This window comes from Acinetobacter terrae, assembly GCF_013004375.1.
GTDB lineage: Bacteria > Pseudomonadota > Gammaproteobacteria > Pseudomonadales > Moraxellaceae > Acinetobacter > Acinetobacter terrae.
Genome location: NZ_JABERI010000009.1, coordinates 1 through 219,684, shown reverse-complemented (window position 1 = coordinate 219,684; position 219,684 = coordinate 1). Strand labels below are relative to the sequence as shown.

General features: G+C 40.1%; 208 protein-coding genes, 2 tRNA genes, 1 other RNA gene and 3 pseudogenes. 118 read left to right on the top strand and 96 right to left on the bottom strand.

The genetic code is table 11. The features are described from left to right. The coding region (locus HLH14_RS15940) for a helix-turn-helix domain-containing protein (RefSeq protein ID WP_413228127.1) at nucleotides 1-170 on the bottom strand (170 nt) is incomplete at its 3' end. A gap of 476 nt (nucleotides 171-646) precedes the next feature. On the opposite strand from HLH14_RS15940, the gene HLH14_RS05845 reads away from it, so the two are divergent. The 3 genes from HLH14_RS05845 (at nucleotide 647) to HLH14_RS05835 (ending at nucleotide 4,423) form a co-directional block, all read left to right on the top strand. Further along, a tRNA-Ile gene (locus HLH14_RS05845) sits at nucleotides 647-723 on the top strand. A gap of 547 nt (nucleotides 724-1,270) precedes the next feature. Beyond that, nucleotides 1,271-3,475 carry an OsmC domain/YcaO domain-containing protein gene (locus HLH14_RS05840; protein WP_067724426.1) on the top strand — a complete coding sequence of 735 codons (2,205 nt, stop codon included), beginning with the start codon at nucleotides 1,271-1,273 and terminating at the stop codon, nucleotides 3,473-3,475. Nucleotides 3,476-4,198: 723 nt separating this feature from the next. Continuing rightward, nucleotides 4,199-4,423 carry a hypothetical protein gene (locus tag HLH14_RS05835; RefSeq protein WP_067724427.1) on the top strand — a complete coding sequence of 75 codons (225 nt, stop codon included), beginning with the start codon at nucleotides 4,199-4,201 and terminating at the stop codon, nucleotides 4,421-4,423. Nucleotides 4,424-4,494: 71 nt separating this feature from the next. On the opposite strand, the gene bioB is transcribed toward HLH14_RS05835, so the two are convergent. Beyond that, nucleotides 4,495-5,484, bottom strand: coding sequence for a biotin synthase BioB (gene bioB, locus HLH14_RS05830; protein WP_067724428.1), 990 nt, complete (start codon nucleotides 5,482-5,484; stop codon nucleotides 4,495-4,497). A gap of 290 nt (nucleotides 5,485-5,774) precedes the next feature. Further along, complete coding sequence (gene queG, locus HLH14_RS05825) at nucleotides 5,775-6,881, bottom strand: tRNA epoxyqueuosine(34) reductase QueG (protein WP_067724429.1); 1,107 nt, start codon at nucleotides 6,879-6,881, stop codon at nucleotides 5,775-5,777. A gap of 23 nt (nucleotides 6,882-6,904) precedes the next feature. On the opposite strand from queG, the gene HLH14_RS05820 reads away from it, so the two are divergent. The 3 genes from HLH14_RS05820 to HLH14_RS05810 are packed head-to-tail and all read left to right on the top strand — an operon-like array spanning nucleotide 6,905 to nucleotide 9,016. Then, a complete protein-coding gene (locus tag HLH14_RS05820; RefSeq protein WP_067724430.1) occupies nucleotides 6,905-8,377 on the top strand; it encodes an NAD(P)H-hydrate dehydratase in 1,473 nt (490 codons plus the stop codon). Beyond that, the gene (locus HLH14_RS05815) at nucleotides 8,370-8,645 is read left to right on the top strand and encodes an acylphosphatase (protein WP_067724431.1); all 276 of its coding nucleotides are present in this window, start codon (nucleotides 8,370-8,372) and stop codon (nucleotides 8,643-8,645) included. Before HLH14_RS05820 ends, HLH14_RS05815 begins: the two co-directional genes overlap by 8 nt. Nucleotides 8,646-8,677: 32 nt before the next feature. Further along, the gene (locus HLH14_RS05810) at nucleotides 8,678-9,016 is read left to right on the top strand and encodes a hypothetical protein (protein ID WP_067724432.1); all 339 of its coding nucleotides are present in this window, start codon (nucleotides 8,678-8,680) and stop codon (nucleotides 9,014-9,016) included. Between the two features lie 9 nt (nucleotides 9,017-9,025). Here the strand turns inward: HLH14_RS05810 and ruvC are convergent, their stop codons facing one another. Then, a complete protein-coding gene (gene ruvC / locus HLH14_RS05805) occupies nucleotides 9,026-9,568 on the bottom strand; it encodes a crossover junction endodeoxyribonuclease RuvC (protein ID WP_067724433.1) in 543 nt (180 codons plus the stop codon). 122 nt (nucleotides 9,569-9,690) lie between these two features. On the opposite strand from ruvC, the gene HLH14_RS05800 reads away from it, so the two are divergent. Then, nucleotides 9,691-10,257 carry an FxsA family protein gene (locus HLH14_RS05800; RefSeq protein WP_067724434.1) on the top strand — a complete coding sequence of 189 codons (567 nt, stop codon included), beginning with the start codon at nucleotides 9,691-9,693 and terminating at the stop codon, nucleotides 10,255-10,257. A gap of 145 nt (nucleotides 10,258-10,402) precedes the next feature. Next, on the top strand, nucleotides 10,403-11,041 hold the full coding sequence (locus HLH14_RS05795) for a LysE family transporter (protein WP_067724435.1): 639 nt from the start codon (nucleotides 10,403-10,405) through the stop codon (nucleotides 11,039-11,041). Here HLH14_RS05795 and HLH14_RS05790 read toward each other — a convergent pair. Continuing rightward, on the bottom strand, nucleotides 11,038-11,226 hold the full coding sequence (locus HLH14_RS05790) for a hypothetical protein (protein ID WP_067724436.1): 189 nt from the start codon (nucleotides 11,224-11,226) through the stop codon (nucleotides 11,038-11,040). The two genes, HLH14_RS05795 and HLH14_RS05790, sit on opposite strands and share 4 nt — an antisense overlap. A 323-nt stretch (nucleotides 11,227-11,549) precedes the next feature. On the opposite strand from HLH14_RS05790, the gene HLH14_RS05785 reads away from it, so the two are divergent. After that, nucleotides 11,550-11,792, top strand: coding sequence for a hypothetical protein (locus HLH14_RS05785; protein ID WP_067724437.1), 243 nt, complete (start codon nucleotides 11,550-11,552; stop codon nucleotides 11,790-11,792). Nucleotides 11,793-11,844: 52 nt separating this feature from the next. Here the strand turns inward: HLH14_RS05785 and metK are convergent, their stop codons facing one another. Further along, nucleotides 11,845-13,011, bottom strand: coding sequence for a methionine adenosyltransferase (metK, locus tag HLH14_RS05780; RefSeq protein ID WP_067724438.1), 1,167 nt, complete (start codon nucleotides 13,009-13,011; stop codon nucleotides 11,845-11,847). Nucleotides 13,012-13,858: 847 nt separating this feature from the next. Here metK and tkt point away from each other — a divergent pair. The 3 genes from tkt (at nucleotide 13,859) to HLH14_RS05765 (ending at nucleotide 17,240) form a co-directional block, all read left to right on the top strand. Continuing rightward, nucleotides 13,859-15,847 carry a transketolase gene (gene tkt, locus HLH14_RS05775; RefSeq protein WP_067724439.1) on the top strand — a complete coding sequence of 663 codons (1,989 nt, stop codon included), beginning with the start codon at nucleotides 13,859-13,861 and terminating at the stop codon, nucleotides 15,845-15,847. A gap of 164 nt (nucleotides 15,848-16,011) precedes the next feature. Beyond that, nucleotides 16,012-16,227 carry a hypothetical protein gene (locus HLH14_RS05770; RefSeq protein ID WP_067724440.1) on the top strand — a complete coding sequence of 72 codons (216 nt, stop codon included), beginning with the start codon at nucleotides 16,012-16,014 and terminating at the stop codon, nucleotides 16,225-16,227. 428 nt (nucleotides 16,228-16,655) lie between these two features. Further along, a complete protein-coding gene (locus HLH14_RS05765; RefSeq protein ID WP_067724441.1) occupies nucleotides 16,656-17,240 on the top strand; it encodes a YceI family protein in 585 nt (194 codons plus the stop codon). Between the two features lie 68 nt (nucleotides 17,241-17,308). Here HLH14_RS05765 and HLH14_RS05760 read toward each other — a convergent pair whose 3' ends face one another. From HLH14_RS05760 to exaC, 3 genes are all read right to left on the bottom strand, one after another. Then, nucleotides 17,309-17,941, bottom strand: coding sequence for a LysE family transporter (locus tag HLH14_RS05760; protein ID WP_067724442.1), 633 nt, complete (start codon nucleotides 17,939-17,941; stop codon nucleotides 17,309-17,311). A 58-nt stretch (nucleotides 17,942-17,999) separates the two neighbouring features. Then, nucleotides 18,000-18,719 carry a glutamine amidotransferase gene (locus HLH14_RS05755; protein WP_067724443.1) on the bottom strand — a complete coding sequence of 240 codons (720 nt, stop codon included), beginning with the start codon at nucleotides 18,717-18,719 and terminating at the stop codon, nucleotides 18,000-18,002. Between the two features lie 150 nt (nucleotides 18,720-18,869). Then, a complete protein-coding gene (gene exaC / locus HLH14_RS05750; RefSeq protein WP_067724444.1) occupies nucleotides 18,870-20,381 on the bottom strand; it encodes an acetaldehyde dehydrogenase ExaC in 1,512 nt (503 codons plus the stop codon). Nucleotides 20,382-20,584: 203 nt separating this feature from the next. On the opposite strand from exaC, the gene HLH14_RS05745 reads away from it, so the two are divergent. Next, nucleotides 20,585-21,766 carry a helix-turn-helix domain-containing protein gene (locus HLH14_RS05745; protein ID WP_067724445.1) on the top strand — a complete coding sequence of 394 codons (1,182 nt, stop codon included), beginning with the start codon at nucleotides 20,585-20,587 and terminating at the stop codon, nucleotides 21,764-21,766. A gap of 23 nt (nucleotides 21,767-21,789) precedes the next feature. Here the strand turns inward: HLH14_RS05745 and HLH14_RS05740 are convergent, their stop codons facing one another. Both HLH14_RS05740 and mdh read right to left on the bottom strand, forming a co-directional pair. After that, complete coding sequence (locus HLH14_RS05740) at nucleotides 21,790-22,758, bottom strand: alpha/beta hydrolase (protein ID WP_067724446.1); 969 nt, start codon at nucleotides 22,756-22,758, stop codon at nucleotides 21,790-21,792. A 183-nt stretch (nucleotides 22,759-22,941) separates the two neighbouring features. After that, nucleotides 22,942-24,114 carry an iron-dependent methanol dehydrogenase gene (mdh, locus tag HLH14_RS05735; protein ID WP_067724447.1) on the bottom strand — a complete coding sequence of 391 codons (1,173 nt, stop codon included), beginning with the start codon at nucleotides 24,112-24,114 and terminating at the stop codon, nucleotides 22,942-22,944. A gap of 455 nt (nucleotides 24,115-24,569) precedes the next feature. On the opposite strand from mdh, the gene HLH14_RS05730 reads away from it, so the two are divergent. After that, nucleotides 24,570-24,854 carry a hypothetical protein gene (locus tag HLH14_RS05730; RefSeq protein WP_067724448.1) on the top strand — a complete coding sequence of 95 codons (285 nt, stop codon included), beginning with the start codon at nucleotides 24,570-24,572 and terminating at the stop codon, nucleotides 24,852-24,854. Nucleotides 24,855-24,964: 110 nt separating this feature from the next. Here the strand turns inward: HLH14_RS05730 and HLH14_RS05725 are convergent, their stop codons facing one another. The 3 genes from HLH14_RS05725 to HLH14_RS05715 form a co-directional block, all read right to left on the bottom strand. Then, nucleotides 24,965-27,052, bottom strand: coding sequence for a TonB-dependent receptor plug domain-containing protein (locus HLH14_RS05725; protein WP_067724449.1), 2,088 nt, complete (start codon nucleotides 27,050-27,052; stop codon nucleotides 24,965-24,967). Between the two features lie 180 nt (nucleotides 27,053-27,232). Then, nucleotides 27,233-28,231: an ABC transporter substrate-binding protein gene (locus HLH14_RS05720; RefSeq protein ID WP_067724450.1), complete on the bottom strand. Its 999-nt coding sequence runs from the start codon at nucleotides 28,229-28,231 to the stop codon at nucleotides 27,233-27,235. Between the two features lie 3 nt (nucleotides 28,232-28,234). Continuing rightward, complete coding sequence (locus HLH14_RS05715; RefSeq protein WP_067724451.1) at nucleotides 28,235-28,822, bottom strand: ANTAR domain-containing response regulator; 588 nt, start codon at nucleotides 28,820-28,822, stop codon at nucleotides 28,235-28,237. A 451-nt stretch (nucleotides 28,823-29,273) separates the two neighbouring features. Here HLH14_RS05715 and HLH14_RS05710 point away from each other — a divergent pair, with 451 nt between their 5' ends. From HLH14_RS05710 to HLH14_RS05650, 13 genes are all read left to right on the top strand, one after another. After that, entirely contained in the window at nucleotides 29,274-30,614 is a 1,341-nt protein-coding gene (locus HLH14_RS05710) for an MFS transporter (RefSeq protein WP_067724452.1), read from the top strand. A gap of 31 nt (nucleotides 30,615-30,645) precedes the next feature. Then, nucleotides 30,646-33,192, top strand: a complete 2,547-nt coding sequence (gene nirB, locus HLH14_RS05705) for a nitrite reductase large subunit NirB (protein WP_067724453.1) — start codon at nucleotides 30,646-30,648, stop codon at nucleotides 33,190-33,192. Nucleotides 33,193-33,222: 30 nt separating this feature from the next. After that, nucleotides 33,223-34,857, top strand: coding sequence for a nitrite reductase small subunit NirD (gene nirD, locus HLH14_RS05700; RefSeq protein WP_067724454.1), 1,635 nt, complete (start codon nucleotides 33,223-33,225; stop codon nucleotides 34,855-34,857). A gap of 206 nt (nucleotides 34,858-35,063) precedes the next feature. Continuing rightward, nucleotides 35,064-37,844, top strand: a complete 2,781-nt coding sequence (locus tag HLH14_RS05695) for a nitrate reductase (protein ID WP_067724455.1) — start codon at nucleotides 35,064-35,066, stop codon at nucleotides 37,842-37,844. An 8-nt stretch (nucleotides 37,845-37,852) separates the two neighbouring features. Next, entirely contained in the window at nucleotides 37,853-38,479 is a 627-nt protein-coding gene (gene mobA / locus HLH14_RS05690) for a molybdenum cofactor guanylyltransferase (RefSeq protein WP_067724456.1), read from the top strand. 133 nt (nucleotides 38,480-38,612) lie between these two features. Further along, complete coding sequence (gene moaA / locus HLH14_RS05685) at nucleotides 38,613-39,665, top strand: GTP 3',8-cyclase MoaA (protein ID WP_067724457.1); 1,053 nt, start codon at nucleotides 38,613-38,615, stop codon at nucleotides 39,663-39,665. A gap of 1 nt (nucleotide 39,666) precedes the next feature. Beyond that, complete coding sequence (locus HLH14_RS05680) at nucleotides 39,667-39,918, top strand: MoaD/ThiS family protein (protein WP_067724458.1); 252 nt, start codon at nucleotides 39,667-39,669, stop codon at nucleotides 39,916-39,918. A 1-nt stretch (nucleotide 39,919) separates the two neighbouring features. Continuing rightward, nucleotides 39,920-40,471, top strand: a complete 552-nt coding sequence (locus tag HLH14_RS05675; RefSeq protein WP_067724459.1) for a molybdenum cofactor biosynthesis protein MoaE — start codon at nucleotides 39,920-39,922, stop codon at nucleotides 40,469-40,471. 7 nt (nucleotides 40,472-40,478) lie between these two features. Further along, nucleotides 40,479-41,435, top strand: coding sequence for a bifunctional molybdenum cofactor biosynthesis protein MoaC/MoaB (gene moaCB / locus HLH14_RS05670; protein ID WP_228139753.1), 957 nt, complete (start codon nucleotides 40,479-40,481; stop codon nucleotides 41,433-41,435). Further along, nucleotides 41,432-42,673 (top strand): molybdopterin molybdotransferase MoeA, encoded by a 1,242-nt coding sequence (locus HLH14_RS05665; protein ID WP_067724461.1) that lies wholly within the window; start codon nucleotides 41,432-41,434, stop codon nucleotides 42,671-42,673. Before moaCB ends, HLH14_RS05665 begins: the two co-directional genes overlap by 4 nt. Nucleotides 42,674-42,687: 14 nt before the next feature. After that, nucleotides 42,688-43,449 (top strand): molybdate ABC transporter substrate-binding protein, encoded by a 762-nt coding sequence (gene modA, locus HLH14_RS05660; protein WP_067724462.1) that lies wholly within the window; start codon nucleotides 42,688-42,690, stop codon nucleotides 43,447-43,449. A 27-nt stretch (nucleotides 43,450-43,476) separates the two neighbouring features. Further along, nucleotides 43,477-44,160: a molybdate ABC transporter permease subunit gene (modB, locus tag HLH14_RS05655; protein ID WP_067724463.1), complete on the top strand. Its 684-nt coding sequence runs from the start codon at nucleotides 43,477-43,479 to the stop codon at nucleotides 44,158-44,160. Between the two features lies 1 nt (nucleotide 44,161). Further along, nucleotides 44,162-44,821: an ATP-binding cassette domain-containing protein gene (locus HLH14_RS05650; protein ID WP_067724464.1), complete on the top strand. Its 660-nt coding sequence runs from the start codon at nucleotides 44,162-44,164 to the stop codon at nucleotides 44,819-44,821. Nucleotides 44,822-44,884: 63 nt separating this feature from the next. On the opposite strand, the gene HLH14_RS05645 is transcribed toward HLH14_RS05650, so the two are convergent. The 3 genes from HLH14_RS05645 to cysS form a co-directional block, all read right to left on the bottom strand. Continuing rightward, complete coding sequence (locus HLH14_RS05645; protein ID WP_067724465.1) at nucleotides 44,885-45,271, bottom strand: carboxymuconolactone decarboxylase family protein; 387 nt, start codon at nucleotides 45,269-45,271, stop codon at nucleotides 44,885-44,887. A 384-nt stretch (nucleotides 45,272-45,655) separates the two neighbouring features. Further along, nucleotides 45,656-45,731 (bottom strand) — tRNA-Gly (locus tag HLH14_RS05640). 62 nt (nucleotides 45,732-45,793) lie between these two features. Further along, nucleotides 45,794-47,215 carry a cysteine--tRNA ligase gene (cysS, locus tag HLH14_RS05635; protein WP_067724466.1) on the bottom strand — a complete coding sequence of 474 codons (1,422 nt, stop codon included), beginning with the start codon at nucleotides 47,213-47,215 and terminating at the stop codon, nucleotides 45,794-45,796. A gap of 214 nt (nucleotides 47,216-47,429) precedes the next feature. Between cysS and HLH14_RS05630 the strand changes: the two genes are divergently transcribed. The 11 genes and pseudogenes from HLH14_RS05630 to HLH14_RS05580 all read left to right on the top strand — a co-directional run bounded on the left by HLH14_RS05630 (nucleotide 47,430) and on the right by HLH14_RS05580 (nucleotide 56,865). Continuing rightward, nucleotides 47,430-48,407 carry a KpsF/GutQ family sugar-phosphate isomerase gene (locus tag HLH14_RS05630; protein WP_067724470.1) on the top strand — a complete coding sequence of 326 codons (978 nt, stop codon included), beginning with the start codon at nucleotides 47,430-47,432 and terminating at the stop codon, nucleotides 48,405-48,407. Nucleotides 48,408-48,410: 3 nt separating this feature from the next. Continuing rightward, nucleotides 48,411-48,950, top strand: a complete 540-nt coding sequence (locus HLH14_RS05625; RefSeq protein ID WP_067724472.1) for a KdsC family phosphatase — start codon at nucleotides 48,411-48,413, stop codon at nucleotides 48,948-48,950. 41 nt (nucleotides 48,951-48,991) lie between these two features. Further along, on the top strand, nucleotides 48,992-49,540 hold the full coding sequence (gene lptC, locus HLH14_RS05620) for an LPS export ABC transporter periplasmic protein LptC (RefSeq protein WP_067724474.1): 549 nt from the start codon (nucleotides 48,992-48,994) through the stop codon (nucleotides 49,538-49,540). Next, on the top strand, nucleotides 49,524-50,090 hold the full coding sequence (lptA, locus tag HLH14_RS05615; protein ID WP_067724476.1) for a lipopolysaccharide transport periplasmic protein LptA: 567 nt from the start codon (nucleotides 49,524-49,526) through the stop codon (nucleotides 50,088-50,090). The genes lptC and lptA overlap by 17 nt, the downstream gene beginning before the upstream one ends. Further along, nucleotides 50,090-50,836 (top strand): LPS export ABC transporter ATP-binding protein, encoded by a 747-nt coding sequence (lptB, locus tag HLH14_RS05610; protein WP_067724478.1) that lies wholly within the window; start codon nucleotides 50,090-50,092, stop codon nucleotides 50,834-50,836. Before lptA ends, lptB begins: the two co-directional genes overlap by 1 nt. 245 nt (nucleotides 50,837-51,081) lie before the next feature. Continuing rightward, on the top strand, nucleotides 51,082-51,372 hold the full coding sequence (locus HLH14_RS05605) for a hypothetical protein (RefSeq protein WP_067724480.1): 291 nt from the start codon (nucleotides 51,082-51,084) through the stop codon (nucleotides 51,370-51,372). Then, nucleotides 51,369-53,376: pseudogene (locus tag HLH14_RS05600) on the top strand (type I secretion system permease/ATPase); the annotation flags it as partial. The gene HLH14_RS05605 and the pseudogene HLH14_RS05600, both read left to right, overlap by 4 nt. After that, nucleotides 53,373-54,575 (top strand): annotated as a pseudogene (locus tag HLH14_RS05595) (HlyD family efflux transporter periplasmic adaptor subunit). The pseudogenes HLH14_RS05600 and HLH14_RS05595, both read left to right, overlap by 4 nt. Before the next feature lie 104 nt (nucleotides 54,576-54,679). Then, on the top strand, nucleotides 54,680-55,279 hold the full coding sequence (locus HLH14_RS05590; RefSeq protein WP_067724482.1) for an IMPACT family protein: 600 nt from the start codon (nucleotides 54,680-54,682) through the stop codon (nucleotides 55,277-55,279). Beyond that, a complete protein-coding gene (locus tag HLH14_RS05585) occupies nucleotides 55,272-55,889 on the top strand; it encodes an acyltransferase (protein WP_067724484.1) in 618 nt (205 codons plus the stop codon). The genes HLH14_RS05590 and HLH14_RS05585 overlap by 8 nt, the downstream gene beginning before the upstream one ends. A gap of 133 nt (nucleotides 55,890-56,022) precedes the next feature. Next, nucleotides 56,023-56,865, top strand: a complete 843-nt coding sequence (locus tag HLH14_RS05580) for a universal stress protein (RefSeq protein WP_067724486.1) — start codon at nucleotides 56,023-56,025, stop codon at nucleotides 56,863-56,865. 143 nt (nucleotides 56,866-57,008) lie between these two features. On the opposite strand, the gene HLH14_RS05575 is transcribed toward HLH14_RS05580, so the two are convergent. The 12 genes from HLH14_RS05575 to HLH14_RS05520 form a co-directional block, all read right to left on the bottom strand. Beyond that, nucleotides 57,009-57,674, bottom strand: a complete 666-nt coding sequence (locus tag HLH14_RS05575) for an O-methyltransferase (RefSeq protein ID WP_067724488.1) — start codon at nucleotides 57,672-57,674, stop codon at nucleotides 57,009-57,011. A 131-nt stretch (nucleotides 57,675-57,805) separates the two neighbouring features. Beyond that, complete coding sequence (locus HLH14_RS05570; RefSeq protein ID WP_067724490.1) at nucleotides 57,806-58,528, bottom strand: D-Ala-D-Ala carboxypeptidase family metallohydrolase; 723 nt, start codon at nucleotides 58,526-58,528, stop codon at nucleotides 57,806-57,808. 141 nt (nucleotides 58,529-58,669) lie between these two features. After that, complete coding sequence (gene fdxA, locus HLH14_RS05565) at nucleotides 58,670-58,993, bottom strand: ferredoxin FdxA (protein WP_067724492.1); 324 nt, start codon at nucleotides 58,991-58,993, stop codon at nucleotides 58,670-58,672. 205 nt (nucleotides 58,994-59,198) lie between these two features. Next, on the bottom strand, nucleotides 59,199-61,850 hold the full coding sequence (gene mutS, locus HLH14_RS05560; RefSeq protein ID WP_067724494.1) for a DNA mismatch repair protein MutS: 2,652 nt from the start codon (nucleotides 61,848-61,850) through the stop codon (nucleotides 59,199-59,201). A 436-nt stretch (nucleotides 61,851-62,286) separates the two neighbouring features. Next, nucleotides 62,287-64,296: an esterase/lipase family protein gene (locus HLH14_RS05555; RefSeq protein WP_067724496.1), complete on the bottom strand. Its 2,010-nt coding sequence runs from the start codon at nucleotides 64,294-64,296 to the stop codon at nucleotides 62,287-62,289. 130 nt (nucleotides 64,297-64,426) lie between these two features. Further along, nucleotides 64,427-65,386 (bottom strand): ABUW_2363 family tetratricopeptide repeat lipoprotein, encoded by a 960-nt coding sequence (locus HLH14_RS05550; RefSeq protein ID WP_131270029.1) that lies wholly within the window; start codon nucleotides 65,384-65,386, stop codon nucleotides 64,427-64,429. Nucleotides 65,387-65,766: 380 nt separating this feature from the next. After that, nucleotides 65,767-66,573, bottom strand: coding sequence for a serine O-acetyltransferase (gene cysE, locus HLH14_RS05545; protein WP_067724500.1), 807 nt, complete (start codon nucleotides 66,571-66,573; stop codon nucleotides 65,767-65,769). Continuing rightward, a complete protein-coding gene (locus HLH14_RS05540) occupies nucleotides 66,566-67,423 on the bottom strand; it encodes an RNA methyltransferase (RefSeq protein ID WP_067724502.1) in 858 nt (285 codons plus the stop codon). Before HLH14_RS05540 ends, cysE begins: the two co-directional genes overlap by 8 nt. A 34-nt stretch (nucleotides 67,424-67,457) precedes the next feature. Beyond that, a complete protein-coding gene (gene dnaE, locus HLH14_RS05535; protein ID WP_067724505.1) occupies nucleotides 67,458-71,021 on the bottom strand; it encodes a DNA polymerase III subunit alpha in 3,564 nt (1,187 codons plus the stop codon). Between the two features lie 228 nt (nucleotides 71,022-71,249). Next, nucleotides 71,250-71,945 carry a methionine ABC transporter permease gene (locus HLH14_RS05530; protein ID WP_067724507.1) on the bottom strand — a complete coding sequence of 232 codons (696 nt, stop codon included), beginning with the start codon at nucleotides 71,943-71,945 and terminating at the stop codon, nucleotides 71,250-71,252. Next, the gene (locus tag HLH14_RS05525) at nucleotides 71,942-72,967 is read right to left on the bottom strand and encodes a methionine ABC transporter ATP-binding protein (protein WP_067724509.1); all 1,026 of its coding nucleotides are present in this window, start codon (nucleotides 72,965-72,967) and stop codon (nucleotides 71,942-71,944) included. Before HLH14_RS05525 ends, HLH14_RS05530 begins: the two co-directional genes overlap by 4 nt. Before the next feature lie 74 nt (nucleotides 72,968-73,041). After that, nucleotides 73,042-73,911 (bottom strand): MetQ/NlpA family ABC transporter substrate-binding protein, encoded by an 870-nt coding sequence (locus HLH14_RS05520; RefSeq protein ID WP_067724790.1) that lies wholly within the window; start codon nucleotides 73,909-73,911, stop codon nucleotides 73,042-73,044. Nucleotides 73,912-74,502: 591 nt separating this feature from the next. Here HLH14_RS05520 and HLH14_RS05515 point away from each other — a divergent pair. Then, on the top strand, nucleotides 74,503-75,144 hold the full coding sequence (locus tag HLH14_RS05515) for a hypothetical protein (RefSeq protein WP_067724511.1): 642 nt from the start codon (nucleotides 74,503-74,505) through the stop codon (nucleotides 75,142-75,144). A 42-nt stretch (nucleotides 75,145-75,186) separates the two neighbouring features. Here the strand turns inward: HLH14_RS05515 and purD are convergent, their stop codons facing one another. The 8 genes from purD to HLH14_RS05475 form a co-directional block, all read right to left on the bottom strand. Continuing rightward, complete coding sequence (gene purD / locus HLH14_RS05510; RefSeq protein WP_067724513.1) at nucleotides 75,187-76,470, bottom strand: phosphoribosylamine--glycine ligase; 1,284 nt, start codon at nucleotides 76,468-76,470, stop codon at nucleotides 75,187-75,189. 131 nt (nucleotides 76,471-76,601) lie between these two features. Next, a complete protein-coding gene (gene purH / locus HLH14_RS05505) occupies nucleotides 76,602-78,176 on the bottom strand; it encodes a bifunctional phosphoribosylaminoimidazolecarboxamide formyltransferase/IMP cyclohydrolase (protein ID WP_067724515.1) in 1,575 nt (524 codons plus the stop codon). Between the two features lie 94 nt (nucleotides 78,177-78,270). After that, nucleotides 78,271-78,540, bottom strand: coding sequence for a DNA-binding transcriptional regulator Fis (gene fis, locus HLH14_RS05500; RefSeq protein ID WP_001086304.1), 270 nt, complete (start codon nucleotides 78,538-78,540; stop codon nucleotides 78,271-78,273). A 375-nt stretch (nucleotides 78,541-78,915) separates the two neighbouring features. Then, nucleotides 78,916-79,788 carry a DUF3426 domain-containing protein gene (locus HLH14_RS05495; RefSeq protein WP_067724517.1) on the bottom strand — a complete coding sequence of 291 codons (873 nt, stop codon included), beginning with the start codon at nucleotides 79,786-79,788 and terminating at the stop codon, nucleotides 78,916-78,918. Nucleotides 79,789-79,803: 15 nt separating this feature from the next. Next, nucleotides 79,804-80,709 (bottom strand): 50S ribosomal protein L11 methyltransferase, encoded by a 906-nt coding sequence (prmA, locus tag HLH14_RS05490; protein ID WP_067724519.1) that lies wholly within the window; start codon nucleotides 80,707-80,709, stop codon nucleotides 79,804-79,806. 132 nt (nucleotides 80,710-80,841) lie between these two features. Continuing rightward, nucleotides 80,842-81,717, bottom strand: a complete 876-nt coding sequence (locus HLH14_RS05485) for a bile acid:sodium symporter family protein (protein ID WP_067724521.1) — start codon at nucleotides 81,715-81,717, stop codon at nucleotides 80,842-80,844. 286 nt (nucleotides 81,718-82,003) lie between these two features. Continuing rightward, nucleotides 82,004-82,894, bottom strand: coding sequence for a bile acid:sodium symporter family protein (locus tag HLH14_RS05480; protein WP_067724523.1), 891 nt, complete (start codon nucleotides 82,892-82,894; stop codon nucleotides 82,004-82,006). A 151-nt stretch (nucleotides 82,895-83,045) separates the two neighbouring features. Next, nucleotides 83,046-83,561, bottom strand: coding sequence for a hypothetical protein (locus tag HLH14_RS05475; RefSeq protein WP_067724525.1), 516 nt, complete (start codon nucleotides 83,559-83,561; stop codon nucleotides 83,046-83,048). A gap of 256 nt (nucleotides 83,562-83,817) precedes the next feature. Between HLH14_RS05475 and mnmG the strand changes: the two genes are divergently transcribed. From mnmG to HLH14_RS05460, 3 genes are all read left to right on the top strand, one after another. Beyond that, nucleotides 83,818-85,701, top strand: a complete 1,884-nt coding sequence (gene mnmG, locus HLH14_RS05470) for a tRNA uridine-5-carboxymethylaminomethyl(34) synthesis enzyme MnmG (RefSeq protein WP_067724527.1) — start codon at nucleotides 83,818-83,820, stop codon at nucleotides 85,699-85,701. A gap of 313 nt (nucleotides 85,702-86,014) precedes the next feature. Next, complete coding sequence (gene mhpT, locus HLH14_RS05465) at nucleotides 86,015-87,220, top strand: 3-(3-hydroxy-phenyl)propionate transporter MhpT (protein WP_067724529.1); 1,206 nt, start codon at nucleotides 86,015-86,017, stop codon at nucleotides 87,218-87,220. A gap of 150 nt (nucleotides 87,221-87,370) precedes the next feature. Beyond that, nucleotides 87,371-87,697 (top strand): hypothetical protein, encoded by a 327-nt coding sequence (locus tag HLH14_RS05460; RefSeq protein WP_067724532.1) that lies wholly within the window; start codon nucleotides 87,371-87,373, stop codon nucleotides 87,695-87,697. A 58-nt stretch (nucleotides 87,698-87,755) separates the two neighbouring features. Here the strand turns inward: HLH14_RS05460 and glnG are convergent, their stop codons facing one another. Both glnG and glnL read right to left on the bottom strand, forming a co-directional pair. Next, a complete protein-coding gene (gene glnG / locus HLH14_RS05455; protein WP_067724534.1) occupies nucleotides 87,756-89,237 on the bottom strand; it encodes a nitrogen regulation protein NR(I) in 1,482 nt (493 codons plus the stop codon). Next, nucleotides 89,224-90,333 carry a nitrogen regulation protein NR(II) gene (glnL, locus tag HLH14_RS05450; protein WP_067724536.1) on the bottom strand — a complete coding sequence of 370 codons (1,110 nt, stop codon included), beginning with the start codon at nucleotides 90,331-90,333 and terminating at the stop codon, nucleotides 89,224-89,226. The genes glnG and glnL overlap by 14 nt, the downstream gene beginning before the upstream one ends. Before the next feature lie 360 nt (nucleotides 90,334-90,693). Here glnL and rimO point away from each other — a divergent pair, with 360 nt between their 5' ends. The 12 genes from rimO (at nucleotide 90,694) to lpxA (ending at nucleotide 103,094) form a co-directional block, all read left to right on the top strand. Further along, nucleotides 90,694-92,037 (top strand): 30S ribosomal protein S12 methylthiotransferase RimO, encoded by a 1,344-nt coding sequence (gene rimO, locus HLH14_RS05445; RefSeq protein ID WP_067724538.1) that lies wholly within the window; start codon nucleotides 90,694-90,696, stop codon nucleotides 92,035-92,037. A gap of 58 nt (nucleotides 92,038-92,095) precedes the next feature. After that, nucleotides 92,096-92,824, top strand: a complete 729-nt coding sequence (pyrH, locus tag HLH14_RS05440) for a UMP kinase (protein ID WP_067724540.1) — start codon at nucleotides 92,096-92,098, stop codon at nucleotides 92,822-92,824. A 77-nt stretch (nucleotides 92,825-92,901) separates the two neighbouring features. Beyond that, entirely contained in the window at nucleotides 92,902-93,456 is a 555-nt protein-coding gene (gene frr / locus HLH14_RS05435) for a ribosome recycling factor (RefSeq protein ID WP_067724542.1), read from the top strand. 6 nt (nucleotides 93,457-93,462) lie between these two features. Further along, complete coding sequence (gene uppS / locus HLH14_RS05430; RefSeq protein ID WP_067724544.1) at nucleotides 93,463-94,215, top strand: polyprenyl diphosphate synthase; 753 nt, start codon at nucleotides 93,463-93,465, stop codon at nucleotides 94,213-94,215. A 3-nt stretch (nucleotides 94,216-94,218) separates the two neighbouring features. Further along, nucleotides 94,219-95,043 (top strand): phosphatidate cytidylyltransferase, encoded by an 825-nt coding sequence (locus HLH14_RS05425; RefSeq protein ID WP_067724546.1) that lies wholly within the window; start codon nucleotides 94,219-94,221, stop codon nucleotides 95,041-95,043. Then, nucleotides 95,044-96,240, top strand: a complete 1,197-nt coding sequence (ispC, locus tag HLH14_RS05420) for a 1-deoxy-D-xylulose-5-phosphate reductoisomerase (protein WP_067724549.1) — start codon at nucleotides 95,044-95,046, stop codon at nucleotides 96,238-96,240. A 3-nt stretch (nucleotides 96,241-96,243) separates the two neighbouring features. Continuing rightward, nucleotides 96,244-97,599, top strand: a complete 1,356-nt coding sequence (gene rseP / locus HLH14_RS05415; RefSeq protein WP_067724551.1) for an RIP metalloprotease RseP — start codon at nucleotides 96,244-96,246, stop codon at nucleotides 97,597-97,599. A gap of 41 nt (nucleotides 97,600-97,640) precedes the next feature. Continuing rightward, complete coding sequence (bamA, locus tag HLH14_RS05410) at nucleotides 97,641-100,172, top strand: outer membrane protein assembly factor BamA (protein WP_067724552.1); 2,532 nt, start codon at nucleotides 97,641-97,643, stop codon at nucleotides 100,170-100,172. Between the two features lie 76 nt (nucleotides 100,173-100,248). Then, on the top strand, nucleotides 100,249-100,746 hold the full coding sequence (locus HLH14_RS05405) for an OmpH/Skp family outer membrane protein (protein ID WP_067724554.1): 498 nt from the start codon (nucleotides 100,249-100,251) through the stop codon (nucleotides 100,744-100,746). Nucleotides 100,747-100,749: 3 nt separating this feature from the next. Then, entirely contained in the window at nucleotides 100,750-101,817 is a 1,068-nt protein-coding gene (lpxD, locus tag HLH14_RS05400; protein ID WP_067724556.1) for a UDP-3-O-(3-hydroxymyristoyl)glucosamine N-acyltransferase, read from the top strand. A 6-nt stretch (nucleotides 101,818-101,823) separates the two neighbouring features. Beyond that, the gene (gene fabZ / locus HLH14_RS05395) at nucleotides 101,824-102,309 is read left to right on the top strand and encodes a 3-hydroxyacyl-ACP dehydratase FabZ (RefSeq protein ID WP_155859830.1); all 486 of its coding nucleotides are present in this window, start codon (nucleotides 101,824-101,826) and stop codon (nucleotides 102,307-102,309) included. Then, nucleotides 102,306-103,094 carry an acyl-ACP--UDP-N-acetylglucosamine O-acyltransferase gene (gene lpxA, locus HLH14_RS05390; RefSeq protein ID WP_067724560.1) on the top strand — a complete coding sequence of 263 codons (789 nt, stop codon included), beginning with the start codon at nucleotides 102,306-102,308 and terminating at the stop codon, nucleotides 103,092-103,094. The genes fabZ and lpxA overlap by 4 nt, the downstream gene beginning before the upstream one ends. Before the next feature lie 56 nt (nucleotides 103,095-103,150). Here the strand turns inward: lpxA and HLH14_RS05385 are convergent, their stop codons facing one another. Then, nucleotides 103,151-104,008 carry a YbgF trimerization domain-containing protein gene (locus tag HLH14_RS05385; protein WP_067724562.1) on the bottom strand — a complete coding sequence of 286 codons (858 nt, stop codon included), beginning with the start codon at nucleotides 104,006-104,008 and terminating at the stop codon, nucleotides 103,151-103,153. Nucleotides 104,009-104,303: 295 nt separating this feature from the next. Here HLH14_RS05385 and ffs point away from each other — a divergent pair. After that, an RNA gene (ffs, locus tag HLH14_RS05380) (signal recognition particle sRNA small type) lies at nucleotides 104,304-104,400 on the top strand. Nucleotides 104,401-104,444: 44 nt separating this feature from the next. On the opposite strand, the gene HLH14_RS05375 is transcribed toward ffs, so the two are convergent. The 4 genes from HLH14_RS05375 to HLH14_RS05360 form a co-directional block, all read right to left on the bottom strand. After that, nucleotides 104,445-105,047, bottom strand: a complete 603-nt coding sequence (locus HLH14_RS05375; protein ID WP_067724564.1) for a regulatory protein RecX — start codon at nucleotides 105,045-105,047, stop codon at nucleotides 104,445-104,447. Nucleotides 105,048-105,134: 87 nt separating this feature from the next. Beyond that, nucleotides 105,135-106,178 (bottom strand): recombinase RecA, encoded by a 1,044-nt coding sequence (recA, locus tag HLH14_RS05370; protein WP_067724567.1) that lies wholly within the window; start codon nucleotides 106,176-106,178, stop codon nucleotides 105,135-105,137. A gap of 411 nt (nucleotides 106,179-106,589) precedes the next feature. Next, the gene (locus tag HLH14_RS05365; protein ID WP_171532774.1) at nucleotides 106,590-107,027 is read right to left on the bottom strand and encodes an RNA-binding S4 domain-containing protein; all 438 of its coding nucleotides are present in this window, start codon (nucleotides 107,025-107,027) and stop codon (nucleotides 106,590-106,592) included. Further along, nucleotides 107,020-107,706, bottom strand: a complete 687-nt coding sequence (locus tag HLH14_RS05360) for an HAD-IA family hydrolase (RefSeq protein ID WP_067724572.1) — start codon at nucleotides 107,704-107,706, stop codon at nucleotides 107,020-107,022. The genes HLH14_RS05365 and HLH14_RS05360 overlap by 8 nt, the downstream gene beginning before the upstream one ends. 13 nt (nucleotides 107,707-107,719) lie before the next feature. Between HLH14_RS05360 and HLH14_RS05355 the strand changes: the two genes are divergently transcribed. The 3 genes from HLH14_RS05355 (at nucleotide 107,720) to HLH14_RS05345 (ending at nucleotide 109,984) form a co-directional block, all read left to right on the top strand. Next, on the top strand, nucleotides 107,720-108,574 hold the full coding sequence (locus HLH14_RS05355) for a 3'(2'),5'-bisphosphate nucleotidase CysQ family protein (protein ID WP_067724574.1): 855 nt from the start codon (nucleotides 107,720-107,722) through the stop codon (nucleotides 108,572-108,574). 56 nt (nucleotides 108,575-108,630) lie between these two features. Further along, on the top strand, nucleotides 108,631-109,368 hold the full coding sequence (locus HLH14_RS05350; protein ID WP_067724576.1) for a histidine phosphatase family protein: 738 nt from the start codon (nucleotides 108,631-108,633) through the stop codon (nucleotides 109,366-109,368). 418 nt (nucleotides 109,369-109,786) lie between these two features. Continuing rightward, nucleotides 109,787-109,984 carry a hypothetical protein gene (locus HLH14_RS05345; RefSeq protein WP_067724578.1) on the top strand — a complete coding sequence of 66 codons (198 nt, stop codon included), beginning with the start codon at nucleotides 109,787-109,789 and terminating at the stop codon, nucleotides 109,982-109,984. A gap of 56 nt (nucleotides 109,985-110,040) precedes the next feature. Here HLH14_RS05345 and HLH14_RS05340 read toward each other — a convergent pair whose 3' ends face one another. Both HLH14_RS05340 and rpsT read right to left on the bottom strand, forming a co-directional pair. Beyond that, nucleotides 110,041-110,484: an META domain-containing protein gene (locus HLH14_RS05340; protein ID WP_067724580.1), complete on the bottom strand. Its 444-nt coding sequence runs from the start codon at nucleotides 110,482-110,484 to the stop codon at nucleotides 110,041-110,043. 399 nt (nucleotides 110,485-110,883) lie between these two features. Further along, nucleotides 110,884-111,150 (bottom strand): 30S ribosomal protein S20, encoded by a 267-nt coding sequence (gene rpsT, locus HLH14_RS05335; RefSeq protein WP_067724582.1) that lies wholly within the window; start codon nucleotides 111,148-111,150, stop codon nucleotides 110,884-110,886. 215 nt (nucleotides 111,151-111,365) lie between these two features. Between rpsT and HLH14_RS05330 the strand changes: the two genes are divergently transcribed. Genes HLH14_RS05330 through HLH14_RS05320 form a run of 3 tightly spaced genes read left to right on the top strand, consistent with a single transcriptional unit; the run spans nucleotide 111,366 to nucleotide 113,356 of the window. Continuing rightward, entirely contained in the window at nucleotides 111,366-112,031 is a 666-nt protein-coding gene (locus HLH14_RS05330; protein WP_067724584.1) for a Rossmann-fold NAD(P)-binding domain-containing protein, read from the top strand. Nucleotides 112,032-112,044: 13 nt separating this feature from the next. After that, entirely contained in the window at nucleotides 112,045-112,557 is a 513-nt protein-coding gene (gene rraA, locus HLH14_RS05325) for a ribonuclease E activity regulator RraA (protein WP_171532773.1), read from the top strand. 22 nt (nucleotides 112,558-112,579) lie between these two features. Continuing rightward, on the top strand, nucleotides 112,580-113,356 hold the full coding sequence (locus HLH14_RS05320; RefSeq protein ID WP_131270004.1) for a glutathione S-transferase N-terminal domain-containing protein: 777 nt from the start codon (nucleotides 112,580-112,582) through the stop codon (nucleotides 113,354-113,356). Nucleotides 113,357-113,589: 233 nt separating this feature from the next. Here the strand turns inward: HLH14_RS05320 and HLH14_RS05315 are convergent. Next, nucleotides 113,590-114,341 (bottom strand): IS5 family transposase gene (locus HLH14_RS05315; protein WP_378321155.1). Its coding sequence is split into 2 segments (ribosomal slippage): nucleotides 113,590-114,107 and nucleotides 114,107-114,341, totalling 753 coding nucleotides; the frame shifts between segments, so codons are not numbered across the junction. Between the two features lie 169 nt (nucleotides 114,342-114,510). Between HLH14_RS05315 and HLH14_RS05310 the strand changes: the two are divergent. Together HLH14_RS05310 and HLH14_RS05305 are read left to right on the top strand one after the other, a co-directional pair. Beyond that, a pseudogene (locus tag HLH14_RS05310) lies at nucleotides 114,511-115,194 on the top strand (response regulator). Beyond that, nucleotides 115,191-117,071: a sensor histidine kinase gene (locus tag HLH14_RS05305; RefSeq protein WP_171532771.1), complete on the top strand. Its 1,881-nt coding sequence runs from the start codon at nucleotides 115,191-115,193 to the stop codon at nucleotides 117,069-117,071. Before HLH14_RS05310 ends, HLH14_RS05305 begins: the two are co-directional and overlap by 4 nt. A gap of 217 nt (nucleotides 117,072-117,288) precedes the next feature. Here the strand turns inward: HLH14_RS05305 and HLH14_RS05300 are convergent, their stop codons facing one another. The 3 genes from HLH14_RS05300 to HLH14_RS05290 are packed head-to-tail and all read right to left on the bottom strand — an operon-like array spanning nucleotide 117,289 to nucleotide 119,450. Beyond that, nucleotides 117,289-118,458, bottom strand: a complete 1,170-nt coding sequence (locus tag HLH14_RS05300; RefSeq protein WP_067724594.1) for a ribosomal protein uL16 3-hydroxylase — start codon at nucleotides 118,456-118,458, stop codon at nucleotides 117,289-117,291. 15 nt (nucleotides 118,459-118,473) lie between these two features. Then, nucleotides 118,474-119,067, bottom strand: coding sequence for a Maf family protein (locus tag HLH14_RS05295; protein ID WP_067724596.1), 594 nt, complete (start codon nucleotides 119,065-119,067; stop codon nucleotides 118,474-118,476). Then, nucleotides 119,067-119,450 carry a DUF2237 family protein gene (locus HLH14_RS05290; RefSeq protein ID WP_067724598.1) on the bottom strand — a complete coding sequence of 128 codons (384 nt, stop codon included), beginning with the start codon at nucleotides 119,448-119,450 and terminating at the stop codon, nucleotides 119,067-119,069. Before HLH14_RS05290 ends, HLH14_RS05295 begins: the two co-directional genes overlap by 1 nt. A 140-nt stretch (nucleotides 119,451-119,590) precedes the next feature. On the opposite strand from HLH14_RS05290, the gene HLH14_RS05285 reads away from it, so the two are divergent. The 4 genes from HLH14_RS05285 (at nucleotide 119,591) to HLH14_RS05270 (ending at nucleotide 123,336) form a co-directional block, all read left to right on the top strand. After that, nucleotides 119,591-120,778, top strand: coding sequence for a phosphoglycerate kinase (locus HLH14_RS05285; RefSeq protein WP_067724600.1), 1,188 nt, complete (start codon nucleotides 119,591-119,593; stop codon nucleotides 120,776-120,778). A gap of 165 nt (nucleotides 120,779-120,943) precedes the next feature. Continuing rightward, nucleotides 120,944-121,216: a hypothetical protein gene (locus HLH14_RS05280; protein ID WP_067724602.1), complete on the top strand. Its 273-nt coding sequence runs from the start codon at nucleotides 120,944-120,946 to the stop codon at nucleotides 121,214-121,216. 122 nt (nucleotides 121,217-121,338) lie between these two features. Beyond that, nucleotides 121,339-122,376 (top strand): class II fructose-bisphosphate aldolase, encoded by a 1,038-nt coding sequence (gene fba, locus HLH14_RS05275; protein WP_067724604.1) that lies wholly within the window; start codon nucleotides 121,339-121,341, stop codon nucleotides 122,374-122,376. Nucleotides 122,377-122,472: 96 nt separating this feature from the next. Next, nucleotides 122,473-123,336, top strand: coding sequence for a DMT family transporter (locus HLH14_RS05270; protein ID WP_067724606.1), 864 nt, complete (start codon nucleotides 122,473-122,475; stop codon nucleotides 123,334-123,336). Between the two features lie 310 nt (nucleotides 123,337-123,646). Here the strand turns inward: HLH14_RS05270 and nfsB are convergent, their stop codons facing one another. Then, complete coding sequence (gene nfsB / locus HLH14_RS05265; protein ID WP_067724608.1) at nucleotides 123,647-124,300, bottom strand: oxygen-insensitive NAD(P)H nitroreductase; 654 nt, start codon at nucleotides 124,298-124,300, stop codon at nucleotides 123,647-123,649. A gap of 344 nt (nucleotides 124,301-124,644) precedes the next feature. On the opposite strand from nfsB, the gene hpaI reads away from it, so the two are divergent. Further along, nucleotides 124,645-125,439: a 4-hydroxy-2-oxoheptanedioate aldolase gene (hpaI, locus tag HLH14_RS05260; RefSeq protein ID WP_067724610.1), complete on the top strand. Its 795-nt coding sequence runs from the start codon at nucleotides 124,645-124,647 to the stop codon at nucleotides 125,437-125,439. Between the two features lie 61 nt (nucleotides 125,440-125,500). On the opposite strand, the gene HLH14_RS05255 is transcribed toward hpaI, so the two are convergent. The 3 genes from HLH14_RS05255 to HLH14_RS05245 form a co-directional block, all read right to left on the bottom strand. Then, nucleotides 125,501-125,920: a hypothetical protein gene (locus HLH14_RS05255; RefSeq protein WP_067724612.1), complete on the bottom strand. Its 420-nt coding sequence runs from the start codon at nucleotides 125,918-125,920 to the stop codon at nucleotides 125,501-125,503. 177 nt (nucleotides 125,921-126,097) lie between these two features. Continuing rightward, the gene (locus tag HLH14_RS05250; RefSeq protein ID WP_067724614.1) at nucleotides 126,098-126,817 is read right to left on the bottom strand and encodes a UDP-2,3-diacylglucosamine diphosphatase; all 720 of its coding nucleotides are present in this window, start codon (nucleotides 126,815-126,817) and stop codon (nucleotides 126,098-126,100) included. Nucleotides 126,818-126,902: 85 nt separating this feature from the next. Beyond that, nucleotides 126,903-127,412 (bottom strand): peptidylprolyl isomerase, encoded by a 510-nt coding sequence (locus HLH14_RS05245; protein WP_067724616.1) that lies wholly within the window; start codon nucleotides 127,410-127,412, stop codon nucleotides 126,903-126,905. A gap of 165 nt (nucleotides 127,413-127,577) precedes the next feature. Between HLH14_RS05245 and HLH14_RS05240 the strand changes: the two genes are divergently transcribed. Together HLH14_RS05240 and HLH14_RS05235 are read left to right on the top strand one after the other, a co-directional pair. Beyond that, a complete protein-coding gene (locus HLH14_RS05240) occupies nucleotides 127,578-129,302 on the top strand; it encodes a glutamine--tRNA ligase/YqeY domain fusion protein (protein WP_067724618.1) in 1,725 nt (574 codons plus the stop codon). 196 nt (nucleotides 129,303-129,498) lie between these two features. Beyond that, complete coding sequence (locus HLH14_RS05235) at nucleotides 129,499-129,945, top strand: SRPBCC domain-containing protein (protein ID WP_067724620.1); 447 nt, start codon at nucleotides 129,499-129,501, stop codon at nucleotides 129,943-129,945. Between the two features lie 198 nt (nucleotides 129,946-130,143). Here the strand turns inward: HLH14_RS05235 and HLH14_RS05230 are convergent, their stop codons facing one another. Next, complete coding sequence (locus HLH14_RS05230; RefSeq protein WP_067724622.1) at nucleotides 130,144-130,680, bottom strand: lecithin retinol acyltransferase family protein; 537 nt, start codon at nucleotides 130,678-130,680, stop codon at nucleotides 130,144-130,146. Nucleotides 130,681-130,844: 164 nt separating this feature from the next. Here HLH14_RS05230 and HLH14_RS05225 point away from each other — a divergent pair, with 164 nt between their 5' ends. Beyond that, nucleotides 130,845-131,618: a phosphodiester glycosidase family protein gene (locus HLH14_RS05225; RefSeq protein WP_081406242.1), complete on the top strand. Its 774-nt coding sequence runs from the start codon at nucleotides 130,845-130,847 to the stop codon at nucleotides 131,616-131,618. A gap of 154 nt (nucleotides 131,619-131,772) precedes the next feature. On the opposite strand, the gene HLH14_RS05220 is transcribed toward HLH14_RS05225, so the two are convergent. The 4 genes from HLH14_RS05220 to putA all read right to left on the bottom strand — a co-directional run bounded on the left by HLH14_RS05220 (nucleotide 131,773) and on the right by putA (nucleotide 138,922). Continuing rightward, nucleotides 131,773-132,960 (bottom strand): outer membrane protein transport protein, encoded by a 1,188-nt coding sequence (locus tag HLH14_RS05220; RefSeq protein ID WP_378321148.1) that lies wholly within the window; start codon nucleotides 132,958-132,960, stop codon nucleotides 131,773-131,775. A 281-nt stretch (nucleotides 132,961-133,241) separates the two neighbouring features. Continuing rightward, nucleotides 133,242-133,469, bottom strand: a complete 228-nt coding sequence (locus HLH14_RS05215; protein WP_067724629.1) for a hypothetical protein — start codon at nucleotides 133,467-133,469, stop codon at nucleotides 133,242-133,244. Between the two features lie 251 nt (nucleotides 133,470-133,720). Beyond that, the gene (gene trmA / locus HLH14_RS05210) at nucleotides 133,721-134,803 is read right to left on the bottom strand and encodes a tRNA (uridine(54)-C5)-methyltransferase TrmA (protein ID WP_067724631.1); all 1,083 of its coding nucleotides are present in this window, start codon (nucleotides 134,801-134,803) and stop codon (nucleotides 133,721-133,723) included. Between the two features lie 348 nt (nucleotides 134,804-135,151). After that, nucleotides 135,152-138,922: a trifunctional transcriptional regulator/proline dehydrogenase/L-glutamate gamma-semialdehyde dehydrogenase gene (gene putA, locus HLH14_RS05205; RefSeq protein WP_067724633.1), complete on the bottom strand. Its 3,771-nt coding sequence runs from the start codon at nucleotides 138,920-138,922 to the stop codon at nucleotides 135,152-135,154. A gap of 119 nt (nucleotides 138,923-139,041) precedes the next feature. Here putA and HLH14_RS05200 point away from each other — a divergent pair, with 119 nt between their 5' ends. Beyond that, nucleotides 139,042-139,533 (top strand): Lrp/AsnC ligand binding domain-containing protein, encoded by a 492-nt coding sequence (locus HLH14_RS05200; protein WP_067724635.1) that lies wholly within the window; start codon nucleotides 139,042-139,044, stop codon nucleotides 139,531-139,533. 64 nt (nucleotides 139,534-139,597) lie between these two features. On the opposite strand, the gene putP is transcribed toward HLH14_RS05200, so the two are convergent. Next, the gene (putP, locus tag HLH14_RS05195; protein WP_067724637.1) at nucleotides 139,598-141,136 is read right to left on the bottom strand and encodes a sodium/proline symporter PutP; all 1,539 of its coding nucleotides are present in this window, start codon (nucleotides 141,134-141,136) and stop codon (nucleotides 139,598-139,600) included. Nucleotides 141,137-141,597: 461 nt separating this feature from the next. Between putP and aspA the strand changes: the two genes are divergently transcribed. The 5 genes from aspA (at nucleotide 141,598) to HLH14_RS05170 (ending at nucleotide 149,349) form a co-directional block, all read left to right on the top strand. Further along, entirely contained in the window at nucleotides 141,598-143,046 is a 1,449-nt protein-coding gene (aspA, locus tag HLH14_RS05190) for an aspartate ammonia-lyase (RefSeq protein ID WP_067724639.1), read from the top strand. Nucleotides 143,047-143,185: 139 nt separating this feature from the next. Further along, nucleotides 143,186-143,557 carry a hypothetical protein gene (locus HLH14_RS05185; RefSeq protein ID WP_067724641.1) on the top strand — a complete coding sequence of 124 codons (372 nt, stop codon included), beginning with the start codon at nucleotides 143,186-143,188 and terminating at the stop codon, nucleotides 143,555-143,557. Nucleotides 143,558-143,692: 135 nt separating this feature from the next. Then, nucleotides 143,693-147,151 carry a transcription-repair coupling factor gene (mfd, locus tag HLH14_RS05180; protein WP_067724643.1) on the top strand — a complete coding sequence of 1,153 codons (3,459 nt, stop codon included), beginning with the start codon at nucleotides 143,693-143,695 and terminating at the stop codon, nucleotides 147,149-147,151. Nucleotides 147,152-147,384: 233 nt separating this feature from the next. Next, on the top strand, nucleotides 147,385-147,819 hold the full coding sequence (locus tag HLH14_RS05175; RefSeq protein ID WP_067724645.1) for an HIT domain-containing protein: 435 nt from the start codon (nucleotides 147,385-147,387) through the stop codon (nucleotides 147,817-147,819). A gap of 66 nt (nucleotides 147,820-147,885) precedes the next feature. Further along, nucleotides 147,886-149,349, top strand: a complete 1,464-nt coding sequence (locus HLH14_RS05170; protein WP_067724647.1) for an adenylate/guanylate cyclase domain-containing protein — start codon at nucleotides 147,886-147,888, stop codon at nucleotides 149,347-149,349. Nucleotides 149,350-149,452: 103 nt separating this feature from the next. Here the strand turns inward: HLH14_RS05170 and fdx are convergent, their stop codons facing one another. The 8 genes from fdx to HLH14_RS05130 all read right to left on the bottom strand — a co-directional run bounded on the left by fdx (nucleotide 149,453) and on the right by HLH14_RS05130 (nucleotide 155,614). Continuing rightward, nucleotides 149,453-149,791, bottom strand: a complete 339-nt coding sequence (fdx, locus tag HLH14_RS05165) for an ISC system 2Fe-2S type ferredoxin (protein WP_067724649.1) — start codon at nucleotides 149,789-149,791, stop codon at nucleotides 149,453-149,455. A 13-nt stretch (nucleotides 149,792-149,804) separates the two neighbouring features. After that, complete coding sequence (hscA, locus tag HLH14_RS05160) at nucleotides 149,805-151,667, bottom strand: Fe-S protein assembly chaperone HscA (protein WP_067724651.1); 1,863 nt, start codon at nucleotides 151,665-151,667, stop codon at nucleotides 149,805-149,807. A gap of 38 nt (nucleotides 151,668-151,705) precedes the next feature. Beyond that, entirely contained in the window at nucleotides 151,706-152,221 is a 516-nt protein-coding gene (gene hscB / locus HLH14_RS05155) for a Fe-S protein assembly co-chaperone HscB (protein ID WP_067724653.1), read from the bottom strand. A 109-nt stretch (nucleotides 152,222-152,330) separates the two neighbouring features. Next, nucleotides 152,331-152,651, bottom strand: a complete 321-nt coding sequence (iscA, locus tag HLH14_RS05150) for an iron-sulfur cluster assembly protein IscA (RefSeq protein WP_067724655.1) — start codon at nucleotides 152,649-152,651, stop codon at nucleotides 152,331-152,333. Nucleotides 152,652-152,688: 37 nt separating this feature from the next. Next, nucleotides 152,689-153,075 carry a Fe-S cluster assembly scaffold IscU gene (gene iscU, locus HLH14_RS05145; protein ID WP_004651785.1) on the bottom strand — a complete coding sequence of 129 codons (387 nt, stop codon included), beginning with the start codon at nucleotides 153,073-153,075 and terminating at the stop codon, nucleotides 152,689-152,691. An 86-nt stretch (nucleotides 153,076-153,161) separates the two neighbouring features. After that, nucleotides 153,162-154,379: an IscS subfamily cysteine desulfurase gene (locus tag HLH14_RS05140; protein ID WP_067724657.1), complete on the bottom strand. Its 1,218-nt coding sequence runs from the start codon at nucleotides 154,377-154,379 to the stop codon at nucleotides 153,162-153,164. A gap of 1 nt (nucleotide 154,380) precedes the next feature. Then, nucleotides 154,381-154,854 carry an Rrf2 family transcriptional regulator gene (locus tag HLH14_RS05135; RefSeq protein ID WP_067724659.1) on the bottom strand — a complete coding sequence of 158 codons (474 nt, stop codon included), beginning with the start codon at nucleotides 154,852-154,854 and terminating at the stop codon, nucleotides 154,381-154,383. A 112-nt stretch (nucleotides 154,855-154,966) separates the two neighbouring features. Continuing rightward, a complete protein-coding gene (locus HLH14_RS05130; protein ID WP_067724661.1) occupies nucleotides 154,967-155,614 on the bottom strand; it encodes a hypothetical protein in 648 nt (215 codons plus the stop codon). Nucleotides 155,615-155,806: 192 nt separating this feature from the next. On the opposite strand from HLH14_RS05130, the gene HLH14_RS05125 reads away from it, so the two are divergent. The 3 genes from HLH14_RS05125 (at nucleotide 155,807) to HLH14_RS05115 (ending at nucleotide 158,705) form a co-directional block, all read left to right on the top strand. Further along, on the top strand, nucleotides 155,807-156,274 hold the full coding sequence (locus tag HLH14_RS05125; protein ID WP_067724663.1) for a phasin family protein: 468 nt from the start codon (nucleotides 155,807-155,809) through the stop codon (nucleotides 156,272-156,274). Between the two features lie 158 nt (nucleotides 156,275-156,432). Continuing rightward, nucleotides 156,433-156,705, top strand: a complete 273-nt coding sequence (locus tag HLH14_RS05120; RefSeq protein ID WP_004651791.1) for an HU family DNA-binding protein — start codon at nucleotides 156,433-156,435, stop codon at nucleotides 156,703-156,705. 131 nt (nucleotides 156,706-156,836) lie between these two features. Beyond that, complete coding sequence (locus tag HLH14_RS05115) at nucleotides 156,837-158,705, top strand: SurA N-terminal domain-containing protein (RefSeq protein ID WP_171532770.1); 1,869 nt, start codon at nucleotides 156,837-156,839, stop codon at nucleotides 158,703-158,705. 60 nt (nucleotides 158,706-158,765) lie between these two features. Here the strand turns inward: HLH14_RS05115 and HLH14_RS05110 are convergent, their stop codons facing one another. Beyond that, nucleotides 158,766-159,638, bottom strand: coding sequence for a DUF2797 domain-containing protein (locus HLH14_RS05110; protein ID WP_067724667.1), 873 nt, complete (start codon nucleotides 159,636-159,638; stop codon nucleotides 158,766-158,768). A gap of 34 nt (nucleotides 159,639-159,672) precedes the next feature. On the opposite strand from HLH14_RS05110, the gene HLH14_RS05105 reads away from it, so the two are divergent. Beyond that, on the top strand, nucleotides 159,673-160,143 hold the full coding sequence (locus HLH14_RS05105; protein WP_067724669.1) for a DUF6231 family protein: 471 nt from the start codon (nucleotides 159,673-159,675) through the stop codon (nucleotides 160,141-160,143). Between the two features lie 110 nt (nucleotides 160,144-160,253). Further along, on the top strand, nucleotides 160,254-160,919 hold the full coding sequence (locus tag HLH14_RS05100) for a YidB family protein (protein ID WP_067724671.1): 666 nt from the start codon (nucleotides 160,254-160,256) through the stop codon (nucleotides 160,917-160,919). 87 nt (nucleotides 160,920-161,006) lie between these two features. Here HLH14_RS05100 and HLH14_RS05095 read toward each other — a convergent pair whose 3' ends face one another. Genes HLH14_RS05095 through HLH14_RS05085 form a run of 3 tightly spaced genes read right to left on the bottom strand, consistent with a single transcriptional unit; the run spans nucleotide 161,007 to nucleotide 162,983 of the window. Further along, nucleotides 161,007-161,624 (bottom strand): OB-fold-containig protein, encoded by a 618-nt coding sequence (locus tag HLH14_RS05095; RefSeq protein ID WP_067724672.1) that lies wholly within the window; start codon nucleotides 161,622-161,624, stop codon nucleotides 161,007-161,009. Between the two features lie 28 nt (nucleotides 161,625-161,652). Next, nucleotides 161,653-161,964, bottom strand: a complete 312-nt coding sequence (locus HLH14_RS05090) for a Rieske (2Fe-2S) protein (protein ID WP_171255200.1) — start codon at nucleotides 161,962-161,964, stop codon at nucleotides 161,653-161,655. A gap of 14 nt (nucleotides 161,965-161,978) precedes the next feature. After that, nucleotides 161,979-162,983, bottom strand: coding sequence for an adenosine kinase (locus tag HLH14_RS05085; protein WP_067724675.1), 1,005 nt, complete (start codon nucleotides 162,981-162,983; stop codon nucleotides 161,979-161,981). 137 nt (nucleotides 162,984-163,120) lie between these two features. On the opposite strand from HLH14_RS05085, the gene HLH14_RS05080 reads away from it, so the two are divergent. From HLH14_RS05080 to HLH14_RS05065, 4 genes are all read left to right on the top strand, one after another. Beyond that, complete coding sequence (locus HLH14_RS05080) at nucleotides 163,121-163,570, top strand: GNAT family N-acetyltransferase (protein ID WP_067724677.1); 450 nt, start codon at nucleotides 163,121-163,123, stop codon at nucleotides 163,568-163,570. Between the two features lie 199 nt (nucleotides 163,571-163,769). Continuing rightward, nucleotides 163,770-164,540 (top strand): COG4705 family protein, encoded by a 771-nt coding sequence (locus HLH14_RS05075; RefSeq protein WP_067724679.1) that lies wholly within the window; start codon nucleotides 163,770-163,772, stop codon nucleotides 164,538-164,540. A 201-nt stretch (nucleotides 164,541-164,741) separates the two neighbouring features. Then, nucleotides 164,742-167,681 (top strand): insulinase family protein, encoded by a 2,940-nt coding sequence (locus HLH14_RS05070; RefSeq protein ID WP_067724681.1) that lies wholly within the window; start codon nucleotides 164,742-164,744, stop codon nucleotides 167,679-167,681. A gap of 24 nt (nucleotides 167,682-167,705) precedes the next feature. After that, a complete protein-coding gene (locus HLH14_RS05065) occupies nucleotides 167,706-168,860 on the top strand; it encodes a phospholipase A (protein WP_067724683.1) in 1,155 nt (384 codons plus the stop codon). 385 nt (nucleotides 168,861-169,245) lie between these two features. Here HLH14_RS05065 and HLH14_RS05060 read toward each other — a convergent pair whose 3' ends face one another. Then, nucleotides 169,246-170,586, bottom strand: coding sequence for a TrkH family potassium uptake protein (locus HLH14_RS05060; RefSeq protein WP_067724686.1), 1,341 nt, complete (start codon nucleotides 170,584-170,586; stop codon nucleotides 169,246-169,248). A gap of 3 nt (nucleotides 170,587-170,589) precedes the next feature. Continuing rightward, on the bottom strand, nucleotides 170,590-171,240 hold the full coding sequence (locus tag HLH14_RS05055; protein ID WP_067724688.1) for a potassium channel family protein: 651 nt from the start codon (nucleotides 171,238-171,240) through the stop codon (nucleotides 170,590-170,592). Nucleotides 171,241-171,565: 325 nt separating this feature from the next. Between HLH14_RS05055 and HLH14_RS05050 the strand changes: the two genes are divergently transcribed. Continuing rightward, on the top strand, nucleotides 171,566-172,111 hold the full coding sequence (locus tag HLH14_RS05050; RefSeq protein WP_067724690.1) for a hypothetical protein: 546 nt from the start codon (nucleotides 171,566-171,568) through the stop codon (nucleotides 172,109-172,111). A 61-nt stretch (nucleotides 172,112-172,172) separates the two neighbouring features. On the opposite strand, the gene ilvA is transcribed toward HLH14_RS05050, so the two are convergent. After that, nucleotides 172,173-173,711, bottom strand: a complete 1,539-nt coding sequence (gene ilvA, locus HLH14_RS05045; protein WP_171532769.1) for a threonine ammonia-lyase, biosynthetic — start codon at nucleotides 173,709-173,711, stop codon at nucleotides 172,173-172,175. A 107-nt stretch (nucleotides 173,712-173,818) separates the two neighbouring features. Between ilvA and rpiA the strand changes: the two genes are divergently transcribed. The 8 genes from rpiA (at nucleotide 173,819) to HLH14_RS05005 (ending at nucleotide 181,323) form a co-directional block, all read left to right on the top strand. Next, nucleotides 173,819-174,490 carry a ribose-5-phosphate isomerase RpiA gene (gene rpiA, locus HLH14_RS05040; RefSeq protein ID WP_067724695.1) on the top strand — a complete coding sequence of 224 codons (672 nt, stop codon included), beginning with the start codon at nucleotides 173,819-173,821 and terminating at the stop codon, nucleotides 174,488-174,490. A gap of 137 nt (nucleotides 174,491-174,627) precedes the next feature. Further along, a complete protein-coding gene (locus HLH14_RS05035; RefSeq protein WP_067724697.1) occupies nucleotides 174,628-175,311 on the top strand; it encodes a M48 family metallopeptidase in 684 nt (227 codons plus the stop codon). Between the two features lie 229 nt (nucleotides 175,312-175,540). Further along, nucleotides 175,541-175,882: a hypothetical protein gene (locus HLH14_RS05030; protein ID WP_067724699.1), complete on the top strand. Its 342-nt coding sequence runs from the start codon at nucleotides 175,541-175,543 to the stop codon at nucleotides 175,880-175,882. A 363-nt stretch (nucleotides 175,883-176,245) separates the two neighbouring features. Further along, complete coding sequence (argC, locus tag HLH14_RS05025; protein WP_171255194.1) at nucleotides 176,246-177,301, top strand: N-acetyl-gamma-glutamyl-phosphate reductase; 1,056 nt, start codon at nucleotides 176,246-176,248, stop codon at nucleotides 177,299-177,301. Nucleotides 177,302-177,379: 78 nt separating this feature from the next. Further along, nucleotides 177,380-178,135, top strand: coding sequence for a DUF6776 family protein (locus HLH14_RS05020; RefSeq protein WP_067724703.1), 756 nt, complete (start codon nucleotides 177,380-177,382; stop codon nucleotides 178,133-178,135). Nucleotides 178,136-178,153: 18 nt separating this feature from the next. Continuing rightward, nucleotides 178,154-178,567 (top strand): ATP-dependent Clp protease adapter ClpS, encoded by a 414-nt coding sequence (clpS, locus tag HLH14_RS05015; protein ID WP_067724705.1) that lies wholly within the window; start codon nucleotides 178,154-178,156, stop codon nucleotides 178,565-178,567. Between the two features lie 9 nt (nucleotides 178,568-178,576). Further along, a complete protein-coding gene (gene clpA, locus HLH14_RS05010) occupies nucleotides 178,577-180,853 on the top strand; it encodes an ATP-dependent Clp protease ATP-binding subunit ClpA (protein ID WP_067724707.1) in 2,277 nt (758 codons plus the stop codon). A gap of 116 nt (nucleotides 180,854-180,969) precedes the next feature. Continuing rightward, the gene (locus tag HLH14_RS05005) at nucleotides 180,970-181,323 is read left to right on the top strand and encodes a YnfA family protein (RefSeq protein ID WP_067724709.1); all 354 of its coding nucleotides are present in this window, start codon (nucleotides 180,970-180,972) and stop codon (nucleotides 181,321-181,323) included. A gap of 25 nt (nucleotides 181,324-181,348) precedes the next feature. Here HLH14_RS05005 and HLH14_RS05000 read toward each other — a convergent pair whose 3' ends face one another. The 3 genes from HLH14_RS05000 to HLH14_RS04990 all read right to left on the bottom strand — a co-directional run bounded on the left by HLH14_RS05000 (nucleotide 181,349) and on the right by HLH14_RS04990 (nucleotide 183,600). After that, on the bottom strand, nucleotides 181,349-181,819 hold the full coding sequence (locus HLH14_RS05000; RefSeq protein ID WP_067724711.1) for a hypothetical protein: 471 nt from the start codon (nucleotides 181,817-181,819) through the stop codon (nucleotides 181,349-181,351). Between the two features lie 98 nt (nucleotides 181,820-181,917). Beyond that, nucleotides 181,918-182,838: an ornithine carbamoyltransferase gene (gene argF / locus HLH14_RS04995; protein WP_067724713.1), complete on the bottom strand. Its 921-nt coding sequence runs from the start codon at nucleotides 182,836-182,838 to the stop codon at nucleotides 181,918-181,920. Between the two features lie 111 nt (nucleotides 182,839-182,949). Further along, entirely contained in the window at nucleotides 182,950-183,600 is a 651-nt protein-coding gene (locus HLH14_RS04990; protein WP_067724792.1) for a TetR/AcrR family transcriptional regulator, read from the bottom strand. 247 nt (nucleotides 183,601-183,847) lie between these two features. Between HLH14_RS04990 and prpB the strand changes: the two genes are divergently transcribed. After that, nucleotides 183,848-184,723, top strand: coding sequence for a methylisocitrate lyase (gene prpB / locus HLH14_RS04985; protein ID WP_067724715.1), 876 nt, complete (start codon nucleotides 183,848-183,850; stop codon nucleotides 184,721-184,723). 26 nt (nucleotides 184,724-184,749) lie between these two features. Next, nucleotides 184,750-185,886: a bifunctional 2-methylcitrate synthase/citrate synthase gene (prpC, locus tag HLH14_RS04980; protein ID WP_067724719.1), complete on the top strand. Its 1,137-nt coding sequence runs from the start codon at nucleotides 184,750-184,752 to the stop codon at nucleotides 185,884-185,886. 50 nt (nucleotides 185,887-185,936) lie between these two features. Here prpC and HLH14_RS04975 read toward each other — a convergent pair whose 3' ends face one another. From HLH14_RS04975 to HLH14_RS04965, 3 genes are all read right to left on the bottom strand, one after another. After that, complete coding sequence (locus tag HLH14_RS04975) at nucleotides 185,937-186,560, bottom strand: aminotransferase (protein WP_067724720.1); 624 nt, start codon at nucleotides 186,558-186,560, stop codon at nucleotides 185,937-185,939. Nucleotides 186,561-186,562: 2 nt separating this feature from the next. Beyond that, nucleotides 186,563-187,039, bottom strand: coding sequence for a CinA family protein (locus HLH14_RS04970; protein WP_067724722.1), 477 nt, complete (start codon nucleotides 187,037-187,039; stop codon nucleotides 186,563-186,565). 260 nt (nucleotides 187,040-187,299) lie between these two features. Next, nucleotides 187,300-187,740, bottom strand: coding sequence for an internalin (locus HLH14_RS04965; RefSeq protein ID WP_067724724.1), 441 nt, complete (start codon nucleotides 187,738-187,740; stop codon nucleotides 187,300-187,302). A gap of 226 nt (nucleotides 187,741-187,966) precedes the next feature. Between HLH14_RS04965 and HLH14_RS04960 the strand changes: the two genes are divergently transcribed. From HLH14_RS04960 to rodA, 6 genes are all read left to right on the top strand, one after another. Next, the gene (locus tag HLH14_RS04960) at nucleotides 187,967-189,607 is read left to right on the top strand and encodes a CTP synthase (protein ID WP_067724726.1); all 1,641 of its coding nucleotides are present in this window, start codon (nucleotides 187,967-187,969) and stop codon (nucleotides 189,605-189,607) included. 35 nt (nucleotides 189,608-189,642) lie between these two features. Beyond that, the gene (kdsA, locus tag HLH14_RS04955; protein WP_067724728.1) at nucleotides 189,643-190,500 is read left to right on the top strand and encodes a 3-deoxy-8-phosphooctulonate synthase; all 858 of its coding nucleotides are present in this window, start codon (nucleotides 189,643-189,645) and stop codon (nucleotides 190,498-190,500) included. A 45-nt stretch (nucleotides 190,501-190,545) separates the two neighbouring features. After that, nucleotides 190,546-191,835 carry a phosphopyruvate hydratase gene (eno, locus tag HLH14_RS04950; protein WP_067724730.1) on the top strand — a complete coding sequence of 430 codons (1,290 nt, stop codon included), beginning with the start codon at nucleotides 190,546-190,548 and terminating at the stop codon, nucleotides 191,833-191,835. 16 nt (nucleotides 191,836-191,851) lie between these two features. Beyond that, nucleotides 191,852-192,247, top strand: coding sequence for a septum formation initiator family protein (locus tag HLH14_RS04945; protein WP_067724732.1), 396 nt, complete (start codon nucleotides 191,852-191,854; stop codon nucleotides 192,245-192,247). After that, nucleotides 192,237-192,929: a 2-C-methyl-D-erythritol 4-phosphate cytidylyltransferase gene (gene ispD, locus HLH14_RS04940; RefSeq protein WP_235940466.1), complete on the top strand. Its 693-nt coding sequence runs from the start codon at nucleotides 192,237-192,239 to the stop codon at nucleotides 192,927-192,929. The genes HLH14_RS04945 and ispD overlap by 11 nt, the downstream gene beginning before the upstream one ends. An 83-nt stretch (nucleotides 192,930-193,012) precedes the next feature. Further along, nucleotides 193,013-194,149, top strand: a complete 1,137-nt coding sequence (gene rodA, locus HLH14_RS04935; protein WP_067724736.1) for a rod shape-determining protein RodA — start codon at nucleotides 193,013-193,015, stop codon at nucleotides 194,147-194,149. A 95-nt stretch (nucleotides 194,150-194,244) separates the two neighbouring features. Here the strand turns inward: rodA and HLH14_RS04930 are convergent, their stop codons facing one another. From HLH14_RS04930 to HLH14_RS04885, 10 genes are all read right to left on the bottom strand, one after another. After that, complete coding sequence (locus HLH14_RS04930; RefSeq protein WP_067724738.1) at nucleotides 194,245-194,541, bottom strand: cyd operon YbgE family protein; 297 nt, start codon at nucleotides 194,539-194,541, stop codon at nucleotides 194,245-194,247. Between the two features lie 3 nt (nucleotides 194,542-194,544). Further along, a complete protein-coding gene (gene cydX, locus HLH14_RS04925; RefSeq protein ID WP_002120988.1) occupies nucleotides 194,545-194,646 on the bottom strand; it encodes a cytochrome bd-I oxidase subunit CydX in 102 nt (33 codons plus the stop codon). A 23-nt stretch (nucleotides 194,647-194,669) separates the two neighbouring features. Continuing rightward, nucleotides 194,670-195,815, bottom strand: coding sequence for a cytochrome d ubiquinol oxidase subunit II (gene cydB, locus HLH14_RS04920; protein ID WP_067724740.1), 1,146 nt, complete (start codon nucleotides 195,813-195,815; stop codon nucleotides 194,670-194,672). Further along, nucleotides 195,812-197,398, bottom strand: a complete 1,587-nt coding sequence (locus HLH14_RS04915) for a cytochrome ubiquinol oxidase subunit I (RefSeq protein WP_067724742.1) — start codon at nucleotides 197,396-197,398, stop codon at nucleotides 195,812-195,814. The genes cydB and HLH14_RS04915 overlap by 4 nt, the downstream gene beginning before the upstream one ends. Continuing rightward, entirely contained in the window at nucleotides 197,398-197,589 is a 192-nt protein-coding gene (gene cydP / locus HLH14_RS04910; protein ID WP_067724744.1) for a cytochrome oxidase putative small subunit CydP, read from the bottom strand. The genes HLH14_RS04915 and cydP overlap by 1 nt, the downstream gene beginning before the upstream one ends. A 464-nt stretch (nucleotides 197,590-198,053) precedes the next feature. Further along, entirely contained in the window at nucleotides 198,054-199,172 is a 1,119-nt protein-coding gene (locus HLH14_RS04905; RefSeq protein WP_067724746.1) for a porin, read from the bottom strand. A 254-nt stretch (nucleotides 199,173-199,426) separates the two neighbouring features. Continuing rightward, nucleotides 199,427-199,840: an HIT family protein gene (locus tag HLH14_RS04900; RefSeq protein WP_005247210.1), complete on the bottom strand. Its 414-nt coding sequence runs from the start codon at nucleotides 199,838-199,840 to the stop codon at nucleotides 199,427-199,429. Nucleotides 199,841-199,872: 32 nt separating this feature from the next. Then, nucleotides 199,873-200,142 (bottom strand): YARHG domain-containing protein, encoded by a 270-nt coding sequence (locus HLH14_RS04895; RefSeq protein ID WP_067724748.1) that lies wholly within the window; start codon nucleotides 200,140-200,142, stop codon nucleotides 199,873-199,875. Between the two features lie 81 nt (nucleotides 200,143-200,223). Beyond that, nucleotides 200,224-201,096 carry an NAD(P)-dependent oxidoreductase gene (locus tag HLH14_RS04890; RefSeq protein WP_067724750.1) on the bottom strand — a complete coding sequence of 291 codons (873 nt, stop codon included), beginning with the start codon at nucleotides 201,094-201,096 and terminating at the stop codon, nucleotides 200,224-200,226. Nucleotides 201,097-201,106: 10 nt separating this feature from the next. Continuing rightward, the gene (locus HLH14_RS04885; protein WP_067724794.1) at nucleotides 201,107-202,198 is read right to left on the bottom strand and encodes an alpha/beta fold hydrolase; all 1,092 of its coding nucleotides are present in this window, start codon (nucleotides 202,196-202,198) and stop codon (nucleotides 201,107-201,109) included. Nucleotides 202,199-202,336: 138 nt separating this feature from the next. Here HLH14_RS04885 and HLH14_RS04880 point away from each other — a divergent pair, with 138 nt between their 5' ends. From HLH14_RS04880 to trpB, 9 genes are all read left to right on the top strand, one after another. Beyond that, nucleotides 202,337-203,524, top strand: coding sequence for an O-succinylhomoserine sulfhydrylase (locus HLH14_RS04880; RefSeq protein ID WP_067724752.1), 1,188 nt, complete (start codon nucleotides 202,337-202,339; stop codon nucleotides 203,522-203,524). A 45-nt stretch (nucleotides 203,525-203,569) separates the two neighbouring features. Next, a complete protein-coding gene (locus HLH14_RS04875) occupies nucleotides 203,570-203,899 on the top strand; it encodes a YbaB/EbfC family nucleoid-associated protein (protein ID WP_067724754.1) in 330 nt (109 codons plus the stop codon). Between the two features lie 12 nt (nucleotides 203,900-203,911). Continuing rightward, nucleotides 203,912-204,508 (top strand): recombination mediator RecR, encoded by a 597-nt coding sequence (gene recR / locus HLH14_RS04870; protein WP_067724756.1) that lies wholly within the window; start codon nucleotides 203,912-203,914, stop codon nucleotides 204,506-204,508. Nucleotides 204,509-204,732: 224 nt separating this feature from the next. Next, nucleotides 204,733-205,875 (top strand): ribonuclease D, encoded by a 1,143-nt coding sequence (locus tag HLH14_RS04865; RefSeq protein ID WP_067724758.1) that lies wholly within the window; start codon nucleotides 204,733-204,735, stop codon nucleotides 205,873-205,875. A gap of 128 nt (nucleotides 205,876-206,003) precedes the next feature. Next, nucleotides 206,004-206,312, top strand: coding sequence for a YcgL domain-containing protein (locus HLH14_RS04860; protein ID WP_067724796.1), 309 nt, complete (start codon nucleotides 206,004-206,006; stop codon nucleotides 206,310-206,312). A gap of 21 nt (nucleotides 206,313-206,333) precedes the next feature. Continuing rightward, a complete protein-coding gene (locus HLH14_RS04855; protein ID WP_067724760.1) occupies nucleotides 206,334-206,717 on the top strand; it encodes a hypothetical protein in 384 nt (127 codons plus the stop codon). Nucleotides 206,718-206,738: 21 nt separating this feature from the next. Continuing rightward, nucleotides 206,739-207,590 carry an AAA family ATPase gene (locus HLH14_RS04850; protein ID WP_067724762.1) on the top strand — a complete coding sequence of 284 codons (852 nt, stop codon included), beginning with the start codon at nucleotides 206,739-206,741 and terminating at the stop codon, nucleotides 207,588-207,590. A gap of 12 nt (nucleotides 207,591-207,602) precedes the next feature. Next, a complete protein-coding gene (locus HLH14_RS04845) occupies nucleotides 207,603-208,790 on the top strand; it encodes a vWA domain-containing protein (RefSeq protein ID WP_171532768.1) in 1,188 nt (395 codons plus the stop codon). A gap of 46 nt (nucleotides 208,791-208,836) precedes the next feature. Then, nucleotides 208,837-210,045, top strand: coding sequence for a tryptophan synthase subunit beta (gene trpB / locus HLH14_RS04840; RefSeq protein WP_067724766.1), 1,209 nt, complete (start codon nucleotides 208,837-208,839; stop codon nucleotides 210,043-210,045). A 165-nt stretch (nucleotides 210,046-210,210) separates the two neighbouring features. Here the strand turns inward: trpB and HLH14_RS04835 are convergent, their stop codons facing one another. The 3 genes from HLH14_RS04835 to HLH14_RS04825 all read right to left on the bottom strand — a co-directional run bounded on the left by HLH14_RS04835 (nucleotide 210,211) and on the right by HLH14_RS04825 (nucleotide 211,522). Further along, on the bottom strand, nucleotides 210,211-210,642 hold the full coding sequence (locus tag HLH14_RS04835) for a CBS domain-containing protein (protein ID WP_067724768.1): 432 nt from the start codon (nucleotides 210,640-210,642) through the stop codon (nucleotides 210,211-210,213). Nucleotides 210,643-210,775: 133 nt separating this feature from the next. Continuing rightward, nucleotides 210,776-211,150, bottom strand: coding sequence for a DUF2750 domain-containing protein (locus HLH14_RS04830; RefSeq protein ID WP_067724771.1), 375 nt, complete (start codon nucleotides 211,148-211,150; stop codon nucleotides 210,776-210,778). Between the two features lie 138 nt (nucleotides 211,151-211,288). Beyond that, complete coding sequence (locus HLH14_RS04825; protein ID WP_067724773.1) at nucleotides 211,289-211,522, bottom strand: SEL1-like repeat protein; 234 nt, start codon at nucleotides 211,520-211,522, stop codon at nucleotides 211,289-211,291. 224 nt (nucleotides 211,523-211,746) lie between these two features. Here HLH14_RS04825 and HLH14_RS04820 point away from each other — a divergent pair, with 224 nt between their 5' ends. Both HLH14_RS04820 and HLH14_RS04815 read left to right on the top strand, forming a co-directional pair. Next, entirely contained in the window at nucleotides 211,747-212,106 is a 360-nt protein-coding gene (locus tag HLH14_RS04820; RefSeq protein ID WP_067724774.1) for a hypothetical protein, read from the top strand. A gap of 106 nt (nucleotides 212,107-212,212) precedes the next feature. Continuing rightward, a complete protein-coding gene (locus HLH14_RS04815) occupies nucleotides 212,213-212,533 on the top strand; it encodes a hypothetical protein (protein WP_171532767.1) in 321 nt (106 codons plus the stop codon). Here HLH14_RS04815 and HLH14_RS04810 read toward each other — a convergent pair. Both HLH14_RS04810 and HLH14_RS04805 read right to left on the bottom strand, forming a co-directional pair. Continuing rightward, nucleotides 212,460-214,043 carry an insulinase family protein gene (locus HLH14_RS04810; protein ID WP_067724778.1) on the bottom strand — a complete coding sequence of 528 codons (1,584 nt, stop codon included), beginning with the start codon at nucleotides 214,041-214,043 and terminating at the stop codon, nucleotides 212,460-212,462. The two genes, HLH14_RS04815 and HLH14_RS04810, sit on opposite strands and share 74 nt — an antisense overlap. 11 nt (nucleotides 214,044-214,054) lie before the next feature. Further along, nucleotides 214,055-215,365: a M16 family metallopeptidase gene (locus tag HLH14_RS04805; RefSeq protein ID WP_378321127.1), complete on the bottom strand. Its 1,311-nt coding sequence runs from the start codon at nucleotides 215,363-215,365 to the stop codon at nucleotides 214,055-214,057. A 253-nt stretch (nucleotides 215,366-215,618) separates the two neighbouring features. Between HLH14_RS04805 and ftsY the strand changes: the two genes are divergently transcribed. The 4 genes from ftsY to HLH14_RS04785 all read left to right on the top strand — a co-directional run bounded on the left by ftsY (nucleotide 215,619) and on the right by HLH14_RS04785 (nucleotide 219,263). Then, nucleotides 215,619-216,722, top strand: a complete 1,104-nt coding sequence (gene ftsY, locus HLH14_RS04800) for a signal recognition particle-docking protein FtsY (protein ID WP_067724780.1) — start codon at nucleotides 215,619-215,621, stop codon at nucleotides 216,720-216,722. A gap of 171 nt (nucleotides 216,723-216,893) precedes the next feature. Further along, on the top strand, nucleotides 216,894-217,580 hold the full coding sequence (locus HLH14_RS04795) for a nitroreductase family protein (RefSeq protein ID WP_067724782.1): 687 nt from the start codon (nucleotides 216,894-216,896) through the stop codon (nucleotides 217,578-217,580). A 200-nt stretch (nucleotides 217,581-217,780) separates the two neighbouring features. Next, nucleotides 217,781-218,374, top strand: a complete 594-nt coding sequence (locus HLH14_RS04790; RefSeq protein WP_067724785.1) for a nitroreductase family protein — start codon at nucleotides 217,781-217,783, stop codon at nucleotides 218,372-218,374. Between the two features lie 211 nt (nucleotides 218,375-218,585). Next, nucleotides 218,586-219,263: a DUF2057 domain-containing protein gene (locus tag HLH14_RS04785; RefSeq protein ID WP_067724787.1), complete on the top strand. Its 678-nt coding sequence runs from the start codon at nucleotides 218,586-218,588 to the stop codon at nucleotides 219,261-219,263. Nucleotides 219,264-219,684: the final 421 nt, after the last annotated feature.

Sequence of the window (219,684 nt, the reverse complement as noted above, 5' to 3'; positions counted from 1 at the left end):
TGACGGACAATTCTTGAGGCTGTGGGCTCTGAAACCCCGTAACTCGTCGCAACGTGAAATAAGGTTCGGTATTCCCGCCAATAGCTCAGACAGAGCAGAACCTGATCCTCTAGGCTTAACTTGGGCGGTCTGCCTTTGGCAGGGACATGTATTTTCAATTGCTCAACCATTAAATAGAAGGTTGACCATGAGATGCCAGTGTATCGCTTGAACTGAGGATCAGAAAGCTTGTTTGAATCGATGTATTTCATCCGCAGATTATGCACGAATGCTAAGAAATCCGGAGTGCAAATATTAACCAAAAAGAAGATCATTTTTTGATTTATGAAAGAGGTCTATTAATTAAGACCTTATAAGTATAATTAAGTCATCATTTTATCATGTTGTATTGTTCAGCATTCAAGCTTCTTATGTGATAGTGAATGTGGTTTTATTGAATGAATGTATTTCTAAAATAGAAAAAATATCTACTTTTAATTTTAGCGATGAATTAAGAATTTATGAAAAATACAAGTCATAAAATAAGTGATAAAAACAATTGTTGTGTTACTGTGCAAGTGAAAGCAAAAACGCTTGTTTTTTGAAAAAATCTTCGTTAGTATTGCCTCGCTTGAACTTGTTGATATATAACAGTTTCAGCTTATAAGGGCCTATAGCTCAGTTGGTTAGAGCAGCGGACTCATAATCCGTTGGTCGACAGTTCAAGTCTGTCTGGGCCCACCAAATTTTTTACTCCTATTATTGTTATATGAAATCTAAACCCTTAATTCTATTCGAATTAAGGGTTTTTTGTTGCTTGGGTACACGTACTATAATCCAGTTTATATATCTCAATAATTTCAAAAAATTAATGACTGATGCCGTATATACGGCATTAAAACCAAAAGATAAAGAATACCGTGAATCTAATGTACGAAGGTCTTTATATGCGAATCACTCCAAAAGGTGCTAAATCTTGGCAATATCGATTTAAAAATAATGGAGGTAAGTGAACAGCGTTATGAGCTAATCGAAATCTTTGTCTAAGTGATTCTTATTTTAAGTATTTTTTATAAATAGTCTGCAAAGACAGACAAAAGTTATCAATCTAACCAAATCACTCTATAATATCGCCCATCATTACAAGTGTTAGTCGTTCGGTATGTCACCAAACGAATGATGCGAGTTACTCTCTTTTTTAAGTCAATTTCTTTTCCGTGATTCGGCTTATGTTTCAATATTTAGAATCTTATGGGTCCATAGTGGCACATAAGAATAGTTAGGTGCCAGCATGGAAATCAAGGTCAATTATCTCGACAACCTTCGACAAGAAGCCAAGTTCGATGATTTTACGGTAATTGCCGACCAACCAATTCGTTATAAAGGTGATGGTTCAGCACCAGGGCCATTCGATTATTTTCTTGCATCTTCTGCTTTATGTGCTGCCTACTTTGTAAAGGTGTATTGTGCAGCGCGTGATATTCCGACCGATAATATTCGTCTGTCGCAAAACAACATTGTAGATCCAGAAAACCGCTACAAACAAATTTTTAAAATTCAGGTGGAATTACCTGCGGACATTTCAGAAAAAGACCGTCAAGGTATTTTGCGTTCAATTGACCGTTGTACGGTTAAAAAAGTGATCCAAACGGGTCCTGAATTTATCATCGAAGAAGTAGAAAGCATTGATGCTGATGCCCAAGCTTTGTTGATGCCAAGTTTAGCATCTGAAAGTAGTACCTTTATTCCCGGTAAAGATCTGCCATTAGAAGAAACCATTGCCAATATGTCGGGCATTTTGGCTGGTCTTGGCATGAAGATTGAAATCGCTTCATGGCGTAACATCGTACCGAACGTGTGGTCTTTACATGTTCGTGATGCGCAATCACCAATGTGCTTTACTAACGGGAAGGGTTCAACCAAAGAAAGTGCGTTGGCTTCGGCACTCGGTGAATTCATTGAGCGTCTCAACTGTAACTTCTTCTACAACGATCAGTTTTGGGGTGAAGACATTGCCAATGCTGAATTTGTACATTATCCAGATGAAAAATGGTTTAAGCCGGGTCCACAAGGTGAGTTACCAAAAGAAATTTTGGATGAATATACTTTAGAGATTTACAATCCTGAAGATGAACTCCTCGGTACGCATTTGTACGACACTAACTCAGGCAATACCGAGCGTGGAATCTGTTCATTGCCATTCGTGCGTCAGTCCGATAATGAAGTGGTTTATTTCCCATCAAACCTGATTGAAAACTTGTACTTGAGTAACGGTATGAGTGCCGGTAATACTTTGGCCGAAGCACAAGTACAGTGTTTGTCTGAAATTTTTGAACGTGCGGTGAAACGTGAAATTTTAGAAGGCGAGATTGCACTTCCCGATGTGCCGGAAGATGTATTGGCGAAATATCCAGGCATTGTTGCAGGCATTAAAGGACTGGAAGAGCAAGGTTTCCCTGTCCTTGTAAAAGATGCCTCATTGGGCGGTCAATTCCCAGTGATGTGCGTGACCTTGATGAATCCACGTACTGGTGGTGTATTTGCCTCTTTTGGTGCACATCCAAAATTAGAAGTAGCTTTAGAACGCAGCCTGACTGAGCTATTACAAGGTCGTAGTTTTGAAGGTCTCAATGATTTACCAAAACCAACCTTTAGCAGTAATGCCGTCACTGAACCGAATAACTTCGTAGAACACTTTATTGACTCAAGCGGTCTGGTGTCTTGGCGTTTCTTTAGCTCAAAATCTGATTATGAATTTGTTGAATGGGATTTTACTTCTGAGGGTAAAGATGCCAATGTGGAAGAAGCGGCAACCATGTTCGGCATTCTCGAAGAAATGGGCAAGGAAGTGTATATGGCGGTGTATCAGCATTTAGATGCAACTGCTTGCCGTATCTTGGTGCCAGGTTATTCGGAAATTTATCTGGTTGAAGATCTGATTTGGGACAATACCAATAAAGCACTTCAGTTCCGCGAAGACATTTTAAATATCCATCGTTTGGATGATGAACAGCTAGAAGCCTTGGTTGAGCGTTTAGAAGAGTGTGAATCTGATGATTACACCGATATCGTGACTTTAATTGGTGTTGAATTTGATGATAATACCGTTTGGGGTCAGCTCACTATTCTGGAACTTAAGCTCCTTATTTATATTGCCTTACAGCAATTTGAAGAAGCGAAAGACTTAGTTGAACAATTCCTGCAATACAATACTAATACGGTTGAACGCGGTTTATTCTACCAATGCTTAAATGTCGTTCTGGAAGTTGAACTCGATGACGATATGGATTTAGATGATTATGAAACTAATTTCCGTCGTATGTTCGGTGATGAACGGATGGATGCCGTGATTGGTTCTATGGATGGCAGTATCCGCTTCCATGGTTTAACTGAAACCAGTATCAAACTGGAAGGTTTAGATCGTCATTTACGTCTGATCGACAGCTATAAAAAGCTCCATGCAGCACGCAAGAAGTTTGTAGCTGTATCAAAATAGAAATTATGCAGGCGGGAGTAATTACAAATATTACCGAGTTGCTCCTATGTTGTTGATATAAAATGAAATGCATTTAAGAAGTGCTATTCTATTTTCTATTCTAAGCATCTGTGTATCAGCAATAAGCCGAATGACTCAAATCATTCGGCTTATTTTTTGTATTTATCCATATAATTTTTTTAAATTCAATGAGGTAGAAAATACTTCTTGCCTGTGTTGGCCAGCCAGATATTAAACCTCATAAGTCTTTTTGTTTATCGGATTTTTTAATGACCTTATTTAACCGAGTATTAAAAGTAAGTCATTATTTAAAAAGAGTATTAATTCTAGCTTTATTTTTGTAATTTGCTCTAAAAATTGTTGCTAAGTTATTTGAATTATCCAGAAAATGTGGTAATAAATAGGGGTGGTGTTTTTTTAATCACATTATGATTTCAGGATGAAATTTATTTTTAAAAAAACTGAATTTTAAAAACAATCAAAAAGGAGTTTAGAAAATGCTTCAATTGCTTATGAAATTATTTTGTTTACATGTTTATGAATATGAGCACATGGAAGAAATTGGGGAACATTATAAGGAATGCAGAAAGTGTGGAGATAAGCCGCTCTAATTGAATTCTATTTATAATAAAGAAGTGGGCTTTATGCTCACTTCTTTGTTTTCAGCGCAAAATTAGTAATAATTGATAAGTAAAACTTTTTACTTAGGCAAGGCTAAGGCCAATGAACAAAGATTTTAAAGCAAAAACTTACATTGTGGATGAGCATCTGGAAGATACATTAACCTGGTTGTGTCATCATCAAGACAGTTTTGATTCGTTCACTTATGATGCGATTGCTCAAGAATTGGCGGTGCATCATGCCAATGGTATGGACATTATTCGGGTAGGAGATTATCTGAATGCGAGTTATGGCATTTTAATTACTGCACATAATTTTGCAGAGTAATGTCGCAGAATAAATTTTCCGAAGAAAAAAGCCCAATCAGGGCTTTTTTATCAAAGATTAGAATGAGTCATTTAACTCGTCATGGCATCTACTGATAATTCTTTAATACTTGGTTTGGCTTTTTCTGCTACCAAGCCTAACTTATCAAATAACTGTTTGTCTTTACCTTCACCCGCATTGGGGGTAGTCAAAAGCTTTTCACCCGAGAACAATGAGTTTGCACCCGCCATGAAGGCCAAGGCTTGATCGGCATCAGACAAAGACTCGCGACCTGCAGAGAGACGAATATAGCTCTTTGGCATAATAATACGTGCTACAGCAATGGTGCGAATCCATTCGGTTATATCAAGTTTTTCTACATCTGCAAGAGGAGTACCTTCAATCGGGACTAGCATGTTGATAGGTACAGATTCAGGATGAATTGGTAACGTTGCGAGTTCGTACAAAAGACCAATCCGATCTTTACTGTTTTCACCTAAGCCAACAATCCCACCACTACAGACTTTCATCCCTGCTTGACGGACATGATCCAAAGTATTTAAACGATCATCATAAGAGCGTGTGGTAATCACATTGGGATAATATTCACGAGAGGTGTCGAGGTTATGGTTGTAATAGTCTAAACCTGCTTCACTCAGGCGTTCAGCTTGCGATTGATTGAGCATGCCTAAAGTCATACAGGTTTCCAAGCCGAGTGCTTTAACTTCGCTGACCATTTCTAATACATAAGGCATATCGCGTTCATGTGGATTACGCCAAGCTGCCCCCATACAGAAACGTGAAGAACCTGAAGCAAGCGCTTCTTTGGCTTCTTGAATCACTTTATCGACAGCAATACGTTTTTCAGCTTCAAGTTTTGAATCATAACGCGCTGACTGTGAACAATATTTACAATCTTCAGGGCATTTACCTGTTTTTATTGAAAGCAATGTGCTGACTTGGATGGTATTCGGATCAAAGTGTTCACGATGAATGCGCTGTGCTTCAAAAACTAAATCCAAAAAAGGCTGATTATATAAAGCCTGAATTTCGTCACGTGTCCAGTCATTACGTACATTCATTGGTGAAAATCCATAATCATCATTATTTATTATTTTTTATCATACCTAATTTATGTGAAATCAAAAGGCATAAAAAGCCAAATTTGATGGTATCTATCGATTAATTTGAAATGAATTTGATAATTATAAGATTGTATATTTAGTTACAAAATAACTTGAATTGCTGTAAATATAGTTGCAAAGTTTTTTATAATATTTTTTAGTTTGCATTGAACTGGATGCTAATTTTTTTATAAGACTGAAACTTTGCGCATATCTAGAAAAGTGAAATTTAAGAAAATATCTTACAATCAGTTAAGTCCTTCATTAGATTTAGTCACTTGTTCCTGAATTGCCCAATCAATATGGACTTGCACAATCTCATCATGCGAATCACGTGTTTGCTTTAAAGTTTCAATAATTTCATGAGAAAATGGTGCATTTCCCAAACCAATCGCAATATTTCGCATAAAGCTTTGATAACCGGTACGTCGTATTGGACTGCCTTCAGTCTTGGTTAAAAAGGTCGCTTCATCCCAGTGCCATAAATCCAGTAAATTGATCTGATCCAAACCATGTCGTGGATTAAAGTCTTCAATCGTGGCTTTCTTGGCAAAACTATTCCAAGGACAAATCAGTTGACAATCATCACAGCCAAAAACCCGATTCCCAATACCACGACGTAATTCTTCAGCAATGATGCCTTTATATTCAATGGTCAAATAAGCAATGCATTTACGCGCATCGAGCATATACGGTTCAACAATGGCTTGGGTGGGGCAAATGTCGATACAGGCTGTGCAAGAGCCGCAATGCTTGGTTGCAGGGGAGTCAAAAGGCAAATCCAGTGAGGTAAACAGTTCGCCCAAAACAAAGAAGGAACCTGATTTTTTTTGAATAAGCAGGGTATGTTTGCCCGTCCAGCCCATACCGGCATTTTCTGCCAAAGATTTTTCAAATACCGGTGCAGAGTCAGCAAAAGGACGGGATTCAAAATCACCCACTTTTTCACGAATGATGCTGGCTAAAGTTTTTAAACGACCGCGCATGGTTTTATGGTAATCACGACCACGGGCATAACGCGCAATGATGGCTGCATTAGGCTCATCTGGTACATAACGTGGTTTAGGCGTTTCCACCAGATAGTTCATTCGTACGCAAATAATGCTTTTGGTGCCGGGAACCAGCAAAGTTGGATCAGCGCGTTTTTCTAAATTTTCTTCCAGAAACTTCATGTCGCCATGATAACCGCGCTTTAAATATTCTTTAAAACGTGGCAATTCTTCTTGAGCATCTGGTTTGGCAATGACACAATCACTGAAGCCTAATTGCAAAGCTTGAGCTTTAATCCACGCTTTTAGCGCTTCAGGATCAGTTTGATCTAAAGGTATTTTCTGTGATGGTGTGGATGTTGCCATAATTTAACAAGAAGAGAAGAACAATGCGTCAGCCAGTTTATCATAGCCAAAGTATTCAAGCATGGGAGCAACGCTGGTTTGCCAAGCAAAACAGTTCTTATGCGTTAATGCAGCAAGTCGCTTGGATGGTTGCGCAGCGCTTACTTCCCATTTTTCAGCAACAGCAAATAAAAAAAATTGCGGTGTGTTGTGGGCAAGGCAATAATGCAGGTGATGGATATTTAACGGCTAAATATTTAAAACAAGCCGATTTTAATGTCGAGATTTATGCAGCTGAATTAGGATCTTCAAAAGATTTACATACGGCTTATCAAGAAGCTGTAGCGGCAGAAATAAAAATTCATTCAGGTTTTGAATTTCCAAAACAATATGACTGTTATATCGATGCTTTATTTGGCATTGGTTTAAATCGTGAACTTAATCCAGATTGGCAGCAGATTATTCAAAGCATTAATGCGCAATCTGGTTTAAAAATTGCCATTGATGTTCCAAGTGGTTTACAGGCCAATACTGGTCAGCCATTACCGTGTGCGATCAAAGCCGATTACACCTATTCGGCTTTAGGTTTAAAAACCGGGCTATTTACCGGACAAGGGAAAGAATTTTCAGGACAGGTTGATGTCATTTCCCTGATTCCTATAGATGAAGATTTAAATCCAAGCGCTCAACTTTCAGCAACGACGATTTCACTTCCACAACGAAAAGCTTTTGGGAATAAGGGCAGCTATGGTCATGTACTCATTGTCGGTGGACATGCGGATATGGGCGGTGCGGTAATGATGGCAGCCGAATCTGCCTATAGTGCAGGTGCGGGGAAAGTCACGATTGTCTGCCATGAAAAACATCACACAGCGATTTTGGCACGTTCGCCGAATATTATGCTGCGTGATATCAATGCCTTGACCAAAGCAGAAATTCAGCAATTATTAGATCATGTCGATGCGGTCAGCTTTGGTATGGGCTTGGGACGTGATACTTGGTCAGAACAACAGTATTTCAAATGGTTCCCTAAGCTCAACACAGCTGAACATTTACATGTGGTGCTCGATGCCGACGCTTTATGGTTCTTAGCTGAGCATCCTGAATTATTAAAACTAGATTCTTACGCGACACCGCATCCAGGTGAAGCGGCAAAACTTCTAAATTGTTCTGTGAAAGATATTGAAAATGACCGAGTTGCAGCGATTCATCAACTCCAAGAAAAGTACGCAGGGCAGTGGGTGCTCAAAGGTGCAGGCAGTTTGATTTTAGAAGATCAGCTGTGGATTTGTACCGCCGGCAATGCAGGGATGGGAACGGGCGGCATGGGTGATGTGTTGGCAGGCATGGTGGCCAGTTTGAAAGCACAATTTTCCGGGCAAATTCATCTGCATGAAATCGTCACTTTACATGCTTTGGCCGGCGACTGGTTGGCAAAAAAAGGGATGCGTGGTGTGCAGGCTCATCATATGAATGAAGCAATTTATCATGTGGTTAATGGAAGTCATGATGAATAAAGCGATCAAATTAATCATTCATGGCAAAGTACAAGGTGTGGGCTACCGACGCTGGTTTGAACAGCATGCTCTAGAATTAGAACTTAAAGGCTATGTAAAAAATCTGGATAGCGGTGAAGTTGAGGCAGTCATTGTTGGTACGGAATATCAGCTCCATACAATAATAGAACGTAGTTATATTGGCCCATCACATGCCGAAGTTTCAAAGATTATTCAAATCGAATTTGATCAAGCACAGGATTTTATTGCATTTAAAATGTTGCGATAAATAGGACTTGGATAAAAAAATATAAGAGGGGAATGATGGACAAATATCTGGTTGTGGCGATTGTGATCGCAATTTGCATTATTATGGTGATTTACACACAACGTGGTGGTTCGAGTTCAAGTCGCTCAGGCAATACCTCATTTAAGGATATCGTACAAAAAGAATTCATGAAATATAAAGTCATTGAAAGGAATCAAACCATTATGATTTGCGAAATTAATCATCGCAATGAACCGGATGAACTGGTTTTGATCCGGATTGATCCCAATCAGAAAAAGAATATAAGAAATTTCGGCCGGAGAGTTACTTTTACTTATCCCAAGCAACCCTCGATTGGTGAAATGCGTAAAGATTTCGCGCAGTATCTTTAAATATTCTACTTATCTTCTTCTAACGGTACGGCTACGTCCACGTGCCATACCACCTAGAGCATTGAGTACTGCCATTTTACTCATACTGCCTGAAGCGTGGGCATGGCAAATCGCAGCAGCCAAGGCATCGGCAGCATCTTGTTGCGGCTTAATGCTTAAATTTAAAATACGCATGACCATCATCTGAACTTGTTCTTTATCTGCCGCCCCATAACCCACCACGGATTGCTTAATTTGTCGTGCTGTATATTCCGCCACTTGTAAATCTAGGTTCACCAACGCAGCAATGGCAGCGCCACGAGCTTGACCCAATTTTAGCGCAGAGTCGGGATTTTGTGCCATAAAGACTTGTTCGACTGCCGCTTCGGTAGGACCATGAAATTTAACAATACGTTCCACACCTGCAAAAATTCGTTTTAAGCGTTCCGGCATTTCCGGGGTTTCGGTACGAATGGTTCCTGCATCTACAAAAGTCAATTTTTGCCCATCTTTTTCGATAATACCGTAGCCTGTCATGCGTGAACCCGGATCGATACCAATAATTAATGACATATAAAGACTTTAAAAATAGAATAATGCCCATATTGTTACATAAGCGTATCAAAAAAGCTTGATCGTGATTAAGCACTTGAATATTGCACCCTATTTATTTTATTGAGATTTGATTAATTTTTATGAAATTATTTCTTATTGTTTTGGCTGGCTTAATCCTTGAAGTCTTTGTCTGGATTGGCGTGGGTGACCTCGTCGGCAGCATGTGGTACGTATTTTTCTGGTTTGTTGCTGCATTTTTCATCGGGATCAATATGATCCGTACCCATGCGTCTGGTCTGCAACAAATGAAACAAGGTCAAATGGCCATGGACCCAAGTCTAAGCAATAATTTACCTAAAATTATTGCGGGTTTGTTGTTACTGATTCCAGGCTTAATCACTGATGTACTTGCACTGTTAATACTCATTCCACCAGTACAACAAGCTTTGAAAGCTGTGGCAATGAAAACCATGATGAAACGTCAACAGGCCATGATGGAAAAAATGATGGGAGGCATGGGGAATATGGGAGGCATGGGCGATGCAGGTGCCCAAGGTCAAAACCCATTTGCGGATATCATGCGTCAAATGCAAGAGATGCAACAGCAAGGTGGTGCACCGCATCATGATTCTAGCATTATTGATGGCGAAGCACGTGAAGTAATGCCAGATGCGAAAAAAATTGAAATGAAAGATGTGAATAAATAAGTTTATTGATCTATATTTTTTTAAAGCCGAATCCTGATGATTCGGCTTTTTTATGGCTTCTATATTTGTATTTAAAGTCGGGCTAAGGCATGCAAAAAATTGAACAAACGATATAATACGTTTTTTTAAAATCTCCTCTATTTCTATGTCATTGCTTTTGACCATTTGTGCACTGCATTTTGTTGCACAGCTTAGCCCCGGGCCGGATGTTTTACTGATTGCTAAAAGTTCAGCATCAACTTCAAGGGCCAACACTTTAAAAATTATTTTCGGTATTTCAGTCGGTATAGTGGTTTGGGTGGTACTGACCCTACTCGGATTTACTGTGCTGATTGAGCAATTTCCATGGATACAACAAGTTTTAATGTTGATTGGTGGATTGTTTTTGGCTCGCATGGGGTGGGCAATGTTGAATGGTGGTTTAAAAACCCTGAAGCAAGAAACAAATCTGGATGATGCTCAACAACACACTGCACCTGATGCTAAAAACCATTTTTTATTGGGATTGTTTACCAATTTATCCAATCCTAAGACTCTGATTTATTTTAGTAGCGTCTTTTCTTTAGCTTTAAGTTCATCCGCATCGACCCATTTAAAAACCCAACTCGCAGTGATTATTCCTCTGCAAACCTTTTTGGTTTTTGTATTGTTCATGCTGATCATGTCGATGCCAAAAATCAAAGGTGCTTATCAGCGTTCAGGGAGTTATATCGATATTATTTCCGGGGGATTATTCCTGATTTTTGCAATCTGGTTAGCGGTTGATGCATTAGCGATGTTTTAGTCTTTTTTGACGGAATCATCCGTGAGTGGCGTAGATGGGGGAGTGGCAGTACTTACTTCCTCATTTTTTTCGCCTTGAGAATAGCGATTGGGTTTTAAGGTTGTTTCAGTATTTTCTGAACCTTTGTAGCTGCGGCTACGGTTGGCACGTTCACGTAAGCCACCCTTTTTAATCAGTTGAACCATCATACACTCCAGATTATTGCCTACTATTTTAACTAAAAACATGAGCGTGATGTGGATCTTAAACGCACCAATTTAATTTTTGACTGATTCCATCTTTGTTACAAAGAATGTCATTTATTTTTAATAAGAAAAGATATTTTTTATTAAAAACAAATAGATTAAATAAATAATGAAAAAGATTTATATTTTGGTCAATTTTAGTTATTGATAAATAGCCTTGTATCTAGCGAAAGACTCACATAAGATCTTATTGATATTACCCTCCATCAAACAATATGGTGGAAATATAAAAACAAGAATGTGCGTAATGTAGGAGCATAGCTATGCTATATCAATATCATTGTGCTTGTTGTGATCAAGTCGTTGATTCGACTCATAAAGAATGCACAAATTGCGGTTCACATAATATTAAAAGCCCGTATGGTTTCTGGATTTTTTGTGTTTTAAGCTGCCTGGCAGCAGTCATCATCTTTAAAATCGTTCATGTCTATTTACAGGATCATCAAGAAACGCCTGTGCAAATTTCATTATTAGAAATTCTAAAACAGGGAGGAAAAACGAAATAATGATTTTTTACGTAAAAAAAAGCCCACAGATGTGGGCTTTTTTATGAAAAAATTACAGTCCGGCAGAGGCTTTAAGCGCTTCCACTTTATCCGTTTTTTCCCAAGTAAATGCAGTGTCTGAACCTTCACGACCAAAATGACCATAAGCAGCAGTTTGCTTATACATCGGTTGAATCAGGTCTAGCATGCGGGTAATGCCGTATGGACGTAAGTCGAAGTGTTCACGAACCAATTGAATGATCAATTCTTCAGATACTTTTGCTGTATTGAAGGTATTGATTGAAATTGAAGTTGGCTCTGCAACACCAATTGCATAAGACACCTGAATTTCACATTTATCAGCAAGACCAGCAGCAACAATATTTTTCGCTACATAACGACCTGCATAAGCAGCAGAACGGTCAACTTTAGATGGATCTTTACCAGAGAAAGCACCGCCACCATGACGTGCCATACCACCGTAAGTATCTACAATGATTTTACGGCCGGTTAAACCACAGTCACCTACAGGACCACCAATCACAAACATCCCAGTTGGGTTGATGTGGAATTTGGTGTCTGCATGGAACATTTCAGCAGGAATCACTTTCTTCACGATTTCTTCAATCACAGCTTCTTTAAGGTTTGCTTGTGAAATTTCAGGATCGTGTTGGGTAGACAATACAACTGCGTCTAAACGAACAGGCATGCCATTTTCATATGCAAAAGTCACCTGACTTTTCGCATCTGGACGTAACCAAGGTAAACGGCCATTACGGCGTAGTTCAGCCTGTTTTTCCATTAAGCGATGTGCATAAGAAATAGGAGCAGGCATCAAGACATCAGTTTCACGGCTTGCATAACCAAACATTAAACCTTGGTCGCCCGCACCTTGATCTTCAGGTTTTTGACGGTCAACACCTTGAGCAATTTCAGGAGACTGTTTACCAATCATGTTGATGACAGCACAGGTTGAACCATCAAAACCAAGGTCAGAATGGTGATAACCAATTCCATTTACGGTTTGACGTACAATTGCTTCGAAGTCAACATTTGCAGTTGTTGTGATTTCACCGGCAAGTACTACGGCACCCGTTTTTACAAGCGTTTCACAAGCAACCCGTGCATATGGGTCTTCTGTTAATATTGCATCCAAAATAGCGTCACTGATTTGGTCAGCCATTTTATCCGGATGGCCTTCGCTTACAGATTCCGAGGTAAATACAGCGTACTCGCGCATAAGTCCTATCACAGTTAATTTTAAAGACCCGATATGTTACATCGAGTTAGACTTTTGGACTAGTTCTACACGACCAAAATGACTGAAATTATTTCAATTTCACGACTTTTTAATTGATATATGCATCTAAAAAACTGATAAGCAGAAGAAATTCGGCTTTAAAGTGTGAATTTTCGATATGAAAATTTTTATAGCGCATATATTTAGTCAGTGAGTCAAAGTGTATTGATTGAGGATAAAAATATTATTGATAAGATTGAATGTTAGAGTTTTTATGTAAAAATAATGATCATTATCAAACTATTAATTCAAATAAATTGTGTTGAATCATTGTTTTTAGATCAGTCTATCAATCTTATATAAGCTATAAAAAAAGTCACAAAATATCAATTTAAAATAATTATATTTTTCATTAAATATTTCCAAAGATGAATTTTATTCAACTTTCGTGTCTACTGGCTGTTAATTGATCAATTTTATTTAATAAAACTTTACTGACACCATCATGTGATGGAAATTCATCCATTCATAGGTCAATAAAAAAAAGATTCCTTGGATAAGTGAAATGTTTGCATCATGTTCTGACTAAATAAATTAAGCTGACTTATCGTTAAAATATTATTTATGAGTTTTAAATTAAATAAATCACGGTTTTTACTTAACCGCTAAATACTTAAAAGCGATGTGAAATTGAACTCTGCCTGCATTTAAATATGTCTGGTCACGAATAAATAGTGAAATGTTGACTATTAGGCTTTACCCCTTGCTGTTTTTTTAAGACAATATAGCCAGCTTTGAATTTTCCTATTCATCATCTTCTTTAAACGATTTAGTTGGACTCTGACCTATGACAACCCCGCTTAATGAACGTCGTATTGCAAACGCAATTCGTGTATTGGCAATGGATGCTGTGCAAAAAGCAAATTCAGGACATCCAGGTGCTCCAATGGGGATGGCAGATATCGCTGATGTAGTATGGCGCGAATTTTTAAATCATAACCCAACAAATCCACAATGGGCCAACCGTGACCGTTTCGTATTGTCGAATGGCCATGGCTCAATGCTTCAATATGCATTATTACATTTAACCGGTTATGACCTTTCAATTGCGGATCTTCAACAATTCCGTCAATTACATTCTAAAACACCAGGTCACCCTGAATTGGGTTATGCACCAGGTATCGAAACAACAACTGGTCCACTCGGTCAGGGTATCGCCAATGCAGTTGGTTTTGCTTTAGCTGAAAAAACGTTAGCAGCACAATTCAACAAAGACGACATTAAAGTGGTTGACCATTTCACTTACTGTTTCCTCGGTGATGGTTGCTTAATGGAAGGTGTTTCACACGAAGCATGTTCATTGGCAGGTACTTTAGGTCTGGGTAAGTTGATTGCTTACTATGACGATAACGGCATTTCAATTGATGGTGAAGTTGAAGGCTGGTTCTCTGACGATACAGAACAACGTTTCCATGCGTATGGCTGGCAAGTGATTAAAGTTGATGGGCATGATTCTGATGCAATCCGTCAAGCAACTTTAGATGCAAAAGCTGAAACTGCTAAACCAACTCTAATCATCTGTAAAACAGTGATTGGTTTAGGTTCACCAAATAAACAAGGTAAAGAAGATTGCCACGGTGCGCCGTTAGGTAATGACGAAATTGCTTTAACCCGTGAAGCCTTAGGCTGGAAAGAAGAAGCCTTTGTTATTCCTGCAGACCTATATGCTGCTTGGGATGCAAAAGACAAAGGGGCTAAATCTGAAGCTGCCTGGAATGAAGTATTTGCTGCCTATGCTGCTAAATACCCAACTGAAGCTGCTGAGCTTAAACGTCGTATCTCAGGTGATTTACCTGCTGACTTCGTTGCAAATGCAGATGCTTATATTGCTGAAGTGAATGCAAAAGCTGAAACTGTTGCGACGCGTAAAGCGAGCCAAGCTGCGATTCAAGCATTTGCTCCACAACTTCCTGAAATTTTAGGTGGTTCTGCGGATCTTGCAGGTTCGAACCTGACGCTTTGGAAAGGCGCTCAAGGCGTACAGGACAATCCAGCAGGTAACTACGTACACTATGGCGTACGTGAGTTCGGTATGACTGCAATTGCCAATGGTGTTGCACTTCACGGTGGTTTCATCCCTTACGTAGCAACATTCTTGATGTTTATGGAATATGCACGTAATGCAGTACGTATGTCTGCACTGATGAAACAACGTGTGATTCACGTTTATACGCATGACTCAATTGGTCTGGGTGAGGATGGTCCTACACATCAACCTGTAGAACAAATTGCATCTTTACGTGGCACGCCAAACTTAAACACTTGGCGTCCATGTGACACCGTAGAGGCAGCGATTTCTTGGAAATCTGCACTTTTACGTTCTGAAGGTCCAACAGCATTGATCTTCTCTCGTCAAAACTTGCCATTCCAAACGCGTACTGATGCTCAAATTGCTGATGTTGCCAAAGGTGCTTATGTATTGGCTGAAGAAAAAGGCGAATTAAAAGCAATCATCATTGCAACAGGTTCTGAAGTATCTCTTGCGATGGAAGCGTATGCACAACTTGAAGGTGTGCGTGTTGTTTCTATGCCATGTGCTGAAGAATTCGTTAAACAAGATGCGGCTTATCGTGAAGCGGTGCTTCCATCTCACATCCGTGCGCGTGTAGCTGTTGAAGCTGCGCATGTGGATTACTGGTGGAAATTTGTAGGTCTTGATGGTCGTGTGATCGGTATGACGACTTATGGTGAATCTGCACCTGCAAAAGACTTATACCAATACTTCGGTATTACAACTGCTGCTGTCGTTGCTGCTGTAAAAGAAATTACTGCTTAATTTTAAAAGATTAATTCAGTTAAAAACGCCCCATAGGGGGCGTTTTTATTTTGATAAATTTTTAACGATATTCTTCTAGCAGTTTTTACGAATAAGTATATAGTGATGCCATTCATTGAGTATTCATTTTGAGATGGCATTTATTCAGCATAAGTGAGGAAAATATGAGCCTTTATAACCAAATTAGTGATGAAATCACTTTAATGGAACCAGGTGAGCAAAAGTGGATCGGTCAGGATCTCCCCCTAGAAAGCATGATGGCCGTAGTATTGATGCTGAAAGAACTGGACGAAGAAAAAGTGATTAAAGTGCGTCGCCAAAACCGTGAAAAGCACACTGGCTTAAAACAAGTCGATCGTGTCCTGGTTGAAAAGTTGTAAAAGATTAATCATCTTTAAAAGCCCCACATGGGGCTTTAATTGTTTTAGCGATGTAGTGAAAATCTTAGATCGCTTTTGGATGGTTCATCATTTTAAAGTGAAACAGATCGAGTCAGCCCATTGTCAGCAGGGCAGCATGATCCACTTTCCATATAAAGCCCCTAAACTGTGTGTTTTTTGTATTAAATGATTCGAAAATTATTAAAAAATAATGTAAATCAGGCACTGAGATAGAATAACAAAAGTTGATTAAAAATAATTTATTAGATTTATCAATTAATTAACATTAATGTATTTATATTGATACCGGATTGCTCTGCAAAGCCAAGTGATTGTTCTATTCTTGCAACATATCGTTTTATCTATACCAGTGAATTAAGATAAGAAACCTATAAACTAACAACCATTCCAAAGCGAGATAAAAACACATGAATTTCAAAGCAATAACTTTAGGTTTGGCGGTTGCATCAGTTGCAACTTTATCGTTGGCAAAACCCGTTGCTTACCAAATTGATCCAACTCACTCAGCAACAGTTTTCTCGTGGAGCCACTTTGGTTTCTCTACACCATCTGCGAACTTTTCTGACATTCAAGGTACGATTAACGTCGATAATGAAAAGCCAGCAAACTCATCGGTAAATGTTAATATTCCAGTATCAAGCATCAATACCAATGTAAAAGCATTGGATGAACATATTCAAACTGCAGAATTCTTTGATGTTGCTAAATATCCGAACATCACTTTTAAAAGCACTAAAGTTCAGGCTTTAGGCAAAAACAAATACAGAATCACTGGTAATTTAACCGTGAAAGATGTGACTAAACCTGTAGTTTTAGATGCTGTATTAAATAAACAAGCCGTGCATCCAATGACTAAATTGCAAACTGTTGGTTTCAATGCAACCACGTCATTTAACCGTTCAGCCTTTGGTGTTGGCGGTTATGTTCCAAATGTGGGCGATAAGGTTACTGTAAATATCACCACTGAAGCCTCAGTTCCTGCGAAAAAATAAGCCTAAAATGCGCTAAATAAAAAAGCACCATTATTGGTGCTTTTTTTGTTTAAATTATTTTAGATGCGTTAATCACGGTTTAAGATCAGCAGGCAGCCAAAACTAATAAAAATACCGCCGGTAATGCCGTCAATTTTCTTGCTGAATTTTTGATAATAATGATTAATTTTTGCTACAGAAAAAACCAGAGCAACAGCAGAAAACCACATCAGACTTTCGATAAAAACCAGCGCTAGCAAGGAACTTTGCTCGAAAATACTGACATTTGTACTAATTGCGATGGAAAAAACGCTGCTGAAATAGACGAGTGCTTTGGGGTTAGCCATATTGGTCAGAAAACCTTGAACTAACAGTGTGGTGTGTGATTTTTGCGGTAGAATTTCATTCTGCTTTTTTGAGATAGACGCCAGATTTTTATTGAAAGCGGATTTCAGTAATTGTATCCCTAAATAAAGCAGGTATAGACCGCCAAAAATCATCAGCACCTGCTGCAGCCATGCCATCTTTTGAAAAAGGTAATGCAGACCACTGATCGCACAAATGGACCAGACTAAAATGCTCAGTGAAATACCTAAGGCAGCAAAGAGGGCGTGCGATCTGGACTGACGAATTGCACTTTGAGTAACGAAGAAAAAATCTGGCCCCGGACTGATCAACGCAAAGAAATGAATTACCGCAATACTGATTAAAGGTGTCATCATCAGAGACTTATATAAATGAATGACACCCTTATAAATGAATTAACTCATAAATTAAAGTTTATTTTCTCATCACTTGCTTCATATAGTTTCGTAAAATTTCTGTAGCAACAGTTTCTAATGACATGGCATATTTTTCATTGTCAGCACGTAAAGCAGGAATATTAATTTCAGCTTTACGCAGTTCACAGCTATGACCAATGAGCCATTTTTCCAAGCTCTCTGCTGCAACTTCCAGATGAAATTGTAAAGCCAGAATATTTTTGCCTACTGAAAAAGCCTGGTTTGGATAAACATCAGAGCTTGCCAATAATTCAGCTTGTTCAGGTAAATCAAAAGTATCACCATGCCAGTGTAATACAGCTGTATCACTTAATGCTGAAAGCAGGTTGTTTTTAGTATCGGAAATACTGAGTTTGCTCCAGCCAATTTCCTTTTGATGACCGGCATAGACTTTTGCACCTAAAGCATGCGCAATCAATTGAGCGCCTAAACAAATACCCAAGGTCGGTAAATTTTCTTCTAAACGAACTTTTAGTAAGTCAATTTCTTGTTGTAAGAAAGGGTAGTCATCCGTTTCATAGACACCAATCGGCCCACCTAAAATAATGGTCAAACCTTGGTGTTGAAATGCTTTGCTTAAGTCATCTACACCGGCTTCAAAATAACGTACCCGAAAGCCGAGTTGATAAAATATATCCTCCATGACACCTAAGTCTTCGAAGGCAAGATGTTGAATGGCATAAATGGTGTCTGGAAAATCTGGAGGTGCTGTAGTCATACTATTTTTCAAGATATTTGGAATAAGAGAAATTTAGCCCGAATCTGAAGAAAAATGAAGGTTTCAAACCAAATGATTTGTTTAATGCGCTGCAATAAAGAAAAAAGCGAACCGAAGTTCGCTTTTTTGATGCTTTATACCAAGATATTTTTAGAAGAAGCCCATCGGTTTGGTTGAATAGCTCACCAACAGGTTTTTGGTTTGTTGGTAATGATCCAGCATCATCTTGTGATTTTCACGCCCGATGCCTGATTTTTTATAACCGCCGAATGCGGCATGTGCAGGGTAGATGTGGTAACAGTTGGTCCATACTCGACCGGCCTGAATTGCACGACCGGCACGGTAAGAAGTATGTGCGGAACGCGACCAGACACCGGCACCTAGACCGTAAATGGTGTCGTTGGCGATTTTGATCGCATCATCAAAGTCTTTAAAGGTGGCAACAGCAAGTACAGGTCCAAAAATTTCTTCTTGGAAAGTTCTCATGTCATTGGTACCTTTGAAAATGGTCGGTTCGATATAGAAACCTTGCCCCACTTCATGACGTGCGCCACCACCTGTCAATATTTCAGCACCTTCAGCACGGCCTGTGGCGATGCAGCCTAAAATTTTATCTTGTTGCTCTTGTGAGGCTTGCGCACCAATCATGGTTTCTGTATCGAGTGGATGACCGGTTTTAATCCGTTTAACACGCTCAACCGCTTTCTCCAGAAATTTATCGGCAATGCTTTCTTGAACCAATGCACGCGAAGGACAAGTACAGATTTCCCCCTGATTCAGGGCAAACATCACAAAACCTTCAAGTGCTTTATCTAAAAAGTCATCATCTTCTGCCATTACATCTTCAAAGAAAAGATTCGGTGATTTACCACCCAGTTCAAGGGTTACCGGAATAATGTTCTCGGTTGCATATTGCATAATTTGCTGACCGACCGCCGTTGAACCGGTAAATGCGATTTTGGCGATACGTGGATTGGTTGCAAGTGGACGACCCACTTCAACCCCATAACCATTGACAATGTTTAATACGCCTTCAGGCAGCAGGTCTTGAATCAGTTCAACCAACACCAAAATACTGACAGGCGTTTGTTCTGCCGGTTTAAGCACAATACAGTTACCCGCAGCCAAAGCTGGTGCCAGTTTCCAGGTCGCCATCAGAATAGGGAAGTTCCAGGGAATAATTTGCCCGACCACACCTAAAGGCTCATGGAAATGGTAGGCAATGGTATCTTCATCAATTTCTGAAATGCCACCTTCCTGTGCACGGATACAACCGGCAAAATAACGGAAATGGTCAATCGCCAAAGGAATATCGGCAGCTAGGGTTTCACGTACCGGTTTACCGTTATCCCAGGTTTCAGCTACAGCCAAAAGCTCTAAATTGGCTTCTAAACGGTCTGCAATTTTTAACAGAATATTGGAACGGGTGGTAGGAGAGGATTTGTTCCATTGTTCTTTGGCTTTATGCGCTGCATCCAGTGCAAGTTCGATATCTTCAACACTCGAGCGGGGAACTTTGGTGAATGCTTTACCATCGACAGGAGAAATATTGTCAAAGTATTCGCCTTTTGTGGGTGCTACCCATTGTCCACCAATGAAGTTTTCATACTGGGCTTTAAACTGAACTTTTGAACCAGGTTGATTAGGATCGACGTAACGCATATGAATTTTCCTTTGCTTATTTTAGTGTTTTTAACCGCATCTACAGCTTTGGTATAAGGTACTTTTGTACATTATTTGATTAGCATACATGGAATAAGGTTGGAGAAAGGTTGGATACAAGAAGGTTTACAATCTTTTCAATCAGGCTTACAAGAATAGCTATTACAGCGGATGTAAATCATGAATTGTTGTGAGAATAAGGAATGATGGATAAGCAGCATTTGATGCAAAAAAGACAGAAAATTGAGAAATTTAGGCAAAGTAGCAGTCTTTCTCCCTTGCATGCAGAACAGTTAGGACAAAGCATTGTAAGTTCGTGGCAACGCTCCACATCTGCTGAAATTCCCACAGATCGTGCAGCTGCGCCCTTGGTTCATTTACAAAAAGAAACCTATCCTTCTGCTCTAGAACATGCCTTGCAGCATTGTGCACAAGATTTAAAGCATATTGCCGAGCAATCCTCGATGGTGCTGGCGGTAGGCGACATTGGCAGTACCATTATTTGGACGGCATCGAGTCCACAAATGCAAAGGGCAGCAGAAAGTGTGCATTTTATCGAAGGCGGGCAGTGGCGCGAGGAATTGGTCGGTACCAATGCTTTGGCTCTGTCTTTAAAAACGCAACAATCGAGTTGTGTATTTTCCAATGAACATTACATGTCATCAATTCATGATTGGGTCTGTTACGCAGCCCCGATTATTGATCCCTATTCCAAACAGGTTCTCGGGGTAATTGACCTATCTACAACTTGGCAAAAGCATAACAGTTTGGGCTTACTCGCAGCGGAGCGCTGTGCCTCAATTATTCAATCTGCATTACTGGAATATCAGAAACAGCGATTGTTTATTCGGGCTTTTTCTGTGCCACAAGTCATGTTCAATGGCAAAGTCTTGGTGCTAACACCACGTCAAATCGAAATTTTGACCATTTTGGCACTGTGCCCTCAAGGCTTAAGTTTAGATACTTTGCATCAGGCCTTATATGGTGAACGAAAAGTCAGCATCGGCACGTTAAAAGCAGAAATGTCACAATTGCGTGATATTTTAGGCGGCATGTTAGGGTCTAGACCCTATAAATTATTAGCGCATGTAGAAGCTGATTTCTTGCTGACAGAACAATCCTTAGATGCCGGCTATATCGATTCTGCCTTAAAACTTTGTAGTGGTGTGTTTCTGGCAAAAACCGAAAGTCCTTTTTTGTGTGCCTGGCGTGATTGCTTGGAGTCACGTTTAAGTGATGCCATTTTTAAAGCCAATGAAACGGATGTTTTACTTAAACATGTGGCGCATTTTCCTGAAGCAATTGATGCCGTGGAACGTTTAATTGAGCTGATGCCCAAAACGCATCCCGTGCATCAAACCTTACTCAAACTTAAAGATAATTAACGCATATTATTGGCGAATTAAATTTATAAGCCTTTTTGCTTGAGCCATGCAAAGAGCTGCTGATAAACATGCTCACGCACAGATTTTTCAGACAGCACCAGATCATGTACGCCATTTTTTACTTCACTGATGGTGACATCATCTTTAATTTTCCTGGCATATTTATCAATATGCTTTACATCTAAAATCACATCACTAGTTTGCACATTTTTGTGCCATTTTTTGGGATTTTTGCTCTGATCTGAATGCATCACTAAGGCAGGGACGTTTAAGCTCACGCCTTGATGAATTTCCTTTTGCGCTTCAAAAATTGCCCGGACAAAACTCAAACGAACCCAAGGATAAGTTGGTTTTTTCCATTCAAGGTTAAAGTACCATTCTCCTTTTAAGTTTTTGTGCAAACTGGTTACATACCATTTATTCAGTTCACTGGGGAATTCTAAATCCGGGCAAATTTTACCCACACGACTTAAATTTGGTAGCCCTAATTTTTTCTTGATCGGATTCATGTTGAAGTCGTAAAAGGGACTATTGACCCACAGTGCTTTAATTAAAGGATGGTCAGGATGATGTGCCGCATAAAGTGTGGTGGTTAGACCGCCTGTAGAATGTCCGCTCAGTAAAATAGCATCATGACCTTCTGCGCCAATAATGTCTAAAGCTTGGGTGATTTCAGCATCATATTCAGCAATTTCACGCACGTTATAATATTTTTGATGAGGAAGATGGGAACGCCCGTATTTACGTAAGTCGAGTGCATAAAAGTCAAAACCATGTTGATTAAACTGTTCCGCCATTTCGGTTTGAAAAAAATAATCGATAAACCCATGAATATATAAAACAGCTTTGCTGGTTGGTTGCTGCGCTTTTTTGCGCACCAATGTTGCTGTGACTTGACCTTCATAATCATCTGGGAAATTTAAGGTGGCTTGTTCATATCCTGAACCTAAGATATCCAGTTGATAAAGGGGTTCAATTATCTGTTTTGTCATTGTTGTACTCATTTGGAATTATCAATTTTCTTTTATCCTTCATGATGAGCAGTCATTTGTCAAATTGCTTTAAGTTCAATAATAAAAAAAGGCAACCTAAGTTTCCACCTCGTTAAGAAAATGGAGTTTAGATTGCCAAAAATGTAAGTCAGAAATTCGAAGGAGAAGACTTACATTGAGGTTTTACATCGCCGCTTTGAATATATCAACCACTTGTGCATGGCTGGCTTTACGTGGGTTGGTCAGCATGCAGGCATCTTTTTGCGCGTTTTCAGACATGATGGCTAAGTCTGCTTCTTTCACACCCAGTTCACTTAAGCCAGATGGAATACCGATCGCGGCTGAAAGCTGACGAATCGCCTGGATCGCTTCATCTGCAGCTTCATTCACAGTCAAACCGTCAGTATTTACACCCATCAATTGTGCAATTTTGGCATAACGGTCAGGGCAGGCAATCAGGTTGAATTCACAAACGTGCGGCAGTAATACCGCATTACATACACCGTGCGGCAAGTTGTAGAAACCGCCGAGTTGATGTGCCATGGCATGGACATAACCTAAAGAAGCGTTGTTAAAAGCCATACCTGCAAGGTACTGTGCATAGCTCATCGCATCACGCGCTTCCAGATTTTCACCATTGGCGACCGCTGGGCTAAGCCATTCGCTAATCATGCTAATGGCTTTTTCTGCACAGGCATCGGTAATTGGATTAGCTGCGGTAGAGACATATGCTTCCACTGCATGGGTTAAGGCATCCATACCTGTTGCTGCGGTTAAACCCGCTGGTTTAGCAATCATCAGTTTAGGATCATCAATCGCAATCAGTGGAGTACAGCGCCAGTCGACAATCGCCATTTTTACATGGGTGTCGGTATTGGTGATAATACAGAAGCGGGTCATTTCAGAAGCCGTACCTGCCGTGGTATTGATGGCAATTAGTGGCGTCATTGGTACTGTGCTTTTATCAATGCCTTCGTAATCACGAATATGACCACCGCCAGCTGTCACCAAGCCAATACCTTTGGCGCAGTCATGCGATGAACCACCACCTAAAGATACGATGAAATCACAGCCATTGTCATTATAGGCTTGTACGCCGTTATGGACGTTAATATCGGTTGGATTAGGTTCTGCACCCGGGAAGATATGGCTGTCGACACCAGCCTCTTTTAAATAATTTGAAATGGTATCTGCGACACCGAATTTAAAAAGACCTGCATCAGTCACTATCAGTGCTTTTTTAGCACCTAAATCTTGTGCTTTGGCGCCAATTTCTTTGGCACAGCCCGGACCAAAAAGAGAAACACAGGGAATATAAAAACCGTTCGTTTGATCTGCAATATTTTTAAAAGCCATGGTGCGATTCCTTCTACCATTGGTATGTTGTTATCGGTGACCCTCACCGTAAATTGAGTATCAAAGGAACAGGAAAGAAATCCTACCTACCAAACACCTACCATTTCACGTTATTGAATTTTTATGGTTTTTTAAATGGTTTGAGGTACGTATTAAAGGTGGGTATTAAATAAGCACTTAAAATCATTTTTAATGCAAATAAATGGGATCAACCAGAAGGATTTTTTACTGCTAAAAAGATGTAAATCAGGTTTGAGGTAAGGATTTTTGAATGAATGGATAGCGATGAAGATATTGTTTTTTATAAAAGTATAATTTTCCATTTGGTAAATAAATTATTTTTTATTTAATAAATGATCAATATTCTTAAAAAATACTTGATCATATTGTCGAGAGTAAATTATAGTCAACTTATATGATTTTTATATTAAATTCCTAAGGATGGGGGAGGTTTAATGAAAGTCGAACATGCCAATGAAGCAACATTATTATTACATGCAATACATAAAGTTTTACTCAAAGAATGGGATCCTTTAGGGATTCGTAGCATCCGATCCATGTCTGATGAATATGAAGATTATTTGCCTAGACTCTTTATGATGATTTGTGAGAATGCAGATGAATCAGAGATTTTTGAATATTTATGGCGGATCGAAAATAAAGTCATGGAACAAAAAGGAAACCGACAACACACCTTAAGAATTGCAAGTTTACTTAAACAACTACAAAGCAAAAATTAACCAGATCATCCATGTTTGCGATCCAATAAAAATATAAGTTGCTGCAGAATATTTGAAAAATAAATCTACTGCCAAGAAAAAACCGGTGTCTGAGCACCGGTTTTTTATGTTTAGAATTTCTTTTCCAGACTGATTAATACACTTGGAATCGCTTGATTCACCCGTGATTCATAGAGGCTGCCATCCGACTGATTGGTTAAGCGCTCTTTATAATCGGTGCTGAAAATATTGCGCGCATTCAGTGTGGTTGCCCAGCCATCATTAAAGCGTTTGGTGATGCTGATATCCATGTTGACACGTTCATTACTGGTACGGTCATAAGGTTGGTTATCCAAGGCACGAGTAAATTCAGGCACGTAGTTCAGGTTCACACTGCTTGAAATGCGCCAAGGCTGATAGTTATAAGACAGACCAGCGCTTGCTGTATAAGGTGCAACATCACTGACCAGACGTTCTTGATGATTTTCATCTTCAACTTTTGCACGCACAGTAGAAAGTTGTCCATTTAACATAAATGAATGACCATTTTCCGTTTGTTTTAATGCATAACGTCCAGCAAGTTCAACCCCATAAGTGGTGGCATTGTTCTGGTTTTGTGGACGTTCTACAAAATGCGTACCTTCCTGACGAATCACTTTTTCGATGTAGTCATCAATTTCACGTTGAAACGCGGTGATATTGATACCGCCTGAAGGTGTGTTGTAGCCTAAAGTCGATTCAAATGCAGTAATTTTTTCAGGACGTAAATTAGGATTGCCGCCACGATCCGGGTTATTCAGGCTACCGGCATCGCTATCGGTAGAAACTGAAACGGTGGGTAATAAACGGTCTGCTTTAGGGCTACGGAAAGCCTGACTCATATTGGTTTGTAAAGACCAATGATCATCCAAGTCGAAACGATGTGCCAAGACTGGACTTAAGTGACTGTCGCTATAATCGACTAAACCAGAGCGCTCGATCCATTCTTGGCGGGCACCTAAAGTCACTGTTTGGCGATCAGTAAATTTCCAGCTTCCTTCAGCATATAATGCATAAAGTTGTTCATCTAAACTTTGACTGACATTGCTGTCGAGTTCATTGGCACGAGCATCTGCACCAAATTTAACTTGGTGGGTTTCATTGAACTTTCGAACACCGTCATAAGACACACCGTATTCATTTACGGTTTCGTCGGTATAAGTGTTGAAGAGCGGTGATTGAGCAGACTGAGTCGATTCAGTTTCATTTTGCTGTTCGACAGAAAGGCGAATCTTATCTGAATTACCTTTGTCTTTACGTTCATAACGCGTATTTAAACGGATGCTGTCATTTTTATCATTTTGAACTTGGTCGCCACGAATGCCGTCACTTTCATTGTTGCGATAGAACAATTCTGCAACCAGTTTTTGCTGATCATCCAATTCATATTCAACACGGGGTGAAACCATTTGCGACTTGCGTTCAGTCACTCGTTTTTGTTCACGTGTTTCGGTACTGTTTTGTGTCTGCGTAATAGACGTGGTGTCATTCCACATTTGATTCGCTGACAGACTGTATAACCATGCATTGTCACGACCATCAGCCTGAACACTGATATTTTTGCGTTCTTCTTCTCTTTGATCCGATTTGGCTAGACCATATCCAGCACGGACTGTTCCGCTTATGCGGGCATTATCTAACGGTTGTTTTAAAATGATATTAATCACCGCAGAAGAGGCTACCGATGCCTGAGCGACACTCGGCTGCTTGGTAATTTCAATCCGTTCAATCATGTCCGGGGTGATACTGTCGACTACCGACATTCCACCACGTGGACCACCTTGAACCGCTTCGCCATTAATTAAAAATATCGGGGCACCGCCACCACGGAAACGCATACCTGAAGCACCGCCACCGCCGCGTGGACCTTGTCCAGGAGTGGGCATCTGAAAACCTGCAGCACGACGCAGGGCGTCATTTACAGACTGATCACCAAATTGCAGCATTTCTTCGCGAGTAACAATAGTTTTCGCTACCGCACTGATATCCGGATCTTTCGCAGTCGTTGGTGTTGCTTCGAATTTTAAAGTGGCCAGTGTTTGTACTGGTGCTGTTTGTTCTGGGGCGCTGTCTGCTGTCGTTGTATTTGTAACGGAATCAGCAGCCCAAGTTGGGGACATAAAAGTGAGCAAGGCACAACTTAATGCGCTTAATTGCCAACGCGGTTGTATGCGTTTCATTATTTGATGTTCCAAATGTAATTTTGCGTAAAATAGCGTAAAAATGTGGAGAAAGTTTGTGGAAAATCACAGAAATAGAAATAAAAGATAAAAATATGATTGTAAGTATAAAACAATCAAAATGAATGATTTAGCTCCAGCACCTTATTGGAGTTTGTATGGCTGGAGCGATGGTTCATGTTAATGGTTCAAGGATAAAATACAGTTCTGGCTGATTTTCTCAATCAGGGCATCATTCAGGCTGATTTGACCATCCCATTTCAGCATTTGCTGAATCAGCCATTTAAAATCTTCAAGCTTGGGCTGCGATGATTCATCGGCAAAATGCCGAATAATATTTTGAATGGAATGGAATTTTTGCACATGAATGCTTTCTGAACATTGAAATTGAATAATATTGAAGTCGATGAGCATTTGCCAAACTTCAGCATAATCCTCTAGATCTTTCAGTTCCTGTTGGGCTTTTTGAATGGCTTGAGTTAAGGCAAGATGGGTGTTGGGATGCTGTTCTGCCCAGTCAGCAGTGACTGCTAAAACCTTATCTGCCACTTGAGGAATAATGTCCTGACTGGATGCCACAATCTGGCTGATGCCCAACAGTTCACCTTGGGTATTCCATGGTTCACCGACACAAAAACCATCAATGACATGATTGCTTAATGCTTCCACCATATAAGGCGGAGGAAGGGTCGTGAGCTTGATGTTTTGTGCAACATCACGGTCGGCTAGGGCGAGCCATTCTCTGAGGCAATAATGATGAATCGACTGCTTAAAGACATGGGCCAATTGAACCGGCTTTTGTTGTTGTATGGCAGAGACTATTTTTTCTGCCGATTGTTGCGCATTATCTTGTGCAGAAATATTCAGCTCAAAGTACAATTTTTGACTCAGACTAATAAAGGCACGATTATGACTTAAAACCAAAGCCGTTTGTAAGGGAATTCCGAGTTGGTCTTCACCCAAAGCTGCAGCAGGAAGCATGGCAGACAGACAATGTGCAACATCTAAAAATCCAAAAGCCAGCCGGTCTCTTAAACTTGCCCAGGAGGCTTCCTTAACTAGGGTGATCTCTAAGCCGGCTTCATCAAAAAAACCACGCTGCTTGGCCCAAAGAATCGCAACACAATCAAGCAAAGGAATGTAGCCGATCTGGATTTGAGTTTTTTCTAAATCTGTCATAGCCTAATCCTTCAATTGGTTTTGTAATAGTTGTTGAGCATCTAATAAGCGTCGCGCCATTTCCCCAATGGTCATACGATGGCTCATGGCATTTTTGCGCAGCAATTGAAAAGCCTGATCTTCAGTTAAAGAATGCAATCGCATCATGAGTACTTTGGCTTTTTCCACATCTTTACGATCGGCCAATTTATTTTTGGTATCTTCCAGATCACCCAGTAATTTCTTATGTTTTTTGAACTGTTCAATCGAAATTTCTAAAATGCTTTCCAGTTTAGAAGGGTCAATCCCGTCGACTATATAAGCCGTTACACCGGCATCAATGGCACTTTTAATGGTGTCTTTATGGCTATTTTTAGTGAATAGAACCGTCGGCAAATCGAACTGGCTGACGCAACTTTCAATAATGTCGCGATGCGGGTGATCCATATCCAGCAATATCACGTCAACATGCAGTTGTTCCAGACGGAACATGCTTAAATGGTCAATGGTCAGGCAGGCGACCACATCGAAATTGTGTTCGATTAGGGAGGCTTTAATATAGTTGGCACGTTCTTGATCGTCATCAATCAATGCGATTTTCAGTTTTGGCATATGGGCTAAAATATCATCAGGCAAAGCCTGAAAGAAAAGTCATAGTAAATGCAAAGCAATTAAAATGCCAAAATAGTTAAAACTGCATTAATTCAATAAAAATCAGATATAAAACTTAACCGTTATCGGGTTGTGCACCGTATTAATGCAAAAATGCGCTACAAGGAAGCACAACCGCAATCTATCTCCTGAGCTTTGCCTTTATTAATCAGATGAACTTGCTGCAATGATGAATATCAAAAATGATCAATGAATCATAAAAAATGATAAAAAATATTGAGTTAAAGGGATTTAAATTATGTTGGCATGGACATTGCTTAATTCATGTTGAGTCAAAGACGACTTTAAAAAATTTGTAAGACGGCCAACGACGTCCGTTCTGATCGAATCTGGTGTGCAGCGATCCGCATAGCAGATAACCCTATACGTTCAGTTCAGGAAGGAGAAGGCCATGTCTTCAAATTTATATGAAAAAAAGGCAACAAGAATAAATCTTTTCAATTTTAGCAGCGCAGCGATGAGAGCCTTCCACATGAGTTGGCTCGCTTTTTTTGTTTGCTTCTTTGCATGGTTTGCCTGTGCACCACTCATGCCTGTGATTGCAGGTGAGTTCAACTTAACCAAAGATCAAATTGCCAATATTAATATTGCCGCAGTCGCAATTACCATTTTAGTTCGTCTGGTCGTTGGGCCTTTGTGTGATAAATATGGTCCACGCAAAACCTATACCGCATTACTGCTTATCGGCAGTATTCCGGTATTTGGTGTGGCATCTGCCAACAGCTATGAATCTTTTCTTTTCTTCCGCTTATTGATTGGTGCCATTGGTGCCAGCTTTGTCATCACGCAATATCACACCAGTATTATGTTCGCACCGAATGTGGTCGGTACTGCTAATGCTGCATCAGCAGGTTGGGGGAATGCGGGTGGTGGTGCAACTCAAGCCTTAATGCCGTTAATGCTTGCTGCCTTGGTGATGTTTGGTGTTGAACAAGTGATGGGCTGGAGAATTGCTTTATTGGTGCCAGGTATTCTGATGATTATTGTCGGTGCAATGTACTGGAAATTCACCCAAGACTGTCCACAAGGCAACTTTAAAGAACTTCGTGCACAAGGAATTCAAGTCGGTAGCGATAAAAAAGGCGGTATGGCAATTCTGATGCACGCTGCACGCAACTACCGTGTCTGGATTTTATTTGGTGCTTATGCAGCTTGTTTTGGTATTGAAATTTTCATTCATAACATCGTGGCGATGTACTACGTTGAACACTTTAGCTTTGGCTTAAAAGAAGCAGGTTTGGCAGCAGGGATCTTCGGTTTATTGGCATTGTTTGCTCGTGCTTTGGGTGGAATTGTCTCGGATAAAGTCGCAATTAAAAAAGGTCTGGATGGTCGTACCAAAGTGCTATTCACCATGATTTTGATGGAAGGCCTGTTCTTAATCTTATTCTCTCAAATGAATACCGCAGTTCTCGCAATTCTGGTCATGACCGTATTCGCACTCTTTACCCATATGGCTTGCGGTGCAACTTATGCCTTGGTGCCATTTATTGATCGTGATGCTTTAGGTGGTGTTGCCGGCATCATCGGTGCGGGAGGTAATGTTGGGGCAGTCGCAGCAGGTTTCTTGCTCAAAGGCATGCTAGATATTCAAACTTGTTTGATGGCACTTGGTGGATTGGTCGTGATTGCAGCTGGCTTTGTTCTGGTGATTCGCTTCTCGGTTGAGCATAAACAGAAAGAACAAAAACTGTTTGAAGATGCAGTACTTGAACGAAACAACATGGCTTAAATCAGAAGATTAAAAGAATAGGAGAGGAAATATGAAACTGGTAATGATTGGCCATGGCATGGTAGGACACAAATTTATTGAATCAGTATTAGAGCATGCAGGTGATGAAGTTGAAATCACCATCTTGGCTGAAGAACCACGCTTGGCTTATGACCGTGTACATTTAACCGAATATTTTACTGGAAAATCCGCCAAAGACCTCACTCTTTGCCGTAGCGATTTTGCCGATGCATATGGCATTGATTTACGCCTCAGCACCAAAGCCAATGCAATCGACACTTTAAATAAAACGGTGACCACCAATCATGGTGATGTGATTGCTTATGACAAGTTAGTTCTAGCGACGGGTTCTTACGCTTTTGTACCTCCTATTCCGGGCAATGAACGTGAGAACTGCTTTGTCTACCGCACCCTTGAAGATCTGGATGCCATTCGTGTAGCAAGCTTAAATGCAAAAACTGGCGTGGTGATTGGTGGTGGTTTACTGGGTCTGGAAGCTGCCAAAGCCTTACGTGACTTAAACCTTGAAACCCATGTGGTGGAATTCGCGCCACGTTTAATGGCAGTGCAAATTGATGATTTGGGAGGCAAGGTTTTACGTGCAAAAATCGAAAATCTAGGCGTAAAAGTTCATACCCAAAAAGCCACTCAATGCATTGAAAGAGGTCAAAATACCACGCATGTGATGAAGTTCAGTGATGGATCTGAACTTGAAACCGATATCGTTCTATTCTCTGCGGGTATTCGCCCACGTGATGAATTAGCACGTCAAAGTGGACTGGCGATTGGTGAACGTGGCGGAATCGTGATTAATGATTATTGCCAAACTTCAAATACAGATATTTATGCAATTGGTGAATGTGCGCTTTGGCAGAATAAAATTTATGGTTTAGTCGCACCCGGATATGACATGGCGCGCATCGCAGCCAAACATGTCATGGAGCAAAGCTGTAACGAGTTTGCGGGTGCAGACATGAGTACCAAACTCAAACTCATGGGTGTCGATGTTGCATCCATCGGTGATGCACATGCCCTGACACCAAATGCGCTCAGCTATTTTTATGCCGATGAAGACGCCATGATTTATAAAAAAATCGTGGTGAATGCGGAAAAAACCAAGCTGATCGGTGCTGTGTTGGTGGGGTGTGCCAAAGAATATAGCGACCTATTACAAATGATGCTGAATGGATTGGCTGTACCGGAAAATCCTGAAAGTCTAATCATGCCGGGTTATACCAATGTGCCATCTAAGAGTGGTGGTAGTGGTGTAGATTTACTGCCAGACAGTGCAACCATCTGTTCATGTAATAACGTGTCTAAAGCAGATATTTGTAGCGCCATCGCCGACGGTTCAACTTCACTCGGTGCACTGAAAAAATGCACCAAAGCCGCAACAGCCTGTGGTGGGTGTGCACCACTTGTTACTCAAGTATTGAAGTCTGAATTACAACGCCAAGGGGTAACAGTCAATAACCATCTATGTGAACACTTTGCCTATTCACGCCAAGAGCTGTATCACCTGGTTCGTGTCAATGAAATCAAAACCTTTGATGATCTGATCGGGCAGCATGGTCATGGTTTAGGTTGTGATATCTGTAAGCCAACGGCGGCTAATATTTTAGCCTCTTGCTGGAATGACTTTGTACTCAAACCAAGCCATGCAGGATTACAAGACAGTAATGATTATTACCTCGGTAATATCCAAAAAGACGGTTCTTATTCAATTGTGCCGCGGATTGCGGGTGGTGAAATTACTCCCGAGGGTTTAATCACGATCGGGCAGGTCGCGAAAGATTATGGTTTATACACCAAAATCACTGGTGGACAACGTATTGACCTGTTTGGTGCGCAAGTGCATCAACTGCCTGAAATCTGGGAAAAACTGGTCAATGCAGGATTTGAGTCCGGTCATGCTTATGGTAAATCACTGCGTACCGTTAAATCATGTGTCGGTAGCACGTGGTGTCGTTATGGTGTCGATGATTCAATGGGCTTGGCCATCTTCCTGGAAAATCGCTATAAGGGTTTACGTTCTCCACACAAACTCAAAATGGCAGTCTCTGGCTGTACCCGTGAATGTGCCGAAGCGCAAAGTAAAGATGTCGGGGTGATTGCCACTGAAAAAGGCTGGAACCTGTATGTGTGCGGTAATGGTGGCATGAAGCCACGCCACGCGGAACTACTTGCTTCTGATTTGGATACTGAAACTTTAATTCGTTATATCGACCGATTCTATATGTTCTATATCCAAACCGCAGATCGCCTGCAACGGACATCGGTATGGCGTGACAATTTAGAAGGTGGTCTGGACTATCTTAAAGCTGTGGTGGTTGAAGATTCTTTAGGACTGGCTGCTGAGTTAGAACGTCGTATGGATCATGTGGTCGGCACTTATCAAGATGAATGGCGCACTGCGGTTGAAGATCCTGAAGTACGTAAACGCTTTATCACCTTTATTAATGCCAAGGCTGAAAAACAGAATGATCCACATATTCAGTTTGCCGTTGAACGTGGACAAATTCGCCCAAAAACTGCAGTGGAACGTGATGTAACGCGTATTCCAGTGGTTGAAGCCTAAGCACTTTGAGTGGAATAAAGGAGAATAAATATGACAATTTTAAAAGAAATGAACCTTACACAAGAACTGAATTGGATTGAAATTTGTAGTCTGGATGACATCACCCCCAATACAGGTGTTGGTGCACTGATTAATGAGCAACAAATTGCACTGTTCCGTGTCGGTAATGAAAAACGCGTTTATGCCTTAAGTAACCAAGACCCGTTTAGTCAGGCTTTTGTGATGTCGCGCGGGATTATTGGCGATTTGCAAGGCGAGCGTGTTGTGGCATCTCCGATCTATAAACAACATTTCAGTTTGGCAACTGGGCGTTGTCTGGAAGATAAAGATCAAAAGTTACTGGTTTTCCCAAGCAAGATTGAAAATAGCAAGGTTTGGGTCAGTCCTACACCGCAAAAAACCTATATCACCAATAACGGCACTTCCCAAGAAAAGATGAAACTGGTCTTGGTGGGCAATGGTTTGGCAGGTATGCGCTGCCTAGAAGATTTGCTCGATATGGCACCAGAGCGTTATGAAATTACTGTGATTGGTGAAGAACCTTGGGGCAACTATAACCGTATCATGCTGTCACCAGTATTGTCGGGTGATAAAACCATTGAAGACATTATGCTGCATCCGCATGCCTGGTATAGCGATAAAGGGATTCGCTTTATTGCCGGTGATGCTGCAGTGAAAATCGACCGTTCACGTAAGCAGGTACATACCGAAAAAGGCGAGATTGTTGATTATGACCGTTTGATTCTGGCGACGGGTTCGAAACCTTTTGTTCCACCAATTCTGGGTTCGGACTTAAAAGGTGTGATCAGTTTCCGTGATATTTACGACGTCAATACCATGCTGGATTACTGCAAATCTAAAAAGAACGCTGTAGTAATTGGTGGGGGATTACTGGGGCTTGAAGCAGCGTATGGTCTGAAACAGCGCGGCATGAATGTGATGGTTTTGCATTTGATGGATCGCATTATGGAACGTCAATTGGATAGTCGTGCAAGTAGCTTGTTAAGACAAAGTATTGAAGCGAAGGGCATCAATATCATGACTCAAGCCAATACAGAGCAACTGATTGGCGAAGTTGGTCATGTCACCCAAATCAAACTGAAAGATGGCACGCTGTTAGACGCTGATCTGGTGGTCTTTGCTGTGGGGATTCGTCCGAACATGGCATTGGCGCAAAGTGCTGGCTTACGTTGTAACCGTGGTGTGATGGTGAATGACACCATGCAAACCTTTGACCCAAGTATTTATGCGGTGGGTGAATGTATTGAGCACCGTAATCAAACCTTCGGTCTGGTTGAACCACTTTGGGGCCAAGCCTTTATTTGTGCCTCACATCTGGCCGAACACGGCAGCTTAACCTTTAAAGCACCGACGGTTCCGACACAATTAAAGGTTAGTGGCTGTGATGTATTTTCAGCCGGCCGAATTGATTTAGAAGATAGCGAACCACAAGATGATTATGAAGACATTATTTTGAATGATGAAAAACGTCAGATTTATAAACGCATTATTATTCAGAAAGATAAAGTTATTGGTGCTGTACTGTTTGGTGATACCGAAGATGGCACATGGTATGCAGAACTGATTTCTGATCAAACCCCAATTGCAAATATTCGTAATAAATTGCTCTTTGGTAAAGATTTTGCATTAAAGAAGGCAGGGTAGTTAATTCAGCAGAAATAGTTTTATTTAGAGTGTATCTCAGCAGTAAATAGAGCTTATGAATATGTATAAATCTCCCCTAACCCCTCTTTGAAAAGAGGGGGAATGACCTTAACAAAAAGCTGATCAAATAAAGAAAAGCTCCCTCCTTTTTAAAGGAGGGTTGGGGAGGATTAAAAAATGCTTATGTAAGGAGCTAAGGAGCGATCATGAATAGTATTCCCGTTATGGAACTGCATAGCTCCACAGAAATAAATACCAAAATCACCAATACCACCTGTCCCTATTGTGGGGTAGGTTGTGGCGTAACTGCGACTGTACAGGACACAGCTTTAGGTCAAAAAGTTTCGGTTACAGGGGATGTCAATCATCCATCCAACTACGGGAAACTGTGCATTAAAGGCAGTAATTTGGCTGATACTTTGGGGCTGGAAACGCGTGTTCTCTATCCCATGCTCGGTCGAAAGAATCAGCGTGAAATAACAGACTGGAATACGGCAACTGATTTAATTGCCAATAAATTTCAGCAATGTATTGATCAATATGGTCGTGACAGTATTGCCTTTTATGTGTCTGGGCAATTGCTGACTGAAGATTATTATGTGGTGAATAAATTCGTCAAAGGTTACCTCGGCACTGCCAATATCGATACTAATTCGCGGCTATGTATGTCGTCTGCAGTTGCGGCACATAAACGTGCTTTCGGTGAAGATATTGTCCCGGCGAGCTATGAAGATTTTGAACATACCGACATGGTGGTCTTGGTTGGTTCCAATACGGCATGGTGTCATCCGGTGCTATATCAACGCATCATGAAAGCCAAAGAACAGCGTGATCTGTTTGTGGTGGTGATTGATCCACGCTTTACCAGTACTTGCGAGGCTGCAGACTTACATTTGCCGATTTTACCGGGCCAAGATGTCGCACTGTATAACGGCTTATTGCAGTATCTATCGAAAAATGGTTGTGCTGATCAAGATTTTATTGCTGCACATACACAAGGTTTGGAACAGGCTTTAGCGCAAAGTCAAAGCGAATCATCCATTGAAGATGTGGCTCATCGCACCGGGATTTCTCTCGAAAAACTGCAACAATTTTATGAAAAATTTGCCCAAACAGAAAAAGTCATGACCCTGTTTTCAATGGGGGTGAATCAATCTTCCCAAGGCGTGAACAAAGCCAACAGCATTACCAATTGTCATTTATTTACTGGGAAAATTGGCAAACTCGGTGCGGCACCTTTTTCTATGACGGGTCAGCCGAATGCGATGGGTGGTCGTGAAGTTGGTGGTTTAGCCAACATGCTGGCAGCACATTTAGAACTGGAAAATGAAAGTCATCAGCAACTGGTGCAAAACTTCTGGAAAAGTCCTTATATTGCCAAGCAAGCTGGTTTCAAGGCGGTCGAATTATTTCATGCGGTGGAAAGTGGCAAGATTAAAGCCATCTGGATTATGGCAACCAATCCTGTGGTGAGCTTGCCTGATGCAGATCAAGTCAAACGTGCCCTGGAAAAATGTGAATTTGTGGTGGTCTCTGATATTTGCCAAGAAACTGACACCACTCAATATGCTGATGTGTTGTTACCGGCATTAGGATGGGGCGAAAAAGATGGCACAGTCACCAATTCTGAACGCCGTATTTCCAGACAGCGCGCATTTTTAGATGAGCCAGTTGAAGCCAAAGCGGATTGGTTGGCCATCAGTCAAGTGGCAAAAAAAATGGGTTTTCATGGTTTTGATTTTAACAATAGCCATGAAATTTTTCTGGAACATGCACGACTCTCCGCTGAACAGAATTCAGATTTAGCAGATCGCAATGAAGTGGCGAATTTCCGTTATTTTAATTTAAACGGCTTAACGGATTTAACGATCAGTGAATATGATGAACTGAAACCGGTTCAGTGGCCGGTTTGGACTAAAGATCAACAAGAGGGTGCAGTCGCTCGGTTGTATGCCAAAGGGCAGTTTAGCCATGCAGATCGCAAGGCCAAATTTATTGCCATTACTGCGATTAATCCGGTTAATCAAACCTGTAAAGAATTTCCTTTGATTTTAAATACCGGACGTATTCGAGACCAATGGCACACCATGAGTCGTACCGGTTTATCTGCCAATTTAAGTAGCCATCGTGCAGAACCGTATTGTGAAATCCATCCGCATGATGCTTTGAAATATGGGATCAAAGATGGGGAGTTGGTTGAAGTCAAATCGAAGTGGGGCAATTGCGTTCTACGTGCCACGGTCAGTGACGATATTCGTCGTGGACAAGTCTTTGTACCGATTCACTGGAACGATCAAGTCGCGTCGGATGCCCGCATAGGGAAGGTGGTGAATCCTGTTGTGGATGCCATTTCCGGCGAACCTGAATTTAAACATACCCCAGTGATCATCCATCCATTTTATAGCCAATGGCAAGGCGTGTTTTACGTGCGTCAGGGCTTTGAAAAAATCGTGCAATCCTCCATTGAAAACACAGTGTGGTGGACAAAAATCACCACCGCCAAAGCCATCCGTTATGAATTGGCAGACCGTAAAAAATTCACCGAGACCACTAAGCATTTAAAAGAGTTGTTGCCTTTTAATGATGAAAGTTTTGAATGGCTGAATATTGAGGATCAAACTGCGCATATCAGCCATAGTGTAGTGCTTAAAGATGGGCATTTGATTGCGAGTTTGTATATCGCGCCTTATGCACTATTGCCAGATCGTGATTGGGTGGCGAGCTTATTTAAGCGTGAGCGCTTAAGTGCGATGCACCGTAAGGCGCTGCTTGCCGGACAACCGATGTCGATGGCCAATAATGAAGGGCCATTGGTGTGTAGCTGCTTTAAAGTCGGTAAAAACCGCATTATTGAAACCATTAAAACCCAAAATATCACCGATGAAAAACAAGTCACAGCCTGTTTAAAAGTAGGTGGTAATTGCGGTTCATGTCTACCTGAAATTCGAGGCCTGATTAAAGCCTGTCAAGCTGAGGCAGTGGAATGAAGATAAAAATGAAGAAAGGAATAAATAAGTCAGTTTATCCAGACACCGATCTGGTGATTTTAGCTGGTGGACAGGCACGGCGCATGAATGGCATCAATAAACTGTTGCAGAAATTTGATGATCAAATTCAACTGATCAAGATTCATCAACAGCTTAAATCACATGTTGCACAAGTTTGGATCAATAGTCACCGTGATGATTCGATCTATCAAAAAATGATTCCCAGCATTCATTGTTATCAGGATGATGAAAGTGGTTTTTTAGGTCCACTCATGGGCATGAAAAGTGCCTGGTCACATGTACAGGCAGACTATGTGCTGTTTGTACCCTGTGATGTGACCTACATTCCGTCAAAAGTTATTTTAAAATTGCATCAGGCTTTAGCCAAAAATAGCTTGGCGGAAGTAGCGTATGTGGAAATAAACGGTGAAGCACTGTATCCATTTTGCTTGGTTAAGCGCAGCAGCTTGGCTATTCTGACGGAGCATCTTGAGCAAAAACAGCACAGTTTAAAGCACTGTTTTGCAGATTTGCACGCACAAGTGGCACGTTTTAAAAATCACGCCCTATTTTTTCACAGTATTAATTCAATGGATGAGCTGCAACAGCATCAACAACTCAAATTTCTGCATTAAAACTGAATATTTCGCCTTTGGCACAAAGTTGGAACACTTATTGCAAATCTAATCATAACAAGATTGGGCGATTCCGCGCTTGTGCACAATAGGTGTGCAGTCACAACAAGATGCCTGAAGGTGGATGTTCAACATGAATATGATGACAAAGCTTAAAACCGAAGCGCAATTTGTCGATCAATTTGGTCGTGGCAAGCGCAAACTGCGGATTTCAGTGACTGATCGCTGTAATTTTAAGTGCGTCTATTGCATGCCGGAACATCCAGAATGGATGAAAAAACCCGACTTGCTCAGTTTTGAAGAACTCTACCAATTTTGTGATTTTATGGTGCGCCGTAGTATTGAATCTATTCGGATCACGGGTGGTGAACCGTTAATGCGTCAAGGCGTGGTGCATTTTGTCGCACAGTTACAAGACTTAAAAAAGCTCGGGCTTAAACGCATTTCCATGACTAGCAATGCACATTATCTCAAGCAATATGCACAAGCCTTAAAACAAGCGGGACTGGATGATCTGAATATCAGTCTGGATAGTCTGGATGCTGACCAATTTAAACAACTGACTCAAAAAGATTTAGCACCCGTACTCGACGGAATTCAGGCAGCACAAGCGGTAGGGTTGCCGATCAAGATCAATAGTGTATTGATGAAAGGGATGAATGACGATCAAATTCTGCCTTTGGCCCGATGGTCGGTTCAGCAAAAAATCAGCTTACGCTTTATTGAATTTATGCCACTGGATGGTGACCGAAAATGGTCAACCGAACATGTGGTCAGTGAACAACAGATTTTAGACACTTTAGCCACTGAGTTTGTCGTGACCAGTCAAGCGAATGATTCAGCTCAGTCAAATTCAGATCCGGCACGACAATATTTTATTGATGGTCATCCGATCGGAATCATATCCACCATTACCAATTCATTCTGTGGAACGTGTGATCGGGTACGTTTAACCGCGCAAGGCGAGTTTTATAACTGCCTGTTTGCACCCAAAGGCTTGAATCTTAAAGCTGCAATCAAAGCACTAGCTCCCTCTGAACCTTTGAGTGAACTGAGCTTAAACAGTGCTTTATCCAATTATATCTGGAACAAAGAACAGGGTTTTCATGCTATTGAGCAGCGTTTAAAAAATCAAAGTATGGATAAAAACAGTCGCAAAATCAGTATGCACATGATTGGAGGTTAAGATGCAACAGATCAAAATTAAAATTGAAGCCTTCGGTGCGGTCGAACAACAGTTACCCCAAGACCTGGAAATTATTTGTAGTTTAAATAGCACGGTTTCCGATGTCTTGGTCCAAGTTGGACAAGGCTATCCTGAAGCCTTTGCCATGATTGAACGATGTGCCTGCGCAATTGGTGAGGACATTATTTCGCGTCAAAGCCAACTCAACTCGGACAGTAACTTAGTGCTGCTTTCACCTGTAGCTGGAGGTTGAGATGTATGTATTGAAACAATTTTCACGGATTCAGGATACCGCCTTAACATTGGATAGTTTTGATCAGATTCAAACTTTTCCTGAATGTGGCGGTATTGGTATTTTTGTCGGCACGGTACGCAATCATCATGAAGGAAAAGCGGTTCAAGCGCTGAAATATACGGCATATGCACCTGTAGCCGAAAAAATGATTCGCCAGATTGAGCAGGAAACTCAAGCCAAATATACCGTGTCGTATGTGCGGGTGATTCACCGTGTGGGTGCCTTAGATATTGGCGAAAAAGCCATTATTTCAATTGCCTATGCAGCCCATCGCCGTGAAGCCTTTCAAGCCTGTGAAGAAGCGGTAGAACGGGTCAAGCATGAAGTGCCAGTGTGGAAAGAGGAATTCTATATGGATGGCAGCAGCCAATATGTCGAAGGGTGTTGTATCCGCAAAGATGGTGTGGAAGAGGAACATGCTGACCATCCTGTGAATGCTGAACATGACAAACATCAACATTGCCAGCATGCGAAAGAGAATGATCCACTGATCTACCAATGGCCGCTTTAACAAACACCTGTATAGCAAAAATGAATCAAAGGAACATGCAATGAAAAATGTCGGGATGAAAGCAGAGAGTTATCGCACTGCAGTGGCAACAGGGATTCTGCATGCACCGCCCCATTGCATTGAGTTGCTCCGTAACGGCAATACTGAAAAAGGCGATGCATTAAAGACAGCACGTATCTCGGGTATTTTGGCAGCAAAACGTACCGATGAGCTGATTCCACTGTGTCATCCATTGCCAATCTACCGTGCCGATGTGGACTTTGAACTGTTTGATGCTCATGTGGAAATTATTGCCACTGTAGAAACCATTGGCCCGACTGGTGTGGAAATGGAAGCTTTAACTGCAGTCAGCCTTGCGGGGCTAACTTTATATGACATGCTGAAACCGCATTGTGAACCTGAAGATTTATGTCTGGATCAGGTTAAATTACAAAAGAAAAAGGGTGGAAAATCACACTTTACTCGTGTACTCAAAGAAACGTTATCGGCATCCATTATTGTGCTGTCAGATACGGTAGCCGCAGGTAAAAAACAAGATACAGCAGGTCAAAATGTTCTGGAAATATTACAAGAAGCCAATTTTAGCAATATTTCATATCAGGTGATTCCAGACAGTCCTGAGCAGTTACTGGCACTGATCGAACAGCAAAAAAATGATTATCCGCTAATTCTAACCGTAGGTGGTACAGGGCTGGGGCCTAAAGATTTAACCGTGGAAACCATCCAGCCCTTATTGAAACGTGAAATTCCCGGACTGATGGAAGCATCGCGTAGTTTTGGACAAAAACGTACCCCCTATGCGGCTTTAAGTCGTGGCGTGGCAGGTTATATCGATAACAGTCTGGTGATGACTTTACCGGGGAGTCGACAAGGCGCCAAAGAATCCTTGATTGCCGTGCTGCCTGCTTTGGTACATTTATTTGATGTGCAAAAAAATATTCCACATCAAGGCGGCTACCAATGAATAGCTTCAGCTCAGGATGTGGCGCTGAACATGGCCTGATTACGGTAGATCAGGCTTTGGATTTAATCTTGGAGCAAACCAAAGTTTTAGCGACTGAAAGGGTTAAGCTCAATCAGGCCTTAAACCGATATTTGGCGGATGACGTTTATTCTGCTATTAATTTGCCATTATTTTCGCAAAGTGCTGTGGATGGCTATGCTATCTGTGCACAATCAGTGATTGAGCCTAATACAGAATTTGAATTGATCGGTGAAATTCAAGCGGGACATTTTTCCGAATTACATCTCAAAGCAGGACAGGCTGTTCGCATTTTTACTGGAGCCAAAATTCCATTTGGAACCACCACCGTGGCGCGGCAGGAAATTGTCAAAGTAATCGATACATCCAAAATTGAAATTACAGAAAATTTAAAAGCCCATGCAGATATTCGCGATGTAGGTGAAGAAATTTCAGTGGGACAATTACTGGCAAGCCGAGGACAAGTCCTCTCTGTCGGTGCAATTGCTTCCCTCAGTATGGCAGGCATTCAAACGGTTGAAGTTTTTCAATATCCCAAAGTTGCGGTGGTGATTAGCGGGGATGAAGTTGCGGAAAGTGTAGAGGACTTTGCGACAGGTAAAATCTTCGATGCCAATGGGCCGTTGATCGAAGCTTGGTTTCAGAATCAAGGACAGCAGGTTGAAATTTTCCATGTGGCTGATACAGAAGATGCAGTAAAAGCATTAATTCAAACATTATCGGATAGCTATGATCTGGTTTTAACCACGGGTGGTGTATCGGTTGGAGATTATGATTTTATTCGACCGGTAACCCTCGATTTAGGCTTTGAACAAGTGTTCTGGAAAGTAAAACAGAAGCCGGGCAAACCGATGTTTTTTGCAGAATTGACACGAGCTGATGATTCATCTTGCTATTTATTGGGTTTACCAGGAAATCCTGCGGCCGTGTATGTCGGGATGCAAATTTATACCTCAACTTTGCTGAATGCTTTGCAAGGACAAAAACAGCAACCCAGCTGGTTTAGTGCAGTACTGACTCATGATCTGAAAATGGATAGCCGAGAACGGTTTTTAAGAATGTCCGCCAGTTTTGATCAATCGGTTTTAAAAGTGAAAAGTCTGTCCAAACAGCAATCGCATATGCTGAGTAATTTGATGCAGGCGAATTGTCTGGTACGTATTCCGGCAGGACAAAGCTTGAGTGAAGGTGACATTGTCCAAGGCTTATTTATTCACTGATGAGGAAAATGCACATGAAAAAATCCCTGTTTTTATCCATGTGCCTCGCCATGACATTTTCCTCAGCTCATGCCGGGACAGTCAAAGTCTATGCAGCCGCAAGTCTAAGCAATGCCATGACAGATATTGCCAAACTTTACCAAGCCAAACACCCACAAACTAAAATTATTTCCGTATTTGGTGCTTCATCCGCTTTGGCGAAACAGGTACAAGCAGGTGCCAGCAGTGATCTATTTTTCTCGGCAGATCAGGACTGGATGAATTATTTAGTTCAAAAAAATGTGATTGATTTAAATTTGGTCAAACCATTGCTGTTTAATCAGCTTGTCGTCATCAGTCCCAAAAAACTAAATATTCCATTTAAAGCGCAACACAATTTTAATTTTTCACAGTCTTTTAAAGGACATCTCTGTACTGGGCAAATGGAATCTGTCCCTGCAGGTAAATATGCCAAACAGAGCTTGATAAAGCTGAACTGGTTAAATAGCTTAAAGGGGAGAATTGTCGGTACAGATGATGTACGTTCAGCGCTGGCATTTGTAGAACGGGGTGAATGTGAAGTCGGGATTGTCTATAAAACTGATGCCTTGATGAGCCAAAAAGTCAAAATTATTGGAACCTTTCCGGCAAATTCACACAGCCCGATTGTTTATCCACTGGCATTGACTAAACAGGGTGAAAAAAATAAAGAAGCAATGCAGTTTGAGCAGTTTGTAAAAAGCAGTCACCTAGCCAAAACCATTTTCCAGAAATATGGCTTTAAGGTGAAATCCTAGGCAAATGCAGAAGGAGACAGCGACCCTATGTTAAGTCACGAAGAACTGAGTGCGCTGTATCTATCTGCCAAAGTGGCCTTGTTTTCAACGGTTTTTAGTCTGCCTTTTGCTGTCGCTTTGGGCTGGTATTTAGCCCGTTATGAATTTCGCTTAAAGTTCCTTGTAGAAGCTCTATTACAGTTACCCATGGTCTTGCCGCCTGTAGTTTTAGGTTATTTACTTTTAGTTCTATTTGGCAATCAGGGCTTTATTGGCAAATATTTAAATGTGATGGGAATACAACTGGCTTTTAACTGGAAAGGGGCAGTGCTGGCGTCCATGATTGTGGCATTTCCACTGATGGTGCAACCGATTCGTCTCTCCTTTCAGTTGATGAATCAGCAGTTAGAGCAGATCGCGGGTTCACTCGGTGCCACGCCGTGGAAGGTGTTTTGGAGTATCAATTTACCCTTGGCTATTCCCGGAATCGTGATTGGCAGTATTTTATGTTTTAGCCGCAGTCTCGGCGAATTTGGTGCCACGATTACTTTTGTGGGAAATATTCCAGATGAAACCCGAACTATTCCCATTGCGATTTATTCATTCTTGCAGCAGCCCGATGGCGAGAATATGGCAATGCGATTGGTTGCCTTGTCTTTATTTTTGGCATTTTCAGCCTTGATCGCCAATTATTTTATTCTGCAAAAGTATCAACGGAAATTGGGAGGCTGATATGTTGAAATGTGATTTTCAATATCAACATGCCGATTTTATATTGAATGTTGAACTGGAGATGCAGCAGCAACTTTTAGGCATTGTGGGGGCTTCGGGCTGTGGTAAAAGTACATTGCTAAAAAATATTGTTGGGCTGCTACAACCTCAGCAGGGTTATATTCAGTTTAATAACCGTATTTTGGTGGATACACAGCAAAAAAATTATGTACCGATGCATCAACGAAAAATTGCTTTGATTTTCCAGAATGCATTGCTGTTTCCACATATGAATGTGCAGCAAAACCTAAACTATGCAGAAAAATTAGTGCCTAAGTCGGAACGAAAATTTCAGTTTGAAGGAATTGTTGAATTACTCGAATTAAAATCACTGATTCAGCGTAAAGCGCATCAACTGTCAGGTGGGGAAGCACAGCGTGTGTCGATTGGACGTGCTTTATTATCTTCACCGAATTTATTGTTGTTAGATGAACCTTTAACGGGGCTAGATACACATCTAAAGCAGCAAATTTTACCGTTTTTAAAACGGATGAAAGATGAGCTGGATTTGCCAATGATTTATGTGACTCATCATTTAGAAGAATTAGAATATCTGGAAGCGGAAACTGTGCAATTAAATCAGGGGCGATTGCAGACTGTGCCAAAGCTTGAAAGAATTTAAACTTCTAATAGAAAAATAGCCTAAGCATTAAGCATAAGCTATTTAGATAAACATCAAATGATACTATTCAGCTTTTTGATATTCATTAATCACTTCAAGTGCTGCACGAAAGGCTTCTTGTGTTGCAGGCGCACCACAGTAAGGCAAGCTGTGAAGTAACACTTCCTGAATTTCTTCAACCGTCGCGCCGTTATTGAGTGCACCACGGACATGACCTTTGAGCTCCGTAGGACTTTTTTGTGCAGTTAAAAAAGCAATGGTAATTAGTGAACGGTATTTACGGGGGAGTACGCCTTCACGTTGCCAGGTTGAACCCCACGCATGTTCATTAATCCAGTCCTGCAAGGGTTGAGTAAAGGGCACAGTATTGTCTTGTGCACGTTTGACAAAAGATTCACCCATTACTTCGGTACGAACTTTTAAACCATTTTCAAAATCTTGTTGTGACATATTTTTTTACTCTTTCAACGTCTATAAAAAAGAAGTGATCAAAGTTTATGTCTGAATGACTTCAATGCGTATTGGTTTATGGTCGTAGTTCGATTGTAATTGCAGTGACTTCGCTATGACTCATACTTCGATGAATAATTGAATGTTTATAATAAAATTTGTGATTTCTGAAAATTAATGTTTGTAAGATATTGATTTTAATGAAAATAATTTAAAAAATGAAATCTAAATTTTGATTTAGGATTTTATGTGGTCACTATTTGACAGTGTTTTGTTCAGATAAGCGATTTGAGATAAAAAGTAGAGATAAAGGATTGAGGTTAAAATTATAAAAATAGTGATATAAAAAAAGCCCTGATCAATGATCAGGGCTTTTTCGTATTCTGGAGCGGGAAAGGAGACTCGAACTCCCGACCCCAACCTTGGCAAGGTTATGCTCTACCAACTGAGCTATTCCCGCAATGGTGTGAATTATAGAGAATTTAATAAAACTGTCAACTCTCTATCGTTACAAGTGATCAATTAATCAGCACGACGCCAAATAGTACCTTGACGTGTATCTTCCAAAACCACGCCTTGATCGAGTAAAGACTGACGAATTTCATCGGCCTTGGCGAATTCTTTGGCTTTTTTCGCATCTTTACGTTGTTGAATCAAATCTTCAATTTGTTCCGCGGTTAAGCCTAAAGCTTCCTGACCAATATCAGACTTTAAGAAATCATCCACATTGTATTGAACTAATCCAAGAATGTTAGTGAGGTGACGTAAAGTTGAATAGTAAACCGTTGCCTGTTCTTGGTTTTCATCTTTCACTGCACGGTTGAGTTCTTTATTGATTTCGAATAATACTGCAATTGCTTCGGATGTATTAAAGTCATCACGCATTGCCGTATTAAAACGTTCAACTAAAGTTTCATCTAAAGTTTCAACGGTTTTTTCACCATACACTGCTTGATAAGCTTTAAATGAATGATAGAAACGAGAAAGGGTATTTTTCGCTTCTTTAAGAGCGGTATCAGAGAAGTTCACCGGGCTACGGTAGTGTGAAGAGACAATAAAGTAACGAATCACTTCAGGATGGAATTTATCCATCACATCGCGAATGGTGAAGAAGTTGCCTAAAGACTTCGACATTTTTTCGCCATCGACATTAATAAAGCCAACATGCATCCAGTAATTTACATATTGTTCATCGGTAGATGCTTCACTTTGTGCAATTTCGTTTTCATGATGCGGGAACATCAAGTCGGAACCACCGCCATGAATATCAAAGTGGTTGCCTAGGCAGCAAGTCGACATGGCTGAACATTCAATATGCCAGCCTGGACGACCATTACCCCAAGGTGAAGCCCATGAAGGTTCATTTTCTTTGGCATGTTTCCACAGCACAAAGTCGAACGGATGTTTCTTTTCAACTTCTACATCGACACGTTCCGATGCACCGGCTTGCATATCTTCCAGTTTGCGACCTGAAAGACGACCATATTTAGCAAACTTTTCAACCTGGAAATACACATCACCATTGCTAGAAGGATAAGCCGTGCCTTTATTGACCAAATTACCGATCATGCTTTGCATCTGGTCAATATAATCAGTCGCACGCGGTGCTTCATCAGGAGCTAGGCAACCCAAATTTTCAGCATCGTCATTCATCGCTTGAATAAAACGATCGGTTAATGCGGTAATGCTCTCGCCATTTTCATTGGCACGTTTGATAATTTTGTCGTCAATGTCGGTAATGTTACGAACGTATTTTACCTTCCAGCCTTGACTGCGCAAGAAGCGGATAATGTAGTCAAATGCAACCATGACCCGAGCATGTCCAATATGACAGTAATCGTAAACTGTCATACCGCAAACATACATATCGATATGTCCCTCGACACGCGGAACAAATTCAACTTTTTTACGTTGCTCTGAGTTGTATAGAACAAATGGCTGCATAAGTCTTCAAAATGCTAAATAAAAAGATGCTTCATCATAACGTAAGCACTATTTTTCATAAAGTTTTATGCGCTTTTTTTATAAGCTTGTGAAAAGTTGTACATTTAGAAACGTGCGATTTGCATAGATATGATAAAATTGCGAAAATTATTTTTGCTTGATTAGAGTCAACGCTTTACAGCGTTAAGGTAAACCTACTTTGAACCCACCAAATATGCCAAACCAAATAGACTTCCAAAAAGTTGCATTAGAAACTTTGCGTATAGAAGAACAAGCGCTAGAAATATTAGCGACGCAAATCGATGAACGTTTTAGCCATGCATGTGAAATCATTCTGCAGTGTCGAGGGCGATTAGTCATTACCGGAATGGGCAAGTCAGGTCATATTGGTCGTAAAATGGCGGCAACCTTTGCTTCTACCGGTACACCATCTTTCTTTATGCATCCGGGTGAAGCAGGGCATGGCGACCTAGGCATGCTGGTACCGGGTGATGTACTGATTGCGATTTCAAACTCGGGCAAGAGTGATGAAATTATGATGCTGATGCCCTTGATCAAGCGCTTGGAAATACCGTTAATCACCATTAGTGGTGATGATAAAGGACCCATGCCACAAAATGCAGACGTGGCTTTAACCTTGGGTAATCTCCAGGAGGCTTGTCCTCTAGGTTTAGCACCGACTTCAAGTACTACGGCAACTTTGGTTTTAGGTGATGCTTTAGCAGTTGCTTTACTTGATGCACGTGGTTTTACTGCGGATGATTTTGCCATGTCACATCCAGCGGGTGCTTTGGGTAAACGTCTATTACTGCATGTCAAACACTTGATGCATACAGGTACAGAATTACCAAAAGTATCTCCAGATACACCAATGAATCAGGTTTTATACGAAATTTCAAACAAACGCCTAGGTTTAACCACAATTGTGGACCAAAATGATGTTCTGCTCGGTATTTTTACCGATGGAGATTTACGTCGTTTAATTGATAAGCAACAAGGTTTTGATGTGCACTTGGCAGTGTCGGAAGTGATGACCAAAAACCCTTTAACCATTTCGCAAGAAGCGCGTGCGGTTGAAGCTTTAGAGCGAATGAACGAAAAGAAAATCAATCAATTTGTTGTGGTAAATGATGTAAATAAAGTCATTGGTGTCATTAGCATGCATGATTTGACTCAAGCTGGGGTGAATTAATAAATGGCATCTTATATTTTATTGGAACAGGCACGTCATATTGAAGCTCTGGTTCTGGATGTCGACGGTATTTTAAGTGATGGTTTTGTGACATTGACCAATACAGGCGATGAAATTAAATCATTTGATATTCGTGATGGTTTAGGCATGAAACTTGTACAGCAAGCGGGTGTCAAAGTCATTATCATTACTGGACGTAAAAGCAATATTGTTGAAAAGCGTATGTCTGCTCTGGGGGTAGACCTGGTTTTTCAAGGTCGTGAAGATAAGGGCACCGCATTACGCGAAGCCTGTGCGCAATTGAATGTTGCACCAGAAGACTGTTTATATATGGGCGACGATTGGCCAGATCTTTCTGCATTTGCCATTGCCGGTATGAAAGTCACTGTGCCGAATGGTCATGTGGAAGTGCGACGTCGTGCAGACCTTGTAACTCAGGCAATGGGTGGTCGTGGTGCGGTACGTGAAATCTGCGATATGATTTTGATGGCCAAAGGGGCTTACGAAACGCTTCTTGAAAAATATACGGCTGTCCCACATTAATAGTTAAATAATTCATTGAATTTGAGTTAAGTACCACACTTATGGATACAAAAGTTTTATACGTAACTGCTATAGCAATTGCAGCTATAAGTGGTGGTTACTACTATTACAGCGGTAAGGGCAATAAACTTGAGGTTGATTCAGCAAGGAGTATGACCTATTCCGCTGAAAAAATTAATCTCACCCAAACCGATGATGACGGTAATTTGTATGTCCGTGCTCAAGTCGATCGTCTTGAACAGGACATGCAAAAACAAACCTCAAAACTAACCAATCTCAATGCTTCCATGTATAAAAATGGCGCAGTCGATGCCACTTTCTATGCCAAAGTCGCAAATAGTTATGATGATAATGAGCGCATTGTTTTGTCTGGAGACGTATTGGCGACCAAGTTAATGCAACAGGGCAAAATGCAGTTTCGAACCCAAGAGTTAACGGGATATCCTAAAACTCGTGAAATTGAAACCAATAAACAAGTCATTGTGCAATCTCCGCAAGCTGAATTTGTAAGCCAAGGTTTGAAAGCCAATTTAAATGACGGTCAATACGAATTTTTTAATATTCGAGGAAAATATGAACCAAAATCTTAAGCTTACATTGTCTAAAACCTTGCTTAAGCAAGCAGCTTTAGTCGGTTTGGTTGTATTCTCATCGGCAACGGCATTTGCAATTCCTTCTGACAGAACTCAGCCCATCTCCCTAGTGGCTGACCGTGCAACCTATAATGAAAAAACAGGGGTGACGACCTATACGGGTAATGTCATCATCGAGCAAGGCACCATGAAATTGCAAGCCAATTCGATTGTGGCCAATTTGAATAGTCAAAAAGAAATCAGCACGATTACCGCGACAGGCGGCCCTGCGCGTTTTCAGCAAAAAGTTGATGTCAATAAAGGTTTAGCGAAAGGACAGGCACAGAAGATTCTTTATAATGCGCAAACCGGCATTGTCACTTTGTCTGGCAGCGCACTGTTAGAGCAAGATGGTGCAAGTATTCGTGGTAATACTTTGAAATATAGTATGAATAAGGGTGATATTGAGGCTACTGGTACGCCAAATAGCACGGGTTCATCTTCAGGTCGTGTTCAAATTGTTATTCCACCTTCTAGCTCAAAATCATTCCCGGGAGCACGTGATTAATGGATCAATCGCTAAATCAACCACAAACGCTTTGTATTAAACATCTTGCAAAAAACTATAGTAAACGATGGGTGGTTAAGGACGTTTCTTTCCAGATGCAAAGTGGACAGATTGTCGGGTTGCTTGGACCAAATGGTGCAGGTAAAACCACAAGTTTCTACATGGTGGTTGGTTTAGTTCGAATGGATAAGGGCGAGATTCATTTAGATGATCTTGATTTATCTGATTTGGCTATGCATGAACGTGCCCGCAAAGGGATTGGTTATTTACCTCAAGAAGCGTCTATTTTTAGAAAATTAACCATTTCTGAAAATATTATGGCGATTCTTGAAACACGTAAAGATTTAAACAAACAGCAACGCCAACAGCGTTTAAATGAATTGCTGGCTGATTTTAAAATCACCCATATTAAAGATTCTTTAGGCATGAGTGTTTCGGGTGGTGAACGTCGCCGTGCGGAAATTGCCCGTGCTTTGGCTGCTGATCCTAAGTTTATGTTACTTGATGAGCCTTTTGCCGGGGTCGATCCTATTTCTGTAGGTGATATTAAAGATATTATTCGGAACTTAAAAGATCGTGGCATTGGGGTGTTAATTACCGATCATAATGTACGAGAAACACTCGCGATTTGTGAGCGAGCATATATTGTCAGTGAAGGTGCAGTAATTGCAGAAGGAACACCACAGGAAGTTCTGGAAAATGAAACGGTGCGTGAAGTTTATTTAGGTGAAGATTTTACGGTTTAAAAATAAGCAAAATAAAAGATGATTTTGTTATAAATAAATGACAAGATCATCTTTGTATGTAATAAGTATTGAAATTAATAATTACATTACAAAAATAGATGTATTCTTTAGGAAATACGTTAAATATTCATAAAATAAAAATTATCATTCAAATGATGCTAAACAATCAAAACAACAAGATAGGTTTGTGTCAAAAGTTATTGCTGAGAAGCATACAGTGTTTGATATCTACTGTACCTTTACACATGAACTATGCCCATGCAGACAGTTCAAAAGAGTTCATGCAGTCGCTCAAGTCTGAGATGAGTCAAATTTTTGTTCCTAAATCAGATGAAAACTACAATAAGGCAGATATTGACGCCCTAAGTAATTATAAACTGGATATCTCCAAAGTTCAGGAATTACCTCTCATACAAGGTTCGGATCGCACGCGCCCTTTTTCTAAAAATCAGCCGGTGTATGAACCTGTTAGCCAATTAAGCTTCAATGAAACCATTCTTCGGGCATTACAACGCAGTCCAGATGTTTCAGCGTAATAGCATTGATTACGCGTCAGGTCGGTATGAGTTGGCGTAAATCTGCATTCAGTACAGATTTAATCAATCCGTGGCGCCTACCTGTTGTGGTGGAATTTCATGATGGTCAGGTCGGTGTTGTTGAAAAGGTCGATGCTGAAGGGAATGCCAATATTCAGCTAAGTGGCGATCAGAGGGCTTGCACAGACATTAACGCTAAATGTGCTGCAGTCCAATATTCGGCATTTTTATATTCTGCGACCAGAAAAATCCGTACCAGATGCACGGGTAGATGAATATATCAAACCTTATGAAAGCAGCTGGTTCTGGTCGATTGTATTACGTGACTGGAAACGTTATATCGATGTGATGTTTGGCTCCATGATTGCCAATATTCTGGCCCTGGCGACTGTGGTTTTTTCCATGAACGTTTATGACCGGGTCATTCCGGCACAATCAATACCAACTTTATGGGTGCTTGCTGGTGGTGTACTGATTGCTGCCATTTTTGAATTTAGTCTACGTGTCGCGCGAATTTATCTGTCTGATATTATTGGTAAGCGTGCGGATCTAAGAATTTCTGACCGGGTTTTTGGCCATGCTTTAAGAATTAAAAACAGTGAACGATCGAAATCTACAGGCACGTTTATTTCCCAGATTCGTGAGCTTGAAGGTGTGCGTGAACTGGTGACATCCACCACCATTTCAGCGATTGCCGATTTACCTTTCTTCTTGCTGTTTTTGGGAATTTTCTGGCTGATTGGCGACAACCTGTTCTGGGTGATGCTGTTGGTTGTGCCTTTAATGATTCTGCCGGGAATTCTGGCACAAAAACCTTTGGCAAAACTCGCCAGTGAAGGCATGCGTGAAGGTGCAATTCGTAATGCCATGCTGGTTGAAGCAGTACAAGGCATTGAAGATATCAAGCTATTGCGTGCTGAAGCAAGATTTCAGAATCAGTGGAACCACATGAATGAATCATCGGCAGATGTTTCAATGCGTCAACGTAAAATCGTCGGTGTCATGAATGCCTGGACCCAAAAAATTCAGGGTTTGACCTTTGCAATTGTGGTGCTGGTGGGTTGCTTTGCGGTGATGAAAGGTGACATGACCACTGGTGCTTTGGTGGCTTGTTCGATGTTGTCTTCACGCATGCTCGGTCCAATTGCGCAAATTACCGGTGTACTTGGTCGCTGGCAGCAAGCCAAAGTGGCTAAAAATGGACTTGATGAATTAATGAAAAAACCGGTGGATCAACCGGATCATACCCATTTGATTCATCGTCCGACACTAAATGGTCATTATGAATTAACTGGCGTGACTTTTAAGTATGGCGAAGATGATCCAAAACCAAGTTTGATGATTCCAAAACTTGAAATTAAACCGGGTGAAAAGATTGCGATTCTTGGGCGTAATGGTGCAGGTAAATCGACACTACTGCAATTATTGTCAGGCATGCAAACCCCTGTTCAAGGCAAAATTAAACTGGATAGTGTTGAACTGGGTTTAATCGATCCCTCAGATGTGCGCCGTGATATGGGGTTGCTGAATCAGAATGCGCATTTGTTCTTTGGTTCTGTACGTGAAAACTTGACGCTTGGTGCGCCTTTGGCCAGTGATGAAGAAATATTGAATGCATTGAAAATTACCGGTGCAATCAACTTTGTGCAGGAGAAAAAAGAAGGCTTGGATCATATGATTCTTGAAGGTGGTGTTGGTTTTTCTGGTGGTCAGAAACAGGCACTATTACTGGCACGTTTACTGATTCGCCAGCCGAATATTCTGTTGTTGGATGAGCCAACAGCATCCATTGATGATGTGTCAGAAAAACAACTGATTGATCATTTGAAATTATGGCTCGGTCAACGCACCATGATTGTTGCGACGCATCGTCGTGCAGTACTGGAGCTGGTGGACAGAATTATTGTGGTGAATGATGGCAAGATAGTGATGGATGGACCTCGTGATCAGATTCTAAATCAAAATCAGCCACAGCAACGTCAAGTTGCAGGAGCTAATTCATGAGCGCTAAATCACAGAATCTAAAAAGTACCATCAAAGTCACTGAGCTTGAACCGCCTTTACCTAAAGCCAGTGTGTTTATCTGGATGATTTGTTTGGGTTTACTCACTTTGTTGTTATGGGCATGGTTTTTTAAACTTGAAGAAGTTTCTACAGGAACCGGTAAAGTTGTACCTTCCTCAAAAGAGCAGACTATTCAGTCTCTTGAAGGCGGTATTTTAACCAAGTTGAATGTTCGTGAAGGTGGAATTGTCAAGCAGGGTCACATTCTGGCTCAGCTTGATCCGACTCGACTGGAATCCAATGTCGGAGAATCAGATTCATTGCTGATGTCTTCACGTGCAACTTCAGCGCGTTTAAGAGCTGAAGTGAATGGAACACCTATTTCTTTTCCTAAGGAAGTTTTAAAAGACAGTAAACTGGTGAAGGAAGAAACCGCGCTTTATCATTCACGCCGTGCCAATCTGGATGAATCCATGTCGGGTCTACATCAGGCTTTAAGTTTGATTGAGTAGGAACTGAGCATGACCGAACCTCTTGTGGCTAAAGGGGCTGCAAGTGAAGTGGAAGTTTTACGCCTAAAACGTGAAGCCAATAATTTGCGTAATCAAATGAATGATATTGGCAATCAGTATGATGTGAAGTCGCGTGAAGAATTATCCAAAGCCAATACGGATGTAGAAACCCAGCAACAAGTGGTGAGAGGAAAGTCAGATACGTTAAGCTGTACGGTTTTCAAAGCGCCCATGCGCGGGATCGTCAAGGAAATTGATGTCATGACCATTGGTGGTGTCATTCCGCAAAATGGCAAGCTGATGACCATTGTCCCTTTGGATGAACAGTTATTGATTGAAGCTCGAATTTTACCGCGTGATATTGCATTCATTCATCCTGGTCAGGAAGCGCTGGTTAAAGTCACGGCTTATGACTATTCCATTTATGGTGGTTTGAAAGCTAAGGTTACGGTGATTTCACCGGATACAATCCGTGATGAAGTCAAACAGGACCAGTTTTATTACCGTGTTTATATTCGAACTAATACCGATAAATTAACCAATAAAGCCGGGAAGCAATTCAGTATTACTCCTGTTATGGTGGCAACGGTTGATATTAAAACCGGACAAAAATCAGTACTGGATTACCTGATTAAACCGTTCAATAAAGCGCAAGAAGCATTGCGTGAACGCTTATTAAAAAATTGAGAAACTCAATTTTAAAACCTCCTTTGTATAGGAGGTTTTTTTATTGTCTGCAGATGCTTTAAAACACGTTATAATTTTACAGGGATTTTTTTATTGTTAGATTTATGCCATTTACGATTGCCTCGCCCGTTACTTTCGAAGAAGACATCAAAAAAAGTCGCTTTCAAGCCATTGCTGTGCCTGTCGAAAATGAACAGGCAGTAAAAGATTTTTTGGAGACCCATAAAGATATCACCACAACACATCAATGTTGGGCATGGAAAATTGGACATAACGTCCGTTTTAATGATGATGGCGAACCATCGGGGACTGCGGGAAGACCTATTCTAGCCACCATTGAAGGCAATGAATTAACCAATATTCTGGTTCTGGTAAATCGCTGGTATGGTGGAATCAAACTCGGAACGGGTGGCTTGGTTCGTGCCTATGGTGGCTGTGCCGGACAATGTTTATTACTGGCTGAAAAAATTGAACTGATTGAAAAGAAAAAAGTCAGTTTTGCCTGTCAGTTTAATGAATGGTCGATCTTTCAATATGAACTCAATCAACAGCAAGTCGAATTTAAAGAAGACTATACTGCGACGGGGGTACAGGTCGAAGCCTTAGTACAAATTCACCAAATTGAACCCTTGTCATTGAAAATTCAGGATGTGACGCGCGGGCGTGAACAACTCAAAATTGTAGAAGAACCACAGAATGACTGAACAAGATCCGCTGTTAAAATATCGTGAACAGCATAAGCATCGCTTGAACTATATGCCGTGGTTATATTGGTCATTAAAACCGAAAAATCGTGGCTGGGCTGAAGCATGGCAAAAAGAATATCAAGCTTATTTAATGCAAATGGAAACAGTCGAGATTGGTGAAAACTGTTTTATTTCACCGCTGGCGCATATTTTTGCCGAGCCAGGCCGAAAAATTGTGATTGGCGATAATACCTTTATTGCGGCAGATTGTAATTTGCATGGGCCCTTGGAAATAGGCAATGAAGTTGCGATTAACCATCATTGCATTCTTGATGGTGGACGGATGGGCATCAAGCTGCATGATCAGGTCCGTATCGCTGCATATTGTCATTTGTATGCCTTTGACCATGGCATGGAACTCGAACAGCCGATTTACCAACAACCGGTACGTTCCAAGGGAATTGAGATTGGTCAGGATGTTTGGCTGGGTGCACATGTAGGTGTGAAGGATGGTATAAACATTGGATCGCATGCCGTGGTTGGAATGAATAGTATGGTCACAAAAGATGTAGAAAAAGCGACTATCGTTGCAGGTAATCCTGCGAAATTTATTCGTTATCGGGATTAAAAAATCTAATAAAATTAATATGAATTGCCGAGTAAGTTTAATTACATAAAAGCATGCACAGTCTGTAATAGATATGCTAAGTTAAAAATAACAAATAGACTTAAAGCCTTCCAAGGCGAAAAGCGAGGCGAAAATGAAACGTGTAATCGCATGTATTGATTCTTCTCCATGCGTGAATGCAGTTGCTGAAGCTGCCGCATGGGTTGCAAAGCAGACCCAACGTGAATTGGTGTTATTACAGGTTTTAGATTATTACCCGGCCAGTTATCACTTGGGGGAAATAAGTGGTGTGATTGGTTTTGAAAGTAATGCAATGTTACTGAAAGAACTGGCTGAACTTGAACAAAAACAAAGTGAATTGGCCCTGAATTATAGTAATAATTTACTTAATCATATTAGCGAAATGATTCAGCAGAAGTACGGTTTAACTGCCTCGCATCTCCAAGAAAAAGGCGATTTTTTAGAGCAAAGTTTTAATGTGCTTAGAGATGAAGACATTGCCATTATCGGTCGAGTAGGGGAACGCTCTGCAGAGCGGAATAAACCCATCGGCAGTAATGTTGAAAACTTTATTCGTGGGGTCAATTGTACCGTAATGACAGTTGGTGAAAAATTCCAGCCACCAACACGATTTATTTTTGCCTATGAATATTCGCCTACCTGCGTCAATTTGATGAAACGAATTGCACAAAGTGATTTGTTAAGATTGCTACAGTGTCATGTGCTCTATGTCGGCGATCATCCAGAAATATTGAATGAACCATCACAATATTTAAAGAATGCCGGCTTAGATGTAATCATGGAATATCGTTATGGCGATGTTGCTGAAAATATACTTGAATATCAGAGTGAACATGAGATACAACTGATTGTACTTGGTGCATTTAGTCACAGTAAAATTCACCAGTTCTTTTTGGGCAGTGTGGCAACCACTATTTTCCGAAATTCAACTGTACCGTTGTTGGTGGTAAAATAAGCAATACTTTTGCTTATAAGTAGTGATTAAATATTAGTCATAGTTATCCGCATAACTTGTGGATAACTATATGGACAGTCTGTGTAAATTGCTAATAAATAAATAAAAAAACAATGCGATTGTTTTTTGATCTTTGTGTCAAATTATTTCACTATGGCTAAAGCAAAGCCATCATGGCCCTTACTGCCTACAGTTTGTAATGCTGTACAGGACAAGATTCGGGGATGGTTTTGTAAAGCAACAAACATCTCTCGGATACCTTCAATACTGGGTTTGTGATTTTCAGGATTGATGATATCACCCGCACGGATGACATTATCGAGCACAATAATGGTTCCTGAATGAGACAAATCCAAGCTTAATTCTAAATATTCCGGGTAACTCTGTTTATCAGCATCAATAAAGATAAAATCGAAAGCTTCAAAGTCGGCAGGTAAGGTTTTTAATACATCAGCTGCACGTCCAACTTTCAGCTCAATCGTTTGTGGAAGTTTGGCATTGTCGATATTTTCCTGAGCTAATGCTGCGTGTGTATCTCGACCTTCAATCGTTAAGATATAACCATCTTCAGGGAGCACACGCGCCAGCCACATAGTGCTGTAAGCTGCAAAAGTACCCAGTTCCAGTACACGTTTACACTTGTTCATCTGAATGAGCATTTGCAGCAGCATGCCTTGATTGGGCGCTACTGCAAGGTGATCTGGAAAGCCTTTTTCTTCAGTGTTTTTTAAAGTCTGTAGAAGAATAGGGTCTTCTGGAATTAAATGTGAATCGATGTAGGCATCAATCTCTGTCCACATTTGTTGCATAGTTTCGTCACCTTTGTTGCGATGCAAGCATTTTAAACTTTTCCAATCAGAGTGCAATTTATCGTTTAAATTTATTGAAAATAGGCAATAAAAAAGAGATCAGCAAGATCTCTTTTTATCCGAATTTACTTTTAGTAATTACACATCGATGAATGACGGGATAAGTCAGGTCCCCAGGTGCGATAGCCTTGGGTATCAATATGGATTTGGCCTGAAGCATACAGTCCAAGTCCCATATTCAGGCTTTGACCATGTTGCGCCCAGAATTCGCATAATTTAAATTTGGTGTTTTCGATAAAGGCATAGTCTTCAGCATGAGGATATGCAGGTCCAACACGGAAATCGATGGCAGAGTTAAATAAATGACGTGATGAATTTGCACCGCCAGCACACTGGTTTAGGGGTAAATCACGGTAAACCGAAGTGACTTCAAAGTCGGTAAGCACTTTGGCTGCAACCAGATATTTAAATACACGCAAAGTCGAAATTTGATTGTTCCACAACTCACGGTTTGGAATCATGTATTGTGAACGGGAACATTTTTGCCAATCCCGTGCTGTACGCATCAATTCAAAACTTGGAATGATGTTGCCGACACCATTTTGTTCAAGGAACACTTCATATTCACGCACGCGTCGTAAGTTATCGCTTGTAGCAACCCAAGCATTGTAAGCGTAGGGAACTGTTTTAGGCGGAACAGGGCGTTCAATGATGATGCGTTCTTGGGGAATGAAGATTCGTTTTCCGTCGGGAGTCGTGGTTGTACGTCCTTGTTTCTGAGGAGATGTAGCACATCCAATCATGACAAGTGGGATTAAACCGAACCCGATTAATCCCTTGAGAAAATGCTTCATTATAGAAATCAAATATTTATAAATACGTGTGTTATTTTAATATAAATTGATGGATAAAATTTGGAAATATTGCAATCAAATGTTTTTTCAGTGTAAAAAAAGATCAGCAGTTGCTGATCTTTTTTGAGGTGAAAAACGGGATTATTTTTCCAAGTATTGTAACTTGTCAGGTTTACCATTCCATTCTTCACGGTCAGCAGGTTGATCACCAATCTGGGTGATGTTCGGCCATTTTTGTGAAAGTTCAGTATTCAGTTCAATAAAGACTTCTTGACCTTCCGGTAACTCATCTTCAGAGAAAATAGCATTCGCAGGGCATTCAGGTTCGCATAGTGCGCAGTCAATACATTCATCAGGATTGATGACGAGGAAATTTGGACCTTCGTAGAAACAATCCACTGGACAAACTTCTACGCAGTCTTGGTATTTACATTTAATACAATTTTCAGTGACAACAAAGGTCATGGCGACAGCTACCTAAAAAATATGGTTCTAATTACTCTTGCTGTATTTTAGGCAAAAATGCATGTAACTAACAATTGCTTTTATTGATATTTGTTATATATAAGGCTGTTAATTTTGCTAAAAAATGAATATAGCGTTAAATATGGCATCTAAATGAAAAAGACTCCTATTTAGGAGTCTTTGACTTATTCACGATGGTTTCAAATTAAGCTTCTAGGGCATCTTTCAAAGCATAAATTTGTTGTAGTGCTTCACGTGGTGAAAGACTATCGACATCTAAAGCTCTTAACAGATTCAGCGCAGGCACATCTTTTTCCACTTCAACAATACGTTCAATCACTTCAATGGATGATTCATCTGCCACACTAAATAAATCATTTTGCACCGCTTTATTGAGTTGCTGATGTTGCTGTTTTTCCAAAATTTTTAAACGATTTTGGGCTTCTTTAATCACGCTGGCAGGAATTCCGGCTAATTTTGCCACTTGCAGACCATGACTTTGGCTTGCAGGACCCTGCTGAACTTTGTGTAACAGAATTAAATTGCCATTTAATTCCTTTGCGGTGACATGGTAATTATCAATACCAGATTCTTTGCCGAGTTCAGTGAGTTCAAAATAATGGGTCGCAAATAAGCACAGGCATTTAATACGTTTACTGAGGTCAATCACACATGCCCAAGCCAAAGATAAGCCATCATAAGTACTGGTACCACGACCGACTTCATCCATCAGCACCAAAGACTGGTTGGTGGCATGATGCAGAATCTGTGAAGTTTCCGTCATTTCCACCATAAAGGTCGATTTGCCAGTCGATAAATCATCCGCTGAACCAATACGGGTAAAGACCCGATCAATTGGACCTAATACTGCGGATTTGGCAGGGACATAGCAGCCACAATACGCTAATAAGCTAATCAAAGCCGTTTGACGCATAAAAGTGGATTTACCACCCATATTTGGCCCCGTCACAATGGCCATGCGGTGATTAAAATCTAAAGTCGTATCATTTGGGGTAAAGGCGGTTTTACTTAATGCTTCAACCACAGGGTGGCGACCGGCGATAATTTTTACCCCAATTTCCGGGCTAAATTCTGGACGCGACCAGTTGCGTAAACGTGCTTGATGGGCAAAGTTGGCAAGCAAGTCAATTTGTGCAATCGCGCTGCTCATCATTTGTAAATTACCGATATCTTGGCGTAATTCATCCAGCAGCATTTCAAACAACATTTTTTCACGCGCCAGCGCACGAGATTCACTGGATAACACTTTATCTTCAAAAGACTTGAGTTCTGGCGTGATATAGCGCTCTGCATTTTTTAAAGTCTGGCGACGAATGTAATGATCCGGTGCCTGATCTGCTTGTGCGCGGGTCAGTTCAATATAGTAACCACTGACACGGTTGTAACCAATTTTAAGGGTTGAAACTCCAGTGTTTTCACGTTCTTGGATTTCCAAATCTATCAGGAACTGACCGGCATGATCGCGAATTTTACGCAGTTCATCCAGTTCACTGTCAAAACCTTCTGCAATAACATTACCATCACGAAGTAATACCGGAGGATGTTCAACAATGGCCGACATCAGGCGTTGGTATAGCCCTTTAAAGTCACCTAACTCATGATCTAATTGCTGAATTAAGGTAGATTGCTTGGCTTGAGTAATCGGCTGAATGGCATGACGTAATAAAGGGATTTGTGCACAGGCTTGGCGCAGTTGTACTAAATCACGAGGACGTGCACTGCCTAAAGCAATACGACTCAGCACACGTTCAATATCACTAATGTCTTTCAGCACCAAGCGAATCGGTGATTCATGATAGCCATTCAGCATCGATGCCGTTGCATCAAGGCGAGCATCGAGTAATTTGGTATCACGTAGCGGCTGCATTAAGGTACGGCTGAGTAAACGCCCGCCCATCGCAGTTTGACAATCATTGATCAGTTGAAACAGCGACGTGCCATGATCAAACAATGGTTCGACTAACTCTAAATTGCGACGCGTGACTGGATCTAAGGCAATAAAGTCACTGCTTTGTTCCAGTTGAATAGAACGGATATGCGGTAAAGCTGTTTTTTGGGTTTCTTTGGCATAGTGAATCAGTGCTGCGGCAGAGGCTTTTGCCAATGGCAAATGATCAATACCGAAACCTGACAATGTCGATACGGCCAACTGATCACATAAGGTTTTTTGAGCATTATTGACGTTGAAATCGACATTTGGACGCTTGGTGACAGGGCATTCAAGTTGCTTTTTGATTTGCTCAATAATATTTTGATCAACAATATCTTCATCAACCAGAATCTCACTTGGCATTAAGCGGGAAAGCTCAATCGCCAGTTGCTCGTGTTGGAAGTCTTGTTGTTGAACCTTGAAAATACCTGCGCTTAAATCTAACAGCGCAATACCAATTTGATTTTGTTGAATGCAAAGCGCGACCAAATTGGAAGATTGATGACTATTCAGCAGTGCATCATCAGTCAGTGTGCCGGGAGTGATAATTCGGACCACACCACGTTCCATAGGTGCCTTACCGCGAGTGCCTGCGCTCTCGCCTTCACCCAGCTGTTCACAAATGACGACGGTTTCACCTTTCTTAACCAGACGTGCCAAATAGCCTTCGGCTGCATGGTAAGGTACGCCCGCCATAGGGATCGGTTCGCCATTGGCTTTGCCACGGTGGGTTAAAGTAATCCCCAGTAATTTTGCTGCTTTATGTGCATCATCAAAAAACAACTCATAAAAGTCACCCATACGATAAAACATGAGTGAGTGAGGATACTGCATTTTTACAGTTAAATATTGCTGCATCATTGGCGTTAAAGTGGAAAAATCAGCCATGATTTCCGGGTAACTCATTGAGGTAAAATCCTTAAATATTTGAATAAATCTAGATCGCTAAAAACTTGGCTGTCTCACCAATTTCAATTTTTTGCATGAAGATAAGTTTATTTACCAGTAAGACATTCAGGTCTTATATTTTTTAATTTTCTGGCAAGTTGTGTCTATCAAAAAAACTTAACTTCATTCGAGTGGCTTATCTTATCAAATTTGCATGAGCAGAGAAAAATGCTTTGCAATAAATAGGTAAAAATCAGGAAACAGTTTTTTATTTTTCTATGAGAATATTAAGGGTGGGGGAATATAGCTGTAATAAAGATCAATAAGCTAAAGTTGAAATATTTTAATGATGCTTGGAAATAGTCTAAGAAAATATCTTCACACTAAATTGAACAGCAGATCAGCCGATCATGTAGATGAAGCATGATCGGCTGAAATTGATAAACCTTAACCCTTAAGGTTTATGTAAACCTAATTGGGTCAAATGGAGACGTAAGATTCGACGTAATTCTAAAACGGCTTCGGGGGTTTCCTGGATGGAATGTCCACCTTTGATGATCTTTTCAGAAACCGCCCCATTTAAGTGGGCGCTCTTATACGGGACGACATCATCGGTAATGATATTCAGATCATCACTGTTGGTGATATTGCCCATAATGGAATGGAAGGCGAGACCTTTACGGGGGTTAATGTCTTTAGTCAGTTCCATAAACTTGGACTGATAACTTAAATCACTCGGACCATTTTGAATAAGACCATTATCAATCTGCTTTAATAGATCTTTAACGTCCAGATCCTGGTTTTGTATGCTGTCACCGATCGCAGAAAGGAATGCACCGGGTATGCGAATAATTTTACGTGCTGCCTTGGTAAACCAGCGATCTGCATAATCGGTTCCTTTATGCGGTGATGCGAGAAAAATTGCACGACTAAAATTAGGAATATCCTTCATGACCAAGCGTTGTGAAACGATTGGTAATTTTTGATATTTATTTAATTGGCGATTGTTCATCATGGCTAAGGCTTTTTTAGTCACATCTGCATCACTGACCAAAAGGCGGGCAATGATGCCTCCCATACTATGTCCAACCAGTACCGCATCTTTTTTGGCTGGTGCTTTGGCATCAACCTGTGCAAAAGCCTGATTGAGCAGGGCATAGATTTGAAAGCGACTTTCAATAATTGGCATATTGGTTGAATAGAACACTTGCCAGACCTGAAAATTCTCACGCAGCACCGTGTCACCCATAATGTCATTGGTCAGTCGGATCCACGCTTCAGGACTACTGGCTAGACCATGCACCAAAACAATGACTTTTTTATTTGGGTTATAGGGTTCGAGCATATATAAATGCGGCATGGTGAGATGATCGTCACGATCAATCAGAGTCAAATAGGCAGCTTTACCCAGATTATTTTGTGCCAGCCATAAACCATAGGGTGTAGAGAAGTTAGCGGCAAGCGGATAGCTTTTGCCTGCCAGATCAACTTTTTCATATTTATAGGGATCAAACGCTTTTAACTCAAACTCTGCCTTATTTAAAATGTCCTCAATATTGGTCGCAGATTTCGGCTGCGCGGTAAGGGTGGCTGCCAAATAACGGGCTTGATGAATATTCGGATTGACGCCATTTTGGTAGCTAAAATTTATCGGGTCGATAATGTATTTATTTTTACCTTCACCAATATCATCCTTAACTTGCGGTAAAACGACCACAAACTCTGAACCAAAACCGTCCCGGCGGTTAATGGAACGCAACCCTGAAAAATTCAGGTTATAACTTGAGAGTAGTTGCTCAATTTTCTGTTCTTTGAGTTGCGGGTAATGATCAAAGTTAATGCTGTATATACTGTTGCCAACTTTAATCCGGTGTTCGACTTCCGTGGGTTTGTGACGTAGGCCATAAGCGGAAACCAGTTTAGCCAAGGCTAAGTTATAGAAGTCACGAATCTGAACCTGTCTGTTATCAAAAATACGGTCTTGTGGTCCGCGTTTTGTTTTAAACATATAGGCATAACTGTATCGAATACTTTTATCCAGCATATACAGTTGTTGGTCTAAACATTTATCATAAGTTACTTGCTGGAGCCGTTGTTTTTCTTGTGACCTGGTGCTGGTTAAAATACTGGTTTTACAATCACTTGAGTTTTCAAAGGTTAAGGCTTTAGCTAAGTAGACTTCACTTGCTGTAGATAATAATTGTTCATCTTGAATTTGGGGAATTTGTTGCAGTTCCTGCACACATTGTTCAGGTTCATCAGAGCAGATTTTTGCTTCACGACCTGTCATTGAAAGCACATTTAAACTGGCTTCACTCAATTTGTTGCGGGTGAGTATGCTTTCTCGTTCATTGGCGATGGTGACGTTGATGGCTTGATTTTTAACACTTACAATTTGACATCCTGTCAGCAGATAACTACTGAATAGCGCGGCAAATAAAACTGTGTATATCTGTTTTGGCATAATAATAGTCTGCAATAAGTATTTGTTTGAATTTTATTCATCATACGATAGTTCTTCTAATTTTCCATTCATGCAAATAAAAATAGACCGTACTTGACGGCCTATTTTTATTTTAGTTTAGCTTTAAATATTAAGGTGCTGGTGTTGCTGGTGTTGCTGGTGTTGCTGGTGTTGCTGGTGTTGCTTGAGCAGGAGCAATGATTTGCCAAACATTCCAGCGACCTTGCTTTTCAATTTCAGCAATTAAACGGTCAGCCACTTCAGCTTCTTGCGGATATTTTACTTTGTAATTTTTCAAAGTTTGAATCGCATTTTTCTTTTGTTCCATGGCAATGTAATTATTTGCCGCAGATAGATACGCTTCCTGAACACCCGCTTGCATCGCTTTATCTAAATAAGGAATCGCTTCACGCTGACCACCACCTTCAGATAAACCAAAACCAAACCAGAAGTTTGCTTCAGCATCTTCTTTGTTGATTTTTAAAATGCGCTGCGCATAGGTTAAAGATTTGGTGGTATAGACTGAACCCAAGTCCAGGTTACGCGCCATTACACTGGCTTTAAATGCACGAATCAGAACATCAAAAGACGCATTATCTCGAGATGCTAAAGTATCGAGCTGTTGAGTCAATTCTTTTAGTTTAGCTTCAAACCCTTTACGTTCTTGACGTTCAGTAAAACGAGGTGGGTAATGGCGTGCTTTACCTTCAACCAATTGTAAAAAATCATCAATTTCAGTGACATCAATTTCATTTTCACCCGCAAGTACGGCAAATTTCAAATTACGTGTATTGCTGTTCACTGTTGGAATAATGAGCTTATTCACATCTAGAGTCACTTTCTTGGAAGGATCGCTTTGCAGATTCACTTCCATTTTAGTGACAGGCTGTGCTGCAGCTTGTTTTAATGCAATTTCAAATGGAGGTGGAGCATCATAGTTAAATGGATTCAGCGCATAGAACGGTGGAGTCAAATCGGGTTCAGTGAAAATAATTGGAGTAGTCGGCTTTTTGTCTTCTTTCGGTGCCGTGCTACATGCAGATAATAAAGATACAGCTATTAATGTGCATGCCAAAGGCTTAAGGGTCATATGGATCATCCATTCATTTAATTTTAAAATTAATTAGGGGCTGTTAATATTTCATAAATGGCTTGCGCTGTAGGCTAAAATTGGGCAGATCAGTCATGAAACGAAGACAATAGCGAGACTATTTTCAAGTTTCATTACGAAATCTGAGATAATTTTAGTCACAATCTTTCAGGATGAGCATATTTTTTTTGCTGTTATATTGTTGCGAAGCAATCATTTAGAATGATTGAATTTCCTGCTTCACGCCTCATATCAACTAAAAAATATGCGTCGTCGCAAACATAGATGAAGTGTAAACAGACCCAATTTGCATGTTCGTCAGTCTAAAAAAACTGGCACGAACACACAAGTTAGCAATTGTGAAGAATCACATAAGCACTTTAGGCTTTGGATTGAGTGCTTTGTGCTTCGCATTCACGGCGCACATCTTCAATGATTTTAAGCTCTTCAACACTAAAGGGTTGTTCATCTTGCTGCTTTTTGAATGAAGGATCGAGCAAAGATAAACGCTGGCATAAGGTATTCATGCGTTTTTCATTGAGTTGAATTCGATCCAGCAAAACACGCATCCCATCTAAAATAGGATCTGACTGATCTTGCGTAGCTGCATAGGGTTGGAAACCAATGCTCTCAGCATAATCACGGCGACGTGCCTCTTCAGCATCTTTGGGTTTGTCTTTGGTGATAAAGCGGGCGGGATTGCCAACAGCCGTAGTATCCGGCGGAACTTCTTTGGTCACCACTGCATTGGAACCCACTTTGGAATTTTTACCCACGGTAAAAGGTCCAAGAATTTTTGCACCTGCACCAACCACCACACCATCTTCCAGGGTTGGATGACGTTTACCTTTATTCCAGGTTGTACCGCCTAGCGTTACGCCGTGATAAAGCGTGACATCATCACCAATTTCAGCAGTTTCACCAATCACCACACCCATGCCATGATCGATAAAGAAACGACGACCAATTTTTGCACCCGGATGAATTTCAATACCTGTGGCAAAACGGCTAAAAGAAGACAGTAGGCGAGCAGAGCCTTTACACTCTTTTTGCCAAAGTTCATGGGCAATACGATGCATAATCAGGGCATGAATGCCTGGATAAGTCGTTAGAACTTCTAAGGTGTTTCGAGCTGCAGGATCGCGCGCGAATACAGCCTGTATGTCTTCTCTGAGCTGTTTAAGCATTAGGTTGATCCTCTGAAGAATCTGTTGTCTTGTCTGTAGATTTTTTCCATTTACCACTATTCATCGCTTGTACACGCGTGAATATGCCACGAAGTAAATGATATTCCATACGGTCTAATTGTATACGTCCAAATAGACGACGCAAGCGTAAAGGTAATAAACGTGGATTTTTTGGATCCATAAACTCAATTTCTGCCAACATTTTTTCAATATGCGGGTAGAACTGTTCCATTTGTTCATGCGTGACCAATGGCTCATCCCAATGCATCGACTCGGTATCCGTCACTTGCATGGTTGCTTCAGGATCTTCCTTCTGTTCGGTCAATGCCATTGCCGCCATACGCATTTCATAGCAAATCACTTGAATGGCTTGGGCAACATTGAGTACACCGTAATCGTCATTGACTGGAATGGTGACGTGATAATTCGCCATCGCCAATTCTTCATTGGTCAAGCCGCGGTCTTCACGTCCAAATACAATCGCAATTTCTTGTTGATCTTTGACGACGGCATTCAACGATTTTTCCGCAGCAGGACGAGCATCCAGCAAAGGCCACGGAATGGTACGGCTACGTGCACTGGTGCCAAAAACCAGATGACAGTCTTTAATCGCATCTTCTAGTGTAGGTACAATTTCAATCTGTTCGATTAAATCTACAGCACCTGCAGCCAAAGCATTAATATCCGGATGAGGATAGGTTTTAGGTGCAACCAGTACCAGCTTGCATAAGCCCATGGTTTTCATTGCTCTTAAAGCACTACCAATATTCGCAGGCAATGTGGTATTGACCATGACAATACGCACATGGGAGAGATGTGCTGAAACAACAGCATTGTCAACTTGACTCATAATGTGTCCGATTTTAATTTAAATATTTAAAAAACTAAGAATATTGATTGGCTTCAGCCTGATACATATCCATCGCATCCTCCATGCTGACATTGGCAGGTGGCGGTGCAATACGTGCGGGCTTGCCATGAGGCGCAGCCTTGGCAGCTTTGGATTTCACTTGATATTCAATGTGAATGACATCCTTGCCAAAATAATCGCGTAATTTCGCCAGCAGTTCATCCTGTGGCGCAACTTTCCAGTTCAGTCCCAAGTGAACTTCTGCAGAAGCGTAGGGATAATCAATTTGTAATTGCACTGGAATGTGATTACACATATCGACATTACAATATGGAATCAGAATCTTTTGTAAATCCTGACTCAATGTTTTGCTCAGATGTTCACTATTCAGTTTGATCTGGATGCTATTGGCACGTTTCTGACGAATATCATTCAGGCTGAACGCCTTGGTTAAACGTCCCATCGGACGATCATAACCTTCACGTTCATAGATTTCACCTTCAATCACCACCACACGGTCAGCTTGAATAACATCTTTAAAACGTTGGAAGCGTTCATGATTGGCAGAAACTTCAATACGTGCCGTACCATCATCCAGAGTCACCATCATACGGTTCGGGAAGTTGGCAACATCCACCACCAATCCGGCAAATACCGTGGTGACACCGCGACGTGTTGGGGTTAATTCATTAATCCGTACAGGAATAAAGGACTTTAACTCTGGACGATAAACATCAATCGGATGTCCAGTTAAATACAAGCCGAGTGTGTCTTTTTCGCCTTTAAGACGGACTTCATCTGACCACGGTTTTACAGGTTTAGCCGGTTTACGTTGAACTTCCTCAACTTCACCAAATAAATCCATAATGCCGGTTTCACGATTGGAGCGTGCTTGGTCAGCCGCTTGAACCGCTTCAGGCAATTGCGCCATGATGCTGGCACGATCAATGCCTAAACAATCTAGAGCACCGGAACGAATCAGTGCTTCTAAAGTTCGTTTATTGATTTTTTTCAAATCAATACGATGGCAGAAATCGAATAAATCTTTGTAAGGACCGTCCTGCAAACGTGAGTCAATCACCGATTGCATGGCTGCCTCACCCACACCTTTAATTGCACCTAGGCCATAAACAATGGTTTTTTCATCACTGGCATGGAACTGGTAAAATGACATGTTAATGGACGGTGGAAATACTTCTAAGCCATTAATTCGGCAGTCATCAATCAAAAATACAATACTGTCGGTATTTTGCATTTCCGAAGTGAGTACCGCTGCCATAAATTCAGACGGATAATAGGCTTTTAACCATGCAGTTTGATAAGCAACCAGGGCATAAGCGGCGGCATGCGATTTGTTAAAACCGTAGCCTGCGAACTTTTCCATATAGTCAAAGATATGGTTGGCGGTGGCTTCATCAATATCTTTTTTCGCGGCACCTTCAATAAAGATTTGACGCTGCTTGACCATTTCTTCAGGTTTCTTTTTACCCATGGCACGACGTAGCATGTCCGCGCCACCGAGGGTATAGCCGGCACAGTACTGTGCGGCTTGCATGACCTGTTCCTGATAAACCATGATCCCGTAAGTTGGCTCAAGTACGCCTTCCAGTAACGGATGCAGATATTCAAACTCGCCACCATGCATACGATGGATAAAGTCAGGAATAAGATCCATTGGACCCGGACGGTACAAGGATACGAAGGCAATAATTTCTTCGAACTTACTTGGACGCGCCTCTTTCAGCATTTTTTTCATGCCGACGGATTCAAACTGGAATATCGCAGTGGTATTGGCATTTGCGAAAATCGAATAAGCTTTGGCGTCGTCTAGCGGGATATGCGCAATATCAACCGTTTTTTCAGGCCCAATGCGTTTATTAATATTTTGAATCGCATCTTCAATTACGGTCAGGTTACGTAGACCCAAGAAGTCGAACTTTACCAGACCGGCTGATTCAACATCATCTTTATCGAATTGAGCGACGCGGTTAGTACCATCTGCATCGCACATCACGGCTGAATAATCGGTAATTTTACCGGGTGCAATCACCACACCACCGGCATGTTTACCGGTATTACGGGTAATGCCTTCGAGTTTAAGTGCCATTTCCCAGATTTCAGCTGCATCATCATTGTCTGGGTTAGATGGATTGGTGACGATATCTTTAAGCTGTGGTTCCATGTCGATGGCAGCACGAAGGTCTACACCTAAGGGTTTGGTCGGGATCAACTTCGAGATACGGTCAGCAAGTCCGTAGGATTTACCCAGTACTCGCGCGACATCACGGATGGCACCTTTTGCTGCCATGGTCCCAAATGTTGCAATCTGTGATACTGCATCTCGACCATAATGACGCGCCACATAGTCAATCACCCGGTCACGACCTGCAATACAGAAGTCGATGTCAAAGTCGGGCATGGAAACACGTTCAGGGTTCAAGAAACGTTCGAACAGCAGGTCATAACGTAGTGGATCGAGATCGGTAATTTTCAGGCTATAGGCCACCAGTGAACCGGCACCTGAACCACGTCCCGGACCTACCGGTACGCCATTATTTTTGGACCATTGAATGAAGTCCATTACGATCAGGAAATAGCCCGGGAATCCCATGTTTAGGATCGTACCAATTTCGTAGGCTAGACGTTCATCATAAACTTTACGAATTTCAGGCCAGTCTTCATCGCGTTTTTCAACGGGATAAAGAAAGTTTAAGCGTTCTTCCAAGCCTTCTTTAGAAATATGCTCAAAGAAGGTATCAATGGTATGACCTTCAGGAATTGGAAAGTCGGGAAGGTCATTGAAGCCTAAACGCAAGCTGACATTACAGCGTTTGGCAATGTGGTAAGTATTTTCAATTGCTGTTGGAATGTTTGAAAACAGTTCAGTCATTTGCTCGGCAGTTTTGAAATATTGTTCAGGCGTGTAAGAACGTGGGCGACGGTTATCACCAAGCACATAACCATCGGCAATACACACGCGCGCTTCATGCGCTTCGAAATCAGTTGGTGCAATAAAATGCACATCATTATGTGCCACGACACCAATATTGTATTTTTGAGCCAGTTTTACCGCTCCGGCAATGAAACTTTCTTCATCCGGTCGGTCGGTGCGGGTCAGGGCCAAATACACCCGATTGCCAAATTTTTCAATCCATTCCTCTAACAGGGCTTCAGCTTTTTGCGGATTGGATGAATTGAGCATTTTGCCGACATCACTATGCATGCCTAAAAGCACGATTATGTCTTGATTCTGTTCAAGCACCCATTCTTTTTTTACGCAAGGAATATCAAGCTGTTGACCTTCAATAAAGCCACGCGAAACAATTTCAGTGAGACTGCGCCAGCCTTTATTGGTCATGGAAAGCAGGGTGGCTTTATGTTCTGCATCATTCAGGCGAATGACACTGCCCAAAATAGGTTTAATACCATTATCCAGGCACTTTTTATAAAATTTAACTGCGGCATGCAAGTTGGACAGATCTGTTAATGCCAAAGCTGGCATTTCATCATTCACTGCAGCTTTCATAAGATCAGGTATACGTACGATCGATTCCGTGATTGAAAATTCTGTATGTATACCAAGATGAACAAAGTGCATAAATGAGTCCCTGCAAAAACTGACGGCTATTTTAGCATGCTCTGAATGTAGGAATGGCTTAATATTTACCAAATTCGATGCGGATTTTTGATCATATTATCGCTTATAGCTGATGTTTTTATTGATAAAGTTGGAAATCGGATTATTTTTAACCAGAATATTCTTGCCAAATAAAAACCCTCAAGATGAGGGTTTTAAAGATTTGACCTGATCAATATTGATCTTAATTTATCTTAATTTGGCGAGCCATTCACCCACGGTCTGAACAATTTGCACCAAGAGTAAAAGCACAATCACGGTTAAAATAACCACACTGGTATCAAAACGTTGATAGCCATATGAAATCGCCAAATCACCAATACCACCGGCACCGACCGCACCCGCCATTGCGGTTGCACCAATTAAACTAATCGTGGCAGTGGTTAAATTAAGAATCAGTGAACTGCGCGATTCAGGCAAAATAAACTTGAAAATAATCTGTAATGGAGTAGCACCCATCGCTTGGGCAGATTCCACAATGCCTTCATTCACTTCTAATAATGAAGTTTCAATCAGGCGTCCCATATACGGACCAATGTAGATGGTTAGTGGAACAATTGCAGCCCAAGTGCCAATTGAAGTACCGACTAAAAATTTAGTTAAAGGAATAACCGCAATCAGTAGGATGATGAAAGGTAGCGAGCGGAGGGCATTCACAATCGGGTTTAAAATATGATAAACCGCACGATTCGGCAGGATCCCTTCAGGTCGAGTGACCAATAACACAATACCTTGAATAAAGCCCCAAATTCCGCCAAACAGCATGGCAAAAAACACCATGTGAAAGGTTTCTTGTAAGGCAGTAACAAACTGGTCAATCGACAGGGAACTTTGCCAAAACGGTGCAGTCAGTTCAGTGAGCCATTGTACGATTAAATCTCTCATACCTGATCTCCCGAATGTTCAACTTTTACGCCATTTTTTTCTAAAAATTCAATTGCTTGCTGAATAATTGCCGGATCACCCAACAATTGGATAAACATTTGTCCAATCACAGTGCCATTAATTTCAGTCATATTGGCAAACAAGATATTCAAACTGATATCAAATTTCTTAATCACCGCTTGTACTACAGTTTCTTGAGCAGATTTGCCTAAAAATTGTAGGCAATAAATACTGTTATGATTCTGATTTTCCAGGTTCTTTAAAATATTGACCGGTAACTGTTGTTGAAGCACAGTTTGAATAAAGTTTTTAGTGGTTGGATGTTGTGGCTGACTGAAAATCTCAAGAGTAGAACCGGTTTCAATGACTTTACCTTGTTCCATCACCGCGACATAATCACAAACCGTTTCAATCACATCCATTTCATGGGTCACCATGACAATCGTAATATTCTGTTCTTTATTGATTTTTTTGAGTAAGGCTAAAACAGATTTGGTGGTTTGCGGATCCAGCGCAGAGGTTGCTTCATCACAGAGTAAAATTTTAGGATGATTGGCAAGTGCGCGGGCAATACCGACACGTTGTTTCTGTCCGCCAGAAAGCTCATCGGGGAAAGCATCTTTTTTATGTTTGAGGTCAATAAACTCAAGTAATTCATTTAAGCGTTTTTCACGTTCAGCCTTGCTTACACCCAAAAGCTTGAGGGGCATTTCAATATTTGCCGCCACAGTTTTGGTTTGCAACAAGTTGAAGTGCTGAAAAATCATACCGATATTTGCACGTTCTTGACGTAATGAGCGTGCATCCAAAGCAGTAAAATCTTTTTGATTAATAATCACCTGACCTTCATTCGGCCGTTCTAGTAAATTAATCAAACGAATTAATGTGCTTTTACCTGCGCCACTATAGCCAATAATGCCAAAAATACTGCCTTCTGGAATCTCCAAATTAATTTGGTCCAAGGCACGTATGGTTTGACCTTTGAGCTGATAGTGCTTTGAAATGTTTTTAAATTCAATCATATCGTCAAACACTAAGCAGAAAATAAAAAAACAGGCAAAATGACTTTGCCTGTTTGGTTTGGATGATTATATTACTATTTTGTTTCAGTTAAATAACTAATTGGTTTATTTACATCAACCTTAGTACCACCAAAGTGTTCTTGCACATATTTGTTCACAGCTTCGGTGTGATACAACGCGCCGACTTTTTGTAGTAACGGATCATCTTTACGTGATTCAGCAGTTGCTAAAATGTTTACATTTAACTTGGTGCTTTGGTCCACAGGCTCATAGTAAATAGAGTCTTTAAGTACGTTCAAACCACCTTCAAGCGCCAGTGTATTACCTAAAACAATCGCATCCACTTCGTCTTTAACACGAACAGCGGTCGCCATTTGAATTGGTTTGATCACAATTTTTTTAGCATTTTCAGTAATGTCGTTTGGTGTGCCCGTTGCAGGGTTAAAGTCAGCTTTAAGTTTTAACAAGCCTGCAGATTGAAGTAGTAAAAGGGCACGCGCTTCATTGGCTGCATCGTTTGGAATAGCAATGGTTGCACCGTTGGCAAATTCTTCAACTTTTTTTACTTTGCTTGAGTAAATACCCATTGGCTCAAGATAAGTAGTCGAAACCGGTGCAATCTTGTCTTTATTCGATGCATTGAAAGCGACTAAATAAGCATAAGACTGGAATGCATTGATATCGACTTCTTTGTTGGCTACTGCAGTATTCATGGCAACGTAGTCAGTGAAGTTTTTCACTTCAAGTTTGATACCTGCTTTCTTGGTTTCAGGCAATGTCGCGATATAACGCCAGATGTCTGCATCGGAGCCAGTTGATGCCATTACAACGGTTTGTTCTTTTGCTGTATCAGTTTTTGCCGCGTCAGTTGCAGGTGCTTCTGGTTTAGAGCAGCCAGTTAAGCCAACGGTTAAACCTAAAACAAGTCCAAGGAGCTTTTTCATGTATTCATCCCAAGTAAATTTAATTTTGGCTTTAAATTTACGAATCATTTATTAGAGAGAGTAAGTCAAAATCGAAATCAGTATAGAACGAAGGAGTGATTACAGTCATCATGTCCAAACGTTTCTCTGATAGATGTGCAGCACTATAAAATTTACAAATTACGCTATGCAATCAGCAATCTGTCGAATAGTAAATTAAAGCAATGATAAAAAGTTTTAAATCATTGTATTCATTAACGAGATTGAGTTTCTGATCAATCAAAATTTGCCTCATCATAACAATAAATCTATATTCAATATAGTGAATAAAAACTCGACAATTATCTTATTAAGTGCATAGTGATAATGGGATTTTTGAAATTTTAATAGTAAAAACAATATATTGTTTTAAATTATATTAACAATCTGTAAAGTATCGTTTTATATAACGCTTTATAATTTTTTTTAAAGTCTAAAGATGAAAAATAGATATAAGATTAACAATTATTGGAAGTAATATTTTATGGATATACTCAAAAATAAATTAGTTTTTCAAAAGTTCATAAAGTTATTATTTTAGCTGCAAAATTTTTTATAGTAGGTATTGGGGCTATGCAAATTAAAATTATGTTCCAATTACTAGTTGCATACTTATGTTTACTAGTTTTAATGTCTGTGATTACGTACTATCTAATTTATCCGCTCGCTGTAGATAAAGGAACAGCTATAGCAACGATGTTCGGATGGTCGGCAGGATTATTTGCACCGTTTTCAGCCTTAATTTTGCTAAACTCTTGGAAAGAACAGCACAATATTAATCTAAAAAAAGATTTTATTGTTAAGTCTTTAGGTCATTTGGATGAGGCTATTAGAGCAATAGGGCAAATTTATTGGCTAATATATATTAATGATACAAAAGACTATTTCTATCCTTATAATCAAAAAAGAATTTCACAACAACTTGATGAATTTATAATGTCAGAGCATTCTAAATTTGTCTTAAATTTAGGAAATTTTCACAAGACTGTTAGAAGAATTGTAGGGGAGAATGCGGAATTTAAAAAAATTTATAACCAATTAAATAAATTTCATGCAGAAATTATCAAAATTTTAGATATAAAAAGAAAATGTTTGGAAGTTGATGCTAAAGAATATAATAAACAATTCCCATATTTATATGATTATTATCATGAACTTATTTCACAAAAAGAAAAATTTGAAAAAATTGCGCAAAAATATTTGATTGTTGAATAATTAAAAACCCGCACTTGGCGGGTTTTTAAAACTTAATAAAAATTAAGCTTGTTCGCGAGCAATCGCACGGTAGCCAATATCTTTACGGTATTGAACGCCGTCAAAGGTCACTTTTTCACAAAGCTCTAATGCTTTTGCTTGAGCTTCGCCAATCGTGTTACCGAGTGCAGTTACACATAGAACACGACCGCCAGCAGTCACAACTTCGCCATTGGCATTGGTTGCAGTACCCGCATGGAATACTTTCGCATCTGTCATTTCAGTGTCTAAACCAGAAATTACATCGCCATTGCTAGATGTTTCAGGGTAGCCTTTCGATGCAAGTACAATACCTACAGTTTTGCGCTCATCCCATTCAGCTTCGGCAGGTAAGTTACTTTCAAGGCCTGCTTGAACTAAATCAACTAAAGATGATTTTAAACGCATCATGATGGGTTGAGTTTCAGGGTCACCAAAACGGCAGTTGAATTCGATCACTTTAGGTTGACCTTGTTCGTCAATCATCAAGCCTGCATATAAGAAACCTGTGTATACATGACCATCTGCTTTCATACCATCAACAGTTGGACGCATCACTTCGTTCATTGCTTTTTCAAAGACTTCAGCAGTCACAACCGGAGCAGGAGAGTACGCACCCATGCCGCCAGTGTTCGGACCTTGGTCGCCTTCAAAGATACGTTTGTGATCTTGTGAAGTTGCCATTGGTAAGATGTTGTCGCCATCAATCATGCAAATGAAAGATGCTTCTTCACCGGCAAGGAATTCTTCGATCACAACACGAGAACCTGCATCACCAAATTTGTTGCCTGCAAGCATGTCATCAATTGCATCGAATGCTTCTTGATTGGTCATGGCAACGATTACGCCTTTCCCCGCGGCAAGACCATCTGCCTTGATTACGATTGGCGCACCATTTTTTTCAACAAATGCTTTTGCAGCATCCACTTCTGTGAATACATCATAAAACGCTGTTGGAATATTGTGACGTTTCAAGAAATGTTTCGCAAATGCTTTAGAGCCTTCAAGCTGAGCAGCAAATTGAGTTGGACCCCAAACTTTTACATCGGCTGCACGACAAGCATCCACTACACCATTTACAAGCGGTGCTTCTGGACCAACAATGACTAAATCGACTGCATTTTCTTTTGCAAAAGCAATGATTGCAGCATTGTCTAAAATGTTGAGTGCAACATTTTCGCATTTGTTTTCTGTTGCTGTGCCGGCATTTCCCGGAGCAACAAAGACTTTCGCTACTTTATCGTCTTGCGCGATTTTCCATGCAAGTGCGTGTTCACGACCACCATTACCCAAAACTAAAATATTCATCGGTTCATACTCCATGAATCGAAATAACATAAAGTCCTCAACCCAAAGGGGAAGAGGACTCCATGAAAGATTTAAGAATCTATTTTATGTAGCACGTATGACTGTAAATAAGTCATGATCAATTCGCCAACTTAGTGACGGAAATGACGCATGCCAGTGAAGACCATTGCAATACCAGCTTCATCAGCTGCTGCAATCGTTTCTTCATCACGCATAGAACCACCCGGTTGGATAATGCATTTAATGCCTGCTTGAGCAGCGTTATCAATACCATCACGGAATGGGAAGAATGCGTCAGATGCCATTACAGCACCTTCAACAACTAAACCAGCATGTTCAGCTTTGATTGCAGCAATACGAGCAGAGTTGATGCGGCTCATTTGACCTGCGCCTACACCAATGGTTTGACGACCTTTCGCATAAACAATCGCATTCGATTTAACGTATTTCGCAACTTTCCAGGCAAAAATCATGTCGTCGATTTCAGCTTCAGTTGGTGCGCGTTTAGTCACAACTTTAAGATCATCTTTAGTGATCATGCCCAAGTCTTGGTCTTGAACCAATAAACCGCCATTCACACGCTTGTAATCAAGTTGCGATTGACGTGCATCAATAGCTGGAAGTTCGCCACATACAAGCACGCGTACGTTTTTCTTCGCGCCAGTCACTTCAAGTACGCCATCGGCAATACTTGGTGCAATGATCACTTCAACGAATTGACGATCAACAATGGCTTGCGCAGTTGCTACGTCTAATTCACGGTTGAATGCAATGATGCCGCCAAATGCAGATTCAGGATCTGTTGCATAAGCAAGGTCATAAGCAGCTTTAATACCGTCTAACGATACTGCAACACCACATGGGTTCGCATGTTTAACAATCACACAAGCAGGTTTCGCGAATGATTTAACACATTCAAGCGCTGCATCTGTATCTGCAATGTTGTTGTAAGAAAGTTCTTTACCTTGAAGCTGTTTCGCAGTTGAAACAGAAGCTTCAGTCGCAGTACTTTCAACATAGAACGCAGCAGATTGATGCGGGTTTTCACCGTAACGTAAATCTTGTGCTTTGTTCAATTGTGTATTGAAAGTTCGGGCAAATTTGTCTGCTTGACCCTCGATTTTACCTACGCGAGCGCCAAGATAAGAAGCAATCATGCCATCGTATTGCGCAGTATGTTCAAATGCTTTAACTGCCAAATCGAAACGAGTTTCAAGAGATAACGCACCGTTAGCTTTCATTTCAGCAATCACAGTGTCGTAGTCAGAAGCATTGACCACAATACCTACAGAGGCATGGTTTTTCGCAGCAGCACGAACCATCGTTGGACCACCGATATCGATGTTCTCAATCGCATCAGCCAACGAGCAGTTTGGTTTAGCAACGGTTGCAGCAAATGGATAAAGGTTAACAACCACTAGATCGATTGCATCGATGTTGTGTTCTTGCATTACCGCTTCGTCTAGACCACGGCGAGCTAAGATCCCTCCATGAATTTTTGGATGTAGTGTTTTTACACGACCATCCATCATTTCCGGGAACCCAGTGTGCTCTGAAACTTCCACTACAGCGATATTGTTGTCTTTAAGCAACTTATATGTACCGCCAGTAGATAAAATTTCCACCCCAAGAGCTACAAGGTTTTTAGCAAATTCAACGATCCCTGATTTATCAGATACAGAGATTAAAGCGCGTTTAATAGTCATGATTTTCGTCAACAATATTAAAGGTCTAGATTAAAACAGCAGGCAAAATATAAGATAAAAAAAATGCCCACGGTAACCGTGAGCATTTTATCATTTATTCACTCATTAAACCGTGAGCTTTCAACTTTTTGCGTAAAGTACCACGGTTCAATCCGAGAATCTCAGCAGCGCGTGTCTGGTTACCACGCGTATATTCTAGAACTACAGATAGAAGAGGTTTCTCCATTTCTGCCAGCACCATGTCATATACCTGAGAAGGTTGCTCGCCTTGCAATTGTGCAAAATAATGGCGAACTGCGCGATCTACGTGAATACGAAGAGCGACATCAGATTGTGCAGTAAAAATAGGAGATTTGCTATTCATGCGAATTAATCCGAAAAATCAAATATCACTTGGGTAAAGGGATATATAAAAGTGGTTTAAAATTTAAATTCCGTTTTAGGTCCTAAAACGGAAGTTCTAAAACTTGTACATTTAGCTTGCCACAACTCGACGTTTTTGATCAAAAATTAAGCGTAACAATAGTTTAATATTTGTTACCGACCAAAATCAAAACAAAAAAATCTACTCAATACGCATTATCAGGATAAAGCGCATATAAGCTAAACTATAATTGTTGTGAAAATAGTGAGGAGTTTGCAGCACAAAGCTTTCGTGGCGCGTATGATAGCATTGTCTAAGAAAAAGTGAGCAAGAAAACTGCATTTTTTTTACATTTTTTAATAGTTTTTTTCAATATTAAGGTCGAATTATTTCCAAACTATAGGTATCAAAGCTTTTACGTTCCACAGGAAGGCTAAACTTAAATTTAAAAGGACTATTTTGTGGAATTCGTTGTATTCCTGTAAGACTGTCAATCAAATATTCAGAAGGCTGGAAAGAATAAGAAGAAATAATTTCTCCATTATCTTTCAAATTCACCTTGATAATTGGCAGGGCTAAACTTTTAGAATGGTAGTTGATGAGCTCGCCGGTAAATTGAGTCTCTTTCTTCGAAATTTGTTTTATTTTAACTTTATTGGTTGAGATGAGGCGATAATTTTGTTCCATAACCGAACAATTAAATGCCTGACATGCCGTATTAAATAAAGCACTAAAGACAGGGCTATTATTTAGAATTTTCGGGTTAAACCAAAAAAACTGAAAAATAAGTAAACTAATCAAACATAAATTTACAACACCCCATAAAACATAGTTCCAGGAGCTTTTTTTATTCTCTTGTTCTGATTTTTCAGACCAATTAAGAGCAGGGTAAGTGCCAATCGGGTCTGTGCTGAAATAATTTAAATTGTTGAGATAGGTTTTTAAATCAATATTGGAGTTTTCTACTTTTTGATCGAAAATATCTAATAAATGTTGTTTTGGGGGTTGACCTACCATTAAGGTCTCAGCGCTCGTCTCGTTGGATTGAGGGTTTTTATCGTCAAAAATTGAAGAGGAAGTCGATGTAGTAGAAGAAGATTGATCTTTTTCTACTACAAGATGCGTTAACGCATTAAAATTTGTCGAACATTTTGCACAACAAACCATGCCTCGAGCAACTGTCAGTTGAGCCACGGAGACTTTATACTTGGTAAAACAGTTAGGGCAGTAGGTTTGTTTTTCGCTCATGGTCTATTCAAAATTTTAATGGGTAGTTTGTCGTTTTCCCGAAATTCGGCACCAATGTTCTTCACGTTTTTCGACTTCGAGTATATCAAAAAACTCAGAATAAACACTAGAAACATCAGCAACTTGCTCTTCTAATATGCCGGCAAGTGCGAACTCTCCCTCAGATTTAATTAAAGTTGCGAATTCAGGCGCAAGTGCCATCAGCGGGCCGGCAAGAATGTTTGCGACAAACACATCTGCTTTTTGATCTTTAAACTCTGCATTGAACTCTTCAGGAAGTCCAACATAAAGATTATCGAGTACACCATTCAATTCCGCATTTTGTTGGGTAGCAAGCACTGCTTGAGGATCAATATCCGTGGCATATACTTTTTTGGCACCTAATAATAGTGCAGCCACACCTAAAATGCCTGAACCACAACCATAATCGATCACGATCTTATCTTTAACATCCGTTTTACCAAGCCATTGTAAGCACAAGAAAGTACTTGCATGGTTACCGGTACCAAATGCCAAACCTGGATCTAGTTTAAGATTCACAGCCTCTGGATCAGGTGATTCCATCCATTCAGGTACGATCCAGAATTTATCCGCGATTTGAATCGGCTCGTACGCATCCATCCAGGTGCGTTCCCATTCTTGGTCTTCAATAAATTCATGACGTAATGGCGCTTCAGGCATTTGTGCTGTAATAAATGTCATTAAAGCATCAACATCAATTTCTTCGCCTTCTTCTTGTGCGTAGATGCCAGTCACAATGACTTTATTCCAAAGTGGAGTTTCACCTGGAAGTGGTTCAAGTAAGTCCTGATTTTCAGCATCATCTAAAGTTACGCTAACAGCGCCTAATGAACTGAGTAGGGTTTCAGTAAAATCGACTTGAGCTTGATCAACGGTAATATGAATTTGTAACCACTTCACGGAGATAACCTAAATTTGTGTTTTTAAAAATAGCATTGTAACGGAACTCAGGCTTAAACAACTATATATTGATAAAAACTATCCTGAAAATAAAAGGACGTATAGAACATCCCTATATTTTTGGAAGATCAATCAACTCAATATCGTCGCTGGATGTGGCGCGAATTTATTGAGTAACATGCCAAATACAGCGGCAAAAACATACATAAAAATCGAATACACCGCAGCAGGCATGGCAATGGTAGAACTGGCCATGATGGTAAGAGCAATCGTCATGGCAAGTGTACTGTTATGAATGCCTATTTCAAAAGCACAGGCACGTGCTTGTGCACTATTAATACCCAGCAAGCGCGGTACAAAATAACCAATAATCAAACTACATAGACAGAATAAAACCGTCGCCAAACCGATTTGTGCTAAATATTCTAAAATTTGATGACGTTCTTTTACTACTGCGCCAACAATAATCAGTACTAGAAAACTCACCGCAAAAATACGCAGTGGTTTATTCAGTTTTGCCGTGAAGTTTGGCGCATAGTGTCGAATCAGCATACCAATACATACAGGTATGATGATAATGGCAAACACTTGTAATATTTTGCTGAGCTGCAAGCTAATTTGCTGCCCGTCATTCATAAAATATTGAATTGAAAAATTGACAATAAAAGGCAGAGTGAAAGCGGCCATGACTGAATTAATCGCGGTTAAAGTAATGTTTAGTGCAATATCCCCTTTAAACAGGTAGCTAAACAGGTTGGCTGTGCTTCCTCCGGGTGAGGCTGCAAGTAACATTAAGCCCACAGCAAGAAGAGGCGGAAGGGCTAGAACTTTACAGATGATAAATGCAATGCTGACTAAAACAACCAATTGGCAAAACAGTGCAATGAAAATCACCTTAGGTTGCTGTGTTACGCGGGCAAAATCTTTGAGTGTAAGCTCTAGTCCTAAACCAATCATGATGATGGCAAGTGCTAAAGGTAATAAAATGGTAATGATTCCTGAATCCATTCGAAATCTCCTTTTCTTGGTTAGTTGTTTTTTGATTTAGGTGAAGTTATCTTGTACTGATTTTTACTAAATTGAATACTGCTAGGTGTATAGCGGATAAGTAAAGAATATGGAATAGCGAGAATTGACCGTTGATCAGTACAACTATAATTGCATCGATTTACTTTAATCTTCCTGAGTGGAATGAAAGCAATTGAACGGTAGAATCATTAATTTACTTAGATCTGATTCATATTACAGAGTATGCCTATTAAGGGATCTATTGCAGCTATGAATCAGATGTTTTTTACTCATTGAGTGCTTTTGAATTTGCTTCTTTAAGTAGCAGTGGACGTCTTGTTAAAATATAGCCAAATATAAAAGCAAAAACATACATAAAAATAGAATAGATGCCTGCAGGTAGCGCGATGGTGGTACTGGATAACACGGACAATGCAATCGTCATTGCAACTGAAGTGTTATGAATGCCTATTTCAAAGGTACATGCACGTGCCTGTCTATCAGAAACCCCAGCCAGATGCGGTATTAGATAACCAACCAATAAACTGGTAAAACAAAAAAGCGCAGTTGCAAGTCCAATATCGACAAAATATTCAACGATGTTAAACCGTTCTCTATATAATGCATAAAAGAAAATTAAGAACAAAAACATCACGGAAAAAAATCGCATGGGTCTGTTCAGTCTTAATGCAATGTTGGGTGCAATTGAGCGAATAAACATTCCCAAACAAACTGGGATGAAAACAATTAAAAATACTTGGGTGATTTTTTCAGTCGGCATCCCAATTTTTGGATGCTCACCTAGAAAATAATGAATCGACAGATTCACGATAAAAGGTAGCGTAAAAGTACAAATTAGGGAGTTGATTGCGGTGAGAGTGAGATTGAGTGCCACATCCCCTTTAAAAAGATAGCTGATTAAATTTGCAGTCGGTCCACCGGGTGAAGCGGCAAGTAGCATCAAGCCCACGGCTAAAAGCGGCGGAAGTTTTAACAAGATACAGATTAAAAAGGCGATCAAAACCAGAATAATCAATTGTGTAAATAGAGCTAAAAAAATAACTTTAGGATGGCGTTGTACACGAAGAAAATCTTTAACCGTAAGTTCTAGCCCTAATCCAGTCATCATGATGGCAAGCGCCATGGGTAAAAAAAAAGTAAATAGCCCCGAATCCATGGAATATCCTTTTTATATTTTTATCCTTAATATGCTTTGAGTTTAAACCAGTTTTTTAAATTAGCAATATACAAAACGGGTAAAAGTAATCCTTTTACCCGTTAATAATTTGAATAAAATTAGTGTTTTATACTCATTATTGAGACGGAAGTTAAGGTTGGGGCTGCATTTGTGGCTGAGTAGGCATTTGATGTTGCATTCCAGGTGGATGCTGCATTCCGGGTTGGGAGTGCATTCCGGGTTGGGAGTGCATTCCGGGTTGGGACTGCATCGAAGGCTGAGATTGCATTGGAGGTTGAGATTGCATTGGAGGTTGAGAAGTAGGTCTAGGTGCCATAAATCCTAAAGCACATTTACCTTTTATTGCCATGCCTTCAATGTTGATAGATGTGGTGTTTGCATCGCTTTGGCAAATTGAATTTAATTCTGCTTCATCTCCAGTTATGGAAGCATTTTTGGAGGAAGGAAAGAATTGCGGTTCACAGGTACCATTCCAGATAATACCGCGATATGCAAAACTGACTGGCGCGCCCTGACTTTTACCTTTACAAACCTGTTGGTATTTTTGCGCATTATAAACCTTTTCGACTTTATCATTTGCGGAAGCTGAAAATGGCGCGAGACATAAACCACAGAGAATGGATGAGAGCAGGAAATTCTTATTCATCTTTTATACCTTTGTTTGTAATGTACCCAGCATCAAGCTTAAAAAATAACCAAAATAAAACAATGCTAATCAGGTAAATTTTTGCCGATTAAGTGTTTTGTTTCTATAGTAACTCTGCAAAGCATGATTACATTTCAAATTTTTATGAATTGATAGCCAGTCATATCTTCATTGATAAAATCGACTCATTTTGTCAACTTATCTTTCTAAGTTTTGATATAATACTCCGTCATTCTTTTTTATCTCTCAAACCATTATGCATTATCCTAAAGTTTACGATGTCATTGTTATCGGTGGCGGTCACGCAGGTACCGAAGCAGCACTTGCTGCCGCGCGTATGGGTCGCCAGACTTTGCTCTTAACTCATAACATTGAGACTTTAGGGCAGATGAGCTGTAATCCTGCCATCGGTGGTATTGGTAAATCACATTTAGTTCGTGAAATTGATGCTTTAGGCGGTGCAATGGCACTTGCTGCCGATAAAGGTGGTATTCAATTCCGTATTTTAAATTCACGTAAAGGTGCAGCAGTACGTGCAACACGTGCACAAGCTGACCGTATTCGCTATAAAGCTGCGATTCGTGAAACATTAGAAAATCAGGCAAACCTAGATATTTTCCAGCAAGCGGCTGATGACCTCATTGTTGAAGGCGATACCGTTAAAGGTGTTGTGACTCAAATGGGTGTTCGCTTTGATGCGAAAACGGTTGTATTGACGACCGGTACATTCTTGGGTGGTGTGATCCATGTTGGACTTGAAAAATCTAGCGGTGGTCGTGCGGGTGATCCGCCTTCAATTTCATTGGCTGCGCGTTTACGTGAATTAAACTTACCTGTAGGCCGCTTAAAAACAGGTACGCCACCACGTATTGATGCACGTTCAGTTGATTTCTCAGTGATGACGCCACAGCCGGGTGATTTCCCGTCTCCGACCATGTCATTCATGGGCGATGCATCTATGCATCCGGAACAAGTAAACTGCTATATCACCCATACCAATGAACGCACGCATGAAATCATTCGTGGTGGACTCGACCGTTCACCGATGTACACAGGTAAAATTGAAGGTGTAGGTCCGCGTTATTGCCCATCAATTGAAGATAAAATTCATAAATTTGCGGATAAAAATTCTCACCAAGTATTTCTGGAACCAGAAGGTCTGGATACTCACGAACTTTATCCAAATGGTATTTCTACGTCTTTACCATTTGACGTGCAGTTTGAATTGGTTCGTTCAATTCGTGGTATGGAGAATGCACATATCCTTCGTCCGGGTTATGCGATTGAATATGACTATTTCAATCCACAAGCATTGAAATTCTCGCTTGAAACCAAAGCCATTGCTAACTTGTATTTTGCTGGTCAAATTAACGGTACGACTGGTTATGAAGAAGCTGGTGCGCAAGGTTTGCTTGCAGGCTTGAACGCAGCACGCCGTGCTTGGGATCAAGAACAATGGACACCAAAACGTGATGAAGCGTATATGGGTGTTCTTGTAGATGACTTGATTACACTCGGTACAAAAGAACCGTACCGTATGTTTACCTCACGTGCCGAATATCGTCTGATGCTTCGTGAAGACAATGCGGATCAACGTTTAACTGCAATCGGTCGTGAAATGGGCTTGGTTGATGATACGCGTTGGGCAGCTTACTGCGAAAAAATGGAAGCAGTTGAAAAAGAAACAGGTCGTTTACAGCACTTATGGGCTGCGCCAAACAATCCAATGGGTAAAAAATTCGTTGAGATGACAGGTGCGGATTTAAGTAAAGAATGTAGTGCGATTGATTTACTTAAACGTCCAAATATCAGTTTTGCTCAAATTTCAGAATTAACCAATTCTGAAGTGACTCCATTTGTGGGTGAGCAAATTGAAATTGCAGTGAAATATGCGGGTTATATCAGCCGTCAGCATGAAGATGTTGCGCAAATGAAGCGTCTGGAAGAAACACGTATTCCTGCTGAATTCGATTATGATATCGTTTCTGGTCTGTCTCGTGAAATTACCTTGAAACTGAAAGATGTGCGTCCTGAAACTTTGGCACAAGCTAGCCGTATTCCAGGTGTTACACCTGCTGCGGTACAGCTGGTCATGATTACCATTCGTAAGAATGCAGCACAAGCTAAAAAATCAGCATAATTTGCCGATTTGAAAAAACCCGCATTATGCGGGTTTTTTTATCGCCTAATTTTCATGAATAAATTTTGACTATAGTTTAATCATAAATAACTACCGTAAATATAAGTCTTTGAAAACATGTGTTAATAAATAAAACTAAGATTTAAAAAGTCTATTTGTTTAATCTTTTAGGTCTAATTTGATTGGCTTTTATCATTTTTATGCCATCAAATCCGACTATTGTCGTGGTATTTCAATCAATCGATTGGGCAGAGAATAGTGAGATGAATCGTCATTGTAAAAACGATTTGTATACTATTGATGGAGATCAATCATGGCACAAACACACACAGGGAAACTACAAAAAATCTTAACGATATTTTTGTGTTTTTGGGTCGCATTTTTTGAAGGTTTCGATCTTCAAGCACCGGGTATAGCAGCGAAGGGAATTGCAGCAACATTCGGTTTGGATCAGGTTCAGATGGGGTATGTCTTTAGTTTAGGCGTATTTGGAATGCTGTTTGGAGCATTCTTTGGTGGGCGTATTGCTGACTATTTGGGACAAAAGAAAGTCCTGATGTTATCTATTGGTATTTTTGGTGTTTTCATGTCGCTGACTGCAATTGCGCCAAGCGTCGAAGTTTTGTATGCAGCGCGCTTCTTTACGGGACTGGGCTTGGGTGCAGCAATGCCGACCATGATTTCAGTGGTGGGTGATGAAGCGACTGAAGCCAATCGTGGTAAGTTAAACAGTCTGATGTATTGTGGTTTGCCAGTCGGGGCAATTTTCGTTGCCGGTCTTGCAATTTTATTGCCTGAGATTCAATGGCAAACATTGTTCCTGATTGGTGGTTTAACGCCGTTAGTGCTTATTCCATTTATGGCAATGATTCTTAAAGATAAGCCAAAACCTGTAGCTGTAGTGCAAGTGTCTACAGAAGCTGTGCCGGGCATGGCACAAGTATTGTTTAAAAACCAACAATATAAAAATACCTTGCCACTTTGGGTAGGTTTCTTCTTCACGTTGATGATCAATTATATTTTGATTAGCTGGTTGCCAAATTTGCTCATGGAACAGGGTCTGCAAAAACAGCAAGCCTTTATGGTGATGTTGGTATTCCAGGTGGGTGCGGTGATTGGGACTTTAGCTTTGGGTTATTTGCTTGATCGCTTAAAACTTTGGCAGATGGCAGTCATTATCTATAGTGGTTTATTTGTTGCCCTGAGTCTGTTATTCACGACAACTTCTATTCCAATGCTGGTTCTGGCAGGCGTGATGGGTGGAATCTTCTCAACCGGCGGTCAATCAATTCTGTATGGTATTTCGCCAATCTTCTATTCGGGTACGGGTAAAGTGACCGGTGTGGGCAGTGCGATTTCTCTAGGGCGTTTGGGTGCAATGACGGGGCCGTTACTTACAGGGAAAATTTTGGCATTAGGATTGGGAACAACAGGTATTTTAATGGCGAGTTTACCGGCAGTTGTAATCTCTGCTGTGGCAGTAACTGCGCTATCGCGTTATAAATCCGCGCATAAGTAAAATCCTGATCTTAGAAAATAGAATTTTTAAAAACATGATTTAAAAAAGGGAATCGGAAGATTCCCTTTTTTATTGCAATCTTGATTGAAAAAATAATGTCATCTAAATAATTTGCTAAAATGAGCGTATAGCAAACAGACTTATTTTTATATGGCTTATCAACTTATTCCATTATCCATTCAAGCAACGGACAACATTCAGTGTCCACATTGTCAACAAGAAGTCATTAATTGGGCTGAAGAGCAATATGTACAGCCCTGTGAACATACTTTATTTATTGCCATGGATATCGGTTTTGAATATATGACCGATGAATTTGAGCAAACCATGCCACGTTCGGTTGATGATCTGCATGCAAACGATGATCAGGTGAATATGTTTGCAGAAATCACGCAATCAACTTATCCCAATTATTTGATTTTTCAATCTGATTTAGGCATACAAGGATATTCTCGTTATGTGGGTTTTACTGCCTAAAATGAACTGAATAAAAAAAGCTCCCGAAGGAGCTTTTATTTTTTATGGGTAGAAAAGTTTAGTTTTCGATTACTTCTTCTTCTACATCATCATCCGCCGTATCCATGCCCAATTCTTTAAGCTTGCGAGTCAGGGTGTTACGTCCCCAACCCAACAATTCAGCAGCATGACGTTTACGACCACGGGTTTGCTGTAAAGCGGCAGTAATTAAAGTACGCTCGAACATGGGGGTTGCAATGTCGAGAATCTTCATTTCGCCGTTTTTAAGCTTTTGGATTGCCCATTGAGCCAATAATTCATCCCAATGATGCAGCGAAACACGATCAAAAGTACCATGTGGTTGTACTTCATCACCAGAGCGCTGAATTGGAATTTGTTTCAATTCAGATGGTAAATCTTCAGGATAAACCTCACGTCCCGTGATCATTACTGTTAGCCAGCGACAGGTATTTTCTAACTGACGAACGTTGCCTTGCCACGGTAATTGTTGCATATACTCTTGGGTTTCTGGGCGCAAGATTTTAGGATTCACCCCTAATTCTTTACCTGCACGTGCCAAGAAATGCTGCGCCAACATCGGAATGTCTTCACTACGATGGGCCAGTTTTGGAATGTGAATACGGATCACGTTCAGGCGGTGATATAAGTCTTCACGGAAGCGACCATCATGAACCAGTTTTTCCAGGTCTTGGTGGGTTGCTGCAACAATACGCACATCCACTTTGACAGGAATATGTCCACCCACACGATAGAATTCACCATCTGCCAAAACACGCAGTAAACGTGTTTGGGTTTCAAATGGCATATCACCAATTTCATCTAAAAATAGCGTACCGCCGTTGGCTTGTTCAAAACGACCTTGACGTTGCGAGTTGGCACCGGTAAATGCACCTTTCTCGTGACCGAAAAGTTCAGTTTCAATCAGGTCTTTTGGAATGGCTGCCATGTTTAAGGCAATAAAAGGCTTGCTGCTACGTGGTGAATGGCGATGCAGGGCATGCGCAACCAGTTCTTTACCTGTTCCAGATTCACCATTAATCAGTACAGTGATATGCGACTGTGACAAACGGCCAATCGCGCGGAAAACTTCCTGCATTGCAGGTGATTCACCAATGATTTCGGTCGTTTGAATAGGCGGTGCTGTTTTTGCAGATTCTTGTTGTTGTAACTTGGCAATATGCAAAATTGCACGATTCACCAATGCCAATGCTTCATCAATATCAAAAGGTTTTGGTAAATATTCAAAAGCACCGGTTTGATAACTTGATACCGCAGATTCCAAGTCCGAATGTGCTGTCATAATAATGACAGGTAGGTCGGGGTGACTGGTTTTGACTTTGCCTAAAAAGGTTAAACCATCAATTCCAGGCATGCGGATATCTGTCAAAATCACATCAGGCGCATCTATGCTGAGTTGATCAAGCGCAGATTGTGCTTCTTCAAAACTGGTAACGTCAAAACCTTCTTCTTTGAATGTTTTTTCCAATACCCAGCGCATGGCGCGATCATCATCAATTACCCATATTTTATTTCGCGACATGGTTAAACTCCCAAGGTAAATATAAGCTAAAGACTGTTTTTCCTGGAACTGATTGGCATTCAATCATTCCGCTATGTTGATGCATAATATTTTGTGCGATGCTCAAACCGAGCCCTGTGCCTTTAGCACGTCCCGTGACCAGTGGATAAAACACCGATTCTAAAATTTCTTCCGGTACGCCCGGGCCATTGTCTTCAATATCAATACGAACAGCAGAACGCTTTAACACACCATTAATGGTGACAAGGCGCTGAATGCGTGTTCGCAAAATAAGTTCAGGTTGGTGGTCAATAAAGAATTCTTTATTTTCCATCATGGCTTGTACGGCATTTACACTAATGTTGAGCATGACCTGAATCAGTTGATCGCGGTCTGCCATGACATCGGGTAAAGACAAATCATAGTCACGGGTGATTTTGATTTTCTTTTTGGTTTGATTGGTAATCAGTGAGCGGACACGTTCGAGTGGCTCATGTACATTGACTAATTCATAACTTGGCAATTGGCGCGACCCGAGCATGGTGTCCGCCAGATTACGTAGACGATCGACTTCACTGATAATAATGTCGGTGAATTCTGAATATTGAGGATCATTTAAACTACGTGCCAGCAATTGGGTTGCACCACGAATGCCGCCTAAAGGATTTTTAATTTCGTGTGCCACACCACGAATCAGTTGTCGTGCAACCTGGTGTTGTTGAATCAGGTTTTCTTCTTTAGAGATTTTCAACATCCGATCAATCGGATTTAATTCTATCAGTAGAAGTGGGTGATACGGCTTTTGAGAATTTATTTGTGAAACCGTATAATCCACATGCATATCTTTAAAGTTGACACTAATGGTTGCTTCGCGACGTGTATAAGGTTGTCCTGTGACAAAGGTATTCAATAACGCTTCTTCGGTATTAAACTCATCATCCGGCATATGCAGTAAATTTAAGACAGGTTGACCTGAAGCACGCAGCAAACTAATGTCGAACAAAGATTCACAAGAAGAATTTAAATAAAAAATATTCAGCTGGCTATCGACCAGTAAAATGGCGGTGGTTAAGTTATCCACTAAAAGGCGATAGTCGATCCCGACGGGTTGATCCATTAGCGAAAGCATCCTGTATTAAAATAGCGCAATGGCATCTGCACTTCTTGTCATTTCTCCCTGTTATGGGACATTCAACGAGTTAAACGTTGTCGAAATAAAGCAAAATGCACGCCAACTTTGAGCACATGTGTAAATAAAAATTCTGACGCTATAAAAGTGTGCTTTTTGTTGTTTGATTACAGAATTTACCTAGCATAGTAAAGGAAATAAAAATATTAGTGAACCAAAATGGTGCATTTAAAATATTTGGCAAAAATATAGGCATATTTTGGTGCGTGATGCAAAGAGTCGGCTTTCTACCTATTTTTATGATCGGAAAAGACATACAATACGCGCATTACACTGGAGCGCAGATTCATGAAGTCCCCCAAAGTCGGTTTCGTTTCTTTAGGTTGTCCTAAGGCATTGGTAGATTCTGAACGAATTTTAACTCAGTTAAAGACTGAAGGTTATGATGTAGCATCTGATTACGAAGGTGCAGATTTGGTTGTTGTTAATACGTGTGGTTTTATTGAATCTGCCGTACAAGAATCGTTAGATGCCATTGGTGAAGCTATGAGCTCAAATGGTCGTGTCATTGTGACAGGCTGCTTGGGTAAAGATGAAGACAAAATTCGTAAAATGCACCCGAATGTCCTTAAAGTGACAGGTGCCGCGGCATATCAAGAAGTGATGGAGGCCGTACACGAGTACGTACCTGAACCACCAAAGCATAACCCATTTATTGACCTTGTTCCTGAACAAGGGATTCGTTTGACCCCTAAACATTATGCCTATTTAAAAATATCGGAAGGCTGCAACCATCGTTGTACCTTCTGTATTATCCCAAGCATGCGTGGCGATCTGGTTTCACGTCCTGTGGGTTCGGTTTTAAGCGAAGCACAAGCGTTGAAGAACGCAGGTGTAAAAGAAGTCTTAGTGATTTCTCAAGATACATCTGCTTATGGTTTAGACACCAAGTATAAACTCGATTTCTGGAACGGTCAGCCGGTTAAAACCAAATTCTTCGACATGTGCGAAGCATTAGGCCAACTCGGTATTTGGGTGCGTTTACATTACGTTTATCCATATCCACATGTGGATGCTGTAATTGACTTAATGGCACAAGGTAAAATCCTGCCCTATCTAGACATTCCTTTTCAGCATGCAAGTCCGCGCATCTTAAAATTGATGAAGCGACCAGCGCATAGTGAAAATACACTTGAACGCCTTAAACTTTGGCGTGAAAAATGTCCTGAATTGGTCATCCGTTCAACATTCGTGGTTGGTTTTCCAGGCGAAACTGAAGAAGATTTCCAGATTCTGCTTGAGTGGCTTAAAGAAGCACAGCTTGATCGCGTAGGTTGTTTTACTTATTCACCTGTTGAAGGTGCGACAGCAAATGATCTCCCGGATCATGTGCCTGAAGAAATCAAGCAAGACCGTTATGAGCGCTTCATGCAAGTACAGCAAGCGATTTCGGCTGCGAAATTACAAAAACGCATTGGTCAAACCATGACTGTGTTGGTTGATGACTTGGATGAAGAATTCCCAGTTGCGATCGCACGTTCTTATGCGGATGCACCTGAAATTGACGGTAATGTCTTTGTTGAAGATATTGATAAGAGTCAAATTAAAGCAGGCGATTTGCTTGAAGTCGAAATTACCGATGCGGATGAATATGATTTATATGCGAAGTTAATTCGAGTTAAGTCTGCTTGATCTGTCATAAAAGTATACGAATAAAATTTTAGATATTGGAAGATTCGGAGATTTCCTGATGTTGGATTCAAAAAAGCCGCGTTATGCACGTATTTTGCTCAAACTTTCTGGTGAGGCGCTTGCTGGAAATAAAGACATGGGGATTGATGCACAAGTGCTCGATCAAATGTCTTTAGCCATTGCTCACTTGGTTGGTTTGGGCGTGCAAGTCGGTATCGTGGTTGGCGGTGGTAACCTGTATCGCGGTAGCCAATTACAAAAAGATGGTTTGGTTGGCCGTGTAACAGGTGACCAGATGGGCATGTTGGCAACTGTTATGAATGGTTTGGCATTACGTGATGCGTTGGTGCGTCGCAATATTAAAACCCGTTTAATGTCTGCTTTACCGATTGGTGCAGTGGTTGAAGCCTATTCAAGCCGTGATGCAATCCGTCATTTAACTCAAGGCGAAGTATGTGTATTCGTTGCGGGTACAGGTAATCCATTCTTTACCACAGATACAGCTGCTTGCTTGCGTGGTATTGAAATTGAAGCCAACTTGATCTTGAAAGCCACTAAAGTTGATGGCGTTTATAACAAAGATCCAAGCAAATACGATGATGCTGTGAAGTATGAAACACTTACATTTGACCAAGTGTTAGATGAAAAGTTAGGCATCATGGATTTAACTGCGATCTGCTTGTGCCGTGACCACAATGTGCCACTACAAGTATTCGATATGAATAAGTCGGGTTCATTGCTTTCAGTGGTTATGGGTGAAAAAGAAGGGACTCACGTTACCAATTAATGACGTGAGCCTGAAAGCTCTTTATACTACACGCTATTTAGCAATTACATCTCTTAGAATTAAGTAAGGAAGATCATATGATTAACGATCTTAAAAAAGACAGCGAAGACCGCATGAACAAGACTCTAGAGTCTTTGGAACATGGTTTTGCTAAAGTTCGTACTGGCCGCGCACATCCATCTATCTTGAATGGTGTGATGGTTCCTTACTATGGCTCTGATGTGCCTTTAAACCAAGTGGCAAACGTGGGTCTTGAAGACTCTCGTACCCTTGTTGTGCAGCCATTTGAACGTACAATGGTTTCAGCAATTGATAAGGCGATTCGTGAAGCAGGTTTGGGTTTAAATCCGATTACTGCAGATGCGATTCGTGTGCCGATGCCTGCACTGACTGAAGAAACACGTCGTGACATGCAGAAAGTTGCACGTACTGAAGCTGAAAATGCCAAAGTTGCGATCCGTAACATTCGTCGTGATGTATTGGGCGACATCAAAGCATTGTTGAAAGAAAAAGAAATTTCTGAAGATGATGATCGTCGTGCATCTGATGATATCCAGAAAATCACGGACAAATTTGTTGCTGAAGTGGACAAACGCCTTGCTGCAAAAGAAGCTGAATTGATGAAGGTCTAAGATTTAATGACCGTATCAGAAGACAGTTTACCTCTTCCAAAACATGTTGCCATCATTATGGATGGCAACAATCGTTTTGCAAAAAAAATGCAAATGCAAAAGGGTGCGGGACACCGTGAAGGGAAAAATGTCCTGGACCCTATTGTTGAGCACTGTAGAAAAAAACAAATTCAGGCGTTAACCGTTTTTGCATTTTCTAGCGAAAACTGGAACCGTCCCCAATTTGAAGTTGATTTACTCATGGCATTGTTGGAAGAAACAATCCAGGAGCAACTGCCTCGAATGGAAAAATTCAATATTGCCTTACGTTTTATTGGTGATCGTTCTCGTTTATCTGCGCATTTACGTGAGTTAATGTTGCATGCTGAACAAAGGACTGCTAAGTTCGACAGCATGACTTTGACCATCGCGGTTAGTTACGGTGGGATGTGGGATATGGCGCAGGCTGCAAAACAAATTGCAGCGGATGTTCTGGCAAAAAAAGTCGCAGTTGAAGATATAAATGTTGAGTTGTTTGGGCAACATGTCAGTATGGCGGATTTACCCGCGGTAGATTTACTGATTCGCACTGGTGGTGATTATCGTTTGTCGAATTTTTTACTTTGGCAAGCCGCTTATGCTGAGTTGTATTTTACCCAAACCTTATGGCCTGAATTTACCGTTGAAGAATTCGATGATGCGTTAGCAGTCTTTGCTGGACGTGAACGTCGTTTTGGTAAAACTTCAGAGCAAATCCAACAAGAGAAAATCGAGAATTAATAAATGTTAGAGCGGATTATAACCGCATTGGTATTGGTAGCAGTCGTACTCAGTTGTATGTTTGCTACACAGTCTCAGTATCCAATGTTTGTGCTGATGATTGTTGCAGCAGGGGTCGCAGGGTATGAGTGGTTTAAACTTATGCCAGGAAAAAATAAAAATCTGGTGAAACCCTTGGCTTGGGGTTATGGATTAGCGACAGCAGCATTAGCAACTTTGGCATTATATTTTAATGATATCGCTCTATTACTTTGGGCAGCTTCCATTTTCTCTTGGATTTTAAGCATCTTTTGGGTTAAATCGTATCCAGGTTATGATGGTTGGTATAATTCAAGCTTAAATGTGATCGGGTTTATTTTAATTTCTGCTGCGGTTACCGCAATTTTTTCAGTCTGGAATAGCTCACCATGGTGGCTCATGTACCTGTTTTTACTGGTATGGGGGGCAGATAGTGGGGCCTATTTTGTCGGGCGTAAATTGGGTAAGAGAAAACTTGCACCAGATGTTAGTCCAAATAAATCGGTTGAGGGTTTATATGGTGGTATCTTTACTGCAATGATTATTGTGGTAGTGGTTGAAGTTGTTTATTTAGATTTAACTTTGGCTCAGCATATTCTGTTTTTAATTTTATCTGTAGTGACTGTATTTAGTTCTGTATTGGGCGATTTGTTCGAGTCGATGATCAAACGTCGTGCAGGAATTAAAGATTCGGGTCGTATTCTGCCAGGACATGGTGGTGTGCTTGACCGTATTGATTCATTGCTTGCTGCTGCTCCGATTTTTGCTGCAGGCATGTATGTTTTAAAACTTATTGGTGTAGATTTATAGATGTCACAATCTGTTTGTATATTAGGTGTAACGGGTTCCATTGGTCAAAGTACCTTAAAAATTCTGCAGCAGCATCCTGAAAAGTATTCTGTATTTGCAGTCACGGCGCATAGTCGAATTTTGGAACTTGTTGAAATATGCAAACAGTATCGACCAAAAATCGCGGTTGTTCCATCAAGTAAAGTTGATGAACTCAAACTACATTGTCAAAATCAAAATCTTAACGATATTGAAATTCTAAGCGATGAAGCCGGTTTGATTGCTGTTGCTGAACATGCAGATGTCGATGTGGTGATGGCGGCAATTGTCGGTGCGGCAGGTTTGTTGCCGACATTGGCTGCGGTTAAAGCAGGTAAACGGGTTCTGCTTGCCAACAAAGAAGCACTGGTAATGTCGGGTGACCTGATGATGCAAGCTGCACATGATTATCAGGCAGAGTTGCTTCCAGTTGATTCTGAACATAATGCAATCTTTCAATGCTTGCCCGCTGGTTATTTCCAGACAGAGCGTAATGGGCAACCGAAACAGGGTGTATCCCGTATTTTGCTTACCGCGTCTGGCGGTCCCTTTCTAAACCATAGCCTTGCACAATTACAAAATGTGACGCCTGCACAAGCGTGCAAGCATCCGAATTGGTCGATGGGGCAAAAAATCTCTGTTGATTCTGCGACTTTAATGAATAAAGGCTTGGAACTCATTGAAGCCTGTCATCTCTTTGCAATTTCAGAACAGTTTGTAACAGTGGTTGTACATCCACAGAGTATTATTCATTCTATGGTTCAATACGTGGATGGTTCGACTTTGGCGCAAATGGGTAATCCGGATATGTGTACCCCAATTGCCCATGCACTTGCGTGGCCAGAGCGTATTCAAACCCATGTGCCTGCACTTGATTTGTTTATGAATCAACAGTTAGATTTTCAAGAACCTGATACAACACGTTTCCCCGCCTTGAAACTAGCTCGACAGGCGATGCAAAGTGGTGGTTTGGCACCCGCAATTTTAAATGCTGCGAATGAGGTTGCTGTTGCCGCATTCTTGAAAAATAGCATAGGCTTTACTGAAATTCCTCAAGTGGTTGAGCAAACCTTGAATCAAGTTCAAAGTGGTGCTGCGGAATCGATTGAACTTATTTTACAAGTTGACCGAGTTGCTCGTTCTGTTGCACAGCAAATTGTCATCAATAAAGGAAACTAAATCATGAGTGCCTTGTTTATTGTTGTGGCAGCCATTCTTTTACTTGGACCGCTTATCGCGATTCATGAATTTGGACATTATATTGTTGCACGTAAACTCGGTGTGAAAGTTTTGGTCTATTCAATTGGTTTTGGACCAACATTACTAAAATGGACATCTAAGAAGTCTGGCATTCAATATCAACTTTCTGCATTGCCCTTAGGTGGCTATGTAAAAATGTTGGACGAACGCGAAGGTAGTGTTGCGGAAGAAGATTTACCCAAAGCCTTTAATCGTCAGCATCCATGGAAGCGAATTGCGATTGTGGCTGCAGGTCCATTGATTAATTTAGCTTTTGCTGTAGTTTTATTCTGGATTTTATTTATCCCATCCCAAGAACAACTGAATACTCGTGTTGGTAAAGTGTTACCGAATACACCTGCTGCAACTGTTCAAATGCAGGTAGGTGACAAAATTACCACAGTGGATGGTGCTGAAACCAAGACATGGGAAAAATTGAATTTTGCTTTGGTCGATCGTGTTGGTGAAACAGGTTCAATTGAAATTCAGGCAGAACGTGATGGGCAAGTTAAAACCTTTCAGTTACCCATTCAAAATTTCTTAAAAAATCAAAATCAATCTGCATTAGACAGTTTAGGCTTTATGCCATATCGCCCACACATTCCTGCCATTGCCACCAAACTCAGTGAAGATGGTGCAGCGATTCGTCAAGGGATGAAAGAAGGCGACAAAATTATCGCGATTGATGGCGTAAAAATGAATGACTGGTTTGATGTGGTTCAAGTGGTTCAGGCTTCACCAGAAAAATTGTTAAAAATAGATATCTTACGTCAAAATCAATTGCTACATTTACAAGTGATGCCACAAGCTAAACGTGACAACATGGGGAATGTTTCAGGTGTGCTTGGTGTGCAGAGTATCCCCGGGAAAATAAACATTCCTGCAGATTATAAACAAATGATTCAATATAGTCCGACTGAAGCATTTGTGATGGCAGTTGATAAAACGGGTCAAATTTCAGGTATGATTTTGAACTCGATCGTCAAAATGTTTCGTGGTTTAATTGGCCTGGATAATTTATCCGGTCCAATCACCATTGCGAAAGTGGCAGGACAAAGCGCGGAAATGGGTTGGCAGACCTTTATCTCTTTTATGGCTTTAATGAGTGTGAGTTTGGGTATTTTAAATTTATTACCGATTCCCATGCTTGATGGTGGACATTTAGTTTACTATTTTATTGAGCTGATTCGTGGTAAACCTGTTTCTGAACAAATACAATTGGTTGGTTTGAAAATTGGTATGGTACTGCTCGGCAGCATGATGCTCCTTGCATTATTCAATGACTTCATGCGTTTATAACAACGTAAATACGAAATAAATTAACATCGGAAAAGACTGGCATGCAGCACACACATTTATTTATGCCTTTGGCGCTCATTAGTGCAATGGCAGCAGTACAACAAGTATATGCAGCAGATGAATTCATTGTCCGCGATATTAAAATTGACGGGCTTGTTCGTTTAACGCCAACAAATGTCTATGGGATGTTGCCTGTCAATGCTGGCGATCGTGTCGATGATACGACTATTGCAAATTCAATTCGTGCTTTGTATGCCACGGGCTTGTTTGATGATATCAAAGCATCAAGAGAAGCGGATACGCTTGTTTTTACCGTAGTTGAACGCCCCCTGATTTCAAAGGTTGAGTTTAAAGGAAATAAGATCATTCCTAAAGAAGCACTTGAAGAAGGGCTTAAAAAAATGGGCATTGCAGAAGGCGAGGTTTTGAAAAAATCTGCACTGCAAACCATTGAAACCGAACTTGAACAACAATATATGCAGCAAGGTCGTTATGACGCTGATGTAAGCGTTAAAACGGTCGCTAAACCAAACAATCGTGTTGATTTAACCATTGAGTTTGTGGAAGGTAAAGCAGCTAAAGTTGTTGATATTAATATTATTGGCAATACTGTTTTTAAAGAAAGTGATATCAAGCAAGCTTTTGCGGTTAAAGAGAGTAGCTGGAGTTCGATTGTTACGCGTAACGATCGTTATGCGCGTGAAAAGATGGCGGCTAGCCTGGAAGCTTTACGTGCATTGTATTTAAACAAAGGTTATATCAACTTTAATATTACTAACTCAAGTTTGAACTTGAGTGAAGATAAAAAGAATATCTTTGTTGAAGTCACTGTGGAAGAAGGTGAGCAATTTAAATTTGGTGAGACCAAGTTCCTGGGTGATGCACTTTATAAACCAGAAGAATTGAAAGCACTACAAATTTATAAAGATGGCGAAATTTACTCTCAAGAAAAAGTAAATGCGGTTAAACAACTTTTACTTCGTAAGTATGGTAATGCAGGTTATTACTATGCCGAAGTGAACATGGTTCCTGAAATTAATGAAGAAACCAAACTGGTAAATCTGAATTATTATATTAATCCAGGTCAACAGGTGACGGTACGTCGTATTAACTTCACTGGTAATACCAAAACTGCGGATGAAGTATTACGTCGTGAAATGCGTCAAATGGAAGGTGCATTAGCAAGCAATGAAAAAATTGACTTGTCTAAAGTTCGTCTGGAACGTACCGGTTTCTTTAAAACAGTAGATATTAAACCAGTGCGTATTCCAAATGTGCCGGATCAGGTTGATTTGAATATCAATGTTGAAGAACAGCATTCTGGTACAAGTACACTTGCCGTTGGTTTCTCGCAAAGTGGTGGTGTGACTTTCCAGGCAGGTTTAAGTCAAACCAACTTCTTGGGTACAGGTAATAGTGTTTCGATTGATTTATCCCGTTCAGAAACGCAAGATTATTATAATTTAAGTGTGACTGACCCGTACTTCACCATTGATGGTGTGCGTCGCGGTTATAACATGTACTACCGTAAAACCAAGCTGGATGACGACTATAACGTCAATAACTATGTGACTGACAGTTTTGGTGGTGGTATTACATTTGGTTACCCAATTGATGAGAACCAAAGCATCAGTGCTGGTCTGAATATTGACCAAACTGAAGTAACCACAGGTCCATATGTTTCAACTTATGTTCGAGATTACTTGTTAGCGAATGGTGGTAAGGCTACAGGCCGAGCTGAAGGTGTGTGTACCGGTACTCAGACAATTATCTATAATGATCCTGCAGATCCAGCAAAAGGTATAAAAGAAGTTGTTTGTGATGTTCCATTAGTAGATTTTGATAATAAATTTAATGGGGATTTTTTAACTTATAATCTTAATTTAGGTTGGTCATACAATACTTTAAACCGTCCTGTATTCCCTACTAATGGTATGTCACATCGTGTGAATGCTGAGATTGCATTACCTGGTAGTGATGTTGAATACCAAAAAATGACTTATGATGCTCAAGCATTCTTGCCACTACCATATGACTTTGTACTTCGTGGCTATGGTAAGTTAGGTTATGGTAATGATCTGCCATTCTATAAAAACTTCTATGCCGGTGGTTTTGGTTCGGTTCGTGGTTATGACAACAGTACTTTGGGTCCGAAATATCCGGGTGTAACGTATAATGAATCGAGAGTTAAAGATAATGACCCCGAGGAAGTGGGTGGTAATGCCTTAGTACAGTTTGGTGCAGAACTCGCATTACCTTTGCCATTTAAAGGGGATTGGACTCGTCAAGTACGTCCTGTGGTATTTGCTGAGGGTGCGCAAGTGTTTGATACACAATGTGATATACCGAAAGGAACATTGTATGTCGATGCAAATAATCCATCTGTAGATGCGAAGCAATATTGTAAAGATAACTTCGGTTTTGATGGAAATAACATGCGTTATAGCGTTGGTGCCGGCTTTACCTGGATTACCATGATAGGTCCACTTTCACTCAGTTATGCTTACCCATTGAATGATAAATCGGGTGATGATACTAAAAATATCCAGTTTGAAATCGGTCGTACTTTCTAAGATGACGTAAAAATAATTCAGGTTGTGTTAATACATTCTCGGGTGTATTGACATAATCAAACTTAAAGAGAAGATGATGCAAAAAATGATGATGGTGATGGGTATCGCCTTGGCAAGCACGACCTCTTTAACGCAGGCTTCCGGTTATGGGGTAATTGATTTAGAGCGTCTTGTAGAAAATAGTAGCTATTTAAAACAGCAAAACACAGCTGTGCAGCAAAAAATCAAGCCACAAACCACTAAAATTGAGCAGTTGTCTAAAGAGCTTGAAGCATTACAGCAACGGGCACAATCCAATACCAAATTTACAGATGCAGAAAAGCAAAAGCTTTCGGCACAGTATCAAGCCAAGCTTCAAGAATTGAATCAATTACAGCAATCTGTACAGGACAGCGTACAAGATTCGATTCAACAAATTCGTAATGTTTTTGATGCACGTGTGAAGCAAACTGCGGAACAATTGCGTAAAGAAAATAATTTAGATGTTGTTTTGAATAAAAATTCAGCGCTTGCTTATGACCCTAAATATGATTTAACTGATAAAATGATTCAAAAGGTCAATATTATTAAGTAATCAATGAATCCTAGACAATTTCGCTTAGAAGATCTTGCTCGCCTTGTACAAGGTGAGTATGTCGGTCAATCTGATTTAATGTTGGAAGGATTGGCAAGCTTAGATGTCGCTCAAGCCAAACATATTGCATTTGTAAATGCTGAAAAATACTTAGATCATGCACGTGCTTCAGAAGCAGGTGCATTGATTGTCACTGCAGCTTTAAAATCACAGTTAGATACACATAATAATTTTATTGTGGTTGATAATCCTTATCTTGCTTTCGCAATTTTGACGCATGTTTTTGAGAAAAAACATACGCAGCAGGGTATCGAAAGTACAGCTCAAATTCATTCCTCTGCCATTGTTGCTGATAGTGCCTATATTGGACATTATGTGGTGATCGGTGAAAATTGTGTGGTGGGTGATGAAACAGTCGTTCAATCCCACGTTAAAATCGATGATGACGTAGAAATTGGCAAACAATGTTTTATTGATTCACATGTCACTTTAACAGGTGAAACCAAAGTAGGTAATCGAGTCCGTATTCATGCCAACAGTGTGATTGGTGGAGAAGGTTTTGGCTTCGCACCTTATCAAGGTAAATGGCATCGTATTGCACAATTAGGTTCAGTTAAAATTGGGAATGACGTACGAATTGGATCAAATTGTAGTATTGATCGTGGTGCCCTAGACGACACAATTCTAGAAGATGGCGTGATTGTTGATAACCTTGTGCAAATTGCCCATAACGTCAAGATTGGTGCCAATACAGCGCTTGCAGCAAAATGTGGTATTGCGGGTAGTACCACAATTGGCAAAAACTGTGTATTTGCTGGTGCGGTCGGGGTGGTAGGTCACATTAATATTGCGGATAATGTCACGATTACCGGCATGTCAATGGTCACAAAAAATATTTCTGAGGCAGGTAGCTATTCTTCTGGCACGCCAATGCTGGAAAGTTTACACTGGAAACGCGCTGCAGTACGCTTTAAACAATTAGCAGATGTGCCATTGACCCAATTAGTGAAACGGCTTGATCATATACAGGCTCAAATAGAGTCCCTTGAATCAACTTTTAAGCGTAAATAGAATATGATGACTGAGTCGAATACTGCTGCATTTACGAAACCTGAATTGCCAATGCACATTCAACAAATTCGTGAATATTTACCTCACCGCTATCCATTTTTATTGGTCGATCGAGTTGTTGACGTGACTGATAATGGTATCGTTGGTTATAAAAATGTTTCGATCAACGAAGAGTTTTTACAGGGACATTTCCCCGGCTATCCAATTATGCCTGGGGTGCTGATTGTTGAGGCATTAGCTCAAGTCTCTGGTATACTTGGTTTTATCATGAATAATGAAAAACCAGGCCCCGGTTCATTGTTTCTTTTTGCGGGCGCTGAAAAGGTTCGTTTTAAAAAACAAGTCGTTGCTGGTGATCAACTCGTATTAAAATCAGAGTTGGTTATGCACAAACGTGGCATTTACAAATATAATTGTATAGCCACTGTTGATGGCGTTGTAGCAACTACCGCGGAAATTATAGTTTCGCATCAGAAAATAGAGCAGGCATGAGTAATAACGATTTAATTCACCCAACCGCCATTATTGACTCATCTGCAGTAATCGCTTCAGATGTACAAATTGGTCCTTATTGTATTATTGGACCACAGGTCAGCATTGGTGAAGGCACTAAGCTACATTCACATGTAGTTATAGGTGGCTATACTCGCATTGGGAAAAACAACGAAATATTCCAGTTTGCGAGTGTGGGTGAAGTATGTCAGGATTTAAAATATGCTGGCGAAGAAACCTGGCTTGAAATTGGCGATCACAACTCCATTCGTGAACATTGTAGTTTGCACCGTGGTACGACCCAAGATCAGGGCCTTACAAAAATTGGCAGCCATAATTTATTGATGGTGAATACCCATATTGCACATGACTGTGTGGTGGGTGATCATAATATTTTTGCCAATAATGTCGGTGTTGCTGGGCATGTTCATGTCGGTGACTATGTGGTGGTTGGTGGAAACTCCGGGATCCATCAATTCTGCAAAATTGATTCTTTCAGTATGATTGGCGGTGCTTCTTTAATTCTAAAAGATGTACCTGCTTATGTGATGGTTTCAGGTAATCCAGCACATGCTTTCGCGATGAATGTTGAAGGTATGCGTCGTAAAGGTTGGACTAAGGATGTCATTCAGGCATTGCGCCAAGCATTTAAATTGATTTACAAAGAAGGTTTAACCACTGAACAGGCGATTCAACAGATTCGTGCGGAAATTCTTCCAGAAGTTCCTGAAGTTCAGTTGCTGGTTGATTCTTTAGAACAATCCAAGCGTGGTATTGTTCGCTAATTGAATATTGTGTGGCATAAAAAAGACACCTTTTATGGTGTCTTTTTTTTGTATTTTCATTTCTTGAAATAACCCGCTTCTTCGGATTTTGGATAGTCTTTAACGAGTTTGCTTTTAAGTTGGTTGGCGAGCGTTGTATTGTGATCTACATCTTTGGCGATATTGTGAAGTTGGTAGAGCGCTCGAGTTGCTTTAGCTGAATTAGGATATTGATTGATTACAATATTATAATTCTTTTTTGCTTCTGTGTAATTGGTAGGCTCAATGGCCAAATTGAATTCTGCTAACCAGAAATAAGCATTACTAATATAAATACTGTTGGGGTTATTTTTAATAAAATTTTTCATCGGTGCAATGGCTTTCTTTGCACCGCCTTGTTTATAAGCATCTAAAGCAACCGTATAAGCAGCTTTGTCCAGATCAGCCGAAGAAGCAGCTTGAGTATTTGCTGCAGCCGGTTGAGTACTAACAGCTGCTGGCGGAGGATTGGTTGCCTTTGCTGCTAATGGAGTTGGGGCATTCACTGTGCTGGGAGGAGTATCCTGTTGGTTCTCCTCCTCTGGCGTTGCGCTTTCTGGATCTATTTTTTGCTGCAATAGTTCTAGGCGCTGATCCAAGTCGGTATAGCGATTGGTGAGTTCATGCTTAAGCTTTTCAATTTCATTGTCTTGCTCTTCAATTTTGCCACGTAATGCACGAATATCATTTTCTAATTGCTGATTTTTCTGCATAATTTGCCAATTTAGATTGGTCGGTACATTGGCAGTGGTGGCACCTGAATCAATTGCGATATTATTTGCACTTGGTTCAATGCTGGTTTGACTTAAACCACGAGATTCAATTGGAATGTTCGCATAAAGTGAAGCTGAGCTAAGTAAGGCGAGTACACATAAAGCATGCTGTTTGAGCATCATAAAAACATCCATTTCGTATTCTTAGGCATATTCAAAATTTGCGACATTTGGAATGTACCTGTTTAAAAGATCTGACCACATTAAAAACGTCCATGCCGTGAAATGCAATATGCATTTACAAACTTGTGGTAGGTTTAAAGTAATTGATAGTCCACATAAAAAATATACAAAAATGCTGTTTTTAATCAAGATTGTTTTTTTAATAATCAAATAAAAGCGATGTGGCCCGAAAAGTGATTTGAAGGCTTGCAAGTTAAATAAAAATCTCTATACTCTGATCTTGCAATGGTAGCCCCGCTGGTGGCTTCGCAATTGTACTCTGTGAACCCCGCCAGGACCGGAAGGTAGCAACGGTAACAGATCTATGATGTGCCGAAGTTTTGCTAGTGGGGTTGCCACCAGTTTCTAAAATAATAATTTTTATTCTATTCCTCTCTTAAAAATCATCTTCTTTTCTTGTAATTGCTTTAATAATCGCATCCATTTCAAAACCCCGATACATTAAAAAGCGAATTTGTTTTGCTTTAAGCTTTGGCTCTTTTTCTACTTTTGCACCATATTTTTTTACTTTCAGTTGATACGCCTGTTCATTCCAATCGGTTTCTTTTAATTCTTCCTGAATTAAACTCGCGTCAATTTTTTTTGATTTTAAAGCCAGCTTAATGCAGTTTGGACCTTTGCCTTTTCGTTTTTGGCTAGACAGCATAATTTCAGCTACACGTTGGTCACTTTGATAATTTTCTTTTGCCAGCTCATCAACCAGTTTTAATACCTCATCACGATCCATGGCATAGAGCGCAAGTTTCTCAATAAGGTCGGCTTTTGAGTATTCTCTACGTGTCAGTACTGCAAATGCATAAGAGCGTAAACGAGAGCCTGTGAGGCCTTTTGGCTTGGGCTGTGGGTTGTCTTCAAAGTGTAATGCTTCTGATTCTACGGGAGCGGATGGTAATGCTGTTGTTGATTCTGCTGATGAATCATCAAATTGTTGTTTGATGGATTCATAGTCAAGCATTTTGGGGAATTTTGGATTACTCATATTGTGTATCGATCACATCAAATAAAAAACGCCCCGTAGGGCGTTTTACAGTTTAACTCGAAAAATTCGACTTTAACATCATGCTATTTAAGCATCTAGCAAGTCTGGTTCTTCTTCGTCTTTTTCTTCAATTGGCTTGGTTACAGGTGTTAACAGCTTTTCGCGAATGAGGCGATCAAGTTCTTGTGCAATTTGAGGATTTTCCTCTAAATGGCGGATAACATTGTTTTTACCCTGACCAATTTTATTGCCTTGATATGAATACCAAGCACCTGCTTTTTGTACCAGTTCTTGCGCAACTGCAAGATCAACCAGTTCACCCAGTTGATTCACACCTTTACCATACAAAATCTGGAATAATGCTTCTCTGAACGGAGGTGCCATTTTGTTCTTCACGACTTTAACACGTGTTTCAGAACCGACAATTTCATCGCCTTCTTTCACTTGACCAATACGACGGATATCCAGACGTATAGAAGCGTAGAATTTAAGTGCATTACCACCGGTTGTGGTTTCAGGGCTACCGAACATCACACCAATCTTCATACGAATCTGGTTAATGAAGATGACCATACAGTTAGAGCGTTTTGCATTACCGGTAATTTTACGTAATGCCTGACTCATTAAACGTGCTTGTAAGCCCATGTGTGAGTCGCCCATTTCGCCTTCAATTTCTGCGCGAGGCGTCAATGCAGCCACGGAATCGACAACGATCATGTCAACTGCGCCAGAGCGAACCAGCATGTCTGCAATTTCAAGTGCCTGTTCACCATTGTCTGGCTGAGAAACCAACAGGTTATCGAGGTCTACACCCAGCTTGCGTGCATATTGAGGGTCAAGCGCATGTTCGGCATCGATGAAGGCACAGGTACCACCCGCTTTTTGACATTGTGCAATTGCTTGCAAAGTCATCGTGGTTTTACCTGAAGATTCAGGCCCGTAGATTTCCACGATACGACCTTTCGGTAAGCCACCAATACCCAGTGCGATATCCAGTGTTAAAGACCCTGTAGATACCGCTTCAACAGCCAGTACGGTGTTATCACCAAGACGCATTACTGTGTTTTTACCAAATTGTTTTTCAATTTGGCTTAGCGCAGCATTGAGCGCCTTACTTTTATTATCATCCATCTCACAACCTCAAAACGATGTCACAAAAATATTAACTTAAGTGGATGAGTTACTTTAAAACATGTTCCACCCAAGTATCGTGACAGATTCATTCTTTATGTTCTATATCAATTCGGTCGAGCACGACAGAATATGACGCTTAAATGGGGTCTGTTGACATTTCATAAATGGCTTGCGCTGTAGGCTAAAATTGAGCAGATGAGGCATGAGACGAAGAGAATAGCGAGACTATTTTTAAGTTTCATAACGAAATCTGAGATAATTTTAGCCACAGCCTTATAGGACGAGCATATTTTTTGCTGCTATATCGTTGCGAAGCAGTCATTTAGAATGACTAAATTTCCTGCTCCACGCCTCATATCAGCTAAAAAATATGCGTCGTCGCAAACATAGACGAAGTGTCAATAGACCCTAATCGCTGTAAGACCAGTCTTGGTCAAACTGTTGATCATTATCTTGTTTAAATTTACTGATTTGCCGGCGATCTTTTTTACTCGGCCGATGTTCAGGTCGGGCTAGATTATGCAACTTTCTTTGTGTTGTAAGCAACTCTCGTCGTGCCACACTGACTTCTGTTTCTTCATACAGTTGTTGTGCAATGGAGGCTGCACCACGGTTTGCTGACAATGCTTTTATCACAAAGGTTTTTCGATCAAAACCTTGCTGAATGGTCAGTTCCATTCCAACGCGAACTTCTTTGGAAACTTTGACACGTTCACCGTTATGGTGGACTTTTCCGCCTTCAATGGCAGCTTTGGATATTGAACGTGTTTTAAAAAAACGTGCCGCCCACAGCCATTTATCCACCCGCATACTTTCAACGGTGTTTTGTTGAGAAGGATTAGGCATATTTTTTCAAATCCTCTGCTTGTTCTAACATGACGATTAAATCAGTCAAGTCTTGTAAAATAGGATAAGGACTTTCAGTCCGTATATTTCCTTTAGATGAGGGCTGTGCAATGGTAATTAAATTCTGAATACCAAATTTTTCTGCACCTTTCAGGACTTTTTCTGTGTCATCAATAAAATAAGCGGATTTTTCTTGGAATGGATGTAAGGTATGCAGCTTTTGCCAGAATTCGATCGATTCTTTGGCATAACCTATACTTTCACTGCTGATAATCACATCAAAATAATCAGCGATTTGGGTGTGTTCAAGTTTAAACTTTAAACCTTCGCAATCTGCATTGGTTGCAATCCAGCAGGCATAGCCATTGGCTTTTAAATAATCCAGCAGTTCTATACAGCCAGAACGTAAAGCAACCTTATGTTTAAATTCATGTTGCAGTGCAAGGGTATCGACGCCCACTTTTGCGCTCCAAAACCGGGTTGAATACCAATTTAGGGTATGATTGTGTTGCTGATAGAACTGAAATAGAGATTCAGTGCTTTGTTCGAGCGTGCAGCCATGCGTGACCGCATAGCGAATGGGAAGTTGATGATTCCAGATGAAATCATCATAAGCAAGGTCAAGGAGCGTGCCATCCATATCAAAAATGATGGTCGGTTTTTCTGAGTAATTCGACATATGAAGGTAATCTATGTTTAAAACAACAACAGCACCACAAGATGCTTTGATTTTACAGCTTGTACCCATTGTGACACAGGCATGTGAAATTTTGCGAGTAGAATATCAGGCATATTGTGCGGGTGGAGCTTTTGATGTCGAGAGAAAAAGTGACAATTCTCCTGTGACCCAAGCAGATCACCGAGTCAATGAATTTATCACCCTATCATTACAGAATAATTTTCCAGAGATCCCTTTGTTGTCAGAAGAAGGTGACCATACCGAACGGAAGCAATGGCAAAACTTCTGGTTGTTGGATCCTTTGGATGGAACCAAAGAATTTCTGCATAAGCGACCTGAATTTACCATCAACTTAAGTTTGGTGGAAGGCGCACATACCACTTTTGCCATATTGGCCATTCCGGCTGAGCAGACGCTCTATATTTGCCCGAGGCAAGGTTTACCGTTGAAATTTGAGCTTCAAACCGGGCAATGGTGGGAGTATCTCGAAGATAAACCGTCAACTGTGATTCAAGTTGGCTTAAGTCAAAGCAGCCAAGGTCGGTCAAAATATGCTGAATATTTAGAAATATTAAAACAACAAGTTGAAGTTGTTGAATTTAAGGCAGGGAGTGCTTATAAGTTTTGTATGATCCTTGAAGGAAAAGTAGATATTTATCCACGGTTTCATCCAACTAGCGAGTGGGATACAAGCGCAGGTCAATGTCTTATTGAACGTATTGGCGGTGGGCTGGTTGATTTAAAGGGCAGACCCTTTTTATATAATCAACGGGATAATTTATTGAACGGTGGCTTTATTGCATTTAAGAATATCGAAATAAAAAAATTAGCATTCCATGCTCTAGGACTTATGGCGAACATCCATTGAGCTGATGTTTTAACATGCTATAGTGTGCCGAACCATGTTTAATTTTTGGCTGCATCATGGCATTAGACCTACTCCCTGCAAGTATGCTCAAGGCAATTGATTTATTGCCCGATGCAAAAACACCTGTGACTTTATTTACTCGTCATTCTATTCGTGAAGTAGTGGCTGGGCAGGGTTTGGCTGGCTATGATTTACAGTTAACCTCACAAGGTCGTGACTTGGCACAGGCGTGGGGCACATATTTAATTGAGAATACAGACCGGAGTATTCAGCACTGTATTTCAAGTCCAATTCAACGCTGTGTCGATACGGCAGCTTTAATGATTCAAGGTGCTGATTCGAGTACGCTTGCGCAAAATACCCATTATATTGAAATCGTCGAGCAAGGCTTGTTGGTTGAACCTGGAAGTTTTGTGCTAGATATCAAACAGGCAGGCCCATATTTTAGCAAACAAGGGGCTTTGGGCTTTATCAACAGTTTTGTCAATAATGCCTTGCCGGGAATGAAACATCCGATTACGGGTGTGGTAGACGTATTAGAGCTTATTTATAATACTCATCCCCAAGATCATTTTGGTTTAAGTTTGGCGGTGAGTCACGATACGATTTTAGCTGCAATCATTGCCGTAATTTCTGGGCGTAATACCATCAGTCGGGAAGACTGGCCACAAATGATGGAAGGTTTGTTTGTCTGGTTTGAAGGAGACGAGTTTTTAGAATCGAAACTCAAATGGATTTGGCGCGGTAAAGTGCAGGAACTTTCGATTCGAGAGTTTCAAAAGTTAGAAAAATAAAAGAGTTACTTATAAGAATAAAAATTTAAATCACATTAAAAATCTACCAAGATGGTGCTCTATTCAAAAATGATAGATCCATCTTGTGTTCCGTAATTTTAAATATTTGATCTGTTTTAACACTCATTAAATTAAAATGGGGGTATGGACCGACTTTCCAAAATTTCAGCCATAAGCTTAGAAAGTCATATAAATAAGTGTTCTTACAGTCTCATATTTTATGAGAAAAATGAAGCTATATTAAGGGGATATAAGTATTTAGCATATTGTTTGGTATGAATATTCAAAAGTAAAAGAAGAAAGGAGATTTAAAAAAGTAGTTGAATTAAAGTGTGATGTATTTATCAAAAATATATTGAATTGTGTTTTGTGTAGCAATATACTCAAAACAAGAAGATATGATTTTAGGACGCTGAAAATGGACGTGATTTTATGGGATGGTGAAAATACGTTTCCTGCAAAAATTGAAAGTTTTAAACAGTTCTTAAAAAAATATTTAACCTCACTTCACTGTGAAGATCTTTTGAGTGATACACCTTTTCATTACGATCCTGAAAATGATGAATTCTTAAATCAAGATATTCAAGCCTATTATTATTTATGGTCTATTTCTTAGCACCAAAGCTATTTTAACAAAATAAAAAAAGCCCTCAAATGAGGGCTAATTTATATCTATTTAAGATTTTTAAATTTGATAATCACTCTGTTATTGCTATCGAGGAACTTTAATTCCGTCTTGGAAGCCTCATAGCTCACAACTTGACTTAATGCTTGAGAGAACTTTTGCGGTAAATTGGTTGCATTTGAACATGCGTTATTTTCTACTGCTTTTAGATTTGCAAATTTAATCTGAGTTCCCATAACAGCATAACCTCCCATGAATTGGTTACATCCATCGGTGCCGCTTACTTCATTACTATCAAATGTCATAGTGGGAACCGCAGACTGGGTCGGGTCAGCTTTATAAACAACTTGATTAATTTCGGTTAAGACCCAATTTTTATTTTGCAATTGATCTAAATTCCGATCAGTGGAGGGATTTGGCATAGATGTACTACAACCAACTAAAGTTAAGGAAGTTGTTATACTTATAGCGAGAATAATTTTTCTTAACATTGCTTTTCTCCAATTAATTTAATACTTAAAGATAATTGTGAGGTAGTTAAAACAAATTGCAGTTTATAAAATTTTCTTAGAATTCATTTGATTGTTAACTAATCATCTACAAGAGTTGATCGGAAAATAAACATGTATTATTTTGGGTAAACAAGAGGTGTTAAATGTTACAAGGACTAATAAACTCAAAGATACAGATAAGATTAGAATTATTTATTAATCATATATTTGTTATATAAGTGGTTTAAACAGCATTCAATCATTCGGCTTTCAATTCATTACAATTTAATCTTAATCAGCTAAAGTATTTGAAGTGCAAAAAATTATATATTTTACTTATAAGTGATGAAATTTCAGGCGTAAAAAAAGCCCTTAACGGGCTTTTTTCAATGCAACAACTTAGTTAGCCAAAGCTTTAACTTGTGCATTCAAACGGCTCTTATGACGAGCAGCTTTGTTTTTATGGATGATGCCTTTATCAGCCATACGATCGATTACAGGTACAGTTGCTTTGTAAGCTTCTGTAGCAACTGCATAATCACCAGCAGCGATAGCAGCTACTGTACGTTTGATATAAGTACGAACCATTGAACGTAAGCTAGCGTTGTGTTTACGTGCTTTAACGTTTTGACGGGCACGTTTTTTAGCTTGAGCAGAGTTTGCCACTCGTGCACTCCTTGAATTAGATTGGTCTGGGCGGGCTGAAATTGCAACTGAAAACCTTCATCAGAAGAATTGTCACCAGCCCGTAAACAAGTGCCATATTGTGATTAAACTATGACGTTAAGTCAAGTCTTGACTTGCTTTGACAACATTTTAGATGCATAAAAATTCTAAAGAAACCGTTAGATTAGTAATAACCTATAGAGATTGCTTAAAAAATGACTAAATCAATTAAAAGTGCAATTGTGATTGGAGCAACAGGTTTAGTAGGTCGTGAGCTACTGAACCAACTCAATCGTATAGAAAGTTGCGAAAAAATTACAGCAGTGGTCCGTCGTGAAGATTCAGAACTCAAAAGCTTGGAAAAAGTACAACAATTCATTCTCGATGATTTTCTTTTGCTCAATGACGAAGATGTGAATGGATATAGCCATGCATTTAGTTGTTTGGGGACAACGCTGAAGAAAGCGGGATCTAAGCAAAAATTTCATGATATTGATTATGAAATAAATGCACATTTTGCCGATTTATTTGAATCGACCCATACCCATTACTTACTGATCAGCGCAATGGGTGCAAATAGCAACTCAAATTTTTTCTATAATAGAGTGAAAGGTGAACTGGAAAAGCATATCCAGATTTTAAACCTTGAACGTGTATCGATTCTACGTCCTTCATTATTGTTAGGTGACCGTCCAGAACAACGAAGCTTGGAAGATCTGACTCAAAAGCTCTATCGGAAATTCTCGCATTTAGTACCTGACTCATTTAAATATAAGCCAGTTACAGCAAAGCAAGTGGCTCATACTATGGTCGAGGCAGCGCAAACTCAAACTGAAAAATTTGAAATTTATGATAATTTACGCATACAAAATTCCAAATGAGGGGAAATAAAAAGTGTCTAATGCAGCATTTGTAACTTGCGATTTACTTGACGACAATCCAGAAAAAGTGATTCAAGTGGTGACACCATCCATGGATGGTAAATTCTTTAAAAGCTATGGTGCACGTAAAAGTTTTGGCGGTCAGGTCGTGACGGTTAAATGCTTTGAAGATAATTCGCGGGTAAAAGAACTACTTGCGACTGACGGTACAGGTAAAGTACTGGTGGTAGATGGTGGTGCTTCAATGCGCTGTGCCTTGATGGGCGATATGATTGCAGAGTCAGCAGTTAAAAATCACTGGAACGGTGTAGTCATCTACGGCTGTGTACGCGATGTAGATGCGATTGCTGAATTGGATCTGGGGGTACATGCATTGGCTGCAATTCCGCAAAAAAGTAATCGCAAAGGCATAGGCGAAGTCGATTTAACTTTGTATTTTGGTGGTGTAAGCATCAATTCTGGCGATTATATCTATGCGGATAACAATGGAATTGTGATTGCAAAAGAAAAATTAGTCGATTTATAACGACAATTGCATAAGGATAAAAATGGTGAATCATCAAATTAAAGTTGTACAGGCTTTAGCTTCAGCATTGACTGAAGGTGGACGCGGAGTCAGTGGTACTGCATTTCCGAAACAGCCGGAAAAACCACTCAAACTTTATGAGTTTGAAGGTTCACCATTTTGCCGTCGTGTACGTGAAGTCATGACCTTGTTAAATCTGGATTATGAGGTTTATCCTTGTCCAAAAGGTGGGCAGAAGTACCGAAAAATTGTCAAAGAAAAAGGTGGGAAAAAACAATTTCCATTTTTTATTGATGAAAACTCGGGTACCCAGATGTATGAGTCTCAAGACATCATCCACTATTTATTTAAACATTATGGCAAAACTGGAAAAACACCGAAAAAATTTGCCCAATATCCCAAAATTCCTGTGGCTGCCTTTGCTGGCACAATCATTAATGGCGCACGTGGGGTTTGGATTAATAGAAAAATTATTGATCGCGAGGCGCCCGCCCAGCTTCTTGAATTGTGGGGTTTTGAAGCGAGTCCATTTACGCGCGTTGTACGTGGTGTATTAACTGAACTAGAACTTCCATTCATATTTCATAATGTGTCCAAAGAACGCTGGCAAGATATGGGACCCGCAGCTTTACGCCTAAAACCAGGGAAATATGAACCTCTAAAAGGCGGTAAGCGTGCAAGAGTGGTTGAACTTATGGGGCGTGATATTCAAGTTCCTTATTTAGTCGACCCGAATACTGGAGTGAAAATGTTTGAGTCAGCTGAAATTGTGAAATATTTAAAAAAACAATATAGCTGAATCATCAAAACTGTAATAAAGAAACAGCTAGATCGGCTGTTTCTTTTTATTTAAATCAATCAATTTTCTTTAAACTCAGATAGTGCTACACACTGAATTTTATTGGGATGATTTAATTTATTGATCATGTATTAATCATTGATTGAATCGTCAGTGTTTTTATTTTATCGTGTTAAATTGAGAGGGTAAGTCTCAAAATGTTAAATTAAAATTTAAATTATTATGGCGTGTCCTCATTTGGCTTTACACCAAATAAACATGCAAGCAATGTAAATCATAGACTGATAATTTCGTGCAAGCTTATCAAATCGGGTTGCAATCGCTCGAAAATGTTTCAACCTCGCAAAGGCATTTTCAACTAAATGCCTTAATCGATATAGATATTTATCAAATTCTTTATTTAATCTTTTACTATTTGATCTCATTGGAATAATGGGGATCATATTCTTATTTTTAATAAATATTCTGATAGGCTCAGCATCATATCCTTTATCTGCAATTAAATAATCTGCTGCTTCTACAGTCTCTATCAATTGCTCTGCAACTTGACTGTCGTGGACGTCACCCCCAGTGATTTTAAAATCAATCGGTAATCCATTCGCGTCGGTTGCAAGATGTATTTTTGTTGTTCGTCCACCACGTGATTGTCCAATTGCTCTTTCGGAACCATTCCGAGCTCCACTTGCATGTTGATGCACGCGTATGTAGCTTCCGTCAATGAATACCCATTCTTGATCCAAGACGCCTCGTAATCTAAAAAAAATTTATCCCACAATCCCTTACTTGCCCAACGATTAAAACGATTATAAGCAGTTTGCCAAGGACAAAATTCTTGAGGAATATCACGCCATGTGGCGCCTGTACGTAGTTTCCATAAGATCGCTTCCATGATATTTCTACTATTCTTTGAACAGTAGCAACCGTGTAATCGCATTGTATCTTGGATTTGCTGCCAAATATCATCGGTGAGAAGAGTACGTGCCATTGAATAATATTGAAGTACAAATAATTTGGAAGATTATTTTAAGTCTTTAAAATCCATTCTTCAAATGAGGACACGCCCTAGTATAAAAGTCATCAAATTACTTAGTTTTAGGGATATTTTTTTAATTTTCTTTTCCGTTATATTGAACCAATAAAAAAAGGGGTAGTGTGTGTCGGGATTAGAAACGATTTTACCTGTACCAGTTTTAATTGTTGAAGATGAAGATCTCATTCGAGAACGCTTAAGAAATATATTGGTCGAATTGGGCTATGACAATGATGTGCTCATTTTTGCCAGGAATCTAAAAGAAGCCTTCCTGCAAATAGAACAACAACCTGTTTCCTTGGCATTGGTCGATCTCGGACTTCCTGATGGAAATGGGATAGAACTAATAGAAAAGCTGCGTAGCGTAGATAATAGTGCCTTAATCTTAGTGATATCAGCATGGAGTACGCAAGAAAGTCTATTTTCTGCCATCAAAGCGGGTGCGACAGGTTATGTCTTGAAGGAACGCGATGATGCGGAAGTGCGATTGGCTATCCGCAGTATTTTACGCGGCGGAGCACCAATTGATCCTTTTATTGCACAAGAAATTTTAAAGCAGATCTCAGCTTCAGTGATTACAGGATCAAATGATGACAAATCATTGGAGTCTGATGTGGCACTTTTGACCAACCGTGAAACAGAAATTTTAGACTTGGTTGCGCAGGGGATGAGTAATAAAGAAATAGCAGAACAATTATTTGTCTCTAAATATACGGTGGAAAGTCACATCAAGCATATTTAGCGAAAATTGGCGGTGACGAAAAGAACCAAAGCAGTCAGTGCAGCACGATCCTTAGGGATTTTATGAAATATTCCATCCTGTATTTCTTTTGCATATTTTTGCTGAGTTTATTCAGCCGAATCAGTTATGCGGAAATAACAGAAAGTATTAATGAACAATGTTCAGTGCATATCAATTCGATTTCTGTAGTGAAAACGCCTTCTCAGACAGTTTTACCCAAGCAAGGCTGGCAGTTGGTACAGTTGCCAGATAAATGGAATAAGCACTGGAAAAATTATAATGGTGCTGTCTGGTATAAGATTGAATGGAACTGGGCATGTCAAAATAATGCGAAGTTAGCAGAGCCGATTACTTTTTCAATTGATTATATTAATTCTGCAGGGGCAGTTTTTTTAAATGGTGATTTGCTTTGGCGGGATCAGCATTTACAGGAGCCTTTGTCTAAAAGCTGGAATATGCCGCGTTATTGGATCTTACCGATATCGGGATTAAGATCTAATGAAAATGAAATTTTGATTTATGTGAAGGGTTTTGCCTTTCAATCTCCAGGGCTTGGTACGATTTCCTTTAATAATGTGCAAAGCAATTATGAAATCCATCAAAGCAAAATCTGGAACCGCAGAACATTATTTCAAATCAACATCATTTTATCGATCACTTTTGGGATCATCTGTTTTGTGATCTGGTTATTAAGACCGAAAGAAACCCCCTTTGGATGGTTCGCATTAAGTTCATTATTGTGGGTATTATTTATTTCCAATGTATTGGTGACAGAGACATTTCCATATCCAACCAGCTTAATGGCAATCCAAACAAATTTGGCTTTCTTTGTCCTGTATATTGTTAGTTTCTGTATTTATTTACTCAGATTTATCCGAACGCATTTAGCCAAAATTGAAGCTTCGATTTATTTTGCGACTGGACTTGCCATCGCGTGTATCTTTTTCACCCCACAGCAATTTATTTATTTTGTCTTTCCACTAATATTTTTAATTTATGTGGGCTTGTTTTTCTTTACCTGTATATATATAAGCTATTGTGCTATTAAATCTCGACGAGCAGATTATATTTTTTTAGCCATTTGCTTAATCGGAATCTGCAGTTTTGCTGTACTCGATATTCTATTGTTATTATCGGAATCTACAGCTGATGCACGACCATTATCACCTTATTCCTCACCGATTATTACCTTTTTTGTGGTGGTCATATTGGGTACGAGATTGACACGCAACGTAAAAAAAATAGAAACATTTAATGCCGCATTAGAAGTCAAAGTTAAACAAGTTGGGGAAGACCTGAGTTCAAGTCTGAATGAAAAGCATCAGTTAGAGCTTGAGAATGTTAGGCTGCAAGAAAGAATACATTTATCCCATGATTTACATGATGGTTTGGGGGCCTCCCTGGTTCGCTCCATGATTTTAGTGGATCAAAGTGCACATAATATTCCGAATCAGCAATTTTTATCGATGCTCAAATTATTAAGAGATGATTTAAGGCAAATTATTGATAGTGGTTCTTCTGCTGATAATAAAATTCCAGTCAGTCCAGTCATGTGGGTTGCGCCCGTCAGGCACCGTTTTAGTCAGCTGATGGAGGAATTAGATATTCATTCTAAATGGGCTTTTCCTCGTGAGTGGCAGGCGGTACCCACAGCGCTCCAGTGTTTGACCTTGATTCGAGTATTAGAAGAAAGTTTAACCAATGTGATTAAACACAGTCAGGCAAAAAATGTGAAAGTGGCGATGACTTATCTTTTGGAAAATCAATTGATTTTGACCATACAGGATGATGGTGTGGGTTTTAATACGGATTGTGTGGCACAACAGGGATTAAGTGTTGGGATGCGCAGCATGAAAATGCGCTTAGAGCGCATGGGGGCAGAACTTAATTTATCTTCTGAAGAAGGTTGTACGATAATCCAAGCGATTGTTCAGCTTAAATGATTTTATTTATGCAGCTGAAACTAACGTTATTGGAATAAGGCACTATCATGATGAAATGGTGCAAATACATACGCATATTTATTTAGCCACTTCATATTATCGAGTTGCGAAAAACTAAAATTTATAAGTTATTTCGCTTTTGATTTTTCTAAAAAATAAACTTTAATGCTTCTAGAATATAAAAAAGGGGAAATCTAATTTCCCCTTTTTGCTTGGTTTATTCTTGCTCTGTAGCAGGTAATAACATCAGAATCGATTCATTTAACAGGTTTACGATGTCTTCCAGCATATCTGGATCATAAAGATTTTCATCGAGTAATACTGAACTGCCATCAGCCAATTGTTTTAAAATCGGTGCAAACGCATCTGAAATACAAATGCCTTCACCATTGGCCCAGAACAGCAACTCATCTTCGTCTTCGGTATAAAGTAGACGTGATGCTGGCTCAAGAATGAGGGAATAACCTTGATCCAACGCTTCTTCCAAATCACCTGTACCAATGGCTTCTGCCTCTGGAATGTTTTCAGGATATTTTGGTTCCGACATCAGGCTCATGAGTGCATCTTCAAGCACGGTTGGATTTTGCAATTGTGCTAAAAGTTCTGCTTTTAAATACTCAAGTTCAGCCTGACTGATTTGACCGATCGGGCTGATTTTGTCGCGAATAATGTCAGTCAGTGGGTTTTTAAGCAATTGATCCGCGGCAAATTTATCACTTACGCGATCCATCATTTCGGCCACATTTGGCATACGGAAACCAAATGAGTAGGTCAGGCAGTCATCTTCTGCTACGCCGTAATGAGACAGACCTGGTGGTACATAGAGCAAATCGCCTGGTGCTAAAACTTCATCAAAATGAACTTCCATCTCTGGCAGTAATTTTAATGGTTGGCCTGCAACAAATTCGCTTTCGGCATCGCACATTTGACCTAACTGCCAGCGACGGTGTCCATGACCCTGTACTAAAAACACATCGTAAAAATCGAAATGTTTACCGACTGAGCCGCCTTTTTGGGCATACGACACCATGATGTCATCACGACGCCACTGCGGAATAAAAGGAAATTTTTTCCAAAGTTCAGCAAGGTCAAAAGAGTAATGATCCACCGCTTGTACGAGTAAAGTCCAAAGCTTTGGCATCTTCTGGAAATCAGCTTTCGTTAAAGGCGATGATTTCACAGACCATTGGTTGGGATCTTTATCTTTTTGTTTGATTAAACGGGCACTGACATTTTCATCCAGTGCAAGTTCCATCACATCGTTAGGTTCTAACAGATTCACAATTTTAGGAAGCGCATTACGTACCAGTAATGGTTTTTTTTGCCAATATTCGGCAAGAAATTGTTCAGCGGTAATTCCGCCTAATACATCTAAAGGTTGAGACATAAATACAGCCTAAAATTAAGGAACTAAAATATTCAGTTGACGCAGGATATGGCAAAGCTGAATCATCGGCATGCCCATTAGCGTAGTTTGGTCTTGCCCATTCATTTGCTCAAACAGGCTAATACCCAGGCTTTCACATTTGAAACTGCCGGCACACATTAAAGGTTGTTCTACTTCAATATAACGCTCAATTTCAGCAAGACTGAGTTTGCGAAATTTGACCTTATAGTGTTCAACCAGCGTTTGTTCAAAGCCGGTTGATTGCTGCTGAACACTTAATGCGGTACTGAAATAGACAATTTTATCTGAATTGGCTTGTAACTGTTTTACTGCTTTTTCAACAGTTAGTGGTTTGCCAATAAAAATATCTGGTGCGCCTTCACGCCAAGCAACCTGGTCGGATCCAATCACAATCGCTTCTGGATATTGTTCTGAAATGGCTTTGGCTTTTTCAAAAGCCAGTCTTTTTGCCAAATGATCCGCATGATTTTCACCACGGGGAGATTCATCAATATCAGGCACGATACTTTGATAATCGATGCGCAGGCGGTTCATTAAGTCTTTACGGGTTTGGCTGCTTGAAGCCAAAATAATTTGGGGAGTACTCATCACACTGCATATTCCATAAGCACATCAAGCGGAACATAAGAGAGCACAGCTTGATGGCAAGCTTGAATTTTAATGGGAGGGGCGATACCGGCCTGGTATGCTTCAACCCAACGGGTCACACAAATACACCAAAAATCACCGGGCTCTAAACCCGGGAAATCGACTTCTGGTAACGGTGTGATCAAGTCATTACCTACTTTTTGCGAAAAATTAAGAAACTCAGCGGTCATTTGTGCACACATTGTATGCTGACCTAGATCTGTTGTAGCAGTATGACAAAAGCCGTTACGAAAATATCCGGTAATAGGAGCATAGCAACAGCTAGCCATAGGTTCGCCTAAAACATTTAAACGATTGATATTTGGATCTGGGTGAATAGACATAAGCTCTAAATCATGGAGTGGCTTTTGACTATGATAATCAAAACTTTGCCTTTCGACAGCTTTTATGCAAAAGAAGCTAACCTTTTTCTACATAATCATTTAAAATCGGGCGGTTTTTATATCTATAAAGAGAGCTATACATGAATTTTCAGCGTATGACTGACCTCGATTTAACAGGTAAACGTGTTCTTATCCGTGAAGATTTAAACGTGCCTGTAAAAAATGGTGAAATTACAAGTGATGCACGTTTACGCGCGGCGCTTCCTACAATTAAAGCAGCGGTAGAAAAAGGCGCTGCGGTAATGGTTTGTTCTCACCTAGGTCGTCCCGTTGAAGGTGAACCTAAACCAGAACAGTCTTTAGCTCCTGTTGCTGCTTATTTGACTCAAGCTTTGGGTCAAGACGTTAAATTATTGACTGACTACTTAGATGGTGTTGAAGTTGCCGCAGGTCAGGTTGTATTGCTTGAAAACGTGCGTTTCAACCCGGGTGAAAAGAAAAACAATCCTGAACTTGCACAAAAATATGCAGCACTTTGCGATGTATTCGTGATGGATGCATTTGGTACTGCACACCGTGCCGAAGCATCGACTGAAGGCGTAGCTCGTTTTGCCGCAGTTGCAGCAGCAGGTCCATTACTTGCAGCTGAACTGGATGCTCTAGGTCGCGCACTTAAAACCCCTGAAAAACCAATGGTGGCGATTGTTGCCGGTTCTAAAGTTTCAACTAAACTGGATGTGTTAACTTCACTTTCAGATATTTGCGATCAAATCATCGTAGGTGGTGGTATTGCCAATACATTCCTGGCTGCTGCTGGCTTCAATGTCGGTAAATCATTGTGTGAAAATGATTTGATCGATACAGCGAAAGCCATTGCTGCAAAAGTATCAGTTCCACTTCCAACAGACGTTGTGGTTGCGGATGCAGCTGAAATCGATTTTGCTGATTTCTTGGGTTCATTGGCTAAAGCAAAAGCAGTGGTTAAAAACGTTGCTGATGTAACCGACAACGACATGATTTTAGACGTTGGCCCAGAAACGGCTAAAGCATTTGCTGAAATTATCAAGACTTCAAAAACGATTCTTTGGAATGGTCCAGTAGGTGTATTTGAAGTCGATCAATTCGGTGAAGGCACTAAAGCATTGTCTTTAGCGATTGCTGAGTCTGCAGGTTTCTCTATCGCGGGCGGTGGTGATACTTTGGCTGCAATCGACAAATACGAAGTAGCTGACAAAATTGGTTATATCTCTACCGGTGGTGGTGCTTTCCTTGAATTTGTAGAAGGCAAAACACTTCCTGCAGTTGCTGTATTACTTGAACGTGCTTAATCTTTAGATCTGAAGCTTTAAATCAGATTAAGTCTAAAGTAAATATGACAAAAGGTTGACTAGGGTCAGCCTTTTGTCATTTTGGGATACATATTTTAGTCATCAAAATGAAATATATCTGCAATAAAATTACGTTCATTAAATCTCCTGTCCTAGGAAAATCTGATGAACTTGAAATTAACACTTGCAGCACTCCTTATTGCACCTTTAGCTTTAACTGCTTGTGCCAAGAAAGATGAAGCTCCAAAAAATGACGCAGCTGCAACAGCAGCCGTAGAAGAAAAAATTACACCAGAGCAACAAGCGGCAATCGACTCAATTGACAAACCGGTTCTGGATGAAAAAAATACTGATGTACCTGCGGAAATAGCCAATGCGAATGCAGATGAAGCAACTCCTGCAGCCGAAGCCGCAGCTTCTGAAGCCACTGCACCTTAAGTTTGTGGTGTTTTATTTAAAAGTCCCTGCATAAGCAGGGATTTTTTTTGAAATAGTGTTTTTTATTACTGAATTGAAAGCAATCAGCATGTAGAATATGGGGCATCAACTGGGAGGACATTATGGCACTTATCTCATTGCGCCAGCTCTTGGATCACGCCGGCGAACACAACTACGGCGTACCAGCGTTTAACGTAAACAACTTAGAACAAATGCGCGCAATTATGTTAGCCGCAGACGAAACGAATTCACCTGTTATTGTTCAGGCATCTGCGGGTGCTCGTAAATATGCAGGCGCTCCGTTCTTACGTCATTTAATTTTGGCAGCAATTGAAGAGTGGCCACATATTCCAGTGGTTATGCATCAAGATCATGGTACTGACCCTGATGTATGCCAACGCTCGATCCAGTTGGGCTTTTCATCTGTAATGATGGACGGTTCATTGGGTGCGGACGGTAAAACACCTACAAGTTACGAATACAATGTAGATGTAACTCGTCGTACAGTTCAAATGGCGCACGCTTGCGGTGTTTCAGTTGAAGGTGAAATTGGTTGCCTGGGTAGCCTTGAAACCGGTATGGCTGGTGAAGAAGATGGCGTAGGCGCTGAAGGCGTACTTGACCATTCTCAGCTTTTAACTTCGGTTGAAGAAGCAACTCAATTTGTCGCAGATACAAATGTCGATGCTTTGGCAATTGCAGTCGGTACTTCACACGGTGCGTACAAATTCACACGTCCACCTACAGGTGATATTTTAGCGATTGACCGCATTAAAGAAATTCATGCGGCATTGCCAAATACCCATCTTGTGATGCACGGTTCAAGCTCTGTGCCACAAGAATGGTTGGCTGTGATCAATGAATTCGGCGGCGACATCAAAGAAACTTATGGTGTACCTGTTGAACAACTGGTTGAAGCAATCAAACACGGTGTTCGTAAAATCAATATCGACACTGACTTGCGTTTGGCTTCTACTGGTGCGATGCGTCGTATGATGGCTGAAAAACCAAGCGAATTCGATCCACGTAAATTCTTCTCTGCAACTGTAGATGCAATGAAACAAATCTGTGTAGATCGTTACACAGCATTTGGTACTGCAGGTCATGCAGACAAGATTCGTCCAATTTCTTTAGAGAAAATGGTGAATCGTTATAAATAATCATTAAAGATTATCTATAATCGAAAGCCCACATCTATTGTGGGCTTTTTTATATCGAATCCTCAACTATTATAAATCAGGAAAATAAGGCAAAAGATGGAACTTATATTTGCTGCGGCCTGCTGTAGTGTCATCATTTCAATTCTTTTAAAGCTATGCAAAGCCAAAGGTTTTGATGCATTACAAATGATTGTCTGGAATTACGCTTCAGCCAGTCTGTTGTGCTTTCTATGGTTTAAGCCAGATCTGCAGCATATTTCCATGGTCAATACGCCGTGGTGGTTAATTGTTGTCTTAGGTGTTTTGCTGCCAAGTATCTTTTTATGTTTAGCCAAATCATTGCAATATGCCGGCATTATTAAAACTGAGATTGCCCAGCGCTTATCTGTGGTTTTATCGCTATTGTCAGCATTTTTCATTTTTCAGGAACAGTTTAATACCCTAAAAATCATCGGGATTGCTTTGGGTATTGCGGCAGTAATCAGTATTTTATTTTCACATCAAAAAGCCGAAACAGGGCAGCCATCTTCAAAGCAAGCGATGTTATATCTTGCCCTTGTTTGGTTTGGCTATGCTTTAATTGATGTGTTGCTCAAGTACACCACAGGATTAGGTGTTCAGTTCGCTGTTGCGCTGAATTTAATGTTCATCTGTGCCTTTATATTGTCATTGGCTTATATTGCAATTTCAACAAAAACCATGGGTAGAAAAAAGAACATTCTGGCCGGACTAGGTTTGGGTGTGCTGAATTTTGCCAATATTGCACTGTATGTTAAAGCGCATATTTTATTGAAAGACACACCTGCAATTGTATTTGCAGGTATGAATATTCTTGTGGTGCTATTTGGTGCATTAAGTGGCTTAATCATCTTTAAAGAAAAATTAAAACCCGCTACCGCTATAGGTTTAGTTTTAGGTTTGGCTAGTGTGCTTTGCCTAGCTTATGCGATATCTGTTTGATTAGGGTCTTTGCAAAAGTCTTCGGATGCTTCACGATGTCTATGGTGTCGGCTGTCCCTAGCAGCAAGCCAGCCTGCTCACAGTCTGGACAAGTTGGGTAAAAAGAAATCGCACTGGTAGGATATTGATGCATATAAATTTTATTGCAGTGTGTGCATTCAAATTTCATCGGCATTTTAGTTGTAGCAGGGATCATGATGTGAACCACCTTTTATTTTTGCGCAAATATACCTCAATATTGTTGCAAGAATAAGACCTGAAATGACAATAAAAGGGGACATTGGCCCCTTTTATTGTAATGAATCGTTAATTAAAGCTGAGTGAAAATCTGTTCTTTGTCTAGACGGGATTTTGGCAGTTGGGCATTGAAATCATTTTCACTACGATAACCCAGTGTCAATAATACCGAAGGCACTAAACCTTTCTCTGTTAACTGCAATTCATCATTGATGATTTGTTCATCAAATCCACCAATTGGTGTCGCATCAATGCCTTCAATTCCCGCAGCTAATAGAATTTGACCTAAAGCAATAAAGGTTTGATTTTCCGCCCAGCGCTGGATATCACCTTTTTCATTGCGATAATAATTGACATAACCGGAGCGGCTATCTTTTTGGCCTTGTTTGGCTTTTTCGTCTTTAAAACGACCACTGATGTCATCTTGAGTGAGCAAGTTATCTAAATGCTGTTCGCTGATATCTGCTTTAGTACAGAACAAAATGGTATGGGAAGAATCTAGCACTTTAGGTGCATTATAGGCATATTTCCCAACCAATGCTTTGGCAATCCGTTCTTTAGCTGCTTGATTGTCAGCAATAAAAAAATGCCAAGGTTGAATGTTGATAGACGATGGAGTCAAACGTAAGATTTCTAATAAACGTGCAACCTGTTCCTTGGGAATTTTTCGAATAGGATTATAGGCTTTGGTGGTATAACGGGTTTTCGAGACGTTTAAAAGATCCATGAATGATTACTCCACTTATAAATTATGTCTGGCATTTTACCTGAAGCGCTATCCAAATGGTTTATAACACATCGATCTCGCTTTAGACTTTGGCATGATAAAAAATTATTCATAGTAAATACCATGCTTCACTCAATTTATTACACTTTATAAGACAGTATTTGTATCTTGTTTAGAGCGCATTTCCAATGTCATCCATGATTTTATAAAATGAAGGATGGGTATCTTTCAATAAATTAAGAGTTTTATCAGATCAAGAAATATGTTTTCGATATTGGTACTTTTAGAAAAATGGCGTTTAATCAATATTAATTAAAATGTATGACCATTCCGAGAGCAGGCGTATGGACTTTAGCAATCACTTTAAAAGAAAACTAAAAACCCAACAGCAAATTGGGTTGTGGGTCGGTCTGGCAGATGCCTACGCTACTGAAATTGCAGCCAATGCCGGATACGACTGGCTACTCATAGATGGTGAGCATGCGCCCAGTGATTTAAGAACTACGCTTTCGCAATTGCAAAGTATTGCAGCTTATCCTTCGCAAGCAGTGGTGCGTCCACCCATTGGCAGTGTGCAACTGATTAAACAATTGTTAGATATTGGCGCACAAACCTTACTGATTCCTATGGTGGAAACTGTAGAACAAGCAGAACTCATGGTCAAAGCAGTGCGTTATCCACCAGAAGGCATCCGTGGCGTAGGTGCGGCTCTGGCACGTGCCACACGTTGGAACAGTATTCCGAATTACTACGAAACAGCCCATGAAAATATTTGCCTGTTGATTCAGATTGAATCGGTGACAGGCTTAGAAAATCTAGATGATATTTTAAAAGTAGATGGCATTGATGGTGTATTTATAGGTGCTGTGGATTTGTCCGCAACCATGGGCTATCAAGGTAATCCAAACCATCCAGAGGTTCAAAAAGCTGTGGTGGATGCCATTACACGTATTCGTGCAGCAGGTAAAGCAGCAGGGATTTTATCGACACAGCATGAAGCCACGCAGCAATATTTGGAACTCGGTACAGAGTTTGTGGCAGTGGGCGTCGATACCAGTGTGTTGATGCAGTCGCTTCGTGAATTATTGGCCAAATATAAAGATGAGGTAAATATACCTAAAGTTTCGAATGGATATTAATCTGAAACAATTATTTAAACTGAAAAAAAGCCCCTGCTTTTATCGAGTAGGGGCTTTTTTATTAATAGGCGTATTTTAAATCGGTATATTCATTCAATGACATTGCAACATGCTTGTTAATGAATTCACGGATATCTTCGCTGCTCATAGGCTGACCTTGCTTGGTAATCACGTTTTCCATAGGTGCTTGATCGGCAGCAGTAATTTTATAAACAAAGTTACAAACCACTTTATAATTAGAATCAGCTTTAACCATGCAAGTCACGTAGCTATAAGCATGTTCAAAATTTAAATCGCTATGAGAGAAGATAAACTGGTCAAATAATTTAAGTGCTTTACCATCTTCCAGTGCTTTTAATTCATCCACAATATTACTTTCAAATTGCACACCGTAACGCTCGGAAACAGGTTTTCCATCGATTAAAAGTGAAACTTTGCCGTCATCATGATGGGTCACGGTGATATTGCTAAAATCAGACATGGGGATCTCTAAAATTGAATGAAATGATATACGCTGATTATGTTTGAATTGTTTCACAAATCAAGAAACGATTGGATCAGTTGATTATATTCAGTATAAATAAACAACGGTTGTAATGAATAATACGCTGTAAATGAATTCGCTTTTATTCGATCAAAATGGCTTGAGTAGCTAAAATTAATAAGTCCAAGTCTTTAATTCTAATCTTTGATAAACCTGTTCGGGATCAATTTCCAAAATTTGTGCTTCATGTTCACGCCAGTCGCCTAAAACAATCCGTGATTTATCATTTTCATTATGGATAGCAGGGCGATGTGTATGTCCATGAATCAGTAAATCCACTGTTTGAAGTGATTGTTCAACTGCATGTTGATTCACATCCATTATCTTATAAGACTTCACTTGCTTGGTTGCGGCACTTTTTTTACGGAAACCATTCGCCAGTTTTTGACGGAAACTTAATGGCATACTTTTAAGAAAACCTAAAAGTAGCGGATTGCGAATAATTTTACGGAATTTTTGGTAGGACACATCATCGGTACAAAGCAGGTCGCCATGTTCAAGACGGATTTGGATGTCACCAATCTTTAAGGTATCTACCTCAGGCAATATAGAACCATTGAACTGCTTTAAAAAGCGTTGACCCAGTGCAAAGTCACGGTTGCCGACCTGAAAATAAACATGATTACCGGCTTGAGTGAATTGTTGTAGAGCACTGACAATTTCATCTAGCCATGGGGCAGAGTAATCATCACCAATCCATGCGTTAAACCAGTCACCCAAGATATAGAGCTGGGTGTCTTTATTTTTATAGTGATCTAATAAATCCAAAAACCCCCGAACGAGTCGAGGGTGTTCAGGTGACAAATGTAAATCAGCGATAAACAGATAGGTCACTTATTTTCCTTTTTTAATCCCACCTAACCTCCCTTTTAAAAAGGGAAGAAAAGTCCCTCTTTTATAAAGAGGGATTTAGGGAGATTTACTCAGCAATAATTTTAGCAGATTCAATTACAACATTTTCTAAAGGAACGTCAGCGTGGTAACCACGGTTACCGGTACGAACACCTTTAATTGCTTCAACAACATCTAAGCCTTCAGTTACTTTACCAAAAACTGCATAACCCCAACCTTGCGCTGTTTTACCAGAATGGTTCAGGAAGCTGTTGTTGCTTACGTTGATGAAGAATTGAGCAGAAGCAGAATGAGGCGCTTGCGTACGAGCCATTGCAACTGTACCAATTTCATTGCTTAAACCGTTATCAGCTTCATTTTCAATAGAATCGCGGGTTGCTTTTTCTTTGAAGTTTTCATCCATGCCGCCGCCCTGGATCATGAAGTTTTCAATTACACGGTGAAAAATCACGCCATCATAAAAACCGTCGCGAACATATTCTAAAAAGTTAGCAACAGTCTTAGGTGCTTTTTCAGAGTTTAATTCAAGAACAATACGTCCTTTATTGGTGTTTAATTCGACTTGAGGAAAACTCATTCTATAATCTCCTGATCATGGACAAAAAAGCCATGGGTTTTTGGTTGAGAGAAGCATAAGCAAACTGTAAACTACAAGGCAAGCAAAAACGTTACTTTCTTTGTTAAAAATCGAGAAAAGCGTTTTAATTATCCTATTTTATCTTATAGAAGTGATTTATCAACTATGAAGCCGAATGATGTTGTTTCATCCCTGCCAAATAACCCGACAACTCAAAATCAATCTGTCGATGCTGCGCAGCAAGAACAACAGCCGGGCTTAGACTTTGTACGCCAAGTGATTACTGACGATCTAGCAGCAGGCCGTACACAACAAGTGGTGACACGTTTCCCGCCAGAACCAAATGGTTATTTACATATTGGTCACGTAAAAGCCATTTGTCTGAATTTTGGTATTGCCCAAGAATTTGATGGCGTATGTAACCTGCGTTTTGACGATACCAATCCAGATGCAGAAGAACAAGAATATGTAGATGGTATTGCCAATGACGTAAAATGGTTAGGTTTTAACTGGAATGGTGAACCTCGCTACGCATCAAGCTATTTTGATCAATTGTATATTTGGGCAATTCAATTGATTAAACAGGGTGATGCTTATGTCGATTTGCAAACGCCTGAAGAAATTAAACTCAACCGCGGTAATTTCAAAGAACCAGGTAAAAATTCACCCTATCGTGATGCTTCAGTGGAAGAAAATCTGGCGCGTTTTGAACAAATGCGTAATGGTGAGCTTGGCGAAGGACAAGCGGTACTGCGTGCCAAAATTGATATGGCATCTCCAAACGTGCATATGCGTGATCCTATTTTGTACCGTGTACTGCATTCTGAACATCATCAAACCGGTGATAAATGGAAAATGTACCCAATGTACGATTATGCGCATCCATTATCAGATGCGATTGAAGGCATTACCCATTCACTGTGTACTTTGGAATTCCAAGATCACCGTCCGTTCTATGACTGGGTGGTTGAAAAAGTTAAATCGCCATCTGTTCCACGTCAGTACGAATCAAGCCGTTTAAACGTCGATTACACCATTACCTCTAAACGTAAATTGCGTAAATTGGTTGAAGGCAATCATGTCAATGGTTGGGATGACCCACGTATGCCAACCGTAGTCGGTATGCGCCGTCGTGGTTTTACCCCTGAAGGTCTGCGCGATTTTTGTAAGCGTGTAGGTGTTTCTAAAGTTGATGGCAGTATTGTTGATGTTGCAATGCTTGAATACTGTATCCGTCAGTCTTTGGAAAATACCGCTGCGCGTGGTATGGCGGTGTTAAATCCATTGAAAGTGACGTTAACCAACTTGCCTGAAGAAATGGACTTAACGCATGCACGTCATCCGAACGTAGACATGGGCGATCGTATTATTCCTTTATCTAAAGAAATCTATATTGATCGTAAAGACTTTGAAGAAGTGCCGCCTAAAGGCTTTAAACGTTTGATTCCTGAAGGTGAAGTACGTTTACGTCATGCCTATGTGATTAAATGCGAAGAAGTGATTAAAGATGCCAATGGTGAGGTGGTTGAACTGAAATGTTCAATTGACCCTGAAACCTTAGGTAAAAATCCTGAAGGCCGTAAAGTCAAAGGCGTGGTGCATTGGGTGTCTGCAACCAAAGGTATTCCTGCAGAAGTCCGTGTTTATGATCGTTTGTTTACTGAAGCTGCTCCTGATGCAGATGATGATTTCCTTGCGCACTTAAACCCAGAGTCTTTAACTGTACTTCAAGCAATTATTGAACCTGCTTTGGCAGAGGCTCAACCTGAAGATCGTTTCCAGTTTGAACGTGAAGGTTATTTCGTGGCAGATCAATATGATCACACCAGTGATAAACCCGTGTTTAACCGTATTTTGGACTTAAAAGATAGCTTTAAGCCAGGTAAATAATTTACTTGTGGTTTAATTTAAAAAAGCTCAACTTCGGTTGGGCTTTTTTGTTTAATAAAGCTATTTTTGAGCAAGTCATATTTATTGTGTGATTTTATTTATATTCATTGATTAGCTACCTCTATTAGCATAAAAATAATACTCAATCAGAAAGCAATTATGCTATCAACATAAGAAAAAGCTGAGGGTAATAAAAATGAGCGTCGTTATAGAAACCCAGATGTTAATTCGCAAACCGGTTGCAGAGGTATTTAATGCCTTTATCGATCCTGAAATCACCAGCAAGTTTTGGTTTACTTCCTCGACTGGACCATTAATAGAGAATAAAACCGTAGACTGGTACTGGGAAAAATATGAAATAACCACCAGTATTTATGTAGAGCAGCTGATTAATAATGAACTGATCCAGTTCACTTGGGGGGACCCCAAGAGCACGGTAGATCTCATTTTTGAGAAGATTTCCGACTATGAAACTTATCTAAGAATCCGCAATTATGATATTACGCTAGAAGGATCAGAGCTGATTAAATTTGTGATTGATCATACGCGTGATTTCACTACTGTTCTGAATGGCTGCAAAGCCTATTTGGAATATGGCGCACAGTTAAATTTAGTCAATGATAGATTGCCGCCATTTGTTTAAATGGCTTTTTTGAAAAAACTATAGGCCTTATTAACTCAATAAAATAACTGACATTAAAAATTGAAAAGTGGATATTTTATTTAGAAGTCAACTGGTTGCTTGACAGAAGCTGAGCATAAAAATCCGAGACTTCTTTTCGAATATCCCCTGAAAATGGGTTTTTTATCTCATAAAAATTCTAATTTTATAGAACAGCGATCACTGATTTTTTTGATTTTGCTCTTTTAATAATAAATAATGTGACATACGTTTTTTTGCTTTATCACGTAATTTTTTCTTGATGTATAACACTAGAGCAAAACAGGTTGTGGTGATGGTCAGCAACATGCTGTTCATATAACTCATGATGGAACTGACGTAACCAATCGTGGTCAGGCGGTTCATCATACGCATGACTTGTGGACTACTTTCAACACCGGTAATGGCCCAAGTGCACAGATGTTCACAGTTATTAATAATCAGATGATAGTTGTTTTCATTCATTCGTGAACGCATACGCCGTATGACTTTACGACCCACAAACTTAGGATTGTTGTAGTGTTGAACAATAATGGTTTTGCCGAAACTGAATTTTTCCAGTGAGGTGATTTCAATTGGACGTTTTTTAAATAAGTGAGCAAAACCCGAGTAATGAATCACCCGGCCACGCCCTGCATAAATGCCATGATGGGAATAGCCTAAGTGTTTAACGATAAGATGTGTCCCTAAAGGAAATCGGATTTTCTGCTTTCGCATCCCAAGCTTAATCAATAAAGTTACACATGTATTTTGTTGACGTAGTTTACTGCTTCTTTATCAAAGAATCGACTATTTCACTAAGCTTAATGACTATTTTATAAAAACTACATCATTGTATAAAATTTTCAGCCTATGCTTAAGTCGTTGGGGGGGAGATGAAAATGAAGAATCAATTTTTCTTAAAATATGCCGTCATTTTCGTTTTAAATTTGGCCTCAGTAGGCTATGCAGAAGTTTACTCAGAACATTGGCAAAGGGATGCTTTTAAGGTAGATGTGGTAAAGATCAGGCAGCCTCAAAACTTACGTTTATTCTTAAAAGATGCCAAAACCAATCAACCGCTGCATAAATTTGATGCCGTTCAGAAGCAATTAAAGTCCTGTGAAAAGTTATTATTTGCAATGAATGTAGGGATGTATCATTCAGATTATTCTGCAGTCGGTTTATACATAGAATCATCACAACAAAAGCAAAAATTAAACACGGTAAAACAAGGCTTCGGCAATTTTCATATTCAGCCGAATGGTGTGCTGGCTTGGAATCAAAATAAAAGCCTGATTACCACCACAGATGATTACTCTAAGATAAAGTTTAATCCGGATTATGCGACGCAATCTGGACCAATGCTGGTGATTAATGGAAAAATAAACCCGCAATTTTTAGAGCATTCAGATTCATTGAAAATTCGGAATGGGGTGGGGATTAAAGATCAAACCCTCTATTTTGTGATTAGTCATACTGCTGTAAGTTTTTATCAATTTGCACAATTTTTTAAACAAGAATTAAAAGTGAAAAATGCGTTGTATCTGGATGGCTCGATTTCAAGTGCATATATACCGCAATTAAAACGTGCTGATTCAAATTTTAATCTTGGACCTATGATTGCTTATATTGATGAGCAGAACTGTCAAAAAGACTACGGTGTTGAGTCTTAAAATTATCTGTGGATTTAAGTAATTATTTAAACTGTTTTTATCATGATTCATTTATTTGGAATAATTTGAAGCACGTTTTTATTTTGTAAATTTTTTATCTAGAATGAGATATAAATCAATATTTCACTTTTAACTGAATGAGATCATTCATAAGTTAAAAATGATATCCAATTTTTAAACCATAGCCTATGGCATGATTGTCCTCGAATTCACCCACTTTTGAAGCTTCTGAAACGCCTGGAAGGGGTAAATAATACGTTCCATCCTGTGTCGTTACATCTCCCAACCAAAAGTATTTAAAGCCGCCTGAAATAAAGTAATTGGGTTCGGGATTGTATTGCATTGCTAAACCCATTCCCCAATAGCCTTTGGTTGGATTAAGGATGGATGACGGATCACCTATACCAGAATCCCAGCCGATATTAAAAGCGCTAGACCATTGTGGCGTCCATTTTTTTGCCACACCCACAGTCGCGCTCCACTGATTCTTTTGATAGTCATCTAGATTGAATCCACCGGTATAAGTTCCACTACTCAGTGTAGTGGTTGCTAGTTGAGATAATGCACCGAATTGGGTTGGACGGATCACAAAATCTTTCCAGTTGACCCAACGTATATTGGAGTAAAGCAAAGTACTGACGGTAATCGCCGTTTGAAAATCGAGATTGACAGACTGTGGTGTGGAAATTTTAGTTTTAGTTTCACCAACCAAAAGCAGAGGTGTTCCTAACACATTTTCGGTGACATTGATTTTGTGATCAATTTTGGAGTGATAGGTCAATGCGGCTTTAAATGCAATGTCAGGCAGTTGGTAAGCGAAACCAGCCAGCCAGCCGATAGCAGCATCTTCCTTAAAAATAGCGTTATAGCCATTAAGGTCTGCATAAACCAATCCGCGTAAAGAAACATGACCTTTAATAGTTTGAAAGGCGGGTCCTGCATAGAGATTAAAGTTTTTAAGGGGTTGATAGCCTAAAATTAGACTCAGGTTTTGGGTATCCACATTGATTTGTGTACCTTGCCTACTGAGTGCCGGATCAGAGAAACTGCCATTATCCTTGAGTGGATATTGCAGGTCTGAGCCAAATGGCTGATCGTAAAGGATGCCGAAAGAGAGTTCTGGCTTTAATTGAAGTTTAAGGGCAGCACTGTAGTATTGGAAATTCTGGCTAATATTATCTGTTGAATAGTCATCAACACCTGAATTGACCAGATCTGGACGTGTACCTAAAGTGTGCCCTGACACTTCAGGATCAGCAGCGCTAATGGAGGCTTCAAAATAATGCCCGGCTTCGAGAAAAGGCAACAAGGATTGGCCTGATTGATCCATTGCTGCGGCCATGCTATGACTTGATATAAGGCTGCATAATATTGCCAGTCTAGGATAATACCGTTCCATATATTTTCCTTTTAATTAGACTAATTTTTATTCTTAAGCCAAGCTTATTTTATTTTTTTAAATATTTTACTTATGAGTAAAGCACTTTTAAATAGAGGGGAACAGAGATTTCTGGATGAATGAACAGAACTATGTTTCGAAGTATTAAAATCTAAAAATAAACAGTTTTGACAGGCAAATAAAAAAGGCATTTAGTGAACTAAATGCCTTTTTGTCAGACTCTACTATTGGAGTGGTAGATGCTGTAATTCGTTTAACTCTTTACGGCTATAACCTCGTGAAGCTAGAACCTTTTTAATTCCAATGATGACATCTTCATCTGTCGCTTTTGCTAAAGCCTGGATCAGTTGTTCATTCGATTTACAAGAGCAATCATTTTCGACACACGAGATTTGATTCTTGTGTTCGTTTTGCTGTTGATTAGCAGAAAACAGCTTTTGCCAAAAACTCATAGAGCCTTCTTACGCAACTTAACATAGATCGAAATATATCCAATTTCCTAAATAATACAAGCCTATGTCAGTGATAAAAGCAGCATTTGAACTTTAAATTTTCCGATGATAGGTAGCAAGTTTAACGATATTATGAGATTTACTATTCAGAATTGTTTATAAATGATTAATTTTCAATGAAATAAAAATGAAGCTCAACTGAGCTTCATTTAGATAACAACACATACAAACTTAACAATGACATAAATTGTTTAAATCTTTTCCAGTAACACACCTGATTCTACATGGTGGGTATATGGGAACTGGTCAAACATCGCAAATTTGGTAATTTTATGCGTGGTTGATAAGGTCTTCAAGTTGTCTTCAAGTGTGTCAGGATTACATGAAATATAAATGATACGTTCAAAACGTTGGATCAGTTTTAAAGTTTCATCATCAATACCCGCACGCGGTGGATCAACAAACACAGTGTCGAAATCGTAGCTGGAGATATCAATCTCGGCTTCCTGCAAGCGGCGGAATTCACGTTCACCATTGTAGGCTTGGGTAAAATCTTCAGCCGATAAACGTGCGACTTGAATATTATCAATCTGGTTTTGTTCAATATTCCACTGCGCAGCATAAACAGATGATTTAGCCAATTCTGTAGCAAGCACACGGTTGAACTTGGTTGAAAGCGGGAGAGTGAAGTTACCATTACCACAATACAATTCGAGTAAGTCTTTATCGGACTGTTCAGCAGCATGACATGCCCATTCCAGCATCTTTTGGCAGACTTGCGCATTTGGCTGAGTAAAGCTGCTTTCGACTTGTTTATATTTGTAAGTACGATCAAACACTTGCAGTTCTTCAACCACAAATTCATCGCTTAATACCACTTTTTGACCGCGGCTACGACCAATCAATTTGATATTCAGTTTTTCAGCCAATTGTTTAGCTAAGCTTTCCCATTCGGTATCAAGCGGGCAACGATAAATCATTGACACCAGAATTTCGCCTTTTAAAGTCGCCAGAAAGTGAACTTCAAATAAGCGTTTAGATAATACGGGGTTGCTTTTTAGTTCTTGCAGTAAAATTGGCATCAGTTGATTAATGCTTTTGTCTGCAATTGGGAATTCGTCAATGCGAATCACTTGTTTTTGGTTGTCTTCGCTGCGTTCAAACATCGCATAGAACATATCATCTTCAGTATGCCAAATACGGAATTCTGCGCGCATACGGAAGTTTTGTTCAGGCGACTGAAATACTTCTAAAGAAGGGGGATTAAACTCGGCAAATTGAGCAGAAATACGTGCAATCTTGGCATCAAGTTGTAACTGATAAGCTGAAGTCATATGCAGTAAAAATCACAAACACATTAAAACAGGGATGGTAACAAAGTTTGCATAAGATGACTAAACTTATTGCCCATTCAGCGGTAGAAATATCGTTTGTACAGAAATTTTAGGTCGATCTTTAGATTGTTTGTTTAGAGCAATTCTATTTTGAGTAATCCTAAGCTTGGCTCATAAATGGAATAACGACTCGCTGAATTAGGGGGAATAGAGGAAATATGGGAAATCTAAACATAAGAATAAGAAAAAGAAACCAAGCCAACCTGACCAGGGAGTAGTTGACTTGGTAAAGAGGAAAAACATCCAGTTATAGGATTAAGCGCTGAAATTAAGTTTTTAAATTGAGCTTCAAATTAAGGTCATCAGGCTGGCATTACCTCCTGCTGCTGCGGTATTGATACTGATGGCACGTTCAATCACCAATCGTTCTAATGGAATCTCGTGGTCAAACGGCTGCAAATGGGTGATGCCAATAATCACACCTTGGCGCGAGGCAATTAGAGTTTGCAACTTTTGCAGTTGAGCTTTGCTTCCGTGGTGGAGAACTGCATCAAAATCATCTGTTTCAATACTTTGGATAATCGCGAAACTGTCTACAATTTCTTTTGGCATCTTAGGCAGATACTTGAGTACAAAGGTATTTTCAGCAAGTACGGTTGGCTGACTGCCGACCGCAAAAATTGCAGCCAATTGCTGAATCTGATCCTGCTCTTGATCGGCCAAAGAAAGGACACGTTTTCTTGGTAGCACTACATATTGATTGCTTTCCCCTGTCGGCCCTTGTAGTTCATAATGATGGCCAGAGCAAAAAACAGGGCATGGAGTCAGTTGATATTGAGGGGAGTTCTTTTCTGCCCAAGTGTAAAATATCTCGTATAGGGGCTGATGTGCTGGCTGTGTAGCTTGAGCATAAGTTGCGAATGGAATCGCTAGTTTTTTCGCTGAACAGTGCTGCATCAAACGGTACAGATAAATCGGACCGCCTGCTTTAGGACCGGTACCTGAAAGACCTTCACCACCAAAAGGCTGTACCCCGACCACAGCGCCAACAATATTTCGATTTATATATAGGTTGCCGACTTCAGCATGTGCAATCACGGTCTGAATGGTTTCATCAATACGGGTATGTAACCCCATAGTCAGGCCATAACCTTTGGCATTGATTTGTTCTAAAAGCTGTTCTAATTGACCATATTTATAACGGATCACATGTAAAACCGGACCAAACACTTCACGTTGCAAATCATCCAGATTAGGCAATTCAATCAAAGTCGGTGGAATAAAAGTACCTTGGGTTAAAGATTGATCTTGTGCCGCATTCAACATCAACTGATGGGCGGGATGACCTTTACTGCGCATCTGATCAATATGTTTTTGAATATTGTTTTGCGCCTCAATATCAATGACAGGGCCGATATCAGTTTTTAATAGAAATGGATTACCAACACGCAGTTGTTGCATTGCACCTTTCAGCATATTGATAACACTATCGGCATTGTCTTCTTGAACGCAGAGTACACGTAAAGCTGAACAGCGCTGACCGGCACTGTCATAAGCCGAGCTTATAACATCCAAAATAACCTGTTCCGTTAATGCAGATGAGTCGACAATCATGGCATTTTGACCACCAGTTTCCGCAATGAGTGGAATAGGTTGGCCGGATTTACTCAGTCGTTGTGCCAGAGTTTTTTGCAAAATTTTGGCAACTTCAGTTGAACCGGTAAACATGATGCCTTGAATGCGAGCATCCCCACTTAATTGCGCACCAACTGTTTCACCTTGTCCCGGAAGAAGTTGCACAACATCTTGAGGAATACCGGCTTGCCATAAGATTTGAATCGCTTGAGCGGCAATCAGTGGTGTTTGTTCAGCAGGTTTTGCAATGACAGTATTTCCGGCAACCAGAGCAGCCGAAATTTGTCCGGTAAAAATAGCCAAAGGGAAATTCCACGGGCTAATACATAACACCGTACCGAATGGTTGAATAACCGTGTCTTGATCCAGATCGATTATTTGAGCGGCGTAATAACGCAGGAAGTCCACAGCTTCGCGAACTTCTGCAATGGCATTGGCATAAGTTTTACCACTTTCACGGCACAGTAAAACCATCAGTTCTTGCATGCGTGATTGCATGATATCCGCAGCGCGTTGAAGGTAAGCTGCACGTGTATTTTTCGGTGTATTGCTCCATTCAGCTTGGGCATTGACGGCATTTTCAAGTGCCAGATTCACTTGCTCAACGGTTGCTTCCTGTACATGACCGACGATATCTAAATAATTGGCAGGATTTAAAATAGCCAGGTTGTGAGAGCTTCCATCATTAGTGCTATTTTCAATAGCTAGGTTTTTACCTAAAGCTTGAGCTTGCCATTGATGTTGACTGAAATTTTGTGCAGTTTGATTCAGGAGCATTAACTCATGATCATTTGCTAAATCTAAACCGGCTGAATTCGGACGAATATCGCCGTATAGATCTGGAGCTAAGGGAATAGCCGGATGCTTTTGACCCATTTGCGATTCTCTGGCTGCATTTTTTAAAATTTCTGAATGTGGATTTTCAATCAGTTCATCAATCTTTAAGGTTTTATCTGCAATACGATTCACGAAAGAGGTATTGGCACCATTTTCCAGTAAACGTCGCACCAGATAAGCCAGTAAAGTTTCATGATTCCCCACGGGTGCATAGATACGGCACGGCACATCGAGTTTATTATCTTTTTTATTGCCCACCACCTGTTCATACAGGGGTTCGCCCATGCCATGCAAACACTGGAACTCATATTGACCGGTGTAGTATTGCTCTGGATTAGCCAAATGGTAAATGGTCGCAAGTGTTTGGGCATTATGCGTCGCAAACTGTGGGTAAATCTGTTGTGGTGCTGCTAAGAGTTTTTTTGCACAGGCAATATAAGATAAATCAGTATGCACTTTACGGGTAAATACCGGATAGTCGGTCATGCCATCAATTTGAGCTTTCTTGATTTCGCTATCCCAGTACGCGCCTTTGACCAGACGAATCATCAAGCGTTTTTGACTGCGTTTTGCTAAGTCCACCACATAGTCAACCACGTAGAAACAGCGTTTTTGATAAGCCTGAATCACAAAGCCAATACCTTTCCAGTCGGCAAGGCTAGGCTCAAAACACAGACGCTCTAGTAATTCTAAAGATATTTCCAGACGTTCAGATTCTTCGGCATCAATATTTAGACCAATATTGTAGCGTTTTGACAGTTCCGCCAATTGCAGCACTTTTGGATACAGTTCGTCATGCACACGGTCAATCTGCGCACGTTGATAGCGTGGATGCAGGGCAGAAAGCTTGATTGAAATGCCCGGACCATCATATACATCTTTGTCTTTGGATGCCTGACCAATGGCATGGATGGCATCGCTATAATCTTGGTAATAGCGTTCAGCATCGTGATCCGTTAGGGCCGCTTCACCGAGCATGTCATAAGAGTAACGGAAGCCCTTATCTTCTAAAGGTTCTGCATGTTCTAGCGCTTCTTGAATGGTTTCACCAGTGACAAACTGTTCTCCCATCATCCGCATTGCCACATCCACGGCTTTACGGATAATACCCCGACCACTACGCGCTAAAAGACCAGTGAGGACGCCAGACAAGCTATTTTGCTTTGGCGTTTCCATCAGTTTTCCGGTCAGCATTAAGCCCCATGCAGCGGCATTGACAAACATCAGGCTACTTTGCCCGACATGTTCTTTCCAGTTGCCCTGATTAATTTTGTCACGAATCAGCAAGTCACGTGTCGCACTGTCCGGAATACGAAGCAATGCTTCCGCCAGACACATCAGTGCAATGCCTTCTTGAGAAGACAATGAAAATTCTTGTAATAAACCTTGCACAATTCCAGCTTTACCAGCAGAGCTTTTACGCTCACGCAGGGTATGCGCAAGATTGAAGGCCAGGTCATAAATACGCTGATTCAGCTGTTCAGAAATTTGGCTATGTTCAAGTAAATGTTCCACACAATCGGGTTCAGCACGACGCCAAGCAGTGTTTATTTCAACTTCATAATCATTCTTTTCTTTGAATTCAGTAATATATTCAAAGTGAGGTTTTGCCGTATTGAGGCGAGTGTCTGTGTCCATCATATTCATGCCAACGTCCTGTGACTGCCAATATTTTTGTTGAGTGAAATACCTTATATAATTTATGATTACAGAAAGAACGCCGAATAACTCACTATAATTTTTATTCATTTTAGAGAATAATTCAGATGACCAGCCCGATTTTTACATTGGACCGAACAGATATCAAAATTTTAGATATTCTGCAAAATGATGGACGAATTTCAAATATAAAATTGGCTGAAGCTGTGAATTTGTCCCCGACAGCAGCGTTGGCCCGTGTACAGAAATTAGTGAAAGATGGTTTTATTTTAGGCTATGAAGCCAAGCTGAATCCCGACATGTTGAATGCCAGTTTTGTGGTTTTTGTAGAAATTTTACTGGATAAAACCACACCCAATGTCTTGGATGAATTTTCAGATGCTGTAATGCAGTATCCTGAAATTGTGGAATGTCATATGATTAGTGGCGGTTTTGATTTTGTGGTGAAAATTCGCTGCGCCAGCATGGAAGAATTCCGCAAGATTTCAGGGCAAGTGCTATGGCAACTTCCGGGGGTAAAAGAAACTCGAAGTTATCCGGTGATGGAAGTGATTAAAGAAAGCTCCAAGATTCATCTGAAAACCAAAATGCAAAAATAGAATTAATAAAAGGGGCATAAGCCCCTTAGATCTGATTCAAATTTCGATACAACTCATCTGAACTTTATAATGAATTTTTAGCTTGGGCCGGTATGCCATTTTTTAACTCAGCCATTTCTTTTTTATACAATTCATCTGCCTGTTCAAAACGTTGAATCACTTCTTGAGACGGTGCTTTTTCAAGCAAGCTCACCATAATAATGCTCACAAATGACAGAATAAAGCCGGGAATAATTTCATACAGTCCCGTACTCGCCATGGTATTCTTCCACAAAATAACCGTCACAGCACCGACAATGATCCCCATAATTGCGCCGTTTAAGGTCATGCGTTTCCAGAACAAGGACAAGATAATCAGCGGACCAAAAGCAGCACCGAAACCTGCCCAGGCATAGGCAACTAGACCTAAAACTTTGCTACTTGGGTTACTGGCAAGGCCAATCGCTAGCACTGCAATGGCTAACACCATGAAGCGTCCAACCCAGACCAATTCCTTTTGAGAGGCATTTTTACGTAAAAATGATTTATATAAATCTTCAGTTAAGGTGCTTGAACAGACCAAAAGCTGACAGCTGAGGGTACTCATCACAGCAGCTAAAATGGCAGCCAAAATAATCCCTGCAATCCATGGATTAAACAGAATTTTGGTTAGTTCCATAAAAATGGTTTCAGGATTCTGTGATACCACGGTTGCAAGTTCTGGGTGATACTGGAAGTAGGCAATGCCAATGAAACCCGCACCCACAGCACCACCTAAACATAGAATCATCCAACTCATGCCAATCCGACGTGCCGCTGGAATGGTCTTAACCGAATCCGCTGCCATAAAACGAACCAGAATATGCGGCTGACCAAAATAGCCTAAGCCCCAAGCCAGGGAGGATAAAATGGCAACCGTACTTAAACCTGAAAGCATATTGGTGGCATGAGGACGAGCAGTTTCAATCACGGTTGCCAACTGTTGACTGTGATCACCCAGTGCGAGGTAAGCCATAATAGGGGTCAGAATCAAGGCGAAAATCATCAAACCAGCTTGGAAAGTATCAGTCCAACTAATGGCCAGAAAGCCGCCAATACACACATAGCTAATGGTTGCAATTGCACTGATCCACAGGGCAGTCGTGTAAGACATACCAAAAATACTCTCAAATAATCGAGCGCCTGCCACCATGCCAGAAGCACAATAAATCGAGAAAAACACCAGAATCACTAAAGCTGAAATTATACGTAGCATACGTTTACGGTCACCAAAACGACTGGTGAAATAATCGGGCAGGGTTAATGCATTATTTTGCACTTCGGTATGCACACGTAAGCGACCTGCAACCAATAGCCAATTCAGCCATGCCCCTATAATCAGGCCAATGGCAATCCACGCTTCCGATAAGCCTGACAGATAAATTGCGCCGGGCAGCCCCATCAACAACCAGCCACTCATATCCGATGCACCTGCCGAAAGTGCGGTGACCACGCTGCCTAGACTCCGTCCACCAAGAATATAATCTGAAAAATCGGTCGTTGCCTTATAGGCATATAGTCCTATACCGACCATGGCGAGGATATAAAAAATAAATGTGATTAATGTCGGGTTCAGTTGACTCATGTGCTCATCCTTCTGTCCTTATGGATACATCTGTCCAAGATGAATTTTTATACATATTCAGTAAGGCGGTGATTCAAACATAAAATTGAAATTACGTTCTGTTACATTTCGAAGGGATTTAATAGCGTGTTGTGTAGCGGAATGTATTTTTAGATACAATTTATAAAAATATAATAAAATTAATAATTTATAAATTTGGTGCTTAATGTCATTTATAGGGTCAGCCTAAAGGTTTAGTGTGAATTGAAAATCACTCTAAAAAGATTTTTGAATTTAATTTTTTGATCAGAAAAATTGAAAACGAAAAGGTAGTTACAAGTGTTTACAATAGCTACAAAGCTGCTGTAATTGGTTATAGAGCATTGCCAAATAAATATCTTTTTACAATATTCAAAATAGAACAAAGGTTTAATATTTTTTCAATTGCACAATTCTAGTGCATAAATGTGAGTATATTAAAAGTGTCTACGGTTCAACTCGATAATACAAGAATAGAGCGTGATTTGTTGGGAGCAAAGGAAGTTCCGGCAGCATGTTATTACGGCATTCATACCTTACGGGCTTTAGAGAATTTTCAAATCTCTAATCAGAAAGTCGGAAATCATCATCATTTTATTCGTGCTTTGGCCCAAGTCAAAAAAGCTTCAGCACAGACCAATTTAAAATTTAGCAAAATTTCTGAACAAGTCAGTCAGGTGATTCAGCGGGCGTGTAATGAATTAATCGAATCTCCAGAGAAATGGAGTCATGCTTTTCCTTTGGATGTTTATCAAGGGGGAGCGGGTACGTCTATTAATATGAATACCAATGAAGTATTGGCCAATATTGCATTAGAGCATTTAGGTTTTCATAAGGGGCAATATGAACATATTCACCCCAATGATCATGTCAATAAATCCCAATCGACCAATGATGTCTATCCCACGGCTTTGCGCTTGGCAACCTATTATAGTCTGGACGATTTATTGCTTCAGATTCAAAAATTAGTTGATACGCTGCATATAAAGGTTGCAGAGTTTCAGTTTGTTTTAAAAATGGGGCGTACCCAATTACAAGATGCCGTTCCGATGACCTTGGGACAAGAGTTTCGTGCTTTTGCAACTTTGTTAAAAGAAGATATACGACTGATTCAACGGACACGTGAACTTTTACTGGAAGTGAATTTGGGTGCAACAGCCATTGGTACAGGGGTGAATACACCCAAAGGCTATGCGCATGAAGCCATTCAGTCTTTGAATAAAATTACCGGACTAAATTTAATTGGTGCGGAAGATTATGTTGAAGCCACCAGCGATTGTGGCGTGTTTATTATTTTATCCAGTACGCTTAAACGCCTTGCGGTGAAACTTTCAAAAATCTGTAATGACTTGCGCTTATTAAGTTCGGGGCCACGTACCGGTTTGGGTGAAATTCGCTTACCTGAATTACAAGCCGGCTCATCGATTATGCCTGCCAAAATCAATCCCGTGATTCCTGAAGTGGTGAATCAAATTGCTTATAGAGTGATTGGTAATGATTTAACCGTCACCATGGCCGCAGAAGCGGGGCAATTACAGTTAAATGTGATGGAACCTGTCATAGCGATTGCAATTAATGAATCGATTGAATTGTTAACCCAAGCCATTTCGAGTTTGGATAGTAAATGTATTCAAGGCATTCAAGCCAATGAACAAGTGTGCTACGACGCTGTGATGCGAAGTGTCGGCATTGTAACTTTGCTCGATCCAATTTTGGGTCATGCCAAATGTGATGAAATTGGCAAGCAATGTATTGCGGAAAACAAAACCATTCAACAGATTGTCTTGGAGCAGGAATTACTGACCCAAGAACAGTTAGATGAAATATTTGCCTTTAGCAATCTGGTTTCAGAAGTGACAGCACAACATGAGCTATTGGCACAAGTGAGTTAACTCGCTTTGTGCAAAACTTTAATTGTCACGGTGTTGAAAGGGTAGCAGTTTAAGCTGCTGCTCTTTTTATGAAAAATAGTGCTGGAGATAAAGCAGCTGAGGGTTAAAATGGTCAGGATTTTTAATAATTGTAATGCTTATGTTGAATAAACTTGCCGGACTATTTACAAGTTCAAGACTATTTAAAAGTTCCAAGCCATCTCCTGAACAACTTTTTTTTCAAGAAAATAATATCCAATTCCATCAAGAACAGGGCTATATCGTCGATGGTATTGTGCTCAATGAATGGTCTGAACGTTTATCATATTTCTCGAATCGAAAATTAAACAAATTTGATGATTTAAAAGAATTGTATTTCACTGCCATGATTATCAATGAAAAAATTGATCTGGAAATTGCCAGTCAACGTTTTGTAGCACGTTTAGGCAATACTGAAGAAAATTTATTGCAGTTGAAGCACATCATTAAAAAGCTGAATGACTATTATCGCAATTTCTTACGCGAAAAATAATTGGAAAACAGGCTTTGAAGACATGACATCTAAAAGGATTTAGATGGAAAAAACGGTCGCATATAAAAATAACTCAACCGAGAAAAAACCCATGCTAATATACTGCTCATGTCATTTAGACCAAAAGCTATATACATGTTCCAACAAGAAATTTCCCAATTAAATCTGCAGCAATTAAAAGCAGGCGAAAAACGCTGGGTCGGTAATTTACAAGGCTCATCAGCCGCTTTGTTGTTTAAAGAAATTGCCACGAAAAATAAGCAGTTATTCATTGTGGTTGCCAGAAACAATCAGCATTTGGGACAGTTGGAAAGTGAATTAGAATTTTACGGGATAAAACCGACCATTTTCCCAGATTGGGAAATTCTTCCTTATGACCGGTTATCTCCTCATCAAGATATTGTGTCAGAACGTCTTTCAATTTTATCGAATATGCCACAACAAGGTGTGTTGCTTTTATCTGCATCAACGCTAGTGCAGCGTGTCGCACCGACTTCGTGGGTGTTGGGTGAGCATTTCGATATTAAAGTGGGACAAAAATTTGAATTAGAACAACAAAAACTGCGTTTGATCCAAGCCGGCTATCATTTGGTCGATACCGTTTATGATCATGGTGAATTTGCGGTACGCGGCAGCATTATGGATATTTACGCATCCGGGCAAAATTCGCCGATCCGCATTGATTTGTTTGATGATGAAATTGAGAGCTTAAAATTCTTTGATCCTGAAACGCAAAGAACCACTCAAAATTTACAACAGTTTTCGGTATTGCCGGCCAAAGAATTTCCACTCAAAGAAGGGCGTACGACTTTTCGTGACCGTTATGCAGAAAGTTTTCCGAGTGCTAATCCGAAGAAAAATCCAGTTTATCAGGACGTTTTAGAGGGTATTGCTTCTCCAGGGCTTGAGTTTTATTTCCCGTTATTCTTTAGCAAAGAAGCGATGGAAACACAAAGTACCCTGATGGCGTACTTACCACGGAATGGCATTGTCATTACAGATAAGCATCTGGATGAAGACTTAACCGGTTTTTGGAAAGATGTGGTTCGACGCTATGAAGACCGTCGCCATAATGTTGATCATCCTATTTTGTCGCCAGAAGAAATTTTCTTACAACCAAATCAGGTTTTGGAACAACTGAATCACTTTGCCAGAATCATTGCCTCACCAGAAGAATTTGTAGAGAAAACAGGCGTCCTTAATCTCAATACAGAGTTGCCACCCCGTTTACCTGTCGATCCAAAACAGGAAAAACCCTTTTCGGCTGTTAAAAAATATATTGATGCTGCAAATCATCCGGTACTGTTAGTCGCTGAAAGTGCTGGTCGCCGTGAAACCTTAAAAGATGCTTTGCGTCCTGCTCTAGGGGATATTCCCAGTGTTGAAAATTTTGCAGAATTTAGAAAATCATTACATGCCATAGCCATTACCAGTGCGCCACTTGATCGTGGTTTGGTGATTCCTGATCACCTTACCGTGATTTCTGAAAATCAGCTCTATGAACATCGTGTAGTCCAGCGCCGTCGTAAACGCCAACAGGAAGTTTCGGAAGAATTCCTGATCCGGAGTTTAACCGAACTGAGTATTGGCGCGCCGGTAGTGCATATTGATTATGGCGTGGGGCGTTATGCAGGTTTGGTCACTTTAAGTATTGACGATCAAGATCATGAATTTTTACAACTGGATTATGCTGATGCTGCCAAAGTATATGTTCCTGTTACCAACTTACATTTAATCAGCCGCTATAGTGGCGGCGATCCTGATTTAGCCCCATTACATAAGTTAGGGACTGATGCCTGGAACAAGGCAAAACGTAAAGCCTTGGAACAAATTCATGATGTAGCCGCTGAACTATTGCATATTCAGGCACGTCGTCAGGCAAAACCCGGGTTTAGTTTTGAACTGGAGCAAAGTCCATATATGCAATTTGCCAGTGGCTTTGCCTATGAAGAAACCCTAGATCAAGCCAATGCGATTGAAGCGACCTTGCATGATATGCAGCTTGCCAAACCGATGGATCGCCTGGTGTGTGGTGATGTGGGTTTTGGTAAGACCGAAGTCGCGATGCGTGCAGCATTTTTAGCAGTACAAAACAATAAGCAAGTCGCGGTTTTAGTGCCGACGACCTTGCTTGCACAACAGCATTATGAATCCTTTAAAGACCGTTTTGCTGATTGGCCGATTCGGATTGAAGTGCTTTCGCGGTTTGGTTCCAATAAGACTCATCTGAAAATTACCGAAGATTTAGCCAACGGTAAAGTCGATATTGTGATTGGAACGCATAAAATTCTGCAGGAAAGTATCCAGTTTAAAAACCTGGGTTTGATGATTGTCGATGAAGAGCATCGCTTTGGGGTGCGAGATAAAGAACGTATCAAAGCCATGCGTGCCGATGTCGATATGCTGACCCTGACGGCAACACCCATTCCGCGTACCTTGAATATGGCCTTTAGCGGGATGCGTGACTTATCGATTATCGCTACGCCACCTGCGCGTCGTTTGGCAGTCAAAACCTTTGTGCAAGAACACACCAGTGAATCCATTAAAGAAGCGATTCTGCGTGAATTACTTCGTGGTGGGCAGGTTTACTTTTTACATAATGAAGTGGACAGCATTGAACGTGCCGCAGCCAGTATTCGCGAGCTGGTTCCTGAAGCACGTGTCGCGGTTGCCCATGGACAAATGCGCGAGCGTGAACTTGAGCAGGTGATGCAGCAATTCTATCATAAAGAATACAATGTCTTGGTCTGTTCAACCATTATTGAGACCGGGATTGATGTTCCCAATGCCAACACCATTTTGATTGAACGGGCCGACAAGTTAGGCCTTGCGCAGTTACATCAATTACGTGGTCGTGTCGGGCGCTCGCATCATCAAGCCTATGCCTATTTATTGGTACCTTCAATTAAAGGCTTAAAAGGCGATGCAGAAAAACGTCTTGATGCGATTCAGCGGGCATCGAATTTAGGTGCCGGTTTTATGCTTGCCACAGAAGATTTGGAAATTCGTGGTGCGGGTGAACTCCTGGGTGAGCAACAAAGTGGTTCGATGCACGCGATCGGTTATAGCCTGTATATGGAAATGCTGGAAAAGGCGACTAAAGCCATTCAAAAAGGTAAAACGCCGAATTTCGATGCACCGTTATCGTTAACGGCTGAAATTAATTTACATATGCCGGCATTGATTCCGGATGAGTATTTAGGTGATGTGCACCAACGTCTGATGTTCTATAAACGGATCAGTAACACCGACAGTCAAGAAAAACTCGATAATATCCGTATGGAATTGATTGACCGTTTTGGTGTGCCACCACAACCGGTGAAGCAATTATTTGCCGTGCATCAACTGCGCTTAAAAGCAGAGCAGTTGGGGATTACCAAGGTTGATATCAGTGCAAATGGCGGTCATATTGAATTTTCGCCAGACACCCCGGTTCAAGCCATGAGTATTATTCAAATGATGCAAAAACATCCGACTTTTTTCCGTATGGATGGAGGGCAGCGTTTAAAAATCATGGTGATGCTGGAAGATTATCAAAAAAGAATCCAGTTTATTTCCGATTTACTGGCGAGTTTGTTAAAAGAAATTCACTAATCAGAAAGTGGATGTGTAAATATTATGCACTCACTGCTTGATTCGCCCATAATTTAAGGTTTATAGAAAAGAAATACTTGAATTTTTAAGGGAATTTATAAAATTTATCTGCGCTTGAGTGTTCAAAGCAAATAGTGGTTTATTTGTAATGAAACACATTGCATAGAATATTCACGTCTCATTGGATGTGATAGTATTAGCCATCATTCTAATTTTGCATAATTTATAAAGATATGTTTAGTTTGCATCCACAACTTGCTCAAGATACTTTTTTTGTAGGCGACTTTCCACTGTCAACATGTCGTTTAATGAATGATATGCAATTTCCGTGGCTCATATTAATTCCGCGTGTACCGGGTATTAGCGAATTATATGAATTAAGTCAGGCTGACCAAGAACAATTCCTCCGTGAATCTAGCTGGTTATCAAGCCAATTGGCGCGTGTATTCCGTGCAGACAAAATGAATGTTGCTGCTTTAGGAAACATGGTTCCACAATTACATTTTCATCATGTAGTGCGTTACCAAAATGACGTCGCGTGGCCAAAACCAGTTTGGGGAACACCTGCTGTCCCTTATACCAATGAAGTCCTTGCACATATGCGTCAAACTTTAATGCTTGCGCTACGTGGTCAAGGTGATATGCCATTTGATTGGCGTATGGACTAATTCAAAGCGATTTAAAAAGCCAAACAGGGAATGTGTGGTTTGAATACTGGGACCAGGAGCGATTGAGTGCCATTAGACGACTGGATTAGAAAAGAGCCGAGACAATTTGAATATTTTCATCGTTTGATGGGGTATATCATGTTGTCTTTACTCGTCGTCGTCTATCATTACACTTCTTCTGATACGCAATATCAGATCTATGTCCCTTTATTCTTGTTGTTTGTCTTGCTGATTACCCCGAAGTTATCCAATGGGTTGCTGTACCGTTATAATTCCAAAACAAAACGCAGTCTGTTATTTCTGATTGATGTTGTTGCCATTTCAGTTATTTTATCCGCCATTCATTTAAACCTTGTGCTGACTTTTATTTCACTTTTTGCACTTCTGTATACTGCAATCAGTAATAAAATTTCATTTCTCATGGTGTCATTGGCGAGTTTGATTGGAATCGCAATTTTCTATCTGTGTAATATCTTTATTTTTGGATTTGGCGAATATTTTGAACAAACCACAGGCGAATTAACCGTCCTGGGCTTTATTTGTCTAATCACTTATTTTGGTGTGGGAAGTTTTTACCAGCGTAGTCAAATCCAGCATATTACCGATCGTAAAGCTTATTATTATGAGCAAATGAATCGTTATATGGAGTTTGCCAACCAGCTCAGCCGTTATGCACCGGTACAATTGTGGCAATCGATCATGAAAGGTGAGTCTGAAGCCAAAATTGAATACAAACGTAAGAAAATGACCATTTTCTTTTCAGATATTCAAGGTTTTACCGAGCTCTCCGAAACCCTTATCCCCGATGACTTGGCATTCTTGCTCAATGACTATTTAAGCCATATGACAGAAATTGCGAAACAGTATGAAGCGACTGTCGATAAGTTTATGGGCGATGCGATTTTAATTTTCTTTGGTGATCCTATTTCTCAAGGTGTTGAACAAGATGCAAAAACTTGTTTAGACATGGCGATTGATATGCGTCAGCAAATGAAATTATTAAGAGAGCGATGGATTAAAATGGGCTATCCCGCTTTACATATTCGTATGGGGATCAGTACCGGATATTGTCACGTTGGGAATTATGGTGCGGCTCATCGTATGGCGTATACCATTGTTGGACGTGATGCAAACTTGGCAGCGCGTTTACAAAGTGCGGCAGAAGTGGATGAAATTTTAATCTCAGATGATACCTATAATTTAATTAAAAATGATTATTTGTGTGCACCTAAAGCACCGATTAAGCTTAAAGGTATTCAAGATCCGGTGAACACATGGCAAGTGATGGAAAAATATACTTCACGTAAATCGGATTATCAGCGTTGGTTTGATTATGAGTATAAAGGCTTCCATTTATTGTTGAATCTGGATGAAGTTCAAAACTATGAATATCCAGAGCTGATCAATGTTTTGGAAAAAATGATTAAGCGCATACAAAAACAACAAAAAATGACCAATTCTCAAGGTGTTGTAAAACTGAATCTAGAAGATGAAGTGATAGAAGATCAGAAAGATGAACAATATCATTAAGATGAATAGTATCATTAAGATGAACAGTATCACTAAGCATCGTTGCGATTGAATGAAATATAAAAAAACCACGCTAAGCGTGGTTTTTTTAATCCTGAATCAATTAATGATTTTCAGAAGCATGGTTAATGGTGTATTTCGGAATTTCAACTTCTAAGTCTTCATCCACAATTTTAACCTGGCATGAAAGACGTGAGTCAGGTTCAAGACCCCAAGCACGATCAAGTAAATCGGCTTCAACATCATTCATTTCTTCAAGACTGTCAAAACCTTTACGAACCACAACATGACAAGTGGTACATGCACAAGACATGTCACATGCATGCTCGATCTTGATACCATTTTTCAATAAGCTTTCACAAAGATTTGCATTCTGTTCAACTTCAAACTCAGCACCGTTCGGGCAAATTTGCGCATGTGGAAGAACTTTAATACGTGGCATAATTTTTACCTATTTATTCGGGTGAGTTTGACCAGTCATCAAGTTTAGTGCCTTTTAGGGCAGCATCAATATGTTGATTCATACGCGCAGCAGCAAAAGCATCACTGTGTATTTTAAGCTGTTCTACAGCCTGTTCAATAGCTTTGATATCAGTCGTTTTAAGTTGAGCTTCAAGTTGAGCTTTGGCTTGATTTAAAGACTCTAACTGTTCGGCAGTTAATAGCTGAGCATCCACTTTAAGTGCCTGTTCTAGCGCTTCAAGTTCACGTTGTGCTTCAACTTTGGTTTCTTGCAAATGACGAAGATTTTTATCTTCTTCAGCAAATTTAAAACCTTCAATCAATAAGCGTTCAGTATCAGAATCGGATAAACCATAAGAAGGTTTAATATCAATTTGAGCATGCACGCCTGAGGTGGTTTCTTTTGCTGAAACGGTCAGTAAGCCATCTGCATCGACCTGGAAGGTCACTTCAATACGTGCCTGGCCAGCAGTCATAGGTGGAATGCCATGTAAAACAAAACGACCTAAACTACGGCAGTGTTCAACCAGATCACGTTCACCTTGTACCACGTGAATCAGCATCGCAGTTTGACCATCTTGATAAGTGGTAAACTCTTGACGACGTGCTACAGGAATAGCAGTATTACGTGAAATAAGACGCTCAACCAAGCCACCCATGGTCTCTAAACCTAAAGAGAGTGGGGTAACATCCAGCAGCAATGAGCCATCTGTATTGTTACCAATCAACTGATCTGCAGTAATAGCTGCACCAATCGCAACGACTTCATCTGGGTTAATTGTGCATAAAGGTTCTTGATTGAATACATCGCGAACTGCTTTTTGTACTGCATATGAACGGGTTGATCCACCGACAAGAACGACATTCTGAATATCATCAAGTTCAAGTTTGGCATCACGCATCACACGTTTACATACGCTAATGGTTTTATCTAAAGCAATTTTAATGATGTCTTCAAAGGTTGCACGATCTAAAGTTAAAACTTGATCTAATGCTTGAAGTTCAACAGATTCTAACTCTGTTAATGCTTCCTTGGCATTACGTGCAGCAACCATCAGATGTGCATGTTCAGCATCATCCAATGTTTCAATATTAAGCTGTTTCTTCGCCCATTTCACAATTAAGCGGTCTAAATCGTCACCACCGAGTGCAGTATGACCACCAGTCGCTAAAACTTCGAATACACCTTGGGTAAAACGCAAGATAGAAACGTCAAAAGTACCACCGCCTAAATCATAAATTACATAGTTACGGTCAGAAGCTAAATTGCTTTCTTGATCTAGACCATAGGCAACAGCAGCAGCAGTCGGTTCATTCAGCAAGCGCAGAACATTTAAACCGGCCAATTGTGCTGCATCACGGGTTGCTTGACGTTGGGCTTCATCGAAATAGGCTGGCACAGTGATTACCGCGCCATTAATTGGATTTTTTAAACTTGCTTCAGCACGTTCTTTCAATTGTTTTAAAATTTCAGCAGAAATTTCAACAGGGGTTTTACGACCTTGACTGGTTTCAAAAGCTGGCATTTGGTGATCTTCACCCGCCAATGTATACGGGTGTTGGAATTTAATATCCGCTTTTGAACGACCCATAAAGCGCTTAACAGAAACAATGGTGTTTTTAGGATCGCTGGTCATGAAGGCTTTTGCTTCATCACCATATTGAGTTGCCTGATCTGCATAATGCACAATCGAAGGGAGTAACACGCGACCTTGTTCATCGTTAAGAACTTTGGCTTTGCCTGATAAAACCGTAGCCACTAAAGAGTGTGTTGTACCTAAATCGATACCAATAGCAATACGGTGTTCGTGGGGCGCACTTGATTGACCAGGTTCTGCAATTTGCAAGAGAGCCATTGTGTTACATCCTTTGAACGTCTAAAAGTAAAAATAAATTAAAAATCATCGTCAAGATCGAAAGAATCATCATCTAAAAAGCGATCTTCAGCTTTGTCGATATCGGCCATGACTTTTTGGAAGAAGCGTAACTTACGCACTGTATCGCGCGCTTCAGCCCAGTCTTCTTCAGTATAGTCAATTTTGAATTCACGAACCAAGCTGTCAATCCATTGCTGGACTTCTTGTTTAAGTGAAATCAGGTCTTCGGCAGCGTGAGCTTCATCCAGCTGTTCACGAATTTCTAGCGCAGATTGTAAAAATTCAAAATCGCTGATGGATTGATCTAGAAGGTGATCTTGTTTTTTTAGCGAAAGCAAATATCCCGCACGACTATCAACTTGAGATAAAACTTTAAATGCCTGATTGATTTCACTTGACTTGATCAGTGCCTGATCTTTGTCTTCAGCTTTATCGGGATGATATTGTTGCTGCAATTTTAAAAATTCATTTTTTAAAGCTGCTAAATCAATATCGAGTGCTGCAGGAAGATTGAACAACTCAAAATGATTCATGGGAGATTTGATCCGCGAAAGTTCTATAAAAATAACTGCTAATATAAATGTAATTAAAACAGTGTATTGTACACTGTTTTAATTTTTAAAAGAGGATGAAGGGGATTGATTAAACAGTGAAAGATTCACCGCAACCACATTCACCTTTTTTATTGGGGTTGTTAAATTCGAAGCCTTCGTTTAAGCCATTTTTCACATAGTCCATTTCTAAACCTTCTAAATAGACACTGCTTTTAGGGTCAACGAAAACCTTAACACCAAACTGTTCAAAAATTTGATCATGTGTATCGATTTCATCAACGAATTCGAGTACATAGGCCAAACCAGAACAGCCTGAAGTTTTCACGCCAACGCGAATGCCTTCACCCTTACCGCGATTTTTTAAGTAATTGCTGATATGAGTTGCAGCATTTTCAGTTAAATGAATCATGAAAACTCCATTATTCCTTATTCAAAACTTAAAGCCATTAAGCTTTAGCTTTTTTGCTGCGGTAGTCTTCAACAGCAGCTTTAATTGCATCTTCAGCAAGTACAGAACAGTGTACTTTTACTGGAGGAAGCGCGAGTTCAGTTGCAATATCAATGTTTTTGATTGCTTGTGCTTGGTCTAAAGTTTTACCTTTAAGCCATTCAGTGACAAGTGAGCTTGAAGCAATAGCAGATCCACAACCATAAGTTTTGAAACGTGCTTGTTCAATCACACCGTTGTCATCCACTTGGATCTGAAGACGCATAACGTCACCACAAGCGGGTGCACCGACCATACCTGTACCAACATTTTCAGCGTTTTTATCTAAAACACCAACATTACGGGGGTTTTCGTAATGATCAATTACTTTTTCACTATAAGCCATGATGCGTCTCCAAACCTCGGGGTCAGCCTTGATAAGATTTAATATGGGGGCATCTTACTGAAATTCTATAAGATGCCAAGAATAAATTAGTGTTCAGCCCATTCGACTGTAGACAGATCAACACCATCTTTGTACATATCCCAAAGAGGAGAAAGATCACGTAATTTTTGTACAGCAGCTTTGGTTATTTCAAGTACATGGTCGATATCTTCTTCAGTGGTATATTTACCGAAGCTGAAACGAATCGAACTGTGCGCAAGTTCATCAGACAAACCTAATGCACGAAGTACATAAGAAGGCTCAAGTGTTGCAGAAGTACATGCAGAACCAGAAGATACAGCAGCATCTTTCAATGCCATCATCAATGATTCGCCTTCAACAAAGTTGAAGCTCACATTGAGGTAGTTTGCAACATTGTATTCAGGATGACCATTTAAGAACACTTGTTCTAAACCTTGTAAGCCATTCCAAAGTTTGTCACGTAATACACGAATGCGTTTTTGTTCAGATTCTAGGTTTTTGCCTGCAAGTTCAAATGCTTCACCCATACCCACGATTTGGTGAGTTGCAAGTGTACCAGAGCGCATACCACGTTCATGACCGCCACCATGCATTTGAGCTTTAAGACGAACACGTGGGCTACGACGTACGAACAGTGCACCAATGCCTTTAGGACCATAAATTTTATGAGCAGAGAAACTCATTAAATCAATTTTCATGGTTGAAAGATCAATTTCAACTTTACCTGCGGCCTGAGCAGCATCAACGTGGAAATAGGTTTTATTTGCGCGTGTGATTTCACCAATGGCAGCAACATCAGTCACGGTACCAATTTCGTTGTTCACCATCATCAGTGAAACAAGAATGGTATCTGGACGAATCGCAGCTTTAACCATTTCAGGAGTAACTAAACCTGTTTTTGGCTCTGGCTCAAGGTAGGTAATTTCAAAACCTTCTTCTTCGAGTTCACGGCAAGAATCTAAAATTGCTTTATGTTCAATTTTACTTGTAATGATGTGTTTGCCTTTAGAGGCATAGAATTGTGCAATACCTTTTAGTGCAAGGTTATCTGATTCAGTCGCGCCAGAGGTCCACACGATTTCACGTGGATCTGCTTTAATTAAATTGGCAACTTGTTCACGTGCATATTCTACTTTTTCTTCCGCCTGCCACCCGTAAGCATGAGAACGAGATGCAGCATTACCGAAAGTACCATCGAATGTTAAGCACTCCATCATACGTTCTGCAACTTGAGGATCTACCGGAGTGGTTGCTGCATAATCAAGATAAATCGGACGTTTCATGTCAAATACCTGTAACCGATAAAAGGGCTGAATCAAAACTTGGTGAATTTTGGCGAATTGCAACGGTTTGTACGTTGTCACGTGCTACCAGATCAGCAAGCGTAATTTTTGCTAAATAATCGGCAATGTGGTGGGAGAGTTCTTGCCATAAATCATGAGTCAAGCACATTGCACCATTTTGGCAGTTGCCTTTATGGTCACAACGAGTTGCGTCAACTGTTTCGTTTACAGCTTCAATAATTTCTAGCACAGTGATTTCTTCAGCGCGACGAGCAAGATGATAGCCACCGTTGGCACCACGTACACTAGAAACTAAGCCGTGACGCTTTAATTTCGCAAATAACTGCTCAAGATAAGCAACAGAAATAGTTTGACGAGCTGCAATTTCAGCAAGCGTGATCGTTTTTTCAGTTGGCTGCAAAGCTAAATCAAGTAGAGCAGTCACTGCGTAGCGACCGCGAGTAGTAAGACGCATGATTCGATACACATGTTAAGACTAGATGGGTCGATTTTAAGAATCCTGACTAAAATAGTCAAGTTTTTTATGAGGCTTTAAATTGTTTTGTTTTATAAGAAAAATCGTATATTTATCCAAGCCATAAATTATACACTAATAACGCAATCAAAAGCACGGTGGTTACAATAAACACGATATTCATTCTTTTCTGCTTTTGTTGAATGCGACGAATACGATTTTGGTATTGCTTCACTTCAACTTCCAGGCTATTTATTTTTGAGCGTTGCAAGTCAATTTTTTCCAAAAGCGGGACAATGCGTTTTTTAGAGGCGATAATATCCTGTTCATCATCTGGTTGGGTTAACCATTGTTTCCAGTCTGATAAAACTTTTGGAAAGCTAAAAAGTAAAGCTAAATCGCGAAATTCATCTTTTAGTGTCAGGTCGCCATCGATACGCATTTTTTTGATACTGCGACGATTGGCAAACACAAAGACTTTAATTAAATCCATAAGAGTGGTGCGGATATCCAGATCAACCGCTTGCTCTGGTGCTTTGGTGTCAAATAAAACACCATGTTCAGTAAATTGAACGTAAAAATCAAAATAAGGCAAATAGCTATTAATTTTAATCGCAACTTTTTGATCTATAAATTTTTTAGCCTGTAAACCAATGACGCGATCATGCTTTAAAATGAGTGTAAAAATTGTTTCAAGAACAATCATAGTCATTGTGAGCAACAAATGCGGTTGATTTTGACTTTGCTGCGATTCACTCATAAAACTTAATCCTTACCTGAAATAGAGCATCCTAGCTCGTAAAATATGCTTCAGGACTTTAAACCAAATACATAATAATCTTGCTTTGTAGAACAGTTTAGCAAATCTATCAAGTATTTAATTTGCTATTATCAGTGTATTTTATGGATAAATATGTTTGGTAGTACATAAAACAATCAGGAGAAAGCATTAATGGATAAGCAGATAGAAGATCAGGACGATGAACAGAAAGCAGCGGAAAATACTGATAAAAAAAAGAACAAATCGCGTGACGGGCGAAAATCCGGGCTAGATTTCCGTAAATATACCCAACAAATCTGGCTTGCCGGTTTAGGTGCTTTTTCACGTGCAGAAGAAGAGGGAAATAAGTTATTTGATTCTTTAGTTAAAGTGGGAGAAGAACTGGAATCTAAAACCACGGAAATCGCTGACCAAACCGTAGAAAAGGTGTCAGAGAAAGCCAAAGAGTCAGTGACAGATACCAAAGATAAAGTTGAGAAGCTGATTGACCATAGTGTGAACCATTCTTTAAACCGAATTGGTTTGGTCACGGTAAAAGATATTCAGCATTTAGAAAGTCTCATATTACAACTACATAGCAAGGTCGATTTTTTGCTTGAAGAAAATAAGTCTTTAAAAGAGCAAATTGTAAAAAAATGAAACAATTTTGCTTTTTCTGCATTTTTCAACAATTTTTTTCGCATTTATTTTGCAGAAATCGATATCCAGAGTATTGCGTTTTGCCCTGAACCATTGCTATAAAGGTGTTATGGAATCCTTAGACCTTAAATAAACGATATTAAGAGGACGTAATCTTCATGAATAAATCAGAATTAATCGATGCAATTGCAGAGAAAGGGGGATTGTCTAAGACTGATGCAGGTAAAGCCTTAGATGCGACAATTGCTTCAATTACTGAAGCACTTAAATCTGGTGATACTGTAACACTTGTTGGTTTTGGTACATTCAACGTAAAAGAACGTGCAGCACGTACTGGTCGTAATCCACAGACTGGTGCAGCTTTAGAAATTAAAGCAAGCAAGGTTCCTAGCTTTAAAGCTGGTAAAGGTTTAAAAGATTCTGTTGCTTAATCTTTTTTAAAGCCAATAAACGCGCCGCTTAGGCGCGTTTTTTTATTAATATGCCTATTTTGGGTTTGAACTCATTCATTCATTGTGGGTTTTCGGGTAAAATCCCTCACAAATAAAATATTGGAATACTTATGGAATCTTTTCGTAAAGTTATTAAGGGTTGGTTGGGCAAAGCACTGCTCATTTTGTTTTTGACCCCTTTAGCGCTTGTAGGTATTGAAGGATATTTTAGTGGCGGGAAGTCAGAAGACACAGCAAAATTAGTCAATGGCCAAGAAATTTCTAAAAAAGAACTAGAAACACTGACAAAATCATTTAAAGAACAATACTTGGCGTATGCCAATGGTGATGAAACTTTATTGAATCAATCTTTTATTCAAAATAAAGCGATGGATACCTTGGTTGCGCGTACCTTGTTATTGCAGCAAGCAGAAAATCTGGGTATTTCATTAAGTGATGCACAGATTGAGCAGATGGTTGCACAACAACCAAGTTTTCAAGAAAATGGTAAATTTTCTGAAAGCTTGTATGCAAACTATTTGCGTTCAGTGGGTATGACCAGTCAAGCTTTAATTACGAATTTGCGTCAAGACCATGCCTTAAAAATGTTGACTTCAACATTTATGGATTATGCTTTGGTCAGCAAACTGGATATTGAGCAGATTGCAAACTTGCAAACTGAACAACGTACCTTGCATCTTGCAAGCATTAAACTTGATGACTACAAGAAAAATGTAAAAGTAACGGCTCAAGACATCGCTGCTTATTACAACAAGCATCAAAATGCCTTTAAGCAGGTTGCAAGTGTGGATGTGGATTATGTTGTGTTGACACCTGCGAATGTTGCACCAGCGAATACGCAAGTGACAGAGGCAGAATTGCAGCAAGCTTATGCAACATTTGTAGAGGCGCAAAAGAAAGATGCTAAACCATTGGTGAAGCATATTTTAATTGCGGCAGATACTCGTTCAGATGCAGAAGCGAAGAAATTAGCCAATGATGTGGCTGCGAAAATTAAAGCAGGCATGACGTTTGCTCAAGCTGCTGCGCAATATTCAGATGATACCGAATCTAAAGCTAAAGGCGGTGTAGTAGACGCATATGTTAAAGGTGTATTTGGTGATGCATTTGACCAGGCTGTGGATTCTTTAAAATCAGCGCAAGTCTCCGCTCCGATTAAAACCCAATATGGTTATCATTTAATTGAAACAGAAGCGGCTGCCGTGAAGCTTCCATCATTTGAAACTGAAAAACCACGTTTGCTGGCTGAATTGCAAAAGAACAAATCTGCAAATGCCTTTTCAGATACTGTAAATGCGTTGAATGAAATGGTCATCGGAAGTGATGCACTTGATGTCGTTGCACAAGAAGTTAAAGGTGTAAGCGTTCAATCGGTCAAGGGCATGACTTTAGCGACTCAACATCCTGTACTTAGCGATGCGAATGTAAAAGTTAAGCTATTTAATGATGATGTGAAAAATGGTGATCGTAATGCGTCAAGCAGTATCCAGTTAGCAAATGGTGATACAGTTTGGGTGAAAGTACGTAATTACCATACTGCTGGTGTGCAAACTTTGGCAGAGGCAACACCTCGTGTAAAAGCTAAACTGATTGAGCAAAAAGCAATTGATGCTGCGAAAGCAAAAATTCAAACTGCATTAAATAGCTTTAAATCACAACCTGCCGCAACTGTATTAGCGCAAAGCAACATCGCATTTGAAAGTGCAGGTGTATTTACGCGTTCGCAAGGTCTGAAACGTGAGATTGAACGTGCAGCATTTAGTGTTCCAGCACCGAAAGCAGGCATGTGGTCAGTAACAACAGCTTCATTGCCAAATGAGTTGGTGGTTGTAGCGGTGTCTAATGTCAATAAAACAACGTCTAATGCTTTAACTGATGAGCAGTTGAATGAATTGTCTAAGTTGTACCAACAGCTTCGTGGTCAACAAGAACTGGATGATTACACTGAATACCTTAAATCACATGCGAAAATTAAATAATTCCGTATGAAATAAAAAAACCTGCATTAATGCAGGTTTTTTTATGGGCTAAATAAAGTTTTATTCAGCGCGTAGCTTAAGTTCATAGCCTGAGTATTTACGAATATTAATCACGCCAGTATCTAAAATGAGATATTGACCTTTAATGCCGAGCAGTTTTCCGCGAATCACTGGTGTCTTGTCCAGATTATGCGATTTAATTTTTTCAGGATATTCATCCACTGGATAAACAAATTCACGTGGCAATTCGCTTTCCATGATTTCAATAGTTTCATTAAATTCGAGGTTCTGACTGAATTCATCACGAATAGTTTGAATTTTCGGTGCAAATTCTTCAATCAGTTGCTCACGAACTTCAATCAAATCTAATGGCTCAGCTTCACCTTTCAGTAGTTTTCGCCAATCAGTTTTGTCTGCGACCTGTGTCCCAAACATGATTTCCAGTTGACCCGATAGACGGCGTGAACCCACTTTCATAATGGGTAGCGCTTGGGTTGCGCCTTGATCGAGCCAACGTGTTGGCATTTGTCCCTGACGGGTGATGCCCACTTTTAAAGCACTGGAATTGGCAAGGTACACAATATGCGGCTGGAAACAGACTTTATGCGCAAAACTATCTTCACGACACGTACCTAGGTGATAGTGACAAGTTTCTGGCTTCATGATGCACATGTCACATGAAGCTTTGGTTTTGAAGCATTTGTAGCAGTGACCTTGTGAGTATGATTTTGGAGTTTTACTTCCACAAGAAACACAATAAATATTGCCGGTCCACTCAATTTCGACTTCTTGTCCTAAACTAAATGGAAGATCAATTTCAGCGCGATCTAGCACAAATTTATATTCTACATTTGCCTTACGGGTCTGTTGATCAGTTACAATAGGGTCCTTTAGACCCGCATGCATTTTATGGCAAATGCCTTGTAGTTCCATGAAGAATACTCTCTCAAATAATAAGGATGCAGTTATGGCTGAACAAAATGTCATTGCTTCAATGCTAGACGATTTATCCAAAGAACAGCCTATTCAAACTGCATTATGTATTGGCCAAAATCTTGCACAATACGACAACAATCAATCAATTCAATGGCACTATTTTAACGTAACTGAGTTTTTAAATCTGCCTTTTACACAGCGATATGATTTGGGGTTGGTATTGCTTGATTCGCCAGAGTTGCTCGATATTTCCGATAATCAAAAAGCACAATTGCTGGTCAAACTACGTGATTTGATGGCGAAGCGTATTGTGGTGGTGAGTCAGTTGCAAGATGAGAAATTATTACGTTCTTTAGGCTTTACCCAACTGATTGATAAAACCCAGCATGATAGCAATTTTGCTTTATGGCAATTTAATATCCTGACCTATAAACATGTGCCGGACTGGTTTAATTCCAAGTTTTGGGCAAACCCGGAAAACTGGAATAAATTCCGCTGGTAAGACTCAAGCATTTATTGCTTTTCTAAATCTTGCAAAACTTAACAATTTGTCCTCATTCCTAGTTTTGAAAGCATCGTATGCTTTTCTTAAGCGAATAAAAGGATAATACGATGACAAACCTTAGCAATATTGTGGAAATGCTGGCGAAACAGGCTTTGGGTGGCAACCAGCAAAATCAGTCACAACCTCAATCACAACAGGGCGGTTTAGGTGGAATTTTGGGTTCCATCTTGGGACAGATGAGCGGTAATAATACGCAGCAACAATCTCAACCCAACCAGCAATCCCAACCGTCACAACAAGGTGGATTAGGTGAGATTTTGGGTTCGGTCCTGAGCCATCTAGGGGGTGGAAACCAACAAACTCAAAGCACACAACAAACAGGTAATGTTGGTGGTGGTGCAAAAACATTATTGATTGCAGTTTTGCCTTTGGTTTTGGCATGGATTCAAAAGCAAGGGGGGATACAAGGTGCTTTGGATAAATTAAAAGGTCAGGGCTTAACCAGCCAAGTGGATGATTGGGTTTCGACTGGTCCGGGTGAAAATGCAAGTGTGGATCAACAACAGGTTCAAAGCTTATTTGATGAGCAGGACGTAGAAAAAGTGGCGGAAGAAGCGCATGTGCCTAAACAGGATATTTACAGTGCGATTTCAACGGTTTTACCACAAATTATTGATTCATTGACCCCACAAGGTGAACAGACCAATAAACAAGAAGCCAATGCAGATATTCAGCAAGTCATGAACTTGGTTTCTGGCTTTCTTAAACGTTAAGATTTTGCTTTTTAAGACCAGTTGGGTTGCTGACTTGACTGGTTTTTTTATATCTAAAATTAATTTTGATGACTAATTACTTAAATGTTACTGATGGTTTTCCATGCTAAAGAGTGTGTTGGATTTGGATATCTTTTTAGCAATATAGTGCGATTTTTTTAAACGAATTAAAATAATCTGTGATTGAAATTCGAGTTCACCAAATTCTGGCTCAACCTGAACATAATGCAATTGACCGAAGCTATCTCTAACCCGTGCCTGTGCAGAAAAGCCTGGGCGGGCATTGCCACTGGATATCGTAGCTAGACGTCCAAGCAAACTAACCTGTTGTCTGGTGAATGTAGGTTTGATGACTTGATCAAGACAATGAATCATAAACACAGTGAAGAAAATCGCAATGATGAGTGCGGGGATCACTAAGTAAAATGCGGGCAGAAATTCCTGTTGCTGGGTATAAACACACAGTTGAAGAAAATAGCCAGCAAAGCTGAAGTTCATCAGTAAAAATACCACAATCAGTGTTTTGGAAAATTTAACATTCAACAGTGGTGATTCAGAGAGTTTCTTTGGAGACAGTTTCTTTAGATATTGCGTAGGTCGAATATTAAAGTAATAACCAATAGTTTCTGCCATGCTGAGTAAAACTAAAGCCAATAAACTTAAATGAAACGGGATTAAGTCATAGTTTTGCAAAAACTCAAGCATGGCAAGATTCCAGTAGGGTGTGTTCTATTTATTCTTCGTTGAGGTAAATTCCACCATCAGAATGCACGTTGATCGCTACTTTTTCAAGTGATTGCCCCTGGCAAGGACCAGAAATACATTCACCTGTTTCAACCAAAAACAGTGCTCCGTGTGTAGAGCATTCAATATATTCCTGGTCACGATCCAGGAACTGGTTTTCTAAAAACTCCAGTTCAACCTGTAAGTGCGGACAGAGATTCTGATAGGCATAAAATGCACCATCACGCTGGGTAATAAAAATGGTGTCACCATTCGGCGTTTCGTATGAACGCGCTTCACGTTCAGGAATTTCTTCCATCATCGCAATTTTAATCATTATGCACATTCCTTTTGGAAGTTGTTTAATAATTCCGCGTAATTTTCTACACTCAAACGTGGGCCGAATTGTGAAACGACTTCACTTGAAATCAAAATCGCCAATTCAGCAGCAGCTTTAAGGCTTAAACCTGCATTTAATGCGTAAAGGAAAGCACCCGCAAAAGCATCACCCGCACCATTGGCATCGACCGCTGTTACCTTGCGACCTGGAACTTTAAGGGTTTGCTCTGAATCAGAAATTAAAGCGCCTTCTGCAGATAATGTAATGACAGTGTATTTACTTTTCAATTGCAATTTAGCCAATGCAGCTTCAATTGAATCGGTTTCTGTATACATTAACGCTTCATGCTGATTACAAAGTAATACATCTACGCCATCATCAAGCAATTCATCCAAACCTTGACGGGCATATTGCACCATTGCCGGATCAGATAAAGTTAATGCAATTTTTACACCATTAGCTTTGGCAATTTCACGTGCGTGTTTAACGGCTTGGCGTGCAGTATCGCTGGTCGATAAATAACCTTCAATATAGAGCCATTTTGCTGTTTTTAACGGTTCAAAATTGATTTGTGCTTCACTGAGTTCTGCAGTAATACCCAGGAAAGTTTGCATGGTGCGTTCAGAGTCAGGGCTGACAAGAACCATACAGGTACCAGTCACACCATCACTGACTGATTTTTCAGTAGTTTGAATGCCGGCTTCATTTAAGCCTTTTAGGTAAATACGACCTAACTCATCATTACCGACACGGCATCCGTAAAATGCTTTACTGCCTAAAGCACTAAAAGCAACGGTGGTATTTGCAGCAGATCCGCCCGATGCTTGACCTTTATATACTTGCGTTTCTTTTAAATTATTATATAAATTTGCTTGTGTTTCACCATCAGTCAACTGCATAGTGCCTTTTTGCAAATTTTGCTGAATAAGGAAATCGTCAGAGACTTTAAATTCTTGGTCGATTAATGCATTACCAATTGCAAAAAGATCAACAGTTGCCATGTCTTTCGTTCACATTTCAAAATAAAACGCTAAGTTTACACCAATGCTCATGATTGCTGTAGATTGATGAATAAAATTCAATATATGGCTGATTTATTCGTACAAAATGCACTATAGGAAAGGATTAGGAAGGTTAGATGAATATCACGATTGCTAAAGCTGAACAATTACCTGCACAAATCACAGAATTAGCCAAGCAAGCTCAGAAAGAAGGATTCCAGCTTATTGATCAGTTGGTTGAAGAATATGAAAGTGGCAAAAACAGGTTTGATCAACCGGGGGAATTTCTTTTTTTTGTTTATGATGATGAGAAACTGATCGCCTGTGGTGGCTTAAATCAGCAATGGAATGAAAATGAAATTGATGCCCGTATTGGTCGTGTACGTCGTTTTTACGTATTACCGAAATACCGTAAGCATGGTGTGGGTAAACAGCTTTTACAACATTTGGAAAAAAATGCCCGTGCAAATTTTTCCGCACTTTGTCTGAATACAGACACAAAATCTGCAGCAAATTTTTATCAGAAACAAAATTACGTCTTTGTTGAAAATCATCCGAATTATAGTTATTTCAAATATCTACTCTAGTTTAATCACATCCGGTCATGATGCTGTGGGGGCTATAGACTCAGCAGCGTCATGAGCTACGTTCACTTTTAAATTCCACGGATGAGTTTTTAATTGCTCGAGTAGATTCTATAAAGTCAAAAAAACAGCTTTAAATTTTAATGTTGTGTTAAGTGCTTCAATTGAAAATATCAGCAAAGATCTTGATTGAGTCAGATTGATGAATCAACAACAAAATATTGCAGCTCACATTTCTAAAGTTCCTCAAATCACCGCGCTTTTCTGGATTACTAAAATTTTTGCCACAACCTTTGGTGAAACTGGTGGCGATGCTGTATCGATGTCTTTAAATTTGGGCTACCTGATCAGTACCTTTATTTTCGCGGTATTCTTTGTTGCTTTCCTATTTTTTCAAATCAGTTCTAAATCTTACCGACCTTATTTGTATTGGCTAACGATTATTGCCAGTACCACTGTGGGAACGACACTGGCGGATTTTGTCGATCGGTCATTGGGGATCGGATATATCGGCGGAAGTAGCGTGTTGCTGGGTTTGGTCTGCTTGTCTTTATTGAGCTGGTATAAAGTTGAAGGCAGTATTTCACCGCATACAGTGAATTATCCACGGGCAGAAATCTTCTATTGGTTAACCATTACCTTTTCCCAAACTCTGGGTACGGCTTTAGGAGATTGGTCGGCAGATACCATGGGACTGGGTTATAGCGGTGGTATTATCCTTTTCGTAGGTCTAATTTTGTTAATTTTGGCACTTTACCTCTTTACGCATGTATCACGAACTTTGTTATTTTGGAGTGCATTCGTTTTAACCCGCCCGTTGGGTGCAGTGGTGGGTGATTTTCTGGATAAGCCGATCGCTTCTGGTGGTCTGGATTTAAGCCGCTTCACAGCTTCAGCTGTGATATTTATGGCGATTTTATTGTGTATTTATTTGAGCAATAAAGTCACATCAAAACCTGTTCTAAAGACATGAAAATGTTTTGGGGTATGATTTAAAAAATAGCAATTAGTTGCTATTTTTTTTGCATTGAAAATCGTGCTGATTTTGATTAAAAAAGAAGGACGTTGAAACTAGACTGAAATGCTAGGAAATTCGTAACTGTACGAATCCATATAGTTCAAGATTCAGGTATAATCACAACATCTTATAAATATGTATACATTAGGAGATCACATGACTGTAGATGTCACTGAAACCATTACTCAAACTGTTCATCCTGCGTTTCAGTTGATACGTCAACACCATGTTGAGGCCTTAGACGTTCTTGTGTCTGAATATAAACATAAAGTGACCGGTGCGACGCATTATCACCTTGCAAGTGATCTTGATGAAAATGTCTTTCTGGTGGCGTTCCGTACTCAACCGATGGATTCAAAGGGTGAGGCGCACATTTTAGAACATACCGCACTCTGTGGTTCTGAAAAATTCCCTGTCCGTGACCCATTCTTCCTGATGATTCGTCGTTCATTGAATACCTTTATGAATGCGTTTACCTCAGCCGATTGGACAGCTTATCCATTTGCAACGCAAAACAAAAAAGACTTTCAGAACTTGTTGGAAGTGTATTTGGATGCTGCTTTTGCTGCGAATTTAAACGAACTGGATTTCGCTCAGGAAGGTATTCGTATTGAGCTGGAAAATGGCGAACCGGTTTATAAAGGCGTCGTGTTTAATGAAATGAAAGGGGCAATGAGTTCTCCTTCAGATCAGCTGTATCATCAATTGGCGCATCATTTATTTCCGAAAACCACCTATCATTACAATTCAGGTGGCGATCCTAAAGATATTCCAGATTTAACTTACCCAGAGTTAGTCAATTTCTATAAATCACATTACCATCCAAGTAATGCTGTGTTTATGACTTTTGGTAATGAATCTGCCTATCACTTACAAGAACAATTTGAAACTTTGGCCTTGTCTAAATTTGAGAAAGGTCAAACGCTGCATTCAACGCCTGAAACACGTTTAACTGCGCCGATTGAAGTCACAGAAACTTATGCTGTAGATGCAGAAGATTTAACAGATAAAACCTATCACGTGATTTCATGGTTATTACCTGAAGCGAGTGATATTAAACTGCGCTTAGGCATGCGTCTGGTTGAAGGAATTCTGCTTGAAGATTCTGCTTCGCCCTTACTTCATTACCTCGAAACCTGTGATTATGCACAATCTACCGGTCCACTTATGGGCGTAGATGATTCAAACTTTGAAATGACTTTCTTCTGTGGCGTGCAGGGTTCAAATCCTGAACATGCGCAGGAATTCAAAGAGGGCGTATTCAAAATTCTGCAAGATGTTGCCTCTAAACCCGTTGACTCTGCAATGGTCGATGCCATTTTGCATCAGATTGAATTGCATCAGCGTGAAATCAATGGCGACGGTATGCCATATGGTTTAAGCCTGATTTTAAATGGTTTAGGCAGTGTGATTCATCACAGTGACCCAATTCATGTTTGGGACGTAGATACCGCGATTGAGCAAGTCAAAGAAGAACTCAAAGACCCAATGTGGTTGTCGAATCTGATTAAAGAACATTTGCTTGATAATACTCATCGTGTGCAAATGACTTTAGTACCTGATGCAACGAAATCCGCGAAGGAATCTGAAGCTGAAAAAGCACGTTTGGCTGAAATTGGTGCCAAACTGACTGATGAGCAAAAAGCTGAAATTATCAAGCAAACTGAAGCGTTAAAAGTTCGTCAAGATACACCAGATGATATGAACTTGTTGCCAAAAGTAGGTCTGGAAGATGTGCCTGCTGACTTGCATATTGTGCAGGGGCAATTGCGCGAAATTATCAGCAATAATTACGATACGCCTTTGAATTTGTACCATGCAGGTACAAATGGTATTTACTATCAACAAGTGACGGTTAAAATTCCAGATGAAGTGGTGCAGTCACCATATTTCACCTTGTTGTCTGTATTGTTGGGTGAAGTCGGCGCTGGCGAGTACGATTATCTTGAGCTTCAGCAACTGCAAACAGCGGTCAGCGGTGGCGTTGGGATGGGTGCATCTTTACGCTCTAAAGTGGATGACAAAAATAAAATCAGTGCATGGTTAACCTTGACCACCAAATCGTTGGTGAATAATTTTGAAGCCATTCGTATATTGAAGTTGGCATTTGAACAACTACGTTTTGATGAAAAAGACCGTATTATTGAATTATTACAACAACGTAAAACACGTTGGCAATCACGTATTTCAGGTTCAGGTCATAGTTATGCGATGCAAATTGCATCACGTAACTGTAGTGCTTTAGCGCAACGAGATTATCAAAATACCGGCTTGGGTGCACTGAACTGGTTAAGTGAGCTGGTTACTAAAATTGAAAATGACGAAGCTGCATATGATGCGTTAATTGCGGAATTAAAAGCCATTCATCGTTTACTTTTACAAGCTCCAAAACAGTTTTTACTGGTGTGTGAAGAACATCAATCTGATCGTTTGATTGAAGAAATTCAAGATGTTTGGGACAAGTTGGCCGTTGATAAAACACCGGTAGAATTAACGACAATTTTCACAGAAAATAGCAATAAAGACGAAGCATGGTTAATTCAAGCCAATGTTCAATTCTGTGCTGCTGCTTATCCTGCTGTAGAAGTCTCTCATCCTGATGCAGCGCCGTTAATGGTGTTGGCTGCATATTTACGTAATGGCTTCTTGCATAGTGCAATTCGTGAAAAAGGTGGGGCTTATGGTGGTGGGGCGAGTTATGATGGCAATGCATGTTCGTTCCGTTTTTATAGCTATCGTGATCCGCGCTTAGCAGAAACATTTAAAGACTTTGAAGCAAGTATTGACTGGTTGTTGAATACCGAGCATTTAGAGCATCAACTTGAAGAAGCAATTTTAGGCTTGGTTGCGAGCATGGATAAACCGGGTTCTCCAGCTGGGGAGGCGATTAGTGCTTGCTATGCTTTATTACATGCACGTACGCCGGCAGTTCGAAAACAATTGCGTGCACGTTTACTTGCCGTGACTCTGGATGATTTAAAACGCGTTGCAGAACAATATCTAGTTCAGCAAAAACCAGTGAAAGCTGTGGTTGCACCCGTTGCGAAACGTGACACCTTGGTTGAACTTGGTTTTGATATCAAACAAGTAAACTAAAAGAATAAACTGAGGTAAGACCCTATGGCGTTCAAAACAATTGAACGCACTACTTTGCAACTGAGCATGATCATGCTCAGTTCATTGTATGTGACGAATGTAAATGCAGTAAGTCCCGAATCTTCAATTACACCGGCAAGTCCTGAAGCCTGTGTGGCATTGGAATCCAATGCAGATCGTTTAGCTTGTTACGATGCTTTGTTTAAAGTTCCTGAGGCTGATAAAACACCGCTGCTTTCAGAACGTCAGGCAGCAAATGAAATGGCGCCTAAATCGACTGAACCAGCAACGATTAAAGAAAAAATCAGTCAGGGAGTCAGTAATCTGTTTGCTGTTGAAGGTCCGAAAATTGACCCAAATCGGTCATTGCTGGATAAGCGTTGGGAATTGTCTTCCGACAGTAAACTCGGTACCTGGAATATTCGTGCGCATCAGCCAGTTTATCTCATGCCAGGATTTTGGACTTCTGATAAAAATGAACGTCCTTCAAGTCCTAATGAAAATAATACGGTTCAAGTGGGTGATGAGCAAAATCTGAAATCGATGGAAGCTAAATTCCAGTTATCATTAAAAACCAAAGCGGTTGAAAATCTGTTTGGTGACAATGGTGATATCTGGTTCGGTTATACGCAATCATCACGTTGGCAGGTTTATAACGCAGATGAATCTCGTCCTTTCCGTGAAACCAACTATGAACCTGAAGCCAGTCTGATTTTTCGGACCAATTATGAAATCTTGGGTTTAAATGCACGTTTACTGGGTTTGACGCTGAACCATCAATCCAATGGTCGAGCAGATCCTTTATCGCGTAGCTGGAATCGGGTGATTTTTAATCTTGGTTTTGAGCGAGATAACTTTGCGTTAATGGTGCGTCCTTGGTATCGCATTGAAGAAACTGCCAAAGATGATAACAATCCTGACATTAAAAATTATATTGGTCGTGGTGATTTAACTGCATTCTACCGCAAGAATGATCATGAATTTTCACTTATGCTGCGTCATTCGCTTAAAGGCGGTGATGATGCACATGGGGCTGCTCAGTTTGATTGGGCATTCCCGATTAGTGGGAAATTACGTGGACACTTCCAGTTATTTGATGGTTATGGAGAAAGCCTGATTGATTATAACCACCGTGCGACCTATGTCGGTCTAGGGGTGTCATTAATGAATTGGTATTAAAATTTATCCAAGCATCATAAAAAAAACCACTCTATAGAGTTAATGCCAGTCAGTTAAGAAATTGGCTGGCATTTTCTATTTTGAATTCATCATGTTATTTGATACGCGGATCCGTCATTCGCAACTGTTTGAGGCAGGATTACATTAAGAAGTTACTGTTTCTGCGATGGATTTGCTACTCGGTGGTAGTGGACGAGTTTTGCGAATGACAAATGCTTTTGGTTCTTTTGGCTAAACAAAAGAACTGATGAACTCCAAATATTTGATTTAAAAAAATAAGACTCCGCTGTGAATAATCCAAAAGCTAAGGAGTTTATGGTCAAATCCCTTAACTGATCAGCATTACTCAATGGAGTGGTTTTTTTACATCGAGAATTCATAACAGTTAACCAATTTGAATATCTGCCGGTGGGTGTTTTAAGCGACTCTTTTTAGGGGTGGCAATCAGGTAGGCTAAAGTAAGCGGTCCTAAACGGCCTGCGAACATGAGTAAGATTAAAGCAATCAAGCTTGCAGGTTGAAGTTCACTGGTTACCCCACGGGACAAGCCTACGGTACATGCGGCTGAAACCGCCTCAAAGAGTAAATCCAGAAAGTCTTTTTCTGGTTCTAAAATCAGCAGGGTAAAAAATCCAAAAAAGATTAAAATGGCTGTGATTGAAACGACGGCTAAAGCTTTAAATGAGGTGGTTTTGGAAACGGAATGATTAAATACCCGTAATTCTTCAGAGCGGCGTAAAAAAGTGATGACGCTTAAAACCACAATAATAAAGGTGCCGACTTTAATGCCACCCGCAGTACTTAATGAACCACCACCAATAAACATCAGGATCATGGTAACTAAGGTTGAAGCATCGGTCATGCTGGACATATCCAGGCTGTTAAAACCCGATGAGCGGGGAACCGTTGCATGGAACCAGGAATTTAGAGCTTGATCACCCAAGCTCATGCTAGAAAGTGTTAGCGGATTGTTTGCTTCTAATCCCCAAATGACGATAAAGGCAACCAAGTTTAACCCTGCAATGGTGGAGAGGATTAATTTGCTATTGGGACTTAATTTTTTCCAGCGATGGGCACGTTTAATATCCATGAGTACCACAAAGCCAATTCCGCCAATAATGTAAAGCATGCTAATGGTAAAAGTAATCAAGTAATGGTCTGCAAAGCTCATCAAACTATTCGGGAAAAGGGAAAAACCACCGTTATTAAAAGCAGAAACACTATAAAAAGCAGCATAGAAAAATGCGCGGGTAAACTCATATTCCTGCATCCAGGCAATGGTCAGAATAACCGTGCCCATAGCTTCAAAAAATAAGGAATATAAAAGCACGCCTTTAATGGTGAAAGACACTTTGGCCAGACTGGTTTGACCAATGGTTTCCTGCGCCATGACTTGCTGTTTTAATTTGATATTGGAAGACAGGCTTAATGCTGCAAGGATGGCAAAAGTCATAAAACCCAAGCCACCAATCTGCAGCAAAAGCATAATCACGATTTGACCAAAAGTGGTATAGGCTTCCCCGACATTGACCACGGAAAGCCCAGTAATGGTCACGGCGGAGGTGGAGGTAAACAGGGCATTGAGCCAGCTTAATTCCCCATGATGGGAAATGGGGAGTTTAAGTAATAATGTGCCTGCAAAAATAAAACTTAAGAACCCTAAGGCAAGTAAGCTGGGAGGGCTCAGATTGACAGTATGATGGTTTTTATTTTGCGCTTGATTCATATTTTATTTAAACCGGGCAGACAGTTTTCGTAATGGTTCAAGTTCACCTTCAACCACTAAGATATCACCTTCTTGCAAAATTAAATTGGGATCAATGCTATATATAATTTCCTTGCCGCGTTTGTGTAGAATCGTTTTAATTCCTGAGCCATGATCCATAAGGTGGTGGAAGCGCTCACCCTTTTGATTTGCCTTAATTTCAATTTTAACGATGAAATGGTTATCTTCTATACCCATATAACGACTAACCATCGGGTAGCTTAAAGACTGTGCCACGCGGGTACCCATATCTTCTTCTGGATGAATGATTTTATTCACGCCAAGATGGGTCAAAATCATGTGATGGGCTTTGGATTTAGCTTTGGCCCAAATCTTGTTCATGCCCATGTTTTTCAGATGCAGGACACATAAAATACTGGCTTCTATGTCCTCACCAATCGCGACCACAACAGCTTCGCAGTTTTGAATATTCAGTTCTTTGAGCACATGTTCATCGGTGGCATCTGCAATCACAGCATGGGTGATTTGGTCTGAAATGCTTTCAACATTTCTTTTGTTGTTGTCGATACCAATCACATCGTGATTTAAATTCACCAGTTGGGTTGCAACGGTGGCACCAAAACTACCTAAACCAATGACTGTAAATAGTGCCATCCAGATTATTCCTTATCCATTTTTATGTGGTTTTGATTCATGAAGTGTATGCAACTATAAACTCATTTTATAATTTTATTATTCATTCAGCTATCAGGCTTACAAAATTATATATAACAAAGGTTTATTTCTAAGAGGGCATAATCGCATGCAGGCAATATCAATATGCAGAATTTTATAAATTATTGAATTTTTACTGCTTAATCATTTGAGGGAATTTTGAGGAGATAAAGAACGATTGTGCTCATTGCATAACGTCACAAAACCTTCCAAAACCCTGTATATAATTTACTCAGATAATTTTCTATTTTTATAGTGAATTAAAATGGATGATAAAAAGATCTTTAAGATATTGCAGGGATGGTTTCCGCTGCTGGAACAACGGGAAATCCCAAAGAAGAAAAACAGGCACTTCTTTGAGCAATTTCTGGCGTGGATGGCAGCTGAAAAAGTGGCTAACCATTTCCAGGCTTATTTAATGTCTGTTGATTCTGAAAACCCTCATGAAAATGGGCTGGAGCGATGTGCTATTTTGCAGCACATGAATATTGATATGGGTTTAACCCAGCAGCAAATTCGTAAAAGAACCACGCCTTTATATGAGCATTATAAGAAGCATAAAGAGGTCATTGGGAAATACTACAATGTGAATGCGCAGGCTTTTGATATTGTTTTTGAAGAAATTTTTACTTTTTTAGAGTCGAAAAATTTAGAATTATTAATCATTTATGCAGATACGGCGTATTGGATGGCAGTTCCCAATGAGGATGTTGAAATCCATAAATTCTGTAAATCTTTCTCGAAGCAATTTAAGGATGAAGGGATTTGTATAGAACACTATATAAAACTGGACTGTTTAAGGTCGACTTAAAACTTTTTGGATTTTTTAAAAAAAAGAGCCATTTACTGGCTCTTTTTTTGATGTTTGAGTCTTATTTTAGGAAACGCTGATAACCCAGGTTATTGGTAATTTCTGCATATGGATAAGTAATACTTTCCAGTGTTTCGATTAAACCATCTGGATTCTGTTTCGCATCGCTTGCTTCCAAGCCAACCAGTACACGACCTTCCGCTGCGCCGTGATTACGGTAGTGGAATAGGGTGATGTTATGCGTTGGACCCAGGCGTTCCAGGAAAGTCAGTAATGCACCTGGACGTTCCGGGAACTCGACACGGAATAAACGCTCATTTTCGATGTCCGCATGACCACCGACCAAATAACGGATATGCAGTTTTGCAACTTCATCATCAGACAAGTCATCAACATCATATTGCGTTGCCAAGGTGTCATAAATGTCGTGACGTTCTTTTTCACCACTTTTTAAGCTGATGCCGACAAATACTTGAGCAGCACTGGAAGTGCTGGCACGATAGTTGAATTCAGTGATGTTACGACCTTGCAAGGCACGGCAGAAGTTCAGAAATGAACCTTTTTCTTCAGGAATGGTCACTGCAAAAATGGCTTCTTTACGTTCACCGAGTTCAGTACGTTCGGCAATATAACGCAGACGGTCGAAGTTCATGTTGGCACCACAAACAATCGACACCATGTTTTTATTTTCTAAGCCATATTCTGCTACATATTTTTTAATCCCTGCAAGTGCCATGGCACCAGAAGGTTCAACAATACTGCGGCATTCATCGTAGGTATCTTTAATGGCTGCACAGATTTCGTCAGTGTTGACCAAGATCACATCGCGCTCAACAATTGGACCTGAGTTGTCTGATTTTTGCAGGCGAATCACATCAAAGGGTTTTGCACCAATTTGAGCTACAGCCGTACCATCTGCAAATAGTCCAACAGATGGCAGAATCACACGTTCATTGGCTTCAAAGGCTGCTTTTAAACATGCTGATTCATCATATTCAACAGGGATGACTTTCACGTGTGGGGCAACATCACCCAAGTAAGCCGCAACACCAGCGATTAAACCGCCACCGCCTACAGCAACGAATACATATTCCACATCACGCCATTGACGCAAAATTTCATTGGCGATGGTGCCTTGACCTGCCATAACGAGTTCATCATCGTATGGCGGAATAAAAGTCATGCCTTCATCTTGCGCACACTGAATGGCATATTTATTGGCAACATCAAAAGAATCGCCGTGTAATACCACTTCACCACCTAGGCGTTTTACCGCTTGGACTTTAATGTCAGGTGTAGTTTTAGGCATCACAATAATGGCGCGAATTCCCAGTTTTTGACCAGATAGAGCCACACCTTGCGCATGGTTACCTGCTGAAGCCGTAATAACGCCACGTTCCAACTGAGATTTCGGTAATTGACTAATACGGTTATAAGCACCGCGTAGTTTAAAGGAAAAGACAGGTTGTAAATCTTCGCGTTTAAAGCGAATGTTATTGTTTAGCTTTTCACTAATTCGTGGCGCTGCTTCGAGTGGAGTTTCGATTGCAACGTCATACACCGTTGCTTGTAATATTTGTCGAACCAAACGAGACAGCATGTTAATTTTCCATCTAACAGTTTAAAATAGGCCTTTATTGTAACAAACCCCTGTACATTTGGGCTGTTTAATCAGCAACAAATGTCAAAAAATAGTTGAGCCAAGTTATGAGTCTGTATGCGACCCAAGATGAAAAGAAACAAGCTGCTGCGAAAGCTGCTTTAAAGCACTTGCCTAAAGGCGGGATTTTGGGTGTAGGTACAGGAAGTACTGTGAACTTCCTCATTGAATTATTACCAGAATTGCAATTGGAAGCTGCGGTGGCAAGTTCTGAAGCGACAGCACAACGCCTTAAAAAATTAGGTATTGAAGTGGTCGACATGAATTCTGTTGGCGGCTTAGATGCTTATGTTGATGGCGCTGATGAAATTGACCGTCACATGCATATGATTAAAGGTGGTGGTGCTGCGCTGACTCGTGAAAAAATTGTCGCTTCAATTGCGAAAAAATTCGTGTGTATCGTCGATGACTCTAAATGGGTTGAGCAATTGGGTCATGACTTTCCATTACCTGTAGAAGTCATTCCAATGGCGCGTTCTGCGGTAGCCCGTAAAATTGTGTCTCTAGGTGGTGATCCAGTTTATCGTGAAGGTGTAGTCACTGATAACGGTAACGTGATTTTAGATGTTCATAACTTCAATATCTTGAATGCGCTTGAGCTAGAAAAAACCCTCAATAATATTCCGGGTGTGGTGTGTAACGGTATTTTCGCAATTAATAAAGCGGATATTGCTGTTGTTGCAACTGATAATGGTATTGAAGAACGTACTGCAGTTTAAACTTAACCCTCCTAAAAATAATCCCTCTAAATCTCCCTTTCATAAAGGGAGACTTCGAAGCCTAACTGTATAAAAGCACGGTTTTCTCCCTCCTTTGAAAAAGGAGGGTTGGGAAGGATTCTAAGAATAAAAGAAAAATGACTTTAAACAACCTACCAGAAATCAAAATTGTCCGTCATGCGCGAGCGAAGAATTTACGCTTACGTGTTGAGCCGACTCAGATCCGTTTAACTGCACCAGTATTGTGCTCTAAACGACAAATTCAAAATTTTATAGATCAGTCTGAGCAATGGCTCATTCAAACTTGGCAGAAACAACAAGAAAAAATTATTCAAATAGACAAAACTTTACCGAATGAATTGCAGCTGTTTAATTTAGATCAATCTGTTGAAATTACCTATCAAAACCAAAAGCATTGCTTTATTTTTGATGATGAAAATTTACAGCTATTCATTAGTAATCGTCAGCCTGAGCAGTATTTAAAAGCCTTCATCATTAATTACGCAAAAGAACATTTACCTATTTATTTAGAGTATGTAAGCCAAGAAAGTAATTTAAGTTTTGGAAAATGTGCAATTCGCCAGCCAAAAACTAGATGGGGCAGTTGTACTTCTAAGCATGACATTATGTTGAATAGTGGTTTGGTGTTATTTCCGAAGCATATCGCCCGTTATGTGTGCGTACATGAATTGGCACATACCAAGCATTTTGATCATAGCCCGCATTTTTGGGCGGAAGTTCACAAGCATGATGCCAATTTTCAACAGCATCGTAAAATTCTAAAAAGTAGTCCAATGCCATATTGGTGGTATTCATCATAGAATAATATTTTAATTATTAAATTTAATGAGTTGTGTTAGGTATATAAATATAAAGTTAAATCTTAACTTTTAAAATACTGTCTGAATGTTACCGCATAGAGGTAAAAATTAGTATTAAAATTTAATTTATTTGCTGGAATTTATAATGTGGAACTTAATAAAAAATGATTTATGAAAGAGTCTATTCTTTTTAGTTATCGGCCCAGTACAATGCAGTTATCATAATTATGTGAACTGGCAGGTTGCCAAAGTCGCTGTGGAGATTGAATTGGAAATTTGTATTGAAACACCAGACAAAGAGACTTGGGATAAAGCTCAGCAGGCATGCTTTAAGCGTGGATGGGACTGGGAGAGAGAAGAATGGCCTGAGTGGGATGAAGAAACGGGCAAGGATGTATGGAAAGAAGATCCTGAATTTACATTAAATAATGATAGCTGGGATGAAACTGTGACTCATCTTTGTGTGGTAGAAGGAATCTTGTGCACCAATAATATTGAAGATGGTGATCCGACGGAAGATGGCTATAAATTAATGAGTATTAAAGATTTAGAAAATCTAGACGTTAAATAATATCCCAAAAGCCTCAACTCATCATATTTAATACAAGCCCTATTCATTAATGAACTGGGCTTTTTTAATGTCTGGGAAAAGTTATGAAAGAGGTCTGATTTTAAAATTACAAAAGATAGAAAGATTTCAGTTGGTGAGAGTAAACTTGATTTACTTCCTTTTTTGGAGGCGGATATAAAAAATACGGAGCGATTTATAAATGATCTATATCAATTGTTGTGATGCATATTCATAAGTGCGATATAAATACGTATATTGGGTTTTAAGGTTAAAAACTTTAATCAGCTATCCAAAACAGTTTAGAAAACCAAAACTTCCTGTCATACTACGCAGTTACGAAATGAACACTTTAAATTTGAGGTAGTGATCGTGATTACTGTTGGTATTGTCGGTGGTACAGGTTATACAGGCGTTGAATTGTTGCGTCTTTTACTACGACACCCAAATGTGCAAGTCAATGTACTGACATCACGTACCGAAAAAGGTCGCCGTGTAGATGACATGTTCCCAAGCTTGCGTGGTCATACCGATCTTGAATATTCAGATTTAAACGTTGATGAACTAAAAAAATGCGATGTGGTTTTCTTTGCTACCCCTCATGGTGTGGCAATGAAACATGCAGCAGAACTTGTGGCAGCAAATACTAAAGTCATCGATTTGGCAGCAGATTTCCGTTTACAAGACTTAGAACAATTTGAAAAATGGTATGGTCTTGAACATGCCTGCCCAGATATTTTAAAAGATTCCGTTTACGGTTTGTCAGAACTGAATCGTGAAAAAATCAAACAAGCCAACGTGATTGGTAACCCGGGTTGCTATCCAACCACGGTACAACTGGGTCTTGCGCCATTATTTAAACAAGCTGAAGCTTTGGTAAAACCTGAAAGCATTATTATTGATGCAAAATCAGGTGTTTCTGGTGCAGGTCGTAAAGCAAGTTTAGGCATGATTTATTCTGAAAATGCCGACAACTTTAAGGCCTATGGCGTTGCAGGTCACCGTCATCACCCTGAAATTGTGGAAGCATTGGAAAATATTTCAGGTCAAAAAGGCGTGTTTGATCATATTCTTTTTGTACCGCATTTGGTTCCCATGATTCGTGGCATGCTCAGCACAATCTATGTCGATTTAACAGATGCAGGTGATGCAGCAGATTTGCAAACCTTGTATGAACAATTCTATGCCAATGAACAATTTGTTGATGTAATGCCAGCAAACAGTTCACCTGAAACACGTTCTGTGCGCGGTGCAAACCAGCTTCGTATTGCTTTGTATAAACCACAGCCGAAAAGATTGGTGGTTTTATCCGTACAAGACAATTTAGTGAAAGGCGCTGCGGGTCAAGCTGTACAAAATATGAACCTGGTGTTTGGTTTTGCTGAAAATGCAGGACTGGCAGGGATTGGTTTATTACCATAAAAAACGTTTTTCAGCTTCACACACATTTGGATTTGGATTTAAATGTGTGTTTTGAATGAATCAAAATAAGAGATGACGATGCCGAACACTGAATCAAATACTCCGTCACAACAGACAGCACTGAGTAAAAAGCTTTTTGCTAAGGGGAATTTACCTTTAGCCGTTGGGGCTGCAATTCTGGTTGCGGGTAGTGGCTTACTGGGCTATTCAGTTGGGCATCGCCAAGGTTTGACTGTTGTCGGCTATGAAGCGGATGCTGAACAACTGGTTGAAGTTGTGCAAAAGCAAAAGACTAGCCTGGAAACACTGAACAAAAATTTGAATCTGGCAGTGCAAGAGCGTGATGTTGCAGTGAGTAATTCGAATGATTTGTTTACTGCGCTGAATCAAGCCCGTGAAGATAAAGTCCAGTCTGAAGGTTTAGGGGCGATTTATCGTGAAGTGTTGCGCCAGCGTGGCGGTCTGAGCCTGACGATCCAGAATATCGGGATTAAACCTTTACCTGACAATGCTTATGAATACCAACTTGATTTGGTTCAAGTGAGTCCGAGCAAACGTAGCACCTCTGGAACTGTGGAAATACGCTTGATTCAGGGTACAGAGGTTCTGGTTGTTCCCATGGAAGACAAGAACTTTAATTTTCAAGATTCAGAGCGTTTAACTGGCCGCTGGACCATGCCTAAAGGTTTTACGCCACAATTCATTGAAGTCCGTTTAACGGGTGGAACAAGTACGCCAGTGACTAAACGTTTTAGTTGGGGCCGTGGTAAACCGATTGAGAGTCAATCTGCATTTATTTCTGAAATTCCTCAAGCAGAAGCAAATGCACAATAAATGTGAATTTTAAATCCTATGCGAATGAATAAGCGTCAAAATTGTTTAAATGCCATCAAAAGTTCTTTTCATCAATCAGGGTATGTCGATTGGCATATTAGTCCACGCTTAAGCAATGACTCGCAAGATGAATCTGAGGGTGAGATCGCGGTACAGACTGCGCCACCCGAATTAAAACGTCCACCCATGTATGCGGTTGTTTTGATGAACGACGATTACACCCCAATGGACTTTGTAATTGAAATTTTACAACAATACTTTGCTTTGAATCTTGACCAAGCCACCCAAGTAATGCTAACTGTACATTATGAAGGGAAAGGTGTTGCAGGCGTTTATCCACGAGACATTGCGGAAACGAAAGCGAACCAAGTCAATAATTATGCTCGGTCACAAGGTCATCCATTGCTTTGTCAGATTGAGCCAAAAGATTAGGGGGATTACATGCTCAGTCGTCAATTAGAAGTATCTTTACGTTTGGCTGTTAGCATGGCTCGTCAAAAGAGACATGAGTTTCTCACGGTTGAACATTTATTGTTGGCTTTACTTGATAATGACTCTGCTGTAAATGCGCTTAAAGCGTGTGGTGCGGACATTATCGTTCTTCGTAAAGAACTAGAAGAATACGTTGAACAACACACCCCTAAATTAGGCGAACATAGCGATCAGGCGCCACATCCGACTGAAAGTTTTGATCGTATTCTGCAGCGTGCGATTTTCCATGTGCAATCCAGCGGTGGTGATCGAACTGTTGAAGGTGCAGACATTCTTGTTGCAATGTACTCTGAACGTGATTCTTTTGCGGTTTACTTGCTTAAACGTCATCAAATTAATCGTTTAACTTTAACTCAATATTTATCTCACGGTACGCGCAAAGAAGAAGTGCAAGCCGAAGAAGAAGTTGAAGAGTTAGATGGTGAAACATCGGGTTCTTCAAATGCAGGACCTCTCGATTTATATACCACTAATTTGAATACCGAAGCTCAAAAAGGAAAAACAGATCCTTTAATTGGGCGTGAAAAAGAAATTGAACGTGCCGCGCAAATTTTATGTCGCCGTCGTAAAAACAATCCTTTGCTGGTGGGTGATCCGGGTGTGGGTAAAACCTCGATTGCTGAAGGGTTGGCTTGGCTGATTGTGAACGGTAAAGCGCCTAAACCCCTGGCTCATGCAGAAGTGTATAGCCTGGATATTGGTGCACTGGTTGCAGGTACAAAATACCGTGGTGACTTTGAAAAACGCTTGAAACAATTGTTGAATGCGTTGAAAAAGAAACCAGAAGCGATTCTGTTTATTGATGAAATTCACATGATTATTGGTGCAGGCTCAAGTATGGGTAGCACTATGGATGCATCAAACTTAATTAAACCTGCTTTGTCGAATGGTTCATTACGTTGCATCGGTTCAACCACTTTCCAGGAATATCGTCAAGTCTTTGAAAAAGATCATGCTTTGTCGCGTCGTTTCCAGAAAATCGATGTCAATGAGCCCTCTATTTCTGAAACGATTGATATTTTACGTGGCTTAAAATCTAAATTTGAAGATTTTCATCATGTTCAATATGACGATAAATCCTTGGTCGCAGCCGTGGAGCTTTCATCGAAATTTATTAATGATCGCTTCTTGCCGGATAAAGCCATTGATGTGATTGATGAGGCGGGTGCACAGCGCCGTTTGAAAGCAGAGGAAGATGATACTGTAATCACGGTTGAAAATATCGAAGATATCATCTCTAAAATTGCGCGCATTCCCCCGAAAACTGTATCGAAAGATGACAAGACTGTATTAAGTAATCTTGAACGTGATCTTAAACGCGTGGTATTCGGTCAGGATGATGCAATTGAAGCACTTGCTTCTGCTATTAAATTGTCGCGTGCAGGTTTGAAATCACCCGATAAGCCAGTGGGTAGCTTTGTATTTGCAGGCCCAACTGGGGTGGGTAAAACCGAAGTGACTAAACAGTTGGCTAAACTGTTAGGTGTGGAACTGGTTCGTTTCGATATGTCTGAATATATGGAACGTCATGCGGTTTCACGTTTAATTGGTGCGCCTCCGGGTTATGTTGGTTTTGACCAAGGTGGTTTGCTGACCGATGCGATTCATAAAAATCCACATTGCGTATTGCTACTGGATGAAATTGAAAAAGCGCATCCAGATGTGTTTAATTTGTTATTGCAAATTATGGATCATGGCGCATTGACCGATAACAATGGTCGCAAGTCTGATTTCCGTAATGTGATTCTTGTTTTAACCACCAATATTGGTGCGGAAAGTATTTCTCGCGCGAGTATTGGATTTATGGAACAAGACAACAGTAATGACAATAAGGATGCAATGAAGAAAGCGTTCTCGCCTGAATTCCGCAACCGTCTAGATGGTGTGATTCAATTCAATGCATTGCCAACTACGGTTATCGAAAATGTAGTGGATAAATTCTTGACTGAACTTCAAGCACAACTTGATGATAAGAAAGTGATTCTTGAAGTGGATCAAAGTGCGCGTGAATGGATGGCTGAACATGGCTATGACCGTTTAATGGGTGCTCGTCCAATGCAACGTTTGATTCAGGAACATTTGAAAAAACCGCTTGCTGAGATGATTCTGTTTGGTGAGCTTGCAGAACACGGTGGTAATGTCGCTGTTTCTGTGAAGAAAGAAAATGGCAAAGCAGTGGGCTTGAAACTTGAAGTGTTTGAAGATCAAACTGCTGAACCTGCATAATCACCTGAATGGATAAAATAACCCGTGTTCGCACGGGTTTTTTTTTTTTCTTTACTCTCATCTATCCCGACCTTCTTTCAAAAAGAGAAGGAACGAATCAAACGATATAAGAATTCATGGATATTCAAATCACCAAGGTAGTAACCACTTTTTGCCTTTTTTTTGTCACAGCAATAGCAGAAATTTTGGGCTGCTATTTTCCATATTTAATTTTAAACCAAGGGAAATCACATTGGTTATGGCTTCCAACAGCTTTAAGCCTTGCAGTATTTGTATGGTTACTGACATTGCATCCAGCAGCTTCTGGTCGGATTTATGCGGCTTATGGCGGAATTTATATTTTTAGCGCTTTAATGTGGCTGCGCTATGTTGATCAGGTGATCTTGACGCGCTGGGATATGTTGGGTGGATTGGTGGTCATACTGGGTGCGATGATGATTATTTTACAGCCCCAAGGTTTGATACGTTAGAGAACTAACGTATCAAATAGGCATGTTAAAACTGACACTCAGTGTTTTTAATGTTCATATGATAGTTTTTATTATCTGAACTGAGTTTGATTGCAACATGATATGGATTTATACGCTGGAATTCATGCTCAAAAAATAAATGACAATTTTGAATTAAATTTTGTTTAATCAGAAGTTTTACTTCTTTATCGCCAATATCTTCAGCAAATTGAGTGAAATCTGGTGTAGTGATAATGCCTTGAATATCAATATGGTCGGCATATAAACGCAATTGTTCAATCACTGTGTTTTGATCAACTTGAAAGGGCATGGTGCGAGAATCTTCATCACTGATGACATCTAAAAGTTCATTCAGCGCTTTGGTGTCTTTAATTTTATAAGTTTGATCGAGGATTTGCTTTTTAAGCAAATACTGGTCGAGTTCTGTAGCTTTGGCTTGTGCTGTGTTGACTAAAAGCAAACTGCTTAGGCATAAAACGATTATTTTTAAAGACATGGTTATAATCACTTATAAAAGTTATGTATTTATTATAGTCATTCGAGTATAAAAAAAGCACCCGAAGGTGCTTAATTTTTTAAGATTTTTCTAATCAATTAGTCTTTCTTTAAATTTTCATTCAGTAAAAATTCAACCAAAGCTTTTTGAGCATGTAAACGGTTTTCTGCTTCATCCCAAACTACTGCATTTTTATGGTCAAGCATATTTTCAGAAATTTCTTCACCACGGTGAGCAGGCAGGCAGTGCATGAACAGGCAATTTGGATGCGCTAAATCCATGAGTTTTTCATTGACCTGAAAATCAGCAAATGCTTTTTCACGAATTTTCTGTTCTTCTTCTTGGCCCATGCTTGCCCAAACGTCAGTTACGATCAAGTCGGCATTCACAGCTGCATCTTCAGAGGAATCAACAAGTTCTACGCAGTGCGCAAATTCAGACAAGAATCTCTCTTGTGGTTCATAACCTTTAGGTGCAGCAACTTTTAATTTAAAGCCCCACATATGTGCTGCTTCAATATAAGAGTTACACATATTGTTGCCGTCACCAATCCATGCAACGGTTTTACCTTCAATAGAACCACGGTGTTCTAAATAAGTTTGCATGTCAGCAAGCAACTGGCAAGGGTGATGATCATCAGTCAAGGCATTGATGATGGGTACTTTGGAATAAGAAGCAAAGCGTTCTACGATGTCATGACCAAAAGTACGGATCATAATAATATCAAGCATGCTTGAAATCACACGTGCAGAATCTTCAATCGGCTCGCCACGACCCAATTGAGTGTCGCGAGAAGAGAGGAAAATTGCACTACCACCGAATTGACTCATACCTGCTTCAAACGAAACACGTGTGCGGGTACTCGATTTTTCAAAAATCATGCCCATAACTTTACCGACAAAAGGTTGGAACACCTCATTGCTATGTTGCTTGCGTTTAAGTTCAATCGCGCGCTGCAAAATTTGGTTAAGTTCTAAAGTCGATAAATCGCGTAAGGTCAGAAAGTGACGTAGAGCCATGGTTACTCCACAATAATTGCTGAATAGAAAACAAAACAACAATTAGTTGTTGGTTGGTTAAGTGAAAGGGAATCGATTAATATACTATAAGCGAGCTGAATTGCAAAAAAACTAGACTTTTTGATGACCTTCCAAGAAGCGATCGACGCAATATTCGATGTATTCGAACGTTTCTTGATCATTTTCTTGAATTGGAAGACCCATTAAAATCCGCCATTCAATATTCCGGATAATTCCAAAATACAGTTCAGCAGAGTAAATGGGTTGTTTACAGTTAATAATACCGAGTTCATCGGCTTTTGTGAGTGCACAGGCTATTGCCATTTGAATATGTTTTGGACCTTGTTCATTAATATAAAGGGCCAGTTTTGGGCTGCGCTGAGTCTGTTCTATAATTAAACGAAAAAAAGCTGCATTTTCTGGAAGCACTAAGTGATTTTTAAGATTTATGAGGGTCTGAATTAAATAGGATCGCAGGTCATCTTCACTTTGTTCAAAGGGTACACAGATATCTTTAAAAAATTGCTCACGGCGATAATCACAAATTGCAGTGAATAAACCTTCTTTATTGCCAAAAAATTTGTAAATGGATGCTTTAGAGCCACCTGCATGATTGACGATATCATCTAAAGACACCGCATCATAACCACGTTCTAGAAATAGCTCATTTGCGCTAAGCAAAAGCGCCAGGCATCGTTCATGGCCACGTTTTGTTTGCGGTATGTCACGAGCTAAAGGTTCTAATTGAGCGAGTTCTTGCATATGGTGTATAGAGTCAATAATCAAAGAAATGAAAACATTTGCAATGATAGCAAAAATATGCACACATTTCTTAAAATAAAGGTGTTGTCTTGTTAAGTCACAATTATGAAAAATAAAAATAACACTATGTGTTTGATGAATATTTGACTAAAGTTTTAGAGTATAAGTTCTAAATAGTCATAGATATGAAGATGTTTATGGATATACTCGGAATTCGATAAGTAAAGTGAAAACTGTGGAAAGGAATATGACACAACAAATGTCTGCAGGCTTAAGATTTAGACAAGCACTGGAAGTGGAAAAACCATTACAAATTATCGGCACAGTAAATGCCTACGCAGCCATGATGGCGAAGGAAGTGGGTTATAAAGCCATTTATGTATCTGGTGCAGGTGTTGCCAATTATTCTTATGGTTTACCTGATTTAGGAATGACCAGTTTAGACAATGTTCTTGAAGATGTTCGTCGTATTACTGAACGTGTAGATACGCCATTGTTGGTGGATATTGATACAGGTTGGGGCGGTGCATTTAATATCGCTCGTACTGTTAAACAAATGATTGCTGCAGGTGCTGCTGCAGTTCATATTGAAGATCAGGTTGCGCAAAAGCGTTGCGGTCACCGTCCAAATAAGGAAATTGTGACCCAACAGGAAATGGTCGATCGTATTAAAGCTGCGGTAGATGCCAAAACTGATTCGAACTTTGTAGTCATGGCGCGTACAGATGCCTTGCAGAAAGAAGGTTTGCAAGCGGTCATTGATCGTGCCTGTGCCTGTGTTGAAGCGGGTGCAGATGCCATTTTTGCTGAAGCGATGACTGACATTACCATGTATCGTACGGTGTGTGATGCGGTAGGTGTTCCAGTATTGGCAAACATTACCGAATTTGGTGATACGCCTTATTACACGGTCGATGAGTTGGGTGAACAAGGGATCAGCATGGTGCTTTATCCACTTTCTGCAACGCGTGCAATGCAAAAAGCGGCATTGGAAGTGATGCGTTCTATCCGTGAAAATGGTACGCAAGTTAACGTATTGGACAAGATGCAACAACGTAAAGAGCTTTACGAATTCCTTGATTATCATACCTTTGAAAATACTTTAGATAAATTGTTTAAATAATTGATTCAAAATGGAGAATTAAAAAAATGGCTGAAGGAAAAGTACTCACCGGCGCGGGATTGCGCGGACAAGTGGCAGGTAAAACAGCGCTATCAACAGTAGGTAAGAGTGGTGCAGGCTTAACCTATCGTGGTTATGATGTGCAAGATCTTGCTGAAAACTGTCAATTTGAAGAAGTGGCTTACCTGATTTTCTTTGGTGAATTACCAACTGCAGAACAGCTTGCTGCTTATAAAGCCAAATTAAAATCACTTCGCCATTTGCCGCAGGCATTGAAAGAAGTATTGGAGCGTATTCCTGCGGATTCGCATCCAATGGATGTGATGCGTACCGGTGTTTCTATGCTCGGTAACCTGGAAACAGAACAATCTTTCGATATACAGCAAGATGTTGCAGATCGTATTTTGGCGACTTTACCTGCAATCATCTGCTACTGGTATCGTTATAGCCATGATGGCGTACGTATCGAAGAAAATACTGATGACGATTCAATTGGTGCTCAATTCCTGCATTTACTTCGTGGTGAAAAGCCAAATGAATTGCATGAACAAGTGATGAATGTGTCGCTGATTCTTTATGCAGAGCATGAATTTAACGCTTCAACATTTACTGCACGTGTATGCGCTTCAACATTGTCTGATATGCATTCGTGTATCACGGGTGCAATTGGTTCACTTCGTGGTCCATTACACGGCGGTGCCAATGAAGCTGCTATGGAAATGATTGAAAACTGGACATCAGCCGATGAAGCTGAACGTGAAATGCTAGGCAAGCTTGAGCGTAAAGAAAAGATCATGGGCTTTGGTCATGCAATCTACAAAGACAATGACCCGCGTAATGGCATCATTAAAATCTGGTCTGAGCGTTTAGCGAAAGATGTAGGTGATACGGTACTTTATCCTGTATCTGTACGCTGTGAAGAAGTGATGTGGCGTGAGAAGAAATTGTTCTGTAATGCAGACTTCTTCCATGCATCTGCATATCATTTCATGGGTATTCCAACCAAATTGTTCACGCCAATCTTTGTGATGAGTCGTGTAACAGGTTGGGCAGCGCATGTGATGGAACAACGTGCGGACAACCGTATTATTCGCCCAAGTGCGGATTATACCGGTCCAGAATTGCGTAAAGTGGTGCCGATTGCAGAGCGTACTGCAGCGTAAATTATAAAAGTTGTAATAAAGCCTCTTTGGAGGCTTTATTTTTTAGCTCTTTATTTTTTTAGTGTGAGTAAAACAGGATCTTCAATGCTATAGCCCGTTTCAAAAGGAATACCGAGGTATTTAACCGCGACAACGATTTTGTTGTGTTGCGGAATTTTAAATGCTTGGGAAATATTTAAATAGGGTTTATAGGCTACGGCTTTATGTTGCAGACTGCTTAATTGTGGAGTGGTGACTTTATAACGATACTGATATTCAGTGATTAAATCATCAAATCCAGAGTTTACAGATTTTTGTACGCGTGTTTTTTTCACGATTTGAACTTTAGCTGATGCTTTATTTACAGCAATTAAGGGAGTTAATCTTTTTTTAATTTTTAAAATGTCTTTATTAAATTGCGTGCTGTCTTGATCGTAATCAATTTTCTTGGTTTTAGGATTGATATAAAGCGAATTGACCTGAATGAGTTTTTCAGGCTGCTTGTTGTTTTTAAATTGATAATAGTAGAGTTGTGGCAGACGACCACGACCATCTTCATAGTGTTTGAGTAGATAGACTTTTTGGTCTTTGACATCATAACCCAAGAATTCTACATTATGAGGTCCTCCCACAGTTGCAAAACTGGCGCAGGGGAGCAGGATTAAACCGAATATAAAAGTTTTGAATTTCAACATAACTAAACTCCATCAATGAGTTTGATAATTTCTGCTGCAATATGCTGGGTTAAGACAGAAAGCCTGTGTAAAGGTGTTCCATCAATAAAATAATGAAAGTTGTGGGTTTTATTTAAGTATAAAATTGAGATAAAAAAAGTGCCTTCGGGTTTTGTTTTTGTTGCACTACCACCAGGTTTGAGTAAGCCGGTACAAGCCACAACAATATCTGCGTGAGTAAATAGTTTTTTGCCATGGATCGCCATGGCTTCTGTGACTTCGGCAGATTCGGCCGTGTATTTTTCTATAAGCTCGGCATCAATATTCAGGAGATCAATCTTGATGGAAGGATCATAACTAACCACACCACCCAGCAAAATCTCTGCACCACTGTTCTTGCAAATAGAAAATTGACTGGAAAGGTAGCCAGAGCTGGCACTTTCAATAAAGGCAATCTTTAATTGATGTTGTTCAAGTAGGTCACAACATTTTTTTAACATGATTAAAAACCCTAAAAGTTATCTCTATTTTAACTCAAATATCACTCGGCTCTGGTATTGCAGTAGAGTAGGAGAGATCAAGTTTTAAATTTTTCTACTTAATTTTTTCATTTCAAAGAATAACGTGGATTATATTTTTAGTAGTACTATTTTTGGGATTAAACTTGGATTGTTATCCATAGTGATCAAATATGGATTAATCATCCAATAAAAAACCCAGTAAAATCACTGGGTTTTTTGCATTTAAACTAAAGTTTAACTTAGTTTTCAAGCGCAGGCGTTGCAGCAGCAATTGCAGCAGCAACCGCATCATCTTCAGACTGAGTAGCAGAATTTGATTTTGATGGCGTTGCTTGAGTCGGTTTTTCTTCGGCTTTAGGCGCTTCAGCCTTCGGTGCTGCAGTTTTAGGCGTTTCAGCTTTTGGAGCTTCCGTGGTTGCTGGTTGAGTTACTTCACGACGAATTACAGTCGTTGTATTCGCAGTTTCCTGGCGTTCTATTTCAACATTTGTAGGAGTTTCAGCTTGTGTATTTTCAGTTGCATCTAATGGTTGTAATTGAACAGGTTCATTCACTTGTTCAGTTTGTTGAGTGGTCTCAACTTTTTCTTGTTCGTCTTCCTTCGGTGCTTCTTTTTTTACACACGCTGTCAATAATAAAGCTGCTGCAATAGCGCCACAAATCAAAAATTTTTTATTCATAATTGCACAAAACAAAGCATTAATAGGATGCAAGCATTATAACAGCAAATACCAAGATGAAAATCCTATAAAGTCCCTCTAATTTTTTATCGGAAATGCTGATAGAATAACCAATTGTTTGTTGTTCTTTGAATTGATGCGGAATGACTTTGCTTTATAGGTACAGAGTAAAGTAAAATTGCGCAACATTGCAGGCCGATTTAGGCTCGATTGTACGAGAAACCCAATGACCCATTTTATTTTCGTGACTGGTGGTGTAGTTTCATCACTAGGTAAAGGTATTTCAGCTGCTTCAGTTGCTGCACTTTTAGAAGCCCGTGGTTTAAAAGTAACCATGGTCAAAATGGATCCATACATTAATGTCGATCCAGGGACAATGAGTCCTTTCCAACATGGTGAAGTTTTTGTCACAGAGGATGGTGCTGAAACTGACCTAGATTTGGGTTATTACGAACGTTTCTTGCGTCGTGCGAAAATGACCAAACTGAATAACTTCACTTCAGGTCGTGTTTATCAAGACGTACTTAATAAAGAACGTCGTGGTGACTACCTTGGTGGTACTGTTCAGGTTATTCCACACATTACGGATAATATTAAAGAACGTGTTCTTCGCGCAGGTGAAGGCTATGACGTTGCGATTGTTGAAATTGGCGGCACAGTAGGTGACATTGAATCTCTCCCATTCATGGAATCTGTACGTCAGTTGATGGTTGAGCTTGGTCACAATCGTACCATGCTCATGCATTTAACTTTATTGCCATACATCAAATCTGCTGCTGAACTTAAAACCAAACCAACACAACACTCTGTAAAAGAGCTTTTGTCGATTGGTATTCAGCCAGATATTTTGATCTGCCGTACCGAATACGATGTCGATGCTGACACAACACGTAAAATTGCGTTATTTACCAACGTTCAAGCACGTGCAGTTGTGGTGTGTAAAGATGCTCGCTCAATTTACCAAATTCCACGCACCTTCTATGAACAAAATGTTGACGATTTAATCTGTGAACGTTTTGGTTATAACGATTTGCCAGAAGCTGATCTTTCAGATTGGGATAATGTAGTTGAAGCATTATTTAATCCTGAATATACAGTTCGTGTAGCAATGGTCGGTAAATACGTTGAACTTCCAGATGCATATAAATCTGTAAATGAAGCACTTTTACATGCTGGTGTTAAAAACCGCGTTAAAGTTCAAATTGATTATGTCAATGCGGAAGAACTTGAAAGCCAAGATGTGAATGAAGTGTTGAAAGATGCTGATGCAATCTTGGTTCCAGGTGGTTTCGGTGAACGTGGTACTGAAGGCAAAATGAAAGCAATTCAATTTGCTCGCGAAAATAAAGTACCATTCTTGGGTATTTGCCTGGGTATGCAACTTGCGGTGATTGAATATGCACGTAACGTTGCCGGTATTGCTGATGCGACTTCTACCGAATTTAACCGTTCAACCAAATCACCATTGATTGGTTTAATTACTGAATGGTTAGATGAACGTGGTGAAGTTCAACAACGCAGTGTTGAATCTGATCTTGGTGGAACCATGCGTTTGGGTGCCCAAAAATCAGAACTGGTTGAAGGTACTAAAACTCGTGAAGTGTATGGTAGTGCGGACATTATTGAACGTCACCGTCACCGTTACGAAATGAACAACCGTTATATTCCTGTGCTTGAAGAAAATGGCATGAAAATTTCAGGTTATTCACCAGTACAACATTTGGTAGAAACTGTTGAAATTCCTCAACATCCTTGGTTTATTGCTGTACAATTCCACCCGGAATTTACAAGTTCTCCACGTGATGGACATCCATTATTTGCTAGCTTTATTGACGCTGCTAAAAAACAGTATCAAAAAACCAAATAATGTTGCTCTAGGAATAAACTAGGAAAGTTTAAATAATGTCGCAATTAAAACCACAAGAAATTGTACGTTTAGGCGATATACAAATGGCAAACCACTTGCCATTTGTATTATTCGGCGGAATGAACGTACTTGAATCTAAAGACTTAGCTTTTGAAATTGCTGAAACTTATGTTGATATCTGCACACGTTTAGATATCCCATATGTATTTAAGGCAAGTTTTGATAAAGCCAATCGCTCTAGTTTGCACTCTTTCCGTGGCCCAGGTCTGGAAAAAGGTCTTGAGTGGTTAGCGGACATTAAAAAACATTTCAATGTACCGATCATTACCGATGTACATGAGCCTTACCAAGCTGCGCCTGTTGCGGAAGTTGCCGATATTATCCAACTTCCTGCATTTTTGAGTCGCCAGACTGACCTGGTTGAAGCAATGGCAAAAACTGATGCCATCATCAACATCAAAAAAGCACAATTCCTTGCTCCACATGAAATGCGCCATATTTTGCATAAGTGTTTAGAAGCAGGAAACGACAAACTGATTATTTGTGAACGCGGTTCGGCATTTGGTTACAACAATTTGGTTGTAGATATGCTGGGCTTCGACATCATGAAAGAAATGGATGTTCCTGTGTTCTTTGATGTAACGCATGCGCTTCAAACCCCAGGTGGTCGTGCAGATTCAGCAGGTGGACGCCGTGCGCAAATCACCACGCTTGCGCGCGCAGGTATGGCAACTGGTTTGGCTGGTTTATTCCTGGAAGCACATCCAGATCCAGAACATGCCAAATGTGACGGTCCATGCGCGTTGCGTATGTCACAGCTTGAGCCGTTCTTGGGGCAATTAAAAGAATTGGATACTTTGGTTAAAGGATTCAAAAAGTTAGATACTCATTGATGCTTTAAATAGCATCTAGTTATTCAATCAACTGAGGAATTGTTCATGAGTCAAATCGTTGACATCCGTGCACGTGAAATTTTAGACTCTCGTGGTAACCCAACCATCGAAGCAGACGTAATCTTAGAATCTGGCGTAGTTGGCCGTGCATGTGCACCATCTGGTGCTTCAACTGGTTCTCGTGAAGCTTTAGAACTTCGTGACGGTGATAAATCACGTTACTTAGGTAAAGGTGTTCGCACTGCTGTTAATAACGTAAATACGTTAATTCGTGATGCTTTAGTTGGTAAATCAGTATTCGAGCAAAAAGACATCGACAATACGATGATCGCGTTGGACGGTACTGAAAATAAAGAAAAATTAGGCGCAAATGCAACTTTGGCAGTTTCTTTGGCTGCTGCTCGCGCTGCTGCTGAAGAACAAAAAATTCCATTGTTCCAATATATTGCTAACCTTCGCAATAACTCAATTTTGACTATGCCTGTACCAATGATGAACATCATCAACGGTGGTTCACATGCAGACAATAATGTTGATATTCAAGAGTTTATGATTGAGCCTATTGGCTTTACTTCATTCTCTGAAGCGCTTCGTGCGGGTGCTGAAATTTTCCATTCTTTAAAATCAGTTTTAAAGAAACAAGGTTTAAATACAGCAGTTGGTGATGAAGGTGGTTTCGCGCCAAACTTACGCTCAAACGAAGAAGCAATTACGGTTATTCTTGAAGCGATTGGTCAAACGGGTTACAAAGCTGGTTCTGACATCATGCTTGCGCTTGACTGTGCATCTTCAGAATTCTATAAAAATGGTCAATACATTCTTGCGGGCGAAGGCAACAAAGCATTCACAAGCAATGAATTCTCTGATTATTTAGCTGGTTTGGTAAAACAATACCCAATTATCTCTATTGAGGATGGTTTGGACGAGTCTGACTGGGAAGGTTGGTCTTACTTGACTTCAATCCTTGGCGACAAAATCCAGTTGGTGGGTGACGACTTGTTCGTTACAAATCCTAAGATTTTACAACGCGGTATCAATGAGAAAGTCGGTAACTCGATCTTAATCAAATACAACCAGATTGGTACCCTGACTGAAACTTTAGATGCAATCTATCTTGCTAAAGCAAATGGTTACTCTACTGTTATTTCACACCGTTCAGGTGAAACTGAAGATTCTACAATTGCGGATCTTGCAGTAGGTACAGCAGCGGGTCAAATCAAGACCGGTTCACTTTGCCGTTCTGACCGTGTGGCTAAATATAACCAATTGCTTCGTATTGAAGAATTGACTCATGCTGCATATCGCGGTAAAGCTGAATTCAAAGGTTTGAACTAAGCGACTAATGCGATTTATGTTAAGTATATTTAACTCCGCTGCGAGTAAAGTATTATTGGGCCTTGCGATCATTTTGATCGCAGGGTTTCAGTACTTATTCTGGTTTGGTGAAGGTGGTTATCATGACCATCAAAAACTGGCCCAAAAAATTCAACAACAAACAGAAATAAATACGGAATTAAAAGAACGTAACCGTGTTTTAGCTGCTGAAGTCTATGATTTAAAAAATGGTATTGAAGCCATTGAAGAACATGCACGTTTAGATTTAGGTCTTGTTAAGCCGCGTGAAACTTTTGTACAAATGAGCATGATTGGTACGCACTATAAACCGATTTATATCGACCCAAATGCTAAAGTCGATTTAAGAACAAATGAAGACGACACTGGAGCATCAACAGCAAATGCGCCATAAAATTTGGGTGGTTATTCCTGCTGCGGGTTCTGGAAGTCGTTTTTCTAAAACTGAACTTAAACAGTATCAAATGATTCAAGGTCAGACTGTATTAGAACATACGGTGAACCGTTTGAATGATTTGCCACTTTCAGGTTATGTCTTGGCAATCAGTGCAGATGATTCGGTTGCAAAAACATTGAATTTTACTCAGCCTGATAAAGCTCATTTTTGTGTCGGTGGGGCAGAACGGGTTCATTCTGTTCTGAATGCGTTGACTTATTTAAGCCAGATTGCTTCACCTGATGATTTGGTCTTTGTGCATGATGCTGCACGTCCTTGTGTTACCCAAGATTGTTTGAATCGTTTAGTGAATACTGCAATACAACAGCACTGTAGTGCGATTCTGGCAATTCCTGTGCGTGATACTTTAAAATTTGTTGAACAAGAAAATAATATTGATAAAACTGTAAGCCGTGATTATTTATGGCAAGCACAAACACCGCAAATTTCAAAGTTAGGCATATTGAAGTATGCGATTGAAAAAGCGTTGCAGGATGGCATCACGATTACGGATGAAGCCAGTGCTTTGGAGTATGTGGGTGAGCCAGTAAAAGTGGTGCAGGGTCGTTCAGATAATATTAAAATCACCTATTCTGATGATTTGGAACTGGCCAAATTGATTTTATCCTCACAAAAATAAAATAAAAAATGGCTTCAGATGTATTATCTCTAGAGCTTTAAATTTATACTTTGCCATCGCATTTAAACACTCAAATATTTCAAATGATACCATCATCTCAGTATCGTTTTTTACGTCACTCTTTACGTGATGGTAGAAGCATTAAACATGATTCATCCAGATGGACTAGATTGCATTTAGATCCATGGTTACTTTGTTTTCTTTTATTGAATTCAGTGCTGGGATTGATGGTGGTCTATAGTGCAACCATGCAAGATAGCAGCATGGTCATCCGCCAAGCCACAAGTTTCGGTGTCGGCTTTATCATCATGTTTCTCTGTGCACAAGTTCCGCCAAAAGTCTATCAGGCAGCAAGCCCTTATTTTTATATACTGGGCATTGTGCTGTTGGTACTGGTGCTGATCATTGGTGATACCCGTTTGGGTGCCAAGCGTTGGCTAACCATCCCGGGTATAGGTAGTATGCAGCCCAGTGAGATTATGAAATTTGCCATGCCGTTAATGATGGCTTGGTTTTTTTCTCGTCGTGCTTTTCCTCCTACATTCATGCAGATTGCCATTGGACTCATGTTAATGATGTTTCCTTTCGTATTGGTGGCTTTGCAACCTGACCTGAATATTGGACTCATTATTCCCGGTATTTTTGCTTTATTTCTTTGTGGGATGTCGTGGCGCCTCATTTTGGGTGCATTGACGGCACTGGCGGTGGCAGCACCTCTTATTTGGATGTTTTTATTACAGACCTACCAAAAGAAACGGGTTTTAACTTTGTTTGATCCAGAGTCAGATGCGTTGGGCGCAGGTTGGAATATTATTCAGTCCAAAATTGCCATTGGTTCTGGCGGCTTAACCGGTAAAGGGTATTTGACCGGGACGCAGTCGCATTTGGGTTACTTGCCTGAACATCATACTGACTTTATTATGTCGGCCTATGCTGAAGAATATGGCTTTATCGGGGTGTTTTTATTATTCAGTCTTTTTGCGGCCATTATTATTCGTTGCTTAATGATTGGGTTGAATAGCTTCCATAATTTTGGTCGTTTATTTGCCGGCACCATTGGATTGACATTCTTCTTCTTTGTATTTTTAAACTCGGGCATGGCGAGCGGTATTTTACCCGTCACTGGAGATCCATTGCCGCTGATGAGTTATGGTGGTTCAGCTGTTATTTCATTGCTGGCAAGTATGGGTATTGTGATGTCGATTCATACCCATCGTTGATGAGTTGAAAATATTATAAATCCAGCTATAGATCTGATCGTTATTTTCTAATAAATGATAGTGTTAAAAAAACCCTCAATCGAGGGCTTTTTTGTTTAGGTGAAGAGCCAGGTGTAGTAACCCCAAAACATCAGTGGCCATGCCAAAAATGGACTAAATAACCATTTCCATAACCAAAACTTTGGAATAAAACCTACACCGTGAATAAAGCCACCTGAAATACCGATCATGATATACATCATGGTACGGTGACTATATTCACCATTTGCATCTAGCATCATAGCTGGATGAATCAATAAAACGGCTGCAAGCGGCAATGCCAACAAAAATGAAATGGCCATTGCAAACTTGTTCGGCTTTTTGGTCTCTGTTGTTATTGCAGCTTCAGTCATTTTCTATTCCTCATCCAGATCTTGATGGTGTTCAATGTAAAGGGCGCTGAGTACACCTGCAAAACACGCCATTAAAATTCCAAGAATCCAAGCGAAATACCACATATTTATTCTCCTGACACACAAGCCTAGTAAAGGCTGTGTGAATTATCCTGAACGTGTTTATTGGTGATTACACCCCACATTTTGTAGTAACACCAAGTGGTGTAACACAAGATTAGTGGTACAAAAATACAAGCTGCCACAGTCATTACAGTAAGTGTGTTTTTACTAGAAACCGCATCCCACATGGTCAAGCTGATGGCTGGATTGAGGCTTGATGGCATTAAGAATGGGAACAATGCAAAACCAGCAGTTAAGATTGAACCGATGACAGCAAGACTCGAACCGAGGAAACTGAAGCCAGCTTTGTTTTTACCTGCAGCAAGCACCACGATGATGCCGCCAAGAATACCCATGATTGGCGCAATCATAGTAATTGGATAAGTAGAGTAGTTGTTCATCCAGCCGTGGTTGCCATTGGTAAGCACTTCTTTGGCTAATGGATTGGCAGCCGCATTGGTATCAAATGGTTGTACCAAGGTATAACCTTCAATACCTCCGAAGTATAACCATGCACCTGCACCCAAGAAGCATGCCAAAAACACCATGCCCATGATTTGAGTTGCTTTGGCAGAACGTGCACGTAAATCACCATCGGTACGAAGCATCAGCCATGCACCACCATGTGCACACAGCATTGATAAGCTGACTAAACCGCAAATCACTGCAAATGGATTAAGCAGGGCAAAGAAGCTACCTGTGTAGGTTGATCGCACAGTTTCATCTAGGGTAAATGGAACACCTAAGAACATGTTGCCGAACGCGACACCAAACACTAACGCTGGCACAGCACCACCGACAGCTAAACCCCAATCCCAAGATGTACGCCATTTTGTATTTTCTAATTTGGAGCGATAGTCGAAACCGACTGGTCGTAAGAACAAGGCGAACAAAACTAGAAGCAGTGCCCAATACATACCAGAGAAGGCGGTTGCATAAACCATTGGCCATGCAGCAAACAGTGCGCCGCCGGCAGTAATAAACCAAACTTGGTTGCCGTCCCAGTGTGGGGCAATCGTATTGATTGCCGCACGACGTTCATCATCATTTTTACCTACGAATGGCATAATTGCCATTGAGCCCATGTCGAAACCATCGGTGAGGGCGAAGCCAATTAGCAATACGCCAACCAATACCCACCAGATAATTTTGAGAAGTTCATATTCGATCATGATTGAGCCTCCGCAGCAGCGTGGTTTTGAGCATCATCTTTTTCAAAATGGTATTTACCAGTATGTAAAGAACTTGGACCCAAGCGAGCAAACTTGATCATTAAGTACATTTCGATAATCAGAAGTACTGTATAGAATGCTGCAAGTGCAATGATTGAACCCCAAATGTCACCAGTGCTTAAGCTTGAAGCAGATAGGTGTGTAGGTAAAACCTCACCAATCGTCCACGGCTGACGACCACCTTCTGCCACATACCAGCCAGTTTGTGTAGCGATCCAAGGCAATGGAAGCCCGTAAAGCGCAAATTTAAGTAGCCAAGGTTTGTTCTCTGCATTGCGTTTAGCCACTGCATAAGTTGCAAGGATAAACAGAAGCAGCATCAAGAAACCGGAAGCAACCATGGCACGGAACGAGAAGAACAGGGCAGTTACGTTAGGAATAGTATCTTTGGTTGCTGCTTTGATGTGCGCTTCAGAAGCATCTACGACATTTGGTGTATATTTTTTAAGAAGTAAGCCATAGCCAAGGTCTTTCTGATTTTCTTTGAAAGAAGCCATAAGCGCTGGAGAACGGTCGCCTGCACGAAGTTTTTCAAGTTCACCATAAGCAGTCATACCATTGCGGATACGGAGTTCATGTTGAACCATTAGGTCTTTAAGACCGGTCACTTCTTTATCAAGAGAACGTGTCGCAATAATACCCATTACATATGGAATTTTGATGGCGTAGTCAGTGCGTTGTTCTTCCTGATTAGGAATACCAAACAATGTGAATGGTGCTGGAGCAGGGTGTGTATCCCATTCTGCTTCAATTGCAGCAAGTTTGGTTTTTTGCACATCACCTAACTCATAACCCGATTCATCACCCAATAAAATTACAGATAATGTAGAGGCTAAACCGAAGATGGCAGCGATGGCGAAAGAACGACGTGCAAATGGAACATCGCGTTTTTTCAACAAGTAGAAACTTGAAATTGCCAGAACAAAGATTGCACCAGTGACATAACCTGAAGATACAGTGTGTACAAATTTAACCTGAGCTACCGGGTTGAAAATCAAGGCACCGAAGTCAACTAACTCCATACGCATGGTTTCAAAGTTAAACTCTGCACCTACAGGGTTTTGCATCCAGCCATTCGCAACCAGAATCCAGAGTGCTGACATATTGGAACCGAGAGCAACCAGCCAAGTCACACCTAAATGCTGGACTTTAGAAAGTCGATCCCATCCGAAGAAGAATAAACCAATAAAAGTTGATTCCAAGAAGAATGCCATCAGGCCTTCAATCGCCAGTGGAGCGCCGAAAATGTCACCTACATAGTGAGAATAGTAGGCCCAGTTTGTACCAAACTGGAATTCCATGGTTAAACCAGTGGTCACCCCTAAAGCGAAGTTAATACCGAAGAGTTTGCCCCAAAATTTAGTCATGTCTTTATAGATTTCTTTACCGGAAATCACATAGGTGGTTTCCATAATGGCAAGAATAAAAGCCAGACCAAGAGTAAGAGGTACAAAAATAAAGTGATACAACGCGGTCATTGCAAATTGGAACCGCGAAAGATCGACCACGCTTTCAGAAATCATCAACGTGTCTCCTTGATTTGGGAAGGACTGCCGGCGATACGCTCGGCAACTTGAGAGTCAAAATTTTTGGGAATAGTGGGGGCGTCGAACCAGATATGTTTAATCGTCAACAAGAGAGCAATCTTAATTATTAATATGATTGTTATCTCGCGAACTAATCGTTGATTAAAATCTTTGGGTATTAAGCTCATACAAATAAGCCTATTTTTAAAACATAATGGATATTATTAAACAAAAAGTAACTAAAAATAAATAGATTAAACAGTTAAAATAAAAATATATTATTTAAATTAATAAAAACAATAACTTGTTTGTTTTATATGTTAAAAAATAAACTAATATTTATTTGCTTTAAAGTAGACTAAAAAGCTTTGTATTAATGTTTTTAATCCCAACTAAAATGGTCGTGTATTATATTTGAAGTTGACTAAAGCAGTTAAGTATTGTATTTAAATCCGACCAAAACAGTCGTATATAATTAAAAAAATATTTATTAAATGAGATTGATTCATATTTTAATTAAAATTAAAGAACTTTTAAAAAAGAGAATAATAGGGTTGTGGAATTAAATATTCTATTCATCAAAGCTGTTATGAAAATTTAGTTTAAATAAAAAGACCGCCCTCAGGCAGTCTCATGTTGGAGATTTTGAATTTTAGAATTTGATTTCCATACCTAAACCGTAAACACTTTCATCAGCGTTACCTTTTTTAGGTGAGTTATCCCATTCACGCTGAATTGCGTTAGCAAACAATTTGGTTTGGCTGTTTAATTTGTAATCTGCTCCAATACCCCATTGGTCTACAGAGCTATCACCCGAGGCACCACCCAGTACTGCATAGTCAGTATCAGCTTGTTGATATTGGGCTTTAAAAGTCCACGGTGTATTTGCAAGTTTGTAAGTTGCAGAGATTAACCATGCATCTTCTTCTACTTTGTTATAGTCACCTGCATAAGCTTCATTAACTGCTGGTGTAGCCGGATTATCGAGAGTTAATCCTTTAAGATTGGTATAATCTGAAATCTCAGCAGTTTGCCACATTGCACCTACAGATAAACCGGTAGCACCAATTTTACCTAGGTCGAAAGAACCACCTACACGGATTGCATCAGCAGGAGCATTTGAGATACCGACAGCAGCGAAGTCGCCTACAGATTTGAAGTTTCCTGCAATCACGCCTTCGAAGCCTAAATCTTTATTGGCATATGAAAGTGAAGTAGAGATACCATCACCAATGCTGTCACGTGCTCCATCAGTATATTTAGTTGTTTCAGTGGTAGACTCACCTTGTTGAGCTTGAAGTGCAAATACTAAACCACCCATCAGTTTAGGATCGGTTTCAATCCCAATGACATTTTCTACACGCTCTTCACCATACATCATTTCTTTGATGTCAGCATGTGCGTAGTCATTAAATACGTCACGGTATCCACCAGCAGCGTCTTTAAATGGGGTATCTATAATACCTGCTTTTAATGTACCTACATCAGCCCACTTTAAACCAGCGAAGATATTACGTTTTTTAAATACGTCATCACCACCATCTACATCTACTTCCCATTCGGCTTGGTAAATAGCAGCAAGTTTATCAGTCAGTTTTTCTTCACCTTTAACACCAAGACGTGAAGCATTGGAGTTTAATTCAGTGACTGAATCTGTACCATTATCATAGCTGTCAACACTTACATTCAATTTACCATATACAGTTGGTGCTGCTTGTGCTGCACTCATCCCCATAGCCGCTACTACAGTAGCGAGAAGCAATTTTTTCATTGAGATTTCTCCAAAACACGGTTCTAAATGGCATTCGCCTTACTTAACACTTCTTTTTAGTTTGCTTAAGTACAAAAAGTTACAGAAGCTCACCAACTTGCTATGCAGTATCTGTAATCTTTGTGACAAAAAAGTGAATGACAAATGACAGTTTGATGACGCGTTTAGATTGATCTTTAAACTAAATATTTCTTTTTTATTCTGTATTTATAAAAAAATGGAGCCAAAGCTCCATTTTTTGAATTCATTTTAAATCAAAGTGCGGCTTTAATTCTTTCCGCCAAGGCTTGAATTTTTTCTTGATCACCCATGTGTAAAGCATGTTTGCCTAATTCATGAACCGAACTTGGAATGAGGTGGAAATGTACATGCGGAACAGTCTGACCAGCAGATGCCCCTGAAAGTTGCATCAGTACAATACCTTTTACTTCAAGTGCTATTTCCATCGCTTGCGCAACTTTTTGCACAATTTGAATGGTGTAAGCAGCAGCGTCAGGAGGTAGATCAAGCAATGTTATAGCAGGTGTTTTAGGGATGACCAGCGTGTGACCTTCAGCTTGAGGCATGATGTCCATAAAAGCGAGAACTTGATCATCTTCATACACTTTAATTGCAGGAATTTCGTTGCGGATAATTCGTGCAAAAATATTTTGATCATCGTAAAGCATGTCTAATCCTTGAAAGTGATTGTGTACTGTAATTATTTACAGTTCAATTCTTTCTGACGATCTTTGATGGCGTCAAGTCGTTGTTGCTCTTTTTCTGAAAATTTTGGTTTAGTTGTATAGCAATTATCATTGCCAAACTTCGCCTTTGCATCCGGGTCTTTAAAGCAAAAACCTTTAGATGCGTAAATGACATCATGGTCATTTTTCAATTTTTGACATTCTTGCTCTGGCGTTGCTGCAAAAGCACTTGCCCCAATAAAAGTTGCAACACTAGCAAAAATTGCAACACTTAACTTAGTCATGAGAGTTTCCTCTGTAAGAACATTGTGTATAACACATAATCACAATATTAGGTTTCGTTATCATTATTCAATGGCGAGTTATTACTCAAGTGTAATTTTACTCCATGATTCGTACATTTTTACAGCGCTGGAAAAGTCACTGTCTTTTTCAGCTAAATTACTGGAAGCCTGAATTAAACTTTGGGTCAGGGCAATGACTGGCGCAGAAAGTTTGGCTTCACGAACCAGGTCTAAAGCAATGCCGGTATCTTTGGCTAATAACGGTAGGGCAAAGGTCAGAGGAAAACTACGGTTTAAAATACGCTGCGGTAAAACCGTTTCCGTTACACCGCTTTTACCACTGGATGCATTAATACAATCTAGGGCTTCGTTCAGGTTTACACCATGCGCTTTAAGGGCAGTAAACCCTTCAGCCACTGAGCAAAGATTTACAGCTAATAACATGTTATTAACCGCTTTAACCGCAAATCCTGCACCCGGACCACCGACATGTTTAATCAGTTTGCCAAAGGCTTGAATTGCAGGCAGGGCTTTTTCAAAAGCAGCAACTTCTCCGCCAATCATCACAGTCAAAGTACCTGTTTCTGCACCAATGGTTTGACCGCTGACAGGAGCATCCAGGAAATCTACATTTTGTAGTTTGAGTTGCTTTGCCAGATTTTTTGCAGATTCAGGAACACCACTGGTGCAATCTATCCATATCGCGCCAGATTTAATTTTAACAGTGCCAATCAGTTCTTCCACTTCTTTACTGGTCGGCAGGCAAGAGAAGATGATGTCTGCCTGAACCGCTTGTTTCAATTCGACTGCCTGAGTGCCAAATTCAGTTGCATGTTGTTTGGCTTTTTCGAAATTACGATTCCAGACATAGACCGTGTCGAAATGTTGAGGTAAATGGGCTGCCATGCGGTAACCCATAGCCCCTAAGCCGATGAATGCAACTGACTGAATCATGATGTGTCCTTTATATTTTGCTTGATCTGTGTTTTAGCCAAGTGGTCATAAATGGCCAGAACTCATTGGCACTGGCTCGGCTCGACATCAGCCCTAAATGACCACCGGGAATAAGAGTAAACGTGACATCTGGACTATTTGTCAATTCAATTAAAGGCTTAACCGCTTCTATAGAGACAATCTGATCGCTACGACCCGCACCCACCAATACAGAGCACTCGATATTTTTTAATTCGATATTCTTATCTTGTAATTGGATAATGCCATTTTTTAGCGGATTTTGTAGCCAGACATTAAAAATCATGTCCTGATTGATCCCCCCGGGATAATCAATCATGCGGTTGAGGAAGCGTCCCATCGTGGCGTGTTCGTATAAGGCTTGCGTGTTATCCAGATTAAGCAGCAGCTGCTTTTGACTTTGAATCCATCCAATAGGATCAATAATTTTAAACCCGAATGAATTTAATACTCCCGGAGTATGGAGCAAGGATTTAGGTAAAGTTTCAGAATAGATTTTGTTTTGCAGCGCTTTATTTTTGGCAATGAGTTGATTGACCTTTTGAAAAAGTTTACCGGTACGACCTGAAGCATGACTGTCTACCGGACTACCCAATACAATTAAATTTTTAACGTAGTTCGGTTTATGCAGTGCGCAATACAGCATGACAAATACGCCGGCCATACTCCAGCCATGTAATGAAATTTCATCGCTGTTTGAATGCTGACGAATTTTGGCAATGCAATGCGGAATTGCATCATCAATAAATGACATGAAATTGAGGAAACGGTCTTTATAGTTGTATTGTCCCCACTCGACTAAATAGACATCAAAACCACTATTTTGAAAATGCTTTACCAATGAACGGTAAGGGTACAAGTCATAAATGGCCATGCTGATTGCAAGGGGCGCAACAAAGACCAAGGGTTCTTTATATTGTCTATCCGGCGAGGCGTAATAACGAATACGGGTTTGTTTGTACTCTGCAATGACTTCATAGGGCGTCGTTTGCGATAAAACCAGCGATTTTGAATTAAACAAACGGGTCGACAGGTTTTTAAGCTTGCTTTTCTGTTTGGCAATTTTATTTTTAACTTGAATCATTGCTGCAGGTACTAACATATGAGTGGATTGATCGAAGTGTAGGCGATAATTATGGATTATACCTTGACCTTAAATACCATAGGCGCTCAAAATGTTGGCAATTATTAGCAACGGCAGTCCAAGGACTGGGTAGGAAAGATGAGCCAACAAGACGACATTGAATACCAATTAGATACTTTAGCCATTCGTACAGGTCATACACGTAGTTTTGAAGGTGAACACAGCGAGCCAATTTTCCTGACATCTTCTTTTGTTTATGAAAATGCAGCAGAAGCAGCCGCTAAATTTTCGGGTCAAGAACCGGGAAATATTTATTCACGTTTTACCAATCCGACTGTAGCAATGTTCGAAAAGCGTTTAGCTGCGCTGGAAGGTGCTGAACGTGCGGTGGCAACCAGTTCTGGTATGGCAGCAATTATGGCTGTTGCAATGTCGTATTTGAAAATGGGCGATCATGTCATCTGTTCACGTGCCGTGTTTGGTTCGACTGTATCTTTGTTTGAAAAATACGTGGCTAAATTTGGCGTAAGCGTTGATTTTGTTGATTTGACAGATTTGCAGGCATGGAAAAATGCCATCAAGCCTGAAACCAAACTCTTGTTTGTAGAATCTCCATCCAATCCGCTTGCTGAAGTTGCTGATGTTCAAGCCTTGGCGGATCTTGCCCATGCCAATGGTGCTTTGCTTGCAATTGATAACAGCTTCTGTACCCCAGTGTTGCAACAACCGATTAAATTTGGTGCGGACTTGGTGGTTTACTCGGCAACTAAATATCTTGATGGTCAAGGCCGTGCTTTAGGTGGCGCCGTGGTCGGTAACCACAAACTGCTTGAAGAAGTATTTGGTTATGTACGTACCACCGGTCCATCAATGAGCCCATTTAACGCTTGGGTATTCTTGAAAGGTCTGGAAACTTTACGTTTACGTATGCGTGAACATTCAGCAAGTGCACAGAAACTGGCTGAATTCTTGGATAACCATGAAAAAATTGAAAAAGTGTATTACGCCGGTTTAACTTCACATGTGGGTCATGAACTTGCAGCGAAACAACAAACTGGTTTTGGCGGTATTGTTTCGTTTGAAGTAAAAGGTGGTCGTAAAGGGGCTTGGAAAGTCATCGACAATACCCAATTTATATCTATCACCGGTAATTTAGGTGATGCGAAATCGACAATTACTCACCCAGCGACGACAACTCACGGTAAACTCTCAGCGGAAGCGAAAGAAGCTGCAGGTATTCGTGAAGGTTTAATTCGTGTATCTGTTGGTTTAGAAGATATTGATGATATTATTCGCGACATTCGTCGTGGTTTAGATTTAATCTAATTTTTTATAAACATTGATTTAGAAATTGATTGTTCGGAGAATTTTATGAACATTAATATGTTGATGCAGCAAGCGCAGCGCATGCAGAAAGATGTTGAAAGCAACATGAAAAAAGCCAAAGAAGAGCTCGCTCAAACTGAAGTTCATGCTGAAGCAGGCGGTGGCTTGGTGAAAGTGACCATGACTTGCCGTAACGTGGTAAAACGTATCGAAATCAATCCTGAACTTCTTCAAGAAGATGCAGATATGATTGAAGACTTGATCGCTGCTGCCATGAATGATGCTGCGCGTCAGGCTGAAGCGGTTTCTGAAGAACGAATGAAAGCGGCTAACTCGGGTATGGGCTTGCCACCAGGCCTTGCTGGTTTATTCTAAGGAATATATTGAGTGTTTAGTGATCGATTTGATCAGCTGGTACAAGCTTTACGTATTTTGCCAAGTGTTGGGCCGAAATCGGCTCAGCGCATGGCATTACACCTGATCATGAAGAATAGAGAAGGTGCAGTCGGCTTGGCGCATGCCTTAAATGAAGCAACGACCTATATCCATGAATGTAGCGTTTGTCATTCACTGACTGAAAATGAGGTGTGTGATATTTGCCTGTCACATGAACGCGATGATCAGCTGTTATGTGTGGTGGAATCGCCGGCAGATGTGATGGCGATTGAGCAAAGTGGCAGTTTTCGTGGCAAGTACCATGTACTGGGTGGGCATTTATCCCCGCTGGATGGTATTGGCCCTGAAGAAATCGGTATTCCGTATTTGATTCAGCGCTTGAGTCAAGGCAATGTTTCTGAAGTGATCTTGGCAACCAATGCCACAGTAGAAGGTCAGGCAACTGCACATTACTTGGTTGAAGCCACCAAGCATTTACCTCTGAAAATGACCCGTATTGCTCAAGGTGTTCCTCAAGGGGGAGAGCTTGAATATGTAGATAGTCATACTTTAAGTCAGGCAGTGCATAACCGGATGCGTATGAAATAAGTGCCATGCTACTTATTTCATCACTTTTGTTTAGCTTGAAATTTGAGTTTTCCTAGTTTCAATTAAGCTTAAACTTATACAAAAAATATATAAAAGCTGATTGTGTTTTGATTTAAACCCTAAAATAGAGTGAATATGCGTGCTAGATGTAAAATTTGTTATATCTAAATGTTATATATCGGTTAATATGTTTTTAAAGAGAATCTGATTTTAGACTCGGTAATATGTTTCAGTTCATTCAGCAACAAAAAGACTTAGATAATATTTTGCATTTGATGGGTCAGACATCCATTTATGGATTAGACACAGAATTCATCAAAGTGGATACCCTGTGGCCTAAATTAGGTGTATTTCAAATCAATGTTGCAGGTCAGGTCTTTTTGCTCGATGGGACAAGTTTGGATTTGTCTGCATTTTGGCAAAAATTATTTCAAGCACATCAGAATATCTTCCATGCCTGTAGTGAAGATATCGATCTAATCTATCACTATGCACAGCAAAAAAGCTTAAGCAATGTTTTTGATACTCAAGTGGGATTGTCTTTTCTGGGACACGGACTGCAAGTCAGTTATCAAAATGCATTGAAACAGATGCTTGATGTCGATATTGATAAAGGTCAAACGCGATCTGACTGGTTGGCACGTCCGCTTAGTCCTGAACAGCTGACTTATGCTGCAAATGATGTGTTTTATTTGATGAATTTATCCAATAAAATTCAGCATGAATTAACTGAAAAATATTTGCTCGATTTTGCACTCGAAGATTGTCGTCATCTGACCCATGAAATTGGTCAGGAAACTCCATTAGATTTGCTCTACCATGATATTGGTAATTATCGTCATTCGCGCCGTCAACTGATGCAGTTACAACAACTGGCTGTGTGGCGTGAACAGATGGTTAAAGCGCTGAATTATCCACGCAGCTTTATTCTAAAAAGTTCAACCATGATTGATTTGGTGGAAAAAAACCCACGTAATCCTTTCCAGTTATCCGGCATTAAGGATATTCGTCAAAATATCGTGCGCGATCACGGTAAGACCCTTCTAGATTTATTAAAATTCTTGCCAGAGCAGGCGGAATGGCCCCTTCGTATGGCACGTCCAATTCGTCATTCATCAAAAGATATTGGTGAAAAAGTCGATAAAGTCATTCAGGCGGTAGTAGAAGAAACCACCGTACCGAAAGAAGTGCTGATGCGTAAAAAATGGCTCAATGCACTGTATCAACATGTGGTATTTCATAATGATGAGCAGGATTTACCGGCTTATCTTTTAGGTTGGCGCTATGACCTGTTAACTAAGCCACTGATTGATGTTTTGCATGCTGACGAACAATACCTGTCTACCCAGATGAAGGTGGTGGAGTAATTTTTAAACAGGTTGATTAAAGAATTATCGTTTATACAAAATCAAGACTGATGCGTTAATAATCACTAATGTATCCGTCTTTTTTTTGCTGTATGCTTGAGCTAAGTTTTATGAGTACTGTTTCACCTATGCATTGTTCAATTTTCAAATCTAGCAAAAAAGATGAAATGTATCTTTACATTGCCCGTCCTGAGCCAACTGAAAACGAAGCTGAAGCAGCGAGTCCACTTGAAATTTTGCCAGAACCGATGCGTATTGCATTTGGTCGTGCAACTTTTGTAATGGATTTAGAGCTATCTGAAAGCCGTAAATTGGCACGTGTAAATGTGTTGCATGTGATTGACTCAATTCAAACCAAAGGCTTCTTTATTCAAGTGCCGCCAGAAGGTTTAATTAATCCTAATCAACCTGCCCCAGAAGGGTTGCGCGGTGCCTAAAGTCGATTCAGGAGTTGCACGATGAATAGTTTTCTTTCACTACTAGATTCAATTCCTGAAGACAGCATCGCTGTCACGGTTTATGTATTAGGCAGCATTATTATTCTTTGGGCGTGGTATGCGATTGCAAAACGCTTGCCTAAACCTTTGGGTGGAATCACGTGGATCATTGGATTTGCGATTTTACTCACGCCTACGGTATCTGAAGGAAATAATGCTTCCATCGCCCCAGCAATTTTTGGGTTGTTATTTGGCGTTTTAACCAAAGAAACTGTATTGGTGTGGTCAAATGCTTCTCTCATTTTATTTGTGATCGGGCTTGGTTTAGTGGTTGGCTATTTATGGTCAAGATACACAGCCAACAAAGCAAAATTTGTAGTACGCAAAAATAGTTCACCGCTTTAAGTAAAACAATAAGGTTAAATCATGTCTGTGGATACTCAACAATTTTCTGGTACAGATCAGTACATTGCGACTGATAGTTTAAAACTTGCTGTTAAAGCTGCACGTGCATTGCAAAAACCACTTTTGGTTAAAGGTGAGCCGGGTACAGGTAAAACTTTACTTGCAGAACAAGTCGCTGAAAGTTTAGGGCTTGAACTGATTACCTGGCATATCAAGTCAACCACCAAGGCGCAGCAAGGTTTGTATGAATACGATGCTGTATCGCGTTTACGTGATAGCCAACTCGGTGATGATCGTGTTTATGACATTAAAAACTACATTAAACCTGGAAAATTGTGGGAAGCATTCACCCGTGAACAACGCTGTGTATTGTTGATTGATGAAATTGACAAGGCAGACATTGAATTTCCAAACGACTTGTTGCATGAACTGGACAAAATGTCGTTCTTTGTTTATGAAACCGGGGAAACCATCACGGCGACACAACGTCCGATTGTGATCATTACTTCAAATAATGAAAAAGAATTACCGGATGCATTCTTGCGCCGTTGTTTCTTCCATTATATTGAATTCCCGGATGAAGCGACCATGCGCGAGATTATTGATGTGCATTTTCCGCAGGTTTCATCAGCTTTGGTCAATGAAGCTTTGCAAGTTTTCTTTAAACTTCGTCAAATTCCGGGTTTGAAAAAACCGCCTTCAACCTCTGAATTGATTGACTGGTTAAGCTTGCTGATGGCAGATGACATGCCGGAAGACATATTGCGTAACCATGATAAATCGAAAGCTATTCCACCGCTGTATGGTGCGCTGATTAAAAACGAGCAAGATGTCCAGTTGCTTGAACGTTTAGCCTTTATGTCGCGTCGTTAAGGAGAAACACGCATGTTTGTGCGATTGTTTTATACCTTGCGACGTTACGGCGTACCAGTATCAACACGTGAACTGATTGATCTGAATGAGGCGGTTGCTTCTGGTCTGGTTTTTGCCGATCAGGACGAGTTTTATCAACTCGCTAAAACCGTCATGGTCAAAGATGAACGTTTCTTTGACAAGTTTGACCGTGCCATGAAAGATTACTTTGATGGCATCTCGACTTTTGATCTGGATGATTTACTCAATCAAGTGCATAAATTGCCGAAAGACTGGTTCGATCTTGAACTGATCGAAAAGCATCTGACACCCGAACAGCGCGAAGAGCTTAAAAAAGCCGGTTCACTTGAAGAGCTGATGAAGATGCTGGAAGAGCGTCTTCGTGAGCAGCACAAGAAGCATCAAGGCGGTAACAAGATGATCGGTACGGGTGGCACATCGCCATTCGGTGCTTATGGGGATCATCCTGAAGGTGTGCGTATTGGCGGGCCGGGACGAAAGCGTTCTGCCGTCAAAGTCTGGGAACAGCGTAAATATCAAAACCTCGATGACGAACAGATTTTAGGGACACGCCAAATGCAAATGGCACTCCGCCGTTTGCGTAAATTTGCCCGTCAAGGTGCTGCTGAAGAACTGGATATTAATGGTACGATTCGTGAAACAGCGAAGCAGGGCATTTTAGATGTGCAACTGGTGCCTGAACGTCGTAACCGTATTAAAGTTTTGATGTTGTTCGATGTCGGTGGATCAATGGATTCACACATCGCCCAATGTGAAAAACTGTTTAGTGCTGCCAAAACGGAATTTAAAACTTTAGAGTATTTCTATTTTCATAATTGTCTATACGATTATGTGTGGAAGGACAATATCCGTCGCTCTAACACGCGTATGAACACATGGGATTTGTTCAATACCTATGGTCGAGACTATCGTGTAATTGTCGTTGGCGATGCCAGTATGGCACCTTATGAGCTAAGCTCGGTGGGTGGTTCGGTTGAATATATGAATGATGAAGCGGGCAATGTCTGGTTGCAGCGTTTACGTCAGCATTTTGAAAAAACCGCATGGCTCAATCCTGAAGAAGACCGTTATTGGCATTACACCTATACCATTGGTCAAATTAAGCAGATTTTTGAAGATCATATGTATCCCATGACCTTGAAAGGTGTGGAAGATATGACAAAATATTTAGCTCGTTAAGCAGAATAAAACTCAACGCGATCATTTTAAATGAAGGAATTCAAAAATGACTCATCAAATTAATGGTATCCCATTGCCAAATGAAGAAGGTTTCTTTGGACAATACGGCGGTCAATTTATTCCACCTCATTTAAAAGAAGCGATGGATGAAATTAATGTGGCGTATGAGCAAATTCGCCATACTGCAGAATTTCAAAATGAATTGGCAGATTTGTTTGCCAACTATGTCGGTCGTCCAAGTCCACTATTTCATGCCAAGCGTTTGTCCGATCAATTGGGTGGAGCACAAATCTACCTGAAACGTGAAGATTTAAACCACACTGGGGCACACAAAATTAACCATTGCCTAGGCGAAGCTTTACTTGCTAAATACATGGGTAAAACTAAAGTGATTGCAGAAACCGGTGCAGGGCAGCATGGTGTGGCATTAGCAACCGCATGTGCCTTAGTCGGTATTCCGTGTGAAATTCACATGGGTCAAGTGGATATTGAAAAAGAACATCCAAACGTTGTGAAAATGAAAATTTTGGGTGCAACCCTGATTTCGGTGACACGCGGTACAGCAACTTTGAAAGATGCCGTAGACAGCGCGTTTGATGAGTATCTAAAAGATCCGAAAAACTTTATCTATGCCATTGGTTCAGTGGTTGGACCTCATCCATTTCCGAAAATGGTGCGTGATTTCCAATCGATTATTGGTGATGAAATTAAAGTTCAGACCCATGACCGTTTCGGTTCGAATCCAGATTACATCGTGGCATGTGTCGGTGGTGGTTCAAATGCAATCGGTGCTTTCACTGCATTCTTAAATGAGTCTGATGTGAAACTTGTGGGTGTTGAACCTGCAGGACATGGTTTGGATACCAATATGCATTCAGCAACATTGACTTTGGGCAAACCAAGCCAATTGCATGGTATGGCTTGTTATGTACTTGAAGATGAGCAGGGTGAACCTTTGCCGGTACATTCAATTGCTTCTGGTCTGGATTATCCGGGTGTAGGTCCACAGCACAGCTTCTTGAAAGACTTGGGTCGTGTGCAATACTCAACCGCAACAGATCAGGAATGCTTGGATGCCTTTATGACATTGTCGCGTGTAGAAGGTATTGTTCCGGCGCTTGAAAGTTCACATGCAGTGGCATGGGCGATACGTGAAGCACCAAAAATGGCCAAAGATGTAAAAATTGTGGTGAACTTATCCGGTCGTGGCGATAAAGACTCTGATTATGTTGCGGAAAAATTAGGTTTGAACTAAATATAAATCTCTCTCTTGCACCATACACGGCTCATCTTTTAAAAAAAGGGACTTCCTCTTCCATTTTTATAAAGGGATATGTAAAAGTCTCCCTTTATTAAAGAAGGATTTAGAAGGATAAAAAAACCTCTCGAAATGAGAGGTTTTTTTATTGGATTTAAAAGCTTAACTGGCAATATATTGTTGCAGTTGATCAATCAGTTTACGTTGATCCTCCATGACGGCTTTGACCAAGTCACCAATTGAGATCAAGCCTATGAGTTTGTCATTTTCAACAACAGGAAGATGACGTAAATGGCGATCTGTCATAAGACCTAAGCAATCTTCAACACTGGTTGATTTGGTCACAGTTAATACTTTTGCGGTCATAATTTCACTGACCGAGGTTTCTTTAGAGGTACGTTCCATCAACATAATCTTGCGCGTGTAATCACGCTCAGAAAGAATACCGACTACTTTATCTTGGTCAGTGACCACAACTGCGCCAATGCCTTTATTTGCCATAAGGGAAATTGCTTCAAGTACAGTTGCTTCTGGACTAATGGTAAAGATGGTTTGTTCAATTTTGTCCTGAAGAACTTGTGCTACATTGGTCATTTATTATCATCCTTTGTTGTTTATTCTTTGACATTAAACTTAGCGCGAAATCAGAAAAATGCAAACACTTTTCAATTCAGAAACTTATATTTTACATTTCTCTGTATTTGGCTTTAACGATTTGCACAACTGCCTAAGCATGTTGTAAAGATTCAGAGAAAAAGAAATGACGCATTTGTTGAGTGGTCAATTTAAATTTTCGACTAGAAGAATTACATAAAGCAGGCGTGACTTTTAAGCGCGTTAATGTCGGTAGTAAGGATTCTTGAAAATCCTTGGGTGTGATTTTACGGGGGGTGTAATCTGGCCAATGTAACTGGGCATAGTTATGCGCTTGAGCACTGTTGAGCCAAAATGGAAAAATGAAGTCCTCATGGTCAGACATCATTGCCCAGCCTTGTTGGTGATATAAACCCCAGAGTACACCGCAGTACGTCATCGACTTTAAAAGTGTGATTTTAAAGAACAAGTCTTTAGGAATAAGGTGTAAAGATTTAATTTGATTCATACCAAAAGCATCTAGTGACTTCAGGAGCTATTGTAGGAAATTTAGATTAAAGTTCAGTGTAAGCTTTGAGAAACAATGTAAGAAAATATGTATTTAAAAACAATAGGCATTAAAAAACGCCACCTTAGTGACGTTTGGTTAAGCTTGCATGGTGGCTAAGTTCTGCCAATATTGTGCTTTTAGCGAGTCTCGTTCTACACGGAAACCTTGATAATAGAGTTCTGCTAGGAACAATGCTGCTTTACCATGCCCAGCACGAGCGACTTCTTCCAATTTTTGAACCGCATCTGCAAAATTCATTTGAGATTGAATAGTGTTTACTGCATCTGCATATGCATGTTCTAAGTCTTGATGAGAGAGTTGTTGAATCATATTAAACTCCTTATTGTAATTATGATTGCTAGTGTAAGACTTTTAAGTTCGTCTTGATACTAATTTAACTTGGTATTATTAAATTAATATTACATTAAACCTAAATTGTCAAACAATATATCTGGGTAGGTGTTAATAATTCAAGTTTACATGATTAAACAATGCACAAAATGATTTTTTATTAATATAGATATACGGAAATTGTTAAGTATAAGGAGAATAACATGACAAAAACATTAGATGGTTTGAATTTTGATTTGCCTCCAACAGAAGCTCAAATTATTGAGCTCGCTCATCAACATCGCAAAAATTTAGACGAAGCAATTTTTCATCAGGAAATTCATCTGGGTAATTTTTGTTTGGCTCAACGCAAAAGAGTTTATGATTTTACCCGTCAGTTGGATCCACAACAACGTGAACAATTTTATGATGTTTATAATGGCGAGTTAAAGCGTGTTGCGGATGATGACGAACTACATCCAGTTGATTCAGAAAGAGGTGTCGGGGTTTTTGCAATTGCGCTGGTATTGGGGATTATTGCGTTGGTACTTTACTTTGCAGTGATCAGAAACGTAATAGGATAAGCAATTGAGGATTGCTCAATTTCTGCTACAAGTGCTTGGAAATTGAGCAAATCTGCTTGTACTTATTTTTACCTCACCATACACTACCTTGAGTTCGAGGTAGGTTATGCATATCGCTATACAAAAAATTGTTCAATTAAAATCTGAAATAAAGCTTGAAAATGTTTATAACGTGCTCATTGTTACGATTATCGCAATTATATTAACCCTTGCTTTAATTGCCCTGCATCGACCAATTTCAGTGACACAATTTGAAAATATTGTGAAACTTTCATCCCAAGCCAATTATCCCGATACCCAAGAAATGGCCTTGCTACTGATGCAGCAGCATCAGGTTCCTTATGGTCAATACTTTAAATTGATGCAGGCGCATCAGTTGGAAATGACGCTGGCACATCAATTACCTCCTTTGCAGGCGGAGCAATAATTGTTTTAGGTGTCTGTTTTATTGAGGGTGAAGGAAGCGTAGGGACATGTGGAAGCAGATTTTGATTGAGTGTTGTTTGCAAAGCCTGTTTATCTAATTTGTCATTGACCACAATGAGTGTTAAGCGTTCAGGATGCAGATGTTTCCGGATCGCATTTTGTATATCTTGCGCAGTTATTTTCTCTAATAATTGTGGGTACTCATTCAAATAATCGGCAGTTTGGTTGTAAAAACCCATTGAGCCTAACTGGGCATTAATATTGGCATTGCTACTATAATTATTTGGAAAAGCCCGTAACATTCCAGCTTTGGTTTCTTCCAGCTGTTTTTGGTCAATCGGTTGCTGTACAAAATTGACCAAAGCCTGATGAGCAACTTGTATGCTGTCGAGTAGTTGGTCTTGTCGGGTTGAGTAACTAAAACTAAAAGTGCCGGGAACCTGGCTAAATGAAAACGAACTATAAGCCCCATAGGTATAACCTCGTTTAACCCGCAGCTCTTTCATCAAGATAGAATTAAAACCACTCCCACCAAACATTTGATTGGCAACTTCTAAGGCTAAACGATCTGGATCAAATCGTGTGGTGCCTAAATGCCCCATAATCACATGCGCTTGGCTAGAGTTGAAGGTCATGTGGCGAATATCGAAAGCCGATTTGTCGAGTGGTTGAGCCAGCGGCTTGGCTTTTTCGCCCTGTTTTAAATTGCCAGCAATGCGTTCAGAAAGTTGTAGTGCTTGTTTGGCATTGAGTTGACCGGTAATGGCGATATTCAGATTTTGTGCCACCAGAAATTGATCACTAAATTGTTTCAGTTGTACCGGGGTTATTTTACTGATACTACGTTGTGTTCCGGTAATGGGTTCTGCATAGGGATGCTTTCCATACAAAGCGCGATAAAACTGAACATTCATCATCCGGCTTGGGCTTTCCTGGATCTGCTTTTGACCCACCTGAGTATTGCTTAATACCAAATTAATACTCGATTTTTTGAAACTCGAATGATTTAAAACTTCCATCATCATGCCTAAAGCCGGCTCAAGTTTTTTAGGGTCAGAGAGCACCCTTAATTTTACAACGAACATATCCCGGTAAGCTTGGGCACTAAATTGAGCACCAACCCGTTCAAAAGCACGGGCAATGTCGTTGGCGGTATATTTTTCTGTGCCTTCATCAATCAGCTTTGCCGCCATATTGGCAATACCATACAAACCTGGAGCGATCTCTTCATCCCGTGCTGCACCTGCATTAAATGTCAGTTGAATATCGACCATGGGGAGATCTTGTGATTCTACAAACAGGGTACGGACTTTATAGCGATTTTTCAGCTCATGAACATAAGGAGCGCGTAATTGAAGCTGCTTATTATTGATTTTTAAACTTTGTAAAAGGGGGATCGAAATCAAATGGGTCGGATTGTCATCGCTAACGTTATTTAAGTCCACATCGGCAATTGCAAATTGAGCAGCAACAATAGAACTGAGTAAAACAATATGGCGTAGCTTCAACATGTAAAATTCCGTTATTGTGCTTTATTTTCGGGAGAAAGATATAAAGTACTGAGATTGTCACGGGTAAAATAAATATTCGCCACGCGTTGAATATCTTGAGGTGTTACAGTTTCAAAATGTTTTGGAAGTTCATCCATTAAGCGAAAACTTAAACCATTGATTTCTAAGTTGCCGATCATTTTGGCTTGGCCAGCAATGTCATCTTGGCTATAGACTAAATTAGAAACGAATTTAGCAGTCACACGTTCAACTTCTTCGGGTTTAATCAGTTCGGTTTTTAATAAATCAATTTCAGTTTGAATGGCTTTTTCAGCCTCTTGCAAACTCACGCCATCAGCAGGTAATGCGGAAATACTGAGTAAGCTGTCTCCACGACTATAGGGATCATACGAAACACTGATTGCGGTCAAAATTTTCTGGTCACGGATGAGTCGATTTTGCAGTCGTGAAGAAATACCACTATCCAGCAAACTTTTGATAATCGTTAGTGCATAGGCATCTTGTGGATTTTTGGCGGTCACTAGTGAACGGACATTCCAAGCCATATATAAATTTGGCACTTGTACAGGTAAGTTGAGTTCCATGTGGCGGTAACCAATGCGGTCAAACTCTAATACGTCATTTCTGGGTGGTGTTTTTCTGGCGGGAATGTCGCCAAAATACTTTTGTACTTGCAGCAAGGTACTCTCAGAATCGACATCACCAACAATAATCAATATGGCATTATTTGGGGTATACCAGTCGCGATACCATTTTTTGACATCTTCAAGCTGAATGTTTTGAAGATTTTTCATGTGCCCAATCACGGGTTGTCGATAATGACTGGTGGGGTAAGCAATCCATTTAAATCGTTCAAATGCAAGCGATCTCGGATTGTCATCTGTGCGTAAGCGCCGTTCTTCCATTACTACTTTGATTTCTGGATCGAAATCTTGCTGACGTAACAGCAAGTTGCTCATGCGATCCGCTTCAAGCTCTAAAGCCATCGGTAAATAGGTTTTCGGATAAAGCTGATAATAATTGGTGTAATTGGTAAAAGTTGAAGCATTGATACTGCCGCCATAAATACGGCTTAAACGGGTAAATTCGTCATTGGGAACTTTATTGGTGCCTTTAAACATCATATGTTCTAGAACGTGGGAAATTCCCAATAAGTTACCTGATTCATCACTACTGCCCACACCGTACCAAATTTGCGTCATGACCATGGGTGAGCGATGGTCTTCGCGAATAATCACTTTTAAGCCATTTTTAAGCGTGGTTTCAAAGGTGGTGCGTGCTAACTCACTCCGTGTCTCGGCATGAACCCATGGGATTTGCATTGAGAGCAAGGCAAAGCCCATGGGTAAAATATGTTTTTTAAAAAAAGACAGCTTTGGAAAAAGTGAGACGTAAATTTTGAGCACAATATTTACCAAAGTGATTAATTGTATTTATGATTATTTTTAAGAAATTCCTGTTTGAAAGCAAGGCGGAGTTGTTCGTTTTTGGTGTGTTGTACGTCTACTGGGGATTGCAAAGGAAATCTATGCTAGAATCCTTGTTTTTCAACGCAATGCTTTTCAAGGATTCGGCATGCAACAGCAATCTAATGGGCAAAATAAATTTTTGATTGATGCTGATATCGGGGATGACGATGTCACTTTACCGAATTTACCTGCGGTAAATGTACCTATTGTTGAAGCTCCAAAACAAGAACAAGCAAGTGTTTCTGCGCCTGTAGCCACAGAAACTGAGCAAGATGATGCATCTAAGAGTGGCTTTTTTAGCCGCATGAAAGTGGGCTTAACCAAAACCCGTAAAAACCTTGCTGATGGCATGGTGAATATTCTGATCGGTGGTAAAGAAATCGATGATGAATTATTAGAGGAAGTTGAAGAGCAATTACTGGTTGCGGATATCGGTGTAGAGGCAACGAAAACCATTATTGCCAATTTAACTGAACGTACCACACGTGGCGATTTGATCTATTCACATTCGTTGTATAAAGCTTTACAAGAAGAGCTGGTGGCGATCCTTGCTCCACGTGTCAAGCCTTTACACATTGATCCAAATAAAGCGCCGTTTGTTATTTTGGTGGTGGGCGTTAATGGTGTGGGGAAAACCACAACCATTGGCAAGCTGGCAAAACGCTTACAAGGTGAAGGTAAGAAAGTGATGCTGGCAGCGGGTGATACATTCCGTGCCGCAGCAACAGAACAGCTTCAAATTTGGGGTGATCGTAATAATATTGCAGTGGTTGCACAAGGTCATGGTGCGGATAGTGCGTCAGTGATTTTTGATGCCTTTGAAAGTGCGCGTGCTAAAGGTGTTGATGTTTTGATTGCCGATACTGCGGGACGTTTACATAATAAAAGTCACTTGATGCAAGAGCTCACCAAAGTTAAACGTGTGATGCAAAAAATTGATGCAACAGCACCGCATGAAATTATGTTGGTGGTCGATGCGGGTACAGGTCAAAATGCCATTAATCAAGTCGAAATGTTTGATGAGGCAGTTGGCCTAACCGGACTTACCATTACTAAACTTGATGGTACGGCTAAGGGGGGTGTGCTGTTTAATATTGCCAGTCGTACCCATGTGCCGATTCGTTTTATTGGTGTGGGTGAAAAAATCGACGATTTACGTCCGTTTTCGGCAAAATCGTTTGTTGCAGCATTATTTGAAACAGAAAAGTAAAATGCTTGATGTTTCACATAAACTCCGCCAAGTGCGGAGTTTGTTGTTTTTAAGCTAATTGTTTGATTTAAAAAACAACATCTAAAAATAACTTATTCAAAGAAGTCCTCTGGAAACGATTAGAATCAAAGGATATTAAAAGCTTGGGCATTCGTATTGGGGAGTACTGCTGTGGCATTGTTAGAAAAAATTGGTCATGTCCTGACGGCAGATATCACCAAAGATTTTAAGCTTAAAAAACGGGCTGCTGAAGAAATACACGAACTTACTTTTGTTGATCATTTGAAAAAACGTCGTAGCATCTATGTGCTGGGTAAAAAGGTTCATTATAGTCAAGCCTACTTGGCAGAACTTATTCAGGAAGCGGTACGAAGTTGTCCATCTGCCTTAAATTCTCAAAGTTCACGAATCGTGGTGCTATTTGGGGAGTCTCATGAAAAATTTTGGGACATTGTCAAACAAGTACAACGAAAATTGGTTGCGGTGCATGTTTTTGCCGGTACAGAGATGAAGATAAACCAATGTGCCGCAGGTTTTGGTACGGTTCTTTTTTATGAGGATCAGCAAACCATTCAGCGATTACAAAAGAAAATCCCTTTCAATGCGGGTGATTTTCCGGTTTGGTCAGAACAGACTTCAGGCATGGCGCAATATGCGGTATGGACGGCCTTAGCTGATTCAGGTATCGGCGCTTGCCTGCAACACTATAATCCGAGTATAGATTCAACAGTTGCTGACTATTTTAATATAGACGCATCGTGGTTGCTTCGAGCGCAACTGGTTTTTGGTTCAATTGAGCAAGACGCTGAGCTTAAACATGATCCGCAAGATGGCGATCGATTTAGAATATTGGTCTAATCGATGCTATGAACAAATAAAGCACTTTTTACAGGTGCTTTATTTGTTTTTAAATAAGCATAAAATTCAAAAAATACTTTATCAAATTGTTCTATAAATAAAACACAATGTCACTTTTTTAGTCATGCACTCATCATAGAATTAACCTAAGATTAATCTATCCTAATAATGTTTAACAAAAATCAGAAGAGGGTTATGTAATGTCATTTTTAGATCAGATGAAACAACGCCGTACGATTTACGCAATTGGTAAAAATGTTCTATTAACACAAGATAAAATTGAAGAAATCATTAAAGAGGCGGTTCGTAATAGCCCATCCGCTTTTAATTCACAAACGTCGCGAGTGGTTACGCTATATGGTGATTCGCATACCAAATTCTGGAATATCGTACGTGAAACACTACGTAAAATGGTGCCAGAAGATGCCTTTGAAAAGACCGATGCAAAAATTAATAGTTTTGCAGCTGGTTATGGCACCGTTTTATTTTTCGAAGATCAAGATGTTGTAAAGTCGTTGCAAGAACAATTTGCTTTATATGCGGATCATTTCCCAGCATGGTCAGAACATTCAAGCGCTATTGCACAGTTTGCCGTATGGACGGCATTGGCAGAGCAACATGTCGGGGCTTCATTGCAGCATTATCATCCTGTAATTGATGAGGAAGTTGCAGAGACTTTTGATATTCCTAAAAACTGGAGATTACGTGCTCAATTGGTGTTTGGCTCAATCGAAGCACCTGCGGGAGAAAAAACATTTATGGATGATAAAGAGCGCTTTAAGAAATTTGACTAAATTTTTCTTAATTTAAAATTATAGAGAGCGTTATTTCACGCTCTTTTTTATGGCTAAAAAAGACTTCAATATTTATATCTACGAAGTTGCAAAGCTTATCTCAACAAAGTCTTGAAAATGCTCGTGTATTGAAAATGGCTTTGTCATAAAATCGTCATTTATACATTGCATAGTGCAATTCAATTTTAACAATGAAAGAAGAGAAAGCAGAATGGCTTTAAGATTAACTTTTGCTGCAGCTGCATTAATGATAAGTAGTGCTACATTTTCGGCGGTCACGATTACAGCACCTGAAGAAATCAAAATTGTTGCGGTAAATGATCAGGAAGTTAATACTGGATTATTCCGTTCTGCGAATAATCAATATAAAGTCGATGCAGGTGAAAGTAATATTAGTGTGCGTTACACCCAATATTTTGAGCACCTGAATGGTGAGCACGACATTGTGAAGTCTGGTGTGGTAACGATAAAGACTCCATCATTAAAAGATGGTGAAAATTACCGATTAGATTTAATTAATGCACCAGCAAGCTTTGAAGCTGCAAAAAAATATGCTGAACAACCTGTCGTTGCTTTGGTTGATAAAAATAAACAAATCCTGGTTCAGCAAACTGGTGCAAACACAGAGCAAAAACCTTGGCTGGGACAAGGCATTTTTGCAAAAGCCACAGATTTAACGCAAAAGAAATCAACACCAGTGAATCAGCCAGCACCAGTTTATACACAAGCAGCAGTTATTTCAGGTGCTGCTTTACCAGCGAGCTTAAATTCTAGCGTATCAACTCATTCTGCAAATACCGCAGATCAGCAACTGATTCAGCTGTGGAAAAATTCGAATAAAGCCGAACGTCAAAAATTTATGGCTTGGTTGGCTGAACAAGCAAACTGATTCATGGGTTCATTCATTTAAAGAAAAAACTAGCCAAAGCTGGTTTTTTCTTTTTATAGATGCAGTTGTGAAATAGGAATTAGTGTTTTAGAGATAAGAAATGGCAGTAAAAAGACTTAAAAAGTGAGAAAAACAGCATTTTAGTTTAAAAAATAAACAGTCGATTCTGTTTTTAGGTTATTTTGATAAATAGGGGTTGCACCCATTTAGAAACTGTATAGAATACGCGGCATACCAACGAGATATGTTGAAACGAACGAAGCGCGAAGCGTTGAGTTGTTGAGATTATCTTGTTGCTTCTTGTCTCTGATGAAGAGCAAGATAGATCATTAAGAGATTATGAAGAACAACTTGTGTGGATTTTTACCGGTTGATCGATCGAAATTATTTTCATTGATTGATGGTAGAAATTACTCGAAGT

Excerpts from the sequence above, each read along its gene's own strand:
- HLH14_RS05840 (WP_067724426.1), top strand. The coding sequence starts at position 1,271 with ATGGAAATCAAGGTCAATTATCTCGACAACCTTCGACAAGAAGCCAAG.
- HLH14_RS05835 (WP_067724427.1), top strand. The coding sequence starts at position 4,199 with ATGAACAAAGATTTTAAAGCAAAAACTTACATTGTGGATGAGCATCTG.
- bioB (WP_067724428.1), bottom strand. The coding sequence starts at position 5,484 with ATGAATGTACGTAATGACTGGACACGTGACGAAATTCAGGCTTTATAT.
- queG (WP_067724429.1), bottom strand. The coding sequence starts at position 6,881 with ATGGCAACATCCACACCATCACAGAAAATACCTTTAGATCAAACTGAT.
- HLH14_RS05820 (WP_067724430.1), top strand. The coding sequence starts at position 6,905 with ATGCGTCAGCCAGTTTATCATAGCCAAAGTATTCAAGCATGGGAGCAA.
- HLH14_RS05815 (WP_067724431.1), top strand. The coding sequence starts at position 8,370 with ATGAATAAAGCGATCAAATTAATCATTCATGGCAAAGTACAAGGTGTG.
- HLH14_RS05810 (WP_067724432.1), top strand. The coding sequence starts at position 8,678 with ATGATGGACAAATATCTGGTTGTGGCGATTGTGATCGCAATTTGCATT.
- ruvC (WP_067724433.1), bottom strand. The coding sequence starts at position 9,568 with ATGTCATTAATTATTGGTATCGATCCGGGTTCACGCATGACAGGCTAC.
- HLH14_RS05800 (WP_067724434.1), top strand. The coding sequence starts at position 9,691 with ATGAAATTATTTCTTATTGTTTTGGCTGGCTTAATCCTTGAAGTCTTT.
- HLH14_RS05795 (WP_067724435.1), top strand. The coding sequence starts at position 10,403 with ATGTCATTGCTTTTGACCATTTGTGCACTGCATTTTGTTGCACAGCTT.
- HLH14_RS05790 (WP_067724436.1), bottom strand. The coding sequence starts at position 11,226 with ATGGTTCAACTGATTAAAAAGGGTGGCTTACGTGAACGTGCCAACCGT.
- HLH14_RS05785 (WP_067724437.1), top strand. The coding sequence starts at position 11,550 with ATGCTATATCAATATCATTGTGCTTGTTGTGATCAAGTCGTTGATTCG.
- metK (WP_067724438.1), bottom strand. The coding sequence starts at position 13,011 with ATGCGCGAGTACGCTGTATTTACCTCGGAATCTGTAAGCGAAGGCCAT.
- tkt (WP_067724439.1), top strand. The coding sequence starts at position 13,859 with ATGACAACCCCGCTTAATGAACGTCGTATTGCAAACGCAATTCGTGTA.
- HLH14_RS05770 (WP_067724440.1), top strand. The coding sequence starts at position 16,012 with ATGAGCCTTTATAACCAAATTAGTGATGAAATCACTTTAATGGAACCA.
- HLH14_RS05765 (WP_067724441.1), top strand. The coding sequence starts at position 16,656 with ATGAATTTCAAAGCAATAACTTTAGGTTTGGCGGTTGCATCAGTTGCA.
- HLH14_RS05760 (WP_067724442.1), bottom strand. The coding sequence starts at position 17,941 with ATGATGACACCTTTAATCAGTATTGCGGTAATTCATTTCTTTGCGTTG.
- HLH14_RS05755 (WP_067724443.1), bottom strand. The coding sequence starts at position 18,719 with ATGACTACAGCACCTCCAGATTTTCCAGACACCATTTATGCCATTCAA.
- exaC (WP_067724444.1), bottom strand. The coding sequence starts at position 20,381 with ATGCGTTACGTCGATCCTAATCAACCTGGTTCAAAAGTTCAGTTTAAA.
- HLH14_RS05745 (WP_067724445.1), top strand. The coding sequence starts at position 20,585 with ATGATGGATAAGCAGCATTTGATGCAAAAAAGACAGAAAATTGAGAAA.
- HLH14_RS05740 (WP_067724446.1), bottom strand. The coding sequence starts at position 22,758 with ATGACAAAACAGATAATTGAACCCCTTTATCAACTGGATATCTTAGGT.
- mdh (WP_067724447.1), bottom strand. The coding sequence starts at position 24,114 with ATGGCTTTTAAAAATATTGCAGATCAAACGAACGGTTTTTATATTCCC.
- HLH14_RS05730 (WP_067724448.1), top strand. The coding sequence starts at position 24,570 with ATGAAAGTCGAACATGCCAATGAAGCAACATTATTATTACATGCAATA.
- HLH14_RS05725 (WP_067724449.1), bottom strand. The coding sequence starts at position 27,052 with ATGAAACGCATACAACCGCGTTGGCAATTAAGCGCATTAAGTTGTGCC.
- HLH14_RS05720 (WP_067724450.1), bottom strand. The coding sequence starts at position 28,231 with ATGACAGATTTAGAAAAAACTCAAATCCAGATCGGCTACATTCCTTTG.
- HLH14_RS05715 (WP_067724451.1), bottom strand. The coding sequence starts at position 28,822 with ATGCCAAAACTGAAAATCGCATTGATTGATGACGATCAAGAACGTGCC.
- HLH14_RS05710 (WP_067724452.1), top strand. The coding sequence starts at position 29,274 with ATGTCTTCAAATTTATATGAAAAAAAGGCAACAAGAATAAATCTTTTC.
- nirB (WP_067724453.1), top strand. The coding sequence starts at position 30,646 with ATGAAACTGGTAATGATTGGCCATGGCATGGTAGGACACAAATTTATT.
- nirD (WP_067724454.1), top strand. The coding sequence starts at position 33,223 with ATGACAATTTTAAAAGAAATGAACCTTACACAAGAACTGAATTGGATT.
- HLH14_RS05695 (WP_067724455.1), top strand. The coding sequence starts at position 35,064 with ATGAATAGTATTCCCGTTATGGAACTGCATAGCTCCACAGAAATAAAT.
- mobA (WP_067724456.1), top strand. The coding sequence starts at position 37,853 with ATGAAGAAAGGAATAAATAAGTCAGTTTATCCAGACACCGATCTGGTG.
- moaA (WP_067724457.1), top strand. The coding sequence starts at position 38,613 with ATGAATATGATGACAAAGCTTAAAACCGAAGCGCAATTTGTCGATCAA.
- HLH14_RS05680 (WP_067724458.1), top strand. The coding sequence starts at position 39,667 with ATGCAACAGATCAAAATTAAAATTGAAGCCTTCGGTGCGGTCGAACAA.
- HLH14_RS05675 (WP_067724459.1), top strand. The coding sequence starts at position 39,920 with ATGTATGTATTGAAACAATTTTCACGGATTCAGGATACCGCCTTAACA.
- HLH14_RS05665 (WP_067724461.1), top strand. The coding sequence starts at position 41,432 with ATGAATAGCTTCAGCTCAGGATGTGGCGCTGAACATGGCCTGATTACG.
- modA (WP_067724462.1), top strand. The coding sequence starts at position 42,688 with ATGAAAAAATCCCTGTTTTTATCCATGTGCCTCGCCATGACATTTTCC.
- modB (WP_067724463.1), top strand. The coding sequence starts at position 43,477 with ATGTTAAGTCACGAAGAACTGAGTGCGCTGTATCTATCTGCCAAAGTG.
- HLH14_RS05650 (WP_067724464.1), top strand. The coding sequence starts at position 44,162 with ATGTTGAAATGTGATTTTCAATATCAACATGCCGATTTTATATTGAAT.
- HLH14_RS05645 (WP_067724465.1), bottom strand. The coding sequence starts at position 45,271 with ATGTCACAACAAGATTTTGAAAATGGTTTAAAAGTTCGTACCGAAGTA.
- cysS (WP_067724466.1), bottom strand. The coding sequence starts at position 47,215 with ATGCAGCCATTTGTTCTATACAACTCAGAGCAACGTAAAAAAGTTGAA.
- HLH14_RS05630 (WP_067724470.1), top strand. The coding sequence starts at position 47,430 with ATGCCAAACCAAATAGACTTCCAAAAAGTTGCATTAGAAACTTTGCGT.
- HLH14_RS05625 (WP_067724472.1), top strand. The coding sequence starts at position 48,411 with ATGGCATCTTATATTTTATTGGAACAGGCACGTCATATTGAAGCTCTG.
- lptC (WP_067724474.1), top strand. The coding sequence starts at position 48,992 with ATGGATACAAAAGTTTTATACGTAACTGCTATAGCAATTGCAGCTATA.
- lptA (WP_067724476.1), top strand. The coding sequence starts at position 49,524 with ATGAACCAAAATCTTAAGCTTACATTGTCTAAAACCTTGCTTAAGCAA.
- lptB (WP_067724478.1), top strand. The coding sequence starts at position 50,090 with ATGGATCAATCGCTAAATCAACCACAAACGCTTTGTATTAAACATCTT.
- HLH14_RS05605 (WP_067724480.1), top strand. The coding sequence starts at position 51,082 with ATGAACTATGCCCATGCAGACAGTTCAAAAGAGTTCATGCAGTCGCTC.
- HLH14_RS05590 (WP_067724482.1), top strand. The coding sequence starts at position 54,680 with ATGCCATTTACGATTGCCTCGCCCGTTACTTTCGAAGAAGACATCAAA.
- HLH14_RS05585 (WP_067724484.1), top strand. The coding sequence starts at position 55,272 with ATGACTGAACAAGATCCGCTGTTAAAATATCGTGAACAGCATAAGCAT.
- HLH14_RS05580 (WP_067724486.1), top strand. The coding sequence starts at position 56,023 with ATGAAACGTGTAATCGCATGTATTGATTCTTCTCCATGCGTGAATGCA.
- HLH14_RS05575 (WP_067724488.1), bottom strand. The coding sequence starts at position 57,674 with ATGCAACAAATGTGGACAGAGATTGATGCCTACATCGATTCACATTTA.
- HLH14_RS05570 (WP_067724490.1), bottom strand. The coding sequence starts at position 58,528 with ATGAAGCATTTTCTCAAGGGATTAATCGGGTTCGGTTTAATCCCACTT.
- fdxA (WP_067724492.1), bottom strand. The coding sequence starts at position 58,993 with ATGACCTTTGTTGTCACTGAAAATTGTATTAAATGTAAATACCAAGAC.
- mutS (WP_067724494.1), bottom strand. The coding sequence starts at position 61,850 with ATGAGTTACCCGGAAATCATGGCTGATTTTTCCACTTTAACGCCAATG.
- HLH14_RS05555 (WP_067724496.1), bottom strand. The coding sequence starts at position 64,296 with ATGCCAAAACAGATATACACAGTTTTATTTGCCGCGCTATTCAGTAGT.
- HLH14_RS05550 (WP_131270029.1), bottom strand. The coding sequence starts at position 65,386 with ATGACCCTTAAGCCTTTGGCATGCACATTAATAGCTGTATCTTTATTA.
- cysE (WP_067724500.1), bottom strand. The coding sequence starts at position 66,573 with ATGCTTAAACAGCTCAGAGAAGACATACAGGCTGTATTCGCGCGCGAT.
- HLH14_RS05540 (WP_067724502.1), bottom strand. The coding sequence starts at position 67,423 with ATGAGTCAAGTTGACAATGCTGTTGTTTCAGCACATCTCTCCCATGTG.
- dnaE (WP_067724505.1), bottom strand. The coding sequence starts at position 71,021 with ATGCACTTTGTTCATCTTGGTATACATACAGAATTTTCAATCACGGAA.
- HLH14_RS05530 (WP_067724507.1), bottom strand. The coding sequence starts at position 71,945 with ATGAGAGATTTAATCGTACAATGGCTCACTGAACTGACTGCACCGTTT.
- HLH14_RS05525 (WP_067724509.1), bottom strand. The coding sequence starts at position 72,967 with ATGATTGAATTTAAAAACATTTCAAAGCACTATCAGCTCAAAGGTCAA.
- HLH14_RS05520 (WP_067724790.1), bottom strand. The coding sequence starts at position 73,911 with ATGAAAAAGCTCCTTGGACTTGTTTTAGGTTTAACCGTTGGCTTAACT.
- HLH14_RS05515 (WP_067724511.1), top strand. The coding sequence starts at position 74,503 with ATGCAAATTAAAATTATGTTCCAATTACTAGTTGCATACTTATGTTTA.
- purD (WP_067724513.1), bottom strand. The coding sequence starts at position 76,470 with ATGAATATTTTAGTTTTGGGTAATGGTGGTCGTGAACACGCACTTGCA.
- purH (WP_067724515.1), bottom strand. The coding sequence starts at position 78,176 with ATGACTATTAAACGCGCTTTAATCTCTGTATCTGATAAATCAGGGATC.
- fis (WP_001086304.1), bottom strand. The coding sequence starts at position 78,540 with ATGAATAGCAAATCTCCTATTTTTACTGCACAATCTGATGTCGCTCTT.
- HLH14_RS05495 (WP_067724517.1), bottom strand. The coding sequence starts at position 79,788 with ATGAGCGAAAAACAAACCTACTGCCCTAACTGTTTTACCAAGTATAAA.
- HLH14_RS05485 (WP_067724521.1), bottom strand. The coding sequence starts at position 81,717 with ATGGATTCAGGAATCATTACCATTTTATTACCTTTAGCACTTGCCATC.
- HLH14_RS05480 (WP_067724523.1), bottom strand. The coding sequence starts at position 82,894 with ATGGATTCGGGGCTATTTACTTTTTTTTTACCCATGGCGCTTGCCATC.
- HLH14_RS05475 (WP_067724525.1), bottom strand. The coding sequence starts at position 83,561 with ATGAATAAGAATTTCCTGCTCTCATCCATTCTCTGTGGTTTATGTCTC.
- mnmG (WP_067724527.1), top strand. The coding sequence starts at position 83,818 with ATGCATTATCCTAAAGTTTACGATGTCATTGTTATCGGTGGCGGTCAC.
- mhpT (WP_067724529.1), top strand. The coding sequence starts at position 86,015 with ATGGCACAAACACACACAGGGAAACTACAAAAAATCTTAACGATATTT.
- HLH14_RS05460 (WP_067724532.1), top strand. The coding sequence starts at position 87,371 with ATGGCTTATCAACTTATTCCATTATCCATTCAAGCAACGGACAACATT.
- glnG (WP_067724534.1), bottom strand. The coding sequence starts at position 89,237 with ATGTCGCGAAATAAAATATGGGTAATTGATGATGATCGCGCCATGCGC.
- glnL (WP_067724536.1), bottom strand. The coding sequence starts at position 90,333 with ATGGATCAACCCGTCGGGATCGACTATCGCCTTTTAGTGGATAACTTA.
- rimO (WP_067724538.1), top strand. The coding sequence starts at position 90,694 with ATGAAGTCCCCCAAAGTCGGTTTCGTTTCTTTAGGTTGTCCTAAGGCA.
- pyrH (WP_067724540.1), top strand. The coding sequence starts at position 92,096 with ATGTTGGATTCAAAAAAGCCGCGTTATGCACGTATTTTGCTCAAACTT.
- frr (WP_067724542.1), top strand. The coding sequence starts at position 92,902 with ATGATTAACGATCTTAAAAAAGACAGCGAAGACCGCATGAACAAGACT.
- uppS (WP_067724544.1), top strand. The coding sequence starts at position 93,463 with ATGACCGTATCAGAAGACAGTTTACCTCTTCCAAAACATGTTGCCATC.
- HLH14_RS05425 (WP_067724546.1), top strand. The coding sequence starts at position 94,219 with ATGTTAGAGCGGATTATAACCGCATTGGTATTGGTAGCAGTCGTACTC.
- ispC (WP_067724549.1), top strand. The coding sequence starts at position 95,044 with ATGTCACAATCTGTTTGTATATTAGGTGTAACGGGTTCCATTGGTCAA.
- rseP (WP_067724551.1), top strand. The coding sequence starts at position 96,244 with ATGAGTGCCTTGTTTATTGTTGTGGCAGCCATTCTTTTACTTGGACCG.
- bamA (WP_067724552.1), top strand. The coding sequence starts at position 97,641 with ATGCAGCACACACATTTATTTATGCCTTTGGCGCTCATTAGTGCAATG.
- HLH14_RS05405 (WP_067724554.1), top strand. The coding sequence starts at position 100,249 with ATGCAAAAAATGATGATGGTGATGGGTATCGCCTTGGCAAGCACGACC.
- lpxD (WP_067724556.1), top strand. The coding sequence starts at position 100,750 with ATGAATCCTAGACAATTTCGCTTAGAAGATCTTGCTCGCCTTGTACAA.
- fabZ (WP_155859830.1), top strand. The coding sequence starts at position 101,824 with ATGACTGAGTCGAATACTGCTGCATTTACGAAACCTGAATTGCCAATG.
- lpxA (WP_067724560.1), top strand. The coding sequence starts at position 102,306 with ATGAGTAATAACGATTTAATTCACCCAACCGCCATTATTGACTCATCT.
- HLH14_RS05385 (WP_067724562.1), bottom strand. The coding sequence starts at position 104,008 with ATGATGCTCAAACAGCATGCTTTATGTGTACTCGCCTTACTTAGCTCA.
- HLH14_RS05375 (WP_067724564.1), bottom strand. The coding sequence starts at position 105,047 with ATGAGTAATCCAAAATTCCCCAAAATGCTTGACTATGAATCCATCAAA.
- recA (WP_067724567.1), bottom strand. The coding sequence starts at position 106,178 with ATGGATGATAATAAAAGTAAGGCGCTCAATGCTGCGCTAAGCCAAATT.
- HLH14_RS05365 (WP_171532774.1), bottom strand. The coding sequence starts at position 107,027 with ATGCCTAATCCTTCTCAACAAAACACCGTTGAAAGTATGCGGGTGGAT.
- HLH14_RS05360 (WP_067724572.1), bottom strand. The coding sequence starts at position 107,706 with ATGTCGAATTACTCAGAAAAACCGACCATCATTTTTGATATGGATGGC.
- HLH14_RS05355 (WP_067724574.1), top strand. The coding sequence starts at position 107,720 with ATGTTTAAAACAACAACAGCACCACAAGATGCTTTGATTTTACAGCTT.
- HLH14_RS05350 (WP_067724576.1), top strand. The coding sequence starts at position 108,631 with ATGGCATTAGACCTACTCCCTGCAAGTATGCTCAAGGCAATTGATTTA.
- HLH14_RS05345 (WP_067724578.1), top strand. The coding sequence starts at position 109,787 with ATGGACGTGATTTTATGGGATGGTGAAAATACGTTTCCTGCAAAAATT.
- HLH14_RS05340 (WP_067724580.1), bottom strand. The coding sequence starts at position 110,484 with ATGTTAAGAAAAATTATTCTCGCTATAAGTATAACAACTTCCTTAACT.
- HLH14_RS05330 (WP_067724584.1), top strand. The coding sequence starts at position 111,366 with ATGACTAAATCAATTAAAAGTGCAATTGTGATTGGAGCAACAGGTTTA.
- HLH14_RS05320 (WP_131270004.1), top strand. The coding sequence starts at position 112,580 with ATGGTGAATCATCAAATTAAAGTTGTACAGGCTTTAGCTTCAGCATTG.
- HLH14_RS05305 (WP_171532771.1), top strand. The coding sequence starts at position 115,191 with ATGAAATATTCCATCCTGTATTTCTTTTGCATATTTTTGCTGAGTTTA.
- HLH14_RS05300 (WP_067724594.1), bottom strand. The coding sequence starts at position 118,458 with ATGTCTCAACCTTTAGATGTATTAGGCGGAATTACCGCTGAACAATTT.
- HLH14_RS05295 (WP_067724596.1), bottom strand. The coding sequence starts at position 119,067 with ATGAGTACTCCCCAAATTATTTTGGCTTCAAGCAGCCAAACCCGTAAA.
- HLH14_RS05290 (WP_067724598.1), bottom strand. The coding sequence starts at position 119,450 with ATGTCTATTCACCCAGATCCAAATATCAATCGTTTAAATGTTTTAGGC.
- HLH14_RS05285 (WP_067724600.1), top strand. The coding sequence starts at position 119,591 with ATGAATTTTCAGCGTATGACTGACCTCGATTTAACAGGTAAACGTGTT.
- HLH14_RS05280 (WP_067724602.1), top strand. The coding sequence starts at position 120,944 with ATGAACTTGAAATTAACACTTGCAGCACTCCTTATTGCACCTTTAGCT.
- fba (WP_067724604.1), top strand. The coding sequence starts at position 121,339 with ATGGCACTTATCTCATTGCGCCAGCTCTTGGATCACGCCGGCGAACAC.
- HLH14_RS05270 (WP_067724606.1), top strand. The coding sequence starts at position 122,473 with ATGGAACTTATATTTGCTGCGGCCTGCTGTAGTGTCATCATTTCAATT.
- nfsB (WP_067724608.1), bottom strand. The coding sequence starts at position 124,300 with ATGGATCTTTTAAACGTCTCGAAAACCCGTTATACCACCAAAGCCTAT.
- hpaI (WP_067724610.1), top strand. The coding sequence starts at position 124,645 with ATGGACTTTAGCAATCACTTTAAAAGAAAACTAAAAACCCAACAGCAA.
- HLH14_RS05255 (WP_067724612.1), bottom strand. The coding sequence starts at position 125,920 with ATGTCTGATTTTAGCAATATCACCGTGACCCATCATGATGACGGCAAA.
- HLH14_RS05245 (WP_067724616.1), bottom strand. The coding sequence starts at position 127,412 with ATGAGTTTTCCTCAAGTCGAATTAAACACCAATAAAGGACGTATTGTT.
- HLH14_RS05240 (WP_067724618.1), top strand. The coding sequence starts at position 127,578 with ATGAAGCCGAATGATGTTGTTTCATCCCTGCCAAATAACCCGACAACT.
- HLH14_RS05235 (WP_067724620.1), top strand. The coding sequence starts at position 129,499 with ATGAGCGTCGTTATAGAAACCCAGATGTTAATTCGCAAACCGGTTGCA.
- HLH14_RS05230 (WP_067724622.1), bottom strand. The coding sequence starts at position 130,680 with ATGCGAAAGCAGAAAATCCGATTTCCTTTAGGGACACATCTTATCGTT.
- HLH14_RS05225 (WP_081406242.1), top strand. The coding sequence starts at position 130,845 with ATGAAGAATCAATTTTTCTTAAAATATGCCGTCATTTTCGTTTTAAAT.
- HLH14_RS05220 (WP_378321148.1), bottom strand. The coding sequence starts at position 132,960 with ATGGCCGCAGCAATGGATCAATCAGGCCAATCCTTGTTGCCTTTTCTC.
- HLH14_RS05215 (WP_067724629.1), bottom strand. The coding sequence starts at position 133,469 with ATGAGTTTTTGGCAAAAGCTGTTTTCTGCTAATCAACAGCAAAACGAA.
- trmA (WP_067724631.1), bottom strand. The coding sequence starts at position 134,803 with ATGACTTCAGCTTATCAGTTACAACTTGATGCCAAGATTGCACGTATT.
- putA (WP_067724633.1), bottom strand. The coding sequence starts at position 138,922 with ATGAATATGATGGACACAGACACTCGCCTCAATACGGCAAAACCTCAC.
- HLH14_RS05200 (WP_067724635.1), top strand. The coding sequence starts at position 139,042 with ATGACCAGCCCGATTTTTACATTGGACCGAACAGATATCAAAATTTTA.
- putP (WP_067724637.1), bottom strand. The coding sequence starts at position 141,136 with ATGAGTCAACTGAACCCGACATTAATCACATTTATTTTTTATATCCTC.
- HLH14_RS05185 (WP_067724641.1), top strand. The coding sequence starts at position 143,186 with ATGTTGAATAAACTTGCCGGACTATTTACAAGTTCAAGACTATTTAAA.
- mfd (WP_067724643.1), top strand. The coding sequence starts at position 143,693 with ATGTTCCAACAAGAAATTTCCCAATTAAATCTGCAGCAATTAAAAGCA.
- HLH14_RS05175 (WP_067724645.1), top strand. The coding sequence starts at position 147,385 with ATGTTTAGTTTGCATCCACAACTTGCTCAAGATACTTTTTTTGTAGGC.
- fdx (WP_067724649.1), bottom strand. The coding sequence starts at position 149,791 with ATGCCACGTATTAAAGTTCTTCCACATGCGCAAATTTGCCCGAACGGT.
- hscA (WP_067724651.1), bottom strand. The coding sequence starts at position 151,667 with ATGGCTCTCTTGCAAATTGCAGAACCTGGTCAATCAAGTGCGCCCCAC.
- hscB (WP_067724653.1), bottom strand. The coding sequence starts at position 152,221 with ATGAATCATTTTGAGTTGTTCAATCTTCCTGCAGCACTCGATATTGAT.
- iscA (WP_067724655.1), bottom strand. The coding sequence starts at position 152,651 with ATGATTCATTTAACTGAAAATGCTGCAACTCATATCAGCAATTACTTA.
- iscU (WP_004651785.1), bottom strand. The coding sequence starts at position 153,075 with ATGGCTTATAGTGAAAAAGTAATTGATCATTACGAAAACCCCCGTAAT.
- HLH14_RS05140 (WP_067724657.1), bottom strand. The coding sequence starts at position 154,379 with ATGAAACGTCCGATTTATCTTGATTATGCAGCAACCACTCCGGTAGAT.
- HLH14_RS05135 (WP_067724659.1), bottom strand. The coding sequence starts at position 154,854 with ATGCGTCTTACTACTCGCGGTCGCTACGCAGTGACTGCTCTACTTGAT.
- HLH14_RS05130 (WP_067724661.1), bottom strand. The coding sequence starts at position 155,614 with ATGAGTGAATCGCAGCAAAGTCAAAATCAACCGCATTTGTTGCTCACA.
- HLH14_RS05125 (WP_067724663.1), top strand. The coding sequence starts at position 155,807 with ATGGATAAGCAGATAGAAGATCAGGACGATGAACAGAAAGCAGCGGAA.
- HLH14_RS05120 (WP_004651791.1), top strand. The coding sequence starts at position 156,433 with ATGAATAAATCAGAATTAATCGATGCAATTGCAGAGAAAGGGGGATTG.
- HLH14_RS05115 (WP_171532770.1), top strand. The coding sequence starts at position 156,837 with ATGGAATCTTTTCGTAAAGTTATTAAGGGTTGGTTGGGCAAAGCACTG.
- HLH14_RS05110 (WP_067724667.1), bottom strand. The coding sequence starts at position 159,638 with ATGGAACTACAAGGCATTTGCCATAAAATGCATGCGGGTCTAAAGGAC.
- HLH14_RS05105 (WP_067724669.1), top strand. The coding sequence starts at position 159,673 with ATGGCTGAACAAAATGTCATTGCTTCAATGCTAGACGATTTATCCAAA.
- HLH14_RS05100 (WP_067724671.1), top strand. The coding sequence starts at position 160,254 with ATGACAAACCTTAGCAATATTGTGGAAATGCTGGCGAAACAGGCTTTG.
- HLH14_RS05095 (WP_067724672.1), bottom strand. The coding sequence starts at position 161,624 with ATGCTTGAGTTTTTGCAAAACTATGACTTAATCCCGTTTCATTTAAGT.
- HLH14_RS05090 (WP_171255200.1), bottom strand. The coding sequence starts at position 161,964 with ATGATGGAAGAAATTCCTGAACGTGAAGCGCGTTCATACGAAACGCCG.
- HLH14_RS05085 (WP_067724675.1), bottom strand. The coding sequence starts at position 162,983 with ATGGCAACTGTTGATCTTTTTGCAATTGGTAATGCATTAATCGACCAA.
- HLH14_RS05080 (WP_067724677.1), top strand. The coding sequence starts at position 163,121 with ATGAATATCACGATTGCTAAAGCTGAACAATTACCTGCACAAATCACA.
- HLH14_RS05075 (WP_067724679.1), top strand. The coding sequence starts at position 163,770 with ATGAATCAACAACAAAATATTGCAGCTCACATTTCTAAAGTTCCTCAA.
- HLH14_RS05070 (WP_067724681.1), top strand. The coding sequence starts at position 164,742 with ATGACTGTAGATGTCACTGAAACCATTACTCAAACTGTTCATCCTGCG.
- HLH14_RS05065 (WP_067724683.1), top strand. The coding sequence starts at position 167,706 with ATGGCGTTCAAAACAATTGAACGCACTACTTTGCAACTGAGCATGATC.
- HLH14_RS05060 (WP_067724686.1), bottom strand. The coding sequence starts at position 170,586 with ATGAATCAAGCGCAAAATAAAAACCATCATACTGTCAATCTGAGCCCT.
- HLH14_RS05055 (WP_067724688.1), bottom strand. The coding sequence starts at position 171,240 with ATGGCACTATTTACAGTCATTGGTTTAGGTAGTTTTGGTGCCACCGTT.
- HLH14_RS05050 (WP_067724690.1), top strand. The coding sequence starts at position 171,566 with ATGGATGATAAAAAGATCTTTAAGATATTGCAGGGATGGTTTCCGCTG.
- ilvA (WP_171532769.1), bottom strand. The coding sequence starts at position 173,711 with ATGCTGTCTCGTTTGGTTCGACAAATATTACAAGCAACGGTGTATGAC.
- rpiA (WP_067724695.1), top strand. The coding sequence starts at position 173,819 with ATGAGTCTGTATGCGACCCAAGATGAAAAGAAACAAGCTGCTGCGAAA.
- HLH14_RS05035 (WP_067724697.1), top strand. The coding sequence starts at position 174,628 with ATGACTTTAAACAACCTACCAGAAATCAAAATTGTCCGTCATGCGCGA.
- HLH14_RS05020 (WP_067724703.1), top strand. The coding sequence starts at position 177,380 with ATGCCGAACACTGAATCAAATACTCCGTCACAACAGACAGCACTGAGT.
- clpS (WP_067724705.1), top strand. The coding sequence starts at position 178,154 with ATGCGAATGAATAAGCGTCAAAATTGTTTAAATGCCATCAAAAGTTCT.
- clpA (WP_067724707.1), top strand. The coding sequence starts at position 178,577 with ATGCTCAGTCGTCAATTAGAAGTATCTTTACGTTTGGCTGTTAGCATG.
- HLH14_RS05005 (WP_067724709.1), top strand. The coding sequence starts at position 180,970 with ATGGATATTCAAATCACCAAGGTAGTAACCACTTTTTGCCTTTTTTTT.
- HLH14_RS05000 (WP_067724711.1), bottom strand. The coding sequence starts at position 181,819 with ATGTCTTTAAAAATAATCGTTTTATGCCTAAGCAGTTTGCTTTTAGTC.
- argF (WP_067724713.1), bottom strand. The coding sequence starts at position 182,838 with ATGGCTCTACGTCACTTTCTGACCTTACGCGATTTATCGACTTTAGAA.
- HLH14_RS04990 (WP_067724792.1), bottom strand. The coding sequence starts at position 183,600 with ATGCAAGAACTCGCTCAATTAGAACCTTTAGCTCGTGACATACCGCAA.
- prpB (WP_067724715.1), top strand. The coding sequence starts at position 183,848 with ATGACACAACAAATGTCTGCAGGCTTAAGATTTAGACAAGCACTGGAA.
- prpC (WP_067724719.1), top strand. The coding sequence starts at position 184,750 with ATGGCTGAAGGAAAAGTACTCACCGGCGCGGGATTGCGCGGACAAGTG.
- HLH14_RS04975 (WP_067724720.1), bottom strand. The coding sequence starts at position 186,560 with ATGTTGAAATTCAAAACTTTTATATTCGGTTTAATCCTGCTCCCCTGC.
- HLH14_RS04970 (WP_067724722.1), bottom strand. The coding sequence starts at position 187,039 with ATGTTAAAAAAATGTTGTGACCTACTTGAACAACATCAATTAAAGATT.
- HLH14_RS04965 (WP_067724724.1), bottom strand. The coding sequence starts at position 187,740 with ATGAATAAAAAATTTTTGATTTGTGGCGCTATTGCAGCAGCTTTATTA.
- HLH14_RS04960 (WP_067724726.1), top strand. The coding sequence starts at position 187,967 with ATGACCCATTTTATTTTCGTGACTGGTGGTGTAGTTTCATCACTAGGT.
- kdsA (WP_067724728.1), top strand. The coding sequence starts at position 189,643 with ATGTCGCAATTAAAACCACAAGAAATTGTACGTTTAGGCGATATACAA.
- eno (WP_067724730.1), top strand. The coding sequence starts at position 190,546 with ATGAGTCAAATCGTTGACATCCGTGCACGTGAAATTTTAGACTCTCGT.
- HLH14_RS04945 (WP_067724732.1), top strand. The coding sequence starts at position 191,852 with ATGTTAAGTATATTTAACTCCGCTGCGAGTAAAGTATTATTGGGCCTT.
- ispD (WP_235940466.1), top strand. The coding sequence starts at position 192,237 with ATGCGCCATAAAATTTGGGTGGTTATTCCTGCTGCGGGTTCTGGAAGT.
- rodA (WP_067724736.1), top strand. The coding sequence starts at position 193,013 with ATGATACCATCATCTCAGTATCGTTTTTTACGTCACTCTTTACGTGAT.
- HLH14_RS04930 (WP_067724738.1), bottom strand. The coding sequence starts at position 194,541 with ATGACTGAAGCTGCAATAACAACAGAGACCAAAAAGCCGAACAAGTTT.
- cydX (WP_002120988.1), bottom strand. The coding sequence starts at position 194,646 with ATGTGGTATTTCGCTTGGATTCTTGGAATTTTAATGGCGTGTTTTGCA.
- cydB (WP_067724740.1), bottom strand. The coding sequence starts at position 195,815 with ATGATCGAATATGAACTTCTCAAAATTATCTGGTGGGTATTGGTTGGC.
- HLH14_RS04915 (WP_067724742.1), bottom strand. The coding sequence starts at position 197,398 with ATGATTTCTGAAAGCGTGGTCGATCTTTCGCGGTTCCAATTTGCAATG.
- cydP (WP_067724744.1), bottom strand. The coding sequence starts at position 197,589 with ATGAGCTTAATACCCAAAGATTTTAATCAACGATTAGTTCGCGAGATA.
- HLH14_RS04905 (WP_067724746.1), bottom strand. The coding sequence starts at position 199,172 with ATGAAAAAATTGCTTCTCGCTACTGTAGTAGCGGCTATGGGGATGAGT.
- HLH14_RS04900 (WP_005247210.1), bottom strand. The coding sequence starts at position 199,840 with ATGCTTTACGATGATCAAAATATTTTTGCACGAATTATCCGCAACGAA.
- HLH14_RS04895 (WP_067724748.1), bottom strand. The coding sequence starts at position 200,142 with ATGACTAAGTTAAGTGTTGCAATTTTTGCTAGTGTTGCAACTTTTATT.
- HLH14_RS04890 (WP_067724750.1), bottom strand. The coding sequence starts at position 201,096 with ATGATTCAGTCAGTTGCATTCATCGGCTTAGGGGCTATGGGTTACCGC.
- HLH14_RS04885 (WP_067724794.1), bottom strand. The coding sequence starts at position 202,198 with ATGATTCAAGTTAAAAATAAAATTGCCAAACAGAAAAGCAAGCTTAAA.
- HLH14_RS04880 (WP_067724752.1), top strand. The coding sequence starts at position 202,337 with ATGAGCCAACAAGACGACATTGAATACCAATTAGATACTTTAGCCATT.
- HLH14_RS04875 (WP_067724754.1), top strand. The coding sequence starts at position 203,570 with ATGAACATTAATATGTTGATGCAGCAAGCGCAGCGCATGCAGAAAGAT.
- HLH14_RS04865 (WP_067724758.1), top strand. The coding sequence starts at position 204,733 with ATGTTTCAGTTCATTCAGCAACAAAAAGACTTAGATAATATTTTGCAT.
- HLH14_RS04860 (WP_067724796.1), top strand. The coding sequence starts at position 206,004 with ATGCATTGTTCAATTTTCAAATCTAGCAAAAAAGATGAAATGTATCTT.
- HLH14_RS04855 (WP_067724760.1), top strand. The coding sequence starts at position 206,334 with ATGAATAGTTTTCTTTCACTACTAGATTCAATTCCTGAAGACAGCATC.
- HLH14_RS04850 (WP_067724762.1), top strand. The coding sequence starts at position 206,739 with ATGTCTGTGGATACTCAACAATTTTCTGGTACAGATCAGTACATTGCG.
- HLH14_RS04845 (WP_171532768.1), top strand. The coding sequence starts at position 207,603 with ATGTTTGTGCGATTGTTTTATACCTTGCGACGTTACGGCGTACCAGTA.
- trpB (WP_067724766.1), top strand. The coding sequence starts at position 208,837 with ATGACTCATCAAATTAATGGTATCCCATTGCCAAATGAAGAAGGTTTC.
- HLH14_RS04835 (WP_067724768.1), bottom strand. The coding sequence starts at position 210,642 with ATGACCAATGTAGCACAAGTTCTTCAGGACAAAATTGAACAAACCATC.
- HLH14_RS04830 (WP_067724771.1), bottom strand. The coding sequence starts at position 211,150 with ATGAATCAAATTAAATCTTTACACCTTATTCCTAAAGACTTGTTCTTT.
- HLH14_RS04825 (WP_067724773.1), bottom strand. The coding sequence starts at position 211,522 with ATGATTCAACAACTCTCTCATCAAGACTTAGAACATGCATATGCAGAT.
- HLH14_RS04820 (WP_067724774.1), top strand. The coding sequence starts at position 211,747 with ATGACAAAAACATTAGATGGTTTGAATTTTGATTTGCCTCCAACAGAA.
- HLH14_RS04815 (WP_171532767.1), top strand. The coding sequence starts at position 212,213 with ATGCATATCGCTATACAAAAAATTGTTCAATTAAAATCTGAAATAAAG.
- HLH14_RS04810 (WP_067724778.1), bottom strand. The coding sequence starts at position 214,043 with ATGTTGAAGCTACGCCATATTGTTTTACTCAGTTCTATTGTTGCTGCT.
- HLH14_RS04805 (WP_378321127.1), bottom strand. The coding sequence starts at position 215,365 with ATGCAAATCCCATGGGTTCATGCCGAGACACGGAGTGAGTTAGCACGC.
- ftsY (WP_067724780.1), top strand. The coding sequence starts at position 215,619 with ATGCAACAGCAATCTAATGGGCAAAATAAATTTTTGATTGATGCTGAT.
- HLH14_RS04790 (WP_067724785.1), top strand. The coding sequence starts at position 217,781 with ATGTCATTTTTAGATCAGATGAAACAACGCCGTACGATTTACGCAATT.
- HLH14_RS04785 (WP_067724787.1), top strand. The coding sequence starts at position 218,586 with ATGGCTTTAAGATTAACTTTTGCTGCAGCTGCATTAATGATAAGTAGT.